The 230,686-nt window shown below is 35.2% G+C and carries 199 protein-coding genes, 2 tRNA genes, 10 pseudogenes and 1 riboswitch (1 of these 212 running past the window's edge); of the genes and pseudogenes, 170 read left to right on the top strand and 41 right to left on the bottom strand.

Translation table 11 applies throughout. The features are described 5' to 3' along the window. Window positions 1-282: 282 nt before the first annotated feature. Window positions 283-1,386, bottom strand: a complete 1,104-nt coding sequence (locus C7K42_RS03745) for an aminopeptidase P family protein (RefSeq protein ID WP_061839939.1) — start codon at window positions 1,384-1,386, stop codon at window positions 283-285. Window positions 1,387-1,581: 195 nt separating this feature from the next. Between C7K42_RS03745 and ccpA the strand changes: the two genes are divergently transcribed. Together ccpA and C7K42_RS03735 are read left to right on the top strand one after the other, a co-directional pair. Further along, window positions 1,582-2,583, top strand: a complete 1,002-nt coding sequence (ccpA, locus tag C7K42_RS03740; protein WP_069029026.1) for a catabolite control protein A — start codon at window positions 1,582-1,584, stop codon at window positions 2,581-2,583. A 239-nt stretch (window positions 2,584-2,822) separates the two neighbouring features. Continuing rightward, window positions 2,823-3,386, top strand: a complete 564-nt coding sequence (locus tag C7K42_RS03735) for a DUF1697 domain-containing protein (protein WP_014125084.1) — start codon at window positions 2,823-2,825, stop codon at window positions 3,384-3,386. A 44-nt stretch (window positions 3,387-3,430) separates the two neighbouring features. Here the strand turns inward: C7K42_RS03735 and C7K42_RS03730 are convergent, their stop codons facing one another. Beyond that, window positions 3,431-5,779: a transglycosylase domain-containing protein gene (locus C7K42_RS03730; protein WP_103099935.1), complete on the bottom strand. Its 2,349-nt coding sequence runs from the start codon at window positions 5,777-5,779 to the stop codon at window positions 3,431-3,433. Window positions 5,780-5,939: 160 nt separating this feature from the next. On the opposite strand from C7K42_RS03730, the gene tyrS reads away from it, so the two are divergent. From tyrS to C7K42_RS03705, 6 genes are all read left to right on the top strand, one after another. Continuing rightward, window positions 5,940-7,202, top strand: a complete 1,263-nt coding sequence (tyrS, locus tag C7K42_RS03725) for a tyrosine--tRNA ligase (RefSeq protein ID WP_103099934.1) — start codon at window positions 5,940-5,942, stop codon at window positions 7,200-7,202. 64 nt (window positions 7,203-7,266) lie between these two features. Continuing rightward, complete coding sequence (locus C7K42_RS13035; RefSeq protein WP_234976247.1) at window positions 7,267-7,743, top strand: AEC family transporter; 477 nt, start codon at window positions 7,267-7,269, stop codon at window positions 7,741-7,743. 36 nt (window positions 7,744-7,779) lie between these two features. Further along, window positions 7,780-8,181, top strand: coding sequence for an AEC family transporter (locus tag C7K42_RS13030; protein WP_234976246.1), 402 nt, complete (start codon window positions 7,780-7,782; stop codon window positions 8,179-8,181). A gap of 29 nt (window positions 8,182-8,210) precedes the next feature. Continuing rightward, window positions 8,211-9,101 carry a deoxyribonuclease IV gene (locus tag C7K42_RS03715; RefSeq protein ID WP_061839945.1) on the top strand — a complete coding sequence of 297 codons (891 nt, stop codon included), beginning with the start codon at window positions 8,211-8,213 and terminating at the stop codon, window positions 9,099-9,101. Between the two features lie 92 nt (window positions 9,102-9,193). Continuing rightward, window positions 9,194-10,003 (top strand): aldo/keto reductase, encoded by an 810-nt coding sequence (locus tag C7K42_RS03710; protein WP_103099948.1) that lies wholly within the window; start codon window positions 9,194-9,196, stop codon window positions 10,001-10,003. 94 nt (window positions 10,004-10,097) lie between these two features. After that, a complete protein-coding gene (locus tag C7K42_RS03705; protein ID WP_014125078.1) occupies window positions 10,098-10,313 on the top strand; it encodes a YneF family protein in 216 nt (71 codons plus the stop codon). A gap of 249 nt (window positions 10,314-10,562) precedes the next feature. Here the strand turns inward: C7K42_RS03705 and C7K42_RS03700 are convergent, their stop codons facing one another. Further along, on the bottom strand, window positions 10,563-11,480 hold the full coding sequence (locus C7K42_RS03700; RefSeq protein WP_014125077.1) for a MurR/RpiR family transcriptional regulator: 918 nt from the start codon (window positions 11,478-11,480) through the stop codon (window positions 10,563-10,565). A gap of 193 nt (window positions 11,481-11,673) precedes the next feature. On the opposite strand from C7K42_RS03700, the gene C7K42_RS03695 reads away from it, so the two are divergent. From C7K42_RS03695 to thrB, 7 genes are all read left to right on the top strand, one after another. Next, the gene (locus tag C7K42_RS03695; RefSeq protein ID WP_061839948.1) at window positions 11,674-12,186 is read left to right on the top strand and encodes a histidine phosphatase family protein; all 513 of its coding nucleotides are present in this window, start codon (window positions 11,674-11,676) and stop codon (window positions 12,184-12,186) included. Beyond that, a complete protein-coding gene (locus C7K42_RS03690; RefSeq protein ID WP_061839949.1) occupies window positions 12,183-12,551 on the top strand; it encodes an HAD hydrolase family protein in 369 nt (122 codons plus the stop codon). Before C7K42_RS03695 ends, C7K42_RS03690 begins: the two co-directional genes overlap by 4 nt. Before the next feature lie 19 nt (window positions 12,552-12,570). Next, window positions 12,571-14,004, top strand: coding sequence for a 6-phospho-beta-glucosidase (locus C7K42_RS03685; protein WP_094244164.1), 1,434 nt, complete (start codon window positions 12,571-12,573; stop codon window positions 14,002-14,004). A 170-nt stretch (window positions 14,005-14,174) separates the two neighbouring features. After that, a complete protein-coding gene (locus C7K42_RS03680; protein WP_061839950.1) occupies window positions 14,175-15,902 on the top strand; it encodes a phospho-sugar mutase in 1,728 nt (575 codons plus the stop codon). A gap of 114 nt (window positions 15,903-16,016) precedes the next feature. Beyond that, complete coding sequence (locus tag C7K42_RS03675) at window positions 16,017-16,310, top strand: ArsR/SmtB family transcription factor (protein WP_061839951.1); 294 nt, start codon at window positions 16,017-16,019, stop codon at window positions 16,308-16,310. A gap of 165 nt (window positions 16,311-16,475) precedes the next feature. After that, entirely contained in the window at window positions 16,476-17,729 is a 1,254-nt protein-coding gene (locus C7K42_RS03670; RefSeq protein WP_103099933.1) for a homoserine dehydrogenase, read from the top strand. Between the two features lie 3 nt (window positions 17,730-17,732). After that, entirely contained in the window at window positions 17,733-18,608 is an 876-nt protein-coding gene (gene thrB / locus C7K42_RS03665) for a homoserine kinase (protein ID WP_103099932.1), read from the top strand. Between the two features lie 105 nt (window positions 18,609-18,713). Here the strand turns inward: thrB and C7K42_RS03660 are convergent, their stop codons facing one another. Then, entirely contained in the window at window positions 18,714-19,577 is an 864-nt protein-coding gene (locus C7K42_RS03660; protein ID WP_234976245.1) for a pyruvate, water dikinase regulatory protein, read from the bottom strand. Between the two features lie 91 nt (window positions 19,578-19,668). Here C7K42_RS03660 and C7K42_RS03655 point away from each other — a divergent pair, with 91 nt between their 5' ends. Together C7K42_RS03655 and C7K42_RS03650 are read left to right on the top strand one after the other, a co-directional pair. Then, window positions 19,669-20,109, top strand: coding sequence for a Fur family transcriptional regulator (locus C7K42_RS03655; RefSeq protein WP_103099931.1), 441 nt, complete (start codon window positions 19,669-19,671; stop codon window positions 20,107-20,109). Window positions 20,110-20,260: 151 nt separating this feature from the next. Then, window positions 20,261-21,541 carry an HlyC/CorC family transporter gene (locus C7K42_RS03650; protein WP_094243460.1) on the top strand — a complete coding sequence of 427 codons (1,281 nt, stop codon included), beginning with the start codon at window positions 20,261-20,263 and terminating at the stop codon, window positions 21,539-21,541. Window positions 21,542-21,625: 84 nt separating this feature from the next. Here the strand turns inward: C7K42_RS03650 and C7K42_RS03645 are convergent, their stop codons facing one another. Then, a complete protein-coding gene (locus tag C7K42_RS03645; protein ID WP_061839956.1) occupies window positions 21,626-22,546 on the bottom strand; it encodes an osmoprotectant ABC transporter substrate-binding protein in 921 nt (306 codons plus the stop codon). Window positions 22,547-22,813: 267 nt separating this feature from the next. Here C7K42_RS03645 and rpsU point away from each other — a divergent pair, with 267 nt between their 5' ends. From rpsU to glyS, 10 genes are all read left to right on the top strand, one after another. Beyond that, on the top strand, window positions 22,814-22,993 hold the full coding sequence (rpsU, locus tag C7K42_RS03640) for a 30S ribosomal protein S21 (protein ID WP_014125066.1): 180 nt from the start codon (window positions 22,814-22,816) through the stop codon (window positions 22,991-22,993). A 30-nt stretch (window positions 22,994-23,023) separates the two neighbouring features. Further along, entirely contained in the window at window positions 23,024-23,473 is a 450-nt protein-coding gene (locus C7K42_RS03635; RefSeq protein ID WP_014125065.1) for a GatB/YqeY domain-containing protein, read from the top strand. Window positions 23,474-23,698: 225 nt separating this feature from the next. Continuing rightward, window positions 23,699-24,673 carry a PhoH family protein gene (locus tag C7K42_RS03630; protein WP_041591835.1) on the top strand — a complete coding sequence of 325 codons (975 nt, stop codon included), beginning with the start codon at window positions 23,699-23,701 and terminating at the stop codon, window positions 24,671-24,673. A gap of 68 nt (window positions 24,674-24,741) precedes the next feature. Beyond that, the gene (locus C7K42_RS03625) at window positions 24,742-26,940 is read left to right on the top strand and encodes an HD family phosphohydrolase (RefSeq protein WP_103099929.1); all 2,199 of its coding nucleotides are present in this window, start codon (window positions 24,742-24,744) and stop codon (window positions 26,938-26,940) included. A 2-nt stretch (window positions 26,941-26,942) separates the two neighbouring features. Then, window positions 26,943-27,422 carry an rRNA maturation RNase YbeY gene (gene ybeY / locus C7K42_RS03620; protein WP_103092079.1) on the top strand — a complete coding sequence of 160 codons (480 nt, stop codon included), beginning with the start codon at window positions 26,943-26,945 and terminating at the stop codon, window positions 27,420-27,422. After that, a complete protein-coding gene (locus C7K42_RS03615) occupies window positions 27,400-27,807 on the top strand; it encodes a diacylglycerol kinase family protein (protein ID WP_094243464.1) in 408 nt (135 codons plus the stop codon). Before ybeY ends, C7K42_RS03615 begins: the two co-directional genes overlap by 23 nt. Before the next feature lie 18 nt (window positions 27,808-27,825). Continuing rightward, window positions 27,826-28,725 (top strand): GTPase Era, encoded by a 900-nt coding sequence (era, locus tag C7K42_RS03610; RefSeq protein ID WP_094243465.1) that lies wholly within the window; start codon window positions 27,826-27,828, stop codon window positions 28,723-28,725. Between the two features lie 28 nt (window positions 28,726-28,753). Continuing rightward, window positions 28,754-29,521 carry a DNA repair protein RecO gene (recO, locus tag C7K42_RS03605; protein ID WP_014125059.1) on the top strand — a complete coding sequence of 256 codons (768 nt, stop codon included), beginning with the start codon at window positions 28,754-28,756 and terminating at the stop codon, window positions 29,519-29,521. A 310-nt stretch (window positions 29,522-29,831) separates the two neighbouring features. Further along, entirely contained in the window at window positions 29,832-30,746 is a 915-nt protein-coding gene (gene glyQ, locus C7K42_RS03600) for a glycine--tRNA ligase subunit alpha (RefSeq protein ID WP_014125058.1), read from the top strand. Then, the gene (glyS, locus tag C7K42_RS03595) at window positions 30,747-32,816 is read left to right on the top strand and encodes a glycine--tRNA ligase subunit beta (RefSeq protein WP_103099928.1); all 2,070 of its coding nucleotides are present in this window, start codon (window positions 30,747-30,749) and stop codon (window positions 32,814-32,816) included. A gap of 57 nt (window positions 32,817-32,873) precedes the next feature. Here the strand turns inward: glyS and C7K42_RS03590 are convergent, their stop codons facing one another. The 3 genes from C7K42_RS03590 to C7K42_RS03580 all read right to left on the bottom strand — a co-directional run bounded on the left by C7K42_RS03590 (window position 32,874) and on the right by C7K42_RS03580 (window position 35,205). Next, window positions 32,874-33,821 (bottom strand): AEC family transporter, encoded by a 948-nt coding sequence (locus C7K42_RS03590; RefSeq protein WP_069029018.1) that lies wholly within the window; start codon window positions 33,819-33,821, stop codon window positions 32,874-32,876. 65 nt (window positions 33,822-33,886) lie between these two features. Continuing rightward, a complete protein-coding gene (gene yidC, locus C7K42_RS03585; protein WP_061840848.1) occupies window positions 33,887-34,825 on the bottom strand; it encodes a membrane protein insertase YidC in 939 nt (312 codons plus the stop codon). A gap of 107 nt (window positions 34,826-34,932) precedes the next feature. Continuing rightward, the gene (locus C7K42_RS03580) at window positions 34,933-35,205 is read right to left on the bottom strand and encodes an acylphosphatase (protein ID WP_014125054.1); all 273 of its coding nucleotides are present in this window, start codon (window positions 35,203-35,205) and stop codon (window positions 34,933-34,935) included. Window positions 35,206-35,301: 96 nt separating this feature from the next. On the opposite strand from C7K42_RS03580, the gene C7K42_RS03575 reads away from it, so the two are divergent. Together C7K42_RS03575 and C7K42_RS03570 are read left to right on the top strand one after the other, a co-directional pair. Continuing rightward, window positions 35,302-36,060 (top strand): TrmH family RNA methyltransferase, encoded by a 759-nt coding sequence (locus C7K42_RS03575; RefSeq protein ID WP_061840847.1) that lies wholly within the window; start codon window positions 35,302-35,304, stop codon window positions 36,058-36,060. Between the two features lie 123 nt (window positions 36,061-36,183). Further along, the gene (locus tag C7K42_RS03570) at window positions 36,184-36,687 is read left to right on the top strand and encodes an HD domain-containing protein (protein WP_014125052.1); all 504 of its coding nucleotides are present in this window, start codon (window positions 36,184-36,186) and stop codon (window positions 36,685-36,687) included. A gap of 378 nt (window positions 36,688-37,065) precedes the next feature. On the opposite strand, the gene C7K42_RS03565 is transcribed toward C7K42_RS03570, so the two are convergent. Continuing rightward, a complete protein-coding gene (locus tag C7K42_RS03565) occupies window positions 37,066-38,268 on the bottom strand; it encodes a YdcF family protein (RefSeq protein ID WP_014125051.1) in 1,203 nt (400 codons plus the stop codon). Window positions 38,269-38,385: 117 nt separating this feature from the next. On the opposite strand from C7K42_RS03565, the gene C7K42_RS03560 reads away from it, so the two are divergent. Beyond that, a complete protein-coding gene (locus tag C7K42_RS03560) occupies window positions 38,386-38,868 on the top strand; it encodes a GyrI-like domain-containing protein (protein ID WP_103099927.1) in 483 nt (160 codons plus the stop codon). Window positions 38,869-38,961: 93 nt separating this feature from the next. Here the strand turns inward: C7K42_RS03560 and C7K42_RS03555 are convergent, their stop codons facing one another. Beyond that, window positions 38,962-40,254, bottom strand: a complete 1,293-nt coding sequence (locus C7K42_RS03555) for a serine hydrolase (RefSeq protein WP_014125049.1) — start codon at window positions 40,252-40,254, stop codon at window positions 38,962-38,964. 93 nt (window positions 40,255-40,347) lie between these two features. Then, window positions 40,348-40,488 (bottom strand): hypothetical protein, encoded by a 141-nt coding sequence (locus tag C7K42_RS12845; RefSeq protein ID WP_155982960.1) that lies wholly within the window; start codon window positions 40,486-40,488, stop codon window positions 40,348-40,350. 132 nt (window positions 40,489-40,620) lie between these two features. Between C7K42_RS12845 and sfsA the strand changes: the two genes are divergently transcribed. The 9 genes and pseudogenes from sfsA to C7K42_RS03510 all read left to right on the top strand — a co-directional run bounded on the left by sfsA (window position 40,621) and on the right by C7K42_RS03510 (window position 50,146). Further along, entirely contained in the window at window positions 40,621-41,352 is a 732-nt protein-coding gene (gene sfsA / locus C7K42_RS03550) for a DNA/RNA nuclease SfsA (RefSeq protein ID WP_061840843.1), read from the top strand. Window positions 41,353-41,374: 22 nt separating this feature from the next. Then, window positions 41,375-42,382 carry a Gfo/Idh/MocA family protein gene (locus C7K42_RS03545; RefSeq protein WP_014125047.1) on the top strand — a complete coding sequence of 336 codons (1,008 nt, stop codon included), beginning with the start codon at window positions 41,375-41,377 and terminating at the stop codon, window positions 42,380-42,382. 9 nt (window positions 42,383-42,391) lie between these two features. After that, on the top strand, window positions 42,392-43,624 hold the full coding sequence (locus C7K42_RS03540; protein WP_103092078.1) for a DEAD/DEAH box helicase: 1,233 nt from the start codon (window positions 42,392-42,394) through the stop codon (window positions 43,622-43,624). An 18-nt stretch (window positions 43,625-43,642) separates the two neighbouring features. Then, window positions 43,643-46,351, top strand: a complete 2,709-nt coding sequence (locus tag C7K42_RS03535) for a sigma-54-dependent transcriptional regulator (protein ID WP_124175395.1) — start codon at window positions 43,643-43,645, stop codon at window positions 46,349-46,351. 137 nt (window positions 46,352-46,488) lie between these two features. Next, on the top strand, window positions 46,489-46,806 hold the full coding sequence (locus C7K42_RS03530; RefSeq protein WP_014125044.1) for a PTS sugar transporter subunit IIB: 318 nt from the start codon (window positions 46,489-46,491) through the stop codon (window positions 46,804-46,806). A gap of 319 nt (window positions 46,807-47,125) precedes the next feature. Continuing rightward, the gene (locus C7K42_RS03525; protein WP_014125043.1) at window positions 47,126-47,446 is read left to right on the top strand and encodes a PTS lactose/cellobiose transporter subunit IIA; all 321 of its coding nucleotides are present in this window, start codon (window positions 47,126-47,128) and stop codon (window positions 47,444-47,446) included. Between the two features lie 23 nt (window positions 47,447-47,469). Beyond that, a pseudogene (locus C7K42_RS03520) lies at window positions 47,470-48,723 on the top strand (PTS sugar transporter subunit IIC). 94 nt (window positions 48,724-48,817) lie between these two features. Continuing rightward, window positions 48,818-49,993, top strand: coding sequence for a GNAT family N-acetyltransferase (locus C7K42_RS03515; RefSeq protein WP_103099925.1), 1,176 nt, complete (start codon window positions 48,818-48,820; stop codon window positions 49,991-49,993). Window positions 49,994-50,072: 79 nt separating this feature from the next. Continuing rightward, window positions 50,073-50,146: transfer RNA gene (locus C7K42_RS03510), tRNA-Arg, on the top strand. Window positions 50,147-50,243: 97 nt separating this feature from the next. Here the strand turns inward: C7K42_RS03510 and C7K42_RS03505 are convergent. After that, complete coding sequence (locus C7K42_RS03505; RefSeq protein WP_014125040.1) at window positions 50,244-51,440, bottom strand: FAD-dependent monooxygenase; 1,197 nt, start codon at window positions 51,438-51,440, stop codon at window positions 50,244-50,246. 125 nt (window positions 51,441-51,565) lie between these two features. Here C7K42_RS03505 and C7K42_RS03500 point away from each other — a divergent pair, with 125 nt between their 5' ends. The 5 genes and pseudogenes from C7K42_RS03500 to C7K42_RS13025 all read left to right on the top strand — a co-directional run. After that, the gene (locus tag C7K42_RS03500; protein ID WP_014125039.1) at window positions 51,566-52,090 is read left to right on the top strand and encodes a TetR/AcrR family transcriptional regulator; all 525 of its coding nucleotides are present in this window, start codon (window positions 51,566-51,568) and stop codon (window positions 52,088-52,090) included. 216 nt (window positions 52,091-52,306) lie between these two features. Beyond that, window positions 52,307-53,050, top strand: a complete 744-nt coding sequence (locus C7K42_RS03495; protein ID WP_014125038.1) for a YoaK family protein — start codon at window positions 52,307-52,309, stop codon at window positions 53,048-53,050. Between the two features lie 78 nt (window positions 53,051-53,128). Continuing rightward, a pseudogene (locus C7K42_RS03490) lies at window positions 53,129-53,789 on the top strand (HAD-IC family P-type ATPase); the annotation flags it as partial. An 81-nt stretch (window positions 53,790-53,870) separates the two neighbouring features. Next, a complete protein-coding gene (locus tag C7K42_RS03485; protein WP_014125035.1) occupies window positions 53,871-54,056 on the top strand; it encodes a DUF1541 domain-containing protein in 186 nt (61 codons plus the stop codon). A 479-nt stretch (window positions 54,057-54,535) separates the two neighbouring features. Beyond that, window positions 54,536-54,631 (top strand): annotated as a pseudogene (locus C7K42_RS13025) (alcohol dehydrogenase); the annotation flags it as partial. A gap of 72 nt (window positions 54,632-54,703) precedes the next feature. Here the strand turns inward: C7K42_RS13025 and C7K42_RS03480 are convergent. Next, window positions 54,704-56,065 (bottom strand): IS4 family transposase, encoded by a 1,362-nt coding sequence (locus C7K42_RS03480; protein WP_124175394.1) that lies wholly within the window; start codon window positions 56,063-56,065, stop codon window positions 54,704-54,706. A gap of 116 nt (window positions 56,066-56,181) precedes the next feature. Here C7K42_RS03480 and C7K42_RS03475 point away from each other — a divergent pair, with 116 nt between their 5' ends. Next, window positions 56,182-57,063 carry a zinc-binding dehydrogenase gene (locus C7K42_RS03475; protein ID WP_103099822.1) on the top strand — a complete coding sequence of 294 codons (882 nt, stop codon included), beginning with the start codon at window positions 56,182-56,184 and terminating at the stop codon, window positions 57,061-57,063. A 268-nt stretch (window positions 57,064-57,331) separates the two neighbouring features. Here C7K42_RS03475 and C7K42_RS03470 read toward each other — a convergent pair whose 3' ends face one another. Further along, window positions 57,332-57,670 (bottom strand): helix-turn-helix domain-containing protein, encoded by a 339-nt coding sequence (locus C7K42_RS03470; RefSeq protein WP_014125031.1) that lies wholly within the window; start codon window positions 57,668-57,670, stop codon window positions 57,332-57,334. A gap of 304 nt (window positions 57,671-57,974) precedes the next feature. Between C7K42_RS03470 and C7K42_RS03465 the strand changes: the two genes are divergently transcribed. Then, window positions 57,975-58,220 (top strand): hypothetical protein, encoded by a 246-nt coding sequence (locus tag C7K42_RS03465; protein ID WP_103099821.1) that lies wholly within the window; start codon window positions 57,975-57,977, stop codon window positions 58,218-58,220. Here C7K42_RS03465 and C7K42_RS03460 read toward each other — a convergent pair. Next, entirely contained in the window at window positions 58,194-59,552 is a 1,359-nt protein-coding gene (locus C7K42_RS03460) for an IS4-like element ISTeha3 family transposase (RefSeq protein WP_014123593.1), read from the bottom strand. The genes C7K42_RS03465 and C7K42_RS03460 overlap by 27 nt on opposite strands. A gap of 294 nt (window positions 59,553-59,846) precedes the next feature. Here C7K42_RS03460 and C7K42_RS03455 point away from each other — a divergent pair, with 294 nt between their 5' ends. Beyond that, window positions 59,847-60,545, top strand: a complete 699-nt coding sequence (locus C7K42_RS03455; RefSeq protein ID WP_103099906.1) for an LD-carboxypeptidase — start codon at window positions 59,847-59,849, stop codon at window positions 60,543-60,545. A gap of 59 nt (window positions 60,546-60,604) precedes the next feature. Here the strand turns inward: C7K42_RS03455 and C7K42_RS03450 are convergent, their stop codons facing one another. Next, entirely contained in the window at window positions 60,605-61,966 is a 1,362-nt protein-coding gene (locus C7K42_RS03450) for an IS4 family transposase (protein ID WP_069028955.1), read from the bottom strand. A 147-nt stretch (window positions 61,967-62,113) separates the two neighbouring features. Here C7K42_RS03450 and C7K42_RS03445 point away from each other — a divergent pair, with 147 nt between their 5' ends. The 4 genes from C7K42_RS03445 (at window position 62,114) to C7K42_RS13275 (ending at window position 63,285) form a co-directional block, all read left to right on the top strand. Then, window positions 62,114-62,278, top strand: a complete 165-nt coding sequence (locus C7K42_RS03445; RefSeq protein ID WP_170157598.1) for a hypothetical protein — start codon at window positions 62,114-62,116, stop codon at window positions 62,276-62,278. A 34-nt stretch (window positions 62,279-62,312) separates the two neighbouring features. Further along, a complete protein-coding gene (locus tag C7K42_RS03440; RefSeq protein WP_014125028.1) occupies window positions 62,313-62,753 on the top strand; it encodes an OsmC family protein in 441 nt (146 codons plus the stop codon). A gap of 88 nt (window positions 62,754-62,841) precedes the next feature. Continuing rightward, entirely contained in the window at window positions 62,842-63,099 is a 258-nt protein-coding gene (locus tag C7K42_RS03435) for a DUF3290 family protein (RefSeq protein WP_014125027.1), read from the top strand. A 60-nt stretch (window positions 63,100-63,159) separates the two neighbouring features. Next, window positions 63,160-63,285 (top strand): hypothetical protein, encoded by a 126-nt coding sequence (locus C7K42_RS13275; protein ID WP_256729043.1) that lies wholly within the window; start codon window positions 63,160-63,162, stop codon window positions 63,283-63,285. A gap of 122 nt (window positions 63,286-63,407) precedes the next feature. On the opposite strand, the gene C7K42_RS03430 is transcribed toward C7K42_RS13275, so the two are convergent. Next, a complete protein-coding gene (locus C7K42_RS03430; protein ID WP_103099903.1) occupies window positions 63,408-64,097 on the bottom strand; it encodes a M23 family metallopeptidase in 690 nt (229 codons plus the stop codon). A gap of 300 nt (window positions 64,098-64,397) precedes the next feature. On the opposite strand from C7K42_RS03430, the gene C7K42_RS03425 reads away from it, so the two are divergent. From C7K42_RS03425 to C7K42_RS03400, 6 genes are all read left to right on the top strand, one after another. Then, complete coding sequence (locus C7K42_RS03425; protein ID WP_124175393.1) at window positions 64,398-65,504, top strand: IS4 family transposase; 1,107 nt, start codon at window positions 64,398-64,400, stop codon at window positions 65,502-65,504. Between the two features lie 507 nt (window positions 65,505-66,011). Beyond that, window positions 66,012-67,328, top strand: a complete 1,317-nt coding sequence (locus tag C7K42_RS03420) for an FAD-dependent oxidoreductase (protein ID WP_103099920.1) — start codon at window positions 66,012-66,014, stop codon at window positions 67,326-67,328. Beyond that, the gene (locus C7K42_RS03415; protein ID WP_103099919.1) at window positions 67,318-68,754 is read left to right on the top strand and encodes an AcpB/EbpR/MafR family transcriptional regulator; all 1,437 of its coding nucleotides are present in this window, start codon (window positions 67,318-67,320) and stop codon (window positions 68,752-68,754) included. Before C7K42_RS03420 ends, C7K42_RS03415 begins: the two co-directional genes overlap by 11 nt. Window positions 68,755-68,906: 152 nt before the next feature. Further along, the gene (gene glpK, locus C7K42_RS03410; protein WP_014125023.1) at window positions 68,907-70,424 is read left to right on the top strand and encodes a glycerol kinase GlpK; all 1,518 of its coding nucleotides are present in this window, start codon (window positions 68,907-68,909) and stop codon (window positions 70,422-70,424) included. A 3-nt stretch (window positions 70,425-70,427) separates the two neighbouring features. After that, a complete protein-coding gene (gene glpO / locus C7K42_RS03405) occupies window positions 70,428-72,251 on the top strand; it encodes a type 1 glycerol-3-phosphate oxidase (RefSeq protein ID WP_103099918.1) in 1,824 nt (607 codons plus the stop codon). Further along, window positions 72,244-72,960, top strand: a complete 717-nt coding sequence (locus C7K42_RS03400) for an MIP/aquaporin family protein (RefSeq protein ID WP_014125021.1) — start codon at window positions 72,244-72,246, stop codon at window positions 72,958-72,960. The genes glpO and C7K42_RS03400 overlap by 8 nt, the downstream gene beginning before the upstream one ends. 130 nt (window positions 72,961-73,090) lie before the next feature. Here C7K42_RS03400 and C7K42_RS03395 read toward each other — a convergent pair whose 3' ends face one another. From C7K42_RS03395 to C7K42_RS03375, 5 genes are all read right to left on the bottom strand, one after another. Beyond that, window positions 73,091-73,687, bottom strand: a complete 597-nt coding sequence (locus C7K42_RS03395; protein WP_103099917.1) for a TetR/AcrR family transcriptional regulator — start codon at window positions 73,685-73,687, stop codon at window positions 73,091-73,093. Between the two features lie 76 nt (window positions 73,688-73,763). Then, window positions 73,764-74,444 carry an ABC transporter ATP-binding protein gene (locus C7K42_RS03390; protein ID WP_103099916.1) on the bottom strand — a complete coding sequence of 227 codons (681 nt, stop codon included), beginning with the start codon at window positions 74,442-74,444 and terminating at the stop codon, window positions 73,764-73,766. Window positions 74,445-74,446: 2 nt separating this feature from the next. Beyond that, a complete protein-coding gene (locus C7K42_RS03385; protein WP_103099915.1) occupies window positions 74,447-75,511 on the bottom strand; it encodes an ABC transporter permease in 1,065 nt (354 codons plus the stop codon). A 167-nt stretch (window positions 75,512-75,678) separates the two neighbouring features. After that, window positions 75,679-77,718, bottom strand: coding sequence for a heavy metal translocating P-type ATPase (locus tag C7K42_RS03380; protein ID WP_014125017.1), 2,040 nt, complete (start codon window positions 77,716-77,718; stop codon window positions 75,679-75,681). Window positions 77,719-77,806: 88 nt separating this feature from the next. Next, window positions 77,807-79,153, bottom strand: a complete 1,347-nt coding sequence (locus tag C7K42_RS03375; protein ID WP_103097271.1) for a Y-family DNA polymerase — start codon at window positions 79,151-79,153, stop codon at window positions 77,807-77,809. A 158-nt stretch (window positions 79,154-79,311) separates the two neighbouring features. Between C7K42_RS03375 and C7K42_RS03370 the strand changes: the two genes are divergently transcribed. The 16 genes and pseudogenes from C7K42_RS03370 to C7K42_RS03300 all read left to right on the top strand — a co-directional run bounded on the left by C7K42_RS03370 (window position 79,312) and on the right by C7K42_RS03300 (window position 95,967). Beyond that, a complete protein-coding gene (locus C7K42_RS03370) occupies window positions 79,312-80,406 on the top strand; it encodes a baeRF6 domain-containing protein (RefSeq protein ID WP_014125015.1) in 1,095 nt (364 codons plus the stop codon). A gap of 201 nt (window positions 80,407-80,607) precedes the next feature. Beyond that, window positions 80,608-80,808: a cold-shock protein gene (locus C7K42_RS03365; RefSeq protein WP_103097272.1), complete on the top strand. Its 201-nt coding sequence runs from the start codon at window positions 80,608-80,610 to the stop codon at window positions 80,806-80,808. 418 nt (window positions 80,809-81,226) lie between these two features. Continuing rightward, window positions 81,227-83,977, top strand: a complete 2,751-nt coding sequence (locus tag C7K42_RS03360) for a helicase C-terminal domain-containing protein (protein ID WP_103099914.1) — start codon at window positions 81,227-81,229, stop codon at window positions 83,975-83,977. Window positions 83,978-84,057: 80 nt separating this feature from the next. Continuing rightward, complete coding sequence (locus C7K42_RS03355) at window positions 84,058-84,567, top strand: cell wall elongation regulator TseB-like domain-containing protein (protein WP_307718629.1); 510 nt, start codon at window positions 84,058-84,060, stop codon at window positions 84,565-84,567. A 27-nt stretch (window positions 84,568-84,594) separates the two neighbouring features. Continuing rightward, window positions 84,595-85,785 (top strand): pyridoxal phosphate-dependent aminotransferase, encoded by a 1,191-nt coding sequence (locus tag C7K42_RS03350; protein ID WP_103099913.1) that lies wholly within the window; start codon window positions 84,595-84,597, stop codon window positions 85,783-85,785. Between the two features lie 37 nt (window positions 85,786-85,822). Next, window positions 85,823-87,121, top strand: a complete 1,299-nt coding sequence (gene asnS / locus C7K42_RS03345) for an asparagine--tRNA ligase (RefSeq protein ID WP_103099912.1) — start codon at window positions 85,823-85,825, stop codon at window positions 87,119-87,121. A gap of 215 nt (window positions 87,122-87,336) precedes the next feature. Beyond that, window positions 87,337-87,462: pseudogene (locus C7K42_RS03340) on the top strand (NTP transferase domain-containing protein); the annotation flags it as partial. Window positions 87,463-87,466: 4 nt separating this feature from the next. Beyond that, window positions 87,467-87,772, top strand: a complete 306-nt coding sequence (locus tag C7K42_RS03335; RefSeq protein ID WP_200811711.1) for a CDP-glycerol glycerophosphotransferase family protein — start codon at window positions 87,467-87,469, stop codon at window positions 87,770-87,772. Beyond that, a complete protein-coding gene (locus C7K42_RS03330) occupies window positions 87,765-88,745 on the top strand; it encodes a polysaccharide pyruvyl transferase family protein (RefSeq protein ID WP_200811710.1) in 981 nt (326 codons plus the stop codon). The genes C7K42_RS03335 and C7K42_RS03330 overlap by 8 nt, the downstream gene beginning before the upstream one ends. Continuing rightward, window positions 88,742-89,233, top strand: a complete 492-nt coding sequence (locus C7K42_RS12975) for a hypothetical protein (RefSeq protein WP_200811709.1) — start codon at window positions 88,742-88,744, stop codon at window positions 89,231-89,233. Before C7K42_RS03330 ends, C7K42_RS12975 begins: the two co-directional genes overlap by 4 nt. A 320-nt stretch (window positions 89,234-89,553) precedes the next feature. Beyond that, window positions 89,554-89,781 carry a hypothetical protein gene (locus C7K42_RS03325; RefSeq protein WP_061840820.1) on the top strand — a complete coding sequence of 76 codons (228 nt, stop codon included), beginning with the start codon at window positions 89,554-89,556 and terminating at the stop codon, window positions 89,779-89,781. Window positions 89,782-89,960: 179 nt separating this feature from the next. Beyond that, a pseudogene (locus tag C7K42_RS03320) lies at window positions 89,961-91,101 on the top strand (IS3 family transposase). 200 nt (window positions 91,102-91,301) lie between these two features. Continuing rightward, window positions 91,302-92,720 carry an ISLre2 family transposase gene (locus C7K42_RS03315; protein WP_124175392.1) on the top strand — a complete coding sequence of 473 codons (1,419 nt, stop codon included), beginning with the start codon at window positions 91,302-91,304 and terminating at the stop codon, window positions 92,718-92,720. Window positions 92,721-92,914: 194 nt separating this feature from the next. Then, window positions 92,915-94,069, top strand: a complete 1,155-nt coding sequence (locus tag C7K42_RS03310) for a CDP-glycerol glycerophosphotransferase family protein (protein ID WP_014125008.1) — start codon at window positions 92,915-92,917, stop codon at window positions 94,067-94,069. Beyond that, a complete protein-coding gene (locus C7K42_RS03305) occupies window positions 94,059-94,805 on the top strand; it encodes a WecB/TagA/CpsF family glycosyltransferase (protein ID WP_014125007.1) in 747 nt (248 codons plus the stop codon). The genes C7K42_RS03310 and C7K42_RS03305 overlap by 11 nt, the downstream gene beginning before the upstream one ends. Continuing rightward, on the top strand, window positions 94,786-95,967 hold the full coding sequence (locus tag C7K42_RS03300) for a CDP-glycerol glycerophosphotransferase family protein (RefSeq protein ID WP_014125006.1): 1,182 nt from the start codon (window positions 94,786-94,788) through the stop codon (window positions 95,965-95,967). The genes C7K42_RS03305 and C7K42_RS03300 overlap by 20 nt, the downstream gene beginning before the upstream one ends. Window positions 95,968-96,443: 476 nt before the next feature. On the opposite strand, the gene C7K42_RS03295 is transcribed toward C7K42_RS03300, so the two are convergent. Then, on the bottom strand, window positions 96,444-97,766 hold the full coding sequence (locus C7K42_RS03295; protein WP_124175391.1) for an IS1380 family transposase: 1,323 nt from the start codon (window positions 97,764-97,766) through the stop codon (window positions 96,444-96,446). 368 nt (window positions 97,767-98,134) lie between these two features. Between C7K42_RS03295 and C7K42_RS03290 the strand changes: the two genes are divergently transcribed. Both C7K42_RS03290 and C7K42_RS03285 read left to right on the top strand, forming a co-directional pair. Beyond that, complete coding sequence (locus C7K42_RS03290) at window positions 98,135-99,553, top strand: ISLre2 family transposase (protein WP_124175390.1); 1,419 nt, start codon at window positions 98,135-98,137, stop codon at window positions 99,551-99,553. 214 nt (window positions 99,554-99,767) lie between these two features. Further along, a complete protein-coding gene (locus C7K42_RS03285) occupies window positions 99,768-103,139 on the top strand; it encodes a CDP-glycerol glycerophosphotransferase family protein (protein ID WP_014125004.1) in 3,372 nt (1,123 codons plus the stop codon). Window positions 103,140-103,604: 465 nt separating this feature from the next. Here the strand turns inward: C7K42_RS03285 and C7K42_RS03280 are convergent. Together C7K42_RS03280 and C7K42_RS03275 are read right to left on the bottom strand one after the other, a co-directional pair. Further along, window positions 103,605-103,970 (bottom strand): annotated as a pseudogene (locus C7K42_RS03280) (transposase); the annotation flags it as partial. 204 nt (window positions 103,971-104,174) lie between these two features. Then, the gene (locus C7K42_RS03275; RefSeq protein WP_014125002.1) at window positions 104,175-105,281 is read right to left on the bottom strand and encodes an IS4 family transposase; all 1,107 of its coding nucleotides are present in this window, start codon (window positions 105,279-105,281) and stop codon (window positions 104,175-104,177) included. Between the two features lie 171 nt (window positions 105,282-105,452). Between C7K42_RS03275 and C7K42_RS03270 the strand changes: the two genes are divergently transcribed. The 6 genes from C7K42_RS03270 to C7K42_RS03235 all read left to right on the top strand — a co-directional run bounded on the left by C7K42_RS03270 (window position 105,453) and on the right by C7K42_RS03235 (window position 111,893). Then, the gene (locus C7K42_RS03270) at window positions 105,453-107,186 is read left to right on the top strand and encodes a hypothetical protein (RefSeq protein ID WP_014125001.1); all 1,734 of its coding nucleotides are present in this window, start codon (window positions 105,453-105,455) and stop codon (window positions 107,184-107,186) included. 82 nt (window positions 107,187-107,268) lie between these two features. Next, a complete protein-coding gene (locus C7K42_RS12970) occupies window positions 107,269-107,538 on the top strand; it encodes a glycosyltransferase family A protein (protein WP_103099893.1) in 270 nt (89 codons plus the stop codon). Continuing rightward, the gene (locus C7K42_RS03260; RefSeq protein WP_103099894.1) at window positions 107,528-109,501 is read left to right on the top strand and encodes a CDP-glycerol glycerophosphotransferase family protein; all 1,974 of its coding nucleotides are present in this window, start codon (window positions 107,528-107,530) and stop codon (window positions 109,499-109,501) included. Before C7K42_RS12970 ends, C7K42_RS03260 begins: the two co-directional genes overlap by 11 nt. Before the next feature lie 561 nt (window positions 109,502-110,062). Further along, the gene (ltrA, locus tag C7K42_RS03245) at window positions 110,063-110,923 is read left to right on the top strand and encodes a group II intron reverse transcriptase/maturase (RefSeq protein WP_014123943.1); all 861 of its coding nucleotides are present in this window, start codon (window positions 110,063-110,065) and stop codon (window positions 110,921-110,923) included. Between the two features lie 53 nt (window positions 110,924-110,976). Continuing rightward, window positions 110,977-111,333 carry a group II intron maturase-specific domain-containing protein gene (locus C7K42_RS03240; RefSeq protein ID WP_014123482.1) on the top strand — a complete coding sequence of 119 codons (357 nt, stop codon included), beginning with the start codon at window positions 110,977-110,979 and terminating at the stop codon, window positions 111,331-111,333. A gap of 332 nt (window positions 111,334-111,665) precedes the next feature. Next, window positions 111,666-111,893 (top strand): hypothetical protein, encoded by a 228-nt coding sequence (locus C7K42_RS03235; protein WP_103099819.1) that lies wholly within the window; start codon window positions 111,666-111,668, stop codon window positions 111,891-111,893. An 88-nt stretch (window positions 111,894-111,981) separates the two neighbouring features. On the opposite strand, the gene C7K42_RS03230 is transcribed toward C7K42_RS03235, so the two are convergent. Further along, window positions 111,982-113,931 (bottom strand): CDP-glycerol glycerophosphotransferase family protein, encoded by a 1,950-nt coding sequence (locus C7K42_RS03230; protein WP_103099818.1) that lies wholly within the window; start codon window positions 113,929-113,931, stop codon window positions 111,982-111,984. Between the two features lie 172 nt (window positions 113,932-114,103). On the opposite strand from C7K42_RS03230, the gene C7K42_RS03225 reads away from it, so the two are divergent. The 19 genes from C7K42_RS03225 to C7K42_RS03135 all read left to right on the top strand — a co-directional run bounded on the left by C7K42_RS03225 (window position 114,104) and on the right by C7K42_RS03135 (window position 138,766). Beyond that, entirely contained in the window at window positions 114,104-115,255 is a 1,152-nt protein-coding gene (locus tag C7K42_RS03225; RefSeq protein ID WP_200811707.1) for a CDP-glycerol glycerophosphotransferase family protein, read from the top strand. Continuing rightward, a complete protein-coding gene (locus C7K42_RS03220; RefSeq protein WP_103099816.1) occupies window positions 115,245-115,991 on the top strand; it encodes a WecB/TagA/CpsF family glycosyltransferase in 747 nt (248 codons plus the stop codon). Before C7K42_RS03225 ends, C7K42_RS03220 begins: the two co-directional genes overlap by 11 nt. Next, a complete protein-coding gene (locus C7K42_RS03215; protein WP_103099815.1) occupies window positions 115,972-117,156 on the top strand; it encodes a CDP-glycerol glycerophosphotransferase family protein in 1,185 nt (394 codons plus the stop codon). The genes C7K42_RS03220 and C7K42_RS03215 overlap by 20 nt, the downstream gene beginning before the upstream one ends. A 116-nt stretch (window positions 117,157-117,272) precedes the next feature. Then, window positions 117,273-118,414 (top strand): IS3 family transposase gene (locus tag C7K42_RS03210; RefSeq protein WP_103092152.1). Its coding sequence is split into 2 segments (ribosomal slippage): window positions 117,273-117,504 and window positions 117,504-118,414, totalling 1,143 coding nucleotides; the frame shifts between segments, so codons are not numbered across the junction. 227 nt (window positions 118,415-118,641) lie between these two features. Next, the gene (locus tag C7K42_RS03205) at window positions 118,642-121,218 is read left to right on the top strand and encodes a CDP-glycerol glycerophosphotransferase family protein (protein WP_200811706.1); all 2,577 of its coding nucleotides are present in this window, start codon (window positions 118,642-118,644) and stop codon (window positions 121,216-121,218) included. A gap of 105 nt (window positions 121,219-121,323) precedes the next feature. Further along, window positions 121,324-123,624 (top strand): CDP-glycerol glycerophosphotransferase family protein, encoded by a 2,301-nt coding sequence (locus C7K42_RS03200; protein ID WP_103099812.1) that lies wholly within the window; start codon window positions 121,324-121,326, stop codon window positions 123,622-123,624. A 479-nt stretch (window positions 123,625-124,103) separates the two neighbouring features. Next, window positions 124,104-124,928, top strand: a complete 825-nt coding sequence (locus tag C7K42_RS03195; protein ID WP_159459083.1) for an acyltransferase — start codon at window positions 124,104-124,106, stop codon at window positions 124,926-124,928. A gap of 41 nt (window positions 124,929-124,969) precedes the next feature. Then, window positions 124,970-125,524 (top strand): hypothetical protein, encoded by a 555-nt coding sequence (locus C7K42_RS03190; RefSeq protein ID WP_103099810.1) that lies wholly within the window; start codon window positions 124,970-124,972, stop codon window positions 125,522-125,524. A gap of 14 nt (window positions 125,525-125,538) precedes the next feature. Beyond that, window positions 125,539-128,295, top strand: coding sequence for a CDP-glycerol glycerophosphotransferase family protein (locus C7K42_RS03185; RefSeq protein ID WP_103099809.1), 2,757 nt, complete (start codon window positions 125,539-125,541; stop codon window positions 128,293-128,295). Window positions 128,296-128,363: 68 nt separating this feature from the next. Then, window positions 128,364-130,175 carry a glycosyltransferase family protein gene (locus C7K42_RS03180; RefSeq protein WP_124175389.1) on the top strand — a complete coding sequence of 604 codons (1,812 nt, stop codon included), beginning with the start codon at window positions 128,364-128,366 and terminating at the stop codon, window positions 130,173-130,175. Window positions 130,176-130,488: 313 nt separating this feature from the next. Next, complete coding sequence (gene mltG, locus C7K42_RS03175) at window positions 130,489-131,667, top strand: endolytic transglycosylase MltG (protein WP_103099807.1); 1,179 nt, start codon at window positions 130,489-130,491, stop codon at window positions 131,665-131,667. Window positions 131,668-131,807: 140 nt separating this feature from the next. Next, window positions 131,808-132,290 (top strand): transcription elongation factor GreA, encoded by a 483-nt coding sequence (gene greA, locus C7K42_RS03170; protein ID WP_014124986.1) that lies wholly within the window; start codon window positions 131,808-131,810, stop codon window positions 132,288-132,290. Window positions 132,291-132,409: 119 nt separating this feature from the next. Then, the gene (gene liaF / locus C7K42_RS03165; protein WP_103099806.1) at window positions 132,410-133,141 is read left to right on the top strand and encodes a cell wall-active antibiotics response protein LiaF; all 732 of its coding nucleotides are present in this window, start codon (window positions 132,410-132,412) and stop codon (window positions 133,139-133,141) included. Next, window positions 133,138-134,217: a sensor histidine kinase gene (locus C7K42_RS03160; protein ID WP_103099805.1), complete on the top strand. Its 1,080-nt coding sequence runs from the start codon at window positions 133,138-133,140 to the stop codon at window positions 134,215-134,217. The genes liaF and C7K42_RS03160 overlap by 4 nt, the downstream gene beginning before the upstream one ends. Next, window positions 134,214-134,843, top strand: coding sequence for a response regulator transcription factor (locus tag C7K42_RS03155; protein ID WP_103099804.1), 630 nt, complete (start codon window positions 134,214-134,216; stop codon window positions 134,841-134,843). The genes C7K42_RS03160 and C7K42_RS03155 overlap by 4 nt, the downstream gene beginning before the upstream one ends. An 11-nt stretch (window positions 134,844-134,854) precedes the next feature. Further along, a complete protein-coding gene (locus C7K42_RS03150; protein ID WP_103099803.1) occupies window positions 134,855-135,520 on the top strand; it encodes a potassium channel family protein in 666 nt (221 codons plus the stop codon). Window positions 135,521-135,531: 11 nt separating this feature from the next. Then, a complete protein-coding gene (locus C7K42_RS03145; RefSeq protein WP_103099802.1) occupies window positions 135,532-135,825 on the top strand; it encodes a HesB/YadR/YfhF family protein in 294 nt (97 codons plus the stop codon). 421 nt (window positions 135,826-136,246) lie between these two features. Continuing rightward, window positions 136,247-137,740 carry an LTA synthase family protein gene (locus tag C7K42_RS03140; RefSeq protein WP_234976227.1) on the top strand — a complete coding sequence of 498 codons (1,494 nt, stop codon included), beginning with the start codon at window positions 136,247-136,249 and terminating at the stop codon, window positions 137,738-137,740. Between the two features lie 84 nt (window positions 137,741-137,824). Continuing rightward, the gene (locus C7K42_RS03135; protein ID WP_103099801.1) at window positions 137,825-138,766 is read left to right on the top strand and encodes a glycosyltransferase family 2 protein; all 942 of its coding nucleotides are present in this window, start codon (window positions 137,825-137,827) and stop codon (window positions 138,764-138,766) included. Between the two features lie 31 nt (window positions 138,767-138,797). On the opposite strand, the gene C7K42_RS03130 is transcribed toward C7K42_RS03135, so the two are convergent. Together C7K42_RS03130 and C7K42_RS03125 are read right to left on the bottom strand one after the other, a co-directional pair. After that, entirely contained in the window at window positions 138,798-139,751 is a 954-nt protein-coding gene (locus tag C7K42_RS03130; RefSeq protein ID WP_103099800.1) for a phosphoglycerate dehydrogenase, read from the bottom strand. Between the two features lie 78 nt (window positions 139,752-139,829). Next, a complete protein-coding gene (locus tag C7K42_RS03125) occupies window positions 139,830-140,627 on the bottom strand; it encodes a DUF1189 domain-containing protein (RefSeq protein ID WP_103099799.1) in 798 nt (265 codons plus the stop codon). A gap of 248 nt (window positions 140,628-140,875) precedes the next feature. Between C7K42_RS03125 and C7K42_RS03120 the strand changes: the two genes are divergently transcribed. From C7K42_RS03120 to C7K42_RS03105, 5 genes are all read left to right on the top strand, one after another. Continuing rightward, window positions 140,876-141,304, top strand: a complete 429-nt coding sequence (locus tag C7K42_RS03120) for a GtrA family protein (protein ID WP_124175388.1) — start codon at window positions 140,876-140,878, stop codon at window positions 141,302-141,304. Between the two features lie 20 nt (window positions 141,305-141,324). Further along, complete coding sequence (locus C7K42_RS12840) at window positions 141,325-141,471, top strand: hypothetical protein (protein WP_159459082.1); 147 nt, start codon at window positions 141,325-141,327, stop codon at window positions 141,469-141,471. Next, window positions 141,468-141,755, top strand: coding sequence for a GtrA family protein (locus C7K42_RS03115; protein ID WP_130708304.1), 288 nt, complete (start codon window positions 141,468-141,470; stop codon window positions 141,753-141,755). Before C7K42_RS12840 ends, C7K42_RS03115 begins: the two co-directional genes overlap by 4 nt. A gap of 88 nt (window positions 141,756-141,843) precedes the next feature. Continuing rightward, window positions 141,844-142,452, top strand: coding sequence for a superoxide dismutase (locus C7K42_RS03110; RefSeq protein WP_014124974.1), 609 nt, complete (start codon window positions 141,844-141,846; stop codon window positions 142,450-142,452). A gap of 93 nt (window positions 142,453-142,545) precedes the next feature. Beyond that, on the top strand, window positions 142,546-143,028 hold the full coding sequence (locus C7K42_RS03105) for a GNAT family N-acetyltransferase (RefSeq protein WP_014124973.1): 483 nt from the start codon (window positions 142,546-142,548) through the stop codon (window positions 143,026-143,028). 221 nt (window positions 143,029-143,249) lie between these two features. On the opposite strand, the gene C7K42_RS03100 is transcribed toward C7K42_RS03105, so the two are convergent. Further along, complete coding sequence (locus tag C7K42_RS03100; RefSeq protein WP_103099798.1) at window positions 143,250-144,500, bottom strand: IS110 family RNA-guided transposase; 1,251 nt, start codon at window positions 144,498-144,500, stop codon at window positions 143,250-143,252. A 474-nt stretch (window positions 144,501-144,974) separates the two neighbouring features. Here C7K42_RS03100 and tagD point away from each other — a divergent pair, with 474 nt between their 5' ends. The 8 genes from tagD to C7K42_RS03060 all read left to right on the top strand — a co-directional run bounded on the left by tagD (window position 144,975) and on the right by C7K42_RS03060 (window position 155,072). Beyond that, window positions 144,975-145,370 (top strand): glycerol-3-phosphate cytidylyltransferase, encoded by a 396-nt coding sequence (gene tagD / locus C7K42_RS03095; RefSeq protein ID WP_014124972.1) that lies wholly within the window; start codon window positions 144,975-144,977, stop codon window positions 145,368-145,370. 401 nt (window positions 145,371-145,771) lie between these two features. After that, window positions 145,772-146,830: an ABC transporter ATP-binding protein gene (locus C7K42_RS03090; RefSeq protein ID WP_103099797.1), complete on the top strand. Its 1,059-nt coding sequence runs from the start codon at window positions 145,772-145,774 to the stop codon at window positions 146,828-146,830. 27 nt (window positions 146,831-146,857) lie between these two features. After that, a complete protein-coding gene (locus tag C7K42_RS03085) occupies window positions 146,858-147,667 on the top strand; it encodes an ABC transporter permease (protein WP_069028979.1) in 810 nt (269 codons plus the stop codon). A 113-nt stretch (window positions 147,668-147,780) separates the two neighbouring features. Continuing rightward, the gene (locus C7K42_RS03080) at window positions 147,781-149,070 is read left to right on the top strand and encodes an LCP family glycopolymer transferase (protein ID WP_061840511.1); all 1,290 of its coding nucleotides are present in this window, start codon (window positions 147,781-147,783) and stop codon (window positions 149,068-149,070) included. A 303-nt stretch (window positions 149,071-149,373) separates the two neighbouring features. Further along, entirely contained in the window at window positions 149,374-151,509 is a 2,136-nt protein-coding gene (locus tag C7K42_RS03075) for a penicillin-binding transpeptidase domain-containing protein (protein ID WP_103099796.1), read from the top strand. A gap of 210 nt (window positions 151,510-151,719) precedes the next feature. After that, window positions 151,720-153,600 carry an ABC-F family ATP-binding cassette domain-containing protein gene (locus tag C7K42_RS03070; RefSeq protein WP_061840519.1) on the top strand — a complete coding sequence of 627 codons (1,881 nt, stop codon included), beginning with the start codon at window positions 151,720-151,722 and terminating at the stop codon, window positions 153,598-153,600. A gap of 19 nt (window positions 153,601-153,619) precedes the next feature. Then, window positions 153,620-154,567, top strand: coding sequence for a thymidylate synthase (locus tag C7K42_RS03065; RefSeq protein WP_103099795.1), 948 nt, complete (start codon window positions 153,620-153,622; stop codon window positions 154,565-154,567). Between the two features lie 16 nt (window positions 154,568-154,583). Beyond that, the gene (locus C7K42_RS03060; RefSeq protein WP_061840521.1) at window positions 154,584-155,072 is read left to right on the top strand and encodes a dihydrofolate reductase; all 489 of its coding nucleotides are present in this window, start codon (window positions 154,584-154,586) and stop codon (window positions 155,070-155,072) included. A gap of 281 nt (window positions 155,073-155,353) precedes the next feature. Here the strand turns inward: C7K42_RS03060 and C7K42_RS03055 are convergent, their stop codons facing one another. Both C7K42_RS03055 and trhA read right to left on the bottom strand, forming a co-directional pair. After that, window positions 155,354-155,803, bottom strand: a complete 450-nt coding sequence (locus C7K42_RS03055; protein ID WP_103099794.1) for an ASCH domain-containing protein — start codon at window positions 155,801-155,803, stop codon at window positions 155,354-155,356. An 81-nt stretch (window positions 155,804-155,884) separates the two neighbouring features. Continuing rightward, complete coding sequence (gene trhA, locus C7K42_RS03050) at window positions 155,885-156,538, bottom strand: PAQR family membrane homeostasis protein TrhA (RefSeq protein ID WP_103099793.1); 654 nt, start codon at window positions 156,536-156,538, stop codon at window positions 155,885-155,887. 231 nt (window positions 156,539-156,769) lie between these two features. Between trhA and C7K42_RS03045 the strand changes: the two genes are divergently transcribed. From C7K42_RS03045 to C7K42_RS03000, 10 genes are all read left to right on the top strand, one after another. Continuing rightward, window positions 156,770-157,837 (top strand): iron-containing alcohol dehydrogenase family protein, encoded by a 1,068-nt coding sequence (locus C7K42_RS03045; protein WP_061840524.1) that lies wholly within the window; start codon window positions 156,770-156,772, stop codon window positions 157,835-157,837. A 119-nt stretch (window positions 157,838-157,956) separates the two neighbouring features. Next, on the top strand, window positions 157,957-158,805 hold the full coding sequence (locus C7K42_RS03040) for a DegV family protein (RefSeq protein ID WP_061840526.1): 849 nt from the start codon (window positions 157,957-157,959) through the stop codon (window positions 158,803-158,805). 229 nt (window positions 158,806-159,034) lie between these two features. After that, window positions 159,035-159,925 (top strand): SGNH/GDSL hydrolase family protein, encoded by an 891-nt coding sequence (locus C7K42_RS03035; protein ID WP_103099792.1) that lies wholly within the window; start codon window positions 159,035-159,037, stop codon window positions 159,923-159,925. Next, complete coding sequence (locus C7K42_RS03030; protein ID WP_094244167.1) at window positions 159,919-160,566, top strand: YpmS family protein; 648 nt, start codon at window positions 159,919-159,921, stop codon at window positions 160,564-160,566. Before C7K42_RS03035 ends, C7K42_RS03030 begins: the two co-directional genes overlap by 7 nt. A 10-nt stretch (window positions 160,567-160,576) precedes the next feature. Next, the gene (gene msrA / locus C7K42_RS03025; RefSeq protein WP_014124958.1) at window positions 160,577-161,092 is read left to right on the top strand and encodes a peptide-methionine (S)-S-oxide reductase MsrA; all 516 of its coding nucleotides are present in this window, start codon (window positions 160,577-160,579) and stop codon (window positions 161,090-161,092) included. After that, window positions 161,089-161,310 (top strand): YozE family protein, encoded by a 222-nt coding sequence (locus tag C7K42_RS03020; RefSeq protein ID WP_103099791.1) that lies wholly within the window; start codon window positions 161,089-161,091, stop codon window positions 161,308-161,310. Before msrA ends, C7K42_RS03020 begins: the two co-directional genes overlap by 4 nt. A 27-nt stretch (window positions 161,311-161,337) precedes the next feature. Then, window positions 161,338-162,750: a S41 family peptidase gene (locus C7K42_RS03015; RefSeq protein WP_061840528.1), complete on the top strand. Its 1,413-nt coding sequence runs from the start codon at window positions 161,338-161,340 to the stop codon at window positions 162,748-162,750. A gap of 25 nt (window positions 162,751-162,775) precedes the next feature. Then, on the top strand, window positions 162,776-163,321 hold the full coding sequence (gene lepB / locus C7K42_RS03010) for a signal peptidase I (RefSeq protein ID WP_061840530.1): 546 nt from the start codon (window positions 162,776-162,778) through the stop codon (window positions 163,319-163,321). A gap of 495 nt (window positions 163,322-163,816) precedes the next feature. Next, on the top strand, window positions 163,817-164,755 hold the full coding sequence (locus C7K42_RS03005; RefSeq protein WP_103099790.1) for a 2-dehydropantoate 2-reductase: 939 nt from the start codon (window positions 163,817-163,819) through the stop codon (window positions 164,753-164,755). Between the two features lie 25 nt (window positions 164,756-164,780). Further along, window positions 164,781-165,818 carry a PTS sugar transporter subunit IIC gene (locus C7K42_RS03000; RefSeq protein ID WP_103099789.1) on the top strand — a complete coding sequence of 346 codons (1,038 nt, stop codon included), beginning with the start codon at window positions 164,781-164,783 and terminating at the stop codon, window positions 165,816-165,818. 304 nt (window positions 165,819-166,122) lie between these two features. Here C7K42_RS03000 and C7K42_RS02995 read toward each other — a convergent pair. Further along, window positions 166,123-167,076, bottom strand: a pseudogene (locus tag C7K42_RS02995) (IS256-like element ISEfm2 family transposase); the annotation flags it as partial. A 229-nt stretch (window positions 167,077-167,305) separates the two neighbouring features. Here C7K42_RS02995 and C7K42_RS13450 point away from each other — a divergent pair. From C7K42_RS13450 to C7K42_RS02920, 14 genes and pseudogenes are all read left to right on the top strand, one after another. Beyond that, a pseudogene (locus C7K42_RS13450) lies at window positions 167,306-168,066 on the top strand (transposase). 395 nt (window positions 168,067-168,461) lie between these two features. Next, complete coding sequence (locus C7K42_RS02980; RefSeq protein WP_002335626.1) at window positions 168,462-168,890, top strand: sigma-70 RNA polymerase sigma factor region 4 domain-containing protein; 429 nt, start codon at window positions 168,462-168,464, stop codon at window positions 168,888-168,890. Continuing rightward, entirely contained in the window at window positions 168,877-169,119 is a 243-nt protein-coding gene (locus C7K42_RS02975) for a helix-turn-helix domain-containing protein (protein WP_103099641.1), read from the top strand. Before C7K42_RS02980 ends, C7K42_RS02975 begins: the two co-directional genes overlap by 14 nt. Before the next feature lie 722 nt (window positions 169,120-169,841). Beyond that, a complete protein-coding gene (locus C7K42_RS13020; RefSeq protein WP_014124949.1) occupies window positions 169,842-170,249 on the top strand; it encodes a hypothetical protein in 408 nt (135 codons plus the stop codon). Window positions 170,250-170,359: 110 nt separating this feature from the next. Further along, a complete protein-coding gene (locus tag C7K42_RS02965; protein ID WP_231960486.1) occupies window positions 170,360-171,364 on the top strand; it encodes a tyrosine-type recombinase/integrase in 1,005 nt (334 codons plus the stop codon). A 95-nt stretch (window positions 171,365-171,459) separates the two neighbouring features. Next, window positions 171,460-172,308 carry a ribosome biogenesis GTPase YlqF gene (gene ylqF / locus C7K42_RS02960; RefSeq protein ID WP_014124947.1) on the top strand — a complete coding sequence of 283 codons (849 nt, stop codon included), beginning with the start codon at window positions 171,460-171,462 and terminating at the stop codon, window positions 172,306-172,308. After that, a complete protein-coding gene (locus C7K42_RS02955; RefSeq protein WP_061840533.1) occupies window positions 172,309-173,076 on the top strand; it encodes a ribonuclease HII in 768 nt (255 codons plus the stop codon). Between the two features lie 60 nt (window positions 173,077-173,136). Then, window positions 173,137-174,015 (top strand): DNA-processing protein DprA, encoded by an 879-nt coding sequence (gene dprA / locus C7K42_RS02950; RefSeq protein ID WP_061840535.1) that lies wholly within the window; start codon window positions 173,137-173,139, stop codon window positions 174,013-174,015. Between the two features lie 133 nt (window positions 174,016-174,148). After that, window positions 174,149-176,227 (top strand): type I DNA topoisomerase, encoded by a 2,079-nt coding sequence (gene topA / locus C7K42_RS02945; protein WP_103099642.1) that lies wholly within the window; start codon window positions 174,149-174,151, stop codon window positions 176,225-176,227. Between the two features lie 202 nt (window positions 176,228-176,429). Next, a complete protein-coding gene (gene xerC, locus C7K42_RS02940) occupies window positions 176,430-177,326 on the top strand; it encodes a tyrosine recombinase XerC (protein ID WP_014124943.1) in 897 nt (298 codons plus the stop codon). A gap of 31 nt (window positions 177,327-177,357) precedes the next feature. Beyond that, on the top strand, window positions 177,358-177,903 hold the full coding sequence (gene hslV, locus C7K42_RS02935; RefSeq protein ID WP_014124942.1) for an HslVU peptidase proteolytic subunit: 546 nt from the start codon (window positions 177,358-177,360) through the stop codon (window positions 177,901-177,903). Between the two features lie 4 nt (window positions 177,904-177,907). Then, window positions 177,908-179,314, top strand: a complete 1,407-nt coding sequence (hslU, locus tag C7K42_RS02930) for an ATP-dependent protease ATPase subunit HslU (RefSeq protein WP_014124941.1) — start codon at window positions 177,908-177,910, stop codon at window positions 179,312-179,314. Between the two features lie 41 nt (window positions 179,315-179,355). Continuing rightward, complete coding sequence (gene codY, locus C7K42_RS02925) at window positions 179,356-180,141, top strand: GTP-sensing pleiotropic transcriptional regulator CodY (protein WP_014124940.1); 786 nt, start codon at window positions 179,356-179,358, stop codon at window positions 180,139-180,141. A 24-nt stretch (window positions 180,142-180,165) separates the two neighbouring features. After that, window positions 180,166-181,041 carry an aldose 1-epimerase family protein gene (locus C7K42_RS02920; RefSeq protein WP_014124939.1) on the top strand — a complete coding sequence of 292 codons (876 nt, stop codon included), beginning with the start codon at window positions 180,166-180,168 and terminating at the stop codon, window positions 181,039-181,041. 36 nt (window positions 181,042-181,077) lie between these two features. Here C7K42_RS02920 and plsY read toward each other — a convergent pair whose 3' ends face one another. Continuing rightward, window positions 181,078-181,713 carry a glycerol-3-phosphate 1-O-acyltransferase PlsY gene (plsY, locus tag C7K42_RS02915; protein ID WP_014124938.1) on the bottom strand — a complete coding sequence of 212 codons (636 nt, stop codon included), beginning with the start codon at window positions 181,711-181,713 and terminating at the stop codon, window positions 181,078-181,080. Between the two features lie 117 nt (window positions 181,714-181,830). Between plsY and C7K42_RS02910 the strand changes: the two genes are divergently transcribed. The 3 genes from C7K42_RS02910 (at window position 181,831) to parC (ending at window position 186,952) form a co-directional block, all read left to right on the top strand. Continuing rightward, on the top strand, window positions 181,831-182,259 hold the full coding sequence (locus tag C7K42_RS02910; protein WP_014124937.1) for a CoA-binding protein: 429 nt from the start codon (window positions 181,831-181,833) through the stop codon (window positions 182,257-182,259). A gap of 212 nt (window positions 182,260-182,471) precedes the next feature. After that, complete coding sequence (parE, locus tag C7K42_RS02905) at window positions 182,472-184,469, top strand: DNA topoisomerase IV subunit B (RefSeq protein WP_103099643.1); 1,998 nt, start codon at window positions 182,472-182,474, stop codon at window positions 184,467-184,469. An 80-nt stretch (window positions 184,470-184,549) separates the two neighbouring features. After that, window positions 184,550-186,952, top strand: a complete 2,403-nt coding sequence (gene parC, locus C7K42_RS02900) for a DNA topoisomerase IV subunit A (protein WP_371873174.1) — start codon at window positions 184,550-184,552, stop codon at window positions 186,950-186,952. 127 nt (window positions 186,953-187,079) lie between these two features. On the opposite strand, the gene C7K42_RS02895 is transcribed toward parC, so the two are convergent. After that, window positions 187,080-188,408: an ISL3 family transposase gene (locus C7K42_RS02895; protein ID WP_012345024.1), complete on the bottom strand. Its 1,329-nt coding sequence runs from the start codon at window positions 188,406-188,408 to the stop codon at window positions 187,080-187,082. Between the two features lie 414 nt (window positions 188,409-188,822). Between C7K42_RS02895 and pflB the strand changes: the two genes are divergently transcribed. From pflB to C7K42_RS02865, 6 genes are all read left to right on the top strand, one after another. Next, window positions 188,823-191,105 (top strand): formate C-acetyltransferase, encoded by a 2,283-nt coding sequence (gene pflB / locus C7K42_RS02890; RefSeq protein ID WP_103099849.1) that lies wholly within the window; start codon window positions 188,823-188,825, stop codon window positions 191,103-191,105. A 155-nt stretch (window positions 191,106-191,260) separates the two neighbouring features. After that, on the top strand, window positions 191,261-192,028 hold the full coding sequence (pflA, locus tag C7K42_RS02885) for a pyruvate formate-lyase-activating protein (RefSeq protein ID WP_014124933.1): 768 nt from the start codon (window positions 191,261-191,263) through the stop codon (window positions 192,026-192,028). A gap of 213 nt (window positions 192,029-192,241) precedes the next feature. Then, window positions 192,242-193,168, top strand: a complete 927-nt coding sequence (locus tag C7K42_RS02880) for a manganese-dependent inorganic pyrophosphatase (protein WP_014124932.1) — start codon at window positions 192,242-192,244, stop codon at window positions 193,166-193,168. Window positions 193,169-193,695: 527 nt separating this feature from the next. Beyond that, entirely contained in the window at window positions 193,696-195,582 is a 1,887-nt protein-coding gene (glgB, locus tag C7K42_RS02875; RefSeq protein WP_014124930.1) for a 1,4-alpha-glucan branching protein GlgB, read from the top strand. A gap of 49 nt (window positions 195,583-195,631) precedes the next feature. Further along, on the top strand, window positions 195,632-196,774 hold the full coding sequence (locus C7K42_RS02870) for a glucose-1-phosphate adenylyltransferase (protein WP_014124929.1): 1,143 nt from the start codon (window positions 195,632-195,634) through the stop codon (window positions 196,772-196,774). Then, entirely contained in the window at window positions 196,764-197,369 is a 606-nt protein-coding gene (locus tag C7K42_RS02865; RefSeq protein WP_014124928.1) for a sugar phosphate nucleotidyltransferase, read from the top strand. The genes C7K42_RS02870 and C7K42_RS02865 overlap by 11 nt, the downstream gene beginning before the upstream one ends. A gap of 151 nt (window positions 197,370-197,520) precedes the next feature. Here the strand turns inward: C7K42_RS02865 and C7K42_RS02860 are convergent, their stop codons facing one another. Next, complete coding sequence (locus tag C7K42_RS02860) at window positions 197,521-198,627, bottom strand: IS4 family transposase (RefSeq protein WP_124175387.1); 1,107 nt, start codon at window positions 198,625-198,627, stop codon at window positions 197,521-197,523. Window positions 198,628-198,750: 123 nt separating this feature from the next. Here C7K42_RS02860 and C7K42_RS02855 point away from each other — a divergent pair. From C7K42_RS02855 to C7K42_RS02845, 3 genes and pseudogenes are all read left to right on the top strand, one after another. After that, a pseudogene (locus tag C7K42_RS02855) lies at window positions 198,751-201,036 on the top strand (glycogen/starch/alpha-glucan phosphorylase); the annotation flags it as partial. Continuing rightward, complete coding sequence (locus C7K42_RS02850) at window positions 201,017-202,876, top strand: glycoside hydrolase family 13 protein (protein WP_069028968.1); 1,860 nt, start codon at window positions 201,017-201,019, stop codon at window positions 202,874-202,876. The pseudogene C7K42_RS02855 and the gene C7K42_RS02850, both read left to right, overlap by 20 nt. 107 nt (window positions 202,877-202,983) lie before the next feature. Next, complete coding sequence (locus C7K42_RS02845) at window positions 202,984-203,910, top strand: aldo/keto reductase (protein ID WP_014124925.1); 927 nt, start codon at window positions 202,984-202,986, stop codon at window positions 203,908-203,910. A gap of 550 nt (window positions 203,911-204,460) precedes the next feature. Here the strand turns inward: C7K42_RS02845 and C7K42_RS02840 are convergent. Further along, window positions 204,461-204,545 (bottom strand) — tRNA-Leu (locus tag C7K42_RS02840). A 75-nt stretch (window positions 204,546-204,620) separates the two neighbouring features. After that, a complete protein-coding gene (locus C7K42_RS02835; RefSeq protein WP_014124924.1) occupies window positions 204,621-205,322 on the bottom strand; it encodes a hypothetical protein in 702 nt (233 codons plus the stop codon). Between the two features lie 399 nt (window positions 205,323-205,721). Between C7K42_RS02835 and C7K42_RS02830 the strand changes: the two genes are divergently transcribed. Then, window positions 205,722-206,939, top strand: a complete 1,218-nt coding sequence (locus C7K42_RS02830; RefSeq protein ID WP_014124923.1) for a pyridoxal phosphate-dependent aminotransferase — start codon at window positions 205,722-205,724, stop codon at window positions 206,937-206,939. A 55-nt stretch (window positions 206,940-206,994) separates the two neighbouring features. Here the strand turns inward: C7K42_RS02830 and C7K42_RS02825 are convergent, their stop codons facing one another. After that, window positions 206,995-207,177: a hypothetical protein gene (locus tag C7K42_RS02825; protein WP_014124922.1), complete on the bottom strand. Its 183-nt coding sequence runs from the start codon at window positions 207,175-207,177 to the stop codon at window positions 206,995-206,997. Window positions 207,178-207,416: 239 nt separating this feature from the next. On the opposite strand from C7K42_RS02825, the gene nagA reads away from it, so the two are divergent. After that, window positions 207,417-208,565 carry an N-acetylglucosamine-6-phosphate deacetylase gene (gene nagA, locus C7K42_RS02820; RefSeq protein WP_124175385.1) on the top strand — a complete coding sequence of 383 codons (1,149 nt, stop codon included), beginning with the start codon at window positions 207,417-207,419 and terminating at the stop codon, window positions 208,563-208,565. Between the two features lie 31 nt (window positions 208,566-208,596). Here the strand turns inward: nagA and C7K42_RS02815 are convergent, their stop codons facing one another. Together C7K42_RS02815 and C7K42_RS02810 are read right to left on the bottom strand one after the other, a co-directional pair. Then, window positions 208,597-209,196, bottom strand: coding sequence for an FUSC family protein (locus C7K42_RS02815; protein ID WP_371873143.1), 600 nt, complete (start codon window positions 209,194-209,196; stop codon window positions 208,597-208,599). 131 nt (window positions 209,197-209,327) lie between these two features. Continuing rightward, window positions 209,328-210,281: a Gfo/Idh/MocA family protein gene (locus C7K42_RS02810; RefSeq protein ID WP_103099517.1), complete on the bottom strand. Its 954-nt coding sequence runs from the start codon at window positions 210,279-210,281 to the stop codon at window positions 209,328-209,330. Window positions 210,282-210,417: 136 nt separating this feature from the next. Between C7K42_RS02810 and C7K42_RS02805 the strand changes: the two genes are divergently transcribed. The 17 genes and pseudogenes from C7K42_RS02805 (at window position 210,418) to lpdA (ending at window position 229,855) form a co-directional block, all read left to right on the top strand. After that, window positions 210,418-210,930, top strand: a complete 513-nt coding sequence (locus tag C7K42_RS02805) for a hypothetical protein (protein ID WP_014124918.1) — start codon at window positions 210,418-210,420, stop codon at window positions 210,928-210,930. 23 nt (window positions 210,931-210,953) lie between these two features. Then, entirely contained in the window at window positions 210,954-211,739 is a 786-nt protein-coding gene (locus C7K42_RS02800) for a M15 family metallopeptidase (protein WP_103099518.1), read from the top strand. A 7-nt stretch (window positions 211,740-211,746) separates the two neighbouring features. Continuing rightward, the gene (locus C7K42_RS02795; protein WP_014124916.1) at window positions 211,747-212,355 is read left to right on the top strand and encodes a glycoside hydrolase family 73 protein; all 609 of its coding nucleotides are present in this window, start codon (window positions 211,747-211,749) and stop codon (window positions 212,353-212,355) included. Between the two features lie 15 nt (window positions 212,356-212,370). Beyond that, on the top strand, window positions 212,371-213,063 hold the full coding sequence (locus tag C7K42_RS02790) for a beta/alpha barrel domain-containing protein (RefSeq protein WP_014124915.1): 693 nt from the start codon (window positions 212,371-212,373) through the stop codon (window positions 213,061-213,063). Between the two features lie 236 nt (window positions 213,064-213,299). Further along, window positions 213,300-215,048, top strand: a complete 1,749-nt coding sequence (locus C7K42_RS02785) for a sensor histidine kinase (RefSeq protein ID WP_103099519.1) — start codon at window positions 213,300-213,302, stop codon at window positions 215,046-215,048. Next, a complete protein-coding gene (locus C7K42_RS02780) occupies window positions 215,049-215,777 on the top strand; it encodes a LytTR family transcriptional regulator DNA-binding domain-containing protein (protein ID WP_103099520.1) in 729 nt (242 codons plus the stop codon). Window positions 215,778-215,924: 147 nt separating this feature from the next. Next, a complete protein-coding gene (locus C7K42_RS02775; RefSeq protein WP_103099521.1) occupies window positions 215,925-217,427 on the top strand; it encodes a carbon starvation CstA family protein in 1,503 nt (500 codons plus the stop codon). A 167-nt stretch (window positions 217,428-217,594) separates the two neighbouring features. Further along, a riboswitch (purine riboswitch) is annotated at window positions 217,595-217,691 on the top strand. A 63-nt stretch (window positions 217,692-217,754) separates the two neighbouring features. Further along, window positions 217,755-218,336 carry a xanthine phosphoribosyltransferase gene (locus C7K42_RS02770; protein ID WP_094243530.1) on the top strand — a complete coding sequence of 194 codons (582 nt, stop codon included), beginning with the start codon at window positions 217,755-217,757 and terminating at the stop codon, window positions 218,334-218,336. A gap of 232 nt (window positions 218,337-218,568) precedes the next feature. Further along, on the top strand, window positions 218,569-219,657 hold the full coding sequence (gene purK / locus C7K42_RS02765; protein WP_014124910.1) for a 5-(carboxyamino)imidazole ribonucleotide synthase: 1,089 nt from the start codon (window positions 218,569-218,571) through the stop codon (window positions 219,655-219,657). Window positions 219,658-219,673: 16 nt separating this feature from the next. Beyond that, window positions 219,674-220,972, top strand: a complete 1,299-nt coding sequence (purB, locus tag C7K42_RS02760; RefSeq protein ID WP_061840473.1) for an adenylosuccinate lyase — start codon at window positions 219,674-219,676, stop codon at window positions 220,970-220,972. A gap of 14 nt (window positions 220,973-220,986) precedes the next feature. Next, window positions 220,987-221,901, top strand: a pseudogene (locus C7K42_RS02755) (aldo/keto reductase). A 155-nt stretch (window positions 221,902-222,056) separates the two neighbouring features. After that, window positions 222,057-223,034, top strand: coding sequence for a GMP reductase (guaC, locus tag C7K42_RS02750; protein WP_014124907.1), 978 nt, complete (start codon window positions 222,057-222,059; stop codon window positions 223,032-223,034). A 49-nt stretch (window positions 223,035-223,083) separates the two neighbouring features. Then, a complete protein-coding gene (gene wecB / locus C7K42_RS02745; RefSeq protein WP_014124906.1) occupies window positions 223,084-224,196 on the top strand; it encodes a non-hydrolyzing UDP-N-acetylglucosamine 2-epimerase in 1,113 nt (370 codons plus the stop codon). A gap of 434 nt (window positions 224,197-224,630) precedes the next feature. Further along, entirely contained in the window at window positions 224,631-225,737 is a 1,107-nt protein-coding gene (gene pdhA, locus C7K42_RS02740) for a pyruvate dehydrogenase (acetyl-transferring) E1 component subunit alpha (RefSeq protein WP_061840471.1), read from the top strand. Window positions 225,738-225,739: 2 nt separating this feature from the next. Next, window positions 225,740-226,717, top strand: a complete 978-nt coding sequence (locus C7K42_RS02735; protein WP_014124904.1) for an alpha-ketoacid dehydrogenase subunit beta — start codon at window positions 225,740-225,742, stop codon at window positions 226,715-226,717. A 107-nt stretch (window positions 226,718-226,824) separates the two neighbouring features. Then, the gene (locus tag C7K42_RS02730; protein ID WP_014124903.1) at window positions 226,825-228,441 is read left to right on the top strand and encodes a dihydrolipoyllysine-residue acetyltransferase; all 1,617 of its coding nucleotides are present in this window, start codon (window positions 226,825-226,827) and stop codon (window positions 228,439-228,441) included. 7 nt (window positions 228,442-228,448) lie between these two features. Next, window positions 228,449-229,855 carry a dihydrolipoyl dehydrogenase gene (lpdA, locus tag C7K42_RS02725; RefSeq protein ID WP_014124902.1) on the top strand — a complete coding sequence of 469 codons (1,407 nt, stop codon included), beginning with the start codon at window positions 228,449-228,451 and terminating at the stop codon, window positions 229,853-229,855. 54 nt (window positions 229,856-229,909) lie between these two features. Here the strand turns inward: lpdA and C7K42_RS02720 are convergent, their stop codons facing one another. Then, window positions 229,910-230,140, bottom strand: a complete 231-nt coding sequence (locus tag C7K42_RS02720) for a hypothetical protein (RefSeq protein WP_041591825.1) — start codon at window positions 230,138-230,140, stop codon at window positions 229,910-229,912. 217 nt (window positions 230,141-230,357) lie between these two features. Between C7K42_RS02720 and C7K42_RS02715 the strand changes: the two genes are divergently transcribed. Both C7K42_RS02715 and C7K42_RS02710 read left to right on the top strand, forming a co-directional pair. After that, entirely contained in the window at window positions 230,358-230,633 is a 276-nt protein-coding gene (locus tag C7K42_RS02715; protein WP_014124901.1) for a UPF0223 family protein, read from the top strand. 5 nt (window positions 230,634-230,638) lie between these two features. Continuing rightward, window positions 230,639-230,686: the 5' end (the start) of an inositol monophosphatase family protein gene (locus C7K42_RS02710; protein ID WP_069028967.1), read on the top strand. It continues 738 nt past the right edge of the window; 48 of the gene's 786 nt are visible here — the first part of the coding sequence; it begins with the start codon at window positions 230,639-230,641; its stop codon lies beyond the right edge, outside the window.

The raw sequence follows: 230,686 nt of genomic DNA, 5'->3' as shown, positions 1-230,686 counted from the left end.
AAGGACCCAAAGCGAAATGTTTAGACCTAAGTCTAGAAAGAAGAGTCAGCAAATAAGTTTTTCAAACACAACTTTACCTTGAAGAAGGGTAGGACATTGTTTTTTAAAACTGTGAGTGATTAGTGGCATCTTTTTAAATGTTCCATCAATGGATAAATTCTTGGAGGTAACTTGCTCTAGTTGGCTCCAATATCTATAAATAATGGTGATAAAAAAGAAGTCAAACGTTATACAAACAAAAATCACCTGCCATGTTAAGCAAAGCAGGTGATTTTCCATCATTTATTCAATAATTTGTAACTCTTTGTTGGTTTTAGTAAATGGCTGACAGCCTTCTTTAGTGACGTAAACACAATCTTCTATACGTACGCCAACTTCGTTTGGCAAATAGATGCCTGGTTCAATAGAAAAACACATGCCTTCTTCTAAGACAAGGTCATTACCGGCAACTAGCGAAGGGTATTCATGAATTGTTGTACCAATACCGTGGCCTAAGCGATGATTAAATGCTTCACCATAGCCATAATTTTCAATGACCTCACGCGCAATTCTATCTAACTCACTAGCTTTAATACCAGGTTTAACTGCTTCTTGTGCAGCAAGTTGCGCTTCTAGTACGATATCATAAATTTTACGTTGAAAAGCAGTAGGTTCTTTAAATGCCACAGTTCTTGTCGCATCACTACAATAATCTTTCCAAAGAACACCTAAATCAAATAAAACAAAATGATTCTTTTGGACTGGATCGTCACCAGGCGTGCCATGAGGATTAGCCGCTTTAGCTCCGGCTAAAACTTCTGTGTCAAATGACATTTTCGCTACACCTTTGCGTTTTAATTGATATTCAATTTCAGCGATAATTTCGGCTTCTGTGGCTCCTTCTTTAATTGCGGAAAAACCAATCTCAAAAGCAACATCCGCCCAAGAACCAGCTTCGACTAACTTATCAATTTCTGCAGGCGTTTTGCGTAATTGCATTTGTTCAATGACCGGCGTTAAGTTTTTAGAAAAGTTTGTTTTGGGAAAATAAGCAGCAAAAGCTTCAAAATGATCTAAACTTAAAGAAGACTTTTCAATGGTAATGTCTCCTGGCGTACCATAACGATTATGAATCTCAGAAGCAATCATTTTCCAAGGATCTTGAGCATCTTGATAGCCAATAACATCATATTGCCAGGAGCTTTCTTTTGCAGCTTGTGCGTCTAAAGCCGGGGTAAATAAAAAAGGATCTTTATCGGCAGAGAAAAATAACGCTAAAATCCTTTCGTGTGGGTCACTTGTAAAACCGGTAAAGTAGGAAACAGTATTAGGATTTGTAATATAAACAAGATCTGTTCCATTCTTTTTCATCCAGTCAGTTAATTCGTTTATTTTTTTATCATTCATAAGTATCCTTCTTTCTACTAACTTAACTAACATTCATTTTAGCATTCTTTGGATATAATTTCTAAAATTTACTTAAGAAAAAAGCATTTTCATGAAAAAAATGTAAAACGGTTGCACCTTTTTTAAAATTTGCTATTCTAGAAAAGAAATGAAAATACTGTTTTCAGAAAATAAAATGAACAAGGAGTTTTGAAAATGGAAAAACAGACAATTACGATTTATGACGTTGCGCGTGAAGCCAATGTTTCAATGGCAACGGTATCGCGTGTTGTTAATGGCAACCCGAATGTGAAACCTGCGACACGTAAGAAAGTTTTAGATGTGATCGACCGTCTTGATTATCGTCCAAATGCTGTCGCTCGTGGTTTAGCTAGCAAAAAAACAACTACGATCGGTGTTATTATTCCTGATGTCAGCAATATGTTCTTTTCTTCGTTAGCACGCGGGATTGATGATATAGCTACGATGTATAAATATAATATTATTTTAGCAAATTCTGATGGGGATAGTAATAAAGAAGTACAAGTTTTAAACAATCTGTTAGCTAAGCAAGTTGACGGTATTATCTTTATGGGTCACCGAATTACAGAAGAAGTTCGCGGAGAATTTTCCCGTTCAAAAACACCCGTAGTTTTAGCTGGTTCAATTGATCCAGATGAACAAGTAGGTAGCGTTAATATTGATTATACTAAAGCTACAGAAGAAGCTGTTTCTTTATTAGCTAAAAATGGACATGAAAAAATTGCTTTTGTAAGTGGTGCGCTTATTGATGCTATTAATGGACAAAACCGTTTGACTGGCTATAAAGAAGGATTAAAAGAAAACAATTTAGAATATAACGAAGGTATGATTTTTGAAGCTCCTTATGAATTTAAAGAAGGTTTAGCTTTAGTAGATCGTATTTTGAATAGTGGCGCAACAGCAGCTTATATTACTGACGATGAATTAGCTATTGGCGTTTTGGATGGCTTATATGACGCAGGCGTAAAAGTTCCAGAAGACTTTGAAATTATTACTAGCAATAATACGCTTTTGACTGATGTCACTCGTCCTCGTCTTTCAAGTGTTACGCAACCACTATATGACATCGGTGCGGTAGCAACCAGATTGCTAACAAAATTGATGAACAAAGAAGAAATCGAACAAAGAACTATTGTTCTACCATCAAGCATTATGGAAAAAGGTTCAACCAAATAAATTGTAAAATAAAAACATATTGAAAAACGTCTCAGCTTTGAGGCGTTTTTTTAACAAAATTATTTCATTAAAGATTAGGGTCTAATAAATTGCTTATTCAACAAAGGAAAGGTTATAATTTGGGAAAAGAAAGCTTTTTGTCTGTCAACTTTTTAATAACTAAAGCTGTAAAGTAAGTATAAGATTATGTTGATGTTGCTTGTTTTTTTATCCCAGAAGAAGGGGGATAGTATAAAGCAATGAACAATTACGTGATTTATCTTCGAGGCATCAATGTCGGAGGAAAGAATAAAATCAAGATGGCTGATTTGCGTTTGGTTTTGGATGCTACAGGTTTTAATCAGGTGAAGACTTATATACAAAGTGGAAATATAGTTCTGCAATCGTCATTATCTTGCACCGAAATTACTAGTCAGTTAGAAAGTTTACTTGTTCAAAACTTTGAGTTAGATAGTAAATTGGTTAGAGTGTTAGCTTTAGAGCATTCCTTGTATCAAAAAATTATAGAAGAGGCGCCTAAAACGTTTGGTGATAACACTGCTGAAATTGATTATCGCTATGAAGTTATGTTTTTGATAGGCGTTACTTCAGATGAAGTAATGAAAGAAGTGGCAATTCGTGAAGAGATTGATAGAGTTTGGCAAGGTAGTTATGCAGTATACTATCGTAGGCCGGGGCCTAAGCATCCTGATTATACTAAAAGTGCTTTATCTCGCATAATAAAAAAACCGATTTATCAATCGATTACTATGCGTAATTGGAGAACTACAATGAAAATGAATGAGTTGTTAAATACTTTGTAGGATATAAAAAAGCCAAGGAGAGCAGTCGCTTCCTTGGCTTTTTGTTAATCATCATTATCACTGTTGTTATCTTCAGGTCCGTTTTTCCAATAGTCTTCATAGTTGTTGTCACTGCCACCTATACCAAATTTAAAGCTTGGTCCTGGTGGTGTTCCTTTTGCCCAGTAGGAATCTGTTGTATCGCTAGGGACGCTCATTCTTGAACCGTCTACTTCGACGGTATCATTATCGTCTACCTTTGTACCAGTAAATTCAGAAACTTCTTCTTCTTTGACATCATCGTCTAATTCAAAGTCTTCATCAGCTCCTAGGCTATCTGGGTTTGCTTGATAGATCGAATTAGCTAGATAAGACATATATTGGGCAGTGCGTTTGCTAGCGTCACGATCTGTGCCCTGGTTGTCTTCACGTCCTGACCAACTGCTTAAAGTAGCTTTTGGTGTGGAAACAACTAACCATGAGTCTTTATAGTCATCGGTCGTTCCTGTTTTACCCACCCAGTCAGCGTTGGCTAGACTGTAATTTAAGTTACTAACGTCTGATTTAAATTCGGTCGTATGTCCAGAATCTATGACACCACGCATTAAATCATTCATGATCGAAGCTGCTTGTTTTGAATAAACACGTTCAGGGTTTTCTTTATGTTTGTATAAAGCATCTCCGCTGGAATCGGTAATGGAGTCAATCAGATAACCTTCCTGGTAAACACCATCGTTTGCTAAAGCTTGAAATCCATTGGTTTGTTGTAAGGTAGTTACTTCAGTTACACCTGATGAAGCAGACTCATAGGTCCAAGAATCTGTATCAGGATAGTTCATTTTTTTCAAATAATTATCATAAACAAAAGAAGTATCGTCCTCTTCATCTAAAATGTCTCGATAAATGTGATAACTAGCGATATTACTTGAATGTTCAAGAGATTCGCGAACTGTTTGGAATGTTTTCGTTCCTTTATTTGTTGCATTAACGATTGGATCGCCTTTATTTTCTCCTTGTCTCCATTTGGTTGGATAATCAGAAACACGAGATTCTGTTCCAATCAAACCTTGATCAATTGCTGGTCCGTAAACCAATGCTGGTTTAATAGCAGAACCTGCTTGTCGAGTAGAATTAAAGGCGTGGTTAAATTGATTATCTTCGTAATTTCTTCCACCTACAAAGCCAAGAATTTTACCCGTTTCATTATCCATATAGACATTTCCTACTTCAACTTGATTATTATTATCTAATAAGTAGCCATAATTTTCAGCTGTATCTTGCATGGCGTTATAAATGTCCTGATCGATGGTGGTGTTAACAGTATAACCGCCGTTTGCCAATTTTTGTTGGGCTTCTTGAATATAGTTTTGATAAGTTTCTTCTTCAGCAAAGTCTTCACTACTGATGTTATCTTCATCAGCTAGCTGTTGAGCGACAATTTCCAATGCTTCATTCATCACAGTATTATATAGAAAGTTGCGCTCGTTATTGTTATCCGAACTTTCTTGCCCTTGAAAATCCGCTGTTAAATCATAATCCCTGGCTTCTTCATACTCTTGTTTTGAAATATCGTGATTGCGGTACATACTAAACAAGACATAGTCTTTTCGATCTAGTCCAGGTTCTAAGTCTTCTTGTAACTCACCCGTATTTGTATACGGACTGTACACAATTGGACTTTGTGGTAAACCGGCAATAAATGCTGCCTGCGGTAAACTTAGTTCATCGGCATTTTCTCCAAAAATTCCTTCAGCGGCTTCTTGCACGCCTGCGATATTTTCTCCTTTATTATTCCGCCCAAAAGGTGAGACGTTTAAATACATTTCCACAATTTCATCTTTAGAAAAATTTCTTTCGACTTGAGTGGCTAATAAGATTTCATTGGCCTTACGTTCAAAGGTAACTTCATCAGATAAAATTTGTTGTTTGACAATTTGTTGAGTTAAAGTTGAACCACCACTTGATCCAATACCAGTTACTTCAGAGACAAGTGCTCGAAGAACAGCTTTTGGAACAAACCCTTGATGCTGATAGAAGTCTTCATCCTCTGTAGCTACAACAGCATCTTTTAGTAAATCCGACATTTCATCAGAACTTACACTATTACGCTTGATGTCAGTATCAATTGCTGAAATATTACTCCCATCCGCATAAGCTAAATGTGAAGTTTCGTCAACATTTTCTAAATCGCCTTCTAATTCTTCTTTAGTAGGTGCTTTGGTATCTTCAACTAGATAAGCAAAATAACCTGCCCCCATACCTGCGCCAAGCGCGCCAAATAAGATAAAAAGACTAACCACTACTAATAGTAGAGATTGGATCACTCGTATAACAATATGAAAATAAAACCATCCAGAATTTTTCTGTTGCTTTGTTTGTTTTGCTTTTTTGCTATTTTTTTCCTGCTGCGACAAATCCGTCACCTCGTTATATTTTTACTTCTGTCTGATTATAGCAAAAAATCGTTCACTTGAATAGTTAGACTATTTTAATTAAAAACAAAACTAAAGCTTTCTTTTAAAAGATTTTTCAGTTATCATTACAAATGAAACTATTTTACAAGGAGGAAAAGCCATGCATTCAAACTTTTTTCAGGAACTAAAACAACGTGGCTTGGTTCATCAAACAACAGATGAAAGAGCACTAGAAGAACAATTAAATAAAGAGTCTGTAAAACTGTACGTAGGTTTTGACCCAACGGCAGATAGTCTACATATCGGACATTTATTACCTATCTTAATGCTTCGACGTTTTCAACAAAACGGCCATACACCTATCGCACTTGTGGGTGGAGGAACAGGGATGATCGGGGATCCTTCATTTAAAGACCAAGAAAGACAATTAAATCCCCTAGAAACGGTACAAGACTGGTCGAACAACGTTAAGCAACAATTATCTCAATTTATTGATTTTAATAATGAAAAAAATCCAGCGATTGTAGCCAATAACTATGATTGGTTAGGTGAAATGACCTTAATTGATTTTTTAAGAGATATTGGAAAAAACTTTACAATTAATTATATGATGAGTAAAGAAAGTGTAAAGCGTCGCATTGATTCGGGCATTTCTTACACTGAATTTGCTTATCAATTATTACAAGCTTATGACTTTTTAAAGTTGTACCAAAAATACAGCTGTCTTTTGCAATTGGGGGGCAGTGATCAATGGGGCAATATTACTTCTGGTATTGAATTATTGCACCGCGAAGAAGGCGTCCAAGGTTTTGGTCTTACGATGCCTTTGATTACTAAAGCCGATGGCAAAAAATTTGGTAAAACAGAAGGAAATGCGATTTGGTTAGATGCGAATAAAACCAGTCCTTATGAATTTTATCAATTCTGGTTAAATACAGATGATCGTGATGCGGTACGATTTTTGAAATATTTTACTTTCTTTAGTTTAGATGAAATTGCACAAATTGAAGAAGAATTTAATCAAGCACCGGAAACAAGAGTTGCGCAAAAAGCGTTAGCTAAAGATGTGACGACTTTAGTTCATGGTCAAAAGGGGTATGAACAAGCCAAAAGAATTTCAGAGGCCTTGTTTAGTGGGTCCGTGAAAGAATTAAATACTGAAGAACTAGATCAGGCTTTTGGCGGAGTGCCCGCTTATGAAGTAGATTCTGACGATTCTTTGAATTTAGTCGAGATATTAATTGCGGCGGGTATTGATTCTTCCAAGCGACAAGCAAGAGAAGATATCAATAATGGCGCGATTTATTTGAATGGTGATCGCATTCAAGATACAAGCTATGAAATTCAAGCTTCAGACAAATTAGGTGGAAAGACCACTGTTATCCGTCGCGGTAAAAAAAGATATTTTCTATTACGTTTTTAAAAGAAGAGAAAATCATAAGAGACTCGTTTTCTTGTGATCTCATTATTTCAAAAGGAAGTTTTTTATGGGAACAATTATTATACGAGCTGTGGGCTTATTTCTCATTATTGTATTAGCTTATTTTTTAAAGCGAATTGGTTTTTTACATAAAGCAGACGGTTCCAGTTTGTCTATTATCATCATGAATGTGACTTTACCTGCGGTCGTTATTATTAACTTGGCCAATTTAGCAATTGAAAGTAATTTATTGTTGTTCGTCTTGATTGGTTTCTTCTGGTCGATTCTGCAAATTTTTATTAGTTATTTTGTAACCAAAAGAAAATCTAACACTGATCAGCAGTTTTTTATTTACTGTGCGACTGGTTTTAATATTGGAAATTTCACCTTACCTTTTGTACAGGGCTTTTTACCTTCAGGGGTGCCTTTAATTTCTATGTTTGATACAGGAAATAGTATTATGCTTTCTGGAGGAACAAAGGTACTTAGTGATCGCTTAACAGGTCAAAATACAGGGGTAACGTTTAAAAGTGTCTTACGTTAATTATTTTCTTTCATACCATTTACTTGTTATGTAGTGATGTTAGTTTTACGGTTAATTTCTTTTGATTTACCAACAGCTTTTTTAACGGTTCTAGAACCTGTGGCAGATGCTAATGTTTTCTTGTCCATGTTTATGATTGGACTTTACTTAGAACTACGCTTGCCACGTCAAGACCGTCATATAGTGTTTCAGTTATTAACATTACGTTATGTTATGGGATTGGTATTTGTTGGTTTGTTTTACTTGTTGCCCATTGAGCCTCTTGCTAAAATGATATTGTGTTTACTTTGTGTAACACCTGTGCCTTTGTTTGGCGTGGTAAACTCTGTAATAGCTGGTGTCAAAGAAGAAAGCGTAGGCGTTGCTTCGTCGATTAGTTTCTTAATAAGTTTGCCTTTAATGACACTGTTATTATTGTTATTAGGCCCAACTGTTTAAAAAAGAGAAACAAAATAAGGAGGAAAAGTATGTTAATAGGTTCTCATGTTTCTATGAAAGGCAAAAAAATGTTATTAGGTTCGGCTGAAGAAGCAGCAAGCTATGATGCAACCACTTTTATGATTTATACAGGCGCACCTCAAAATACGCGCAGAAAAGCGATTGAAGACATGCGCATTGATGAAGGCAAAGATTATATGAAAGCGCATGGACTGTCTAATATTGTCGTTCATGCGCCTTACATTGTTAATTTGGGCAATACGAATAAACCAGAGATGTTTGAGTTTGCTATTGAATTTATGCAAGATGAAATTCAACGGGCAGAAGCATTAGGGGCTAACCAAATCACTTTGCACCCCGGCTCTCATGTAGGCGCAGGTGCAAAGGCGGGGATTGATCAAATTGTCAAAGGTTTAAATGAAGCCTTGGACAAAAATCAAAAAGCACAAATAGCATTAGAAACCATGGCTGGCAAAGGGACAGAAATTGGTCGTTCTTTTGAAGAACTTGCAAGTATTATTGATGGTGTGACCTTAAATGATAAGCTTTCTGTCACTCTTGATACTTGTCACGCCAGTGATGCTGGATATAATATTCGGGATGATTTTGATGGCGTATTAGAAGAGTTTGACAAAGTGATTGGTTTAGACCGTTTGCAAGTGGTTCATATTAATGATTCAAAAAATGAACCAGGTTCACATAAAGATCGGCATGAAAACATTGGCTTTGGAAAAATTGGCTTTGATGCTTTAAAACAAGTGGCACATCATGATAAATTGAAAAATTTACCTAAGATTTTGGAAACTCCTTGGGTAGGCGAAGACAAGAAGAATAAAAAATCGCCTTATGGTTTTGAAATTGCCATGCTTTATAATGGTGAATTTGATCCAGATTTACTGGAAAAAATAAAGCAACAATAATTTTATAAAAAGCAGAGTCTATTGATGATTCTGCTTTTTTTGTATATGCTATTGTTTTTTTGTATAATAAAATTAGAAAGGCAGGGATGAAAATGATTTTAGATGAAACGTTTCAACTAGTAAATGGGGTAGAAATACCTAAGGTTGGTTTTGGTACTTGGCAAAGCTCTCCAGAAGATGCTTATCGCGCCACTAAGTATGCACTAGATAATGGTTATAAGCATGTAGATACGGCATACGTTTATGGCAATGAATCAGATGTAGGGCAGGCAATCAAAGATGTCCCTGTGTCACGAGATGAAATTTTTGTCACAACGAAAGTTCCAGCAGAAACCGATACTTATGAAAAAGCGATGGAAAATATTAATGAATCTTTACGGCGTTTATCTTTAGATCATGTGGATTTATTGCTTATTCATGCGCCTAGACCTTGGCGTCGAATCGGCGAGCCTCATGAAAACGATGATAAGAAAAATGTTCAAGTGTGGAAGGCACTAGAAGACGCTTTTCGAGATGGAAAAGCAAGAGCGATCGGTGTCTCAAATTTTAATATTGAGGATTTAAAAAATATTATCGAAAATGCTAAGGTAGCGCCAATGGTCAACCAAATCAAATGTTATATCGGTAATTTGAGTACGGGCACAATTGATTTTTGTCAAAAGCATTCGATACTAGTAGAAGGATATTCGCCTTTAGCAACGGGTGGCATATTAGATGACGAGCAAATCCAAAAAATAGCGGAAAAATATGAAAAGTCTATTCCACAAGTTGCTCTTCGATATTTATTAGAAAAAGATATATTACCATTGCCTAAGTCAGTACACGAAGAATATATTTTAGAAAATGCACAGCTAGATTTTGTTTTGGAAAAAGAAGACATGGATCAACTGGATAAGTTATAAATCAATTGACAAAAAGAGTTGTTTCGAGCTTTTCTTTTCCTGATGTTTCTAGTAAAATACTTCATGGACAGTCTAGAGGAAAGGAGAGTGTGAAATGTCAACTGGTTATGTCATTTTAATTGCAGTGATCGCTTTAGTTGTTGGAGCTATCGGCGGTTTCTTTTTAGCACGTAAATATATGGAAGATTATATGAAAAAAAATCCACCAATCAACGAAGATATGTTGCGCACAATGATGATGTCAATGGGGCAAAAGCCTTCTGAAAAGAAAGTTCGTCAAATGATGCAACAGATGAAAAATCAAAAATAAAGAAAAGGCGGATCGTAAAGGATTCGCCTTTTTTCATGGAAAATTAGAGCTACAAGTCAAGAGTAGGTCAAGAAATTAAAAAAACTAGAGTTGGATAAGCAAAGTAGGTTAAGAAATCAGGAAAACTAAAGCTGAAATCAATAAGTAGGTTAAGAAAACAAAAAAACTAGAGTTGAAAACATGACATAGGTCTAAAATTTAAAAAATCTAGAGCAAGTCTTTCTTAGAAGTTCTAGATTTTTTAAAAAGTTAATTTGGAATAATTGCATCAGTCACTTGAATTTTCGGAGGGTTACTTTCATGCATGACTGGTGAAGTGCTAGTGCGATTATCGTACTCTTCTCCAATAGCGATTAAATGCGCCATATTTTTCTGATAATTTTTAGCAAAAACCGTACTGTATAAAATATCTAATAAATAAGAAATTGAAGTGCTGGTGGTATAACTACCAATCTTTGAATAAAGTTTTTCACGTGTAGCTAAACGCAAATGGCAATCAGAAAGTTTTGCCAAAGTATTATCACCAATCCCTGTTAAAACAATAATTGTTGCTCCTTGTTGTTTTAAAATAGGCAAAATTCGTTTAAGCATCTCGTTTTCGCCAGTATACGAAATCATTAGGACGCACGTATTTTCGTCTGTACTATAAGCTTCATAGACATGCTCGCCAATTGTTTCGGCCGCGCTTGTTTGCTTTTTAATTCGACGCATTTTTAAGGCAAAATCTTGTGAAATCAGAAGATTCGCGTTCGAAGTAAAAATTTTAATTTGTTTTGACTGATATAATAGTTCGGTAGCTTTTTGCAGCTGCTGATGTTCAAGTAAAGAAAGTGTGTCAGAAATCGTTTCTTGTTCTAAAGAAGCAATCTTTTGCGCGATTGTTAAAATACTATCATTTTCCGCAAAGGGTAGGTTAGCGTCTGTTTGTACAAAATGATTGTGTAAATAGTCTTGTTCTTTTAAAAAAGCGTCTTTGAAATCGTTCCAACCGTGAAAGCCCATTTTTTTAGCAATCCGAATCAAAGTTGAGGGATGCACGTAATTTTTTTCGGCAAGCTCTTTTACTGTAGCATTTTCAATTCTTGTATAGTCTGTAAGAATATAACGAACAACTTCTCTTTCTGCTGGAGAAAAAGAAACTTCTTCGATCTTTTCTGTTAATAACACAGAACCACCCCATTTACATAGTTTTGATATATATTGTAAACGATATTTACAAATTTTGTCGATACTTTTATTTTATCTGTAAACAATAATTGAAGATTCAATATTTTCTTGCTAAAGGAGATGCTAATATAGATAATAGTCTTGTAAATAAATTGAGAAAGAAGGTGGAAAATGAGGCAAAAAACTTTATCTTATGCATCATGGTCAGACACTATTCAACCAGTTAAAAAGGGTCCAAGGCGCTTGTGATTCTCCTTTAACTGATTTAGGTAAACAGCAAGCTAAACAGGCAGAAGACTATTTTGCACAAAAAGAAATAAATTTTGCTGCGGCATATGCTTCAACCCAAGAAAGAGCTTGCGATACAATGGAAATTATTCGTTCCGATCAAGCCTATACTCGTAAAAAAGGGATAAAAGAATGGAACTATAGAAGTTATATCGAATCTAAAGGCCAAGTTGTAAAAGAAAAAACATTGCGCGCTGAAGATACCCAACAGATTGTCGGCTGGCTAAAAAGTCGTGGGCTAGAGTTTTATTTAGAAAGTAATAACGGTTTATTTGCTAGTGAAAATTTTGCTAGTCGTAGTGTAAAAACAATACAAGAATATATTGCCTATAAAGGAAAACCTGGTGCCAAACAAGCGATATCTGCGACTGTTTTTTCGATATGCTATATGGCAAACCCCTTTACCGCAAGGGTGTGAATAAAATCAGTTTTATTTTAGCGAGTTATGACGACTATTTAGCAGCGCAAGAAAAGTTTTCATCTTTAAAAGTTGGCACATGGGGCGGTAGTGGTGAAAAGGCCTTATTTGGCGATATCACTTTAAAAGATATCGATAAAGCTGTTGCTATTGATGAGTTACTAAGTTTCTTAGCAAAAAATGTCGAAGATACACTTGCTTTTGGGGACGCTAAGGTAGATATCCAGATGTTGGAACACTGTCAAATCGGTGTGGCGATGGGAAATGGCGGTAAAGAGATCAAAGAAATGGCTAATTATATTACTGCATCTGTCGAAGATGACGGTTTATATGAAGCTTTTGAACATTTTCAAATTATTAATTAAAAAGAAAGTAGGAAATAAAATGGGATTTAGAAAAGACTTTTTATGGGGCGGCGCAACTGCTGCAAATCAATGTGAAGGCGGATATAATGAAGGGGGACGTGGATTAGCGAACGTTGACGTTGTACCCAATGGCCCTGATCGCGCGAAAATTATTGCCGGACATAAGAAAATGTTTGATTTTGACGACAAACATCATTTCCCTGCAAAAGTAGGAATTGATATGTATCATCGTTATAAAGAAGACATTGCTTTATTTGGGGAAATGGGCTTTAAAACTTATCGTTTATCGATTGCTTGGACACGCATCTTTCCTAATGGAGATGAAACCGAACCTAATGAAGAAGGTTTACAATTTTATGAAGATTTATTTAATGAATGTCACAAATATGGCATTGAACCCCTTGTAACGATTACACATTTTGATTGTCCAATGCATTTAATTAAAGAATATGGCGGCTGGCGCAACCGTAAAATGGTTACTTTTTATGAAAGACTTTGTCGTGCCATTTTCAATCGTTATAAAGGCTTAGTGAAGTATTGGTTGACATTTAACGAAATCAATATGATTTTGCATGCACCTTTTATGGGAGCCGGCCTTTATTTTGAAGAAGGCGAAGACGAAGAGCAAGTAAAATATCAATCTGCGCATCATGAATTAGTATCAAGCGCACTTGCAACAAAAATCGCCCACGAGGTTGACCCTAATAACCAAGTAGGTTGTATGTTGGCTTCTGGATCTTATTATCCTTATACTTGCCGTCCTGAAGATGTTTGGGAATCTCGTAAGACAGATAGAGAAAGCTATTTCTTTATTGATGTTCAATCACGTGGGGAATATCCCGCCTATTTCCTAAAAGATTTGGAACGTCGTGGCATTGAGATTGAAATGGAAAACGGCGATAAAGAAATCCTAAAAGAAAATACGGTAGACTTTATTTCCTTTTCTTATTACTCTTCACGGGTAGCTACCAGTGACCCTGAATTATTGAAACAAACCCAAGGAAACATCTTTGCCTCTGTAGAAAATCCTTATCTAGAATCAAGTGAATGGGGTTGGCAAATTGATCCACTTGGTTTGCGTATCACGCTGAATGATATTTATGATCGTTACCAAAAACCATTATTCATTGTCGAAAATGGCTTAGGCGCGATTGACCATCCAGATGAAAATGGCTATGTAGAAGATGATTATCGTATTGATTACTTGGCAAAACATATTCAAGCGATGAAAGACGCTGTTGAAATCGATGGTGTTGATTTGATGGGCTATACTAGTTGGGGCTGTATCGATTTGGTTTCTGCGGGTAGTGGTGAAATGAAGAAACGTTACGGCTTTATCTATGTTGACTTAGATAATGAAGGAAACGGTACACTCGCTCGCTCTAAGAAAAAATCATTTGATTGGTACAAAAAAGTGATTGCTTCAAACGGAGAAGATCTATCTAACAACTAGGAATTTCATAATAATAAAAATTACTTCTATAAGTTATCTTGTAGAAGTAATTTTTTTATTTAGTCGTTGAACGAATAATAAACTAAAAGAAAATTGTTCATTCAGCAGTCGAATGAATAACAGACTGTGATATAATAAAATTAACAAAATAGATAAAGAGGTGGTTTGTTATGTCCTGGAAGGAAATTTATGAACAGTGGACAAATGATGACGCTTTGGATGACCATTTAAAAACACAATTAGATGAGTTAAAGGGAAAGCAAGAGGCGTTAGAAGATGCCTTTTACGCTCCCCTTGAATTTGGTACTGCGGGTATGCGTGGAATTTTAGGACCAGGCATTAATCGTATGAATATTTATACTGTACGTCAGGCAACAGAAGGTTTGGCGCGTTTTATGATAAAACAAGGGTTTGATGTTGCTAGAAGAGGCGTTGCTATTGCTTATGACTCAAGGCATCTTTCGCAAGAATTTGCCATGGAAGCTGCCAAAACATTGGCTTATAATAATATTCCATCCTATGTATTTGAAAGCTTAAGACCTACACCGGAACTATCCTTTGCAGTGCGTTACTTAAAAACATTCACGGGTATCATGATCACAGCTTCTCATAACCCGCCAGAATATAATGGTTATAAGGTGTATGGCGAAGATGGTGGACAAATGCCACCAGTAGATGCAGATATGGTAACAACTTTGATTCGTGAAGTTGATAATCCACTAACGGTTCCTGTGATGGCAGAAAAAGCAGCCAAAGAACAAGGCCTTATTACCATGATAGGTGAAGATATTGACCAAGCCTATTTGTCTGAATTACAAGCTGTGACGATTGATCAAGATGTGATCGACCAAATGGATGATCAGCTAAAATTAATTTTTACACCGCTACATGGCACAGGCAAAATGTTAGGTGAGAAAGCTTTACGTCAAGCAGGCTTTAAAGAGTTTATTGTAGAACCAGAACAAGCAGTGGCAGATCCGGACTTTTCCACAGTGAAATCACCGAATCCAGAAGAAAGTTCAGCTTTTGAGTATTCTATGCGTTTAGGCCAAAAAGAAAATGCTGATTTATTAATTGCGACAGATCCTGACGCAGACCGTTTAGGAGCTGCTGTGCGTATGCCTAATGGTGACTATAAAGTATTAAGCGGAAATCAAATCGGTGCTTTACTTATTCGTTATATTTTAGAAGCTCGGAAAAAGACTAATGCTTTACCGGAAAATGCCGTCATCTTAAAATCAATTGTTTCTAGCGAATTAGCTACTACTATTGCCCAAAGCTATGACGTACCAATGGTTAATGTTTTAACAGGATTTAAATTTATCGCGGAAAAAATTAAAGAATTTGAAGCAGAACATAGTCACAGTTTTATCTTTGGCTTTGAAGAAAGTTATGGCTTTTTAGTTCAACCATTTGTACGCGATAAAGATGCGATTCAAGCGCTTGTTTTATTAGCGGAAGTGGCTGCCGCTTATAAAAAACAAGGCAAAACATTGTATGATGCCTTACAAGAAATTTTTGCCGAATATGGTTATTATGCAGAAAAAACGATCTCGTTGACGATGTCTGGTCAAGAAGGTTCAGCTAAGATTACTTCCTTAATGAAATCCTTTAGAGAACAAACGCCCACTGAATTTGCGGGAACTAAAGTAGTGCAGACAGAAGACTTCAAACAATTAATCCGTAAAAATGCGTCAGGGGCTACAGAAAAGTTAAGCACACCGCCTTCTGATGTGTTGAAATATACCTTAGAAGATGATAGCTGGCTTGCGATTCGCCCTTCAGGTACTGAACCTAAAATTAAATTCTATATAGGTGTAAAAGCTGATTCTGATGAACGCGCACAACAAAAAATTGAACTGTTACAAGCTGCTATCAATGAAATTACTGGAAATTAGTTGTATAATAAAAGCGTTTCTTGCTAAAGTTAACAAATGAAAAACATCTAGGGCAAAATTTATAGTGGTTTTTGCCCTAGTTTTTCCATATGAAAACGATAAGAGGAGGACGCTATGGAAAAGACAAGCATCGAAGATATCGAACGTGTTAGCCAAATCTTTAAAGTATTAAGTGATATGACTCGTTTGAAAATCGTACTGGCAGTAAAAGAAGGCGAAAAAAATGTTACGACGATTGCCAATGAAGTAAGTATGGAACAGTCAGCTGTTTCTCATCAATTAAGATTGTTGCGCGATAATCGTGTCGTAAAAACCAGAAGACAAGGGAAAGCTGTTTTATATAGTGTCGATGATGCCCATGTTTTAGATATTTTGGAACAAACTTTCAAACACGTTCATCACCGTTAGAAAGGACTTTCAGACAGAAAGTTCTTTTTTTATGCGGAAATTTTGTTATGCTTAGACAAGTAAATTAGAAATTTATGAAAGTACTTTTAATCTCAAAGTTATTCTTTTTTAAACTTTTTATTCTATGAATGATTAAAGATAAACGATATTTTAAAAGGAGCAGCTATGAAAAAACAAGTAAATATCGCTGTCTTAGGCCTAGGTGTTGTGGCCAATGGTCTTGTTAAAAATTTAATTGCAGCAGAAGAAAAAATAAAGCAGCAGACGGATTTAAGCTTTTCGATTGCTAAAGTATTGGTACGTTCAAAAGAAAAAAAGCAAGGTCTAGCACAAAAATATCAGTTAACGTTAACCACTGAAGTTGAAGATATCCTTGTTGATCCGACAATTGACATTGTGGTGGAGTTGATTGGCGGAATCCACCCGGCTAAAGAATGGATTACTCTGGCATTACAAAGAAAAAAACATGTAGTGACAGCTAACAAAGATTTAATTGCGCGTTTTGGTAATGAACTTACGGCAACTGCTAAAGCCAATAATGTTTCCTTGCTTTATGAAGCAAGTGTTGCCGGTGGTATCCCTATTTTGCATAATTTAAATACAAGTTTTATGGCAGATGAAATTACTGCTATACAAGGGATTTTAAATGGGACGAGTAATTTTATACTGACGCAAATGAATGAAGCAGGTCTTACATATGAAGAAGCTTTAGAATCTGCTCAAGTTTCTGGTTTTGCTGAATCAGACCCAACAAACGATGTAGATGGTTGGGATGCTGCGTATAAACTAATCATTTTAGTACGCTTAGCGCTTAATCAAGATTTAGTATTAGATGATCTAAGTGTTAAAGGGATCGGTGAAATTACTCAAGTTGATCATTTTTACGCTCACGATTTTGGTTATCAAATCAAATTGCTTGCTTATGCTCGAGAAGTAGACGAGGGGACTTATGCTGCGGTAGAGCCTGTTCTTGTTCCGCAAACACACCCGTTTGCTTTTGTAAAAAACGAAATGAACGGCGTATTTATTGAAAGTAAAATGATGGGTCATTCCTTGCTTTATGGTCCAGGCGCTGGCGCATCACCAACTGCCGAAAGTGTCCTTACAGATATTTTGACTATTGCGAAAAATCTGAACAACAAACAGCAGGCACTTCAAATGAGTCCCTCGAATTTGCCAAGGTGTAAGCTTCATAAAGAAGGATTAATGAACTATTACTTTTTAATTACTGATTGCGCTATAGATTTAACAACCTTTTTAGAAAAACAGCACATAAGACCCATTTCTTTAAAGCAACAAGAAAATAGCGAGGCAGCTTTTATCAGCAATAAATTAACAGTGCAACAAAAACATGACTTGATAAATAAACTGCAAGAAATCAGCCATGTAAAACAAATATTAAGTGTTTGGGAGGATTAAGAAATGAAAATCCGTGTACCAGCTACAAGTGCTAATCTAGGTCCAGGTTTTGATTCTTGCGGTATTGCTTTATCAAGCTATTTAACTATTGAGGTTATTGAAGAAGACAGTAAGTGGAGGGTGGACCATGAGCTGGGTCCGGAAATTCCAAAAGATGAACAAAACCTCTTGATACAAATAGCTGAAAAAGTTGCACCAACAATAAAACCGCATCATTTAAAAATGACAAGTACCATTCCAATTGCTCGAGGTTTAGGGAGTAGTTCTTCGGTGATCGTAGCAGGGATTGAACTAGCCAATCGTTTAGAAAATTTAAATTTGACTGAACGACAAAAAATAGAAATCGCTACTTCTATTGAAGGCCACCCTGATAACTGTGCGCCAGCGATTTGTGGTGACTTTGTTGTGGCTAGCCACTTTTTTAGAGAGGATCAGCCCATCATTCACTATGTAAAACATTATTTTCCTGAATGCCGTATTATCGCCTATATCCCAAATTCGCAAGTATTGACTAAAGAAAGTCGTAGTGTATTACCTGAAAATATTCCGTTTGCTGAGGCAGTAAAAGCTAGTTCGATCGCAAACGTTATGATTGCAGCTATTTTAAATGGTGATCTAATACTTACAGGGAAAATGATGGAACAAGATCAATGGCATGAAGCCTACCGCGAAAAATTTGTTCCGCATTTAACAACCATTCGCCAAATTGTAAAGCAAAATGAAGGTTATGCGGCATTTCTTAGTGGGGCAGGACCTACAGTTTTAATTTTGGCAAGTGAAGAAAAAGCAGATCTGATAACATTTGAATTGGAGCAAATGGCAGGATCAGCGCAGATCGAACAGCTATCTTTGGAACGAGAGGGCGTACAAGTGTTTTAGAAATTGTGACATAAATAAAAATATCCGAACTATATTGGATAAGAACAGTTATCTTCCCTTATAGTTTGGATATTTTATCTGCAAAAATAATGTTAAAAAGCTTTTTTAAACTTCATCGATTTCTTCTTCTGAACCATAATAGCTATGATCTTCTAAGTTTAACTCATTTAAAATAACAGAGGCGGTTTCTTCGATAGATAAGGAAGCGACATTGATGGTAATACAACCTAATTTTTCGTAAAGATCTTTGGCAAAGTTTAACTCTTCTTTGATCTTATCGATATCTGAGTAGGCAGAATCAGGATTGAGTCCGTAAGCGATCATACGTTCTTTTCGGATGGTATTCAACACTTCTGGATCATTGGTCAGTCCTACGATTTTATTAGGATCTACTTCCCAAATTTGTTTTGGAATATGTGCTTGTGGAACAATAGGTAAATTTGCCACTTTGAGATTTTTATTTGCTAAAAATAGACTTAAAGGCGTTTTGGAAGTACGAGATACGCCTAACAAAACAACATCTGCTTCTAAAAAGCCGCGCGGATCTTTTCCATCATCGTATTTAACAGCAAATTCCATCGATTTAATACGTCTAAAGTAGTTTTTGTCTAGGTAATGCATCGCTCCTGGCTCGTTTGAGGGTGCTACGCCTGTTCTTTTTTCGACTTCTAAGACAGGCGGCGTTAAAACATCAAATTGATATAGTTGATGTTTATCGCAAAACTGATGCGTAATTTCTACCAAATGTTTATTGATTAAAGTATGCAAAATAATAGCATTGTGTTTTTCTGCATCTTTTAGTGCCTTAAGTAGTGATTCATCTGTTGTGATAAATGTACGTCTAAATAAGACGAATTCAACTGTTGGATATTGTGCCATGGTAGCCTGAGCTAACTTTGAAGCAGTTTCTCCAGCAGAATCAGAAATGACAAATATCGTCATATTTTGTTTGTTATTATCTTCTGGCATATACTTTTCCCTCGCTTGCAATTTAATTATGAATATTATAACATATATTAGAAGGTTGAATCGAAATGATTTTGCTTTGGAGGGAATCAAAATGGAAAATCAATCAGCGGTCAAAGTAGCCGTGCAACAAATGAAAGATTATGGCTTCAAATATACAAAAAAAAGAGAAACAATTATTTCTTATTTAGCAAAAGCCAATCGTTATGTTGCGGCAAAAGAATTACATGAATTTTTAACGCAAAAATATTCAGGAATTAGTTACGATACCATTTATCGTAATTTACGTGATTTTGCTTCGATCGGTATTTTAGAAGATACTGAATTAGAAGGAGAAATGAAATTTCGATTTAATTGTTCGCTTCAAGGAGCAGAACATCATCACCATCATTTTATCTGTTTAATTTGTGGAAAAACCAAAGAAGTGGCGATTTGTCCGATGGATTTTTTCCAAGAACAGTTAGCCGGATGCACAATCGAAAGTCATCGTTTTGAAATCTATGGACGTTGTGAAGAATGTCAGAATATCGCCTGAAAGATTATTGAGTTTTAGGCCAGTAGGTTCATTTTTATCATTAAAAATAATCATTGTAGATATTTCATTAACTTCCTTGCAAGCAACAGAAGCAAGTTTCTGTTTGTTTGAAAGGATGTTTTACTTAACAAAAGGGGGAATTATCCATTTTATGGATTCGAGTCAGTTAACAAGTGTTATTTTATTTTTTACTTGTTTACTTGTTTCAGCATATTTTTCATCTTCAGAAACAGCCTTTACTTCTTTAAGCGCTGTTCGTTTAAAAAATGAAGCTGAAAAAGGAAATAAGAAAGCTAGCCGAGCAATCAAATTACAAAAAAGGTTTGAGCCTTTATTATCAACAGTTCTAATTGGGAACAATTTAGTGAATATTGCTAGTTCCGCTATTGCAACAGTCTTTTTTGTCAATATTTTTCCTGTTTATGGCGCAACTATTGCTACAGTTACTACAACAATTTTAATGTTATTATTTAGTGAAATTACGCCTAAACTGTTAGCTAAATTAGCACCAGAACAAGTAGCGAAATTTTCAGCGCCTATATTACGTTTTATGATGTTTATTTTTAGTCCCTTTGTATGGTTATTGACTAAGTGGCAAACGGGTGTCAAAAGGTTGATTTCTGTAGATGGTGATCAATCTATTAGTGAGGCGGAATTACTTTCCTTAGTAGACGAAGCTAGAGTCGAAGGAAGCATTGAAAATGAGGAACATAGCTTGGTTAAAGCGGCGATTGAATTTGATGACGTTGATATTTCTTCAATTTTAACGCCTAGAGTAGACGTGGTGGGCGTGGATATTGAAGATTCCGATGAAAAGATTGAACAAACTTTTGAGCATAATGTTTATTCTCGCTTAGTTGTGTATGAAGAAACTATAGATAATGCAATTGGCGTTCTTCATGAAAAAGATTTTCATAGATACTTGCGGGCAAAAGAAAGGAAGGAAGCAAAAGTTCCCACGATTGCGGGCTTGCTTTCTGAAGTATTGTATGTGCCACCAACTATAAAACTGGCTGAATTATTGAAAATGATGCAGCGTGATAAAAATCATTTGGCAATTGTTGTAGACGAGTACGGAGGAACACTAGGTTTGGCAACAATGGAAGACGCCTTAGAAGAACTGGTTGGAGAAATTTGGGATGAAACCGACGTTGTACAACAAGAAATAGAAACCATTGAAGAAGGAGAAACTTACAAGATCAGAGGTACTTATTCATTAGATAAATTGTTTGATCTATTGAATATTCAAAATAACGAAGAGTGGTTATCCAATACAGTAAGTGGTTTTGTTATTGAGCAATTAGAAAAAGTACCCGAGATTAACGACTCTTTTACTTTTGGTCAGCTATATGTCAAAGTACTTGATGTCCAAAAACGACGGGTCAATAAAGTTTTAGTCGAAAAGCTTCCTGCTAAAGAAGACGAACAGTAAGCTGTAGATAAAAGTTAATAATCAGTTAAAACTAAACAAAAACTTTCAAGCAAGGGGTTGAATGACCATTGCTTGAAAGTTTTTTTAATTATCTTCAAAATAGTTATTTTCCTGTAAAAATTGTCTGGCAACAATTGAAGGCTCAACTAGATCATTGTCTGCTTGATAGTTTAATTCTTGCATAGTTTTTGTGTCTATGGTATCCACGAGTTTATCTAATATTTCTTTACACTCAGGATATTGGTCTAAAAGTTCCTGTCTTACAATCATGGTCGCATCATAAGGTGGGAAAAATTGATGGTCATCTTCTAACATGACTAAGTTATTACTAGCTACTCGGCCGTCTGTTGAATAACCTAATACCAGATCAACACTGCCTGAAGCTACTGCGTCATAAACAAGTCCGATCTGCATAGGTAACATGGTAGCAAAATCAAAACCATATTCCTGTATAAAACCTTGATAGCCGTCACCTACACGTGTGAGCCAAGGACGATCTGTTCCTACCGTTAATTGATCGGAGATTTCTTCTAGATCGCTAACTTTCTCTAAATCGTATTTCTCAGCTGTATCTTCTCGTACCATAAAAGCAAAAGTATTATCAAAGCCATAAGAGGGGAAACGGACTTGATTATAGCGTGATTTGAGTTCTTCTTTTGATACATCAAAGGCTTTTTTCGGATCTTTGATCGCGTCCATTTTTAAGATGGTAGTGATATCTGTTCCAGTGTATCTACCAGCGGAAATATCAACATCTCCCTTATTTAGCGCTTGTTGGTCAATTTGGGCAGTACCTAAATTGTTGATCACACTCGTCTCATAATCAGTGTAGTGTTCAATCATGCCATCAACAAGCCCCGCTAAAATTTGCGTCTCTGTGGTGATTCCTCCTGAAATAGAAATGACATGATCGTCCTTATTAGAAGGTAATCCTGGTAAAGAAGAGCACCCGGATAAAAATATGAAACAAGATAACAAGAAGAAAATACTTTTTATTTTTTTCATCATATTGGCTCCTTTATCAGAATAATGTTATAAGGTTTTTTTTAAGTATGCTTGAAAGTAAGAAAAATTACAACTGATACATATAGTTTGTTTTAACGGTCCTCTGTAAATTGCAATTGTTATAAAAAACAATTCTGCTTTTGCGAAAACAGCTTGACACATTTTCGAGAGTTAGCTATAATTTTTATTGGACAGTGATGTTATTGGAATAATCATTTATTTCATAACAAAAACGGTTACTATTTGAGCTCGGAGGGAGGGAATTATATGTCAAAAACAGTCGTTCATAAAAACGAATCTCTTGATGATGCTCTTCGTCGCTTCAAACGTTCCGTTTCAAAAGCAGGTACTTTGCAAGAGTCACGGAAACGTGAATTTTACGAAAAACCAAGCGTGAAACGTAAGAAAAAATCTGAAGCAGCTAGAAAACGTAAAAAGAAATTTTAATTTCATCTGTATAGAAGTGGAGCTGGTAGTGTGACACTGCTTACGAAATTAAACGATGATATGAAAGCTGCTATGAAGGGCAAGGATAAAAAGTCTTTACAAGTCATTCGCATGCTCAAAGCATCGTTGCAAAATGAAAAGATCAACCTTGGTCGTGACTTGACCGATGAAGAAGAATTAGCGATTATCTCACGCGAAATGAAACAACGTCGTGATTCTTTAGCTGAATTCGAAAAAGTTGGTCGAGATGATTTAGCTGAAAAAACGAAAAGCGAAATTGCGATTGTTGAAAGGTATCTACCTGCTCAACTGACAGAAGACGAGATTTTTCAAATTGTCAGCCAAGCAATTGAGCAGACAGGCGCTAGCTCTCCCAAAGAATTTGGGAAAGTAATGGGTGTTGTTATGCCTAAGGTAAAAGGTAAGGCCGATGGCAATCAAGTAAACGCGATCGTCAAAGAGTTATTAAATCAAAAATAAAGATAAAAGCTGTTGCAAGTCTTCTTAGTCTTGGCAACAGCTTTATTTATTTACGTTAGATAAAAGCAATTTTTCTTTTAGAATATCTATGGTATGATATGGTAGAAACATTGCGGCTAAACACTTGTCGCCTGTGAAAATAAATAATGAATGGACGAAAAACAGTGAAAAAAGAATCTTAGAAGGCTAGATCTTGGAATAGCTGTGGTAAAAGGAGCGAGTTTTTTGACGGAAGATTTTACGTCTTTTGAATTAAAAGTAACACAACCGCAGGATATGGATTTACTTTTAGGAACCCATGACAAACACGTCAAATTAATAGAAGATGCGACAAAAACGACGATACGCGCGCGCGGCGAAGTGATTCAAATTCAAGGTGAGAAAACGAGTGTGGATTTGGTAGTAGCGGTATTTCAGTCTTTACAAGAATTAATTAAACGTGGCATCGAAATCAACACGCCTGATGTGGTTTCGGCCTTGAATCTAGCAAATCAAGGCGCATTGTCTTCCTTTATCGAAATGTATGAAAAAGAAATTATTAAAGATGATAAAGGGAATCCTATCCGAGCGAAAAATTTAGGACAAAAAGGATATATTGAAGCTGTAAATAAGCACGATGTCACTTTTGGTATTGGGCCAGCTGGAACAGGAAAAACGTTTTTAGCTGTGGTTTTAGCAATCGCTGCTTTAAAAAAAGGAACGGTTAAACGTATTATTTTAACTAGACCAGCCGTAGAAGCCGGCGAAAGTTTAGGGTTTTTGCCAGGAGATTTAAAGGAAAAAGTAGATCCTTATCTACGTCCGGTATATGACGCGCTTTACCAAATTTTTGGCGTAGAACATACCAATCGTTTGATGGAACGAGGTGTAGTAGAAATTGCTCCTTTAGCTTACATGCGGGGACGTACTTTAGATGACGCTTTTGTTATTTTAGACGAAGCACAAAACACGACGATAGCGCAAATGAAGATGTTTTTGACACGTTTAGGTTTTCAATCAAAGATGATTGTCAACGGCGATATCAGTCAGATTGACTTACCTAAAGGAGCGGTTAGTGGTTTAGTCGATGCGCAAAGGACTTTACACAATATTAAAAATATTGCTTTTGTTAATTTTGACGCTAACGATGTGGTAAGACATCCAGTTGTAGCGCAGATTATCGAAGCCTATGAGCAAAAAAATAAGAACGAGCTTGATTAAAAGTTAGCTTAAGACCTCGGTTGGTTTTATCAAAAGATAGACAACAGAGGAGGGAGGAAAAGTAAAGCATGATCATCGCACCTTTAAGACGCTTAAAAAATAGAATGGGGAAAACCTTCTTACCTGTTTTATTTTTACTCTTTTTTTTAATTACTAGCGGAATTTTATATTCAAGTGTGCGTCAACAAGATACCAATTATAAAGAAGGGCAAGTGGCAGAAGAAAGTATTCGGGCAAATAAAACTGTCGAAAATACGCCTGCAACTGAACAAAAAGAAAAATTAGCAGCTGAAGCTGTCGTTCCTGAATATACTTACCAAGAAGATATTACCAATGAACAACATGAATTGATTGAACATCTATTTGATATGATTGATGATGTAAGACAAGACAGTGAAGAAGAAAATGAAAAACGTGAAGAAGAGGCCGAAAATAACGATTCTGTGGATAAGGTGACAGAGGATGAGAAATTGGCTGCAATGAAAAAAGAATTAGAGAAAATCGATAGCGATAATTTAAATTTTTATCAGCAACTTCCTGCCAGTTTTTATCGGACGGCTTTTAGTCTGAATCAAGAAGAACTAGATCAGGTAAAAGAAGAAAGTCTGGAAATCGTCGACCAGAGAATGTCTGAACAAATTCGACAAAATGATCTAAATACGGCGCGACAAAATGCTGAAGAACAAGTAAAAGTACTTGATTTATCTGATGAACAAAAAGAAGCTACTTCTTATTTAGTAGATGAAGGAATTACGGTTAATACCTTTTTAAATGAGCAAAAAACTGAAGAGTTAAAACAAGAAGCCAAAGATTCGGTACAGCCCGTAATGATTTATCAAGGCGAAATTATTGTGCGTGAAGGTTCGCAAATTGATTCAACAGCTATTCAAAAACTTAATGTATTAGGCATGACCGAGAAAAATCAATCTTTTTTCCCATTTGTAGCCATTGTCTTAGCTGCATTATTACAAATTATCGTGTTGCTTTATCTTAGTTTTCCAGTAAAAGATAAGGATAAGCGCGAAAATCAGTGGGTCTTTTATGTGGTTGCAATGACACTGAGTCTAGTGTTTATGAAGTTTTTCCAACTCTTTCAAACAGAAGCAGTCCCTTACATACCTCTGTTTTTCCCAGCCGCGTTTATTCCTTTAGTTTTGAGTTTCTTTGTGAATCGACGGTCTGGAATCTTAGCAGCTGCGTTTCAAGTTGTTTTTGCAGCCTTTATTTTTTATGAATCCGTAGGTACCAATGTTTTACCGGTTATTTTAATTGTCTATATGTTCTCTGGACTTATGGGAACGATATTGCCAAGAAGACGTATTTCCCATCAGGGGCGACAGTCAGTATTGTGGATTGTCGTATTTCCATTTTTGATCAGTCTTACTTTACTGGTTTTACAAGGAGTAGATTTTGCTGATAGTCAAACCTGGATCGCCTTAGCTTGTAGCTTGGCCGGTAGTATTTTATCTTTATTGATGGGTGTGGGTTTATATCAATTGATTGAATTAATGGTTACTGATGACAGTGATACTGTTTTAAATGAGTTGAGTAATCCTAACCATCCACTATTGAAAAAGCTTTTAGAAGAAGCACCCGGAACTTATCATCATAGCATGATGGTCGCTAATTTAAGTGCCAACGCGGTTGCTGAAATTGGCGGACGGTCGTTATTAACCCGTGTGGCTTGTTACTATCATGACATTGGGAAATTAAAGCATGCCAACTTCTTTGTTGAAAACCTGCCGCAAGGGGCTGAAAATCCGCACAATTTCTTACTGCCAGAAGACAGTAAACAAATCATTTTTGGTCATGTGACTGATGGAGTAGCTGTATTGGAAAAAGAAAAAATGCCACAGATGGTCATCGATATCTGTCAGCAACATCATGGGACAACCTTGATGAAATACTTTTACGTTAAAGCCCAAGAGCGTAATCCTGAAGTTACTGAAAATGATTTCCGTTATCCAGGACCTATCCCACAGACCAAAGAAGCTGGTGTAGTCAGCATCGCAGATAGTTGTGAAGCAGCTGTTCGCGCTATGGATGAACCGACCAATGAAAAAATTAAAGATTTTGTTTCAAATCTAATTACAGATCGAATGTTAGATGGACAATTGGACGATGCACAGCTAACATTAAAAGAACTTAAAATTATTCAAAAATCGCTCATTAACGGTTTGTGTAGTACTTTCCATTCTCGGATCAAGTATCCTAAAATGAAGTCTGAAGCTGAAAAAATGAAAGAAGAACAAGAAAGAAGTGACTAATATTGGAAATCACTTTTATTGATGAAACCCAAAAAGTAAGTAAAAATGAACGAGAAGAGATTGATCGTTTGTTGCAGTATGCAGCAGACTATCTAAAACTTCCGGAAAATAGCGAAATGTCGATCACTTTTATGGATAATGAAGGTATTCAAATGATCAATCGTGATTATCGTGGAAAAGACGCGCCGACAGATGTCATTAGTTTTGCCATCGAAGAAGCAGGCGAGGATGAAATGCCGATATTTTTTGACGATGAAGAGATGACTGATTTACCCAATGAACTAGGCGATATTATGATTTCTACTCAAAGAGCGCAAGAGCAAGCTGCAGAATATGGACATAGTTATGAACGCGAAGTGGGCTTTTTAGCCCTTCATGGTTTTTTGCATATTAATGGATATGATCACATGACACCCGAAGATGAAAAAAAGATGTTTGGACTACAAAAGGAAATCTTGAATGCCTATGGACTCAAACGATAAAAAACCTAGTGTTGGAAAAAGTAAAAATCTGTTAAACTCAATCGAGTTTGCTATCAGCGGGGTAAAAACTGTCTACAAAGATGAGCGTAACATGCGCATTCATATGTTTTGCGCTGTTTTAGTCATTATTTTAGGCTTGTTGTTAGATCTTGACCGCTTTGAATGGCTTTGGATCGGGTTGTGTATTTTTCTGATGTTGATAATGGAAATCATAAATACAGTTTTTGAAAATGTCGTGAATATGGTGACAAATGACCACTTTCATCCTTTGGGAAAAAAAGTAAAAGATGTTGCGGCAGCGGCTGTTTTGATTACAGCGATCTTTTCTGTATTTGTGGGCGCGCTCATTTTTTTACCTAAGATTTATCAAATAATGATACATTAGAAAAGAGGAAGACAAGAAATGACAGAACATAAATCTGGTTTTGTGGCGATTATCGGCCGTCCCAATGTAGGAAAATCGACTTTATTAAATCGAATTGTAGGCCAAAAAATCGCGATTATGAGCGATAAAGCTCAAACAACACGTAATAAAATTCAAGGGGTTTATACGACTGAAAACATGCAGATTGTTTTTATTGATACCCCAGGAATCCATAAACCCAAACATCGGCTTGGCGATTATATGGTAAATGAGGCTTATGGCGCTTTACAAGAAGTTGAAGCCGTACTATTTATGGTCAATGCGGACGAAAAGCGCGGAAAAGGTGATAATTTAATCATTGAACGACTACAAAAACTTGATGTTCCAGTATTTTTGGTCGTTAATAAAATTGATAAAATCCATCCGGACGATTTATTAGCAGTGATTCAAGATTATGCTACGCAGATGGATTTTGCTGAAGTTGTTCCGCTTTCGGCAACACAAGGAAATAACTTTGAAACCTTGATGCAGTTACTGGAGGAACAAATCCCTGAAGGGCCGCAGTATTTTCCTAAAGATCAAATTACTGATCATCCAGAATATTTTATCGTCTCTGAATTAGTAAGAGAAAAAGTTCTCCTTTTCACACAAGAGGAGATTCCTCACTCCGTAGCGGTCGTGGTTGATTCGATGAAACGAGACGAAAATGATAAGATTCGTATTCAGGCAACAATTAACGTTGAGCGTGATAGCCAAAAAGGAATTATTATCGGAAAAGGTGGAAAAATGCTTAAACAAATCGGCATTAGGGCGCGTCAAGACATGGAAAAAATGCTAGGAGACAAAGTTTATCTGGAGCTCTGGGTAAAAGTGCAAAAAGATTGGCGTGATAAACAAAGGACCTTGGATGATTTTGGCTATAAAAAAGAGACATTCTAGCCTTTTGCTTAAAGGAGATGAATGATAAATGAATCAAGCAGAAACCAAAGGAATTATTTTGTTTCGCAAAGATCATAAAGAAAAGGATATGTTGGTTAAAATTTTTACTGAATCAAGCGGCAAGTTGATGTTTTACGTTAAAGGTGCTCATCGTAAAAATAATCCGTTAACACCAGCTATCTTACCTTACACCCAAGCTACCTATATTGGAAAATTCAATAGTGAGGGGTTATCTTTTTTAAATAGCGCAAAGTTTATTCATCCATTTACACATATACAAGAAGATATTTTTGCTGCTGGTTACGCGACTTATATGATGAATTTAGCGGATGCGGCAATTGAAGATAAGGTCTATGACCCTCATCTTTATAGCTTTTTATCGCAAGCTTTAGCGATGCTAGATCAAGGGATTGATGGTGAAATTTTAACCAATATCTTTGAAATTCAAATTTTACAACGATTTGGGGTAGCGATCAATTGGCAAGCGTGCGCGATCTGTGGACAAACTCAAGGAAAATTCGATTTTTCTTCTAAGTATAATGGTATTTTATGCCAAAAGCATTGGGATCGTGATTTAAGACGTTATCATGCTGATCCCAGAGCGATTCATTTTATTCGTCTTTTTTCGCAAATTTCTTATGATAAAATTCATTCAATTGAATTGAAAAAAGAAACAAAGACGCTCATTCGACAAACGATTGATCAATTGTATGAAGAGTATGTGGGTTTGAATTTAAAAAGCAAAAAGTTTATAGATCAAATGCAAAATTGGGGCGATGTTTTAAAACCCAAATAGGGTGGAAACACATATATATAGTTTAGCTACATTTTTTATTTGACAAATGACGCCTTTTGCGACTATTATAGTATTAATAAAATAGTGCGATGAACATTTAAAGGAAAAGAACCATTTCTTTTAGCGAGCTTGGGAAAGTGGGAGCCAGGCAGAAATTCTTTTACCGTAGGCAAGTGGGAGCACAGTAAAAAAGCTGCCGATGATTGAATCGGAAGTAGGGTGGAACCGCGAAATAATCGTCCCTATATCTATGCAAATGCTGTATAGATATAGGGATTTTTTTATTGGCAAAATTGAAAGGAGTCACAAAATGATAAAAAAAATAACATTACAAGAAATGATTTTACGCTTGCAAAAGTTTTGGTCAGATAATGATTGTATGATCATGCAAGCTTATGATACAGAAAAAGGGGCAGGAACGATGAGTCCATATACTTTTTTACGCGCCATTGGCCCAGAACCATGGAACGCTTGTTATGTGGAACCTTCTAGACGTCCGGCAGATGGACGTTATGGTGAAAATCCTAATCGTTTGTATCAACATCATCAATTGCAAGTTGTTATGAAACCTTCTCCAGAAAATATTCAAGAACTCTATTTGCAAAGTCTGGAATTATTAGGGATCGATCCTTTAGAACATGATATTCGTTTTGTTGAGGATAACTGGGAAAACCCGTCGATGGGTTGTGCTGGCCTTGGTTGGGAAGTGTGGCTAGATGGCATGGAAATTACACAATTTACCTATTTCCAACAAGTAGGTGGCCTAGCTTGTTATCCAGTGACCTCTGAGTTAACTTACGGTTTGGAGCGTTTGGCTTCTTATATTCAAGAAGTTGATAATGTTTTTGATCTAGAATGGACAAATGGTATTAAATATGGAGAAATCTTTAAACAACCTGAATATGAACATTCACGTTACTCTTTTGACTTGAGCGATCAAGAGATGTTATTAGACAATTTCGATAAATTTGAAAAAGAGGCAAAACGTTGTATTGCAGATAGCTTAGTGCATCCGGCTTATGATTATATCTTAAAATGTAGCCATAATTTTAATTTACTTGACGCTAGAGGCGCAGTTTCTGTCACTGAACGAGCAGGTTATTTAGCTCGTATTCGTAATATGGCAAGACAAGTAGCTAAATTATTTGTTGAAGAACGTAAAAAACTTGGTTATCCATTATTGGATCGTAAAGAAGCTGAGAAGTTACTGAAGGAGGAAGACTAAATGACGGAAAATTTACTAGTTGAGATTGGTTTAGAAGAGATGCCAGCACATGTAGTGGATCCTAGCATCTTACAATTTGAAGAAAAAACGAAACAATTCTTACAAGAAAATCACTTGGACTTTGCTGCAGTAAACTCTTTTTCAACCCCTAGACGTTTAGCTATACAAGTGATTGATTTGGCAGAAAAACAAGCTGATACGAAAGAAGAAGTCAAAGGTCCAGCCAGAAAAATTGCACTGGATGAAAATGGGGACTGGAGTAAAGCTGCCCAAGGCTTTGTTCGAGGACAAGGAATGTCAACGGACGATATTTATTTTAAAGAAGTCAAAGATACAGAATATGTCTATGTCACCAAGCATACGGTAGGAAAAAACGCACTAGAGATATTGCCTGCATTAAAAGGGGTTATTACTAGTTTAACTTTTCCGGTGACCATGCATTGGAACAAATTCGAATTTGAATATATTCGTCCGATTCGTTGGTTGGTCGCACTACTAGGTGAACGGGTCGTCCCTTTTGATATCTTAGATGTTTCAACAGGGCGCATTACTTACGGACATCGTTTTTTGGGTGGCGCTAGTTCATTAGAAAATGCTGATATGTATGAAGAAAAATTACAAGAACAATTTGTTATCGCCAATCGTTTTAAACGACAAGCAATGATTAGTCAGCAAATTCAAGAGATCGCAAGTAAACATCAATGGCAAATTGACGTTGATGAGGACCTACTAGAAGAAGTAAATAACTTGGTTGAATATCCAACAGCATTTGTAGGAGACTTCGCGGAAAAATATTTACGACTGCCCGATGAAGTACTGATTACTTCTATGAAAGAACATCAACGTTATTTTGATGTAAAATCGCAGGATGGAAAATTATTGCCTCACTTCATTTCAGTTAGAAATGGGAACCAAAATAAAATTGACAATGTGGTAAAAGGCAATGAAAAAGTTTTAGTTGCGCGTTTGGAAGATGCGGAATTCTTTTATAATGAAGATCAAAAATTATCTATTAAAGAATGCGTAGAAAAGCTGAAAAATGTCACTTTCCATGAAAAAATCGGTTCAATGTATGAAAAAATGCAGCGGGTTCAATTAGCTGCTAAAGTTATCGGTAAACATATCAACTTATCAGATACAGAATTGGCTGACTTACAGCGAGCAGCCCAAATTTATAAATTTGACCTGGTTACCAATATGGTGGACGAATTTCCTGAATTACAAGGAATTATGGGAGAAAAATATGCTTTATTAAAAGGGGAAAAACCTGCTGTAGCACAAGCGATTCGCGAGCATTACATGCCAATTGCAAGCGAAGGAGAATTGCCATCTTCTAATATTGGAGCGGTATTAGCGATTGCTGATAAATTGGATAGTCTATTTTCTTTCTTTGCTGCTGGGTTAAAACCAAAGAGCTCCAGCGATCCTTATGCTTTAAGACGACAAACTTATGGTATTGTACGAATTTTAGCTGCAAAACATTGGTCCTTTCCTTTTACAGTTTTACAGCAAAAGATTGAAGAAATGGTTAATCAAAATGAAGAACTTTATGGCATACATTTAGAAGACTCAGCATCTGAAGTGGGAAATTTCTTACGAGGAAGATTGCGTCAATTCCTATCTGCACAAAATTTTCGTTATGATGTCATTGATGCCGTAATTGATGCAAAACAAGAAGATATCCATCAATTGATTGAAGCAGCGAATACTTTGAAAAAACACTTAAATGACGAAGATTTCAAGTCTTCTATTGAAGCTTTGACTCGTGTGATGAATTTAGGACAAAAAGATCAAAGTGAAAACGAAATCGATCCTACTTTGTTTGAAAATGAAGCTGAGCAGAACTTATACCAAGCAGTTAAAACTGTTGAAGAACAGTTTGTGTATCAAACTGTTGAAGAAAATTATCATGCTTTAACACAATTACGTCCATTGATTGAAGATTATTTTGATCAAACGATGGTAATGACAGACAATGAAAAAGTACGTAATAACCGTTTAGCACAATTAAGGAAAATCACGCAAATGGCGATTGCTGTAGCTAGTTTGAATGATTTAGTAACAAAATAAATTAAAAAAGAGGATCGCGCCGACTAGGTAAAACTGTTTGGCGCGATCCTCTTTTTGTTAAACCATATAAATTAATTTCAATAAAAATGGAATATAAAGTAAGTATAATAAGACTGAATAACCAAGGCTTGAAGCTGCAAACTCTTCATCCGCATGGTAACTGCGGGCTAATATCGGTATCGAATTTTGTACAGGCATAGCAGCTTGGATCATAAATACTTGCAACATCAAAGTAGGAACGGTGATCCATTGTCCTAATAACCAGACGATCAAAGGCGAAAAGATATAACGTCCTAAAAGTACGCCGATGATATCTTTATTTAGCTTGAGGTTTTTGATGCCATGAAAGTAAACGATAATCCCTATAGCAAACATGGAAAGCGGCGTGGTTAAATTGGCTAAATAAGTACCAAAATCGGCAACAAATTCTGGAACCTTGAAATTTAACAACATCCAAACTAATCCGATCAAAAAACCTAATAAAGCAGGAGAAAAAACTTTCTTTAGTGCAACCAGTGGATGGAAAGTCACAGTTGCTTCTTTGATATTTGGCGCGTCGTGAGCAATAAGATAAACGCCTAATGTCCAAAAAATCGTCGTATTTACAATATAATATAATAAAACATAAGGAACAGCTTTTTCGCCGAAAATTGCTAAGTTTATCGGTAAACCAATAAAAATGGTATTTGAACATGTAAAAATGGTAGCAAAAGTACCTTCACGACTTTTACTAACATGAGCGAGTCGGCGATAAATCAAACTAACTACTAGTGTAAGAAGCATGGAAAGAACGGGGATGATCATCCCTTTAAAAAGTGATAAAAACTCTTCCTTAGAAAAACTAGACGTTATCGTCAAAAACATATTAAAAGGTAGCGCTAAGTTTAATACTAACTTGGAAAATATATCGGCTGTGTCGTTTGCAAACCATTGTTTATAAGATAAAACATAGCCAATAAACATCAATAAAAAAATAACTAATATATTCAAATAAGCTTCTAACAATGATTAACCTCCTAAAAAAAGCGAAAGAGGAAGAACGTCTTCCCATTTCGCTTTAATTACATCTATCATTTATGATGTTGCTGCTGTTTGCCAGCATTCCTATTTCTATTTTTATTCGCGTTGGTTGACTTATTCGTCGTTTTTTGTTTTTCTTGGCTTGTAGGTGTTACATCTTTTTTCTCTGTGACAACTGTTTTTGGTGGATTTTCTTCCATATCTTTAGCGATTTGCTTTTTAATACGTGGTTTCATCAATACATTTGTAATAAAGGTTTGAATACAACCAATAAAACCACCGATGACCCAATATAGCGTAACACCAGCAGGGGAAGAAAGTGATACAAATACAATCATCATAGGTGAAACGATCATCATACTGCGCATTTGTTTTTTCTGTTCAGCAGGGATACCGATCATTGAAATAAATGATTGGGCTACATAAGCTAACCCAGCGATCGCAACTAACAGTAAACTACGTTCTCCTAGGTTCAAGCCAAAAAAGCTAGAGGATTCAATGCCCGGAGTATAACGAGTAGTAAAAAATAAAGCTGAGAAGATTGGCATTTGAATCAATAAAGGAAGACAACCAATACCGCCAAACATACTAACATTATTTTCTTTATAGACCTCTTGCATTTCCTTTTGGGCTTGCATCTGTTCTTCTTGTGTCGTAGCCTTTTTCATATTTGCCTGTGCCACATCGATTTGCGGTTTTAAATACTGCATTTTTTCTGACTGAAACATTGACTTACGTGACTGGTGGATCATCAAAGGCATTAGGATACAACGTATAATAACGGTTAAAACAATGATCGCCCAACCGAAACCTAAGCCCCAATTGTCAGCCATATAGGTCAAAAAGCTACCTAAGGGATTAACTAAAAAACGGTAAATAAGACCATTCGGGTCAGGCGAACCATCATCCAAGCGTTTGACACAACCGCTTAGTGTGATCATTATCCCGATAAGGCCAGGGGCAAGCAGCCATTTTTTAAATTTACTCATGTGATTTTTCCTTTACTTTCCTTAATTTTGCACAAACTTAACTATACTAAAAAATATTCTTTTTTTCAATGTGCAATAACAAATTAAAGAGGAAAGAAAAGGAAAATTTAATTTGCTATAAACTTTTTACGTTCTTTGATTGAAGGATCATCTTCTACTTGGACATTCGATACACTGCCTGCTGGAGAAGGGGATTCTTTTACTCTTTGGATAAACTGTTCGATTGCGCTATCTTCGCCACAAGCTTCCATGGATACTGAGCCATCCATTTCGTTTCTTACAACGCCCGTAACGCCTAGTTCATCAGCGACCATTTTAGTAGAAAATCGAAAACCCACACCTTGTACACGGCCTTCAACTTGAATTCGAACTTTTCTCATGATACATTCCTCCTCTTTTGATTCTATCATAGCGTTTTTTTTAGGAATGGACAAGTAAAGCAAATTTTTGTGTTATAATATTTTTGAGGTGAAATCGTGAAAGAGATTCAAGCGGCAAAAAATAACAAAATAAAAGAATTAAAAAAACTTCAGCAAAGAAAATATCGAAATCAATCGGAAACTTATTTATTAGAAGGTTATCATCTAGTTGAAGAAGCGGTAAAGGCTGGTGTTGAAATTAAAGAAGTCTACCTTGATGAGCGCGGCTTAAAATTATGGCAAGATTGGGTTAAGCAACACGAGCTTGATTATTATCTACTTTCCAATGAAGCGATGAATGCTTTATCTGAACTTCCTACACCGCAAGGAATGATTGCCTTAGTTAAAAAAGAAGAAAATACTCCGGCTGATTTTTCTGGAAAGTGGCTCCTTTTAGACAATGTCCAAGATCCAGGAAATGTTGGTACAATTGTGCGTACGGCAGATGCTGCCGGTTTTGATGGTATTTTTCTAGGAAAAGGGACAGCTGATAGGTATAGCGGAAAAGTTTTACGTAGTATGCAAGGTAGTCAATTTCATTTACCTATTTTTAGTGGGGCTTTAGAAGAGGTCATTCCTGTATTCAAAAAGCATGCTAGTAAAGTTTATGGGACAGCTCTGGATCCCTTGGTTTTATCCTATACACAAGTAAAACAAGAATCATCTTTTGCACTTATTTTGGGCAATGAAGGCCAGGGTGTTGCTGAAGAAATTCTACAAATGACTGACCAGAATTTATATATTCCTATATATGGTAAGGCTGAATCCCTTAATGTAGGTGTTGCAGCGGGAATTTTGATGTATTCATTTGTTTAATAGGTTAAGGAATTTTTAAAATTAAGCGTTTTTTTTGGCAAGTTACTTAGTTTGTGAATAAAGATGTGTTACATTAGTAAGTGTAGATATATAAAAGTCCAGAAAAGGTGGCAATCAATTTATATGAAAATAGCTTGGCAAGAAGATCCGGAATATGTATCATATGTAGAAGATTTGCTTGAAACACAAGAAGTTCAAAAATTAGGAGAGTTTGTGCAACACAGACATTCAACTCGTTTAGAACATTCCATTAGCGTTTCTTACAATAGTTATAAATTAGCAAAAAGATTTAATGGTGACGCTAAAGCTTGTGCTCGTGCTGGATTGCTACATGACTTGTTTTATTATGACTGGCGTACAACCAAGTTTGATGAAGGAACGCATGCTTATGTACATCCACGCATCGCTTGTAAAAACGCTGAAAAATTAACTGAATTAAATGATATGGAAAAAGATATCATTGTTAAGCATATGTTTGGCGCAACTATCGCCCCTCCACGTTATAAAGAAAGCTATATCGTGACAATGGTTGATAAATATTGCGCTGTACAAGAAGCAAGTCTTCCAATGAGTGAACGGATCAAACACCGTTGGAACACTACATTTAAGAAAAAACAATCAGTATAGGAAAAAACTTGGGTTTTAAAATAAACCCAAGTTTTTTTCGTTTTATTGGGGGCAACTCTAACCAACTTGTCACCAATATAGAAAAGATTGGAGGCAATTCTGCAAACTTGCTCCCAATAATTCGCGGATTGGAGGGACATCGAGAAAGTTACCACCAATAATTCGCGGATTGGAGGGACATTGAGAAAGTTACCACCAATAACTCGCAGATTGGAGGGACATCGAAAAAGTTGCCACCAATAACTCGTGGATTGGAGGGACATCGAGGAAGTTGCCCCCAATAACTCGCAGATTGGAGGGATATCGAGGAAGTTGCCACCAATAATTTGCAGATTGGAGGCAACTTCACCAAAGTAAGCTCCAATAGTAAAGTATAAATTACGAAAAAAGTTGCGTTATAATAGATAGCAATAATAAAGCTGAAGCAAGTAAGCTAACTATAGTAAAATGTAATTTTCGTTTCATGGCAATGATCGCAATAAATTCACGTAAAAAAGCATTCGGAAGATAATAGAATGCTGTTTTTGCGCCGAGACCTTCTGCTTTTAGATGAGCCATCCTTGCAAAGATCCCCGCACGAAAAATATGGTAATTATTGGAGGAAAAGATGACTTTAGGCGCTTGTATGTCTGCGCGATCGATAATTTCTTTAGAATATTGCATATTTTCCAGTGTTGTTGTCGAATTTGTTTCAATTAAAATATCATCTTCTGGAATACCTTGTTGTAAGGCATAATCTTTCATTGCTATAGCTTCAGCGGTTTTTTCATCGGGACCTTGTCCGCCAGACATAATGAATTTAACCAAGTGGCGTGTGTATTTGCGCTGTTGGTAATAAAAATCAATGGCTTTATGAATACGATTTGCCAGTAAAGGAGAAACCTTTGTTCCTTGAATTAGCCCTGCCCCTAAAACGATAATAAAATCCTGATCATAACTTGGTTGATTAAACTGATATAAAAGTGAAGCACTAAGAAAATTCAAAAAGGCAAAAACAAAGTAAAAGAACATCATAGGTAAAATAGACAATAAGATAGATGCCCAGTCTGGTAACATTTTAGCGATGAATGAATCATAGATCAGCCATATTGTCATTACGACCGCTAAAATCAAGGTTAATAGATTTGCCAATGAGTGTGATTCACGTTTGATGACTACCAAAGCATTCCAGTAAAATAAAATCATCAGTCCGACAAAACCAAATAAACCAACAAGCACAACGAATACTCCTACTAAAAATATAAGGGCAAAAACGATCACATCTTGTGTAATTAAAAAATTATAAAGTAAATAAATGCCAAAGCTAGCTATAAATAAATTCAACAGGAAACCGTTGAGTACTCGTGCTTTTTCGCGATGGTACATCCAAGAAAAAAGAACAAAAAATAAGGCAGGAATGGTAAAAAAATAACTTTTATCCTGTATTTCTGTAATTCCTAAGTAAATAAATAAATAAAAAAAGGACCAGTAGATAAATTTAAAAAAAAGATTGGAACTATTGCTTTTTTTATGTTGTTTTACAAGGATAAATGCGAGCAGTAAATAAGGCAATATAAACCAGGGGACATACCAAAAATTCATAAATTTCACTCCTTATAGCCATAGTATAGCAAATTTTTTAACGATATACCTTTAATATTCGCTCAATTCTCAAAAATTCGTTACAATAAAGAGAAGAAAAAAGAAGGAGATGATTATTTGGAACTTGGAGAAGTTATCCAAACAGCAAAACCAGCTTTTGTTGTGGTCGGCAAGGAAGGACAAGGACCAGCAGAAGACGGAACAAATTGGGTATCTGAACTTTGGAAAGCAGTATACCAAGATTTAGATGAATTAGATACATTTATCGATAAGGAAGCTGAAGAAGCCGATTTATGGGGCTTAATGTCAGATAGCAAAAATTGGCTCGAACCTTGGCAAGAACAAGGTAAATATCTAGCTGGTATTGAATTGCCTGCAGATATTCAAGTACCTGAAGGTTGGCAATACTGGGAAATGCCAGCAATGGAATATCTAGTTGTCAAAACTGACGCGCCTAATCTTGAACTTATGACACAAAAAATGTTTGAAGAAATTTTACCTGGCGAAGATTACCAACTAGTAGGTGCTATTCAAGAACATTATCTACCAGAATTTGCAGCAGGAGAAGTTGAACTGTATTTTCCCGTTAAATTTTTATAAACATGAAAAGGGCAGCGCTTGATAAAAGCTTCTGTCCTTTTTTATTCATAAAAAAATGAACGACCTCTAGTAATAGGCCGCTCAATTCAATGATTAATTATTAAAAAAGTTTTTGATATTTCGCCAAGTTGTGGTAAAAATATTGGCTTTTTCTGTTCCTTCAGTTGTGATAATAGCACTGTTGGAGCTTTTTTTAGCTTCTTCATTATTCAAATAACCTAAATCGTCATCTTCAACCTGAGCTTGCACATTACCAATATCAGTTCCTGCTTTTACCGGCGCCTGTACTTCGTTGTTGTTTAGAGAACTTTGATAGGAAACATCCTCAGTTGTTTTATCGCTAGGCAACCATAGTTTGATCTCATCTTGTACGGCTACTGGCAGTGTTTGTTTCTTTCCTTGAGGAACATCAACTGAAGCTAAATCAGGAATTCGATCATTATCAGTCAATAATGTTTCTTGTTTCCAATGGTCAAATGTATAGTCCATTAGCTTGCTGGTTTCATCAAAACGAGCAGATTCATTTTCGATATCATCATGATCTATTGCATTTAAAACCACAGTAATGATTCGTTGTCCATCCTTTTCGATTGTTCCTACAAAACAAGCACCAGCTAGATCGGTTGTCCCCGTCTTTAATCCATCTACGCCGTCTTTTTCCGCCAGTAAGCCTGGCAGCATTTTATTGAAATTTTCCATATCAAAAGGAGTAGAAGTTCCCTGACCAAATTCTTTTTCAGGGATTTTACTAACCTCTAAAATATCCGGAAAATCTTGTAATAAATTTCGAGCAACAGTGGCTAAATCTCGTGCTGATAACTCATTTTCATCTTTCTTGCTAGTTCCCGGGTAAATATTGTCACCTAAAAACTCATTGGAAAGCCCTGTACTATTAACGATTTTAGCATCAATAATACCCCAATCTTCGACTTGTTGACGCATTTGTTCAACAAATTTTTCTTCTGAGCCAGCTACTTTTTCTGCTAAAGCAATCGTAGCGGCATTGGCTGACTCAATAACAGCAGCTTCAAATAAGTCCTGTACTGTATAATGCTCATCCTGGCTCAAAGGAACATTAGAAAGTTCGAGGTTTTCACTTAATTCAGCTACATCGTCTGAAATTGCTACTTCATCGTCCCAAGAAAGCTCGCCATTTTGAATTGCATCTTCTACCAGATATAAGCTAATCAATTTTGTGGTAGAAGCGATTCCCATAGCTTTGTCACTATTTTGTTCATAAAAAATCTTACCCGTGTCAGCATCGACTGAAATTGCTGCTTTGGCTCGAATATCTAAATCTTCGGCCGCAACATTGGCAGTAAAAATTGATGAAAAAAGTAAAAAAATAATTCCCATAACAAAGGGAATAAAAAGTTTCTTATTCATGAATGAATCTCCTTTAGTTTAATCAAAATGAATTCTACCAAAAGTTAAGGGAAGATTCAATTAAAAAAAGAGCTTAAAGTATTTACTTTAAGCTCACAAATCATGTTCATTGTGTCTAACGGGTGCTTTTTCTAAAGCTTCTTCTTGTAGTAATTGATAGCTAAGAAAGGCAAAAGCAGTTAAAATTCCACTGAGTCCGGCAACAGATAGTAAAGATAAAATAGTTGCTAACATATCGATCCCCTTCTTTCTTTTTCTTTCTAAATTCATTATAACAAATTTTTATTAAATATTAGATGATTTTGCTTAGAAATTTTTACGTAGAAAGTTTGAAGATATGGTAAACTTTTACTAGCAGGTGATGAAATGAAATATGAATATATTCAACTCGCTTATTTTTTGGAACGGAAAAATCGTTTTGTTGCGAGCTGTCGTTTAAAAGAATCAAATGAAATTGTTGATGTGCATGTAAAAAATACAGGACGTGGCAAGGAAGTATTGTTGCCTGAAGCAGTGGTTGCTTTAAATTTTTTGCCAAGTACAAAAAGAAAGACGGCTTATGATTTAATAGCAGTAAAAAAGCAAGATCACTGGTATAATATAGATAGTAGTGCACCCAACGAAGTAGTATTTAGTGCTTTGCTCAATCAGACCATTGTTTTACCAGGTTTAAATGGAAATATTAACTTAGTTAAAAGAGAAGTAAAATATGGACAGTCCCGTATTGATTTTTATTTTGAAACAGATAAAAAAGAAAAAGGACTGATTGAAGTAAAAGGGATGACACTAGAAAATAAACGTGTCGGCGCATTTCCTGATGCACCAACTGCACGTGGCTTAAAGCATGTTCGCGAATTAATACATGCACAGGAAAAAGGTGAGCATTGTTATGTTGTTTTTATTGCACAGTTTGCTAATATTGATGTGGCAACCATACATGAAAAGATGCAACCAGAGTTAAAAGATACTGCAGATACAGCTGTAAAAAAAGGCGTACAATTTCTTTGCTACGCTTGTCATGTAAATGCTACACAGCTTGAAATCACTAAAGAAGTGCCATTTGATTTAGAAGCTAGTTTTTGTGACCCACTTGAATAAAATAAAGAAAGAAGGAATGACGATGATTCATTTAGGAATTATAGGCACCAACTGGATTACTCACCAATTTGTACAAGCGGCTCTTGCAACTGGAGAATATGAGTTGACTGCTGTTTATTCTAGAACTTTAGAAAAAGCTCAGGAATTCGGAAAAGAGTATGCGGGTACTAGAGAATACAAAGATGACTTGACAGACTTTTTTGCCTTAGAAGAAATGGACACCATCTATATCGCTTCTCCTAATAGTTTGCACTTTGTACAAGCGCAACAAGCAATTGCAGCAGGTAAAAATATTATTGTAGAAAAACCCGCTTTTTCAAACCCTAAAGAAATGGCGACAATTATTAAACAAGCCAATGAAAATCAGGTGTTCTTTTTTGAAGCAGCTCGGAATATACACGAAGAAAGTTTCAAAAAGATGAAAGAATTCTTGCCTACGCCTAATCACATTATCGGGGCTAATTTTAGCTATATGAAATATTCTTCTCGTTACGACTTAGTATTAGAAGGAAAAGAACCTAATATTTTCTCACCACATTTTTCGGCTGGTTCGTTAGCGGATTTAGGCGTTTATCTAGTTTATGCGGCATTAGGCTGGTTTGGCATGCCTAAGGAAGTTCATCATTTTGCCCGAAAAATTCAAACAGGAGTCGATGGTCTGGGTATGATCATTTTACGTTATGAGAACTTTGATGTGTGCTTGCAACATGGTAAAATCGGAGAAGCCCATTTAGCTTCCGAGATTTATTTTGACGATGGTACGCTTTGGTTAGATGCAGTAAATTCGATCAATCAAGCACGTCTATATAAGCATACAGATGATGGTGCGCCACTTGAGATCGAAGTTTCTGCTAAAGAAAATCCGATGATAGAAGAGGCAAGAGATTTTGCTGAAATTATACAAAATCCTGATAATGAGGCTTATGGAGAAAGATACGAAGAGTGGGTAGAATTGGCGCGCAATGTAAATCAAATATTATACGAATTAAGAAAACAAGCAGGTGTCGTTTTCGATGCCGATCAAGAATAGAGGAAAAATATGGAAGAGCAGTTTCTACCAGAAATTTGGCAAGAAAGAATAAAAAAAGAAGGCTTTGAACAAACAAGTTTGATACAAGAAAAAGTCTTTTCTGCTTTGTATCAAGGAAAAAGTCTTGTGGGTGTCGCTCCTACCGGTACCGGCAAGACCTTGGCTTATCTCTGGCCGACACTATTAAAATTGCAGCCTAAACATGGCAATCAACTGCTTATTGTGACTCCCTCACAAGAATTAGGCGTTCAGGTCGCAGATGTTGCAAGACCTTGGGCTTTGGATTTGAACTTACAAGTACAAAGCCTTATTGGCGGTGCCAATAAAAAAAGACAAATAGAAAAATTGAAAAAAAAGCCGGAAGTATTAATTGGAACACCCGGTCGTTTAGTTGAATTAATAAAAGAAAAAAAATTAAAAGCAGCAAACATTCAAACGGTTATTTTGGATGAAGCAGATCAATTATTGCAAAAAGAAGCAGTGGGCTTTATGCAAACAGTGATTAAAAGCATATCCAATACTAGCCAATATGCCTTTTTTTCTGCGACTGCTACTAAAGCTTTACCTGCGATTAAGCAGTTATTTCAGCAAGAATTTCCAGTTATTGATGTAAGTAAAGAAGATAAAAGCCATCAACAAGTTGCTCACTATTATTTAGTTTTTCCTACAAGAAGAAAAGTGGACGCTTTGAGAAGTTTGGGACATCTAACTGATTTTCAAGGGTTGATCTTTTTTAACGAAGTGCAGGATTTAGGAAGCGCCGAAGAAAAATTACGATATCATAAATTGCCGGTAGCAAGTCTAGCTTCTGATAAATCCAAGCTGTCGCGTAAAGATGCACTAGAAAAATTCCGAAAACAGCAATTAACGGAATTATTGAGTACAGATGTTGCTTCTAGAGGTCTGGATATCGCCGATTTATATTATGTCGTGAATGCTGAAGTTCCGAGTTCTAAAGAAAGTTATTTGCACCGTGCAGGACGTATTGGACGAATGGGTAAAACAGGGGCTGTCATTACTATCGTACAAGAAGATAGTTTGCCACAGTTGAAAAAAATCACTAAAAGTTTAGAACTGTCCTTACAAGAGATCTACTTATATGAAGGGCAGTTAACAACAGAAAAACCTAAAGCTCAACCTATAAAGAAAAAGAAAACAGCTAAGAGTCAAGCGAATAAGTCCAAGAAAAGTAAGAAAAAAACCACTAAAAAAAGTCAAAAGACTTCTTCTAATAAAGGTTAGAAATACAGGAGGAGTTGTATGAACCCTAGAAAACAAGAAATTTTACAATTTGTAGAAAAACATGCTGACGGACTGACAGCTAAGCAGATCGCTGATAGCTTGCAAATCGATCGTAGCAATGTAAGTCGTTATTTAAACGAGCTGGCAAAAAATAAAAGTATTCAAAAATCAACCGGACGACCTGTGGTTTATTATCCTCTTACAACCAACTTAACAGAAGTTGAATCTATAAAAATGGATTTTGAACGATTAGTTGGTGCCGACGCTTCTTTAAAAGTTAGTATCCAACAAGCCAAGGCAGCGATGTTGTATCCACCTAGTGGACTTCATATGATTATTTTTGGTCAGACAGGCACCGGAAAAACCATGTTTGCTGAATGTATGTATCAATTTGCGGTACAAGCTAAAGCTTTAGCACAAGATGCCCCCTTTATATCTTTTAATTGCGCGGATTACGCGCAAAATCCACAGCTATTGTTTGGTCACATTTTTGGTGTGAAAAAAGGGGCCTATACTGGTGCTGATGCGAATACAAAAGGGCTTCTAGCCGAGGCTGACGGTGGTATTTTATTTTTAGATGAAATTCATCGTTTGCCGCCAGAAGGCCAAGAAATGTTATTTAGTTTCATCGATAAGGGGCAATACCGTCCTTTAGGTGAAAGCAGCCGAGCATATGAAGCTTCCGTGCAGATTATAGGCGCAACAACTGAGTCTTCAGACGCTTTTTTAGGTACTTTCAATCGTAGAATTCCAATGTCGATTACCTTACCTGATTTAGCCCAACGTTCTTTAGATGAACGTTATGAAATTATCACTCTTTTTATTAAGCAAGAGGCCAGCCGTTTAAATCGAGCGATTAAAGTGGAAAAAGATGCGATTGTAGCTTTTATGTTATACGATGCACCTGCCAATATCGGACAGATTAAGCGAGACGTAAAAATAGTGTGTGCCAAATCATTTTTGCATTATCGTACACATGAGCAAGATGAACTGATTATTCGTAAAAAAGACTGTCCCCTACAAGTTCAAAAAGGGATGCTTAAAATAAAAGAAAGAGCAGAACGTCTTGATCATTTTCTTGAGGGAAAAGGCGATTATTTGATCTTTGAAGCTCAAGATAAAGAAGTCAGCAGCGCACAAGATAGTGATAGCAATATGGAAGTGTATCAAGAAATTGAAGAAAAACTTGCTTCTTTAAATCAGCTAGGTGTAGATAATACAGATTTGGAAAAGGTGGTTTCAAAAGATGTAGAGGCTTATTTTGCCAATTATGTAAAAGAATTAACCCAAACTTCGACACAAAGAGGGATGATAGCTTCTAATATTTGGAATTTGACTAATCAGTTATATGATATCGCAGAAAAGAAACTAGAGCGTAGCTACAATGAAAAAGCACGCTTTGCTTTTGCGCTGCATCTACAACTTACTTTGGATCGTATTCACAAAAAAGAGGTAATCGTTCATCCAGATTTAAATCGCGTAAGAAAAAATTTGAAGTCTGAGTTTCAACTAGCGTTAGACCTATCTACAACTATCGAAGAAGAATTACAAGTTGAAATTCCTTTTGATGAAATCGGTTTTATCAGTATGTTTCTTTCTATCCAATTAGGAGAACATGAACAGTTACCCCAAAACAACGTGGGGGTTATTGTGCTGATGCATGGAAATTCTACGGCTTCAAGTATTTTATCTGCTGCCCAAGAGTTATTAGGTACAACAAGTGGGGTAGCGATGGATATGCCCTTAGACACAGTGGTCAACCAAATGTATCAAAAATTATTAAATGATGTGATAGATAACAAATCGCAGTTTTCTAATGGCTTGCTATTGTTGACTGATATGGGCTCGTTGAATTCGTTTGCCACTTTACTATATGAAGAAACTGGCATTCGCACAAAAGCTGTTTCTATGACCAGTACAATGATTGTCATTGAAGCATTACGGATGTCAGAAGCAGGAAGAAGCTTAGAAGACATCTATCAAAATATTCAAAGCTCTTTTGAAACGATTGTACGTGAGCAATTCCAAGATGAACACGGGGATAAAGATAATAAAAAAGCGATTGTGGTCACTTGTTTTACAGGTGAAGGTGTAGCTGCCAAATTATATGAACGTATCGCGGCAATTGTTGATCAAGCAAAAGTGGAAATTATACAAATGCAGTTTATTGAAAAAGAAACTTTTAAAAAACATATTGATGGACTGCTAGAGGAGTATGAAATAAAAGCCATTGCGGGGACTGTTGAAGTTGAATACCAAAATATTCCTTTCTTTTCCGCTTATGATGTTTTTGACGATCAAAAACTAAAAGTATTAAAAAGTATCGTTAAAGATGAAATTGCAGCGGATACGATTGTTAACTCACTTGACGGGACAATTACACACGTAGGGTCTTTAGCAGTTTTGGTAGAAACGCTAAAGTCACTTGTTCAGCAAGTACAAACACAATTGCACATTATTTTAGAACCTAGTGTAGAAGCAGGTTTAGTCATTCATTTAGCATTTTTAATAGAAGCATTACGGACTGCTGGGATACAAAGACAATTTCCTGATTTAGCTGTTTTTCAAAAGAAATATCGTCTAGAAACTGATATTTTAAAAACTTCTTTTATTTCAATAGAGAAAAATTATGATATTCAAATTCCAGATGATGAGATTGCGTATTTAACTGAAGCTTTTATTAAAAACCAAATCGATACGCCTTTTAAACTTTACACACAAATTTAGTGTGTAAAGTTTTGCTTTAGTGTGTAACGCTTACCTATATAGTCAAAAAGTTGACTTGTGAGGAAATAGCGTTCGTTAGTATTGGCATGTTTATTGCTTATATAAAGTTGAAAGATAAAAATTAAGGAGTGGAAAAAATGGCAGAAAAAACAATTATGTTAGTTTGCTCAGCTGGTATGAGCACTAGTTTATTAGTAACAAAAATGCAAAAAGCAGCTGATGATAAAGGATTGGACGCTGAGATTTTTGCTTGCTCATCTTCAGAAGCGGATCAAAAATTGGAATCTAATTCAGTTGATGTTCTATTATTAGGCCCACAAGTACGATTTATGAAGGGTGATTTTGAAAAACGCTTAACACCAAAAGGAATTCCATTGGATGTCATTAATATGTCTGACTATGGAATGATGAATGGTGAAAATGTATTACAACAAGCACTTAATTTGATGGAATGATAGCTATCGTTACAAAAGATCAGAGAGAAAAATAGAAATCTACTCCCTATGATTAGAAAGATAGGGAGTAAAAATTACATTTGTTCCCTGAGAATGCAAAGACAGGGAATGAATTGCTAAAAGACTCCCTGAAATTGCTGGAAAACGAGGTTTTTTTTAAAAAATAGAAAGAAAAATGTTAAAGATAGGGATAGAATTTTAAATTTACTCCCTGAGGATGAAAAGATGGGGGTTAAATTGAAGACTCATTCCCTATGATTAACAAGACAGGGAGAAAAAACTACTTTTGCTCCCTGAAAAATATTAGGAGGAATTTTATATGGATGAACAAGAAAATATGGAAGCGGTCATGGGTTTAATTATGTATGGCGGCAACGCTAAGAGTGACGCGATGGAAGCTATTGCAGCAGCTAAAAAAGGGGATTTTGAATTAGCGGATCAAAAACTAAAAGATGCTGATACTTCCTTGAGCCAAGCCCATGAATCACAAACCGGCATGTTAACCAAAGAAGCACAAGGCGAGCATATGGATGTCACTTTGCTCGCGGTACACTCACAAGATCATTTGATGACAGCTATTGCTTTTAAAGATTTAGCGACGGAAATCATTGATTTATATCGTCGCTTAGACGAAAAATAAAAGCTAGCTTCAGGAGGAGAAAAATGGATACATTTGTACGTTTTATGGAAGAAAAATTTGTACCCGTAGCTTCAAAGATTGGCGCCCAACGTTAGTTAGTTGCTATTCGTGATTCATTTATGGTAACCATGCCACTAATGATTCTGGGTGGTTTAGCGACTATGATCAATAACTTGCCTATTCCAGGTTTTCAAGAATTTATGAATTCAATTTTTGCTAACGAATCGTGGAAAGGCTTTGGTGATTCTGTTTGGGAAGGTACTTTTGCGGTACTATCAGTTATGATCGCTTATTTAGTTGCTCATAACTTATCCAAGGGCTACGGGAAAGATCCAGTGGCTACAGGAGTTGTTTCGGTAGCTTCTTTCTTTGCACTAGGCGGTGCGACAGGCATGTCAAGCACAGGTTTGTTTGTTGCTATTATCGTAGCTATTATTTCAACAGAATTATTTGTTCGCTTGATCGGAAATGAAAAATTAGTTATTAAGATGCCAGACGGTGTACCACCAGCAGTCGCAAAGTCATTTGCAGCTTTGCTTCCAGCGATGATTGTTATTAGTATATTTGGCTTAATTACAGCAATTTTTGCAGCTTTTGGTTTTGACGATATTATTAATTCATTCTATGAAGCTGTACAACAACCGTTTATGGGAATGGCTAATACGTATTGGTCAGCTTTATTGCTAGCATTTATTACACCATTTTTATGGTTCTTTGGTTTACACGGAGCTAATATGATTGATCCATTTATGCAAACCATCAATGCACCTGCAATTGAAGCAAATATCAACGCTATTTCAAATGGTGATGTTGCGCCTTACATTGTAAACAAACCTTTTATTGATAGTTTTGTAAACCTTGGAGGAACAGGAGCTACACTTGGCTTAATTATCGCGATTTATCTTGTAGGTAGAAGAAATAAAGCTTATAAAGTTGTAAACAACTTGAGTGTTGCACCAGGACTATTCAATATTAATGAACCCATGTTATTTGGTTTACCTATTGTATTAAATCCTATTATGTTTATTCCGTTTATTATCGTTCCAATGGTCTTAGTATCTGTTGCTTACTTTGCGACAAGCATTGGTTTAGTCCCTGTTTCAACAGTGATGCCACCTTGGGTGACGCCACCAGTTATTGGAGGATTTTTAGCAACGCAAAGTTTTTCTGGCGCAGTGCTGGCTGCCGTTAACTTAATTTTGTCAGTAGTTATGTATATTCCTTTTGTAAAAATGGGCGTAGACCAAGCATTGAAAAAAATCGCAGAAGAAGAATAAAAAAGGCTAAGGTAGCTGTGTAAGAATGGACTACCTTGGCTTTCTTTTAAATTTCGTGTATGTTTAGAGCAGTATATAAAAATGAGGTGAGTAAGTGACAATTAAAAAATTACAAGAAGAAAACTTTACTGAGAGTTATCAATTAGCGCATTACGCCTTTCGTTTTGCAGATGATCAGCAACATCAAGAAGGTTTTACTACATTGTTTAACCATTCAAACGTTTATGCTGCGTTTAACGAACAAGAACTTGCCAGCCAAATGATTGCTACACCTTTAAAGGTACAACTATATAATCAATTATTTGATATGGCAGGGATAGGTTTTGTCTCTTCTGATCCTTCATTTCGGGGACAGGGAAACATTGATCAATTAATGCAAAAAATGCTGGTAGATTGCTATGAAAATGGCATTTTGCTTTCCTACCTGGATCCTTTTTCTTATCCGTTTTATCGCAAATATGGATATGAGCTAACATTTGAACGTATTTGTTATGATGTAGAAAGTTCAGCTTGGCCAGATAGTCCAAAACCTAAAGGATATGTACGAAGAAAGACTTGGGCACAAGCAAAAGAAGCAATCAAGCAAATTGATCAAGCTTCTTCTAAACATAAACACGGAGGTATTTTAAGAGAAGGCTGGTGGTATGAATATAAATTTAATATTTCGCATAGCTATTATTTTGCGATTTACTATAATGAAGAAGATCGTCCAGAAGGTTATCTAGTATATAAGATTAAAGACGGAAAATTTCATTGTGTACGTTGGGTAAATTTAACAGAATCTGCTTATCGAGGAATAAATCGGTATATCAGCTCACACAAAGATTCGACGCAACGTATTATTTATGAAAAAGGCTATGCGAAAAATGAAGACTTTTTCTTAAATGATAATCCTATCGGAAAAGCAGAGATTCGTCCTGAAATGATGGCTAGAATCGTTGATGTCGAAAGCTTTTTAAACAAAAGACTTTTAAAAGACGTTAAAAAGTCTTTTGCTATTACGATTGAAAAGGATCATTATGCACCTTGGAATGAAGGAACTTTTGAAATTGTAAATAAGAAGCAAGTAAATATTGTTAAAAAGGAAGTTAACCAAACCCAGTTACCGCAATTAAAGATTAGTATCCAGCGATTAACGCAGTTATTATTTGGTTATTGTTCCATTGATACATTAATATTTTATGATTTAGTAGAAATAGACGAAGAAATTATCGAAACTATTCGTCAATTAACCCCGCAACAAGCACCCATTCTAGAAGATTATTTCTAAAAAACATCCTATTTTATCGCTGAAATTATCTTGCTCTTTTGCAAGCAAAGCGATAAAATAGGATGTGGCTTTTTTATATGTCCCTGTAGCTCAGCAGGATAGAGCGACTGCCTCCTAAGCAGTAGGTCGGAGGTTCGAATCCTCTCAGGGACGGTAATTTATGAATGCTGAAGTCTTTATTTAACAAAGACTTCAGCATTTTTTTATTTTATAAATAAAAATGTGGTCTAAAAAGCTAAGTTCTACTTAGTTATTGATTGGATAAGTTTGGGTACTCTATAACCCTCGTTATATCAATCATATCATGAGCTTCCATATCTTCTGTGCTCATATTTTCCAGTTGTTTTAGAATAATACTTCTTTTTTCCATTTCTTCTTCATTTTTTGGATATAAAATGAAAGAACCTTCATTTTCAATTGCTTTTTGATTTATTTCTGCGAGTGGTTTCATAACTTTTTCGTAATTTGAAAGTGCATCATCAATATTATTCTTATTTTTTAATTCATTCGCTAAAATATAAGAACCTATTATTGCCAGACTTGATCCTTGTCCCGTTAGAAAAGAAGGGGCGTGGGCAGCGTCTCCTGTTAAAACAATGTTATCTTTTGACCAATCATCCATGATAACCTGGGTTGTAGTATCAAAAAATATTTCTTCTGATTTATCTAATGCTTCTAATAATTTTGGAACAATGCCGCTTATATTTTTAAATTTATTTTTGACCAATTCTTTATGTTTCTCTATATTTCTATGATTAACAAAAGGTTCCTTTTCATCACTAAAAACTAGAAACGCATGCACTGATTCTTTGTTTTCAGTAGCATACATAATAGCTGTTCGTCCTGCTTCTGAATAGATAACAGCCTCTTTATGCATATTTAAATAATTTTCCATAGTGAAACCTGTAAAACAATGACCTAAATATTTGGTGAATTTTTCTTCTTTACCAAACGTTAGTTTTCTTGTATTGGAATGAATACCATCTGCTCCAACCACTAAATCATATTGCTTTTTTGTGCCACTTTCCAATTCAGTTTCGACCCCATTATTCAAAGAGACTATTGTTTTAATAGAGTCATTAAAAATAATTTTTATATTTTTCTCCTGTACTGCTTTATACAGGGCATGAGTTAGATCACCTCTTGGAATTTCAATATCCTTATTGTCTTTCATTGACTCATCTGTAAATTTCGAAATGATATTATTTTGACTATCTAGAATATTAAACTTCATATTATTTAAATTTTGGGCGTTCAATTCTTCATGGATTCCCATCATTTGGACTATATTTATAGCGCTTCCTCTTACATCTATAGGATAACCGCCGCCTCGTATTTTGCTTGCCCTTTCAACAATTGTTACGTCAAAACCATTTTCGTTTAACCAATACGCTGATGTAAGGCCGGCCATACTAGCTCCAGATACTAAAACTTTTTTGTTTTCCATATCCCTCATCCTTTTTCATTTATTTGACACTGAGTTTCTTTACTATATCTTACCTTTAGTGAAACTCAGTGTCAATGTAAAAATATTATGATACAATACAATTATAATATTTTGGAGGGGAATAAATGGATAAAGATATAAGAAAGCATGTTCTTGAAATTGCCGATCGTTTATTTGAAGAAAATGGTTATAACAAAACAAGTATGGAAAAAATCGCACAAGAATCGGATATTTCACGAAGTACATTATTTAGAATGTTTAAAACGAAAAGTGAAATTTTATTTTTAAGTAATAATGACTTATTGAAAGACACACTTGATGAATTTTTAGGAAAAGATTACACATTAAAAGAAATGATTCAAAAAGTAATTGAAGTGTTAGATAGTGCTTCATATACAGATAAAGTAAATTATATGAATTTAATGAAAAAACTTAAATCTGAACCTGATTTTCAATCTCAAATTTTTTTTAAAGCCTTGAAAATACTTCCTGATTTTCCATCTAGTGAGGATGACCCTTATGATGTACTAAAAGGCGCATTTTTTGGAAATGTTATTACTGCTTGGTCTCGAATATTTGAAAATCCTACCATTGATTCTTTAGATCAAGTTAAAATTCAATTGATTGAATTTGAAAAAAAGTTTCTATAAAAAATATAGAAACGTTTAAAAAGTGATCATTAAAAGATAGCTAAATCTTTCCGCTAAACAGCTATTTTAATTGCTAGTAGCTGTTAATGGCCTTAACAGATTATATTTCTTTGCTATTTGTGATAAAATTGTAATGTTTTATTGAGCACCTAATACAATACAATTGCGTTTGATTATATATAAAAACCAGATGATAGATATAAGGAGATTTTGTAGGTGAAAAGTATTTTTAGTAATATGAAGCATCTTGATATATATATTCATTACATCATTGCTCTTTGCGGCGGCTTTTTTGGCATGTATGCAATTACAAGTCGTATGGGAAATTTCGGGCAAGCGCAGACAGCAAATTTAATTGAAGTCGTAAGAAATATATTAGGCAGAAATATGTCAGAAGGCGCGTTGCGCATCGTAGCTGCGCTACTTTTTATGGGCGGGATCATATCAGCTACGATAATGGAAAGAAAAACTAAGATAGATTTACGCTATTTTTCTATTTCTTTTGATTTAATTGCTGCCATTTTGATTGGTTTTTTCCCTCTTAGTATGAACCCAGTTATAGCTCTTTACCCAGTGTTTTTTGCAACAGCATTTCAATGGTGTATATTCAAAGGCGCAAAAGGGTATCCTAGTGCTACCGTTTTTTGTACGAATAACTTAAAACAGGCCACAATATCCATCATTGATTATTTTTTGCTGTCCCAAGGTAATCCCGAAAGAAGAGAAAAAATTGAAAAGGCAAAATTATATGGAGGTACGTGTGTGAATTTTTATTTAGGTGTACTAATTAGTTATTTGTTATGGCGCTTTTACGGTGTTCATAGTATTTGGTTTATTACACTACCACTTTTAATAAATTTTGTATTAGTTGTTTTGGATAGTAAGAGACACGCCTTCTACCTTAATGTTGAAAAAAACGCAGTTCACGAAAATCTTTCCTATGATACGACAAAGCTATGAAAAAGAAACGGTCAGATGGGAATTTTTGCTGTCTGACTCCTTTTTTAATGATAATGTTATTGATAAGGGCGTTTTATCATGAGTATAAAAGATAAAAAAACTGTTCAGGTTAAGATTGATAAAGAAGTTACTGACCAGTTAGCTAATGAGGGAAAAACCCCAATATTTATTACAGAGGATAATTGTTTGATTGGCATTATTGCAGTTGCCGATACAGTAAAAGGAAATAGTATCGCAGCGACTGATAAATTGCATAATATGGGCTTGCAAGTTGCGATGATCACAGAAGATAATACAAAAACGGCTGAAGTCATTGCTAAGCAAGTGGGGATTGATCGCGTATTCAGTGAAATTCTACCCGAAGACAAAGCTAACGAAGTGCAAAAATTACAAAATGAAGGACTTCATATAGCTATGGTCGGTGATGGTATCAATGACGCGCCTGTTCTAACACAATAAGACGTAGGTGTTGCGATTGGATCAGGCACGGACGTAGCAATCGAATCAGCGGATATTGTATTAATGCGTAGTGATTTGATGGATGTACCAATTGCGTTGGGTATTCTACACTTATTTGGCGGCCTGCTACTAAATCCAATGTTTTCCGGAGCGGCCATGAGTTTAAGCTCAGTTTCCGTACTATTCAATGTACTACAATTTGAAAGGCTTTAAACCAGTGAGGACGAAAACTAAAGCAAGTAATTCTCAACCAGAAACAGTGAAAAAAGCAGCTGCCTAAAATTGTTCTTTTAAGAAATCTTAAATCAACTTTTTTAGATAAGGTTGTGATATAAAAAAAGTTGCATATCATAAATGGGGAGTGCAGCAGAAATTAGAAAATACTGTTATTCCAGCTGATCACATGGAAGGAATGAAGGATGCAACAGTGACTATTGATAAGGTAATCAGTGGGACAGTTTATATTGTCGATTACAAACCTACAGATGATGGAGAAATTATAAGAGATCATATGAGGTTAACAGAAAACAAAATGGCAGCAAATTAGCAATTTGCTTATTAAAATAAACTTAATATAAAAAAGCATGCTAGGTTAAATTCTTTCATTAAACAGGTAAGTTGTTACAATCTTTAGAAGCGGGAAATTATAACGTTTCCTGTTTTTTTAATTCTAATATTACGAATATGAATACAATAAATATGAGACATCAAAGTAGAAATTAACGTGCATTATTTGGAGGGAAAAACCTGCTAGTAGTAGTGAAATGGAATCAGAATTCTTTGGAAGCTAAATAGTAAAGAGAATTGGAATCAAACAAACCGCATGGCTAGTTGATTATTAGTGGACTAATATTTATTTTAAACGCATTCTTACAACAAAGATGGTTTCTAATAACCCAATTGTTGTAGTAGATCTTTTCCCATTTGGTTATTCATTTATGTTGTTTAAAAAAGGGGTTTAATTAATCAAGACAAACTTGTATTTAAATAAAGAGTGAATTATAAGAAAAAGGAGAAAAACAAATTATGAAAGCACTATATTTTAATGAATTTGGTGATTCTTCAGTATTACAGTATGGAGAAGTTGCTGAACCACAAATTAATGAAAATGAAGTACTTATTAACTAAAACTTGAAACCTACTTTTCGATACGTATCCCTTGGTATACCAAGGATCTCATGCACAAAATTAACTTCAACCTGCTTGCTTGAGCTGTTTTTGTATAGAGGAAGGTAGTTTTTCAAGGAACTGTTCGATAATGTTATTTAATACGGCTTCATCCAAAACATATTCATCCGCAAAAGCTTCTTGGAATAAAACGAGTAATTGCAGAATGGCTTCCGATACAGAAAGCTCGGAAAGCTCATCAATGAGAAGATAAAATAACTCGCCAAGCGTTCGGTCGTCTTTACTTTCACGTTCTTGCACCGCTAGGATCATATAACCGATAGCTACCAGTGTCGTATGCGCAAAGATCCCGTCATAAGAAATCCCTTGGTACTTGGCTAATTTTAAGTATTGTTTGCACATCTTGAAGTAGACTTCCACCGACCAGCGTCTAGCATAGAGCTGAATGATCTCGTCTTCGGTCAGATCGATATCGGTCGAAGCTAAGACCAAATAGTCGTTTCGTTTATTGCGATTGCGAATATATACCAACTTAATGGGAAGGACTTTCCCTTCTACGACAGCTTCTACTTGGACACTCAAAAGATAGCGAGAACGACCGCGGCGTTTCTTGTTTCGTTTGAAGATTTCTTTGACATCCATCTTTTGGCCTTGATAACGGTAGTAGATCTTTTGACTACGTTTAACCATCGCTACGCAGTGGCATTTCAGGTCACGGATCTGTTGGAACATTTTGGGACTGGAAAACCAAGTATCGAATAAGACATAATCCGCATGGATCCCTTGGTTCAAAGCCAATCGAAGCAGTTCCAGTGTCACTTCCGTACCTTTACGAAGCGCTTGAGCTTTACGTTTCCCCCTATTCGTGCGTTGATCCCCGATATCAAGATCAGATTGGAGCTTTCTTTTCCCGGAGAGCAAGGAAAAAGCGACGGGGACAAAGCTGTTGCCATCACTCCAGCCTAATTGTAAATAACGAAATCCTTTGAAATATTTTTTCTTGGCATAGTCGTATTGTAAAGCGGCACACGCCACTTTTTTCGCATTCAAGCGAGAATACATGGAGTCATCCACGATAAACGTGGTCTTTCGGGCATCATCCGTCAATGGACGTAGGAAAGTAATGACGGATTTAGCCACTAAGATCAGTAATTTTTGCCAATGAATGTGCGGATCATTCAAAACGTTGCGAAATGTTTTATCTGAAAATGATAGCTGTTCCTTTTGCTTTTGGTAAAACCGATAGGTAGAACCGTTGGTAAAGATCGAAGCTAATAGGAACGAAAAAATAACAGAAACGGAGAAACCCTTCCTGTGCACGGCATTCGATTTTTTAAGAGCAGAAGCTACATGGAACTGATGAAAAAAATCAGACACAGAGGTAGAAATTTTTTCTGAGTTTGGCGTTGTTTGTGTTATAATTGACATGGCATGAACACTCCTTGGTTAGTGGTTTTTCGTTGATTCTATTATACCAGGATTTGAGTGGTTCATGCTATTTTTGTATCAAAAAACGTTTATTTATCAAGGGATGAACTGTATTTTTGAACTTTCAAGTTTTAGTTATTAAAACAAAATATATTGGAGTAAATTTTGCGGATATTTATAGAAGAAGAGGCGATTATCACATAGAGGATCATTCTCCTCCATATATCAATGGTTATGAAGGCGTTGGAGAAGTTGTTAAAATAGGAAAAAATATTAAAAGTTGCTCTATAGGGGAAGATATTTTGTTTGTGGATGTTCCTTTCGCTAATGCGGAACTGGTATCAGTACCAAAGGAAAATATTATAAAAATACCCAAAAATATGAATATAAAGCTGGCAGCTAGTATAGGTCTGCAAGGTTTAACTGCCGAATTTTTAGCCAATGATTTGGGGCAAAATGTGAGAGGAGATAAAGCCTTTATCTACGGGATTAGCGGTGGAGTTGGTCAAATTCTATCTCAAATATTGGGAGCAGACGGTGTTGATGTCTACGGGCTTACTTCTTCAATAGAAAAACAAGAAACTGCATTGAAGCAAGGGGCAAGGGAAGTATTTTTAAAAGAAGAGGAATGGTTTAACGATGTTCAAAATTCCTTTGATACTGTTTATGATGGTGTAGGCATTACTGTTCAGCAGAGTATTGATTTGACTAAAAATAGAGGTAAAGTTGTTCTTTTCGGTATGGCAGGGGGTACACCGCCTCAAGTTAATTTAATTGAACTACTTACAAAATCAAAAAGTATCTTAACTGGAGACTTATGGGATTATTTGACAAGCTACGAAGAAAGAGAAGAAAGAAGCAAACGATTATTTCAATATTTTGTAGATGGTCAAATTACCATTAGTGAACCAACTATTTTTAGATTAAGAAACGGCAAAGATGCTCATGAATTTTTAGAAGCTGGAAAGAATATTGGCAAGGTTTTATTAACTCCTTAGAGATACATTTTGGTATGAGATATTTTCAAAGAGAACAAGAATAGAAGAACTGATCATTTCATAACAAAAGTAGTGTATTCCTGCCATAGTAATCTTAGCGTAAATTTTTGATTACTATGAGAGGAATTTTTATTTTGCTTAAAAGTATAAATAGCTCCCCATTCTCTGGCAAGAAAACAAAAATATTTTTTTATGATAAGTTCGAAAAAATAAAATAAAATCTTTTTTTATATAAACGAAATGTATCAATAAAACTAACCTAATACCATTACTGTTTCTTCCGTTTTTGTTTAATAAACTCAATATAATCCAAGATATCTTCCATTTCATCTTCTGAAACACTATCTCCCATATGCTTGGCTACGGTCTGGCTTTTACTTTCAGGTAAATCATATTCTTTATTTTCTCTTCCTAATAGATAATCAGTAGAAACAGTAAAGACGTCAGCGATTTTTTCTAGCTCGTTAGTAGAGACTTTTCTTGTGCCATTTTCAATTTTATTCATCGCTGATTTGTCCAAATTAAGTTTTCTTCCTAATTCTACTTGTGTCCAGTTATTTGATTCTCTTAGATTTATAATTCTTCTAATCAAAGAAGTATCAGACATATTAAGCGCTCCTTTCGTTGCTAATTACGCAAATATAATAACATGGTTTCTAAAAGTGAAATAAGCAAGTTTCGATATTTGATAAATTATAGTTGACGTTGCTAAAAAAGCAATGTAATCTAAAGGTAGTAGTTGCGCTAAAAGAAACTTGTAATATTTTTCGGGAAATAGAATTGGGAATATAGCAAATTTTGTGAAAATAGGGAGTTGCTGAAAAAGAAACAAAAAAAGAAAGGAGTTTATCATCTAAAATACTTATGCGTTTTTCAATAAACGATAAATTAATAAAATGGAGGAAAGAACAATGACAGAAGAAGAGAATCAATTATTTACTGAAGTTTTTAAGAGCGGTTTTGAATTAGACGGTTTAGTTCAAAATTTAGATTTTTTAACTTTCGAACGTTTTCCAGGTACGAGTATTACAATGAAAGATATTGAAGCTTTACATGGTTTGACAGCAGCTTTTTCAGTTTTATCAAAAAAACATATTAAAGATATTACTACTCTGAATGAATTACATTACTCAAGTTTCGCACACCAAATTCGGTAGATAACCCTTGATATAGTTGGGTAGCGTATCGATCCAGTGTTGTAGTTGACTTTCAATAAAGTCTTGTAGTGTACTTTCTGCTTTTTCGCTGACAGCCTGAATGATCTTGACCAACTCAAGCAATGCCACAGACCAATCAAGTTCTTTCATCTGATCTGCGAGTTCATAAAATAAGCCGCCCAGTGTCCGCTCGTCATTGGCACAGCGTTGTTGCCAGCTCAAGAGAATATAACGGGTAAATACAATGGTCGTGTGACAGAGCAGGGCTTGATAATTCCGTGTCTGTGTTTCTTGCGCTAAATGAAGCAGTGATTTTGATGCTTTAAAGAATGTTTCGATATCCCACCGTAAAGAATAGGTTTTGACGATCTCTTGAGAAGACAGCGTCAGATCATCCGTCATAATGGCTAACCAGGCACTTTGTTTACTGTGGTTTTTCACAAAAACGATCTTCACAGGATGCTGACCAGCACAGGGCTGGACGATAATGGACGAAAGAATAGCTTCAGCAGTTACTTCTTCCGTCGATTTTTGGTAGAGTTCGCTTAATTTATAAAAACGCCCTTGGTAGAGATATTTTGTTTTTCCGTTTTTCATCATCCCTATCGTATGAATGCCTAAATCGTGTAACCGATCGATCATTTTCGGACAAGTAAACCACTTGTCCATGAGCACATGCGTGGCATAAATGCCCTGATCAAGGGCACGTGCCACCATTTCAACCGCCACTTCAGGCATGGGACGCTGCGCTTCTTTGAATCGACGAGCGCCCACGGTTCGCTGGTCTTGTACAGAGATGGTGGGCTGGACTTTTTTATTGCCAGAAAGCAAACTAAAATCAATAGGCAGAAACGAATACCCATCGGAAAAGCCCAACGTGAGCATACGATATCCTTTGTAGCCTTTTTGCAAGGCATGATCCCATAGACGGGCTAAACCAGGGACTTTTTGACTCCGATTTCGATAAAAGGTAGAATCGTCTAAAATCAAGGTGCGTAGATGAGTTTGAGGATCCGTCAGACGATGGATCTTTTCGATCACCGAAGTACTGAAACGAAGAAGAAAGGTCCGCCAGTTATTGTGAGGATCGTTCATCAAACGATAGACCGTATCTTTTTTCATCCATTGGTCCGCCTCACGTCCAGAAAGGACTTGATGAAGCGATTTGCCTTTAAAGACTAAAGAAAAAAGAAAAGTAAAGATGACTGCGACGGAATAGCCTTTTTGCTTGTGGATGTGAGCTTGACGCAAAAAGGAAGGCACCTTTAATTCGGAAAAAGTCGCTTTTACTTCATTTGGTAATTGATTTTTGATGGCTTTTAAGTGTATCATAAGGGCAAGAACTCCTTTGTCTTTGATTTGTGGTAAATCAATTATAAAACAAAGCGAGTTCTTTTTGTATCTTTTGTTAAAAAAGTCAAGAAGGCGATTGAATTCAATGCAGGCCCAGATCTGGCAATGGATTATCCTATTTTTTTATGTGCGAAACTTGAGTTACATTAAATTATTCTGGAAAAATTTGTCTACAATAAAAAGACGTGTTCTTTAGCGATTGACGGAATATATATAAAAGGCTAGGATTTAACTATAGAATTAAAACCTAGCCTTTTTTGAGGAGGCGCTGTTGTGCGTATAAAACCAAAAGATAAGAGAAAAGTTGCATTAGTGGGAAACTCTGATCCTAGAACGAACCTCCAAGAAGTTTACGATATAAAAGAGATATTAGAAAAATTGGGTTTAGACGTTATACTTAGTCCAACTTTGCAAGAAAATACGCTTTTTAATACTGGTGAAAAGGCTGAAATTATGAATCAATATTATGCAGATGATTCGATAGAAGCTATTTTTGATATCTCTGGAGGTGATATCGCTAATGGTATTTTAGATAAGCTAGACTATTCACTTATTCGGAAGCAGAAAAAGAAATTTTATGGTTATAGTGATCTTACAACAGTGTTAAATAGTTTAATAAGTCAGAGCAATCAAGAGGTAGAATTATTTCAAGTAGCAACTTTACTGTGGGATGCTAGTGGAAAACAAATTGATAAATTTAAATCTTCTTTTTTTGATGGCGCAAAGGATTTGTATCAAACTAGTTGGGAGTTTTATCAAGGTAATGAGATAGAAGGCGAAGTTATTGGTGGAAATATCCGTTGCTTTTTAAAATTAGCCGGAACAAAATATATGCCTGATCTAGCCAACAAGGTATTGTTTTTAGAAAGTCATGGTGGAGGAAAAGAAAGCTTATATTCCATGTTTTATCAGTTAAAAGGATTAGAAGGTTTTGATAAGATTGCTGGAATTTTATTAGGTACTAAAACTTGAAACCTATTTTTCGATACGTATCCCTTGGTATACCAAGCATCTTATGCACAAAATTAACTTCAACCTGCTTGCTTGAGCTGTTTTTGCATGGAGAAAGGTAGTTTTTCAAGGAACTGTTCGATAATGTTATTTAATACGGCTTCATCCAAAACATATTCATCCGCAAAAGCTTCTTGGAATAAAACGAGTAATTGCAAAATGGCTTCCGATACAGAAAGCTCGGAAAGCTCATCAATGAGAAGATAAAATAACTCGCCAAGCGTTCGGTCGTCTTTACTTTCACGTTCTTGCACCGCTAGGATCATATAACCGATAGCTACCAGTGTCGTATGCGCAAAGATCCCGTCATAAGAAATCCCTTGGTACTTGGCTAATTTTAAGTATTGTTTGCACATCTTGAAGTAGACTTCCACCGACCAGCGTCTAGCATAGAGCTGGATGATTTCGTCTTCGGTTAGATCGATATCGGTCGAAGCTAAGACCAAATAGTCGTTTCGTTTATTGCGATTGCGAATATATACCAACTTAATAGGAAAAACTTCCCCTTCTACGACAGCTTCTACTTGGACACTCAAAAGATAGCGAGAACGACCGCGGCGCTTTTTATTTCGTTTGAAGATTTCTTTGACATCCATCTTTTGGCCTTGATAACGATAGTAGATCTTTTGACTACGTTTAACCATCGCTACGCAGTGGCATTTCAGGTCACGGACCTGTTGGAACATTTTGGGACTGGAAAACCAGGTGTCAAATAAAACATAATCTGCAGAGATCCCTTGGTTCAAAGCCGATCGAAGCAGTTCCAGTGTCACTTCCGTGCCTTTACGAAGCGCTTGAGCTTTACGTTTCCCCCTATTCGTGCGTTGATCCCCGATATCAAGATCAGATTGGAGCTTTCTTTTCCCGGAGAGCAACGAAAAAGCAACAGGGACAAAGCTATTGCCATCACTCCAGCCTAATTGTAAATAACGAAATCCTTTTAAATATTTTTTCTTGGCATGGTCGTATTGTAAAGCGGCACACGCCACTTTTTTCGCATTCGAGCGGGTATACATGGAGTCATCCACGATAAACGTGGTCTTTCGGGCATCATCCGTCAATGGACGTAGGAAAGTAATGACGGATTTAGCCACTAAGATCAGTAATTTTTGCCAATGAATGTGCGGATCATTCAAGACATTGCGAAAGGTCTTATCCGAAAAAGGCAACTGTTCCTTCTGCTTTTGGTAAAACCGATAGGTAGAACCGTTGGTAAAGATCGAGGCCAATAAAAACGAAAAAATAACAGGAACCGAAAAACCCCTTTTATGGACTGCGTTTGCCTTTTTCAACGCAGAAGCCACATGGAATCGATGAAAAAAATCACTCACAGAGTTGGAAATTTTTTCTGAATTTGACGTTTTTTGTGTTATAATTGACATGGCATGAACACTCCTTGGTTAGTGGTTTTTTGGTAATTCTATTATACCAAGTTTTGAGTCGTTCATGCTATTTTTGTATCAAAAAACGTTTATTTATCAAGGGATGAACTGTATTTTTGAACTTTCAAGTTTTAGTTAGGTACTTTTATTTCTTATCAAAAAAGTTATGAGCAACCTATTGAAGAAGTACTTCAAAAGATTTTGCAAGATGATGATTTACCGATTGCAAAAACAGAAGAGATTGGACATGGCGCCAATTCTAATGCATTAAAATTAGGAGAGTATATGGAAATAAGTCACTTTCATAAGTAAGGTTTTATTGTTAATTTAAAAAGGAGGAAGTAAGATGGCAGTTGAGCTAACAAAAGCAGAAGTAACATTAGAAAGTGGATTGAAAGTATCTTGTAAATCTAGAGGTTTTGAAATTACGCTAGATGAACCTGAAGCTGATGGTGGTACCAACACTGGAATGAATCCAGTAGAAGCATTATTAAATTCTTTAGGCGCGTGTTTAACCATTGTGGCAAAGTCTTTTGCAAGAGTTAAAAAAATCAACCTAAAATCGTTTAAGGTTGATCTGGAAGGGGAGTTAGATTCAGATGGTTATTTGGGAAAAAATCCAAATGCTAAAAAGGGATTTTCGAAAATCAAGACAACTTTTCATGTTGAAGCAGACAATACAGTAGAAGAGATCAAAGATTTTATTGAATTTGTCATTCAAACATGTCCAGTTCACGATACCATCGTAAATACGCCAGATTTTGAAACAGAAATTGTGACTAAATAATTTGAAACAAATTTTTGTGTTTGTTACTATCAAAGTGAGAAGTTGTTAGTTTTTGCTAACGGTTTTTTCGATTTTTAGGAGTGATAAAATGAATGCGTTGTTAGGGACGTTATTTTTGTTAGGAATTATTGGTACATGGTATTTTGTAAAGAAAAGACCTAATAAGCAGTATCGTAATATTTCACTTGGCATAGCATTAGTTGCTGCTGTGCTTATATGGCTTGTTCCAAGTAGTTATTTTTACTTTGTTAGCGATAATAATATGACTAAACAACCAGTTGAAAAGGTTATAAAGAATGGACTTAAAAACGAAAATTTAAGTCAAAATTTTGTAGGAGAAAATTAAAAAATATTCTGGAATTAGTGTAACATTTTGTTTCAAAATTTATGAAAAAAGGTGTTCTATGTGGCTGGTAAAAAGAAAGGTACAATGTATCCTTTAAAGGTTTTAGGTAACTTAGTGGGCTGGGTTGTTATTTTTGGCTTAGTAAGATGGGCTATTAAAAATAAACGTGCTAATAAAAATGCTTGAAGCTAAAATAATATTTAACTAATAAAAAGGTTTTCCCATTAATTTTGGAAAACCTTTTTATTGTTTTGTTATTCATTTTTTGGAATGTTCTGTTGATTTTTATCATATTTTAGCAACAAGCCTTATTCTATTTTAAAACGAATGCGTTCAGTTGCAGTCGGAATTTCATTTTTCATTTTCTGCCAAGATCCACCATTATATTTTTCATATTGTTTAAAAACAAAAGGAAGTCCTTGCGCAATTTCGGGATTAAAGGAATTCATTAAATGAAAATGTAAGTGCGGCTCGGTAGAATTTCCGCTATGGCCAACTTTTCCTATAAATTGTCCTTTTTGAATTTTATCACCGATATTAACAGTAATTGAGTCTTTTTGTAGATGGGCAAACACGGCATAGACATTATCTTTTCTTTTTAAAATGACATAATTACCAGCGATTGACTTCAATCCATCTTTTTTAGGACTGAAGAAGAGGGAATTACGAATAGCTGAAGTTTGATCGTTCAACCAAGAAGCTGTTTTTCCATCTGCTATACTATCTTCAACTGTCACAACTTCAGCTGTGAAAGGAGCGTAAACAGCTTTTCCAAAACAGTAATAATTCTCTAAAGGAATCCCTTTTGTAAAATAATCTAGTTTTCTTTTGTCGTGAGTAGGGTGTTCTGCTTTTTGCCAATCAACCTGTACAAAATCAAAAGCGTACCTTAAACCAAATTTATCTGTTCCGTGACTAGGAACACGATCTGCTGGACTCACTTCGACAAACCATTGGCCACGTAATGGAAGTTCAATAGATATTGGGCTCTTATACATTATGTTCTCTCCTTCTAAACTGACAGTGAAACATAGAAATTTATAAAAAGTTAAAAGCTAGAAATACAGAAGAGATAATACTTATAAAACTATGGGTCAACCAACTTGGTAAAATTGAAAAACAAATGGCTTGAATTTAGTATCGAATGAATCGCATCTCTCATAGCATACGTGTTATCACTAGTGGTGCATGAAACATTTTAAATTCACTCATTATGTTTCACACTATTTCCATCCATAAAAAAATCCTTTATACTGGTCTTGGATGACTTATCCAAGACCAATACAAAGGACAAACACATGGATAAGTATAAAACAATTTCAGCTTTTAATAAATGGCTTTCGAACATAAATTTCAAAAATTTACCTTTTTCTATTCGTGAGAAAATTTCGCAAGCCGACAAGTATCATAAAAAGTTTGATTTTGAACACTTTTTGAAAGTGTTTCTCTATGGCATCGACAATGAGTGCGAAAGTTTACGTGAAATAGATACAGCGTTTGTTTCGCCTGATCTACAACAGACCATGGCGTTAGATGCCATTAGTCATTCGCAGCTTTCCCGTGAGCTCGCCCAGATGGACGACGAAATTTTGTGGGCGATTTTCGCACAGTTACTGGAAAAAGCACGGTCAAAAATACCGGTGACCAAACGAAACGCACTCTATCTCGTGGATTCTTCCACTTTTTCGTTAAATACCACTCGGTACCCTTGGGCAGACTTTCGCTCAACCAAAGCGGGGATCAAGCTTCACTTAAAACTCTGTTTTATGGATAAAGAGCATTTTTATCCGGATCAGTTTGAAGTCACGAATGCGGTAGAACATGATGACAATCACTTAGAAGTTTTTGTCAATCAACCGGAAGCGACCTATATCTTTGATCGTGGCTATATTGATTACGAGCGACTGGACGAGATGGAAGCTGACGGCTACTTTTTCGTCACAAGAGTGAAGAAAAACGCCAAAGTTCATGTCCTAGAAACTTATGAACCTTCTCAGAGTAAAAACATTTTGCGTGACCAAATGGTAGTGTTAGGCACTCAGGTTTATTTAACTTCCCCGTTTCGCTTGGTCACGATTCAGGATGAAAAAGGAAAACAATTACGCTTTGTCACCAACCGTTTTGATGTGACCGCCCAAGAAGTGGCCGACATGTACAAAGCGAGATGGCAAATTGAACTATTTTTTAAGCATATCAAGCAACATATGACGATTAAAAAGCTATTTTCACACAGTGAAAAAGGGGTAAGCAATCAAATCATTCTCGCCATGATTGCCAGTCTATTGACGTATTTACTCAAAGTAGAGACAGGAAGTAAGAAATCCCCGTTCCAAATCAAGCGCCTATTAAAACATCTGCTTTTTCAACCTTTTGAAGAATTGTGGGTATTACTCGTTCCTACGTGACGAAATAGCATTTGTCGTCGTTGCAACAGTATTCAGATAAATAATGAAAAAATTTTTTCTGGAAAAGTCATCCCTTGCGTAAGCATTTGATTTTTTTGTCATTTTTTAGAAAAAGTTAAAATCTGAATATTCTGATTATATTAATGCACCACTAGTGACGTGTTATATAAAGTATAGCAGGAATGATGAAATAATTGAAATTAATATTGTTCAGACAATTAAAGTTCAAAGCGTATTATGAGGAATTCTGATTTAGCTAATTCTGATTTTTGTAATCGTTCTCAAAAATGAGTGATAATTAATTGAGCAAAGTGGTGATTATTGCTAAAATGAAATAAAGAGTCGAAAATTTATGCAGCAAAAATATCAACAATCTTTTCATTTAATAAAAAATCGTTTCTCAAGCACAGTCGTGTAACCTTAAGTAGTCAAAGTATTTGAAAATCTTTGCTAAAATACTCTGTGTTATGATAAGAAAAGAAAAACAAACAGAAGAGGTGTCCAAAAGTGGAGATTTATATTATAGGCGCATCCTTTGCAGGAATAAGTTGTGCTTTACATGCCCGTAAATTATATCCAAATGCAAAAATTACGATTATTGAAAAAAATACAATAGTTGGTTTTTTACCTGGTGGCTTACTATTATATTTACAAAATAAATTTGAAAAGCTAAGTGATGCAGTATTTGTTACAGAAAAACAGCTAGAAACACAGTCTATTCAAGTAAAACTTTCGGAAATTTTACTTGATTGTCATCCAGAAAAACATGAAATAATTACAAATAAAGGAAGTTATCATTATGACAAATTAATTTTAGCTAGTGGTTCCGAGCAAAAATCACTGAACATTGGTTTGGAAGATGATGACGAATGGGATCCTAGTTTTAAAAATTATGATTTGTCTAATAAGGTTTTAGATCAAATCCAAAATGCTGAAACCATAGCAATTATCGGAGCTGGACAAGCCGGTATCGAAGCAGCAAGTACTTTTGTTGATTTAAAAAAGACGGTTCATTTAATCGAAGCGATGGACTATCCGCTATTTAAATACTTCGATCCAGACTTTTTAGTTCCTTTTTTATCTACATTAAAACAACAGCCAAACTTACATTTTTACCTTAATACAACGGTGACTGAAGTGGCTAAAGATAAACAGTATGAAATTTTACTCGATGGTCAAACAGTTGTCAGTGATTATGTGATAACAACAGTCAATGTACATCCTCAATTGGCGGCATTTACTAAAAAATTTCAACTGCATAGTGATAATACAATTCAGGTAAATGATTATTTAGAGACCTCTGCAAAAGATGTCTTTGCTGTAGGGGACTTGATACATAGTCCTTTTCAAATTAGGGATGAAAGTGTTTATTTACCACAAATTAATCACGCGACTCGTTCTGGTGTTATCGCAGCTGAAAACCTGTTAAAACAAGAAGTGAAATTTACAGGAGGCCTACGTACTATAGGAACAAAAGCCTTTGGTTGGTATTTGGCGAGTACCGGATTGATTGAAGAAGAGGCCTTTGTTTATAAAAATGAAATCGCAGCTAAAAGTTTTACTCAGCAGTTTTCATTGACCGATAAAACCACAATTTATTGTAAAGTGGTTTATGAAAAGTCTTCGGAAAGATTACTAGGTATGCAGTTACTATCAAAGGCAGGTTGTTTGGAAAAGATCAATACTGCAGCACTAGCTATTGAGAACAATATGACTCTGGATGAATTAATGCAAAATGATCATTTTTTCCAAGCGGAATTTACTAACGTAATGGAACCTTTAAATAGAATCAATCTAGGAAGTGAGGATCGTCATGCGTTTTGAAGAATTGCTAGAAAAAAAAGAAGCAAAGCAAGTTTATCTAATCAAGCAATTGATCATCGCTGGCGGACAAATGAATGTTCATGAGATACGTAAAGTCTTAGAACTAACGAAAAAATCAATCGATAATTATATCGAAGAATTGATAGAGGATTTCAAACCTTATGGTAAATGTTGCCAGCTAACTTATGATGGCGCAACGATTACCTTTGCAAAAACCCCTGATTTTTCTATTGATGAATTTGAAAAAGCTTTGTATTTAAATTCGCCTAAGTATCAAATTTTATTGGCTTTATTAGAAGAAAAAGAAATAAGTCCTGTTCGCTTGTCCCAAGAATTGAAAATTAGTGAATCTTCTTTATCTCGTAAAATCAGAGATTTGAATAAAATATTGAAAGAATTTGACTTGCGTATTTGGCAAGGAAAACTGATGGGAGAAGAAAGTCAGATTCGCTACTTTTATTTTCAATTGTTGTGGTATTTAAAACAAGGTTATGCCCAAATTTCTGCAAGAGAATCACATATTATAGAAAATATCGAACGTGGCCTTAACTTAGAATTTATGTCAGTTGCTAAACAGCGTGTTCTTCTATGGTTACGGGTAACTAAAAAAAGAATAACCATCCCTGATCCGCAATTTAAGCAATTTAAAGAAAAATTTGAACCTTATAAAAGAGATCCGCTCTACTTGAAACTACTACCTATCATTCGTCGTTCTTTTAGCTTTTATGCTGTGGAACTCAAAGAAGAAGAAATCATGCTTCACTTCGTATTTTTAACCGGTATGTCGGTGCTTTCTCAAAAAGACTTTCATGCCTATTCTTTACAACGTTCAAAGATGACGCCAACAGCCTGGTGTGACTCGATTATTTTAGAAACAATCTTACGGATATACGGTCCAAAAAATATTCGTAAAGAGTTAGAAGAAACTTGCTATTATTATTTATCACAAATCCATTTGCGACTTTATTTTTTCGTTGGAGATGTCGAAGCATATGATCGTAATAATATTTGGCAGCTAGAAGAAACACTTTCAACCAGTAATATCCAGTCACATGTGAATCAGTTATTGGAACTTTCGGCAAAAGAATTACAACCTCAATCAAATGAGCAGAATAGTTTGTGGGCGATGACAGCTATTAAGTACTTAAGTGTGCTGTCGATTATTGATATCCGTGTCAACCGCGAAGTGCGTGTGGGTATTTATTTGCAACTTGATGAATTATTTAAAGAAGCAACTAAAAATATGTTGACACTACAGTTAAATAGTCTGAATGGAGTGATAGTGGAATCTTTTGACGAAGCTAAACATTATGATTTAGTTATTACAAATACTGAACTTGATTTAGATACTAAAATTTATCGAATTACTGAACTAGGTTCAGCTTATGATCTAAAAGAAATCAAAAAGTTAATCCGTCAAGCTTAGCGCAAACGCTGTCAAAATAAGATTTTGTCAGAAATTCCAAAAATTTGAAAAAAAATGGGAAAATAAAGCGTTTCATAGGCGTTAGTATTAGAAATGTAAGGAAAACGTATACAAAAAGGTATACATAAAAAATAAAAGGAGCGTTTTTTATTATGGCAGAGAAAAAATATGTTATGGCGATAGATGAAGGAACAACAAGTGCTAGAGCGATTTTATTTGATAAAAATGCCAATGAAATTGGCAGTTCGCAGAAAGAATTCACGCAGTATTTCCCGGATTCTGGTTGGGTTGAACACAATGCCAATGAAATTTGGAATGCTGTGCAAGCGGTTGTAGCTGGCGCATTAATCGAATCAGGGATTCATCCTAGTGAAGTTGCCAGTGTGGGGATTACTAACCAACGTGAAACAGCAGTTATTTGGGATAAAAATACAGGCCTTCCAATTTATCATGCTGTTGTATGGCAATCACGACAATCATCAGATATTGCTGAACAATTAATCAACGATGGCTATAAAGACTTTATCCATGAAAAAACAGGATTAATTATTGACCCTTACTTTTCTGCTACTAAAATTCGTTGGATCTTAGATCATGTAGAAGGTGCGCAAGAAAAAGCTGAAAACGGCGATTTATTGTTTGGTACAATCGATACTTGGTTGGTTTGGAAATTAACCAGCGGAAATGTCCATGTAACAGATTATTCAAACGCTAGTCGTACGATGTTATATAACATTCACAACTTAGAATGGGACCAAGAAATTTTAGATCTATTAAATATTCCTAAGGCGATGCTGCCAGAAGTAAAAAGTAACTCAGAAGTTTATGGCTATACTGAAACTTATCATTTCTTTGGTAGTGAAGTTCCGATTGCTGGAATGGCAGGGGACCAACAATCAGCGTTGTTTGGTCAAATGGCTTTTGAACCTGGTATGGTTAAAAACACCTATGGTACTGGGTCATTTATCGTTATGAACATTGGAGAAGAACCTCAATTATCTGAAAATGATTTATTAACAACCATTGGGTATGGTATTAATGGCAAAATTTATTATGCTTTAGAAGGGAGTATCTTTGTTTCAGGTTCTGCGATTCAATGGCTACGTGATGAAATGAATATGGTAGAAACGGCACCTGAATCAGAGGAAATTTCAAAAAGAGCTAGCGATGACGATTATGTTTACGTAGTTCCAGCCTTTACCGGTTTGGGCGCGCCTTATTGGGATTCTGGCGCTCGTGGTGCAGTATTTGGTCTGACACGTGCGACGAGTCGAGCAGACTTTGTTAAAGCAACACTACAATCGATTGCTTATCAATCTAAAGACGTTATTGATACCATGAATAAAGATACAGATACTGATATTCAACTTTTGCGAGTAGACGGCGGTGCTGCTAACAACGATATGTTGATGCAATTTCAATCAGATATTTTAAATATCGAAGTAGAACGTGCTGCTAATCTTGAAACAACTGCGCTTGGTGCTGCTTATCTAGCTGGTTTAGCTGTTGGTTTCTGGAAAGATATGGAAGAGTTGAAAGGCTTGAAAGAAGAAGGGAAGACATTTAAACCAGAAATGGATGATGAAAAACGCGAAGACCTTTATGCAGGATGGCAAGAAGCCGTTGAAGCAACCCGAGTATTTAAACATCGTGCAAGGAAAGAAGGATAATTGATGGTCTTTTCATATAAGACAAGAAATGAAGAAATACAAAAAGTTCAAGATGAAGAACTAGACTTACTTGTAATTGGAGGAGGGATTACCGGAGCTGGCGTTGCTGTACAAGCCGCCGCTTCCGGTATGAAAACCGCATTAGTTGAAATGCAAGATTTTGCTGAAGGAACTTCTTCTCGTTCAACAAAATTAGTCCATGGTGGTATTCGTTATTTAAAAACATTTGATGTAGAAGTTGTTAACGATACGGTGAAAGAACGTGCAAATGTACAACATATCGCACCGCATATTCCAAAACCAGATCCAATGCTTTTGCCTATTTATGATGAAGCTGGCGCAACATTTAATATGTTTTCAGCAAAAGTAGCGATGGATTTATATGATCGTTTGGCAGGCGTTACTGGCAAATTTGCTAATTATACATTAAATAAGTCAGAAGTGTTAGAAAGAGAACCTCAATTAGAAAAAGAAGGTTTGCAAGGTGGCGGTGTTTATCTTGATTTTCGCAATAATGATTCACGCTTAGTGATTGAAAACATCAAAAAAGCACATGAAGATGGTGCTCGAGTATTAAATAAAGTCAAAGTTGTTAAAATTACACATGATCAACAAGGTATGGTCAATGGCGCTGATGTTCAAGATGTCATTAGCGGTAGGAATTTCCATATTAATGCTAAAGTTGTGATCAATACTTCTGGACCATGGACAGATGAAGTACGTGATTTGGACAAAAAAGATGACTTATCTGACCAAATGCGTCCTACAAAAGGTGTTCATTTAGTTGTGGATAAAGAAAAATTAAATGTTCCACAACCAACTTATTTTGATACAGGTGAAAACGATGGTCGTATGATTTTTGTTGTTCCCAGAGAGGACAAAACCTACTTTGGAACAACAGATACCGATTATCATGGTGATTTAAAACATCCAAAAGTTACACAAGAAGATGTCGACTACTTGTTAAGAATTGTTAACCGTCGTTATCCTGATGCTAAAATTGGCTTAGACGATATCGAAGCTAGTTGGGCAGGGCTACGTCCATTGATCACTGCAAATGGCGGTTCTGATTATAATGGTGGTGGCGGCGGCAGCGAAAAACTTTCTGATGAAAGTTTCAATAAAGTAGTAAACACCACAAAAGAATATTTAGAAGACGATGCTAAAAGAGACGATGTCGAAAAAGCGATCCAAGAAGCAGATAGTGCACAGGATAGTGGAGAAGTCGATCCATCACAAATTTCTCGTGGAAGCAGCTTGGAAGAAGCTAGCGACGGTTTAGTTACCCTTTCAGGTGGTAAAATTACAGACTATCGTTTGATGGCAGAAGGTGCTTTGAAGAAAATTAACGAGAAATTAGATAGTCAATTTGACTTAATTGACTCTAAAGAATATCCAGTTTCTGGCGGAGATATTGATCCTGATAATGTTGATGAAGAAATTAAAAAATTAGCTAAACAGGCACAAGATAAAGGATTAAATGAAAAAGACGCTCTTTATTTGGCAAATCTTTATGGATCAAATTTACCAACAGTATTGACTTATGATGAACCAATCAAAGGGTTAAGCCAACGTGATAGTTTTTCATTAAATTATGCGTTAAATGAAGAACTCGTGCTAACTCCTGTTGATTACTTCTTACGTCGTACAAACTTTATCTTATTTATTCGCGATGAGTTAGATGCTTTAGAACAACCAGTACTTGATAAAATGGCTGAATTTTATCAATGGAGTGATGAAGAAAAAGCCAACTATCAAAAAGAATTAGCAGAAGTTGTGGCAGAATCAGATTTGAAAGAGTTGAAGGAGGACGAATACCGTGAGTGATAGTTTACAAATATTTAGTGAATTTTTAGGGACAGCTGTACTCGTTTTACTAGGTGACGGTGTTGTTGCCGGTGTAAATTTAAAAAAGAGTAAAGCAGAAGGTGCAGGCTGGATTGCTATTACCGTAGGCTGGGGCATGGGTCTAGCGATGGCCGTATACATTGCCGGTTTTATGGGACCAGCTCATATCAATCCAGCTGTAACACTTGCTTTTGCAGCTATGGGTGACTTTTCTGTCGGACTTGTTGTGCCATTTATTATTGCACAAATATTAGGTGGGATTGTTGGAGCAACAATTGTTTGGTTAGCTTACATGCCGTTATGGAGCGAAACAGACGATGCAGATGGCATTTTAGCTTCGTTTGCTACTGCGCCTGCTGTACGTCATTTCACCGCTAATATGGTTACCGAAATTATTGGTACCTTTGTTTTGGTACTAGGTTTACTCAGTTTAGGCGAAAATGATCTTTCTGATGGATTTAATCCTCTTCTTATAGGTATCTTAGTTCTTTCCATTGGACTATCACTTGGTGGTCCTACAGGTTATGCGATCAATCCAGCGCGTGACTTAGGACCAAGAATTGCTCACCAAATCTTACCAATTGCCAATAAAGGAACTTCTGATTGGTCTTATTCATGGGTACCCATCGTTGGCCCTATCGTTGGAGGACTTGTAGCAGCTGGTGTATTTAGCCTTATTCCATTTTAAATAAAAGTAATCCTCTATCTAAGATTCTTTAGTTTTCCTAGATAGAGGACTTTTTTTGCGAAAAATTAGATAGAAGAGCTCAAATTTCCAGATAAGAATAATAGTAAAAAAATCGTTATGAAGTAGTTTTTTATTTAATTCCTTGTAGTAGCCATTTCTTTTGAAAGTGGAAGTCATGGACCAACTCTTCTGTATTCCAATTATTGACAATGCAATCAGTAAGAGCATCCATCACTAAATTCATTATGAAATATAAGAAACTAAGAGCCTCATCATAAGAATCCATAACAAAATGATTGTGTTTAAGCAGATCTAACCATTGAGAAAACATAGGTGAATCTGGTGACAGTTTTTTTCGTTGGGTCATTTGTGAATGACTACTTTGAGTAAGTAATTGAAGCATTTGCCAATAGTGATCGTTTCGGTCTAATTCGCTGCAGTATCTCAGAAAATTTTCGATACCTAAGAAAAAGTCCTGTTTATGCTGACTGATAGACGTCAAAATATCTTCATGAATTTTCATAGCATATTTATGAATAAGATAGAAGTAGGCATCTTCTAAATCTTGGAAATATTTGTAAAAAGCACCGCGAGACATTTGCATTGCTTCAACGATTTCTGAAACTTTCACTTGACTAATATGTCGATTATAAAATTTTTCCAATAAGATTTGTTCAATATGCTGCTTTTTTTCCAGTGACAAATTAAGAAAGGTTTCTTTAGGCATTACTTTTCTCCTTTAGTGATCTTTATTCACAGTATACTCGTGCTTACTTTTTTTGTCACTACGGAAAAGAAACAGCTCAATTTTTATCCATTTTAAGTAATTGACCATCTTTCATTTGGTAGGTTCGATCACTCCATTGAATCATACGCTCGTCATGGGTTACCATAACCGTAGCTTTTTGCTTTTCATGCGCTTCTTTTACTAATAACTTCACTACTTCATAAGCATGTTCTGTATCTAAACTTGCCGTGGGCTCATCTGCTAGGATCAAACTTGGGTTATTAAATAATGCGCGTGCGATAGCCACACGTTGTCGTTCACCGCCAGACAGATCCCGAGGGTAGCTGTTTTTCAAAGAAGCAATATCTAAGGATTCTAATAGTTGGTTTATTTGCTCGTTAGAAGCCTTACGTTTATCTACTTTGTCGACTAGAATAAATTGCTCTTTAACCTTTAAAAAAGGAATTAAATTAGAACTTTGTAAAATAAAGCCAATTTCTTTAAAACGTAAATCGGAGCGCTTTTTTTCTGATAAGTTAGAAAAAGAACTTCCATTAATTGAAATATCTCCAGCTGTTGGGCTCTGTAGACCACCAGAAATAGTTAAAAAAGTACTTTTTCCTGAACCTGAGGGCCCAATAATGCTTATGAATTCTCCCTTTTTGGCTGTAAAATTAACTTCTTTTAACGCGGTAATTTCTGTATGGCCGGAACCAAATTTTTTAAAAATATTGTCCATAATTAATATATCTTCCATATTTATCCTCCTATAGCAGTGATGGGGTCAACTTTAGCGACTGATCGTATCGAGAATAGTCCGCCAATAATAGCGACTGAAACTAAAACGAAACTATAAAGTAGCCATTGGGACCAAATAATGGCAAAAGGCATCGCAGTAGGTAAAACCAAGCTTGTAAGGTAAGCAAGTATCATCGCGATTCCAGTACCAAGTATTCCTATTACGAACGATTGGGCAATGATTGATTTTGCTATAAACCAATTCCGTATACCTTGTGCTTTCATCACACCAAAAATGGCGTTTTTCTGTAATGTGATAACATACATAAAAATGCCTATGACGGCTGTAGCTGTTACGAACAAGAAATAGATCATAGCATCTAATGTGAGATTTTGGGCTGAGTAGCCAGGAATATTTTCAATTAGTTCGGGAGTCGTCAAGAGATCAAAATCTTCATCATTTTCTATTTGGTTAACCTTTTCTTTTGTAGCAATGGCGTTGATCGGTTTTTCCTCATCAGAAGCAAATGGTTGATCGCCAAACTTCAATGATGTCCAAGTTTCTAGATCTGTATAAACCACAGGACTTACGGTATAGTAAGATTCGGGGAAAATACCAGTGATGGTTAAATCTTCTTCGTATTGACCAATATTAATTTTATCGCCAACTTGATAGCCTGTATCTGCTAGGTTTTGCGAAATAATAATATCATCTTTATTTTTGAAATTTTCACCTTGAATTAGTTCAGGCAATAAAAAAGCTTGCTTAGTACTACCAAAAACTGTGATATCTTGTTGAGTCCCCTTAATCGCTCCGCTGTATAAACCAATGGGAGCTTTAGTAGAACTTTGAATATCATCAATATTGCTTCTTGTTAGCTGAGAAGCAGTAAGTGTTTGATTTGCTTCATCAGACAAAACAATTTCTTCAGCTTGCCAGTCCTCCACACCCTTTTTAAATTCTTCTGCTAGTCCTCTTGCTAATCCGGAGAGCATAAAGACGACATAAGCAATTAAAACCATCATTCCAATAATTAAGCCAAAACGTAATTTAGAATAATGCATTTCTTTTAATGCTAAAAACATATTTGTAACCTCCTGAATAAATCATGATTTAATAAAAGTGACGATATGTCACTCGCTTACTATACAACAAAAGTGACAAAATGTCACTGATAAAGTGAAATTTTTTTAAAAGAAGCTTAGACATAAAAAAAGAAGCTACCATCAGGTAACTTCTTTTTAAATAAAGTTTAATCAATTTTCAGTAACATTGCGTTAATAGCAACAATAACTGTACTTAATGACATCACGATCGCGCCAACTGCAGGGCTTAAGATAATACCGATAGGTGCAAGAACACCAGCTGCCAATGGAATAGCTACAATGTTGTAGCCAGCGCCCCACCAGATATTTTGTACCATCTTACGTTGCGTACGTTTAGCTAATGTTAAGAAATGCATGATATCGGATGGATCGCTTTTGACCAATATGACATCAGCTGAGTCGATAGCAACATCTGTACCAGCACCAATGGCTATACCGACATCTGCTCTGGCCAAGCTAGGCGCATCATTGACGCCGTCACCGACCATCATTACAGTTTGGCCATTATCACGATAATCTTTGACCATTGTTTCTTTGTCTTCCGGCATTAATTCAGCGTGCACATCATCAATACCTAATTCTTTAGCGACAGCTTGTGCTACTTGTTGATTATCTCCTGTTAACATCACAGGTTCAATATTTTGATCTTTTAGTGATTGTATCATGGATTTAGCAGTAGATTTGATTTGATCCCCTTGAGCGACTAATCCAATATTTTTCTCATCAATTAATAGGAAACTAACCGAATTTCCTTGTCTTGATAATTCATCAAAATTATCTTGATCGTAGTCAATCGATTGTTTATTCAAATAAGAAACACTAGCGACTTTAATATCTTTTCCGTTAACAGTTCCTTCTAAACCAACGCCCGGTAAATTATCAACATCAGAAGCTTTTGGAATATCTAAAGATAATTCTTCGGCTTTATTTAAAATTCCGACGGCTAGTGGGTGATTAGAATTTTGTTCTAGAGCTGAAATATAAGTGAGTACTTGATCTGCTGTATAATCCTCACTAAATGAACGATAGTCATTTACCGCAAAGTTCCCTTCTGTCAAGGTACCTGTTTTATCCATTAAAATGACATCAACTTTTTTAGCTGTTTCTAATGCTTCGCGATTTTGTAATAGCAAACCATTTTTAGCACCTAGCGAAGTTGAACGGGCAATCACTAGCGGAATTGCAAGCCCTAATGCGTGCGGACAAGCAATAATAAGCACTGTTACCATACGTTCAAAAGCTGTGCTCAAATCTGCTGTGATTAACCAACCGATAAAAGCGAGAATACCAGCTGCTAGAGCAACATAGAATAACCATTTAGCCACTTGGTCTGATAGGGTTTCAACTTTTGATTTTTCATTTTGTGCATTTTCAACAAGAGTCATAACTTGAGAAAGATAACCTGATTCACCAGTTCCGGTGACTTCAACTGTAATAGTACCCGATCCGTTAACAGAACCACCGATAACAGTATCTTTTTGTTCTTTTTCTACATCTTTAGCTTCACCAGTAACCATCGCTTCGTTAACACTGGTTGTTCCCTTTAATACTGTACCATCAGTTGGAATTTTTTCACCTGCTTTGATTAATACATGTTGACCTTCTTGTACATCTTGCAAAGAAACATCTTTTGTATCTCCATTTTTATCGACAACATGCGCAGTATTTGGTAATAATTGCGCCATTTCTTCTAGGGCGTTTCCAGCATTACTTACTGCATTCATTTCAACCCAATGACCTAGTAACATAATAACGATCAATGTAGCTAATTCCCAAAAGAAATCTGTCACATGGTCAATTTGAGGGATAAAGTTATTGGCAATGAAAGCATATAAACTGTAAATATACGCTACTGTAATCCCTAAAGAAATTAATGTCATCATTGCTGGTTGTTTTGAGGATAGTTCCATTTTTGCACCTTGTAAGAATGGCATTCCGCCATAAAAGAACAAGATTGTAGCTAAGATCAATACGAGCCATTCAGAACCTGGAAATTGAAATTGAAAAGGTAAATCCAAACCCATCATCGGCGACATTAAAATAATTGGGATAGTTAAAATTAATGAAATAAAAAATTTTGGTTTTAAATTTCCCATATGCATGGAATGATCCATTCCAGAATGTCCGCCATGTTCATGGTTGTGTTCCATTGCTGCGTGATCCATATGTTCATGATTTTCACTCATTACGACTCCTCCTTTTTTATCATACATTTATAGTGTAGCATCGTTGTTTACGATTGTAAACGAAAATGATTACTCCTATAGTAATCAATTAAGACAAACCGTCTAGACCACCAGCGCCACCGTTGTGTCCACCAACTAGATGGCTGCGAGCAAGGCTGCGAGCACCTTCTAATTTACTCGTCGCATAAAAAATTGAGTGAAAACCATATTTTGCTCGAATTTTATCGATGATCTTATCTAAGCGTTCTTCGTTTATATAATTATCTACATCTTCAAATAAATCCATTTCTCGGGCCTTAATATAAGTTAATTTAGAATAGGAGATACCAATATGACGAATCGCTTGTCCTTGATAATATTGTCGAAATAAACGCAGGCAATGTGCTTTTAATTCTTTATTAGTATTGGTCGCGGGAATTTTCATCTGATGGGAAAAGTCACCATCTGTTTCACCATAAGCTGCACCGATATAAAGATGTACACATGAGGTGAAATAACCATGTCGCCGAATTCGTGCGGCCACTTGTTCTGCTAATTCGCTGATAACAATCTCAATTTCACGCTGTTTGGTATAATTTTTGGGAAGTACCTGACTATTACCGTAAGATTTTTCTTTAACGGTAGGTGGGGTTTCCGCTAAGATGGTTCGATCGATACCATTGGCATGATGATAGAGCTGTTCACCAATAACGCCAAATCGATAATAAAGTAAATCAATATTTGAATTCGCTAATTGTTCGATGGTGTTAATCCCTATTTTAGCCAGTTGTTTTTTCGTACGCGAACCAATCCCCCAAAATTCAGTCATAGGATCAATTTGCCAAACTTTGTTTTTTACATCCTGATAAGTCCATTCGGCCATATAGCTATTTTCTTTGCGATACTTAGCTTCTGTATCTAAAGCTAACTTTGCTAATAAGGGATTATCACCAATTCCTACAGAGAGAATCAAACCTGTTTTTTCATAGACTTCTGTCTGGATTTTTCTAGCCATTAACCAGCGCTTTTCTTGTCGCGATAAGTTGAGATCTGGAAAAAATAAATTTAATGAATAAGTGATATCCAGAATAGATTCGTCAATGGAATAGATCAATAAATCTTTTGGAGCTACATATGTTTTAAATAAATTATTCAGTAGAACATTTTCTTTAATATATAACCTCATCCGTGGAGGAACCTGCTTTAATAAAGGATGATCGGGCAAATTATCAATTCGCGAGACATTAGATATTCCCAATATTTCTTTGGCTTTAGGCGAAGCAGCTAAAATCAAACCATTACCAGTATTATCCGCGTGGCTAGCCACTACAAGTAATGTTTCTAAAGGATCCCAACCATGATAAATACATTCTACTGTAGCATAAAAACTTTTTACATCAATAAATAAAATATCACGCAAGGGTTCTTTTTTATAATTAAAAGAAACCAAATCCATCACCTGCTTTCTTCTATCATTATACGAACAAACGTTCCTATTTGTAAAGGGGAACTTAATTTAAAGAAAAAATGATGGTAACGTTTTATTTTGTTATAATGCTTAGTCATGGTACACTTAAAATGTAGCATATAAATTATGTAGGAGGGGAATAATATATGGCAAAAATTGGAAGAGAGTTATTAGATCGTTTGTCAAATGAAGGGGTACAAGGTCCATTTGTTACAATTATGATAAATACAAATGTGACTCCTCAAGGCGTTGAAAAAGATCAATTAAAGATCAAAAATTTTATGAAAGAAGCGAAAAAACGCTTTGATAAACGTTATCCAGACCAAGATTGGGAACCATTCCAAGAAAAATTTGACGATTTATTAAACGATAGAACATTTTTCCGTGATGCAACTACAAGTGTTGCCATAATTTTGACTGCTGAAGAAACTTATATTCATCGTTTAAGTATTCGAGTTGATGATCAATATTATGTCGGAGATACACCTTATCTACTGGCTATTATCAAAAATGCGCAATTTAACTACCGTTACTATTTAATGGCGTTAAATCGTAGTTCGATGAGTTTATATTTTATGAGTAATAAAAAACTCTCAGAAGTTGAACTTCCAGAAGATGCACCGACTGATTTAGAAACAGCACTAGGAACAGAACTTACCGGTGGTGACGCCGATTTCCGTTCTGGCTTAGGTTATCATAGCGGAAATCCTAAAGATGAGGAAGTAGAAATCGATTGGAACAATTATTATCAAGCAATCGATAGTTTCTTGCGTAATGAGGTCGAAAATGAAGAAAAAGTACCACTTTACCTTTTTGCTCTTACCGAAAATCAAACCGCATTTAAGAAAAATGCAAAATACAATTATTATGACCCAAGTATTGCTATTTCTCGTTCGCCAGCGCAACTTTCTACCCAAGAAATAGAAGAAGCAACAGGTCCAATTACCGAAGAATTATCAAAAAGAGAAATTGAAAGTTATCAAAAACTGATGAATCGCAAAAGTTTCGAACAAGTTGCTGATATTAAACAAGCTGCGGAATTAGGTCGAGTAGATCAATTCTTTATCGCGACATCTAATTTGCAAGAAAACTTTGGTGAAGATCCTGAGGCTGAATATGATTGGCGTCAAGTACTAAATACAATTGCTCGTGATGTATTACGTAATAGCGGAGATGTATTTGTACTAGAACAAGAAGATGCTCCTGGTGAAAAGAGTTTATATGCCACATTAAGATATTAGTTTGTTTATTAGGCGTAAAAAAGTAAATAATAAAAATCTTTTGCAAAAAGTTAGTTATTTTCTAGTTTATGTGTTATACTATGAAATGTAGTTTTTGTTACGTAATTTATGGTAGCTTGTTTCATCTAAGAACATCTTCCAAATATTCACTTAACAAGGATTTGCAAAATATGTGTTTATACACAAGGAGGATTTTTTTACATGGAAACAGGAACAGTTAAATGGTTCAACGCAGAAAAAGGCTATGGCTTTATCACAGGTGAAGATGGAAACGACGTATTCGTTCACTTTTCAGCTATCCAAGAAGAAGGTTTCAAAACTTTAGAAGAAGGCCAAACTGTTAACTTCGATATCGAAGAAGGACAACGTGGACCACAAGCTACTAATGTAGTAAAAGCTTAATTTAAAAAATCAAGCAAAAAACGGGGCAGTTGCTGCTCCGTTTTTTTTTTAGTCGTTTAGATAACGTGTGTGTTTTTTAAAAAAGAGGATAGTTATTCATAGCGACTCTAGTTTCCTTTAAAACTAAAGTAGGACCGCTAAAGTAGCTCAAGATTTTTTCAAAACTAAATTAAGACTGTCAAAGTAGCTCAAGATTTTTTCAAAACTAAAGTAAGTCTGCCAAAGTAGGTCTAGATTTCTTCCAAACTAGAGTAAGTCTGCTAAAGTAGGTCTAGATTTTTTCAAAGCTAGAGTAGGTTTACCAAAGTAGCTAGTTTTCTCTAAAAAAAGACCTTACTTCAAGTCGCTTTATTTTCCTTCATTGGTTTTTAAGCGGTTCTGTATTATAATGCAGGAAGCAAAGAAAAGGTGAGAAGTAATGAATACCACTTATGCAATTGTAGATATCGAAACAACCGGAACGGATCCTAAGACGGATCGTATTATTCAGTTTGGCTGTGTACTAGTCAAAGATGATAAAATCATCGATCGTTTTGCAGTAGATATCAATCCGATTAAAACAATATCAAAACAAATTCAACACTTAACGCATATTTCGAATAAACGTGTGAAAAAGGCGCCATATTTTGAAGATGTCGCAGCAACCATTTACAACTTTCTAGCAGATACAACTTTTGTTGCTCATAATATTCACTTTGATTATAATTTTTTAAATCATGAATTAACACGTTGTGGGATGCCTGAGTTACAAATTCCAGGTATTGATACCGTGGAGTTAGCACAAATTTTTTTACCTACACAGGTTAGTTTTCGTTTAAATGATTTAGCTGAAAGTTTAGGCTTACAACATGATTCACCACATCAAGCAGACAGTGACGCTGAGGTAACAGCTGCTTTATTATTACATATTAAAGCAAAGATGCAGGAATTGCCGCTGGTAACATTAGAAAAAATTACGCAACTAAGTGAGGTAACCAGTAAAGAAACCAGTATTTTTATCGAACGAATCACAAAAGAAATGCAAACAAAACTGCCGCCTTTAGCATCGTCATTAGAAGTCATTGAGGGGATTGCTTTGCGTAAAAAAGAAGTTCCACTGTTTGATGAAAACTATTATGAAAAGCCTTATCCTAAAACTAAAAAAGAAAAAGTAAAACTTTATCAAGATAAACTATCTTATCGTAAAGAACAAGGGCAGTTAATGAATACTATTTTTCGTCACTTTACTGAAAGTACAGAAAAGAATTTATTAATTGAAGCATCAACAGGTATGGGAAAAACGATTGGTTATTTATTACCAGCCGCTTTTCTAGCAACACCAGAAAATCCTATGGTGATCAGTACTGTTTCGATTTTACTGCAGCACCAGTTAATTGATCAGGATATTCCTTTGTTAAATACCTTAATTGAACAACCGCTTTATGCAACAGTTGTGAAAAGCAAAAGTCATTATATCGACTTGCAGCGCTTTAAGGCTACTTTGGATACACCTGTCCAACAGAAACAATATGCTTTATATCAAATGGGGATTTTAGTATGGTTGACGCAAACGATGACAGGAGACTTAGATGAATTAAACTTAATTCGCTTAGATCACTTATTATTTCAAGAAATTAGTCATCGTGGTGTTGCATATTTGTCAGATCAACAGCCGCTTTACCAAGAAGACTTTTTACGTCATTTGCAAAAACGGATGGCACAAAGCAATGTTTTGATCATAAATCATGCTTTCTTAGCACAAGAAACACAGCGAGCCCAGGCTTTATTACCGAAAAGTCGTTACTTACTTATTGATGAAGCCCATCATCTGCCAGAAACCATGGAAAAAGTGTCCAAACATTATCTTGATACACCAGCGTTTCAACGCAGAGTCAATCAATTTTATGACGATGATCAGTTGTTTGACCAAATAGAAATAATGCTAGAAGATCAAACTGAAAGTTTGCGATTGTTTCATTTATATCAAGAAGAACTACAAGCGATAATCGAATGTCAAGAAGACCTTTTTGCCGAGTGGTTTGAAGAATGGCCAGTACAAGAAGAAATTATCTTGCAGGCAGAACAACGCCAAAATTTGTCAGTAAGTTGTGAGAAAACCATTCAGCGATTATTACTGTATTATCAAGAGTTACTAGAGATTCAGTCACAATTGAACGAGCAGATGAATAAAATAAGCGACGCTTGGTTGGACCGGCAAAGAATTTATTTTGGCGAATTTCTTTCTTTTTATGAAGAAATGAAGGCTCAAGCTTCTTTTATAAAGGACTGGCTGACTAATTGGTCTTCTCATTATGTGCATTGGTTGTATTTATACGGAAATAAGAAAACAGCACGTATTCAGCTTATTGATTTCCATGCGGCAATTTTACCGAATACTTCTTGGTATGATCGTTATGAAAAAATTATTTATATGGGGGGCACGTTGAAAGTTCCTAAAAATAGAAACTATTTTGCTAAAAAATTAGGGATCCCTGAGGCGCCATTAAAAGTAATTCCGCAAACCTATGATTATGCGAATCAAGCCAAACTCTTAATTGCTAAAAATGATATCAATGTAAATGAACTAAGTAGTGATGCTTATGCAAGTTATCTGGCAGAAAACTTAACAGTACTTTTAGAAGATATTAATCAACCAGCTTTAGTTTTGTTTACCTCTCATGAAATTTTGCAAAAAGTATACAAAAAAATTCATCAACATTTTTTAAGTAAAGGTAGAGAAATTCTGGCGCAAGGAATGGGCGGGAGTAAAGAAAAGTTGCTTAAACGATTTATTCAATCTAAACAATCCATTTTATTTGGTGCAGACAGCTTCTGGGAAGGTGTTGATTTGCCAGGAGATGCATTACAGTTATTGATTGTAACGCGTTTGCCTTTTGAAAATCCGCAACGACCGCTTATTAGAGCTAGGAATTATTATCTAAAAGATCAATCACTTGATCCTTTCTCACAAGAAAGCTTACCTAAAGCCGCGTTGAAATTACGGCAAGGATTAGGTCGTTTAATTCGTTCAGAAAATGATAAAGGATTGATGATTTTGTTTGACCGGCGTTTAATTGCTAAAAGTTATGGCAAACGATTGGAAAAAGCACTGCCGAAAGAATTACCTATTCAAGAAGCCACAGTTAGTGAAATGAAGCAAGTAATAGACGAATTTTTAGAAAAGCAATAAATTTTGTATAAAAATGGTACAGTTTCCATCTAACTTTTTGTATAATAGAGATTAGCTAAAAAGAAAGGGTGCGTTTAAAAGTGCCAGATAATGAAAAAAGAGAAAAACAGAAAGTCACTGTTTTATTTGTCATCAGCATGGTTTTGCTTTTCATTATTTTCTTTTCTATAATTTTTTATATTCGTGCTTCACGTCCAATGCGACAAGCAAAAAAAGAAGCAGTAGAAATTGCCGAAGAATATGCGAATATTGATACCGTGGATGATTTTTATTGGTTTAGGCGTGATGAAAACTATTTTACGGTAATGGGAAAAGATAAAAATGACCAAGCATTGGCTGTGATTATTCCGGAATCGGGAAATAAAGTAACAATTGAACAGCAAGATGACGGATTGACCGAACTAGAGGCAAAGCAGGCAGTGTTACAGGAACATGAAGATGAAAGTATTGAAAAAGCAAGCTTAGGCATGGTAGATGACACACCAGTTTGGGAAGTTGTCACTACTGATGACGAAGATGGAGAGGATAGTAATTATTACTTACTGCAATTTGAAGATGGAGAAGAAGTCAAAGATCTTCAGGATATCTAGCTTGTAATTAGAAAGGGATGTATGTACATGAGATTTTCACAACGATCCGAGAATTTAGAGCCTTCTGTAACTTTAGGGGCTTCAGAAAAAGCAAAACAATTAAAGGCGCAAGGCGCTGATGTTTTAAGTTTAACTGTCGGAGAACCAGATTTTACTACCCCAGTTCATATCCAAGAAGCTGCTGTGGAAGCAATTCGTTCTGGAAAAACGAGTTTTTATACACCTACAGCGGGGATTCCGCAGTTAAAACAAGCCATCGTTGCTTATTTGAAAAAATATTATGGCTTAAGCTATGATACATCAGAAACAATGGTAACTGATGGCGCGAAATTTGCACTTTATACCTTATTCCAAGCAATTTTAAATCAAGGGGACGAAGTGATCATCCCTGTTCCTTATTGGGTGAGTTATGGGGAACAAGTAAAATTAGCTGCAGGGACGCCTATTTTTGTTAAAGGTAAGGAAGAAAATCAATTTAAGGTGACCGCTGAGCAATTAGAAGAAGCAAGGACTAAAAATACCAAGGCAGTCATTTTAAACTCCCCTTCAAATCCAACAGGTATGATTTATAGCAAAGAAGAACTCGAAAAAATTGGAGCGTGGGCAGTTGAGCATGATATATTGATTGTTTCTGACGATATTTATGGACGGCTCGTTTATGATGATAATGTATTTACACCTATTGCTACTATCTCTGAGAAAATTCGTCGGCAAACATTGATCGTTAATGGTGTTTCTAAGTCATATTCGATGACTGGTTGGCGCATTGGATTTGTTGCTGGTGACAAAGACTTGATTAAAGCAATGTCAGATATTGCTTCGCAGTCGACAAGTAATCCGGCAGCCGCTAGTCAATATGCAGCAGCAGAAGCATTAAATGGTCCACAAGATTCTGTAGAGGAAATGCGCAAAGCTTTTGAAGAGCGTATGAAACGCATCTATCCATTATTATTAGAGATCCCTGGATTTAAATTGCAAAGACCGCAAGGCGCCTTTTATTTCTTTCCTAATGTAAAAGAAACAATGGAAATTTGTGGTTATAATGACGTAACTGAATTTACAGAGGCTTTATTAAATGAAGCTCATGTAGCTACTGTTACAGGCCAAGGTTTTGGCTCCAATGAAAATATCCGTATCAGCTATGCAACAGATATGAGAACGTTGGAAGAAATGGTGAAACGAATAAAAGAATTCGTAGAGAAAAAACGACAAAATTAAAAATGTTAAATGTAGTATATAGAATGGAGAGACACAATTGGAAAAAATTCAAATTATCGATGCCAACAAGCATGTAGGTGAAGTTGTAAAGATCGGCGCTTGGGTAGCTAATAAACGCTCTAGTGGGAAAATCGCATTTTTGCAATTACGCGATGGTACAGCTTACTTTCAAGGTGTTGTCGTAAAAAATGATGTTTCTGAAGAGATATTTCACTTAGCAAAAGAATTACCACAAGAAACTTCAATTTGGGTTACTGGTGAAATTAGAGAAGATAGTCGTTCAAAGTTTGGTTATGAATTAGGTGTACAAGATATTGAAGTGGTTGGCGAAAGTCATGATTATCCTATTACTCCCAAAGAGCATGGAACAGAATTTTTAATGGATCATCGTCATTTGTGGTTACGTTCTTCTAAACAACATGCCATTATGCAAGTGCGCAATGAAATTATTCGCGCGACTTACGAATTTTTCAATGATCGTCACTTTACTAAAGTAGATCCACCGATTTTAACTGGATCTGCGCCAGAAGGTACGACCGATTTATTTGAAACAAATTATTTTGATCAAAAAGCTTATTTATCACAATCTGGACAATTGTATATGGAAGCTGCTGCGATGGCTTTTGGCAAAGTATTTTCCTTTGGTCCAACTTTTCGGGCGGAAAAATCCAAAACACGTCGCCATTTGATTGAATTTTGGATGATGGAGCCAGAAATGGCTTTTATGCATCAAGAAGAAAGTCTAGATATTCAAGAAGAATATGTAGCATTTCTAGTGCAAAGCCTGTTAGATAATTGCGATTATGCTTTACATGTTTTAGAGCGTGATCGTTCAGTATTAGAGAAATATACTAAATTACCTTATCCAAGGATTTCTTATGATGATGCAGTAAGTATGTTAAAAGAAAATGGTTTTGAGGATATTGAATGGGGCGAAGATTTCGGGGCGCCGCATGAAACATTTATTGCAAATTCATTTGATCAGCCGGTATTTATTTTAAATTATCCAAAAGATACAAAACCTTTTTACATGAAGCCTCATCCTACCAGAGATGATGTTGTGATTTGTGCTGATTTGATCGCTCCAGAAGGGTATGGCGAAATTATTGGTGGCTCCGAGCGGGCAACTGATTATAATTATTTATTAGAACAAATCAGAAATTATGGTTTGGATGAAAATGAATATTCCTGGTACCTAGATTTACGTAGATATGGTTCAGTCCCACATACAGGTTTCGGGCTAGGACTAGAAAGAACAGTAACTTGGTTAGCTGGGATCGAACACGTGCGTGAAGCCATTCCATTCCCACGTTTATTGAATCGGATTTATCCGTAAAAAACGAAAAATTTGCTTAAACCTCGGAGACTTTAGATAGTCTTTGAGGTTTATTTTTTATTAAATGAAAAAGTATTTTCCATTTAATAAAAGTTCATTATTGTTATTTTAATATATGGTTGTTGATTCCAATTGTTTTCTCCTTTATAACATGCTACGATTAAAAAAACATAGTGTCGAAAATAATAGTAAAAATTTATGAGGAGAGTTAGTAAATGATTTATGCAGGTATATTAGCAGGCGGTTCAGGTTCTAGGATGGGAAATGTTCCTTTACCTAAACAATTTTTAGATTTAGATGGTAAACCGATACTTATACATACGATAGAAAAGTTTCTTTTAATCAATGATTTATGAATTTGCCGTCTTCAAAAGACCGATGTTGTTTTATGCTTTTGACTTAGAGGATTATATTACTTCTAGAGATTTTTACGAGCCTTATGAAGCTTTTGTTCCTGGAAAAATCGTGGAAACTTTTGACGACTTAATTATTGCCTTAAAAGAAGAAGACTTTGAGCAGGAGAAAGTTCCAAAATTTTTGGATAAGCATTTTAAATATCAAGATGGTAAATCAAGTGAAAGATTAGTTGATCATTTATTTTCTGAACAAGCAGAAGAAAAAAATAAAGATATAGGAGAAATTTATGGTTAAAAAATATTTAATGCGTTCTGGTATAGCACCCACTGATGTTAAAACGGCAGAGGATATGGTAATAAATACAAGAATTGGCGGTAATGTTGGAAATTTAATTTATGCTTTTTCAGTTTACCGTAATTTAACAACTGATGACGTAGAAATTACTCCTGACAATTATCGGATTAACGAAAATGACGCAGAAAAAATTAACAAGACATATGATGCATATATTATACCCTTGGCAGACGCTTTTAGAGAACCTTTTGTTAAACAACTTAAAGGTTATACGAAACTATTTAAAAAGTTAAAAATACCAATTATTGTCATAGGGGTTGGTTTAAAAGCGCCATTTGAACCGAATCTAAAAGAAGGTTTCCCTTTTGATAAGGAAGTAAAGGAATTTGTCAAAGCAGTATTAGAACATTCTACTACTATCGGTGTTCGTGGACAAATTACAGCTGATTATTTAACTTCACTGGGCTTTAAAGAAGGTAAGGACCACATAGTCATTGGTTGTCCTTCTATGTATAGTTTTGGCCCTGACTTAAATATTCGTGATACGACGATAACAAAAGATTCGTTGATTGCTCTTAATGGTTCAAAATTATCGCCCGATAATGTGTTAAAATTTATGGAACGTTCATCAGTAGAGTATCCAAATTATTATTTTATCCCGCAATGGCAAAAAGAGTTAAAAATGACTTATTTAGGGAATGAAAAGTTAAAAAAAAATACTGAACATTATCCTGTTAACATAACACATAAATTTTATAAAGAAGATAGAGTTCGCTTTCCGATCAATGCAAAATCTTGGATCGATTTTCTAAAAAAACCAGATTTAGCTGTAGGCTCACGTTTACATGGAAATATTACTGCTACGATCGCTGGTACACCTAGTTTGCTTATTCCAAAAGATGCGCGGATGAGAGTTAAGTTGACATTCGGAATGCCAATTGCGGTAGGCTTATTCCAAAAGATGCGCGGATGAGAGAGTTAACTGACTATCACAATTTAACACATGTTTGGGCCAATAAGATTACAGATGATACAACCCTAAGCTCGTTAATTGAAAAAGTTGACTTTCATGCACCAGAAAAGGTTCAAAAAGAGAACTTTGAACGATTTCTCCAGTTTCTTGAATTAAATGAACTTGACCACATTTATCGTTATGATAAACCAGCGCCACTGGACACTGTGCTTGAGGAGATGAAACTTCCCGAATTAATTAGACCGATTAATCGGTTAGAAATAAATGAATTAGCCGATAGGCTACAAGGTTACGAGAAAAGAAGAGCAGATGGGCTAAAAAGAGTAAAAGATAAAAATAAACAATATGAAACAAACGAACGAAAAGATAAGAAAAAAATAAAAGATTTAGAAAAACAAAATGAAGACCTCAAAAATGCATTGAATAAAGAAGAATCCAGTTTTATGCATAAAGTTGGAAATGTTTTTCGTAAAATTGATATAAAATAAGAAGTCAAGGTTCTTTTTGTATAGTATTAAAAGCTATACAAAAAGAGCTTTTTTTTTATAGATATAATATATTTTAGTTATTGGATTAAAAAGTGTATAAACTATAGTTTTTTCGATAATTGGTATATACACTGAAAAGATAAAATAATGTCTAATTTATAGGTTGAAAATAAAGATATAAATATTATTGGTCTATATCTATTAAAGAAATTTAGCTTTTTAAAAACTTTTTTTATCAAAAACCTTGTATGTTTAATATATACATGTTATGTATATATTATAGTAATGATTTTATAAGTTTATTTTAGGGGGTAAAACTGATGAATGTAATAGAAAATATTCAAGTAGGGGAACGCTATAAAGTTCAGCCGAGACATTTTCATCGCACCTTTATCGGAAATGTAAAAAGCGTAGAGGGTTCGACGATTGTTTTTGAAGTGGAAAATTACGATCTCGTAGATCAAGAAAAAGTAGATGAGAGTCGATTGGTTACTGTAGATATTTCAGACGTTAAATACTCAATGAAAAATAATTATTTTTTTAGTTAAAATAACAAAATATATCATAAAAGACCCTTCTTCTTGTTATAAAGAAGAAGGGTCTTTTATGTTTTGATGAAAAGAAATACTAGGCGTCTCAATAATCAAAATTTTGAATATATGGTGTTAGGTTAGTTTTATGGACACATTTTTGTAGAGTACTATAATATTCTATGAAAGGATGTTCAATGATGGCAAAACAATACAACCAAGAAACAAGAGAATTGATTCTTCAATTAAATGAACAAGGACAAAGTGTTCCTTCTTTGGCACGTGAATATGGGATTTCAGAAGCAACGATATATAACTGGAAAAAAGCGTATACCCCGGATGAAGAAACCGGCAAAAGTCAGGCAGATATTCATCAAATGGAGAAGGAAATGCATCGTATGAAACAGGAGATTGATATCCTAAAAAAAGCTATCACCATATTCACGAAAGAGTAAGTAATGACACGTTGATTTATGAAATTATTGATAAAGAGCGTCAAGAATACCCCGTACGTACATTAACGAACGTACTGGAGGTATCAAAGTCAACTTACTATGCCTCAAGAACCGTTGTCCGAGCCAAAGGAGCCAAAAGAACGAACAATTAAAAAAAGAAATTCTACAAAATTACGAGAAAAGCAAGCGCCGTTATGGCGCACCTAAGATCACGCATCAATTAATACAGTCAGGATGGAAAGTCAGTCTAAAGCGCGTGCAACGATTGATGCGAGAACTTGGTATTCGTTCCATTATTCGAAAAAAATATCGTCCAGCAAGCAATCATGAAAAAGTGGAATCGCGTGAGAATCTCTTGAAACAAGATTTCTCTACGACTTCGATCAACCAAAAATGGAGTGCAGATATTACCTATATTCATACGCAAAAAGAAGGCTGGACTTACTTGGCTTCTGTCATGGACTTATATTCTCGTAAAATTATTGGCTATTCTTATGGTAAACAGATGACCACTCCGATTGTAGTGGAAGCTTTTCAGCAAGCCATGCAAAATCAACAATTAAAAGATGGTAAGGGACTCATCTTACAAACAGATTTAGGCACGCAATATACGAGCTATGAATTTGAAAATCTTCTCCTACAATGTCACATCAATCATTCTTACAGTCGCAAAGGAACGCCCTATGATAATTCAGGGATTGAATCTTTTCATGCGACCTTGAAAAAGGAAGAAGTTTATTTGAAGCACTATAGAAGTTTTGACGAAGCCCGTCTCGCTTTATTCCAATATATTAATGGTTGGTACAATCGCGAACGGATTCATGGAAATATCAACTACCTGACGCCCCAGCAAGCGGAAGATCAAGCAAAAATGTTGGCATAGGTCTAGAGTTTCCCCACACATTTTTTTGAGGAACTTATCCACGATGACACATTCTCGAGAGTGGATTCGTTTCGAAAAAAGACTCTCGAAAAATGTGTCCTAAGTGTAAAATTTATTGAGGTATCCTCTAGACGAATAAAAAAGAAACCGTTACTCTATTCATTGGGCTAACAGGCACTAATGAACAAAGGCGGTTTCTTATGGATTCTATTGTAACAGATTTAGTGGAAGTAATGAAGAAGGAAACGAATTTTTTAGCAAGAGAAAGAGCCATGATGATCTTTTTTACAAAACTTATAGCCACGATCACACAATTGGCTTTTCAAACGCTCGATAAAGAAATTTGTGCGCAATGTAAAAAAGAAGGTTTTCGCGTCGATCGCAAGAGCGAGAGAACCATCACTTTTTTGTTTGGTCCCGTGACCTATGTTCGTCGACGAATGAAAAATCAAGCCAATGACATTCGTTACCCCTTAGATGAATTTCTAGGGATTCGAAAAGGCATTCGTTACAGTTCGCTTGTCCTGCGCAATGTCTCTCAATTAGGCAGTATGATGGTCTATCGTCATGTTTCTCAAGCGATCGATTGTTTGACATCTTGGCGTATGAGTCATCAAAACGTGCAACAATTGGTGGTTAAAACGGGAGAGTTCATCCAAGCCAAAAGCACGCATGAAAGTCGTTATGACGGGATTATCACCAAGAAAAAAGTGCCTTATTTATATCTGGAAGGAGATGGCGTAAAGATCAACGGACAAAAGAAACAATCTCTTGAAGTCCATCGTTTTCAAGTGTGCGAAGGCAGCCAGAAAGTCGGGAACCGCTCGGAGATGATCGCCCCGCACTTTGTGAGTCATCTGAATCGGCAAAAAGCATACAAAGAAATGATGGCCTATCTTCAAGCCTATTATGATTTAAGTCATACCGTTGTCATTTCCAATAGTGACGGCGGTTCAGGCTATGAAAAAGCCGTGTTTGATGAACTGGCTTTAGGTTGTTTGCGTCATGAACACTTCCGTGATCGATACCATGTCCATCGTAAAATTAAAGAACGAATGCCTTTTGTTCCCCAACTCCAACATCGTATGATACGAGCGATTGAACATTATGATTGGCAAGAGGTCCAGCTTGTTTTAGATACCTCGGAAAGCTTGATTGAAGAAAAGGAAGCCGAGGCTTCAGAACATTTACGTTTACTGCATCACTATCTTCAAAGAAATTGGCCTTATTTAAAATCATTGAAAGCACGAGGAATCAGAGATCCCCAAGCATGTATTGGCACGATCGAAAGTACCCATCGAAAAATCACCTATCGCATGAAGCGCCAAGGTCGTTTATGGACAAAAACCGGTGCCCAAGCCATGATTCGTGTCATTGATAGTTTACGGAATCAAGAATTTGAAGGATGGTTGAATCAATACGAAGCCCTTCCGGACGACGTGGTCGCTCAAGAAAAGCGTTGGCAAGCTATGAAACGTTGGGTACAGAAAAAACCTAACTTTCAAGCTCATGAAGGTGCGTTTAAAGGGCAAATGGGCGAAGGAAAAGCGAAAAGTGCACCTTTAGGCCAATTCGCCAAAGGACTAAATCAATTAATAATGACCCCGAATTATCTCTAATAAAAACTTGTTTTTGTTAGAGATGATGAGGGCGAACCGAACGAAAGTGAGGTTGAAAAATAACTTCGTGTCTGCCCAAAAGACGGTTTTTTTATTCAACCTCAATAAACTTGACACATACCAATCTTTAATGAACGTTTCCTTTTTCATTGTTTTCAGGTAAAATAATAAGGTATGGAACAGGAGGCATATTTGTGAGTACCCCACTTGTTTTAGCAAGCAAAGAATTTTATTTAATGTTGGTTCAATTGGCTAGTAAGAGAACTAAAAAAAAGAACGACAGGATTATTTTCTTACTTAGCTTTCCAGAGAGTAGCCAAATGACTTTACAATTGTTATACAAACATTTTCCAGAAAAATTGGTTATTTGTTATGCTAAAAATGCGAAAGACCTAGCTGAGTTTTATGAAAATAAAGGCTGTCCAATTTATTGTATTGATACCTTTTCTGTATTGATAAAAGATATTGTGCCGCTTGTTTCTAGTAGTAAGCTAGTTTTTTGTGATAACTATTTTGCTTTCTTAGCTCGTATTACATTCAATAATAAAGCTAGTGTAGTGCAATTGTGGCATGCAAATGGTGCTATTAAATTATTTGGACTTGAAGCGAAGTATACTAAAAATGTAACAAAAAGAGATCGAGAAAGATACATCGAGGTTTATAATAAGTTTACGCATTACGTTGTGAGTTCGCAAAAAATGGCAGACGTTTTTGCGAAAAATTATCGACAAGCAATTAATGAACTACCTTTTGGTTATTTACCTACAGATCTTTTTTTTGATCAAGAATGGTTACATAGGGCAAAAAAACAATTTAAACATAATTTTCCTACTAATAAAAAAATTGCATTGTATGTTCCAACTTATCGTGAACATCAATCAGAAGTACCCTTGGATTTTTCCTCTTTGAAAAGACAATTAAACGATGAATGGTTGGTTATGGTAAAGCCACACCCTCATGATAAAGAGCTTTATCAAAAAGTGAAAGATATAGATGGAATCATTTCTGATTTTAAAGAGATGGATTTAGCTCAAATCTTACCTTCAGTAGATTGTTTAATTACGGACTATTCTTCTATTCCTTTCGAGTATTCCCTAGCTAACCCTAATGGAAAAATGGTCTTTTTTTGTTATGATTACGAGGAGTATAAGAAAGAAGTAGGTATTGAAGAAGGGTTTCAATATTGGGCACCTGGAAAAATAGTAAAGAAACAAAATGAGTTGGTTTCAGCAATCCAAGCTCCTTCAGAGGAGGGCTTTGAAACTTTCAATCAAATGTGGAATGAATATGCGCATGGAAGTGCTCGCGAACAATTGTTAAAGTGGGTGAAAAACGTATATGATAACTGAAGAAATTATGGGATTTCCTGTGGATGTGATTACTTATAACGAAATTATTAAAGACTTGCCAGAGTATTTACAAAGTGATAAAAAGATGAGCGCTATTAGCGTGAATCCACAAATTATTGTCGAAGGACAGAACCGCTCGGAGATCTATGAATTTATTAAAAAAAGTACACATCGGATTCCTGATGGCATAGGTATTGTATTGGTTTCAAAGCTACTAGGCGGGCAAATTAAAGAACGCGTAGCAGGTATTGAATTAATGTACCGGTTCTTAGAATATGCGAATACATATAAGAAAAGTATTTTTTTATACGGAGCCAAACCTGAAGTTGTTGCTGATGCTGCGGAAAAAATCCAAAATGATTATCCAAACTTAATACTAAGTGGTAGAATCGATGGGTATACAGATTTATCAGAAACTGAAATTATTGAAAAAATTAACTATAGCAAGCCAGATTTTCTATTTGTAGCACTGGGTTTTCCTAAGCAAGAAGAGTGGTTAGCAAGAAATATCCCCCAATTAGATGCTTCTGTATTTCAGGATGTTGGGGGAAGCTTTGATGTATTTAGTGGACATGTTAAACGTGCGCCTCAATTTTTTATTGATGTCCATTTAGAGTGGTTGTACCGATCGTTAACTGATCGTAAAAGGTTTAAACGGATTTTACAACTACCTATATTTGTAATTAAAAGTTTATTTTGGAAGGTTCGTACAAGAAATGATAAAAAGAGTTCTTAGTAAAATATATAAAATCATTTTTAATTTTTCTGCCACAGTTTTTCCCATACAAAAAGGGATGGTTTTATTAGAAACATTCAATGGGAAATTACCATCAGATAACCCTTACGCCATTTATCAGGAACTAATCAAGAAGATGGAAAAGAAGAATTTATATTGGGGAATAAAAAAAGAGAACATGAGGGAAGCAAAAGAAAAATATCCTGATTTGAATCTTGTCCCTCGTTTCTCAGTCAAGTGGCTATGGCTTACTACTCGAGCCAATTTTTGGATATTTAATTCACGCATGCCTAACTGGTTAAAGAAAAACAAAGATACAGTTTACATCCAAACTTGGCATGGAACGCCTTTGAAAAAATTAGGGGCTGATATACAAGAAGTAGCGATGCCAGGTACTGACACAGAAAAGTATAAAAATAACTTTATTGTTGAAGCTAAGCGTTGGGATTATTTGATCGCTCCTAATGAGTATTCTGAAAAAATTTTTAAGCAAGCCTTTCAATTTCAAAATAATATATTGGAAATTGGCTATCCAAGGAATGACGAGTTAGTTAATAATAAAGACAATAAGCAGTTACAAAATGAATTAAAGCAAAAGATTATTGGCAAAGAAAGCGGCCGAGTTATTCTTTATGCGCCCACTTGGCGTGATGATTACTTTATCAAAAAAGGAAGCTACAAATTTTTTATGCCCTTTGACCTAGATAAAATAACTCGTTGCTTAGGGAAAGAAGATACATTGATCATTCGCCCCCATTACTTAGTTGGCGATTCAATTAATATTGTAGGCTACGAAGATCAGATCAAAGTTTGTATGAGTGAACCTATTAATGAACTATATTTGATTAGCGATTTATTGATTACGGATTATTCTTCCGTAATGTTTGATTTTGCGATATTACAACGACCTATGTTATTTTACCCTTATGATATGGAACATTATAAAGAAAAGTTACGAGGATTTTATCTAGATTACGATGAGGTACCCGGACCAATTGCACAAAATGAAGAAGAGTTTTACCAATTTATTCAAGAGTTCGTATCATATGGTGAATTTTCGCAATATGAAGACAAGATAAACGCCTTTGAGCAAAGGTTTTGTCAGTGGGAGGTTGGAAATGCCTCTCAAAAAGTTTCCCGAATATTAACGGATAAATTTTGATGATCAGGTATTTAGGGAAAAGTTTATCATTTATGGCAATCTGGTGAAACTTAAGTGGCTCTGGAAGAGTCAAAAATATTCATTGGGTACGCGAATGATATTTTATTTAAAAACTTTATATTTGTTCATAAAGGTGTAACTCTTTTTTTGTTAAAATTATTAGAGAAAATAAAAAGTTGCAGTTTATATGTACATTGGCTCATGCGTTAAATTTGCCAAATTTGAACTTTTAATTATATAAAATAATTTTTCTTCGTTTAGTAGTTTTCCAAATATAACCTGAATGATTTATAAAAATTTGTGGATAACGCATTCGACTGTTCAACGAGGTGACTTTTATGTTATTTTCCCTTTTTATCGCCGCTTTTGAATAAAGAATAGAAAGGGATGATCGAACGACGCTAAAAAAAGATAAAATTCTTCCTAGAGAATGAAAGCCAAGCCTTTTTTATCAAGAGGAAAAGGGGAAAAGTAAACTAGAGATTCAATCGCTGAATTCGTGTAAGGACTTCCCAAAAAAGCGTGTTGTAAACATTCGTACTTGATAAGTGAATTTGCACTTGACGCGCGTGTTCTTTGACTTTTCCAGCAATATGAAATAGTTGAAAACGGATCGTGTCAATCACCGTCGTCTTTTTCTCTTGCGGAAAAGTCAGCTGTTTCATCAAGTGGATGATATTATAGGCGATAAAACTTAGGGCTAAGCGAACCTTATTCGCTAAAAAGGAAGGACTGTCCGTTTTATCAGCGAAAAATCCGGTCTTCATTTCTTTAATGAAGTTTTCCATATTCCCTCGTTTTTGATAGAGCTGAAAAATGGTTTGGGGCGAAAGATGAGCGAAATCGGTCACCACAAATTGAAATTCGGAAAAAAGTAAAGTTTCGGCTTTTCGAGTAGCCTTGATGGCTACTGTTCGAGATCGGTCCCAAGAATCTGCTTGATAAGCCATCTTAAAATATTGATGTTCGGACTTTGTGTAGTCCGTACCGTTGGTATATTGGACAAGATGTTGCGCATAATGAATCAACCGTACGTTATTTTTCAATTTAATCACATAATGGGCGCCTCGACACTCACATTGTTTATAAATTTCCGGTTTGGCAAAGCCACTATCCCCGCGTACAAGCATTGTGGGATCACTCGAACGTTGTTGGTAATGCGCCAACATTTCTACGAGATAATCTTCGGCGTGGGTGGAGGTATAAGATTTACCATGACGGTGGCGAACATCTAATGCCAATCCGGTTAACCCTTCGAATGCCACAAATGGATGATATCCATTGAGGCCATAGTGGTAAATATATTCCCCTGCTTCTTGCTTTCCGTAAGTGGGACAACAGGTGGAATCCAGATCAAGCACGAGTTGTTGGCTGTTTTGCTGGTCCATGCCTAAATCGCCAAGTTTTTTCGCCACTTGTAATAGTTGATTAACATTTTCTTCTGTCAAGGTATGAAGCAAAGTAGACATCATAAATTGCGAACTAAGGCGTTCTTGTTTCAATGCTTCCTTAAAAAGGCGATCATATTGTAAGGTATTGGCGTCTCGGTCTCGAGAATAACCAGCGATCAATTGATATAGCCATTGTTTTACGACATCCAGCCATTCATGTTGGGCGAAGGCACGATACTCTGGAATATGAACGTATTGCGCTAACAGGGAATCAAAACGAATTTGATTTAGAAACTCCGAAAGTAAGACGAGCCCCGCGTCATTGGTTAAGGTGCCACCGTCATTGGCGATCAAGATGGCTTTTTGCTTATTGAATGTAAGAGAATTTTGTTGTAAAGTGAAAGACATAAGAACGCACTCCTTATTGTTATGTTTCGTTGACTTTACAATAACACGAAGTGCGTTCTTTTTGTACACCCAGAAGGTGAAGCAACTCAACCTTTAGAAAAAAGCACATGCCAAGGATTGAATGATCCTGGGAAAAATTTATAAATCATTCAGGTATAAGTAACCAAAAATTAATCCTTCAGATTTATAGCTGAGAACTGAGAAAGAAGTCTGCTATGAATTTGAAGGATTTTGATTTTACAGGTTTATTTATCTCGAACTATAACTAAGTGTAAAATTTATTGAGGTATCCTCTAGACGAATAAAAAAGAAACCGTTACTCTATTCATTGGGCTGTGACAGGCACTAATGAACAAAGGCGGTTTCTTATGGATTCTATTGTAACAGATTTAGTGGAAGTAATGAAGAAGGAAACGAATTTTTTAGCAAGAGAAAGAGCCATGATGATCTTTTTTACACAACTTATAGCGACCATTACCCAACTAGCTTTTCAAACGCTTGATGAAGAAATTTGTGCGCAATGTAAGAAAGAAGGCTTTCGCGTCGATCGTAAAAGCGAAAGAACCATCACCTTCTTGTTTGGTCCCGTGACCTATGTTCGTCGGCGAATGAAAAATCAAGCCAACGACATTCGTTACCCTTTAGATGAATTTCTAGGGATTCGAAAAGGCCTTCGTTATAGTTCGCTGGTTCTGCGAAACGTGGCTCAATTAGGCAGTAACATGGTCTATTGTCATGTTTCTCAAGCGATCGACTGTTTAACTTCTTGGCAGATGAGTCATCAAAATGTGCAACAATTGGTGGTTAAAACGGGCGAATTCATCCAAGCCAGAAGCACGCATGAAAGTCGTTATGAGGGCGTGATCCCCAAGAAAAAAGTGCCCTATTTATATCTGGAAGGAGACGGCGTAAAGATCAACGGACAGAAGAAACAATCCCTTGAAGTTCACCGTTTTCAAGTGTGTGAAGGCAGCCAGAAAGTAGGCAACCGTTCGGAAATGATCGCCCCGCACTTTGTGAGTCATCTGAATCGGCAAAAAGCATATAAAGAAATGATGGCCTATCTTCAAGCCTATTATGATTTACGTCATACCGTGGTCATTTCCAATAGTGACGGCGGTTCGGGTTATGAAAAAGCAGTGTTTGATGAACTGGCTTTAGGTTGTTTGCGTCATGAACACTTCCGTGATCGGTACCATGTCCATCGGAAAATCAAGGAACGAATGGCTTTTGTTCCCCAGCTCCAACATCGGATGATACGAGCGATTGAACATTATAATTGGCAAGAGGTCCAGCTGGTTTTAGATACTTCGGAAAGCTTGATTGAAGAAAAGGAAGCCGAAGATTTTGAGCATTTACGTTTACTGCATCACTATCTTCAAAGAAGTTGGCCTTATTTAAAATCATTGAAAGCACGAGGAATCAAGGATCCTAAAGCTTGTATTGGTACGATCGAAAGTACCCATCGAAAAATCACCTATCGCATGAAGCGCCAAGGTCGTTTGTGGACAACAACTGGGGCCCAAGCCATGATTCGTGTCATTGATAGTTTAAGAAACCAAGAATTGGAAGGTTGGTTGAACCAATACGAAGCCCTTCCGAATGATGTGGTTGTCCAGGAAAAACGTTGGCACGCTATGAAACGTTGGGTACAGAAAAAGCCTCGTTTCCAAGCCCATGAAGGTGCATTTAAAGGACAGATTGGCGAAGGAAAAGCGAAAAGTGCGCCTTTAGGCCAATTCGCCAAAGGACTGAATCAATTAATAATGACCCCGAATGTTTTCTAATAAAAACTTGTTTTTGTTAGAGAGGATGAGGGCAAACCGAACGAAAGTGAGGTTGAAAGATAACTTTGTGTCTGCCCCAAAGACGGTTTTTTTATTCAACCTCAATAAACTTGACACATACGAACTATAAGATTTGTTTGACACAGTAAAATTCTGTAAGTATAATAATTGATGTTTGAAAAAAATTTAATTTTAAAAGAGCAAGGATAATATAATGCACACGAAGAAAAATTTAAAAATGCTTAAGGGAGCTTATGATAAGCTTCATAAAAATGAAATGGCTAAATTACGGAATTATTATGCAAAGAATTATGAAAAAAGTACTATAAAAGACAACGTTATTCTTTATGAGTCTCGAGACGGACAATCACTGACCGGTAGTCCATTAGCTTTTTTTATTTCCTTATGTAGAGACTCTCGGTTTAAAAATATCCAGCACGTTTGGGTTATAGATGGAGACTCTACAAATATAAAGACAATAATTCCGGAAGATTGCTTAGCAAAAGTTACTTTTGTTATTAGAAATACAAAGAAGTACATTGATTACTTATTAACAGCCAAGTACCTAATAACTAACGCTACATTCCAGTCTTTTTTTAGTAAAAAAGATGGCCAAGTATACATAAACACATGGCATGGAACACCACTGAAATACATGGGTTATGATATACCAGGAAATCCCAAACATTCTCAAAATGTTATTCGTAATTTATTAATGACTGACTACTTTTTGAGCCCTAGTCCGTATACTTCCCGATTATTTTCGAACAGCTATAAATTAAAGGATATTTACCCAGGAAAAATCGTAGAGACAGGCTACCCTAGGATCGATTTTACTTTTAAAACCAATTTAAATGATAATATTAAATTTTTAAGTAATTTTGGAGTAAAATTAACAAACAATAAGCCTATTGCTCTTTATATGCCAACTTGGAAAGGAACATCTATTAAAGATCCTATAGCTGATATAGAGCAAATAGTTGCTGAAACAACATACCTAAGAAAAAGAATAGCTAATGAATATCAGCTACTCGTTAAAGTACATCCTTATGTATATCCGTACGTTAAAGATCGAAAAGAAGTAAATGAGTATCTTATACCTGATTATCTTGATCCTAACCAAGTCTTAGGGTGGACGGATTTACTAATTACTGATTATTCAAGTGTTTTTTTTGATTTTTTGGTTACTAATAAACCTATTATTTTTTACGCATGGGATAAAGATATATATGATGATGAACGTGGGATGTACTTAGATGAAAAAGATTTACCAGGACCTGTAGCTTCAACAATGATGGAAGTAGTAAGAATTATTAAAAATATAAATGAGACTATTTCAACTTATGAAGACAAATACAAAGAAGCTAAAGAAAAATTTGTTCCTTATGAAGATGGAGGAGTTACTCAAAGATGTATTAACTACATTTTTTTTGGTCAGGATTTTAATTCCAAAGAAGGTCGAATTCTTGATATAAATTCAATGAAAACTAAATTACTTATTTATCCAGGGAACTTATCAAAAAACGGTATAACATCAAGTTTTTTAAATTTATTAAATAATATAGATTACAATAATTATGATGTTACAGTATTCACTGAACCCGGTGGTGAAGATGGTAATACAAACATAAGAAGAATAAATAGAAACGCAAGAGTTCTTTTTAAACCGGGGGCAGCAATTTATTCAGTCATGGAAGAGTTTAGAAATAGGCAAATTAAAGAATTTACCTTACCTTCAGATAAAAAAAATATTTATCCTGATACTGCTTTTAGAAGAGAAGCGAATCGTTTACTAGCAAATTTATCTTTTGATGTGGCAATAGATTTTAGCGGCTATGGCTTTTTTTGGGCAAAGTTGATTCTTGGAGCGAAAGCAAATAAATATATTGTATATCAACATAACGATTTACTTTCAGACTCTCAAAAAGTTGTAAATGGGAAAAAACCTCACAAAAAATCTTTACCTGCATTATTTTCTATTTATTATAAGTTTGACCGAATTTTAAGTGTTTCCCCGATTACTATGGAAATAAACAAGAAAAAATTAAATGATTTTATAAATGATAGTCAAATAGGTTATTCAATTAATACGATAAATGCTGGAGCAATATTGGGAGAAAATGATCATTCATATTCGTGTGCTTACTCAGAAAATAGTCTTTCTGAAAATATCGTTCCAGTTCGTATTGATAAGTTTATGAAAATAAAAATTGGTGGTCAGTATAAGTTATACAGTAGTCTTTATAGATTAATTAATTCACAAAATGAAAATTTACTTAACTTAACAAAAGATAATGTTATTCATCTTATAGCGAAGGTTAAATTTAATGGATTTACTTATTACAAATGCTTAGTTGATGGAATTTACACAGGATGGATTTTAGGAGAGTACTTAGAAAATACGATTCAACTTTTTAACACAAAAAATTGTCATAAGGTTGCTACAGTACTAAACAAAAAGAATAAATTCATCTGGAAAAAGGTTGAGCATGCTTTTGAAAGAGACCGTGTAACAAAAACTATGTATTTAAAAAATAGTTATGTTTTTTTAGATAAAGAAGTTGAGACCTCTTTTGGTAAATTTTATCGAGTTATATATAATAATAAACCTATTGGTTGGATTCAGGGGAAAGCTATCGGCAGAATACACGATATAAGCTTTTCTAATCCACTAATCTTTTATTTCTTACTAAAAAATAAAAGAAAAAATATTGGAATTTCTCAAGAATTTAAAAAGTGTCAAAAATACGTTATGCCAACTAAACTATTTTTTGAGGAAGGTGAATGTTGGAGTCACTGTCCTGGAACAACATTTGAAAGAAAAAAAGATAATTTATTAGAACCGGAGAAGATATACGAGGTTCGCGCTACTATGATTGTTCAATCACGAAAATTTTATGAAGTGCGAGAAATTGCAGGTAAGTTTTTAGCTTGGGTAGAAAGTAGGTTTATAAGTGAGGTTTCTGAAGAAAAAGCTTTAGAGAGGTTGCAACAAGAAGAAGAGTTGGTTAACGAAGATAAAAAGCAAAAGAACCAAGTGATAGATGTTCCTGTTGCAAATTTTGATCAAAGTAAGTTTAATTTTGTTACTATGGGAAGGCTTTCTCCTGAAAAAAACTATGGGAATCTAATTGCCGCTTTTGCTAATTTTTTGGAAATAGTTCCAGAAGCAAATTTATATATTCTGGGCCAAGGTAAGCTTGAAGACAATTTAGCAACTCAAATATTCCGTTTAGGAATCCAAAAGAGTGTACATTTACTAGGGTATATTGATAATCCGTTTAATTTTATTGAACAAAATGATGTCTTTGTACTACCCTCTATCTACGAGGGACAGCCTATGGTTTTATTGGAAGCTATGACATTAGGTAAGAAAATTTTAGCAACTAATATTCCTGCTAATGTTCATGTGTTAGGTGAGCAAGAAGACTATGGGCTTTTTACCAATGGAACGGAAATAAATGATTTGTACGAAGGCTTAATAAGAATCTATAGGTTTAATGGTAATTTTAAAAGATTTGATTATCAAAAATACAATAAAAAAGCAATTAACAATTTCTATAATGAGCTAAAATTAGGTGATTAATACTAATCTATTTCTTTTTTGAATTTTAGTAAAACTTGAAATTACTAATTTTAATGCTTATTTAATGAATATGGAAAATTTTTGTTGTTTTAATATAAGATTTAATTGAAACCTGGAAGAAAAGTCTCCTTTTAAATAGAAAAGTTCCGAAAAGTCATCATTACGATGTCCTTTCGGAACTTTTCTTATATACGCACAACAAAATTCGTGAACTAGTCATAAAAAATTAAATTTCTACGACAAAGTTAGCCGTATTAAAAAAACTATTGATTTATTAATATGGATTTACGTCAATATTCTGGACACATTTTTTGAGAGTCTTTTTTCGAAACGAATCCACTCTCGAGAATGTCATCATTTCCGTTCAATATCAAATGAAAAACCGTATTTGACATTGAACGGAAATGATGACGAGAAGGTCTCGTGGATAAGTTCCTCAAAAAAATGTGTAGGAGAGCTTCAAACCTACGCCAACATTTTGGCTTGATCTTCCGCTTGCTGGGGCGTCAGGTAGTTGATATTCCCATGAATCCGTTCACGATTGTACCAACCATTAATGTATTGGAATAAAGCGAGACGAGCTTCGTCAAAATTTTTATAGTACCTCATATAAACTTCTTCCTTTTTCAAAGTCGCGTGAAAAGACTCAATCCCTGAATTATCATAGGGGCTTCCTTTGCGACTGTAGGAATGGCGAACGTTATACTGAGCTAAAAGCCCTTCGAATTCATCACTCGTATATTGCGTCCCTAAATCCGTTTGGAGAATCAAATGTTTGCCATCTTTTAATTGTTGATTTTGCAAAGCTTGGTGAAAAGCATCCACCACAATCAAATGTGTCCAGAATATTGACGTAAATCCAAATATATGGTATAGTACACTAATGGTGCATTAATATAATCAGAATATTCAGATTTTAACTTTTTCTAAAAAATGACAAAAAAATCAAATGCTTACGCAAGGGATGACTTTTCCAGAAAAAATTTTTTCATTATTTATCTGAATACTGTTGCAACGACGACAAATGCTATTTCGTCACGTAGGAACGAGTAATACCCACAATTCTTCAAAAGGTTGAAAAAGCAGATGTTTTAATAGGCGCTTGATTTGGAACGGGGATTTCTTACTTCCTGTCTCTACTTTGAGTAAATACGTCAATAGACTGGCAATCATGGCGAGAATGATTTGATTGCTTACCCCTTTTTCACTGTATGAAAATAGCTTTTTAATCGTCATATGTTGCTTGATATGCTTAAAAAATAGTTCAATTTGCCATCTCGCTTTGTACATGTCGGCCACTTCTTGGGCGGTCACATCAAAACGGTTGGTGACAAAGCGTAATTGTTTTCCTTTTTCATCCTGAATCGTGACCAAGCGAAACGGGGAAGTGAAATAAACCTGAGTGCCTAACACTACCATTTGGTCACGCAAAATGTTTTTACTCTGAGAAGGTTCATAAGTTTCTAGGACATGAACTTTGGCGTTTTTCTTCACTCTTGTGACGAAAAAGTAGCCGTCAGCTTCCATCTCGTCCAGTCGCTCGTAATCAATATAGCCACGATCAAAGATATAGGTCGCTTCCGGTTGATTGACAAAAACTTCTAAGTGATTGTCATCATGTTCTACCGCATTCGTGACTTCAAACTGATCCGGATACAAGTGTTCTTTACCCATAAAACAGAGTTTTAAGTGCAGTTTGATCCCCGCTTTGGTTGAGCGAAAGTCCGCCCAAGGGTACCGAGTGGTATTTAACGGAAAGGTGGAAGAATCCACGATATAGAGTGCGTTTCGTTTGGTCACCGGTATTTTTGACCGTACTTTCTCCAGTAATTGGGCGAAGATCGCCCACAAAATTTCGTCATCCATCTGGGCGAGCTCACGGGAAAGCTGCGAATGACTAATCGAATCTAACGCCATGGTCTGTTGTAGATCAGGCGAAACAAACGCTGTATCTATTTCACGTAAACTTTCGCACTCATTGTCGATGCCATAGAGAAACACTTTCAAAAAGTGTTCAAAATCAAACTTTTTATGATACTTGTCGGCTTGCGAAATTTTCTCACGAATAGAAAAAGGTAAATTTTTGAAATTTATGTTCGAAAGCCATTTATTAAAAGCTGAAATTGTTTTATACTTATCCATGTTGTTGTCCTTTGTATTGGTCTTGGATAAGTCATCCAAGCTCAGTATAAAGGATTTTTTTATGGATGGAAATAGCGTGAAACATAATAAGTGAATTTAAAATGTTTCATGCACCACTAGTGGGTATAATAATGAAAAAGAAATAACATCAAAATATAGAGGAAGGTCCACATGAAAAAGTCTTTATCTGCTAGTAAAAAACGGATATTCATTTCTTTGATGATTATCTTTATTGCTTCGATTTTATTGCAATGGGTCCAAATTAGTAATCAAAATTTGTATTTAGGGTATGATTGGATCTTCCACTATAATCGTTTTTATGATACAGCACAACAAATTAAAGAAGGGAACTTCCATTACTTTATTTCAATGTATGGTTTTTCGCAATCTGGCCGGATTATTAATGCATTATATGGGCCGATGTTTGCTTATTTTAATGGCCTTCTTTTATTGATTTGTCGTTCCTGGTTTAATTATCAATTACTTACTAATTTTTTGATTACTTTTTTGTCTGCTATTAGTATGTTTACTTTGCTGATAAAAAATAAGGTAAGGGCACTTATTTGTTTGATATTTTCAATTATGTACTCTTCTTTTTATATCATCCAATCTTGGTCGTTTGATCAAACCCTTAGAAGTTGGGGCGCTATTGTATTGCCTTTAGTTGTTTTAGCAGCAACTAGGTTTTTACGAGAGAGTTATTCAAAAAAAGATTTGGCATTTTTAGCTTTTGTTATGACACTAGCTATTCAAATACATGTTTTGACAGTTCTTTTTTCTGTGATTATTCTAATCCCTTTCTTTGTATTTGGCTTTTTACATTCAAAAAATAAAAAAACGCTTTTTATGTATACCTTTATTGCTGCTTTAGCCACAATATTTATGACTGCGAATGTCTGGTATCCTTTATTAGAAGTGAATATGGAAAATCAACTTATGAGACCCTTCGTTGTTTGGAATATGGAAAATCATGCACTTAGATTAGATTTAATTAGACCTTACAAAGATCTTTCCTTGGTTGTTTGTTTATTATTTGTTGTCCAATTTTTTATAATTATTTATAGGAAAATGAGTAAAACAAATCTTTTGGCTACTATTACAGCTTTTATGTGGTTTGCTTTATCAACTAAAGTTTTTCCTTGGAATGATTTTGTAAATAGGTTTCCCAGTATTTCAATTATACAATTTCCGAGCCGACTTTTGCCGCCGGCAGTAGTTTTAATTATCTTGGCATTGAGTCTTTCAATAGAAACAATATCTTCCAGTGAAAAAAGAAAGATAGATAGCCGTATTTTAATTTATCCATTTCTACTTTTAATGCTTATAGGCGCAGTTAGAAATCATATTGATTTTTCAAAAGAGCGAGAAGAAATTTGGCAAACGGAATTATTTAATTCAACAAACAACGTTATTTTTGCAACAAAAGATTCTAATACCTTAGAGAAAGCTTTTAAGTCAAAAGATTTAGGGGCGCCTCTACGTTTAATTAGCAAAGTGAACTCGGATTATTTGCCAGTAGATGATAAAGACCTTGCTTATGATAAAGATTTTCATCCCTATGGGGAACAAAAGCGAGCAATTATCGAAAATCCGATGAACGAAATATTAACTAAAAAAGTAAAGAATAATCAATTGGTCTTTTCGTGGCAATCTAATGGCGAGAAAACTCTATTACCTTTAATAATCTATAGACGTACTAGCGTTATTTTTAACGGTGAAAAAATAACCAACGTACAAGAAAAAACAAATAAAGTTGGCGCGTTACTAGTTCAACCAAAAAAAGGAGATAATGTTTTAAAAGTCAATTATAATAGTTCGTTTTTATTTTATTATATGTTTTTTCTTTCGATATTATCGTGGTTTATCTTTGTACTTTGGTTAATTATAAAAAAACTTAAAGCTTAAATTATAATAAATTGCTTTTTTGTTATTTTACTATTATAATATTTTGATCAAAGAGGAAAATACATCCGAAAAGAGTGATTATATGAATTTCTCGATCGTTATCCCGTATAAGGATAATAGTCCAAGGTTTTTAAAGTACTGTATTGAAAGCTTAGAAAACCAAGTTTATCAGGATTTTGAAGTGATTTTTATCCATAATCAATCAGCTTTTTTAGTAAACTATCTAGAACAGAGTAATTTAAACTATCGTATAATTGAAAATTCATCAGAAACAATACCGAATTTTCGTAACATAGGAATTCGTGCGTCGGCTGGTGAATATGTACTTTTTATGGATGCAAATGATCGATGAAAATAGGGATTCGGTGGACGTTTTTAAACTCAGAATAACTAAAATCGATTTGGATAAGGCGTCTGCCTTAAGATTAGAAAAGAAGCCATTTTATCGTAGCAATACTTTAAACAATTTAAGTAAATGGTTAGATGATAAAAACCTTCAAACGACTAACGAGAATGAAGTTATAGAAGATTTATTTAACTATGATGTGATTTCTCATAATTTTAGTACTTTTACTGCTGAACAATACTTTGCAAAGTTAAGTTATCATCTAAAGGCACATAGTTTTATTATAAGAAGAGATTTTTTGCTTGAAAATGAGTTATTTTTTGATACTAAGAATGATTTATATGCGGATATACCGTTTTTAGTTCGTCTGTATAGTATAGTAGATGTGATACAACAAACATCAACAAAATTATATTATAAGTCAATTCATAATGATCCAATCAATGAACCTTCTGCGTCACAAATCGAACGAGAGGATCGCCAATTAAAAAGAGTTCAAGCTTTTAACGAAGCCGTACAAATAAGTGATAATGATATCATTACAAAAAAGGTGAAAAATGCTGCTAAAAATTATTACCTATATAAGGTCGTAACAAATGATTCATTTAAAGTATCTTTTGAAGATATCCTTCCAATTTATCAAGAATTATATCAATTATTACAAATTGAATCAGAACCAATAAGTATCAAAAAAAGGCATAAACCTGAAATCAATAGTATTCAAAGCGGTAATTTTAAAACTGCCTATCGTTTGAGTAGAAGTCGCGTGATTGTTTATAATGCCTTACGCTTTATGAGTCCTAAAAAGAAACGTTATCGACAAAAAAGTATTCAAAAAAATATTTTCTCCAAACTACCGATTAAAAATCAAACAATTTTATATGAAAGCTTTTTGGGTAGGAACTATTCTGATAGTCCGAAAGCTCTTTTTAATTATCTATTACAAGAAGAACCTGATAAATGGAAACATGTTTGGATTTTAAATGATAAGGAGTTAGTTGAAAAGTCGCCAGAATTCCAGCGCTCAAATGTTAAAGTAATTACTCGATTTAGTTGGCAATATTTTTATTATGTGACAATTGCGAAGTATTTTATTTTGAATATGCGCCAACCTAATTATCTTGAGAAAAAGCAAGATCAAGTGATTTTATCGACTTGGCACGGTACGCCTTTAAAGCATCTAGTGTTTGATATGGATAATGTTACTTCAGCTAATAAAAACTATAAAAAAATATTCTATGAGCAGTCTAGAAAATGGGACTATTTAATTGCTGATAATAAATATAGTGAAGATATTTTTATAAATGCGTTTATGTTTCCGCGTGAGAATATTTTAACCTATGGCTATCCGAGAAACGATATTTTGATTAACCATACGGCAGCAGATGAACAAGAAATTAAACAAAGATTGGGTATACCATTAGACAAGAAGGTTATTTTATACGCTCCTACATGGCGTGATGATGAATTTCATTCTGTGGGAAAATATAAATTTACTTTGCGGTTAGATCTTGAACGACTACGTGAAGAGTTAGGAAATGAATACGTCATTATTCTGCGTATGCATTATTTTATTTCTGATGTGTTAGATTTAAGTAACTACGGAGGCTTTGCATTTGACTTTTCAAAATATAATGATATTAATGATTTATTTATTGTAAGTGATCTTTTGATTACAGACTATTCTTCAGTCTTTTTTGATTTTGCTAATTTAAAACGTCCTATTTTGTTTTATACCTATGATTTGGCAAAATATAAAGATGAATTACGCGGATTTTATATTGATGTGTATAACGATTTACCAGGTCCGCTGTTGTATACTTCAGATGAGGTGATTGACCGAATAAAAAATATTAAAGCGGTTATGTATGAATATGAAGAGAAATATAAGAGTTTCTATGAAGAATTTTGTGCACTTGATGACGGCAAAGCTTCAGAAAGAGTAATAGAGACAGTCTTAGAGAAATAAAAATTATTTTGATGCCTAGAAACTTCATAAGAAAGCTTCTAGGCCTTTTGTGCGCTCGGCATGGGCGATAACTTGGTGGTGAAAGTCCACTACAGGCTTGGCAGTAGGAACTGTTAGCTAAAAGCAAGGGTGTCCGTCGTGAGGCGGAATCTGAAGGAAGCTGGAGGCAAACACTCGCACTGACGAACAGGAATCTCATAAGAAGGCTGAATTGGGACGGACGAGCTTGCAAAACAAAGCAAAGTCCAATACTGCCCGAATCCCATACAGTAAATGAGGCGGTGACGTGAGTGGAAAGTTATCGCACCTTACCCGAGGAGGTCTGCCTAGCGATAGAAATCGTAGTAACAACGAATAGGCAGAAGTCAGCCAAGGTCATAGTAGTATCCTATGGATATGAAGGACTGAACAATAATAACTTTGAAGTAAACAAGGAGGTGGACGTGCTCACCAGGACCGCAGCCAATACCGTGGTAAAGACCGATAGGTAGCTCACTCGTGGAAGGATAAGCTGGAAGCAAAAGAAGAAATGAGGAGCGCGTAAGGGAGCACGACAATAAGATGATGAACCAAAGTGGCTTTCCATTAATGAACGAACTCGTCAGCTCAATGAATATAGATCGAGCGATCGAGAAAGTCAAAAAGAACAAAGGAGCACCGGGAATCGATGATATGACGGTATCTGAAATCAAATCTCATTTGAACAAGTATCGTCGTCCCTTTGTACAAAAGCTGAGAGAAGGGACCTATCGCCCACAACCAACAAAACGTGTGGAAATTCCTAAAGGAAACGGCAAGAAACGAAAATTGAGCATCCCCGTCGTACGGGACCGCGTAGTACAACAAATGATTTTACAAGTCATCACGCCCTTGATCGACCCGACCTTTTCGGAAAACAGCTATGGGTTTAGACCTGGAAAAAGCTGTCAACAAGCAATAGCGAAGGCAGGCCAATATTATGAAGAAGGCTATGACGTGGTTGTCGACTGTGATTTAAAGAGCTATTTCGACACGATTAACCATCAGAAACTTATGCATCGTATGCAATGGTACATCGAAGAAAAGGCCGTTCTCCAACTTATTTGGAATTTCTTAAACGCAGGAGTAATGGAGGGCGAAATTCTTCGTCCAACTTCAAAAGGAGCCTCCCAAGGGAGCCCGCTTTCTCCTCTTTTAGCCAATGTTTATCTGGACCAATTGGACAAGGAACTCGAAAGAAGAAACCATCGGTTTATTCGATACGCGGACGATTTTATTATCTTTGTCCAAAGCGAGCGGGCCGCTCAGAGAGTCCAAGAAAGTATTACCCAATTCCTGGAAAAGAAATTACGATTGACGGTGAATCAAGAAAAGAGCCAAATCATTAAGGCGCATCAATTAGAATACCTGAGCTATCGTATGAGAAAAGATAAGGGAAAGTAAAGAGCCGACCCACAGCGTCGGCCAAACAAAAGTTCAAAAGAACGCTGAAAAGATTGACGAACCGAAAAAGGGTGGGCACGCTAGATGAGATGATCAAAACCATCAATCAGTACACCCAAGGTTGGATTCAATACTATAAAGACGGAGAACTAAAAACTTTCCTAGCTAAACAGATGGAATACTTACGACATAGGTTGCGAGCCTTGATTTGGAAAAGATGGAAGAAAGTCGATACGAAATACCGCCAACTGAAGGCAAGAGGGGCCTCTCATAAAGAGGCCATGACGTATGCGAATAGCCGGAAACAGTATTGGCGAATTTCAAAATCAAAACTTCTAAATAGAATCTTCAGCAAAGAAAAGTTCAAACAATGGAAACTCAAGGATTTCATTGAAATCCTTGAGAAATAAAAGCTTAAATTATTGAACCGCCGTATACGGAACCGTACGTACGGTGGTGTGAGAGGTCGACTAATCAATTAATGGTTAGTCTCCTACTCGATTAATTGATTTGCAGTCTAAAAAGTTCGTCCATCTTTATCAATTGGTCTATATTTTTTCATATTGAAAAAAAGAAAATATAAGCTGAAAAAAATAATAAACCCTAAAATTGGTATATATGACCTTTGGATTTGATAAATTTAAAAACTTTTTTTATAAAAAACCTTGTATGTTTAATATATACATGTTAAATATATATTATAGTAACGGTTTCATAATCTTTGGTTAGGGGGTTAAATGTAATGAATACACTAGAAAATATCCAAGTTGGGGAACGTTATAAAGTCCAACCCAGTCATTTTCATCGAACTTTCATTGGAAATGTAAAGAGTGTGGATGGAGCAAGCATTGTTTTTGAAGTGGAGAATTATGAGCTTGTTGACCAGGAGAAAATAGACGATAGTCGATTAGTAACTGTAGATATTGCAGATGTGAAATATCCAATGAGCAATAATTATTTCTTTAGTTGAAAGTCTGAATAAAAGGTATGTTATAAAAACCTCCTTCCTAAGATAATGGAAGAAGGTTTTTACTTTTCGCACTCGTTGTAGGTATTGTTCACAATTCTTCTAGCACTTGAAAAATTCTTTGGCAGGCATTGCTATCATAATATGGATACAGTTGGGTTTTGACAATATCCACATAAGCTGATTCCAGGCGATTATCTTCTGTAGCCTCCTGAATTGCAGGAAGTAATTGTTCTTTTGTTGCAAAAATAGGGCCTGGCAAAAATAGATGGCTACTTTCTAAATTTTCTTTGATTTCTTTTTGGTCATTATCAAATTGAAAGTACAGCACTTTTCTTCTTTGGATGGCAAAATCCAGTCCTACACTTGAATAGTCCGTAATTAAAACCCCGTGTTTTTTTAATAAATGATGAACCGTTTGGTCTCCTGCATTTAAAATATTGACAAAATTTGAGTGAAATAAATCTTTATATTTTTGAAAATTATTGTGTAAATAAAAATTAATCGTTAGACCATTTTCTTTTACCAATTTTTCCAATGCTGGATCCGAAATCAAATCGGAGTAGTAACCAAAAAAAGTTGTTTGCTGGAATTCTTCACTGGTAAGTTTGTCTTGATCTTTTCTCCAACTGGGCATAATCAATATTTTTCTTTTAAATAGGCGATTTTTTATCAGATTCGTTTTCTTCAGTAAATCATCAAAACGGGCTAATCCAGTGATCTTTATATCTTCAGGCGGATAGTATAATTGCTCATGTATTTGCTGTAGCTCTCTTTGAGAAGAAACCACAATTTTGTCCGTTAACTTTGGATTTGTTTTTCTTCCGTAAAAAGGTTCCATATTCTTTGCAGCCGTAATACCATGTTGCAAGAATATTTTTTTCATAGCGTTTTTTTTAGCTTCTAGTTCTTTTGAGAAAAAGGGAAGTACATAATTAGATGCATGAGTATGCATAAGGTAAGTAGCTTCAAAGAGTAAACGAATGTGTTCTTTGCTTTTATAAATGACAACATGATCCATATAAGGCTTGAGCTTTTTTAAATCTTTAGAATCGTCAGTGATTATATAATAAGGGACAAATTTATTTTGTTTTGTCATTAAATACCGAAAGAAATAAAAACCATTATCTTGTGCCTTATAGGGATACTCACAAACTAAAACGATTTTGTTGTCCTTCATTTCTGTAGTGTTCAATAATGATTGGTATTCCTTGTAAGATTCATTATCTAGAAGTGCTATTCGAGTAGACAGATTACCATTTATTGTTTGGTACAAAAAAAGCGATGACATTTTTTCAACTGAGTAAGAACACCATATTTCTGTTTCGATCCTTTCTGAAAAAGGAATGCGAAATTTATAATTTGTGACTGAACCTTGTTTGATTTTAATTGTAAAATAAAAATCCACTAATGTAGTATCAAATTCATTATAATTAAAAAATGGACGTAGCATTTTAAAAAATAATTCTGGTGAGATATGAAAAACACAATTATTTTGATAAACATTTGGCTGGATTCTTATAGAATCTATTTGTGTGTTCGTGATTTCTAGTGTATATTCTTCTTGTCGATTAAGCAGTACAAGATTCGCCTTCGATAAGGGGGCAAATTTGCTTTGGATGGACAAGGTGAATTCAATATTATTATTTACAGTATTTATCGTTACTGGTTCATTTGATAGATAATAACTTCTAGCGGACGGTTTTTGATTGATACTCATTCGAATTTTGTTGTCTAAGCTAATATAGGCGTAAAAAATGCTTTTATCGCTTGTTAAGGTTAACGATTGGCCAAATTCAACATCAAACTTGGTTCCGTCGATTTCTTGTTTATTGTCAGTATAATAAATAAATAATCGTGTTCTATTTTCTTTAGCACAAAGTAAAAGCAGTTGTTCGGCGCTAATTGACCAAGTGGTTGCTGTAAGTTTTTTAAAAAACTTTGATTGATCACCTAAGCAAACTCTTAAATTAGATAAATCTGTTTTTTCTGTATGAATGATAAATTCGTTTTGTTCAATATAGAGGGTTAGTTTCTCCATTAGAATGTCCTCTCTTGTCTCAAGTAATATGTTAAACTCATTATAGCTTTTTTAGCGAACAAAATTAAGCGAATAAAGTGAATTTAAAATTTTTTTACTATAAAGAAGAATTTATTTTTGTGTTGTTTTCAGTTAAAATTAGAAAGAATAAATGGATCAAAGGGGTGAGTTTGTGAGTAATCCACTTGTTTTAGCGAGTAAAGAAATCTATCTTAAACTTGTGCATCGTGCCAGTAGAAAAGTAAAAAAAGAAAATGACAAGATTGTATTTTTACTTAGTTTTTCTACATCGAGTAAATATGCCTTACAGTTGCTTTATGAAAACTTTCCGAACCAGCTGGTGGTTTGTTATACCAGAGACAGTAAAATGATAGCAATGGGTTACCAAAAAAAGGGATGTGCTATTTTTGATATTGATGATTTTTCTATATTATTAAAAGAAATTGTCCCTATTGTCAGCGGTAGTCGGTTGGTCTTTTGTGATAATTATTTTGCTTTTTTAGCAGGAATTTCATTTTTTTCGCGTACAAAAGTTGTTCAACTTTGGCATGCTAATGGGGCTATTAAGAGTTTCGGTCTTGAAGCAAAATATACAGAAAATGTCACGAAAACAGATAAAAAAAGATATATGAACGTTTATGATAAGTTTACTCATTATGTCGTCAGCTCCAAAAAAATGACGAGCATTTTTGCCGAAAATTACCATCAAAAAATTAATACATTGCCTTTTGGTTATTTACCAACGGATCTTTTTTTTGACCGGTCTTGGGTAGATAAAGCAAAGAAATCGTTTTCTTCTTATTACCCTAACAATAAGAAAACGATTTTGTATGTCCCCACATACAGAGAAAGAGAAAAGAAAATTCCTTTAGATTTTTCTAATTTACAACGGCAATTGGGTAATGAATGGCAAATTATGGTAAAGTTACATCCGCATGATAAAGATCATGACGAAATAATTAATGAGCCCAATATTATAACTGATTTCTATAATTTGGATTTAGTTCAGTTATTACCATCAGTAGATTGTTTAATTACGGATTATTCATCCGTTCCTTTTGAATATTCTCTAGCCAATCCTAAAGGAAAAATGATTTTCTTTTGTTTTGACTATGAGGAATATGACAAAGAGGTAGGCATTGAGAAGGATTTCATGGAATGGGCGCCTGGAGAAGTCGTTCAAACAGAAGAGGCATTGATTTCTGCTGTTAAACATTCAAAAAATCAGAGTTTTTCTTCGTTTAATCAATTATGGAATGAGTATGTAACTGGAGATGCAGGGCAGAGATTACTAAAATGGGTGAAAAAAATATATGATAACTGAAGAGATTTGGGGTTTCCCTGTAGATGCTATTACCTATGATGATATTATCAACGATTTGCCAAAGTATATGCAGGCTGGAAAAAAAATGAGTGCGATTAGTGTGAATCCTCAGGTGATTGTGGAAAGTCAGAACTACTCGATGATAAACCAGTTTATTAAGCAAAGTACACATCGTATTCCAGACGGTATTGGTGTAGTGTTAGTGTCTAAATTAACGGCAGGTAAAATAAAAGAACGTGTAGCAGGGATTGAGTTAATGCAGCGTTTTTTAGCCTATGCAGATCTTAATAAAAAAAGTGTATTTTTCTATGGCGCAAGACCTGAAGTTGTCTCAGATGCTGCTGTAAAAGTGAAACAAGATTATCCAAATTTAACACTTAGTGGTACAATTGACGGGTATACAAAGCTGACTGAAGCAGAAGTCGTGGCCAATATTAATAAAGCAAATCCGGATTTTTTATTTGTAGCATTGGGATTTCCAAAACAGGAAGAGTGGCTTGCTAGAAATATTCCGTATTTGAATGTATCTATTTTTCAAGATGTAGGCGGAAGCTTAGATGTATTGAGCGGACATGTGAAACGTGCCCCTAAGATATTTATTCGGTGTCATTTGGAATGGTTATACCGATCATTGAGCGATCCGAAAAGGTTGCGACGGATTACGCAGTTACCAGTATTTGTATTTAAAAGTTTATGGTGGAAGGTAAGAACAAGCAATGATAAAAAAGATTATTAGTAAAATCTACAAAATTATTTTTAATTTTACAGCGTCCGTTTTTCCTATTCAAGAAAATCTTGTATTATTTGAAACGTTCAATGGAAAACTTCCTTCGGATAATCCTTGTGCGATTTATCAAGAATTGGTTAAGCATGTAGATAAAAATAATTTATATTGGGGAATAAAAAAAAGAGAGCTAGATGAAGCAAGACGTCAATATCCTGAGTTAAATCTGATTCCCCGTTTTTCTGTTAAGTGGTTATGGATGACTACTAGGGCAAATTTTTGGGTATTTAATTCAAGAATGCCGCAATGGTTAAAAAAAAATGCCGGAACAATATATATTCAAACTTGGCATGGAACGCCTTTGAAAAAACTGGGTTCTGATATTCAAGAAGTAGCGATGCCAGGCACCAATACGGAGCAATATAAAAATAATTTCATTTTTGAAGCGAGCCGTTGGAATTATTTAATCGCACCAAACGAATATTCTGAACATATTTTTAAACATGCTTTTCAATTTCAAAATGACATACTAGAAACTGGCTATCCGCGAAATGATGAACTAGTGAATAATAGAAATAAACAAAGTTTGCAAAATGAATTGAAAGAAAAAATTATCGGGAAGAAGGAAGGAAGGGTTATCCTTTACGCGCCAACTTGGCGTGATGATTATTTTATCAAAAAAGGAATCTATAAATTTTATATGCCCTTTGACTTAAAGAAACTATTAAATTGTTTGGATCAAGAAGACACCTTGGTTATTCGTCCTCACTATTTAGTTGGAGATTCAATCGACACTGAAGGGTTTGAAGATCGAGTGAAAGTATGCGTACATGAAAATATCAATGAACTTTATTTGATCAGTGATTTATTAATTACAGATTATTCTTCTGTTATGTTTGATTTTGCAATACTACGACGACCTATGTTGTTTTATCCTTATGATATAGCTCATTACAAAGAGAAATTACGTGGTTTTTATTTTGATTATAACAAGGTACCAGGCCCTATAGCTGAAGATGAAGAAAGTTTTTATGATTTATTGCGGCAATATAGCTCAAAAAAAATAGTTTCTCATTTGACAGAACAAGTTGAAAATTTTGCCAGAGTGTACACATCCTGGGAAAGGGGAGAGGCTTCAAAACAGATTGCAGAATTAATTGAAAAAAAGATGCATTAATTTTTGTTAACAAAATGAATAAGAAATATATTATTGGGTTTTAAGTGGTTGGTGTTAGGTTAGTTTTATGGACACATTTTTGTAGAGTACTATAATATTCTATGAAAGGATGTTCAATGATGGCAAAACAATACAACCAAGAAACAAGAGAATTGATTCTTCAATTAAATGAACAAGGACAAAGTGTTCCTTCTTTGGCACGTGAATATGGGATTTCAGAAGCAACGATATATAACTGGAAAAAAGCGTATACCCCGGATGAAGAAACCGGCAAAAGTCAGGCAGATATTCATCAAATGGAGAAGGAAATGCATCGTATGAAACAGGAGATTGATATCCTAAAAAAAGCTATCACCATATTCACGAAAGAGTAAGTAATGACACGTTGATTTATGAAATTATTGATAAAGAGCGTCAAGAATACCCCGTACGAACATTAACGAACGTACTCGAGGTATCAAAGTCAACTTACTATGCCTCCAAGAACCGTTGTCCGAGCCAAAGGAGCCAAAAGAACGAACAATTAAAAAAAGAAATTCTACAAAATTACGAGAAAAGCAAGCGCCGTTATGGCGCACCTAAGATCACGCATCAATTAATACAGTCAGGATGGAAAGTCAGTCTAAAGCGCGTGCAACGATTGATGCGAGAACTTGGCATTCACTCGATTATTCGAAAAAAATATCGTCCAGCAAGCAATCATGAAAAAGTGGAATCCCGTGAGAACCTCTTAAAACAAGATTTCTCTACGACTTCGATTAACCAAAAATGGAGTGCAGATATTACCTATATTCATACCCAAAAAGAAGGCTGGACCTATTTAGCTTCTGTCATGGACTTGTATTCTCGTAAAATTATTGGCTATTCTTATGGCAAACAAATGACAACTTCAATTGTGGTGAATGCTTTTCAGCAAGCCATGCAAAATCAACAATTAAAAGATGGTAAGGGACTCATCTTACAAACAGATTTAGGCACGCAATATACGAGCTATGAATTTGAAAATCTTCTCCTTCAGTATCACATCAATCATTCTTACAGTCGCAAAGGAACGCCCTATGATAATTCAGGGATTGAATCTTTTCATGCGACCTTGAAAAAGGAAGAAGTTTATTTGAAGCACTATAAAAATTTTGACGATGCCCGTCTCGCTTTATTCCAATATATTAATGGTTGGTACAATCGCGAACGGATTCATGGGAATATCAACTATCTGACGCCCCAGCAAGCGGAAGATCAAGCAAAAATGTTGGCGTAGGTCTAGAGCTTCCTACACATTTTTTTGAGGAACTTATCCACGAGGCCTTCTCGTCATCGTTTCCGCTTAATGTCAAATACGTTTTTCCATTTGATATTAAGCGGAAATGATGACATTCTCTAGAGTGGATTCGTTTCGAAAAAAGACTCTCGAAAAATGTGTCCAGAATATTGACGTAAATCCATTAAGTAGTTAAAATATATTTATAATTTGAAGGTGGGTAATTCTTGTTAAGTAAAGTGAAACGTATTTTACGCAGAAAATTTGAACTATATGATCTTAAATTAAATAAAGAAAATCTTGTCATGCAATTTAAATTGGATAATTTTATTATTTTTAATAATAAAGACTTTTATTTAAAACTAAACGGTTCTAATATTTCTTATAGCTTTAAGAAAATTTCACAAAATATAGTGGAAGCTCAAGTAGATACACGATTTTTAAATAATAATAATACTTTTGATTTCTATTATAAAAGTAAAAAGTTATGGTTGGTTATGTCTAAAGAAGTAGACGATGTTTTTGAAATAAATGACAGAATATACATAGGAAAAGTAGATAAGAGTCTTATGTTAAATAAATATAAGACAGATTATAACTTATTTGGGCAATGGGAAAATGCAAGTATACGTCAGTTAAATGAAGAATATATAAGCTTCGAATTTGAAACTAACTTAGATTCAATTATTTTGTTAAATAGTACAAGACAGATCGAAATCCCTGTATTTAACAATAAAATGTCTTTATCTAAGATACAAACCGAAGTAGAAGACCAGCAATACTATGTATATCTTGTATTTGATGGCAAAATGTATTCTTCTCATTTTGTGAATAGAGATGAAACGTATTATTTAATGATGAATTATGAATGGTTAAATAATCGACTATTTATCTCTACTAGTCATTATGAAGTACCTTCGTTAAAGGTATCCTCTATGTTAAATGAGGTTTCGTTAAATATTAATGTAAAAATAGAAGACAAATTATTTGATAACAATTATCAATTTAGTTCTTTTGCAATTATTGATAGTGATTTAACAAATTTAGAGTATCTACCGTCTACTGATGTTAAAGGAAATCTTAATGGAAGCTTGATAATAGATACTTTTGAGACTTTGAATAAGAAAAAACTATTAATGGTCTTTTATAATACACTCAAAGGTAATAAAATTTATTGTTTATTGGATAGCAAAAATAAAGTAAATATTACTGATTACTATTCCTTTGAAGGGCAAATTTATCAACTGAATTTAAAAAAGGAAAATGGAATAACAATTACTAGCACTAAGCCTAAATTTAGGGCGGGAGTAAATGCAGTAAATGATCAAGTACTAAGTATTTATTTTGAACCAAGTAAGATATATGAACGATTTCAATACTATCTAACCTTTGAGGAAAGAGCCTCGCAAAATAGTTATCATATCGCAATTGAAAGAGGAGAGCGAGACATAGAAATTCCCTATGATAAGCTGGAAACTTTAAAAACTCTTCCTAAAAATGTAGTAGATATATTTATTTCCATTTTCGATAATCAAGACTTAATTCGTAAGGAGAAAATTAAATTTAAAGAAGAGGTTTATAAGAAAGATAGCTACCTTACTTTGAGGAAAAAAGAGATTAATGATAAAAAAGTATACTATATGTTTACATTAACTCCTTTTAAAAATATAAAGGTAGAATCATTTGAAATAACGGACAAACAATACCAAATCTTAGAGAATGGGAAAAAGTCCGATAAGATATGGTTGATAGGTGAAAGAACAGATACTGCTCAAGATAATGGCATTCAACTTTTTAAATGGTTACAAGATAATACAGATGTTGAAGTATATTACGTTATTGATGAGCTGTCTGAAGATTTTAAACGTATTAAGCATTTACAAAATATAATAATATTTGGTTCACAAAAACACTATGAAGTTGCTGCGAAGGCTAATGTATTAATCTCTACTCATGATTTAGAAAATATACTTCCCTATAAAACGGCTCGAGGTTTTTGGGGGTATGAAAATACTGTGAAAATTTTTTTACAACATGGAGTCCTAGGAAGAAAAAATGTAGAATATCATAAACAGTATTATGATTTGCCTTTCCATTTATTCGATGTTACAAGTAATAGTGAAAAATATAAAATAGTTGTCAATCAATTAGGCTATCAACCTAAAGATGTAGCGGTTACTGGGCTTCCTAGATTTGATAATTTACCATTAAATCCTGATAAGAAAGTAAAAAAAATTTTAATTATGCCAACTTGGAGAGATTGGTTAAATAGTGACTATGCTTTTAATAATAGTGAATATATGCAACAATATTTAAATTTAATAAATGATAAAGAACTTGAAACATTGCTTGATAAATACAATGTAGAAGTCAATTTTTACCCTCATTATAGAGCTCAAGAATTTTTTAAGTATCACTTGGATAATGTGCCAGGAAGAATCCAGTATATTGAATTAGGTGAAAAAACAGTACAAGAATTATTAATTGAACATGATCTTTTAATAACGGATTATAGTAGTATAAGTTTTGATTTTTCTTACATGAATAAACCTGTTATATTTTTTCATTTTGATGTTGAACGCTTTTTTAGAAAAGGTATTCTTAGACCTATAGAAGAAACTTTTATTGGTAAGATTGCTTATAATAGAACTGAGTTAATAAATAATATTGAAGAGATTATAAAAACAAATGATATAATACAAAATGTAGATGGACCTAGTTTATTTGAACATATCGATCATAAAAACAGCGAAAGAGTATATAAAGCTATTTTAAGCAAGATAGATGAAGTACAAGGCTCATAAATAAGGTCCTCCTTCTATGGTATGTAGCTATTTGAAGGGGGCCTTTGAATGGAAAATAAAATTTAGTAAAAGAAAAAGTGTTAATAGTAAGGAATGAACTGAAAAATGATAAAAGTGGTTAAGTTTGATGTTGATTATGGCTATATTAAACAGGAACTACCTGATTTAATAACTTTTCATTTAAATAATCTAATGGAGATAGAAATTGAAAAAACATATTTGGATGGTGACGAGCATGAATTAGCACAGGTAGAACTACCTAACGGTTTAATTAGTATCATAGAAAATGAAACAATATTTTATTATATTCATATAAAAGATAGTAAACTATATATGACGCCGTATATAAACGGTACAACAGAAGGAAGCATAAAATTAAAAATTGAAAACTTTCATAGCCGTTTTGAGGCGAGATTGACGCGATATAGTTATGCTATCATCGATACTTACACGGAACAAATGTGGGAGCTAGGATATGAACCTTTTGTGGTGGGGCGAAAACCATTTCTCCTTAATGAAGAGAATATGTCAGGTGATCCAGCGATTTATTTAAAGATTACTTATGAAAACTGCATAACATTTTTAGAATATACTAATTCTAAATTAGACTTTGCTTTCAAGACAAACATCATTAACTTCCTAACTTCCTCTTCGTTAAAATTGGATTTTCATAGCGCGAACGAATTAGTAATTTGCTATGATAGTTTAAAGCAAACTATACGAGTTAATGACTTAAAACGATTTAAAGATATCAAATTAATTAAAGAATTCAAGTTAGCGGTCAAAGAGGCGATTTACTTAAAAATAAATAACAATTTATACATAATTAACGAACATAATAAAAAATTAAGTATAAAAACAGACGAAGAAAAAGCTCTTTTATTTAAAAGTAGTAACGTAATAGCGAAAAAAAAACAAGACCATATAGAATTGAAGGGCAAAATAAAGTACAACACAAATATACGACCTGATACATTAATTACAAAAGCAGGCATGTTTTTAACAAAATTACATTGGAATGGTGAAAGCTTTTTAGCGAACTTAAGAATTGATAAATTACAAGAATTAGAAAATATCCATAATACAATTTTTGTTGCTATTAATAATAAAAAACTACACCCTTTACACCAGTCTTCTAAATTCAAAGATGAAAAACTTGTTTTACTTTCCTTTAATGTCAATCAACATGCAATAATTTTACGTAGAAATGCTGGTGATAATTTATCGATAGGAAATTTACCTGAATTAAAAATATATAACGCAAATCATAAGTTAAAAATAAAATTTGCTGAAAAAATAGCAAAACTTTACAAAATTTTGAATAAAAACCGCAATATAAATGTTTATTTTGAAAAAGAAGCTTCTAAAGCAGTTGAATCCGGAAAATGCATATTCGAAGCTGTAGCTAAGCAAAAACTTAACTCTAAAAATGTATTTATTTTAGATAAAAGGTCTAAACAATATTCAGAAATGAAGCAAAAGTGGGGGCATAAAATCGTTGAGCGATTTAGTTTCAGAAATTATTTATATGTTTTTATAGCAGATCATTTTATTTCTAGTGAATTAAGTAATCATGTAATTAACACGAGAATTTTTAATGATAAGTTAAATGAGAAAATAAAAATGACTCCTCTTTATTTTTTGCAGCACGGTATTATATTCATGAAACCTCATGATGATCCGAAAATTAGTGGATTTCATAAAAAAAATATGACAAATAATATAGTGAAGTCAGTAGTTAGTTCAGATGTCGAGGCGCAAGAGTTTAATGTTATGGGGTATAATGATTTTGATATAATGAAAACAGGTTTACCAAAGTTAGACGGAGCTAGAGTGAAAAAAGATGCAAAAAAAATAACGTATATGCCAACGTGGAGACCTTGGGAAGAAGGAGAAGTGTTTAATGGCAAGATCACCCAAACTTCTTATTATCAATCATTAATTGATGTCATAGAAGCTTTTGATAAAGCAGGTATGTTAGATAGGTTACAAATCGCTGCTCATAATAAGTTTTCTCAATTTGCTAAGTCCCATTTTAAAAAATATCAAAATATTTTTGTGGAAGACCCAACAGACACGTTAACAAATTCTGCAATTTATATTACCGATATTTCTTCAATTATATTAGATGCCACCTATCATGGGGCCTATCCTATTTTTTATTGGAAAGAGTTTGATTCCATTATTGAGCATTACGGAGGTTCAACGCCAGTTAATGAATATAACGCCCCAGGCACAATTGTTTATTCAGAAAATGAACTAGTTAATACCGTTAAAGAAATTATTGATAAAAATTATGAAATACCTGAAAAAATAGAAGAAAATTATAAAAGAATCAATGAATTTGCTGATAATAAGAACACTCAGCGCGTTATCAATGAACTAATTAAAGATAATGTCTTGTAAATTAATTTTAAAGGGAAGTGGCTATAGAAAATTCAAAATTATGGAAGTTGACCAAGCCGTTACGTCATTTAGGAAAAAATAATTGAAATTGTCTTTCTATATTTGAGTAAAGCTATTTATTTGAGTTGTTTATTTAAAAAAGACGAACTATTTATGTACGCTATCTACAACGATAGATAGGTATAGGTAGTTCGTCTTTTTTTATATTCCAATTTTTATAAATAACAACACTCAATATTAAAAAATTTTTTATGCATTTTGAATATTTTATTTTCTATAACTAATGATATTATTTAAATTACGTCACAAAAATTAAGAAAAATTATCAATTTCCTACATATTGAAGAAACAAAGAATACCAATTTGTTATTTTATGGTAAAATTAAAAATATAATAGAACAATAAAATAAAGCACATATACAGAATAAATAACAACTCTTAAAAAAGCTATGAAAACTTCTGAGAGGTGTAGATGTGAAATGGATACAGTAATAAGATCATTCAGCGAAAAGGAAAGACTAAAAGATAATTTTATTGTAACTGAAGAAGAAAATAATATTCAGCTTAAAGATTCCAAGATTATTTTTAAAGGCACAAATAATTATGTCTTTTTAGATAAAGATGCGCAATTAGTAGATACTACGATTACTTTCCTTGGTAGTAACTCTGTATTGTATATAGACAAGACCAGGAATAATAAAATTCAATTAAAAGCTACATTATATAATGACTCTTTAGTGTCTTTTAATGAGGGTTGTTCCTTTAATAAACCCTTATTTTTAATTGCTTCTGAAGCCAAAGATATTATTGTTGGTAAAGATGTAATGTTTTCTTCGGGATGTTGGATCCGCAATTCTGATGTGCACTTGATATACGATGAATATCAAAGACGGATTAATGAAAGTAAAAGTATTCTTATAGGTGATCACGTATGGATAGGGCAAAATACTTCAATTTTAAAAGGTTCGTATATTGGTTCAGGAGCGATTATAGGGCTTGGGTCCATCGTTGCCAAAAAAATACAATCTAATAGTATTAATGTAGGGAATCCGATTAAACGGATTAGAGAAAATGTTTTTTGGGATAGACAGTCTTCTCACTTCTTTACTGAAGAAGATACGAGACAACATGAATTTTATGAAACAGATTCTTCACAATATATATTTAAAGCCACAGATAATTTGGAAAAATGGTGGGAAAACATTACTGCAAAGCCTACTTTTACCAATCAATCTGAAATTATGGGTTTTATAAAAAAAGTAATACACTTAAGACCGTTGGTTGTATTAGATTCATTAAATTAGTCTTTGGTCCAAAATTCTTTGTTCCTGAAGGGGAAATGACGATGAATAACTTAAGATACTTTGTAGAAGAAAAGAAACTGATTCTTGCATTTACAAGTAATAAATCATCCTATGACTATACAGTTTCTCTAAAGCGTAGCGATAAGCAATTTGATTTTCGACTTATAAGTTATGAAGAATATGACGATTATAATCTTTATCAATTTGCTTGTCCTTTAGCTGAGTTTGCCAAATTTTTACAGGAAAAAGAAAATTCAATGGTAAATTATGAAGACGATATAAATGAAGAAGAGGAAGAAGAGCAAGAGAATAATGAGAAAAGACAAACGTATAAATTTACTATTACAACGCAATATTTAAAATATAACAAAAAATTAGATACAATAAAGCGTGCGGAACATATCGTAAAATTGAATAAGAAAAAGTGGTCCTTGTTTAATTTGGACCATGTTTTTAATGAAGAAAATGATTTAATGTTTGTCCCTTACATTACAAAAAAGGGGGCTTTGGCTCTTTTAGTAAATAAAGAACTTGCGCATAGTCAATATTATCGAAGAAAGACGATTTCTAAAATAAAGTTACAGAAAAAGGATTAAATCTTCAGGGCAATTTGACTACTCGCTTTTTTGATATTGAGAGTGGAGAAATTCAACTCGTTGAAAGAGGTGGCGATCAGTCAATAAGTTTTCCTGTTTCAATTGTTCAAAATAAAAATCAAAAAGAGAACGCTTTTGCACGTAGGCATCATTATAACTGGGACTTACCTATAGCCAAAATAAAATCTTATTTAGAAAACTTAACAAAAAAGGAAGAGCTAAGTATTGATTTCTTCTTTGTTTTATCACTAAAAGGTACAGATCAACCGGTTAGAATTCGGGTGGGGAACCCAAGATTTTTGACGAATTATTTTATGAAGGGTGAAATGGCTATTTTTTCAGAGCAAGAAAATCACTGGCTTTCGGCTGTTCCTTATTTCACTCTGAAAGGCGTGAACCTGTCACTCACTTATAATCAATATGAAAAAGAAGCTTATGATTATTTTCGAAAACATAAAAAGCATTGGAATAGCGTCAAAAAACAAGCAAAGAATCGTGCCGTGTGGATTGTAGGGGAGCGATCTTATAAAGCTCAAGATAATGGCTACCACTTTTTTAAATATTTACGTACAAATCATCCAGAAATTGATGCCTATTATGTCATACAAAGGGATTCTCCTGAACGTAAACATGTTGCTCCATTCGGAAATGTGATTGATTTTGGCTCTAAAGACCACTTTGAAAAAGTCATCCAAGCCGATTATATCTGTGGGACGCATCACCCGGATTCTTTATACCCTATTCGGAGTAGAGAATACATTAAAAATATTTCAGCTAAAAAGATTTTTTTGCAGCATGGTGTTTTCGGAACAAAGAATATCGCTCCCATTTATGCAAAATGGGTGAATGAATTTTATACGGATTTATTTATCACAAGTTCAGAAAAAGAACGGCAAATTGCTATTATCGATATGGGGTACCATGATGAGGAAGTGGTGGCTACAGGTTTAGCTCGGTTGGAAACGCTATTTAAAAATGATATCCCGCTAAAGCGACAAGTTTTAATTATCCCTACTTGGCGAGATTGGATTACGAATAATCAAAATTTTGAAGAAAGTGAGTACTTTAAAAGATACGAAGAATTGCTATTTGATCCACGATTAAAAGAGTTTGCAGAAAAGTTTGGTTTGGAATTAATTTTTTGTCTACATCCTAATATGCAAGATTATGTTCGTTATTTTGAGAATGCTCCTGTAACCGTAATAAAACAAGGTGATCGTGATGTTCAAGATTTAATTAAAGAGAGTATGGTAATGCTTACGGATTACTCGAGTGTTGCATTTGATTTTAGCTTTTTGCACAAACCTGTTGTTTATTACCAATTTGACCGTAATCGATTTTTAGGTAAAAATCCTTCACATCTAGACTTAGATAATGAATTGCCTGGAGATATTGCGTTTGATGAGGATAAGGTTATTGAGTATTTATTTAAAATTGGTGAAAATCAGTTTAAAATGGCAGAGGAATATATAGAAAAAGCAGATAACTTCATTAAGTATCGTGATCGTTATTCAAACGAACGTATATTTAAAGCTATTCAGAATATTCCTAAGCAAAATAAGGTAAAGAAATTTCTTAGAGATGATCCATTAGCTTTAAAAGTTTTTGCTCGGTACAGACGTTCTAAGTACTATTTTCCTACAATGAAATTATTTTATAAATTTTTAAGTCATTTTGGAAAAACAAATGATAGACAAATTGTATTTGAAAGTGGTGTAGGAAAAAGATATGAAGATAGCCCGCGTATGATTTATGAAAAAATGATTGATAATAAGGAAGATTATGATTATATTTGGATCATGAACAATAACGCGCCTTTAAAGGTCAATCCTCATACAAAAATTATCAAACGGCTATCGCCTAGTTACTATAAATATTTAGCTACAAGTAAATATTGGGTGAATAATCAAAACTTTCCTACTTATTTAACAAAACCGAAGCAAACACAATATTTACAAACTTGGCATGGCACTCCTTTGAAGAAGATGCAACATGATCAAGAACAAATCGAAGGTAGAGATGAAGGGTATCTAGCTCGTGTGACTCATGCCAAAAATCAATGGAGCGCGCTGGTATCTCCTTCGCCATATGCGACACAAGCATTTCGCTCCGCCTTCCAATACAATGGTCCTGTCTTAGAATTGGGGTATCCAAGAAACGACGTTTTTTATACACCTCATATCGATGAGAAAAGAGAAAGTATTCGTCGTAAATTGAATATAGCTGAAGATAAAAAAGTAATCTTTTATGCCCCTACTTTTCGCGATAACCAGAAAAAAGGGAAGAAGTTTACTATGAAAAATAAAATTAACTTTCGTATTTTCGAACGTCGTTTGGGAGAGGACTATGTCTTATTAATTAGAGAACATGTTGTAGTAGCGAGTAAGTTAAATATCCCCGAAGAATTTCGCCACAACATTATAAATGTGTCAAAATATCCGGATGTCCAAGAGTTGATGATCGCTTCTGATATGTTAGTTACCGATTACTCTTCGGTAATGTTTGATTATGCAAATACGAATAAACCAATGTATTTTTATTGTTATGACCTGGATGAGTATGATGATATGCGCGGTTTTTACTTTGATTTAGAAGAACAAGCCCCGGGTCCAATTGTAAAAAATACGAGCAATTTATTTCGAGCGATTGCCAAAGGACATCAGTATTGGGATAATTATGGTGAGAAATACCAAGTATTTCAAAATCGTTTTGCTCCTTTAGATGGACCTGACCGAGCAGAAAAAGTTTATAAAGCATTTTTTAAAAGGTGATTAAAAGACTTTAAAAAGTTTCTTAATCACCTGCTTAATCAAAAAATTACATGTGAATGCGGAGGAGAATGACAGTGGAGGCCCCGGGAAAAATAAAATTGAACAATAGGGATAACAGAAGAAAGGTCCGCTTAACAAAAAAACAAATCATTATTGCTTTATCCATTATTATTTTAGCAGCTTTTTTAATGGTATCTGCTCAGCTTTATAAACACGGAATCATTCTTGGAAATGATATGATGTTTCATTTCAATCGTTTTTATGAAGCGTATATGCAAATAAAAACAGGTGATTTTAATTATTTTCAGTCAATTTTTTCTTTTGACCAATCAGGAAGAATCGTTAACGCATTATATGGACCTGACTTTTCTTATTTACAAGGTTTGTTAATGTTTTTTACTAAAAATTGGTTTCGTTATCAATTATTGACTTCATTCCTTTGTTTTTTTATTGCAGGCTTAGCAATGTTTTCTTTGGCCAGTAAAGCGCGGGTTCATTATAAATTTTCTATCTTTATTTCATTACTTTATATGAGTAGTTCAATGGTTTCTCATTATGCGTTATCGCAAAATATGACAAGCTGGGGAGCGGCTTTTATTCCTTTTATTTATGTTCCAGCTGTTAGAGTGATCCAGGATCAAGAAAGACCGATAAAGCCTATTGAATTAGCACTTGCTGTGACAAGCGTTGGATTTTTACACAATTTAACGTTATTTCTTGGAATTCTCTCAAGTGTTCCCTTTTATATAGTTGGTTTTTTACGTACAAAACATAAAGGAAAAATGATAAAAGATTTTTTTATCGCCGTTTTTCTAACGATTTTACTTAATATTAATACTTTAATAGGGTTTTTAGAAGTTTCCTTAACTAATCAACTTGTGTATCCTAAATTCTTTGATGATGTCTTATCTTATACAACTTATTTTGATATTGGAGATAACAATTATTCTAGTCTAGGCATGGTCTTTTCTTGCTTAATGTTGTTTCAAATTTTTTATTTCTTTGTTAGCTGGAAAGATACTTCTATCGTTGAAAGGCTGTTAACACTTGTGGGGGCTTTCTTCTTAATTCTTTCTACGAATTTTATACCTTGGGAAGATATTTCTCTTTATACGAGTTTTGTTCAAATCATTCAGTTTCCAAGAAGGTTTGTTTTGATAGCTTATATTTTTCTGCTTATTGCTTTTGCTTATACACTAGAGAAATTAACTAAAAACTTGAATGCAGATAAGAAAAAAGTTATGTACTCCTTTTTATGTATGCTTTCATTTTTGATGATTGCAAATGTTAATTTAAATATATTACGAAGTGCCGAAGCCTGGGAAAGCGATACGCCAACTTCTTCAGGAAACAACGCTCCTTGGGTTACCACCAATGACCCGGACGAGCTTCGTGCAGGTTTTACAAGCGGGAGTTATGAAGATGCGTTTAAAGTTATCAAAAAGCCGACCCCTGATTATTTACCATTATTAAATGATATGACCCAAGAAGAGCTGGACGAACAAGGTGGCTATCAAATGTATGATGAGCAGATCGTCAATAATAGTCTTGATGTCTCAAAAACAATTGATGAGAAAAATAGATTAGTACTAACATGGAAAGGAAGGGAAAACCAAGAAAATATCTTACCAACTATTGTTTATACAGGAAGCCAGATCAATTTTAATGGAAAAAACTTGACGTCAAATCAGCTACAAAAGACAACTCTAGGCGCGCCGATTGTTCAATCTAAAAAAGGCATAAACAAATTTACTATTGGATATAAACCTTTAGTGAATATAAAACTACTAATGAGTATTAAGTTTGTTACGATTGTGTCGTTATTTATTTTTGCTTTTGCTAAAATTATAAATAATTTTATTTATTTCAAACAAAAGTGAGTAGGTAAACATTGAAAATATAGAATTTAAATGTTTGTTTTATCAATTTATTGGTCACGATTTAGTACCTTCCAATGAATAATGTGTAATAGGCTGATAAAAACTATATCATGGTATACTAACAATTATGAAATTCAAGATTATTAGCTATCATGATTTTTTCTTTAGAGTGACTATTTAAAAAATAATTTCTTTTTTGATCTCATAACATTTAAGAAAGAGAAAGAAAATAGTAAAAAACATTTTATTTGGATACACTTTCAGGTATAATAGGACGAGTTAGAAACTTGAATGAAGATTAGGAGGCGTTGTTTTGAGTGACAAGAACCAATCAGAAGACAACCAAACTTCAGATAAAAAACAAAAAACAAATAATAAAACAAATAATAAGCCAAAAGATGTAAAAAAACGAAAGAATCGAAGGAACAAGGAAGATCGAGTTGTTCATAAGATTGTTTTAGTCATTATTTTAGCTTTAGTTGTTGTGGGGTTGATATTTGGTTTTTCTACTTATAATTATGTAAAATCTAGTATTAAACCATTGGAACCAAATAGTGAAGAATCGGTCGCTGTAACCATTCCTAATGGGTCTTCGAACAAACAGATTGGTGAGATTCTAGAAAATGAAAATGTGATCAACAGTGGCATGGTTTTTAATTATTATATGAAATTTAATAATCAAGATGGCTTTCAAGCAGGTGAATATGTCTTTTCTCCAAGTATGACTTTAGATGAGATCGCAAATAGCTTGAAAGAAGGAGAAAGTGCATTTGATCAAGCCAGAATTGCTGTACCCGAAGGTTATGATGTCGAAGAAATTGCGGCAGAAATTGATCAACAGACAGAATTTAGCGAAGACGAATTTCTTGATTTAATGAAAGATGAAGACTTTTTCGATGAATTACATGACAGCTATCCTGAGCTTTTAGATGATGCAGCGGAAGCTGAAGAGGTTCGTTATCGTTTGGAAGGTTATTTGTTCCCGGCTACTTATGATTATCAACCAGATATGAGCTTGGAAGAACTTGTAGAACAAATGGTCGCAACGACGGATTCAACGCTAGAAGGTCATTATGATGAAATTAAAGATTCTGATTTGAATGTACAAGAAACGATGACGGTTGCTTCTTTAGTAGAAAAAGAAGGTGTGACAGAAGAAGATCGTAAGGATATTGCTCAGGTGTTCTTTAATCGTACTGAAGCTGATATGCCGCTACAATCGGATATTTCGATCTTGTATGCCTTAGGTGAGCATAAAGAAACTGTTACTTATGAGGACCTTGAGGTTGACTCGCCATATAATTTATATCAAAATGTTGGTTATGGTCCTGGACCATTTGATAATCCGAGTGAAGATTCTATCGATGCGGTCTTGAATCCGACAGATAATGATTATTACTACTTTGTCGCGGATGTATCTACAGGTGAAGTTTATTATGCAGAAACCTATGAAGAACATAATGAGTTGATTGACGAGCATATGGACAACTAAAAAACGGTTACAAAATAAATCGAAATTAGGTTTACAATTTAAAAAAATAGTGGTAATCTTTTGTGGACTTGAAAAGATTACCATTATTTCTTTTTTAATAAAAAATGTAAAAGAAGTAATTTATGAAGGAGACTTTAGAAATGGCAGAAGAAAAAGTTTACCCAATGACGCCAGAGGGTAAAAAACAATTGGAAGACGAATTAGAAGAATTGAAAACTGTTAAACGTGGTGAAATTATCGAACGAATTAAGATTGCACGCGGTTTTGGTGACCTTTCCGAAAATTCAGAGTATGAATCAGCTAAAGATGAACAAGCCTTTGTCGAAGGGCGCATTACAACATTAGAAAATATGTTACGTTTTGCTCAAGTTGTTGATAGCGATGAAGTTGATAAAGATGAAGTATCTATTGGAAAAACCGTTGTATTTAAAGAATTGCCAGATGAAGAAGAAGAGGAATATAAAATTGTCGGAAGCGCTGAATCCGATCCATTTTCTGGCAAAATTTCCAATGATTCACCTATTGCTCAAGCATTGATTGGTAAAAGAAAAGGCGATAAGGTAACCATTGAAATACCTAATGGTAATATGGACGTAGAAATTGTTAGCGTAAAAGAAAGCTAAGATGAAATAGGAATGAGCCCACAGGGTTTATTCCTATTTTTTCAGCCGGAAGGCGGATGAGCCTTAAATGGTTTTGTAGTAAACTATAAGAAATAATGTTTTAACGAGGAGTGGAGTATGTGAGAAAACCCGGACGATTTTTCTTTGTCATTGAGAGTTTATTATTATTGCTTGTTATTTGGCAGACGATCCATAACTCACTTTTACTCATATTGATTGCTTCTGGCGCTTTTTTCATTTACTTGGCCTTGCGTCGGAAAAAGAAAGCAAAGACAAGTAACTTTAAACTATTTTTAGGGATCATCTTGATTTTATTTGGCTTGCTTAGTAATCCAGCAGTATGGCTTATGTTGGTTTTTACTATCCTTTTTATTGGCTTAAAAGGGATTGAAATTTCAGGTGTTGATTTTTCTAATTATGCTTTTTGGAACAAAAAACAAATGATTATGGTTCAAACCCAAGAAGCTAGAAATCATGATGGAAAAAAGAAAAAACAACAATGGCTTGGTAACGAGCGTATTGGTAACCATGTTTATGAATGGGATGATATTAATATCAATGTATTATCTGGTGATACGATCATTGATTTAGGAAATACGATTTTGCCTAAAAAAGATAATGTGGTTCTTGTTAGAAAAGGTATCGGACGAACACGTTTGTTGGTCCCAACAGGAATTGGCGTTCAATTAGAACATACTGCATTAATGGGTACAGTTTATTTTGAAGACTATGAAACAAAATTAAGGAATGAAACGCTTAAACTTTATAGCAAAGAATATAGTGAAAGTGCACGCCACCTGAAAATTATAACCAATGCCTTGGTTGGAGATATCGAGGTGTTTCGTGTATGACAGATAAAAAGTCACGAAAAATGCTGTCTGCATTTAGTAGCCTTTTTGCTTTGTTAATGATGCTTATTGTTTTATTTTTTTACATGTTAGGAACAGATCAAAAACAACCTTGGCTACAATTATTCCAAGTACGTATCGCTTATGTTCCGCTCATATTTTATATCATTGGCATCGCGCTTGGGTGTGGCTTAGTTACCTTTGTTGTGTTTACGTATTTTCAGAAGAAGGAAATAGCGCCTATTACAGAAAAACTCCGCTTACTAGTCAGTGGTAACTTTAAAGACACCAGTTTAAATTATTCAGATGTTTACTTAGATGAAAGTAAAGAGCTCACTATGATACATCAAGATATTTTTCAAATTACAGAAAAGTTAAAGGATATGTCAAGTGAGCTACAAGAACTTAACACGAGACCACAATATATTGACGGTCAAACCAAAGAGGAAATTTTGGAAAGTGAACGTCATCGTTTAGCAAGAGAGTTACACGATTCTGTATCACAAGAGTTATTCGCGGCTATGATGATGATGTCAGCTGTTACGGAAAAAGCTAACGAATCAGCTATCTCTGAGGCGCAACAAAAACAACTGCAAATGATTTCTTCTATTATAAACAACTCACAATCGGAAATGCGTGCATTACTATTACACTTACGTCCAGTAACTTTAGAAGAAAAGAGCTTGAAAAAGGGAATTGAACAATTATTACGAGAATTACAAAGCAAAATTAAACTTTCTTTGAAATGGGATATTGAAGATGTGGATATTCCACGTCATATTGAAGATCAGTTATTTCGCGTAATACAAGAATTATTATCAAACACTTTACGTCATTCTAAGGCCAATGAACTGGAAGTTTATTTACATTTGATTGAAGAAAATGTGTTATTACGCGTTGTAGATGATGGTGTTGGTTTTAATCCAGACCAAAAAGAAAGGGCTGGAAGTTATGGGTTACGTAACGTTCGTGAACGCATAGCAGCTGTTGGTGGGACAGTTAAAGTGATCAGTTTTAAAAATCAAGGAACAAGCATTGAAATAAAAATTCCTTTAATCAAGGAGGGTGTTAATAAATGATCAGTGTTTTATTAGTGGATGACCACGAAATGGTGCGTTTAGGTGTGTCTTCTTATTTGTTGGTACAAGAAGATATTGAAGTCATTGGAGAAGCAGAAGACGGTCAAGAAGGTTATGAAAAAGCGATCCAACTGCGTCCAGATGTTATTTTGATGGATTTAGTCATGGACGAGATGGACGGAATCGAAGCGACTCAACTTATTTTACAAGAATGGCCAGAAGCTAAAATTCTAATTGTGACAAGTTTTATTGATGATGAAAAGGTTTATCCAGCTATGCAAGCAGGTGCTGCTGGTTACTTATTAAAGACTTCCAGCGCAGCTGAGATTGCTGATGCGATACGTGCAACTAAGCAAGGAGAGCGCGTAATAGAATCAGAAGTATCAGATAAATTAAGTCATCGCCAATCTTATGAAGCAGCCCAATTACATGAAGAGTTGACAATTCGTGAAAAAGAAGTTTTAATGTTGATTGCACAAGGAAAAAGTAATCAAGAGATTGCAAGCGAATTGTTTATTACTTTAAAAACAGTAAAGACACATGTGTCGAATATATTATCAAAATTAGAAGTGGAAGATCGTACACAAGCTGCGATTTATGCTTTTAAGCATAATTTAATCAATTAAAGGAGATCATCATGAAACAAAATTATGCTATTATAGGTTTAGGGCGTTTTGGTGGGAGCATTTGCCAAACTTTGGTAGAATCAGGGCAAGAAGTGTTGGCTATTGATAAAAGCGAAGATCGTGCGAATGCATATATGGATATTGCGACGCACGTAGTGGTAGGCGATGCACAAGACGAGATGACGTTGCGCTCATTAGGAATTCGTAATTTCGACCAGGTAATCATTGCTATCGGCGAAGATATCCAAGCAAGTATTTTGGTTACTCTGATGGTCAAAGAAATGGGCGTGCCAAATATTTTAGCTAAAGCCAATAATGGGTATCATGCGCGTGTTTTAGAAAAAATTGGTGCAGATAAAGTCGTGCATCCAGAACGAGATATGGGAATACGGATCGCACATAAGATGGTTTCTAGTAATATCTTAGATTCTATTGAGTTATCTGATGAATATTCCTTGGCTGAAATTCGAGTGAAGAATAAAAAATTCTTTAATAAAACTTTGCTAGAAATGGATTTCAGGCGACGTTTTGGATTGACTATAGTGGCTGTTCGTCGTCGTAATGGAGACGTGATTGCTTCTCCTCCTGCAGAAGAAGTTGTTCGTGAGAACGACCATTTGCTAGTAATAGGAAATGTTGAGGAAGTTGATCAATTAGATGCAAAATTAAACGAGTAGGAGTGGAGTAGATGAATATTGCAGTCACACCAGAAGCGCTGGCGTGGTTTAAAAGAGAAATCGAGTTAGAATCGGGAATGGGTATTCGTTTTTTTGGAAAAGTTTATGGAAGTACACAAGTGCACGATGGCTTTTCAATAGGAATGTCTGTTGATCGTCCAGAAAATCCCTTGGTAAAAAAAGAAATTGAAGGTATATTATTTTTTGCCGAAAGGGAGGACGATTGGTTTTTTAAAGGCTATGATTTAACTGTAGATTACAATAAGGAATTAGACGAACCCAAGTATATTTTTACTGAAAATTAACTACAAAAAGCCAGGTGTTAAAAAAAGAGCACTTGGCTTTTTTCGAAAATACATAAAGAAAGATGATATTTATGCTGCTTATTTTAATTTTGTTTACCTTGCTCTTTTATATCTCTTTAAGGAAAAATCAACGAAAAATGATTTCAAGGCTGCTTTTTTTAAGTGCTAGCTATATTCTTCTATCATTTTTTTGTGGCGAAGTTTTGATCGTGCCTTATTAAATATACCGGCTTTAATTTATTCGCCGATCAATAATGCACAGAACATGGTTTTGTGTGCTATCGCGGCTGCTATTATTTTTTGCTTATTACAAATATATATATTTGTTTCAAATAAAGGCTATTTCGTTTCCAGTCTTTCCTTTAATAAACGCCAATGGCTTACCTTTGTTTTGTTAGTGCTTTTTGCATTTGTGGGTGGTTTGATCTATACAAGTAGTTATTGGACAATGCATGATATGGGAAATGTTCGTTTTGACCAGATTATCTATATCATGAGTCAATCTTTAAGGGAAACGGATCCTTTAAAAATTAGAGAGTTTATAGTTAAACCCTTGCTTTCAGCAGTAGGCTTCGCCAGTGTTGTTGGGGTATTCGTTTACTTTTTTGCAACACATCAGCTTTCTCTAAGAAATAATCGTCCAATAAAAAAGAGGAAGGTTTTATCTCCAATCTTTCTTTTCTTAGCTGTTTTACTCTTTTCTTCAGGATTAACATTAGGTATAAGAGAGGTTGGTTATGAAGACGTTAAAGCATACTATTTTGAAGATACTGAGGTTTATGATGATTACTATGTTGATCCCTCTGAGCAAAGTTTACAATTTCCACAAAAGAAAAGAAATCTTGTTTATATTTTCTTAGAATCTATGGAAAGTAGCTATGCCGATAAAGAGATAGGTGGCATTGAAGAGAAGAATTTGATTCCTCGTTTGACAGACTTGGCCCTGGAAGAGGGTACCCAATTTTCTAATGCTAGAAAAGGGAAATTAGGTGGTATGATGCAAATCCCGGGCGCTAATCAAACCGCAAGCTCCATGGTTGCACAAACTTCAGGTGCGCCTTTAAGAGCAAGTAGTGGTGTTTTAGATGTTAATAATTATGGCATGGAAGAACCAAGTTCTTTTTTTCCTGGCGTTTATAGTTTAGGAGAAATTTTAGAAAAGGAAGGTTACAATCAAACCTTGTTTCTTGGATCAAAAGCCGGATTTGCGGGCAGAAAAGCTTACTTTGAACAGCACGGTAATTATGACATTCGGGATTATCATTGGGCAAGACAAGAAGGATTGATCCCAGAAGACTATTACGAATGGTGGGGTTATGAAGATGACAAGCTCTTTGACTTTGCTAAAGATTCATTAACAGAGCTTGCTGACCAAAAAGAACCTTTTAACTTCACCATGCTAACAGCGGATACGCATTTTGAAGATGGATATGCTACAGATGAAACGCCGGATCTTTTTGGTGACCAATATAGTAATGTCATTCATGATTCTGATCAAAAAATCAGTGATTTTATCCAATGGATGAAAGAACAACCTTTTTATGATAATACAACGATTGTTTTAGTAGGAGACCATTTAACCATGGATAAAGATTTCTTTGAAGATATTGATGCTAATTATCAAAGAAGTGTTTATAATGTCTTTTTAAATACAGAACAAACGGCTTCCAAAACAGATAAACGTTTATTTAGCGCTGTGGATATGTATCCTTCTACTTTGGCAGCTTTAAATGTGAAAATTCCTAATGAAAAGCTTGGACTGGGTGTCAACTTATTTTCTGATAAAAAAACATTGATGGAACAAATGGGCTACAAAAAATTTGAGGAAGAAATGACTAAACGTTCTGATTATTATGATAAATATTTAATGCAAGGTTCAGATCAAGAAGTTGAGCAGGAAAATGCTGATAAATAAAAAATAGATATTAAAATTTACCTAGTTTGCAAAATAACATGATATAATTAAAGAAAGTGTTTATTTGAAGTAGGAGGCGTTTGTATGTTGTCCATTGTAGTACCCTGTTTTAATGAGCAAGAGTCTTTACCTTATTTTGTCAAAGAAGTTGAAAAGGTCGCTTCAATCATTACACATTCAGTTGAATATGTTTTTGTAAACGATGGATCACAAGATGATACATTACAAAGTTTAAGGCAGTTATATAAGAACATGCCTGATCGGGTTCGTTATGTTTCATTTTCAAAAAATTTTGGTAAGGAGTCTGCTTTATACGCTGGATTGCATGCCTCTAGAGGTGATTTAGTCACGGTCATGGATGCTGATTTGCAAGATCCACCAGATTTATTGCCCCAGATGATCGAACGAATCGAGACTTCTGATATCGATTGTGTGGGTACCAGACGTCAAGATCGAGAAGGTGAACCCGTCGTTCGTAGTTTTTTTGCTCGCTTATTTTATAAATTAGTCAATAAATTTGGCGATACTGAAATGATCGATGGTGCTCGTGATTTCCGCTTGATGACAAGGCAAATGGTTGATGCGATTTTGTCTATGACAGAGTACAATCGTTTTTCAAAAGGGATATTTAGCTGGGTGGGTTTTAACACTGAATATATTTCTTATGAGAATCGTGAACGAGTCGCAGGAACGACTTCTTGGTCGTTTTGGAGTCTTTTTAAATATTCAATTGATGGGATTGTAAACTTTTCAGATGCTCCTTTAACTTTAGCTGCGCTTCTTGGTGGCTTGTCTTGTATAGCTGCTGTTATTGCTTTGATCTTTATTGTGATTCGTGCTTTGTTGTTTGGGGATCCGACGACTGGTTGGCCTTCCTTGGCTTCGATTGTGTTGTTTATGGGAGGATTGCAGTTACTGTTTTTAGGAGTGATCGGCAAATATATCGGTAAGATATTTTTGGAAACAAAAAAACGACCTATTTATATCGTTAAAGAAACTGAAAAAGATATAAAAAAAGAAAGATGATCCAAAATTTTTAATGGACCATCTTTCTTTTTTAATAACCAGAGTTTAAAGAGACTTCGTTTTCTACAAGTTTTCCCTCGTTAACAAAACTAGATAAATTATCCAAAAATATTTGCATAAATTTCTTTTGAAAATGTGGGGTATAACCTGAGATATGTGGTGTTATCAGGATGTTTTCTAGAGACCATAAGTCATTATCAGAAGGTAAAGGTTCTTCTTCAAATACGTCAATAGCTGCAAAATTGATGTCTTTATTTTTTAAGGCAGCATATAAATCCTCTGTATCAACACTTGAACCACGTCCAACATTTATAAAGGTCCCAGTAGTCTTCATACTATTGAAAAATTCAGTGTTATATAGATGGTAAGTATCTTCTGTTAAAGGCAGGATATTAATTACTATATCAGAAAAAGAAGCTTGCTGGTTTAGCTCACTTAATGGATATGTTTCTGTGAAGTGTGCTATCGCGCGTCCATTTGTATTGATGCCGACAGGTTTACAGCCAAATACATCAAGATAGGATGCTAATTTTTGACCAATTTTTCCCGTGCCTACGATCAATACTCGCAAATCATACAGATAGGAGTAATCAGCGGATTTATCCCAAGTGGCTGTCAGTTGATTTTGTATGGCAGTAAATATCCCTCTACTTTGCATAAATATAACGGCTAATAAATGATCTGCGATCGATTGCGCATGGATACCGCTCGAATTGGTAAGCTGTATACCGTAGTCTTTAAATTTAGTAAGTGGTAAATAATCTACACCAGCTGAAATGGAATGTACCCATTTTAAGGGCGTACCTTCAAATAGTAACTTATCATTCCAATCTTTACGCCAACCTATTGTAATTTCAACATTGTTCCAAATATCAGCTTCGTTTCGTTCATCAGCAGTTACAAATTGGTAATCAGGGTCAATTTTCTTCATTTTTTGCTGAAATTCTTCGCGAAATGGACGAACTGATAAAATATACTTTGTCATATTATCCGCTCCTTTATCAACTAGTATACAATATTTTAAAGAAAAAGACATTTCCAGCTGGCTGAAAATGTCTTAAGGTTATTCAATTTTTTTCGTGCTTTTAATAGCTTGCATAAAGATAAAGAATGCTAAAATAGCAATTAGCATTGTACTATCGAAACCTGCAGAAAAACTATTGATCACCGCGCCTATAATAACGGGTAAAGTTGCGCTTGCAATCATGATTTTTAAATTGTCCAAAAATCGATTGCTAGTACGCTGAATACGGCTGTATAAGTTTCCAATGATAGTCGTAATCAATAAAATGACAATCAAGTTGATAAAAGAAGGATAAGTAGCAACCAGTAATGCCACTAAGAGTGTCCACCAAGGTAGTTTACTTTGACTTAATTCATTTCGAATCATTTCCCCAGTTAAATTTTGCATCCGACTATCATCATAAGATAACTCAAACTGATTGTTGCCAAATATCGTTTCTGTTGCTTCATTGGACTGAAGGCTTAACACTGCTTCTTCTTGTAACAAACCTATGCTCAAAAAATTACCGATCATATCTTTTGAAATATCATCAGAAGTTCGTTGTCCTTCAGGGTCAAAGGTGAAAATAATCGAATCCGTCTGATAGATAAATCCATCTTGTTCATTTGTCTGCATTTTTCCATCTTCGACTGTGAAATCAGGAATCTGTTCAGCGATTTCTTGTCCGTCCGATTGGATATCCGAAAAAACCTGACGTACTTGCAGTGTGATAGGTATGGCTGCAATTAGACTTAGTAACAATAGATAGAGGATCATCTTTCCAAAACCGATATTTTTGGCGTTTTTTAACTCATTAAAATGCAGTATTGAATTTTTTACTAACTGAAGAAAACTCATATTGTAACCCTCTTAATTTTATTTTTATTCATACCTAATATTTTATCTAACTAAAAGTGAGAAAACAAGAAGAATTCTAACTTTAATCTTAAAAGAGACGGTTTGAAATCAACTAGTGTCCTAGCTTAAAGGAAGATATTTTATAAAAATTTTCTAGAAATGAAATAATTTGTTGTATTTTAAATGAAAAAAGGATATTTTTATTTAGAGTTATAAATTCGTACTGAAGTGGTGGATGAGGTGACAAATTGAAGCAACTAATCAAAAGATTAAAAGAGGACCAGAAACTACAAGAAATTATTGCTTATTTATTTTTTGGTGGTATGACCACTGTCGTAAATTTTATTACATTCTTTTTAGCTAGAAGATTGTTTGGCTGGAATTTAGTTATATCAAATACACTTTCATGGATTTTTTCTGTGTTATTTGCTTTTGCTACTAATAAAAGATGGGTTTTTAAGTCACAAACAACTAGCATGAAGCGATTTTTTTCTGAACTAAGTAAATTTTTCTTTTACCGCATTGTTTCCTTTGGTATCGATATGGGGTGCATGTTGCTCTTTGTTGATAGTTTAAATATGAAAGAGTTTTGGGCAAAACTCATAACCCAGATTATTATTGTAGTTGCTAATTATGTTTTTAGTAAATTTTTTATTTTTACGCAAAAAAATACCTGATTTTTAAGGAGTAATTTTTCATGCAACATCTTCGTCAATACAAAAATTGGCTAGAACGTAAGGGACTATGGGAATTTGTTGCTTATCTTTTTTTTGGCCAATTAGCGACGATTGCTAATATCATTATCCATTTTTTATGCATGGGATTTTTCACGTTCACTATATGACAGCCACGATTATTTCTTGGTTTTTAGCGAATGTGTTTGCTTTTGTGACAAACAAATTGTGGGTTTTTCATTCAAAATCGTCCAGCCGTTTTGCTTATTGGACAGAGTTTTTACGATTTATGTTATTTCGCTTGTTTGCTTTGGGGATTGATATCAGCTTTATGTATTTGTTAAGAGAATGGATGCAGCTTGGTAATGGCTTAGCCAAAGTGTTGACGCAAATCTTGGTGGGGATTGCTAATTACTTATTTAGTAAATTTTTGGTTTTCCGTCGCGTCTCTTAAAAATAGGAGCATTTGTTTTGAATAAAATCGCTTTCTTTGATAGTCTTAACTTGTAATTAATAAGTATTATTTTAGGAGGAATTTAGAAATGGCTTACACTTTACCAGATTTACCTTATGCATATGATGCTTTGGAACCTTACTTTGATGAAGAAACAATGCACCTACATCATGACAAGCATCATAACACTTACGTTAACAATTTGAATGCAGCTATTGAAAAACATCCGGAGTTGGGCGAAAAATCAGTGGAAGATCTAGTTGCTGATTTAAAAAATGTACCTGAAGATATTTATACTGCGGTTCGTAATAATGGTGGCGGTCATGCAAACCATGCTTTCTTTTGGAAGATTTTATCCCCTGATGGTGGGGGCGAACCAACAGGCGCATTAGGAAACGCGATCGACAAAGAATTTGGTAGTTTTGATTCATTTAAAGATGAATTTAAGACAGCGGCTACAGGACGCTTTGGTTCTGGTTGGGCTTGGTTAGTTTTAGATAATGGAAAATTAAAAATCACTTCCACACCGAACCAAGATTCTCCATTAACTGATGGTCAAACACCTGTACTTGGTTTAGACGTATGGGAACATGCTTATTATTTGAAATACAAAAATGTAAGACCTGATTACATTGCTGCTTTTTGGCATATCGTGAATTGGGATCAAGCGAATAAAAATTACGAAGCAGCGAAATAATTTTGTTGTTTTGGCATAAGTAGAATAAAACCTCTCGCCAGAAATGCGGGAGGTTTTATCTAATAGAAGGTTTGTACAGAGGGGTTTGTCGCTTTGGAAAAAATAAAAATTACCACAAAAGAACAGTTGGATGATTTTTATCCAGTTTTAGTTAAAATTTGGAAAGAAGTTTTCACACCGGTTATAGGTAGTAATCAGGTAGAATACATGTTGGAAAGTTATCAGAGTAAAGATTTGATCATGCAAGAAATTTCTGCGGGTGTAAATTATTACGCTTTATTAATAAATGGTGTATATGTTGGTTATATCGCTTATGAAGTGAGAAAGGACTATTTATATTTAAGCAAGATTTATATTGCAAGTGAATATCGGAACCAAGGTTTTATGCGAGAAATTTTTGACTTTTTTGATGAATTAGGAGAAAAATATGGATTAAAACAGCGCTTATGGGTGAATCAAGGAAACACACAAGCGATTCGTGTTTACCAACATTTGGGTTTTCAATTGTTAAAAGAAAAAATTACAAATATCGGTGAAGGTTATCAAATGGTAGATTATGTTTTTGAAAAAGAATAATAATTATGAAACATTTCTTAGCTTTTTTTTAACAAAGTTGCTATTTTTTTATTTTTTTGATATCTTCAATATATTAAAAATAAGCATAGTGGTCAAGAGTCAAGATAAAAAATGAAAATCTTTCTTGTTTAAAACCTAAAAAAGGGATCACTGAACTAGACCTGCGCAAATCAAGCGTTTTCACAGGCCGTTTCCTAAGAAGTACGCAAATAACGTTGATGTTATTTTTCTATCACGCTCCTAGGGGGCGTATAGAGTTGATGGTTACGTAACAGCGTATCCACCAAGCGCACAAATTTTCTTGCAGTTAAAACGATGGCTCTTTTATGTTGATGTTTGGGGGTTTCTTGATATTTTTTACGGTAATACATTTGATATTCCGGAAGATAGCGTCTCACAGAGTTGGCAGCTTCAACTAAGTAATAACGAAAATAACGATTCCCTTTTTTCGTCAATGGCGTATTCTCCCGTGAATGACTACCGGATTCGTGTTTTTTCCAGAAAAGTCCAGCATATTTCGCTAAATGGGCCTGGTCTTTAAAACGTTCGATTTGACCGATTTCAGCTAATAGCCCAGCCGCATAAACTTTGCCTACGCCGGGAATGCTGGTTAAGCATTGATATTCTGGAATGGTTTGGACAAGGTCTTCAATGGCCTTATCAAAATCCTTAATCGCTTTTTCTAAGCCACGGATTTCTCGAACGAAAACACTTAAAACAATATCGACTGATTGGTTGACCGCTTTATCTAGCCGGTAGGACGTACGGATGGCCTTTTGAATGGTTTTCGCTAGACCTTGAGGGTCTTTAAAACGACCGCGCCCTTTCTTTTGAAGCCAGTCCGCTAAATCATCTAAAGGGAGCTGTGCGAGATCATCCATCGAAAGATCCTGGGTAAATAGATCCATGATTGCGGCACTAAAGACCGTCGTGCTTCCAGGCGCGTCACGTAATTCCTTTTTTAAGGTGTTACACTTATACGAAAGATTTTCGATAAAGTGTTGTTTGACTTCAACCAGTTGGCATACGGTTTGATAACGTGCACGCGTCAAACGTTGTAAGGCCATATATTTTTCTTCTTTTACAGGAGATGTCGTATAATGCTGGTTCCTTAAATAATCAGCGATCATAAAGGCATCAATCGTATCAGTCTTATCTGTATCAAACATTTTGGCATATTGTTTGATACGATGTGGATTTTCGATGGTCGTAATGGCCTGAATTTCCTGGAGTTGTTCATCTTGATGGAAATTCATGGCTGGGTGATAGCTGTACATGGACGTTGCTTCCATACCAATCACGACTTTGTCAAAATCATAGATTTGGTGTAGCTGTAAGATTTGTTTCTTTAAAGCCGTCGCACCTAAAGTGTCATTGACATAGGTGGTTTGGCACAGGATATTTTTTTCGTCGTCCAGAAAACAACTGTCTAGTTTTTCGGAGCTGACATCGATTCCTACAAAACATTTCATGAGGGAAGGACCTCCTTTCTAAAATTTTTAGGAAAATGCTTCGATACTGTGGGCTTCCCGAGATACACGTTGTGTAACCACAACCTCGTGTACAAGAATATGATAGCCAAAGTTTAAGAGCTGCGTTCGAATCTTCTGTTAAAGATAAGCTTAAACGAAGGCAAAAACAGATAGTGTGTTGGTAGTATAACAACGGTCTGGGTTGCATGCTTATGATCGTAGACAAGCTACAGGAGGCAATAGCACTATCCCATGTGGATCCTTTCCACAGACAATTATATCTCAGAAACCACACAATATCGAAACAAACTCCCATAAAGAAGTGTGCATCATTCCTTAAGATACCCACGCTTCTTTGGACCCGACGAAAGAAAAACGACTAGGCTTTGATGTTATTTATTTATTTTTCAAAGAACCAATCGTAAGACATCAGAAATGATGCTTACAAATATATTTTACGAGTGAGGTTAGAACATGAAAAGAGTTATTACATACGGCACGTTTGACTTACTGCATTATGGACACATTAACTTATTAAGACGTGCTAAAGAGCAAGGTGATTATTTGATCGTTGCTTTATCAACAGATGAATTTAACTGGAAAGAAAAACAAAAGAAATGTTATTTTGATTACGAAAAACGTAAGCAGTTACTTGAAGCGATTCGTTACGTCGACTTGGTTATCCCAGAAGAAGGTTGGGGCCAAAAGGTAAAAGACGTTGTAGAATATCATATCGATACTTTTGTTATGGGAGATGACTGGGTCGGTGAATTTGACTTTGTTGAAGAACAAACGGATGCAACAGTCGTTTACTTGCCACGTACACCAGAAGTTTCAACCACGCAAATAAAAAATGATTTGAAATTATAGTAAGCAAAAAGTCGAGGCGACTCGGCTTTTTTGCTGTGAATCACAGCGACTCAGCGACCAAAGGGAGCTGAAAGCTGATGATGAACAGTACTAGAGCGAGCGAAAGTGAGGTGTAGTGTCTTTAATTTTCAAATCACAGCGACTCAGCGAGCGAAGGGAGCTGAAAGCTGATCCTTCAAGGACTTAGTGACTTGTCACTTAGCCCTTGATGAGATCGAAGCGTAAGCGAAGAGATGAACAGTACTTTAGGAGAGCGTAAGCGGACGTAGTCTTCTAATTATTCATAGATCTTCATTAAAAAAATACTAAATTGCTTATTAGTTTTTTTGTTTGTATTCTTTTCACAGGAAAAATATGCTATGCTATAAATGTTTTGTTATATAAAGAGTAGTTAAGAATGGATGAATAAATTGAAAAACGATGATGTAAAAGTACGAGCTACTTTAGTTACTAAGGAATACGATCTTTATAAGAAAAAATCAGATAAAATAAAATCGCTTTTTAAATTTTCTCGTAGTAACATTCCTAGTTTCTGGGCTTTAAAAGGTGCGAGCTTTGAAGTAAAGGATGGGGAGTCCATTGGTCTCATTGGAATTAATGGATCTGGAAAATCCACCTTATCCAATATTATTAGTGGTATTATCCCACCTACTTCAGGAACAATGGAAATCAATGGAGAACCTACGATTATCTCCATTGGTGCTGGTTTAAAAAAACAATTAACTGGGCTTGAAAATATTCGTTTGAAAGCATTAATGTCTGGTATGACCAATAAACAAATTGATGAACGCATTGATGATATTATTGCTTTTGCTGATTTAGGGGATTTTATACACCAACCAGTGAAAAATTATTCCAGCGGGATGCGCTCACGTTTGGGCTTTTCTATCGCGGTACATAATGATCCGGATATTTTAGTTATTGATGAGGCTTTATCAGTTGGTGATGATACGTTTTACCAAAAATGTGTCGATAAAATTTTAGAATTCAAAGAACAAGGAAAGACTATCTTTTTTGTGAGCCATGCTTTAAAGCAAGTAGAGAAGTTATGTGATAAGACGATTTGGATGCATTATGGAGGCGTACGCGAATTTGGACCTACAGCCGAAGTAATGGAGCATTATAAAGAATTTATTAGTTGGTTCAAAAAATTGTCAAAGAAAGAACAAAAAAAATACCAAACACAACAAAAAGAGGGGCAAAAGAATTTTACTTTAGAAACTTTAAAAGAACGTGTGACAGAAGACGAAGAACTACGAAAGCAAGACTTAAGTAAAGAACAGCTGGCCAAGAATTTAGCGCGTACTCCTCTTGGTGATAAAATGACTGCTCCCACAAGGCTGCTTTTGCTTGTGACGATATTAGCGACTATCTTTTGTATGATAGTGTCTTTTAGTGGAAAATCGTTGACTTATGCCATTGGAAACCCAGCAGATATAATTATGCGTGTTTTTCAATAAACATCGTTGTAGAAAAGGAAGAGTTTTGTGAAAGAGATTATTACGGTCATAAAAGAACAATTTCAGCATATCGGCATGATATTTCGAATGTCTCGATATGAAGATAAAGCGGATTATCAAAGTCATTATTTAGGACTTGCGTGGCAAATCTTAAATCCAGCGATCCAAGTTGGGATTTATTACTTAGTTTTTGGTGTTGGCCTCAGACAAGGTCAAGAGGTTGGAGATCTTCCCTTTATTGTGTGGATGTTAATTGGAATTACCGCCTGGTTCTATATTAATTCTTCCATTTTAGGGGCGTCAAATAGCATTTATAAACAAATCAGTCTAGTGTCTAAAATGAAATTTCCAGTCAGTGTCTTACCAACCACTAATATTGTGGGTAATTTGAGTTCGTATTTTCCTATGGTGGCTATTGTTATTGGAACAGTTTTATCTTTTGGTATTAGTCCGAGTGTATATTGGATTCAATATATTTATTATTTCATTTGCATGATTTCATTTTTATTTGCCTTTGGCTTATTAAATGCCACCATTACAATATTGGTCCGTGATTACCACATTTTCTTGCAGTCTGTTATAAGGCTTTTATTTTATGTATCTGGAGCTATTGTAAATATTGAAGATAGTGGGTTGCCAGATTTTATTGTAAAGATTTTAAGGTTAAACCCTATTTACTATATTATTGACGGTTTTCGCGATACTTTTTTGAGTCGAGGATGGTTTTTTGAAAAAGCTACCTATACCTTAGTTTTTTGGGGAATTGTATTTATTTTATTGATATTAGGTAGTCATTTGCATATGAAATTCCGTGCTAAATTTGTGGATTATATTTAAATATATTTTTCGTTTTTTAAAATTTGGTAATAAAAAAAACGGTATATTGTAAAGTTAAGGGAATTATGCCAAGATTATATGTAATATCTTTTTAGGAGAAAAAGAGGTGTGGGATGCGTTTATATCAGAAAATTATCGTGGGTATATTAACAGCACTCGCTTTAGTCGTTGCTGGCATAACTGCTTATGGAATGCAGGCTTTAGATGATGCAAACAGTGCGATAAATAATATTAATGAAGAGATTAACCGAAGATCAGGTAAAAGAGATAAGGAAGTCAGTATTGCTGATCGTGAACCTTTTTCTATTTTGCTACTAGGGGTTGATTCAGGTGGCTTAGGTCGTAAAGAAGACGATGAAGATCCAGCTCGTACAGATAGTATGATGGTGGTGACAGTTAATCCCGAAAAAGAAGAATCCACTATTGTGAGTTTAGAACGTGATATTATGGCAGATATGCTTGATGATGGTCAAACCTTTGATAAATTAAATCATGCTTATGCTTATGATGGCGTGAGTCTTACTATGGATGTTGTGGAACAATTGCTAGACATTCCTATTGATCATTATGCGACAATTAATTTACAAGGAATGACTGATTTAATTGACGCTATGGGCGGCATTGAAGTCGATAATAAAATTGACTTTACTTTAGAAGGTGTCCATGTTCCTGATGGCAAACATAAATTGGACGGCGAAAAAGGACTTGCTTATGCCCGAATGAGAAAAGACGATCCAGAAGGCGATATAGGTCGACAAAGAAGACAACGTGAAGTTGTTACAAAAATTGTTGATAAATTGGTTAGTATTGATAGCGTGAGCAATTATCGGAGTCTCTTAAATGCGGTGGAAGAAAATTCCAAAACAGATCTTTCATGGAATGACATGCTTGATATTGCAAGTAATTATTATCCAGCTTTTGATAATGTAGAACAAGAACAGCTTCAAGGTCAGAACCAGATGATTAATGGCGTCTCTTATCAAATACTAGGGATGAATGAGTTGTTGGATCTGCAAAATCAATTAAAAAGAGAATTAGAATTACCAACCAGTGAAGAACTTGAAATCGATCCACAAAATGAGTACTCACAAAATGGTTTTATTGGTAATCAGTTTTATGATGATAGTGACGAGACAGACAGCCAAGAGGACGATGAACAAGAATCAGAAAATCCTAATGAGGCCGAAGATCCAAATGAAGAAAATCCTGAAACACAAGAGCAAGAACCTGAATTACCAACTGAGCCTCAAGAACCAGACGAAACACAGGAACAAGAACCACAAGCGCCACAGGAAGAAGTACCGCAAGAAAATTACGAACAACCGGCAATACCAAGTTATGATCCAGTTTACGAGCAAGAGGCAGATACCGGTAATAATGGTTTGTTTAATGTTTATCAGTGATAAGATGGAACTCATGGATGCCATGGGTTCTTTTTTATAAAGGATTATATTTTTCTTAAGAAGTTATCCACACTTAAAAACAAGCTGCAAATGTTTCACGAAATGTTGCAAATTAATCTCTTGTAAAACAAATAGTTCCTTTGTTTTATAAAAATTGTTTAATGTGTTGTGAAACAAAAAGAGCTTTTATTCTTATTTTTTGTATTTTATATAAATATTTTTTGAAATCTGTGTTTTTGCTTTTTTAATTTGAAATTTTTGGTAAAATGGAAAAAGTAGATCGACTATGGAAGGAATGTCATCATGTCTAAGAAAAACAATCATTTGCGTAATTCTCAAAACAATGAGAATGAAGAAAAAAATTATACATATAAAAGATCGCATGTCCCTTTTCGCTTAAATGTGTTATTTGTGGTGATTTTTATCTTATTTGTGGCTTTAGTGATACAATTAGGAAATTTACAAATTGTTAATAGCGATAATATGGAAACTAGAATCAAAGCGTCTACAGAACGCACAATTGAGCAAGGTACGCCAAGAGGAACGATTTATGACTCTCAAGGGGAGCCTTTAGTTGACAATAATTCAGAAGCTTCGATCACATTTACTAGAGGTTTAGATATGCAAGCGCAAGATTTATTGGATATTGCAGTTAAATTAGATGATTTGATCGATATTGATGTGGACGAAGACAAGTTGACGGAACGAGATTTAAAGGACTTCTGGTTAGCAGATGAGGATCATCTCGAGACGGCTCGTGATCGTTTAACAAGTAAAGAATCCAATTTATCAGATGCTGAAGAATATTCCGCTTTGGTGGATAAAGTAAAAGAGGATGAAATTGATTTTGATGAAGATCAATTAAGATTGGCTACGATTTTTCAACGCTTAAATGGCACGCAAGAGTTAAGTACTGATTTTGTAAAAAATCAAGATGTTTCTGATGAAGAAATTGCTCGCGTTTCAGAACGCAGTACTGAATTACCGGGCGTATCTACTGGAATGGACTGGACCCGTAAAACAGTTACTGATGATAGTCCATTGCAAAGTGCTATCGGCCAAGTTTCCACACAAGAACAAGGTCTGCCTGCCGAAGAGGAAGAAGAGTATATTGATAAAGGCTATTCTCGTAATGACCGCGTAGGAACGAGTTATTTAGAAAAACAATACGAAAGTGTTTTGCAAGGTACTAAGGCAAAAATTGAAGTTTCTGTTGATCGTAACGGACAAATTGTCGATCAAAAAACACTCTCTGAAGGTGAGAAAGGTGATAACCTAAAACTTTCTATTGATTCAGAATTTCAACAAAGAGTGGATAAGATTGTTAGAGATAATTATCAAGGCTTGATTGACGATGGTATGGCTAACTATTCTCCTGGGATTTATGCTGTGGCTATGAATCCAAAAACTGGCGAAATCCTTTCAATGAATGGGTATTATCATGAAACGGGTTCTTCTGATATAAGTGAAGATGCCATTGGGACGTATACAAAATCATTTACACCAGGTTCTGTTGTTAAGGCAGGGACATTAACTGCTGGCTGGAAAGCAGGTGCTATTCAAGGCAACCAAGTACTCTATGATCAACCTATTCGTTTAGCTGGCTCAAATAATAAGGCTTCTATTTTCAATAGAAATGGGAATAATAACCAAAATGTTTCTGCCCAAAAAGCTTTAGAATACTCTTCAAACTCCTATATGATCCAAGTAGCTTTAAAAATGATGGGGATCAATTATGATGGTGAAACAATTGCTATTCCTGGCGTGCAAAATCAAAAAGGTGTTTACAAACAATTACGTGATGCCATGGCACAATATGGTCTGGGTGCTGAAACCGGGATTGATTTGCCAGGGGAGACAACCGGGATTCGTACTTCGGTGGATGATTTAAGTGACGCCAAAGGACAAGCAGGAAATGTTTTAGACTTAGCTTTTGGACAGTTTGATACCTATACTCCAATGCAGTTAGTACAATATGTTTCAACTGTAGCTAACGATGGTCAACGAGTTCGACCCCATTTAGTTACTGGAATTTATGGCAATGATGACAAAGGCGGACTTGGCGACGAGAAAGACAAAATTGATACAGAAGTACTCAATGATGTGGATATTTCAGAAGGAAACCTCAATACTATTCAAAAAGGGTTTCATGATGTAGCACACGGAGATGATGCTTGGACAACTGCTAAAGGTTTGGATGATGCTGAAATGGATTTAGCAGCTAAAACTGGGACTGCTGAAATGGTCGTTGTTGAAGATGGCGATGAAATTCAGGTGGATGGTTTAAGCATGGTAAGTTATGGTCCTTATGATGACCCTGAAATTGCTTTTGCTGTAATGATTCCGCAAGTTCGACGCAGTGACGATAGAGGTAAGCCAAACGAAAAAATTACCAAAGAAGTTATGGACGCTTACTATGATTTGTATAAAGACAATTAATTAAATAAAAAAGTGGGAAAGCCCTGAAACGCCCCGCAAAAGTTAGCATCTTCTTCTGGCTTTTGCGGGGCGTTATACACTGTGCTTCCTGCTTTTTTTGTTATATGATAAAAACGAATGCTTTTTAAATTTAGAACATTTTTTTAACTTGGAACCTTTACAGTAAGCAATTATTTTGTGATACAATAAGATGGATCGGAGGAAGATATCGTGAAAGAATTAAAGGTTAGCGATCTTTCAAAAACATACGGGGATAAAGTACTTTTTGATCAAATTTCATTTATTATTCATGAACATGATCGTGTAGGATTGATTGGTGTTAACGGCACCGGAAAAACGAGTTTGTTGTCGATCCTAGCTGGTTTACAAGATGACGATGGAGATCAGCGACATGTTTTTTACCCCAACGATTATCGCATGAGTTATTTACCGCAAGAAACGACATTAGCAGCTGATCAAACGGTGTTAGAAGCTGTATTTCAAGGGGAGAATGAACAAGTTGCTGTAGTAAAGCAATATGAATCAGCTTTACTTGAACTAGAAAATAATAGTCAATCGACTAAAGCACAAAATAGATACGCTGCAGCTCAAGAAGCAATGAATGAAAAAGATGCCTGGAATACTGATACCAACGCTAAGATCATTTTACAAAAATTAGGGATTTCAACTTTAGATAAAAAGGTAGGCACATTATCAGGAGGACAGCAAAAGCGAGTGGGCCTGGCGCAAGTTTTGATCGACGAACCTGATTTGCTTTTGCTTGATGAGCCAACCAATCATTTGGATTATGAAGCAATTGAATGGCTGGAAGACTATCTAGCCCATTATAGAGGCGCACTTTTAATGGTCACCCATGATCGTTATTTTTTAGATCATGTTACTAGTCGCATTTTTGAACTATCCTTTGGTAAACTTTATGAATATCAAGGCAATTACGAAACTTATGTAATGGAAAAAGCGGAACGACAAAGAGTAGCGGCTGAACAAGAAGAGAAGCGTAAGCAATTATATAAGCAAGAATTGGCTTGGATGCGTACAGGACCTAAAGCACGAGGAACGAAACAACAAGCACGCATTAATCGTTTTGAGGATCTAAAAGATAATCTTCATCAAGTACAAAATGATGAACAGGTTGCTTTGGATTTTGCGACTAAACGTTTAGGCAAAAAAGTATTGGAAATTAAAGATGGTTCTTATCAAATGGGGCAACAAACGATTTTAGAACATTTTAATTTATTGGTGCAGTCAAGAGAACGTTTAGGGATTACAGGTGAAAATGGTGCAGGTAAATCGACTTTATTAAATATCCTGGCAGAGCGTTTACCACTTGACTCCGGGGAACTTATTGTTGGTGAAACTGTAAGAATCGCTTATTATACTCAACAAAATGAAGTAATGGATGAAGATAAGCGTATGATCAGTTATTTGCAAGAAGCAGCTGAAGAAGTTACTCAAAGTGATGGTACTACAACAGATGTCGCCGAAATGCTGGAACAATTTTTATTCCCGCGATTTATGCACGGTACTAAGATAGGTAAATTATCCGGGGGAGAAAGACGTCGTTTATATCTATTAAAATTATTGATCGGACAACCCAATGTTTTACTTTTAGATGAGCCGACTAATGATTTAGATATTGATACCTTGACGATTTTGGAAGACTATCTGCAAACATTTCCGGGAGCAGTTATTGCGGTTTCACACGATCGTTATTTCTTAGATAAAGTAGCAGAAAAATTACTCATTTTTAACGGAAATGGTGTCATCGATTCGTATATGGGTTCTATTGCCGATTATCGACAAGAAAAATCAACTAGCGTCAAACCTTCTAAAGCAAAGTCAGTTGCTAAAAAAATAGATCCCAAAACACCGAAAAAGAAAAAATTAACATATGCAGAACAAAAAGAGTGGGAAACGATTGAAGATGAGATCGATACTTTAGAAAGAACAATTGCTCAATTAAAAGAAGAAATGAATCAACAGAGCGATAATTATACTAAACTGCAAGAATTACAAGAAGATGTCGATCAAAAAGAAGAAGAATTGACGAATAAAATGGCGCGTTGGGAATACTTAAGTGAGTATGTATGAATAAGGGGAGGAAGACTGAATGGAGCAAGTTTACCTGGATTTAGGCCGTAAAATTTTAGAAGAGGGAAATCAAAAAGAAGATCGTACAGGTGTGGGTACTAAAAGTATTTTTGGCTACCAAATGCGTTTTGATTTGAGCAAAGGCTTTCCGCTATTGACGACTAAACGAATCCCTTTTGGTTTAATAAAAAGCGAATTATTGTGGTTCTTAAAAGGAGATACGAATATTCGGTTCTTGCTTGAGCATAATAATCATATTTGGGATGAATGGGCTTTTGCCAATTATGTACAAAGTGAGGACTATAAAGGACCAGATATGACTGATTTTGGCCGGCGTTCTTTGGTGGATGAAGCGTTTAATCAAGCCTATAAAAAAGAACATGACAAGTTTTGTGAGATGATCTTAAACGACCAAGAATTTGCAGAGAAATACGGCGACTTAGGCAAAGTTTACGGCTATCAGTGGCGTCACTGGGAAACGACGGATGGGAGTTTTATAGATCAAATGAAAAATGTAATCGAATTGATTAAAACAAATCCTGATTCACGTCGCATGATTGTCACGGCTTGGAATCCCGAAGATGTTCCAAGTATGGCTTTACCCCCTTGTCATACCATGTTTCAGTTTTATGTGAATAATAACAAACTAAGCTGTCAGTTGTATCAGCGTAGTGGAGACGTTTTTTTAGGTGTACCTTTTAATATTGCAAGCTATACGTTGTTAACCCATCTAATTGCGCATGAAACGGGATTAGATGTAGGTGAGTTTGTTCATACATTAGGCGATGCTCACTTGTATAATAATCATTTTGAACAAATGAAAGAACAGTTATCACGTGATATCAAACCAACGCCAAGTTTGATATTAAATCAGGAAAAACATTCGGTATTTGATTTTGATATGGATGATATCCAAGTAGAAGGTTATGCGCCACATCCCGGGATCAAAGCACCGATCGCAGTGTAATGGGAGGTAATATGAATTGTTAATCGCTATTTGGGCACAAGATAAGAATGGATTAATTGGAAAAGATAATAAACTTCCTTGGTATTTACCTAATGATTTAAAGTTTTTTAAAAATAATACAATAAATAATACCTTAGTTATGGGAAGAAAAACATTTGAAGGCATGGGTGGGCGTCCTTTACCTGATCGTGAAACGATTATTCTAACAAAAGATCCTAACTACAAAGCAGAAAATGTAAAAATTTTACATTCGATAGATGAAGTTATTGGATTAGCCAATCGACAATCTACGCCTGTTTTTGTTGGCGGAGGAACAGAGATTTTTCGGGCACTTCTTCCACATTTTGATTATTTATATCGTACTTTTATTGATGAGGTTTTTACAGGAGATACTTATATGCCAGAAGTAGATTGGTCTCAATGGAAGCTAAAAGAAGAAAAAGAGGGTGTGATTGATGAAAGAAATCATTATAAACATCGCTTTGAGATTTACGAAAGAGTATAGTTCGCTAACATGAATGTTGAATTGAATTTTGTGTAAATAAGCGAAGTTTTACTCAATTTTGATTTTTTGAGTAAAGAAATAAAATTCGTTTCTTCAATAATGAAAAGTTGAGGAATGAAATCGAAATTCATTCCTCATAAAAGTGATAAATCGAGCTATAAATACAATTTTTATCTTAAGTAAGACGGAATTGAATAAAGAAATAAGGAAAGTTTCCTCAATTTTTGGATAATAAGGAATGGAACTTAAATCTTTTACTCAACAATAAACGATTTGTTCACTTATACCACTTTGAATACTTCGCCAAGACAGGGAATATCTTCCGAAAATGTTTTGTTTGCATCAGCGTATTCTCGTTTAAAAAAGTCTTCATGTACTTTACGCCAATACGAAAGTGTACGATCACCTTCGCCTTCGTGATAGGCATGTTCTGCGGATACAAAATTAAAAGGGACTATTTCTGCAACTTTGGTTTGGGTAATGCAAATTGGGTGATGATTCCCGTCAAGAATCATATTGTATTCGCCGACTTCCGGTATTTTTTCGCCAATTTCGTATAAGTCATAAGCTGAGGTTGTAGCTGTTTTATCGCCTTTAACGACCAATTCGGCTAGTTCATCAGCCATTTGTTTACTGTCGCCAAAAGACCACGCTGAATAGTTTGTAGTACTGATGCCTTTTTCTTTAACAAACTGTTTCCAGTAATTTTCAATTTCAGTTTGATTGTTCAAATAAAAAATTCCTTTCTTTGATAAAAAAATTTCCTCAAGTATTCGTCTTTTAACCAATACTTGAGGTTTTATTTTTCTAATTTAAGTAAAAAACAAAACGGAAAAGTACATAAATGCTGCGCCTAACATAACAAATAAGTGCCAGACAACATGCATAAACCGTACATTTTTTAGACTATAAAAAATGGAGCCGATCGTATAAGCCAGACCGCCGCTAGCTAAAAGTAGAGCCCCCGAAATTCCTAGAGAGTCGATCAATGGCCGAAAGGCAATAATACATGCCCAACCCATCAAAACATAAATTAAAGTAGAAAGTTTCGAGACAGTTTCTTTTTTGTGCAACGTACATGATTTGTAGACAATACCCGCAATCGCTAACAGCCAAATTACACTGCACAATACCCAGCCAAAGGTGCCGCCAATGCTTAATAAACAAAAGGGTGTATAGCTGCCTGCGATCAGTAAATAAATAGAAGCATGATCGAAAACTTGAAAGACTTTTTTTGCTTTGGTAAATATCAGACTATGAAATAGCGTAGATGTTAAGAAAAGTAAAATCAACATTGAACCATAAATTGCATAAGATACAATATGGATAGACGAGCCCAAACGCGTTCCGCTTACTAGTAAAATGATGAGCCCGGCAACGCTTAAACCAAAACCAATGCCATGAGTTATCGCATTAAAAACTTCGTTTGTTATTAAGTATTTATTTGTAAATTTTTTCGCCTCCACTAGCTTCCCTCTTTCCAGTAAATATGTTCGATCTTTAATTCGACTATACACGTAAACGGTTTTTTATTCAAGAATATTTGCAAAAAGTAACAATTGTTTTAATAAATTCTTATGTGTGCAAAAAATTAAACGAATATTTAGAAAATTATAATTATAATACGCTTTCAACGTTGACTTCAGAAAAAATAAGTTGTAAACTTACTCCAATTTCAATAAACAAGGAGTGTGGCCATGAATATTAATGATGAAGTTCGTCCTGGAGGAAATCGTTATGTTAGCGGAACGAATGTTATAAAAGATCTACCCGAATATTTAGCAGCTTTTAAAGATATAGCCATTGTTACAGGAAATGTTTCTTACCGAGTTTTTAATGATTATTACCAAGAAGAATTGCCTTTTCCTGTTTACCGTTATGATGGCAGTGCGAGTTATGAAAACGCGCAAGAAATCGCAAACCAAATTGGTAAAGCAGATGTCATTGTTGGTATTGGAGGTGGACGTGTCTGTGATACTGCAAAGTTAACAGCTGAAGTATTAAACTGCGATGTTATTTTAGTTCCAACTTTGATCTCAAATTGCGCGCCGTTTACCCCAATTACAGCTGTTTATTATCCTAATCGTACTTTTAGATGCATGGGCTTTCAAACTCGTGCGCCTTATCTAACTTTGGTCGATTGGCAATTTCTATTGGCGACACCTAGAGAATACTTCGAAGCAGGCATTGGCGATACTTTGGCGAAGTGGTACGAAATTGAAGGGATTACCCGACGTTTAAATGAAGAGGATAAATCCGCTTATACACGTTTGGGGATTGCTTGTGCCAAAGAAATTGCAGCAATTTTATTTGAAGATTCACAAAAAGCAATCAACTCTTTGAATCAGCAGACCATTACACCAGCTTTTGCTCGAGTGGCGGACACAATTGTTGCACTGGCAGGAGAAACAGGTGGCTTTGCGGTAAGTTATGGACGTTCAGCGGGTGCTCATGCAGTCCACGATGGGCTTTCTTACTTGGAAGAAACGCATAAGGCACTGCATGGTAAAAAAGTTGCTTATGGTATCTTAGTGCAGTTAGCCTATACCAATGACTTTGATGAAATAAGCAAGATCCTTCCATTTTATGAACAAATTGGCCTACCTAATAAATTAGCACAAATGAATATTGAGAATGCGACAAAAGAAAGTCTAGCACCAGTGATTCAACAAGCGGCAGCAAAAGATGATACTTTTCCTATGATAGATCCAGAAGTGACCGAAGAGCAAGTTTTTGCCGCAATTCAAGCGGTGGAAGCTTTATAAGTTTAAGCATTTATTTTTGATGAAAATTCAAGTTCATTCTGTTATACTATTTAAAGAAATGATTTGGCTTTGACCACTTAAAAAAGGGTGCAGCTAAAAGAAAGAGTGAACAGAAAATTATGGCAAAACTGAAAATAGTAACAGATTCGTCAGCTACGATGAAGCCAAGTTTAAGGGACGAATACGATATTCATATTATCCCTCTTTCTGTTATGATCGACGGAACGGTTTATACTGATGATGAAAATCTTACTGGCGAAAATTTTATGGAAATGATGGCAAAAGCCAAAAAATTACCCAAAACCAGCCAACCACCTATTGGCGAATTTGTTAACTTATATGACGAATTAGGAAAAGATGGTAGTGAAATTCTATCTATTCATATGTCTGAAAAGCTTAGTGGAACTGTTGGAGCTGCAAGACAGGCAAGTAATATAAGCCAAAGTAAAGTAACAGTTATTGATACAGAAACAACAGATCAATCCTTAGCTTTTGCGGTGATGCGTGCTGCGCAGCTGGCACAAGATGGAAAGACTTCAGAAGAAGTATTGCCTGAAATTCAACAAATGTTAAAAAATACAAAATTATATATTGGCGTTTCAACGCTCGAAAATCTTGTGAAGGGTGGGCGTATCAGCCGAGCAAAAGGCCTTTTGTCAAGTATATTGAGTATACGTGTCATTATGGAATTTAAAAACGGAGATTTATTTCCTATCGTAAAGGGACGAGGATCTAAAACCTTCAATAAATGGTTTGAACGTTTGAAAAATGAATTGAAAGAAAATTCGACGGTAAAAAAAATTGGTATTTCTTATGCTGGTGGCAAAGAACAGTGTGAAAAGTACAAAAATGAATTACAGGAATTATTCCCTCAACTGGAAATTTATCTACTGCATACAACACCTATTATTGCGACGCATACGGGAAAAGATGCATTTGCGATTATGTATTATGCGGATCAAGTTTAATAAAATAATGAAAGAGGCTGGGAAAAAAGTCACTTTTCAGTAATGATCATAAAAAAAGTTTTTTGCTTAGAAAGTGATTATTGCTGGAGACATTTGTCCCAGCTTATTTTGATTTTTTAAATTTTGGTGAACAAATTGAAAATCAGTACGATTTTTTCATTATTTTTGATAAACTGATTGTGTGTAAATTTGCAAGAATAAGCTTAAATCTTAGAAAGAGGAAAGAGCCATGAAGAATAAAAAATTTTTTATTCCAATCTTTAGCGTGGCGGCTATCGCTTTAATCATTTTTTTGGTCCTTCAGCTAAGTTTTCCTAAAGCTCAGCCTAAATTAGTCGATAGTGCAAGCGCCAATGATAGTAAGGTCAAAGATCATATTCACTATACAGCTGTGGGTGACTCTCTCACTGAAGGTGTAGGAGATGCGACACAAAATGGTGGCTTTGTTTCTCTTGTGGCGGATGATTTGCAAGACGATTATGCTTTAAGCAGCGTTGAAGTGGATAATTATGGCGTTGCAGGTGAACGAAGTGATCAAATTTTAGAACGTATCAAAGAAGATGATAAGACACAAAATGATATTGCTAGCTCTGATCTTATTACAGTGACAGTAGGTGGCAATGACATTATGAAAGTCATAAAAAGGAATATTTTTGGTCTAAGTGTTGATTCATTTGAAGGTCCGTTAGAAAAATATCAGGAGAATCTTTCTGAAATATTAGAAGAAACTCGTTCTCTAAACGCAGATGCGGGCATTTATGTGCTAGGTGTATATAATCCTTTTTATGTTAATTTTCCCGAAATTGAGGATATGCAAACAATCATCCAAAATTGGGACGAAGGAACAAAAGAAATTGTTGAAAAAGATGAAAATGCTTATTTTGTCCCTATCAATGAAGTGATTTCGCAAGGAACTGGTGATGAAGCAGCGCTTAATACGAATAAAAAAAGTTCCTCTTCTGAGGAAGATGATGACCTAAATACGGTGAAAAATAAGGCACTTTATGAGGAAGACAATTTCCATCCTAATACGACAGGGTACCAATTAATCACACGTGAAGTGATGAAAAATATTGATGCAACCAAAGATATTTGGTTAAAGGAGGAGAACGCATCGTGAAAGAGGAAAAACGTAAGCATAGAAAATCAACAGCGAAAAATGAAAGAAAAGCAGTTAATAAATGGAAAGTTTCATTTATTATATTATTAGGAATCATCTTAGGATTAGCTGCTTTCTTTTTCTTTCGCGCGACACAGCAAAGAGAAGTGATTCAATACGATACACAACCTATTGTGCAGCGTGAAGGAGAGCCCGTTCTATCAATCAATAGTAATAAAGAACAGATCAATTCATTGATGGATTTTTATTTGCAAAATTATCAAGCAGACTCTGATGTAGAGTACCATTTTCAATTAGAGAATCAAGCCATGTTAACAGGTGATTTTGAGGTCTTAGGCGCACCTATTACTTTTTATTTGTATTTTGACCCATATGTTACTGATAATGGAAATGTACAACTTAAAGCAGATAGTCTTTCAATCGGTACTTTGGATCTTCCAGTGGGTCAAGTGATGAAAATGATCGAAAAAAGCTTTAAGTTTCCAAAATGGATTGAGTTTGATCCCGATGAAGAAACAGTACTTCTTCGACTTGATCAATTTCGTATGGAAAATGGGTTATTTATAAAAGCAGAGAAAATCAATTTAGTTGATGATGACATCCAAGTAAGTCTATACTTACCTCAGGACAAAGAAAAATAGGAGTGATTGTATGAAACAAAGAGCAATTTTTGCTGGCGGCTGTTTTTGGTGTATGGTACATCCTTTTGATGAACAGCCTGGAATTTATTCAGTAGTATCAGGTTACACCGGTGGTCATGTAGAAAATCCAACTTATGAACAAGTTGTTACCAAGACAACCGGACACACAGAAGCAGTTGAAATCATTTTTGACCCAGAAATTATTTCTTACAAAGATTTAGTCGAACTTTACTGGCAACAAACAGATCCAACAGATGCTTTTGGACAATTCCAAGATCGCGGAGATAATTATCGTCCAGTCATTTATTATTTAAATGAAGAACAAAAAGAAATTGCGGAAAAAAGTCGTCAAGCACTAGAAAACAGCGGTCGCTTTAACAAACCGATCGTTACCCAAATTGAACCTGCGCAAACATTTTATCCTGCGGAAATGTATCACCAAGATTTTTATAAGAAAAATCCCGAAAATTTTGCTAGAAATCATGCAAAACGCGCTGCCTTTATAAAGGAGAATTGGGGCGAATGAAGCGTAGTTTTTACCATTATTTAATGACCTTAAGAGGCCCAAATGCAGCTGATGAAATTCAAGTCTTTGCTAATAATGTGGCTAAAGATATTCAATTTCCTAAGCAAAGTGATAGTTATGAGGAAATTTCTGATTACTTAGAGATGAATGTTGATTATTTAAGTAATATGGATATTTTTGATAGTGTTTGGCAAAAATATTTAGAAAACAATCGGTAAAGTCGTTCAATAGAATTGAGGTGTTACATGAAAAATAAAAAGATATCTTTGAAAAGCTTCATTATTTCTTTAGTTCTTGTAGCTCTTATATCGGGAGGCCTAGTTTATTGGGTCACTTCAAGTGAATTTTTCCAATCTTCTTCTCTTTCCCAGAATGATTTGTACAAAGTTCATGCTTTGTATAATGATATTCAAGAAAACTATTATGAAGATGTTGACGATGAAGACTTAATTGAAGGTGCACTGGAAGGAATGACGGATTCTTTAGATGATCCTTATACTTCTTATCTAGGAAAACAAGAAGCCGGAGAATTTACCGAGTCATTATCTGGTGATTTTGAAGGGATCGGAGCAACTTTGACGATTGTCGATGACTTGCCAGAAGTTTCTGAAGCACCTGTAAAAGATAGTCCCGCTGAAAAAGCTGGCTTACAGGCAAAAGACAAGATTCTTGAAGTTGATGGAAAAAAGACCGAGGGTAAAGACCTTGATTCAGTTGTGCAGACCATTCGAGGCAAGAAGGGTTCTACTGTAAAACTAGCTGTGGAGCGTGACGATGAAAATTTTGATGTCGAAATCAAGCGCGATACAATCCCGCTTGAGTCTTTGGATTATGAACTTGATGAAGACCATCAAGAGGTGGGCAGTATTGAAATTGCCAGTTTTAATGAAAATACAGCTAAAGAGTTAAGAGATGCAATTAAGGATTTACGCAAACAAGGAGCCAAATCTTTTGTGATTGATCTCCGTCAAAATCCTGGGGGTTATTTAGATCAAGTAGAGGAAATGGCTAGTATGTTTTTAGCTGATGGTAAAACTATTGTTCAATTTGGAACTGATGAAGAGATTACAGGTAAAAGTAAAGCTTCTGAAAAATTGGACGGCGGTTTTAAAGTGAACGAGCCTACCACGGTACTAGTGGATAAACAAAGTGCTTCAGCTTCAGAAATTTTTGCGGCGGCTTTAAAAGAGTCAGCTAATGCGCCGATTGTTGGAACGAATACTTTTGGAAAAGGAACTGTTCAAAGCGTGAGTGACTTTTCTGACGATAGTGAAGTCAAAATGACCGTACAAAAATGGTTAACGCCAAAGGGCGAATGGATCAATGAAAAAGGTGTTGAACCAACAATAGAAGCTGATTTACCGGATTATGCTTACTTACCTCCGCTACCAAAAGATGAAACTTTTGAGAAGGGCGATCAATCAGATACGGTTAAGAACTTGCATAAGTTTTTGCAAGCATTAGGGTATGACACAAAAGGCGATGAGTTTAACGATAAAACTGTACAAGCTGTAAAAGACTTTCAAGAAGAACAAGACATTGCACAAAGTGGTAGTGTAGATAAAAAGACTAGCACAGCTATTGAACAAGAGGTTGTTAAAAAGATCCAAAATTCTGATTCAGTGTATAAAAAAGCAATTGAAGAACTAACAAAATGAGGAACTAGACGAGGTCGATAGCTAGATGAATAAAGAACGATTTTTCGAATGGTTTTGGCTGATAATAAAATATTCATTTGCTGCTGGTCTGCTAGCACTTTTGATTCGAGGGTTTTTGTTAATTCCTATGCCAGTGCAAGGAAGTTCAATGGAAGATACTGTGTCACAAGGAGATATGGTATTAGTTGAGCGTTTATCAAGTGTTAAACGTTTTGATGTTGTTGTTTTTAACCTCCCAGATGGTAGCACTTATGTTAAAAGAGTTATCGGCTTACCAGGCGAATCGGTTAGTTATAAAGATGATCAGCTTTATATCAATGATAAAAAAGTAGCTGAACCTTTCCTAGAAGATAATCTCCATAGTGATGACGAATCAGCTCCTTATACCCATGATTTTGATTTTGAAGAATTAATGGGTGTAAAGAAATTAGGAAAAGATAGTTATTTTGTCATCGGTGATAATCGTCGTCTTTCAAAAGATAGTCGTTCTTTTGGCGCAATTTCAGAAGATGAGATCTTGGGAACCGCTCATTTTGTTTACTATCCTTTGCCGCATATGAAATTTATTTAAAGAGAAATCTTGTAAAGTTCAAATAGCCGACTTTACAAGATTTTTTTGTAAATGATTTTAATGAAAAGAATAATTATTTTTATTTTGCTAACTAGGATTAGGAAACAGTATTTGCAAATGTTTTTAAGTAACTAAAAAGTGGCCCTTTTTTACTTATATTTAAGACCAATTTTATATTTTTGGCCCTTTCCTTCTTAGACTTTGGGCCAAGTGCTTTATGTTTGGCCCTTTCTTAATTGTTTTTAAGTCCAAATGTTTAGCTCTTGGACCTTGTTCTGCTTGGTTTAGGGCCAAATATTTAGCCTTTGGCCCTTGTCATACTGAACTTAGGTCCAGTGGCATTACTTTGTTCATTAAGTTTAACTTTAGCATTTTAAATTAATTGCCATTTAATACTTTTACACTCTCCTACTTGAAGTTTCCGAATGAAAACTCTATAATGAGAAATGTGAAAAATGTTCACTTATTATAAATTAAGTTTGGAGGCTTTTATTTATGAAAATTGCAATTGCAGGGGCCGGCGCGATGGGTTCCCGGTTCGGACTGATGTTGAAACAAGGTGGTAACGATGTTTTGCTAATCGACGGCTGGCAGGAGCATATCAATGCCATCAAAGAAAACGGATTGAAGGCTAATTATAATGGCGAAGAAATTACTGTTAAAGTCCCAATTGTTAATCAGAATGAGGTGCCCACTGGTGAGCAATTTGATTTGATTATCTTATTCACGAAGGCAATGCAGTTGGAAAAAATGCTGCAGGATGTTAAACCATTAATTGCTGATCACACAGAAGTTTTGTGTCTTTTAAACGGTATCGGTCATGAAGACGTAATCGAAAAATTCGTACCGATGGAAAAAATCTTTATCGGCAACACCATGTGGACTGCTGGTCTAGAAGGTCCCGGCAAGGCTAAATTATTTGGCAGCGGGTCTGTTAAATTGCAAAATCTAGGTATTGGCCAAGAAGAATCAGCGAAAAAATTGGCGGAAACTTTGTCCGCGTCTGGTTTAAATGCCAAATATTCCGACAACATTCATTATTCAATTTATCATAAAGCTTGTGTCAATGGTACGATGAATGGCTTATGCACGATTTTAGACGTCAATATGGCGGGGCTTGGTGCAACCAAACCTGCTCATGACATGGTAGTGACTATTGTTAACGAATTTGCAGCTGTTGCTGCCAAAGAAAACGTCAACTTAGACATTCCCGAAGTAATCGAACATGTAGAAACTTGTTTTGACCCGACTACGATTGGTATGCATTTCCCATCGATGCACCAAGATTTGATAAAAAATAACCGTTTGACCGAGATTGACTACATCAACGGAGCCATTTCTCGTAAAGGTAAAAAATATGGCGTAGTAACTCCTTACTGTGATTTCTTAACGCAACTGGTTCATAGTAAAGAAGAAATTCTAGGAGCGAAATAGTAATCATTAGAAAGAGGACGAGAAAATGGAAGAAAAATTAACTCCAAAAATATTTTTAAATAAAGTATTAGCGGGTACCGCAACGGGGATCATCGTAGGGTTGATTCCTAACGCGGTATTGGCAGCAATTTTGAAATTATTTGGTGAAAATACCTTAGCAGTAACGATCACACAAATGGCAGTTATTTTCCAACTAGCTACTCCACTATTGATTGGCGCTTTGATTGCGGTGCAGTTTGGCTTCAAACCAATGCAAATGTTAGTAGTTGCCGGTGCAGCTTTCGTTGGCTCCGGTGTTGTGAAATTCAATCCTGACACAGCTACTTATATCGGTGCTGGTACCGGAGACATCATCAATACCATGATTACTGCATCAATCGCTGTCGGCATGATCTTGTTGATCGGCGAAAAATTTGGGTCCGTGGCAATTGTTGCAACACCAATCGTTGTTGGTATCGGCGCTGGTCTAATCGGCTATTATTTATATCCTTACGTAACCAAGATTACTGCCGCTATCGGTGACTTAATTAATACCTTTACTACTTTGCAACCAATTTTGATGTCAATCTTGATTGCATGTTCCTTTGCTTTCTTGATTATCTCGCCGATCTCTACAGTTGCCATTGGTATGGCAATTCAATTGAACGGTGTTTCTGCTGGTGCAGCCGCTATGGGTGTTACCGCAACAACAGTTGTCTTGGTAGTTAACTCTTGGAAAGTCAACAAACCAGGGGTTACTTTGGCCATCGCATTGGGTGCTATGAAAATGATGATGCCAAACTTGTTTAGGAAACCAATTATCTTGGTGCCATGTCTATTCACCGCTATCATCTCAGCAATTCCAGCAGCGTTATTCTCAGTCTCAGGGACTCCTGCTTCTGCTGGTTTCGGTTTGGTAGGGTTGGTAGGTCCGTTGGCTTCATTGGACGCCGGTTTGAGTATTATTCTACTATTAATCAGCTGGTTTGTTGTACCAATCGTAGCTGCTTTCGTAGGTCAAATCTTATTTGAAAAAATCTTGAAATTGTATGATCGTAAAGATGTTTTCGAATTTTTAGGATAGTCAACTAGAAAAAGTGTGAGCCTTGTGCTCACGCTTTTTTGTGCAATTGAAGTTGGTGAATCTCAGCGAAAAGAGAAAGGTACCTTAAATAGTGTGTTTCTGGTCAATAGCACAATGAAATATCTAAATACATTATGAACTGCTTTTCGTTTTATGAAGAGCAGTTTGTGCTATTTGAGAAATTGCTCAATTTAATCATTAAGTAGTTTCATCAATGGTGACTATGCTACTGCAATTCTTGTTGTACCAACCGGGAGCGTCAATAATTTTGTGTAAATAACTCGTCCTTCTGCAAAATAATGGGTTACTCAGTAAACATTGAAGCTAATGTATCCGTCACTTGTTGGAAGCCTTTATGGCTTCTATTTAAGAATTTTTGATTGTATGTATCAAAGATGGATACTAGGAAACGCTCTAGTGATTCTTCATTTTGAAACTGCTCTTTTCTGCGGCTGTATTTCTTGATTTATTTATTGAAAGATTCGATTAAATTAGTTGAGTAAATGCTTCGGCGGATACCAGGCGGAAACTCATAAAAAGTCAATAAATCTTGATTTTTTATCAGTGACTGCGTCACTTTAGGATAAGTTTTCTGCCACTTCTCAATCATACTCCCTAAAAAGGTATTTGCCTCTTCCTTTGAGCTAGCTTGATAAACAGCCTTAAAATCATCACAGATTTCTTTTCGATCTTTGACACGTACTTTATGAGCAATATTACGGGAAACGTGAACACAGCAATGTTGGTATTTAGCTTTAGGATAAATCTGGTGAATCGTATCTTTCATGCCTTTTAAGCCATCGGTAATAAACAGTAAGACATCATGAACCCCTCTGGAGTAAATGTCCTGTAACAACTCATTCCAAACGTAGGTCGATTCAGTCGGAGCAATCGCATAACTTAGTACTTCTTTAGTGCCGTCTTCTCGTATACCAATGGCAATATAGATTGCTTCTTTGGAGACGGTTTGCCGTTTTAAAGGAATATAAGTAGCATCCATGAAAATAGCGACATACTTATCATTTAGAGTTCTAACTTTAAATGCATTTACTTCTTCAGTCAGCACTTTAGTCATGTTGGACATGGTTTGGGGCGTGTAGTGATGCCCATACATTTTCTCAATCAAGTCTGCGATTTCCGACATGGTAATACCTTTTCGGAAGAGGTGAATGACGGTCTCCTCTAAGGTATCATTCGTCCGTCTATAAGCAGGAACAGTCTGTTGCTTGAACTCGCCGTTGCGGTCGCGCGGAATTCTGTGAATGTGTTATGGTAACTCTATTCTACAGAAGAGACTTCCTTTTTTCTATTTACACAAAATATTTTATACTCTCGATTAAGGATTCAGAGATAATTTTTTAATTGAAGAATATCGAGAAGAATTATTAAAAAGGTATATTTTATAATAAACTTAGCCACTTCATAAAATAAAAAACATCATTACCCAATTTCATGTATTATTGAAGTTCCCACACAATCAATAAAGGATGAATTGTCCTGAGGATTTCACATATTTACGCAAAGGCAAACACCTTAAGTATCAGGAATGAAAAAAATTGAAGCTTGGAAATAACGTGACCGACAGCTATCCAATCGTGCAATCGCAAAATTACTCGAACGGCTCCTCAAACAATTCATACTGAAGTAAAAAACGGTACGGTCCGTCAAATTAAACGTCAAGTTCAAAAAGGAAAAACCTATGGCTATGAGCCCTTCGTTTATTCCGCCGATACTGGTCAGGCTTCTTATGAAAGAGCTCAAGTAAACTGTCGCAAACAACCGAAATGGGTTGCAGCTCCAGACTTCATGGCGTATGCTGATTATCAGATGAAGAAAAAAAAGTATTCACCCGATGTCCATGTGGGACGTGCAAAAAAACTGAACTTATTTCCCCATGAAGAGATTCCTTGCACGACAACGCTGTACAACTATATTGATCTTGGCTTAATGGAAACAAAAAATATTGACCAGCATCTCAAGATTCGGCGGAAAACCAACAAATCGCGAAACAGATGAAACAAAAAAATTTTTGGCGATCTGATCGAGAAACGACCGGATATGGTGGATAAACGGGAATGCTTCGGCGCTTTATCTCGAAGGGAACACGTATGGAACATGTATCCCTATCATTGATACGGCGTGTCCAAGACTGGATGAACAGGTTACCAAGAAAAATATTAGGCTACGCCACTCTCCCCGTGAGTGTTTACTTGAAGAGATGTCGAAACTTGCGCTCACTGCCGCATGAGCTTGATGATGAGACTCCTTGGCATGATGGTCTTTGGACAGTTCTTTGGAGTTAATCTCAGTACTTCTGACCAATCTACTATGCGCAGTGCCATGCCCGAGCTCATTTTCAAGCGCATGCTAGATAGTGTTTAAAATAGAATAACTAGTGAATTTCAATAAGTTGCTAAGTTCTACTTGAAATTTGCGTCTTATATATATAACAAATTTATGAAAAGCAAGATAAGATATTAGCTTTAACTGTTTGTGAGGCGTATAGACAATTCCTGTCTGTATGCCTTTTTTATTTTGAAAAAAATTTAGTTTTTTCGAAAAATGCTCACTCCCAAATTGTAGTAATAATGGAAAGGGATAGAAGTAAAACGAGTTGAATGAATTTTTTGAGGAGGAAAATTTATGGGCGACTCAGGGGAAACCCACATTCGACACGCGTTTGACAGTTTTTGTAAGAAAGTAGTCCGCAACGAGGCATTAAACATTCAAAAGAAATACGCTAGATTTCGCCAACGTCAAATCTCAATGGAGATATTGAAACAAAAAGGACTGGATACAGAGTTTTATTATTCAGAACCAAATATGAATAGTAGTGGTAGCTTTATTGTCCTAGGTATAAAGATTTTTATTTCAAATGAGGAGTTGTCAAATGCGATTGCAGCATTATCTAGTCTAAGACAAGAAATCATTTTGATGTCCTTCTTCATCGGTCTCAACGATCGTGAAATTGGCGATATTATTGGGAAAAGTCTCGGCGGTGTTTGGTACCAACGACAAGTGGCCTTGGAAGAGTTAGGAAAGTATTTGGGTGGCAATTATGAAGCAAAATAAACGATATATACCGTTTATACCAGTAGCTACTATTGAAGCCACAGTCTCTGGTGATTCAATCGCCATGTCCATCGTTCTGTCAAAATATCAAAATTATATATCACGATTAGCCATGAAACCTGTCTATGAAGAAGAAAAAGGAATGGTTATGTACGTAGATGAATATATGCGTAGACAACTGGAAACGAAATTGATTGAGAAGATACTTGAATTTGACACAACTCGTTAAAGTATTTTTTCCCTTTCCTTTTCATTCTATGGAAGTTTTTTATCAGTTTACAATAAAGGATTTCCATAGGCTGAAAATAGCCTAACGCTCTTTGACAAGTGAATAGTAAATCTATCAGTACATGTAGATTGCGATTTTCTAGTTACGCCATGAAAAGGTTATCCTTTGAGCGACAAGTTTAATATGAAAATTATGACTACGATAATGATACTTCCGTAACCAAATTGGCCCGCCATTACTGGGGGGAGGTGAAATTCCTATGTGCTTTTGGCAGAGCAGCTGATAGATTAGAATACTTTCGAATTGATTCTGATTTCTCAAAAAGAAATAGTGAGATAATTTATTTGTGTATAGTATGTACTATTTAATAGGAAGGAATTGAACTTTTGATGAAACTTACTAAAGATGAAGAATTAGAGACCGAGTGGACTAACAAAAAAGGCTTAATGAAAAGATATGAACATCTGAATGTCAATACGCTGAGTCATTGGTTGATGGAGATGAGAAGAAGTAGAGATTTTAGGAAATACGTTATTAACCCGACTCCAAAATTAGTTTGGATAAATATTAATGGATTTCATGAATTTTTGAAATATAAGCAAAGAACCAATTTCCGTTAAGTCGCTGTTAAAACAAAGTTGGTGTGATAAAATAGTGACTGGAGGAGATCTATTACACGTTTTTACAATCAATATCACACCAACTTATAGGAGTGATTTGAGATGGCATCACATGTAAAATTACCAAGTGGAAATTTTCAATGTATTAGCCGATATACTAATCCTTTAACTGGAAAGAGAACGAAAATTACTCTGACTTATTCTGGCAGCACTCGGAAAGCTCAAAGAAATGCTGAACGTGAATTAGAAGACAAGATTGATCGAATTTTAGAAGAATATGAATATGCCCAACCAGATAGAATATTACGTTTCTCTCAACTTGTAGAAAAATGGCTTGAGCATTGGCGAGTCGGAGTTAATGAAAGAACAGTAGAACGAGAAATTTTAGTGATTCGAAGAGTGAATGAATTAATTGATGGTGACGTTTTAGTTGAAAGTATCACACCATTATTACTCGAAAAATTGTTAACTGATTATCAAAAAAATACGATAGTTCATATTCTACGATGATTCATATTAAGAGTACCTTAAATAAAATTTTTCGATATGCAGTAAAACATCGTATTTTAGTTTATTCTCCCATGTCTGTTGTCGAGTTGAATTTACCTCGAGAAAAGAAAATGGAACCCAAAATAAGAAGAAAGTTAAAATATCTCGAACCACATGAGCTAAATGCTTTCCTAACAGAGGTTAAGAAATCGGTGAATCCAGTTTATTACCATCTTACTTTGTTCTTAGTAAATACTGGACTTCGAATTGGAGAGGCAGGAGCTTTAACAGTAGATGATGTCGATTTTGAAAATCGGAGAATAACAGTCACAAAAAATCTAATTCAAATTGGCAAAGGGAAATTTGAGTATGGGCCACCTAAAACAGAAGAATCTGAACGGGTAGTCGGATTGTCCCAGGTAGCTTTGAAAAGTTTAATTGTTGCTATGGAAAAAAGCAAACAGTTAGATAGGAGATATCAAATAAAACCTTGGAAATCATATGTCCAAACAGACTCAATATTCAGAACGTTAAACGGTGCGCCAGTTACTTCCAAATCCTACCGAACGTTTATTCATAGGATTCAAGATGATTTAAGAGAAAACTGCGAAAGTAAGTATGGGTTTAAATGGGTTGAAAATATAACTCCTCACTCTTTTAGGTTTATTAATATTACTTACTTAAAGGATAGTGAGGGGGTTGATCCAAAATCAATCCAATCTCATGTGGGACATACAGATTTGAGAACTACAATGAACGTTTATGCTCAAACTTCAAATAAAGGTACAACACGAATTGTAAATGCTCTTGATCATTGGCTAGATAAAGACAATCCACTTGATTTTTATCCGGAGGTTTTCTGTAGTGAGTATTCAACTAGGCTCAATAAGATTTTGAGAGAAAATATAGATAAAGATGTAATCAAGTTTACTCTCGAAGATTTTAAAAGAGCTTTAGGAATTCCTCCCGAATACCAAACTAGACACTTAAAGAATAACATTCTTCAGAAGATGATTAGTGATTTGAGTGAAGAATGGCAAGCATTTGATATTGAAACAATTTATGGTAAAATGCGAAAGATACTAGGTTACAAGATAACGTATGGAAACAATCTGGTGTTGAAGGGCAATCTTTAAATTGTCCCATGTTTGTCCCATGCGAAGTATTTTAACTTAAATTCTATGAGTCAAGGCCTTTAAAACCTTGATATGAAAGGAGTGGACTTAATAATATGACGATTCAATGGTTTCCTGGCCATATGGCAAAGGCGAAGCGCCAAGTATCCGAAAAAATAAAACATGTTGATATTGTTTTTGAGTTGGTTGATGGACGTCTTCCGATTTCTTCTAGAAATCCAATGCTAGACGAAATTTTACAACAAAAGCCTCGTCTTGTATTAATCAATAAGGCGGATCTAGCAGATCCTGCGCAAACAAAAAAATGGGAAACATATTTTAACGAGCAAGGTTATGCCGCTCTTGCTATTAATTCACAAGATAATAAGGGCAGTAAATCTATTCTGCCCAAAACAAAAGAAGCACTCGCTGAAAAACTGCAACGTGAACAGGAAAAAGGGTTAAAGCCAAGGGCTATACGAGCTATGGTAATCGGTATTCCTAATGTCGGAAAATCAACATTACTCAATCGTTTGGCAGGGAAAAAAATGGCTCAGACGGGAAATAAACCGGGCGTCACAAAAGGTCAACAATGGATACGTTATAAAAAAGATTTAGAATTATTAGATACACCGGGTATTTTATGGCCTAAATTTGAAGATCAAGAAATTGGTAAAAAGTTAGCACTAACAGGTGCCATTAAGGACCAATTGTTTCATCAGGATGATATTGCTATTTATGCTTTGGAATTTTTCAAGCAATTTTATCCAGAACAACTTGCAGATCGTTATCAATTAACACAAGAAGACTTAGCGTTTTCTACAGCTGAACTATTAATGTTGATTACTAAAAAGCAAGGTTTTCAAGATGATTACGATAAAGGAAGCCAACGTATCATCCATGATGTAAGAGAAGGCAAGTTGGGTAAGTATACTTTAGATCGTTATGAAGAAATGAGTGAGTAGATGGCAAAAGAAGCAATTTCTGAGATAAAAACGCATTTATTAGCTACTGAAACGATGACTGATCCTTATGTTAAGCAATTGCAAATGGATGAACGTAAAGGTGTGCAAAAACTTCTCTTGCAATTAGAAAGACGTTTAGCACAAAAAGAAACATTAAAAGAGCAGTTTTATACCATGCAAGCTTTCGAACGTTCATGTTACAAACAAGGTCACCATTTGATTGCTGGCATTGATGAAGTGGGACGGGGACCTCTGGCTGGACCGGTTGTCGCGGCAGCGGTTATTTTACCTGAAGGTAGTGAAATTTTAGGACTCAATGATTCAAAACAACTTAGTGAAAAGAAGCGCCTAGATTTGGATAATAAAATTAAAGAACAAGCAACGGCCATCGGAATTGGCGAAATTTCTGCTGAACAAATTGATCAAGTAAATATTTATCAAGCAAGCAAAATGGCGATGACAAAAGCGGTGGAAAATTTAGCAGTAAAAGCAGATCATCTATTGATTGACGCGATGTCTATAGATATTAATATTCCACAAGAAAAAATCATAAAAGGTGATGCTAGAAGTGTATCGATCGCTGCCGCTAGTATTATTGCTAAAGTTTACCGTGACCAGCTGATGAAAGAATATCATAAGATACATCCTCATTATGCTTTTGATAAAAATGCTGGTTATGGCACTAAGGCTCATTTAACTGGATTAAAAGAATATGGTATTACAGCCATTCATCGTAAGTCGTATGCACCAATAAAAAAATATTTATAAAAAAGAAATCCCTCTTTTTTGCGTATTTATTAATAAATACTTAAAAAGAGGGGGATTTTTTTGAATTACGAAGAATTATCGATGATTGAGAAAACAGTATTGAAATTAACTTATTGTAAAGGGATCGGTTTAATTGGAAAATGGAAAATTGTGAAATTTTATGAAAAATTCCAGGCTGAAAACTTTTTTGTGGAAGATGTGATACAGATTGCACAAATCAATCGATATAAGGGAATGTTTCGGCAAAGCTTTCGAGAAATTAGTGATGATTGGCTAAAAGAAAAGTTACAAGATCAGCAATATGTCACTTGGTTATCATCAGATTACCCAGCAGAATTACTAGAGCTGCCTTATCCTCCATTAGTGATCTTTTATAGAGGCAATCTTGACTTGTTAGATTATCCACGTTTAGCTTTTGTAGGCGCGCGACAAGCAAGTAAATACTCAACACAAGTTATCAGTAAACTACTTCCTACTATTGTAAAGCGACAGTTTGTGATTGTAAGTGGTTTAGCAAAAGGTGTTGATCGAATGAGCCATGAAATGACAATTCGTTCAGGCGGTTTAACCATCGGTGTTGTTGGCTGTGGTTTGGATATTTGTTATCCCAGGGAAGTTAGTGCACTTTTTGGTGAAATGAAGAAAAATCATTTGGTTTTAAGTGAATACCCACAAGGTACACCAATTCAAAAAAATCATTTTCCTATGCGGAATCGAATCATCGCGGGTTTAAGTAAAGCAACTTGCGTCATCGAAGCAAAGGAGCGTAGTGGATCTTTGATTACTGCACAATTAGCGCTAGATTATGGAAAAGAAGTTTTTGCTATACCAGGTGAAATTTTAACTGGCCAATCTGATGGTTGTCATCGTCTTATTCAAGACGGTGCCAAATGCGTGGTTTCAGTACAAGATATTTTAGAAGAATTGCCTAATTTTTAAAGCAGTATTTAAGACCTATGTGTTTCCTTTCTTGACAAACTCATTTCAAATGGCTATGATAGGCTACGATTTGTTATTTGAAAATTAAATGGCACGATATATAGAATAAACCATTTACGAAAGGGGCCTTTTAATGGCTTATAAATATTTGGTGATTGTGGAATCACCAGCAAAAGCTAAAACGATTGAAAAATATCTTGGCCGTAATTATAAAGTTGTAGCCAGTGTTGGACATGTTCGTGACTTACCAAAAAGCAAAATGGGCATCGACGTTGAAAACAACTATGAGCCTTATTATATCACGATCCGTGGTAAAGGTGATGTTATTAAAGATTTAAAAAAACATGCAAAAAAAGCAGAAAGAGTTTATCTTGCTAGTGACCCGGATAGAGAAGGGGAAGCTATTGCTTGGCACTTGTCTTATATTTTAGGCTTAGATCCTCATGATAAAAATCGCGTGGTCTTTAATGAAATTACAAAAGACGCTGTTAAAGAAGCCTTTAAAGAACCAAGAACGATTGATTTAGATTTAATTGATGCGCAACAAGCACGTCGTGTGTTGGATCGTTTGGTTGGTTACTCTATTAGCCCGATTCTTTGGCGTAAGGTAAAAAAAGGTTTGAGTGCGGGGCGTGTGCAATCAGTTGCTCTTAAAATGATCATTGACCGAGAAAAAGAAATCCGTAATTTTACGCCAGAAGAGTACTGGAGTATTGACGGTAATTTTAAAAAAGGTCGAAAAAAATTCAAGGCCAATTTTTGGGGACTTGATGGTAAAAAGAAAAAATTACCTAATGAAGATGCGGTTAAGGAAGTTACTCAACGTATATCTGGCAAAGATTATAATGTAACTAAGGTTGAAAAAAAAGAACGTAAAAGAAATCCAGCCGCACCTTTTACCACAAGTAGTATGCAACAAGAAGCTGCTCGTAAATTGAATTTTCGAACAGGCAAAACAATGATGGTCGCGCAACAGTTATATGAAGGAATCTCTTTGGGAAAAGGCGGTACGACTGGTTTAATCACTTATATGCGTACTGATTCTAAAAGAATTTCTGATACTGCTAAACAAGAAGCGACAGATTTTATTGAACAGACTTATGGTAAAAACTATGCCGCTCATAGTAATAAAAAATTAAAAAATGCGCAGGGCGCCCAAGATGCTCACGAAGCAATTCGTCCAACAAGTGCGATGCGTAGTCCAGAAGAAATTGGAAAATATTTAGATAAAGATCAGTTGAAGTTATATCGTTTGATTTGGTCACGTCTTATCGCCAGTCAAATGAAACCAGCCATTCTTGATACAGTAAAAGCTACCTTAGATCAAAATGGTGTTATTTTTGTGGCAAATGGTTCTAAAGTGAAATTCAAAGGTTTTATGGAAGTATATGTTGAAGGCCGAGATGATGGTAAGAAGGACAAGGAAAATGTTTTGCCAGAACTAGCATCTGGCGATATTGTACAATCAGAAGACATTACGCCAAATCAGCACTTTACCCAACCACCTGCTCGTTTTAGTGAAGCAACACTTATTCGAACTTTGGAAGAAAATGGTGTTGGACGGCCATCTACTTATGCGCCGACTTTACAAACAATCCAGAAACGTTATTACGTTAAGCTCACACAAAAACGTTTTGAGCCTACTGAATTAGGTGAAATTGTCGACAACCTTATTGAAGATTTCTTTCCGGAAATCGTCGATGCGTCCTTTACAGCTGGAATGGAAGAGGACTTAGACCATATTGAGGAAGGAAAAGAAGAGTGGGTTAAAGTCATCGATCGTTTCTATCAACCGTTTGAAAAAGAGTTAGAAACGGCTGAAGAAAAAATGGAAAAGATAGAGATCAAAGATGAACCAGCTGGCTTTGATTGTGATGTTTGTGGGCATCCAATGGTTATAAAATTAGGTAGATATGGTAAATTTTATGCTTGCAGTAATTTCCCTGAATGTCGTAATACCAAACCAATTGTCAAAGAAATCGGCGTAACCTGCCCTAAATGTCAAAAAGGACAGGTCATTGAAAGAAAATCAAAGAAAAATCGTATCTTTTATGGCTGTGACCGTTATCCTGATTGTGACTTTATTTCCTGGAACAAACCCATTGGACGCAATTGTCCGAAATGCGCTCATTATCTAGTTGAGAAAAAGAAAAAAGCTAGTAAACAAGTCGTTTGTTCCAACTGTGATTATAAAGAAGACGAACAAAAATAAAGAAAAAATTTCCATGATGTCTTAAGACATTATGGATTTTTTCCCCTTTGAAAAAGTTATAAAAGATGGGTAGATATAAAATTCATAATTTTTTCAATTGTGAGCAGAATTTGAAATATTGGTTAAATTCTGACAGTTTATTTGTATTTTTATCCGTTCTATGCTACATTTTAAAAGAAATAGGAAAAAGAGGAAGTGCAAGATGACAAAAGATTGGCCAAAGGAATATTACCGTTATCTCACGGTTGAGCGCGGTTATTCTGAAAAAACAAAAGAGGCTTATAAAGAAGATATTGATAATTTTTTTGTCTTTTTAAAAGACTCTGGAGATGCTAATTATTTGCAGATTGATCATCGCGATGTACGCGTTTATTTAAGTGAATTAAATGAACAAAGTTATAGTCGTAACACCGTTAGCCGCAAAATTGCCAGCTTGCGTTCTTTTTATCATTTTTTATTAAAACATGAAGTGATAGAAGAAAATCCCTTTTCTTATGTTCATTTGAAAAAAAAGAATGTCAAATTACCTCGCTTTTTTTATGAAAAAGAGATTGCAGTGTTATTTGATAGTGTTCAAGGAAACAAACCTTTGCAACAAAGAGATCGCGCTTTATTAGAGGTCTTATATGGTTCTGGTTTGCGAGTGAGTGAGTGTGCTTCATTGACGCTTGAGCAAATTGATTGGGAAAACAGTGTATTGTTTATCCATGGAAAAGGAAACAAGGATCGTTATGTGCCCTTTGGCGCTTACGCACAAGAAGCCTTAGATGTATATCTATCTGAAGGACGTTCTTTTTTGATGGAAAAATACCATAAAGATCATGCATATGTTTTTGTTAACCGTTTAGGTGATGGTATCACTTCAACGGGTATTGAGTATGCCTTAAATCAGGTAATCAAAAAAAGTAGCTTGGACTCACAAATTCACCCGCATATGTTACGACATACTTTTGCTACTCATTTATTAAATAATGGGGCGGATTTGCGGACGGTTCAAGAGCTATTAGGGCATGCTAATTTATCAACAACACAAATTTATACGCATGTAACTAAAGAAAACTTACAAAGAAATTATCGTCAGTTTCATCCAAGAGCATGAAACTAAATGAAAATTAGGAGGAACAAATACAATGGAATCACAATTTCATTCAACAACGATATGTGCGGTTGAAAAAGACGGCAAATTTGCTATGGCTGGAGATGGCCAAGTAACTATGGGAGAACAAGTTGTTATGAAGGGTACAGCGCAAAAAGTACGTCGTATCTATAACGGAGAAGTTGTTGTTGGCTTTGCTGGTAGTGTAGCTGACGCATTTACTCTAGAAGAAAAATTTGAAGAAAAACTAAATGAATATCACGGAAATTTACAAAGAGCTGCTGTTGAACTAGCGCAAGAATGGCGTACACAACGTTCAATGCAAAAGCTTGAAGCAATGCTAATTGTTATGAATAAGGATGAAATGTTACTTGTTTCAGGTACAGGCGAAGTGATCACGCCGGACGATGGTATTTTGGCCATTGGTTCTGGAGGGAATTTTGCATTAGCTTCTGCTAGAGCTATGCGTAAATATGCCAGTGATAAATTGTCTGCTAAAGAAATTGCAGAAAATGCCTTGAATATTGCAGCAGATATTTGTATTTTTACCAACCATGATATTAATGTGGAGGAATGTTAATTTTATGCCAAATCGAGAAAGAACACCTAAAGAGATAGTAAATGAATTAGATAGTTATATTATTGGCCAAGATCAGGCGAAAAAATCAGTAGCGGTGGCTTTACGCAATCGCTATCGACGTTTACAGTTAGACGAACAAATGCAACAAGATGTTACCCCTAAAAATATTTTGATGATTGGGCCGACCGGCGTTGGGAAAACAGAAATTGCGCGGCGTCTAGCAAAGACCATTTCAGCACCTTTTGTAAAAGTGGAAGCGACGAAATTTACCGAAGTCGGTTATGTCGGTCGTGATGTAGAATCTATGGTGCGTGATTTGGTTGAAAATGCAATTCAAATTGTTAAAAAAGAAAAATACAGCGGTGTTTATAGCCAAGCAGAGAAAAAAGCGAACCGTCGTTTAGCTAAAGCTTTAGCACCAGGGATCAAAAAAGAAAAACGGAACAATCAAAATCCCTATGAACAAATGATGAATATGTTTAACCCCAATCAACAACAACAAGAAAATGAAGAACCTGAAGAAGAATTAACTGAAGAAATTAGAAGTAATCGCCAAGCTATTTTTGAGCAATTACAAAAAGGGGTTTTGGATAGTCGTGAAGTGACGATTCAAGTAGAAGAAGAAAAAAGTCAAAACCCCATGATGAATAATGGCTTAGAACAAATGGGAATTGACTTAAGTGAAGCATTCTCTCAATTAAAACCCAATAAAAAAGTTGATCGTACTTTGCCGGTAAAAGATGCTAGAGAGCTTTTAATCCAAGAAGAATCAGCAAAATTAGTTAATGATGCTGATATTCACAGTGAAGCGATTAAATTAGCTGAATCTAGCGGTATCATCTTTATTGATGAAATTGATAAAGTTACGGCAAAATCAGAGCAATCTGGCGATGTTTCCAGAGAAGGTGTACAAAGAGATATTTTACCGATCGTTGAGGGCTCACAAGTAAACACAAAATATGGTGCTTTACAAACAGATCATATTTTGTTCATTGCGTCTGGTGCTTTCCATGTATCTAAACCAAGTGATCTCATTCCTGAATTACAAGGACGTTTTCCAATCCGCGTTGAATTAGATGATTTAAATGCAGAAGACTTTGTTAAGATTCTAAAAGAACCTAATAACGCTTTAGTTAAGCAATACGTTGCTTTATTAGAAACTGAAAATGTAAGTGTGACATTTACTAAAGAAGCGATTGAAAAAATTGCTAATATTGCCTTTGAAGTTAATCGTGACACCGATAATATCGGAGCTAGACGTTTGCATACCATTTTAGAAAGATTATTAGAAGACTTGTTATTTGAAGCTTCTGACATGCAAATGGGAGAAATCCAAATCACAGAAGCATATGTTGAAGATAAATTGTCTGATATTGCTAAAAATAAGGATTTAAGTCGTTACATTCTGTAAAAATTTGTCGAATAGTTGGAAAGTAAGTAAAGGAGAAGATGATGAGTACACTTTTAGAACAAACAAGAAAAATTAATGAGTTATTGCAGCAAAATAACACTTTTAACACAGATTCGGACTTACCTTATGGTGAAATGGCGGATGTATTAGGAGATATTTTAAATAGTAATACCTACATTATTAGTGCTGATGGTAGTGTCTTAGGCTTTACGGAAATATTGGATGTCAATAACGAACGTGTCAAAAATATGTTTTTACAAAAACAATTTCCTACAAGTTATGCGAATATGGTCGATCAATTGAAATCAACAGAGGCCAATATTACTATTGAAAGTGATATGACAGCTTTTCCGGTGGAATTGCGGGAGAAATATCCTAATGGTTTAACCACCGTGGTTCCGATCTTCGGCGCTGGTGAACGTTTAGGAACAATTATCTTATCGCGTATTGAACAGCCCTTTGATAATGATGATCTGGTTCTAGCAGAATACAGCGCAACAGTTGTTGGTATGCAAATCTTATACCAAAAATCACGGAGTATTGAAGAGGATGTGCGTAGTACAACGGCTGTACAAATGGCGGTTGGTACACTTTCTTATAGTGAATTAAAAGCTGTTCAAGCAATTTTTGAAGCCTTAGATGGTGATGAAGGACGTTTAACGGCTTCAAATATTGCCGATAAGATCGGTATTACCCGTTCTGTTATTGTCAATGCTTTGCGAAAACTTGAATCTGCGGGTATTATTGAATCACGTTCATTAGGTATGAAAGGAACTTATCTGAAAGTTTTAAATCATCGCTTTAAAGATGAATTAGATAAAGCCTAATTTTGAAGAAAAGAGGAATATGCGATGGCGGTTACGATTGAAACGGATCATTTAAAAGCAGTTCTCAATGAAAAAGGCGCTGAGTTAGCGAGTTTAAAACGTAAAGACGCTGATATTGAATATATTTGGCAAGCTGATCCAAATTATTGGAAAAGACATGCGCCAGTTTTGTTTCCCATCGTCGGTTCATTAAAAGACAATACTTATGTATATAAGGATAAAAGTTATCGTTTATCTCAACACGGATTTGCCAGAGATATGGTTTTTGAAGTAATCGAGCAAAGAGAAGATTCAGCTAGTTTTCGTTTAAAAAACACGGAAGAAACGAAAAAAGTATATCCTTTTGATTTTGAATTAATTATTGGCTATAGTTTGGGTGGTGATGGTTTAACAGTAAACTATCAAGTAAAAAATACCACCGATGAAGAAATGTATTTTTCCATCGGTGGTCACCCTGCTTTTAATGTACCTTTAGAAGGTCATTTGTCCTTTACAGATTATTTTGTGGACCCTTCTCCGATGAAGTCAAGGATCAATCTACCATTAAAAGATGGTTTGATTGACTTACAACAGCGGACTTTAGGCCAAACCAATACTTCGATTGCTTTAAATCATGAATTATTTAAAAATGATGCGTTGATTTATGAAACAAAAGGTTTGAACGCTTTTACGATTCGTAGTGAGAAATCACCACATTCTGTTACATTAACTTTTAAAGATTTTTCCTATGTTGGGATTTGGTCTACTTATCCTACACAATCGCCTTTTGTATGTCTTGAACCTTGGGTTGGTATTGCTGATACAACAGAGACAAGCGGCGATTTGACAGAAAAAGTGGGCATCCAAAAATTAGCAGCACATGATACATTCCATACAAAATATGCTATCGTAGTAAAATAAAAAAACTTTGCGCACTTTTTTGCGCAAAGTTTACTTTTACTTTTTCTTTTCTTGTTTGTTTAAGCCAAAAGAAATACGGCTTTCAGTTCCTTGTCGAATTCGCTGAATATTTTGTCTATGTAAATAAAAAATGAATGCAGTAACAATAACAGCAATACAAGATAATAACCAATCTTGTTCAGGCAGTAAAACAGGCAAGATCGACGGTAGTATGAAAGTAGATAACGTGATAATAACGGCAGCAATCATACTAGATAAACTGACCATGCTGGTAATAAATAATAAAATTAAAAAAAGTGCTAGTGAGCAAAAAAAGAAAAGCGGATTATAACCTAAAAGCATGCCGGCACTAGTTGCCACAGCTTTTCCGCCTTTAAATTTGGCAAAAACAGGGAAAACGTGACCTACAATAGCAGCTAAACCAAACCACAGCGGATTGGTATCTACGCTGGGCAAATAGGCTAAAGAAGTTGCTAAAGTACCCTTTAACAAATCGGCCAAAAACACTGCAAAGCCGGCTTTAACCCCTAATATACGAAAGGTATTGGTTGTGCCGGAGTTTCCACTGCCAAATTGACGGATATCTTTTTTATAAAAAGTTTTTCCGATCCATAAACCGGAAGGTATAGAGCCTAGTAAATAGGCAATAATTATTAATATTATTGTTTTCATATGAACCAACCTTTTGTTAGACTAGCAATATTTTAGCATGAAAACGCAAAAGCAACAACTTAAATCACTTGTTTTAAAGCAAATGAAATAATAAATTTTCAAAGGAGTATGATGATAATGGCTTTTAAAAATCCAGATGAACAAACAATACAACAATATTTAAAAGAAGCGAAAAATATTGCTATTATCGGTTTGAGTGATAATAAAGAACGGACAAGCTATCAGGTGTCAAAAGTTGTACAAGAACATGGTTATCATATTTTTCCTGTTAATCCAAAGCTAGCTGGAGGAAAGATATTAGGTGAAACTGTTTATGCTCGTTTGCAAGATATAAAAGAACCCATTGACATTGTAGATATTTTCCGTCGTAGTGAATTTTTAACTGATGTTGCTGATGATTTTTTAGAAACGGATGCAAAAGTTTTTTGGGCACAGTTAGGTATCGAAAGTGAAGAAGCAGCGCAGAAACTACAAGATGCGGGTCGTAATGATATTGTTATGGATCGTTGCATTAAAATTGAGTTAGGAAAAATGGATCAAAATTGATGAACGTTTAGCTATTGTTCAATGATTTTTATCATCATTGTATAGGTAATATTTTACTATAACTTAAAACGATCTTTTTAAGAAAAACTTCATCTAGGGGTTTTTCTTCTTTTTTTTATGTGCTTTTTAGCGTATGATATAGTATGTTCATGTATATGATTTAATTAATAAAAATTAAACAAAGAAAATAATGTTAGCAAGGAGCGTTGACTTTGGCAAAAAAAACCAATGAATATAACGATGCTTCTATTCAAGTATTAGAAGGGTTGGAAGCAGTAAGAAAACGTCCTGGGATGTATATCGGCTCCACGGATCAGCGCGGCTTACATCATTTGGTGTATGAAATTGTGGATAATGCAGTAGACGAGGCGCTTTCAGGTTATGGCAACACGATTGATGTTACTATTTGTGAAGATAACAGTGTTCAAGTAACTGATTATGGGCGCGGTATGCCAGTAGGAATGCACTCATCGGGGATACCTACTGTCGAGGTTATTTTTACTGTATTGCATGCTGGAGGAAAGTTTGGACAAGCAGGAGGGTATAAAACTTCTGGCGGATTACATGGTGTAGGTGCCAGTGTGGTAAATGCTCTTTCTAGCTGGTTAGAAGTTACTATTGTTCGTGATGGCATTCAATATAAAGAAGTATTTAAAAATGGTGGAAAACCTGAAGGTACGTTGGAAAAAATAGGAAAAACGAAAGAAGCAAATCGTACAACGGTACATTTTCTACCAGATCCTACAATTTTTTCAGGGGCCAAAATTTCTTATGATATGTTGGCTGAACGTTTACGTGAGTCTGCTTTCTTACTAATGGGAGTTGAAATTAACTTAACGGATTTACGTGGGGAAGAAAAAGTAGAGGAATCTTTTCTTTATGAAGAAGGGATCAAAGAATTCGTTGATTATTTAAATGAAGAAAAAGATACTTTGACACCTGTTGCCTATTTTTCAGGAGAAAAAGATGGTATTGAAGTAGAATTTGCTTTTCAATATAATGATGGCTATTCAGAAAATATCCTTTCTTTTGTCAATAATGTACGGACGAAAGATGGCGGTACTCATGAAGCGGGAATGAAGGCTTCCTTGACGAAATCATTTAATGAGTATGCTCGTAAAGTCGGTTTATTAAAAGATAAGGATAAAAATTTAGAAGGTAGCGATTTTCGCGAAGGACTGGCTGCTATTTTGTCAGTGAGAATTCCAGAAAGCTTATTACAATTTGAAGGACAAACCAAGGAAAAATTGGGTACACCAGCGGCTAGAACAGCAGTTGATAATGTGATCGGTGAACAGCTGATTTTTTATCTACAGGAAAATAGCGATATGAGTCAGATGCTTGTTCGTAAAGCGAGTAAAGCACGTTTGGCGCGTGAAGCTGCTAGAAAAGCACGCGAAGAAAGCAGAAATGGCAAAAAACGCAAGAAAGGAGAGTCATTGCTTTCCGGAAAACTAACACCAGCGCAATCTAAAAATCCAGAAAAAAATGAATTATATTTGGTTGAAGGAGATTCCGCAGGTGGTTCGGCAAAGCAAGGACGTGATCGTAAATTTCAAGCAATTCTACCTTTACGAGGAAAAGTAATCAATACCGAAAAAGCAAATATGCAAGATATCCTAAAAAACGAAGAGATTAATACCATGATTTATACAATCGGTGCCGGTGTTGGTCCTGAATTTAGCTTAGAAGATTGTAATTACGATAAAATAATCATTATGACAGACGCAGATACCGATGGTGCGCATATTCAAGTGCTACTTCTTACCTTTTTCTATCGCTATATGAAACCTTTAGTAGAACAAGGCAGAGTTTATATTGCTTTACCTCCTTTTTATAAGGTAACTAAGGGTAGTGGAAAAAAACAAGAGGATAAGTATGCTTGGACAGATGAAGAGCTTGAAGTTATCACTAAAGGTATGGGCAAAGGTTATACATTGCAACGTTATAAAGGTCTAGGAGAAATGAATGCTGAACAATTGTGGGAAACTACAATGGATCCAAAACATAGAACATTAGTCCGTGTTAGAATTGATGATGCTGCTCAAGCAGAACGTCGTGTGACGACTTTGATGGGAGATAAGGTTGCCCCTAGAAGAAAATGGATCGAATCAAATGTGCAATTTAGCTTAGAAGAAGATGGTAGTATTTTGGAAACTGCAGAATCTACAGAAGAAAAAAATACGTCCTTACAAGAAGACTCTCTTTAGACAAAGAAATTATTTGATAAATAGAAGGTGAATTTTTGGAACAAAATAGTCAGATTCAAGAATTGACATTAGAAGAAGTAATGGGCGATCGTTTCGGACGCTATTCGAAATATATCATTCAAGAACGGGCTTTACCTGACATTCGTGACGGGTTAAAACCTGTACAACGTCGTATTTTATTTTCAATGAATAATGATGGGAATACTTATGATAAGAGCTTCCGGAAATCTGCTAAATCTGTTGGAAATGTTATGGGAAATTATCATCCTCATGGTGATAGTAGTATTTATGAAGCTATGGTTCGGATGAGCCAAGATTGGAAGTTACGTGAAGTTTTAGTTGAAATGCATGGCAACAATGGGAGTATGGATGGTGATCCACCTGCTGCAATGCGTTATACAGAAGCTCGTTTATCAAAATTGAGTGGACAAATGTTAAGTGATATTGAAAAAGACACCGTAGATATGGTGTTAAATTTTGATGATACAGAAGAAGAACCTACTGTGCTACCAGCTAAGTTTCCAAACTTGCTAATCAATGGTTCTACTGGAATATCTGCCGGTTACGCTACTGAAATCCCTACTCATAATCTAGCAGAAGTTATAGAGGGAACAATATATTTAATCGATCATCCCAATGCTTCTTTGGATAAATTAATGGAATTTATCCCTGGTCCCGATTTTCCTACGGGGGGAATTCTTCAAGGAAAAGAAGAAATCAAAAAAGCTTATGAAACGGGCAAAGGAAAAGTTATTTTACGTTCTAAAACCGAGATCGAAAATTTGCGTGGCGGCAAACAGCAGATTGTGGTTACAGAAATTCCATATGAAGTCAATAAAGCCACTTTGGTTAAAAAAATCGATGAGATACGTTTAGCTAAAAAAATCGAGGGTATTGCTGAAGTACGTGATGAAACCGATCGGACAGGTTTGCGTATGGTGATTGAATTAAAAAAAGATGTCAACGCTCAAGGTGTATTAAATTACTTATTTAAAAATACTGAGCTTCAAGTGAATTATAGTTTCAATATGGTAGCCATTGACAGCATGCGGCCACAACAAGTTAACTTAAAACATATTTTAGAAAGTTATGTTAATCATCGACGTGACGTTGTTTTAAAACGGAGTCAATTTGAGTTAAATAAAGCGCAAAAAAGACAACATATTGTGGATGGCTTGATGAAGGCTTTATCAATACTTGATCAAGTAATTGCGACCATACGTGCTAGTAAGGATAAAAAGGACGCGAAAAATAATTTAGTTATTCAGCATCAATTTACTCAAGCACAAGCAGAAGCTATCGTTAATTTACAATTGTACCGTTTAACAAATACTGATATTACTGAGCTAGAAAATGAAGCTGAAGAATTAGCAGCTTATATTGCTGAATTACAAAAAATATTAAGCGATAGTACGGAATTAATGAAGGTCATCAAAAAAGAGCTACGTGAAGTGAAAAAACAATTCAGCAATGCTCGTTTGACACAAATTGAAGAAGAGATTGAAGAGATCAAAATTGAAACAGAGGTTCTCGTTCCTTCAGAAGAAGTGATGACAGCTATTACCCAAGAGGGTTATGTAAAAAGAAGTAGTCTACGTTCTTATAATGCGTCTAGACCAGAAGAGCTTGGTATGAAAGATAGCGATGAAGTGGTATTTTGCCAGCAATTAAACACTTTAGACCATTTGTTGTTAGTAACAAATAAGGGAAATATGATCTATCGTCCTGTCTTTGAGTTGCCAGATTTGAAATGGAAAGAAACAGGCGAACATCTTTCACAAAATTTGTTGAATTTTAGCTCGGATGAAGTGATTTTGGCTGTGTACAGTTTTAACGAATTAGATCCAAGTAAAAATTTTGTATTCATGACGCAAAAGGGTATGATCAAACAAACGCACATGGATGAATTTAGCCCGTGGCGTACCTATAAAAGTCGGGCAACGACAGCTATGAAATTTAAAGATGATAGCGATGAATTGGTTAGTGTGTACTTGATTGACAGTAAGGAAGAATTGGATGTCTTTTTAGCAAGCTATAAGGGAATGGGGCTTCGTTATTCATTAACTGAAGTTCCTGTTGTTGGCTCTAAGGCAAGTGGCGTCAAAGCGATTAATCTTAAGACAGATGATGAAGTGACAAGCGGTATGCTAGTTTACAGTAACGGAGATAATCCAGTGATTATTGTCTCCCAACGAGGTGCCATAAAACGTATGCTAGCACAAGAGTTAACGCAGTTAAGTCGTGCCAAGCGTGGCGTGATGATTTTAAGAGAGCTTAAGAAAAATCCTCATCGCATTATTTATATGGGCGATGGTCAAGAAAAAACTTTACTTCTTACAAATGAAAAAGGACAACAAGTAGAAATTGAAAGTAATCAATATCCAATCAGTGATCGTACTTCAAATGGTTCTTTTGCAATAGATGAGAAACAAGGCGGCAAGGTATTAGAAGTAAAAGAAAAGTTTGAATATCAATCTGAATAAAGCAGTAATGAAAGGGATAAATCTAAATTTTTAGATTTATCCCTTTTTTGTGGCTCTTTGTCAAATAGTGTTGTTTAAGCAAAACCTTTATAAAAAGAAGGACTTCGGTTCTTCTTTTTTTGTTATTTTATAAGATCTCAAGAAGCCCTTGTTGAATAAGCACTCGCTTACGTAGATGATTAAAAGAACGAAAGCCAAAGGCAATCCGTTGAATTACTTTAATCAAGTTGTTTTTCCCTTCAAGTTTGCCGTTGGAATACGGTTGAGTAAAAGATAAGGTAATTTCTTTACGGTACTTTTGGAGGTGACGTAAGGATTTTTTAAAGGGTTCTTCTAATAAAGGCGACAGTTGATCAATGATAGCGAAAAATGGTTGCGCTTTGCCGTTTTCAAAAGCGTCAAGCAGATCTTGATAAACATCATAAGAAGCCTTAAGCACGGGATCAATGGTTAATAAGTAATCTACAACTTCCGATTCCGTCACATATTTTTGGCGAAAAAGAGGGAACTGTTTCAAATGGTCGTACCCCAAGTTTTTATGCTTTTTTTGGAGCTGTTTCCAGTATTTTTTTAATTTGCGATAATCCTTCATTTGTTGGGCGCTCTTTTTGTCCAGCTGGTTCATCGACCGAATCCGCTGCTGGTTAAAAGCTCGAGAAATCTGTTGGATAATGTGGAAATGATCCACAAGAATCTTGGCCTTCGGAAATACTTGAGGGATCATTTTTCCATAAGCCGAATTCATATCCATAACCACATGTTGGACTCTTTTCCGCGCTTGTTGAGTAAATCGTTGAAAGTAAGCAATCAGTTTGAAATTGCGGCGATCGTCCAAGATATCGATAATTTTTCCTGTCTGAGCGTCACTGAAGATAAAACACATGGCTCCTTCACAGTCCTTCGTGCCTTTGAATTCATCGATTAACAAATGTTTCGGTAAATGGTTGGGATTGAATTTAAGTCCTTGATAGAAGGTATCCAATACGCGTTCCACGGTTTTAAATGAGACCCCATAGCGTAAAGCAATATCTTTCATCGATAGTTTTTTCTTCAAGTCTATCGCAATGGCAAACTTCAAGGCTTGCGAAATATAACAGTCTTTGGCGATATAATAGGTCCTGGCACTAAAAGTATGATGACAGGATTTACAATAAAATCGTTGCTTAAATAAGCGTAAAACGCTGGGCACTTCCTGATAAGGAATTAATTGAATATCCGAAGCCTTTGGCGAATGTTTAATAAGAAGATTCTCTTCATTTATGAGGCCACAACATTCGCAAGCTTTCGGGGTGTAGGTAAGGACACCGTAAAAGACATTCGTCATTCGATGATGAATGGGTTCTTTTTGAACTGCTTGAGCGGAAAAAAAGATGTGAGGGTCCTTAATATTGAGTAAGTTTTTAAGGCCTACATCTAGATTTTGATCTTTAATTTTGATATCTTTGTATTGAAGCATTTGTTTTCTCCTTTTATTTTGGTGTCCAACTTAATTATAAAGGAAACAAATGCTTTTTTGTTATATAAAAAATTAGTGTTATTACTAATTTTTTTAGTAACAACACTAAATATTATAGACCCTTTTTTGTCAAAACTGTTACATTACCTATTATAATTTTCTGTATCTGTAGCAGTACAGAGAGAAAAAATTGCTGAGTTTGTTCACTATTTTACAATTATTAAAAATTTAATTTGATTTATTTGTCACAAGTAAAATTGTTGATATTATAGTTTATTTTATGCATATAATTCATTTTATGTGATTTTTTGTTAATATAATTGCTTGTAATGGCTTGCAAAAAACTCACTATGTGTTATACTGTTCACAGTAAAGCTGTTACATTTTGGAACAGAAATTAAGGAGGAGCAATATATGGCATCTGTAACAAAAGATATTGAAAAAGTAAATGCGGCTGCTTGGCAGGGTTTCAAAGGAGAAACTTGGCGCCACGAAGTAAACACTCGTGATTTTATCCAAGAAAATTATACTGAATATCGTGGAAATGATGAATTTTTAGAACCTATCGCTGAAAGTACTGACAAATTATGGTCGAAGTTGCAAGAATTGTTTGATGTAGAACATGATCACAATGGTGTTTATGATATGGATAATGATATTCCATCGACAGTTACTTCTCATGGACCAGGTTATTTAATTAAAGATGAAGAAAAAATCGTTGGACTACAAACTGATAAACCATTAAAGCAAGCTTTCCAACCATTTGGTGGCATTAAAATGGCAAATAATGCTTTAAAAAGTAATGGTTATGAAGTAGACGAAGACATGAACAAGATCTTCACCGACTGGAGCAAGACGCATAACCAAGGTGTGTTTGATGCTTATACGCCGGAAATGCGTCGAGCTCGTTCAAACAAAATCATTACAGGTTTACCTGATGCTTATGGTCGTGGTCGTATCATCGGTGATTATCGTCGTATCGCTTTATATGGGATCGATTATTTAATCGAACGTAAACAAGATGACTTAGCAAATACTGGCTATCGTACCATGACAGATGACGTTATTCGTTTAAGAGAAGAAGTTACTGAACAATTACGTGCTTTAAATGATTTGAAAACAATGGCTGCTTCTTATGGTTTTGATATTTCACGCCCGGCAGCTAATGCGCAAGAAGCTATTCAATGGTTATACTTTGGCTATCTAGGTGCTATTAAATCACAAAATGGTGCTGCTATGTCCTTTGGCCGGGTTTCGGCATTCTTAGACATCTATATCCAACGTGATTTGGATGAAGGTGTAATTACAGAAGCTCAAGCACAAGAATTAATCGATCAATTAGTATTGAAACTTCGTATGGTAAAATTTGCTCGCACACCTGAATATAATGAATTGTTTTCCAGTTTTCCAATTTGGGCCACATTATCATTGGCTGGAATGGGTATTGATGGTCGCTCGCTTGTAACAAAAAATGATTTCCGTCTGTTGCATACCTTATCCAATATGGGGCCAGCCCCAGAACCAAATATGACGGTTTTATATTCCTCACACTTGCCTAAAGGATTTAGAACTTTTGCGGCAAAAATGGCCAGAGAAAGCTCTTCGATTCAATTTGAAAATGATGATCTTTTACGTGCAAACTGGGGGTCAGATGACGTTTCGATCGCTTGTTGTGTATCGGCAACGGTAACTGGTAAAGATATGCAATTCTTTGGTGCGCGTGCTAACTTATGTAAAGCAGCACTTTATGCGATCAATGGTGGTGTCGATGAAAAAACGAAAAAACAAGTGGGTCCTAAATATCGTCCAATCACAGGAGATACCATTGATTATGACGACTTTATGGATAAATATAAAGACATGTTAGATTGGCTAGCTGAGCTTTATGTAAACACATTGAATGTTATCCATTATATGCACGATAAATATTCTTATGAAGCAGCGCAACTTGCTTTGATGGATACCAATTTGAAACGTACTTTTGCTACAGGTATTGCAGGGATTTCACATGCAGCTGATAGTATTATGGCAATTAAATACGGTAATGTAAAAGTTATCCGTGATGAAACAGGATTAGCTGTAGACTACGCACCGCAAAATGAATTTCCAACTTATGGTAACGATAATAAAGAAGCTGACGATATGGCTAACTGGATTGTAGAGTACTTCATTACTCAAATTAAACGTCAACACACTTATCGTGATTCGACACCAACAACATCGTTATTAACGATTACTTCCAATGTTGTTTATGGTAAAGCAACCGGTAATACACCAGATGGACGTCGTGCTGGAAAACCATTAGCTCCAGGTGCAAACCCATCTTATCAAGATGGCCAATACTTGGGTGAAAAGAACGGCTTATTAGCTTCATTAAACTCAACAGCTCGTTTGAACTATGAAAATGCTATGGATGGTATTTCAAATACGCAAACAATTAATCCAACAGGTTTGGGTAAAGATGAAGATACTCGCATTAACAATTTGACAAATGTTTTGGATGGTTACTTTGATAAAGGTGCTTATCATATCAATGTTAATGTATTCTCCAACGATCTATTGCTTGATGCGCAAGAACATCCAGAAAAATATCCTAACCTAACGATTCGTGTTTCGGGTTACGCTGTTAAATTCCGTGATCTAACACGCGAACAACAAAATGACGTGATTTCAAGAACAGCTCACGATAGAATGTAAAGAAGCTTTTTGAGGGTGACAAGGCTCTTGTTGCCCTCTTTTTAAATAATGGTTAAAAAGCTAGCCATGCTTAAATAACCACCGATTTTATAAATTACAGCAAATAAACACTTAACTAGTTGTTGTTTTGCTTTTCTAATGAAAGAGGGATTTTTATGACAGATCCAATTATGGGTCGAATCCATTCTACAGAAAATTTTGGTACAGTAGACGGACCGGGCGTTCGTTTTGTTATCTTTGCGCAAGGTTGTCGTATGCGCTGCCAATTTTGCCATAACCCTGATACTTGGAATATTAATTCCAAAAAAGCACAAATGCGTACTGCCGACGATGTGCTTGATGAAGCGTTAAATTATCGTGCTTACTGGGGTGAAAAAGGGGGAATTACTGTAAGTGGTGGTGAACCTTTATTACAAATAGATTTCTTAATTGACTTATTTAAAAAAGCTAAGGATAAAGGGATAAATACTACACTGGATACTTGTGGGAATCCTTTTACCAGAAAAGAGCCTTTTTTTAGTAAGTTTGAGGAATTAATGAACTACACGGATCTATTATTGTTTGATATCAAACATATTGATACCGTTCAACATAAAAAATTAACTAAACATGGGAACGAAAATATTTTGGAGATGGCTCAATATCTATCAGAAATTGGTAAACCTGTTTGGGTTCGTCATGTGTTAGTGCCATTTCGTAGTGACTATGATGAGTTTTTGGATCGTTTAAATGAATTCATTCAGTCTTTAAATAATGTGGATAAAGTTGAAATTTTACCTTATCATACGATGGGTCGCTATAAATGGGATGAATTAAATCTAAAATATCCACTAGAAGGAATCGAACCTCCAGGACAAGACCGGGTGGAAAATGCGAAAAAAATTCTTCAAGTGGACCAATACACTGGATATCAAACAAGATAAAGAAGAAACACTGAAAACATTTTTTCAGTGTTTTTCTCATTTTAGAAGAGTCACTAAGAAGGAATAGCTTAAAGATCAGTGGAAAATATTTTACTAACTCAAACAAATAATGGATTAACATTTCCTTGTTTTACTTCTGTTTGTGAAAATCATGGAAATTTTTAGAAGTTTTTGCTATCATTATTATTGAATTGAAAGATTGGAGTGAAAGTTATGGCAAAGATTTTAGTTTTTGGTCACCAAAATCCTGACACAGATGCGATTGGGGCGGCTATTGCTTTTTCTGAATTACAAAAACAAAAAGGACAAGATACTGAAGCTGTTGCTTTAGGAAAAGTTGGAGAAGAAACGCAGTTTGCTTTGGATTATTTTAATCTTCAAGCACCTAGAGTGATTGCTAAAGCTGGCGATCAAACAAATGATGTAATGCTTGTTGATCATAATGAATTTCAACAAAGTGTAGCTGATATTGAAGATATTAAAATCTTATCAGTGATCGATCACCATCGTATATCCAATTTCCAAACAGCTGATCCACTATACTATCGCGCTGAACCTGTAGGATGTACTAGTACTATTATTTTGAAGTTATATAAAGAAGCTGGTTTAGCACCAACAAAAGCAGTTGCTGGTATTATGCTGTCAGCCATTATCTCTGATACCTTATTGTTTAAATCACCAACATGCACACAAGAGGATATCGATGCTGCTAAAGAATTAGCAAATATTGCCGAAGTGGATACTGATACTTATGGTTTGGAAATGCTTAAAGCAGGAACTAATCTTACAAACAAATCAGCCGAAGAGTTAATGGATATGGACGCTAAAAGCTTTCCAATGAGCGATAAAAATGTACGTATTGCACAGGTAAATACTGTAGACTTAGAAGAAGTTTTCAAGCGTCAAACTGAACTTGAACAAGCTATGGAAAAAGCAAATAAAGAAAACAACTATGATTTATTCGTTTTGCTTGTTACTAATATTTTAGATAGCGATTCAGAACTACTTGTTGTGGGGGATCCTATAGAAAAGATTGAAAAAGCATTTAATGTTACTCTAAATAACCATAGAGCATTTCTAAAAGGTGTTGTATCTCGTAAAAAACAAGTTGTGCCTCCTTTAACAGAAAGCTTTCAATAAAATTTAAATTAAAACGTCTTAAAATATAAAGTGAATGCTTTTATTTTAAGACGTTTTTTAATTATTTTATACCACGCTATTTAATCTGACTGAAAAACTTTTTTATTGTATTTTCCCAGTTATTTTTCCCTTTAGAAAATATTTGTTTTAAAGAAAATTCAGAATGGTTCTTTTATACTTTATGAAAAAAATGAAAGAAGCTAAATTTGTTAAAAATAAAATTTTTCTGCATATAATGAAAATTACTGATTTTATCGTATTTATTTATAAAAATTTTGAAAAAGAATCGGGGATAAAGCTAAAGTTTTATTTCATATATTTTGAAAATGCTTTCGTAAATGTCATTTTTATCGACGTAATTTAAAAAACTTTTTTAATTTTGTTAATTTTTAGAATAATAAAAAAATTCATTTGAAAAAATTGTGATTATGATATAATAGACATAGAAACAAAAGTTCAAATTATGCTAAATAAACGCACTTGTTTTTAGTAGGTATTTTTTCGTTATTTTTTAAAGGAGGGTTGATATGCTTGAATCAAGTAAAGAAGTCTTAGAAGCTGAACAACGTTTTTTAACGGGAGAAAACTTTTATGTTCAACATTTTTTAGGTGTTCACAAAAATGAAAACGGATACGTTTTTCGAGTATGGGCGCCTCATGCCCAGCAAGTATATTTGATAGGAGATTTTAATGACTGGGATGAGTCTTTGCCCATGGAAAAAAGAGAAAAATCAGGCGTATGGGAGCTTGCAACTTCCTTGGCGGAAGAAGGACAATTGTATAAATTTTTAGTTCAACAAGCAAATGGTCGTAAAATTATGAAAATTGACCCTTTTGCGGTTCGTTTTGAAGAAAGACCTGGAACAGCAGCAGTCATTTATACTATTCCTGAAAAAAAATGGCATGATAATTTATGGCGTGGTCGTCAAAAAAAGACACAAACATTGAAACGCCCTATGAATATTTACGAAGTTCATGCTAGCTCTTGGAAGCATGATGAAAGTGGGCAGCCTTATACTTTTAAAGAGTTAGAAGAAGAGCTCATTCCTTATGTTAAGGAAATGGACTATACACATATTGAATTTCTCCCGTTGATGGAACACCTTCTTGGCGCCTCTTGGGGTTACCAATTAACAGGTTTTTTTGCATTATCTTCTTATTATGGTACACCAGTTGAGTTTCGTGATTTTGTAGATTCTTGTCATAAGAATAATATTGGTGTATTTGTGGATTGGGTGCCTGCTCATTTTTGTGTTAATGAGGATACATTACCTTATTATGATGGAACACCAACTTTTGAGTATGAAGATCCAAACCGAGCGCATAACATTCGTTGGGGAACCATTTGTTTTGATCTTGGTAAACCACAGGTACAGAGTTTCTTGATTTCAAGTGCATTATTTTGGCTAGATGTTTACCATCTTGATGGTATGCGTGTGGATGCCGTTACTAGCATGTTGTATTTAGATTATGACGAAGGTCCATGGCAGCCTAATCATGAAGGAGGCAATCGAAATTTTGAAGGCTTCTATTTTCTACAAAAACTTAATGCTGTCATTAAACTTGCCTTTCCACAAACTGTTATGATGGCTGAAGAAAGCAGCTCGGAAACCCAAATTACCGGTATGATTGAAAGTGGCGCATTGGGCTTTGATTATAAATGGAATATGGGTTGGATGAATGATGTACTACGTTTTTATGAAATGGATCCTGTTTTCCGTAAAGATAATTTCCATTTATTGACCTTTTCTTTCATGTATATGATGAATGAACATTACATTCTTCCTTTTTCTCATGATGAAGTTGTTCATGGTAAAAAAAGTTTAATGCATAAAATGTGGGGCGATCGTTATAAACAATTTGCTCAATTACGAAATATGTATACTTTTATGATGACACATCCGGGCAAAAAAATCCTCTTTATGGGAAGTGAATGGGGTCAGTTTCTCGAGTGGAAATATAATGAAGGTTTGGAATGGGTGGATCTGGAAGATGAACTGAATAATAAAATGCAACATTTTACTGCTAAACTAAATTCCTTGTATAAAGATGAGCGTAGCCTATGGGAATTAGAGGATACAGCGGAAACTGTAGAATTAATTGATGCTGATAATACCGCAGAGAGTGTATTGACTTTTATACGTAAATCAAAAACCAAAAGGGATTTTCTTATTATAGCGCTAAATCTAACGCCTGTAGAAAGACAAGATTTTGCGATCGGTGTTCCTTATCCAGGAAGTTATCAAGAAGTATTGAATACAGAAAAAATTGAATTTGGTGGTACTTGGACTAAAAATAATAGTCGCTGTCAAAGTATTGATCAGCCATTTAAACAGTTTAATCAGCAGATACAGACGGTTTTACCCGCTTTAGGTGCACTTATTATTAAACCTGAGGAAATTCAAATGAAATAAGAAAAGAAGTAGGATTATTGAGAGGAGGAAAGGTGTTTTCACCGTAATCATGAAAACAGAGACAGTAGCTATGATATTAGCAGGTGGACAAGGAACACGATTAGGAAAATTAACCAAAAATATGGCTAAGCCTGCAGTTCCCTTTGGTGGACGTTATCGGATTATTGATTTTACATTGAGTAATTGCGCTAATTCGGGAATTAACAATGTAGGTGTTGTTACGCAATACCAACCCTTAGAATTAAATGCCCATATTGGAAATGGTGCCAGTTGGGGCTTGGATGGAATTGATTCAGGAGCGACAATTTTACAACCTTATTCAAGTTCAGAAGGAAGTAAGTGGTTTGAAGGAACAGCGCATGCGATTTATCAAAATATGGAATATATTGATCAACTAGATCCTCAATATGTTTTAATTTTATCAGGTGATCATATTTATAAGATGGACTATGAAGCGATGCTGGAAAACCATAAAGAAAAAAGGGCGTCCCTTTCAGTAGCTGTTATTGAAGTGCCATTTAAAGATGCTTCTAGATTTGGCATTATGAATACAGATGAAAATGGACGGATTATCGAATTTGAAGAAAAACCGGAAAATCCTAAGAGTAATTTAGCTTCAATGGGGATCTATATTTTTAACTGGGGAAGACTACGGAGTATTTTACGTACTGGTTTTGCCAAAGATAGTACGATGAGTGATTTTGGTAAACATGTGATCCCTGCTTATCTTGATAGCGGAGAAAACGTGATCGCTTATCGTTTTGATGGCTATTGGAAAGATGTGGGAACAATTGAGTCTTTATGGGAAGCGAATATGGAATTTTTAGATCCGGAGATGGAACTAGATATCCGAGATAAAGGATGGCGTGTTTATTCTAAAAACCATATTTCCCCGCCTCACTTTATCACGGAAATGGGGTCAGCTAAAGATTCGTTGATTTCAGATGGATGTTATGTTGCTGGAGATGTAAAACATAGTGTCTTATCTGACGATGTGCAAATAAAAGATGGCGCTAGTGTATCTGACAGTGTCATTATGTCAGGGGCGACTATCGGTAAAAACGTGATCGTTAAACGAGCGATTATCGGCGAAAATGCAATTATCGGTGATAATGCTGTGATCGATGGTACTGATGAGATAGAAGTACTGGGCTATAATGAAGTGATTGGGGTGACCATGGATGAAGACTAATAAGATGTGTGCTTTGGTAGGTAATTTGCATAGATATAAAGAATTAATGCCTTTAATAAAAAATCGTCCGTTAGCCACCTTGCCTTTTGATGGTAAATATCGTTTAATTGACTTTAACTTATCAAATATTGCCAACGCAAACATAAAATCACTTTTTATGGTATTTAATGAAGGGGAAACGCAATCGGTTTTTGACCATGTAGGTGGTGGAAAAGAGTGGAATTTAGATGGTATCCAAAACCGCTTTTTTATCCATACTTATCAAAACTTCGTTCGTCAAGATGATAATAATAGCAGTTATTATGATGTTTTAATTGACTATCTACGCAAATCAAAATCAGAATACGCTGTTTATATGGGAAGTAAAATTTTATGTAATATTGATTTAAAAACACTTCTGCATATTCATCAAGCACGAAATTGCGATATGACAGTCGTTTATAAAAAAATAGATCTAGAAAAAACAAATAGTGATGACATTTTACTTACATTAGATGATGAGCATACGATTAGTGAGAAGACTTTTGCTAAAGATGCGACAACTCAGAGTGAGGTAAATCTGTGCGCCGATATTTTTATTATTAAAACTCACTAGTGGTGCATTAATATAATCAGAATATTCAGATGTTAACTTTTTCTAAAAAATGACAAAAAAATCAAATGCTTACGCAAGGGATGACTTTTCCAGAAAAAATTTTTTCATTATTTATCTGAATACTGTTGCAACGACGACAAATGCTATTTCGTCACGTAGGAACGAGTAATACCCACAATTCTTCAAAAGGTTGAAAAAGCAGATGTTTTAATAGGCGCTTGATTTGGAACGGGGATTTCTTACTTCCTGTCTCTACTTTGAGTAAATACGTCAATAGACTGGCAATCATGGCGAGAATGATTTGATTGCTTACCCCTTTTTCACTGTATGAAAATAGCTTTTTAATCGTCATATGTTGCTTGATATGCTTAAAAAATAGTTCAATTTGCCATCTCGCTTTGTACATGTCGGCCACTTCTTGGGCGGTCACATCAAAACGGTTGGTGACAAAGCGTAATTGTTTTCCTTTTTCATCCTGAATCGTGACCAAGCGAAACGGGGAAGTGAAATAAACCTGAGTGCCTAACACTACCATTTGGTCACGCAAAATGTTTTTACTCTGAGAAGGTTCATAAGTTTCTAGGACATGAACTTTGGCATTTTTCTTCACTCTTGTGACGAAAAAGTAGCCGTCAGCTTCCATCTCGTCCAGTCGCTCGTAATCAATATAGCCACGATCAAAGATATAGGTCGCTTCCGGTTGATTGACAAAAACTTCTAAGTGATTGTCATCATGTTCTACCGCATTCGTGACTTCAAACTGATCCGGATACAAGTGCTCTTTATCCATAAAACAGAGTTTTAAGTGAAGCTTGATCCCCGCTTTGGTTGAGCGAAAGTCTGCCCAAGGGTACCGAGTGGTATTTAACGAAAAAGTGGAAGAATCCACGAGATAGAGTGCGTTTCGTTTGGTCACCGGTATTTTTGACCGTGCTTTTTCCAGTAACTGTGCGAAAATCGCCCACAAAATTTCGTCGTCCATCTGGGCGAGCTCACGGGAAAGCTGCGAATGACTAATGGCATCTAACGCCATGGTCTGTTGTAGATCAGGGGAAACAAACGCTGTATCTATTTCACGTAAACTTTCGCACTCATTGTCGATGCCATAGAGAAACACTTTCAAAAAGTGTTCAAAATCAAACTTTTTATGATACTTGTCGGCTTGAGAAATTTTCTCACGAATAGAAAAAGGTAATTTTTTTAAAATAATATTCGAAAACCATTTATTAAAAGCTGAAATTGTTTTATACTTATCCATGTGTTTGTCCTTTGTATTGGTCTTGGATAAGTCATCCAAGACCAGTATAAAGGATTTTTTTATGGATGGAAATAGTGTGAAACATAATGAGTGAATTTAAAATGTTTCATGCACCACTAGTGGAAAAACTATCTGGTAGAAGAGCAAAAACAAGTTTATTATTTTTCGATTGAGTTTTTGCCTGGAAAATTACTAAAAAGTAATTTATTAAATTTAGGGATTTTAGAAGAAGTAAGAACCACCTTAGCTGATATCAATATTGACCTGGACGAATTAGCTGATGTTGAAAGAGATATGGCTTTAGGTAACGGTGGTTTAGGAAGGCTTGCTTCATGCTTTATGGATTCGATCGCTTCTTGTGGTTTGCCTGGAAATGGGAATGGCATTCGTTACGACTATGGATTGTTTAAACAGCAGTTTGTCGATGGTTATCAAGTCGAACTTCCTGATGAATGGTTAAAAAGAGGGAATGTTTGGGAGATTCGTCGTGAAAGTAAAGCTTGCGATGTACATTTATTCGGTAATGTTTATATGAAACGTCTTTCCAATGGCAAACTACAAGCTATCGAAGAAAATCAAACTACTGTACGTGCAGTGCCTTATGATACAGGGATGATCGGTTATCAAAACGGAATTGTAAATACAATGCGTTTGTGGAGTGTAGAAATCCTTGTTTCAGAAGAAGCTAAATATCAAAGCCTTGATGAAAGGCGTACAATTGAAGATTTGACTGCTGTTTTATACCCTGATGATTCACAGGAAAGCGGTCGTTTAGTACGCTTAGCACAAGAATACTTTTTTGTATCAGCAGGGCTTCAAAGTATCATTCGTTATTATAAAAAGCTCAATCTTCCTTGGCATTCATTAAGTGAAAAAATTGCTATTCACATTAATGACACACATCTTGCCATGTGTGTCCCCGAGTTAATGCGCATATTGATGGATGAAAATGGAATTAACTGGGAGTTTGCTTGGGATATCACGGTCAAAGTGCTAAGCTACACCAACCATACAATTATGGCAGAAGCTTTAGAAAAATGGCCAATTTATCTGATGAAACGGGTTGTGCCAAGAATTTATCAAATTATTGAAGAGATTGACCGTCGTTATGTTATGTCTATGCAAGGCATTCATCCACAAGATCTGATTCAAAGGACCCGTTTGTTACAAAATGACCAAGTCTATATGGCACACTTGGCAATTATCGGTAGCCATAGTACCAATGGCGTGGCGAAAATGCATTCTGATTTATTGAAGACAATTGTTTTACGTGATTTTTATAATATTTATCCTGAGCGTTTTAATAATAAGACAAATGGTATTACAGAGCGTCGCTGGATGCAGCTAGCTAATGAGCCTTTGTCAGCTGTTATGGATGAATTGATCGGTGATTCTTGGCGGAAAAACCCACAAGATTTAAAACGATTAATGAATTATCAAAACGATAAGAAAGCTTTAGAAAAACTGCGTGACGCAAAAAGAAAGAAAAAAGAAGAACTTGCTGTATATATATTGAAGACAACGGGCATCGAGGTATCAGCTGATGCAATATTTGATGTACAAATTAAACGACTTCATGCTTATAAACGTCAGTTAATGAACTTGCTTCATATTTTAAAGATATATTTCGAAATAAAAGACAATCCAGAGATAGATATTACACCTCGTGTGTTTATCTTTGGCGCTAAAGCAGCACCCAGCTATACTTACGCTAAATCAATTATCAAAGCGATCAATGAAACAGCGAATATGATTAACAACGACCCTGAGATACAAGATAAAATCAAAGTAGTCTTTCTATCAAATTACAATGTTTCTTTAGCTGAAAAAATTATTCCAGCAGCTGATGTTAGTGAACAAATTTCATTGGCCTCCAAAGAAGCATCGGGGACTAGTAATATGAAATTGATGCTTAATGGCGCTATAACTCTTGCTACACTGGATGGCGCAAATATAGAAATCAAGGACGCTGTTGGCGATAAAAATATCTACATTTTTGGCTTAACCGAAAAAGAGGTATATGATTACTATGAAAAGCAAGATTATTCTTCGCAAAAGATTTATGACGAAGATGAAGAACTGCAAAGAATTTTAAACGCATTTGTTGATGGCACTATTCCAAATGTTGAAATTGAGGGACGAGAAATTTTTGATTCTTTATTGAAGTTTAATGACGAGTACTTTTTGTTACGAGATTTTCGAGATTACGCTCAAGCGCAAGAAAAAATCAATCGTGATTATAAAGATTCGGTTTTATGGCAGAAAAAGAGTTTAGCAAATATTGCAAATGCTGGTGGTTTTTCGGCAGATGAAACAGTTAAAGCTTATGCAGAAGATATCTGGCAGATTGAACCAATTTTTGCTCATACAGAAAAAGAGGGGACAACTAATGGCAGTCATCCGTTTTAATCCTTGGAAAATTACCCATAAGAAACCTTTTGGTGCAGTAAAAGAAAACGAAGTTGCGACATTTACCATTGAAGTGATAGCTGAAAAAATCATGGCCGTTTATTTGGTTATTCATAAAGATTTCCAAGAAGAAAAGGTAATTACTATGAAAAAAAAGGAAGAAACACAATTTTCCTGTGAATATTTCTTTAACCAACAGATTGGATTATATTACTATCATTTTGTGGTACAGACCCAAGAGAACGGTAAAACTTTGACAGAATATTATGGACCTACAAAAAAGGGAGGGGAAGGGCAAAAGTTCTCTTCCTCTGAAGCTGTTTGGGACTATCAGGTCACTTGCTACAAAGAAGAGGAAAAAGCACCAGAATGGTATCGTGAAGGAATCTTTTATCAAATTTTTCCTGATCGATTTGCCAATGGCAATCCTGATCAGATCATTAACTCCCCCAAAAAAAATTCTTATATTTATGCTACCGAAGAAGATGATCCGTTATATGTCAAAGATGCAGATGGCGAAATTTTACGCTGGGATTTTTTTGGAGGAAATTTTAAAGGTATTCTACAAAAAATCCCTTACCTGAAAGAATTAGGCGTTAATGGCATTTATTTGAATCCTATATTTGAAGCAAGCAGTAATCATCGTTATGATACAGCTGATTATTTTGCTATCGATCCAGTTTTAGGTACACAAGAAGACTTTGAAACATTGGTAAATACTTTACATGAAAACGATATGCGTTTAATTTTAGATGGTGTTTTTAGTCATGTAGGTCAGAATAGTCGCTATTTTAACGTTAACGGAAATTATGGAAAAGACAAAGGCGCGTACAACGATCGTTATAGTCCGTATTACTCTTGGTTTACTTTTTATGATTATCCAGATGATTATGCATCTTGGTGGGGGATCAAGGATTTACCAGAAGTAAATAAAGAAGATCCTGGATTTCAAGCATTTATTTACGGAAATACTAACAGTGTTTTGTCGAAGTGGAATCAGTTAGGTGTTGATGGTTGGCGCTTGGATGTGGCAGATGAACTTTCTGATGAATTTATTAAAGGGATTCGAAAAAATCTAGAAAATTTTCCAGAAAAAGTTTTATTAGGAGAAGTTTGGGAAGATGCTTCCAACAAAATTTCATACCATCATAGACGAGAGTACATTCTAGGAGACCATTTACAAGGTGTCATGAATTATCCACTGCGCAATAGTGTTATTGATTTGTTGAATGAAAATAAAACGCCAGAAGATGTTGCCAAGTCATTGATGGTCCTATATGAAAATTATCCAGCAGATATATTTTTTAATAACCTAAATAATATAGGTACACATGATACAGAACGAATTTTATCTGAATTAGGAAATCATTTACAAAAACTTGATTTAGCTTTTGCTATGATGTTTATTTTCCCTGGCGTACCTTGCATTTATTATGGGGACGAAGCGGGGCTTACTGGTGGTAAAGATCCAGAAAATCGGAAATTTTTTCCTTGGAATACTATTAATCAAGATATTTACGATGATTGTCAAAAATGGATTAGTTTTCGTAAAAAAAATGCTTTATTAACAAAAGGAGATGTCTGCTTTTTCTACGGTCCACAATTATTTGGAATCTTACGTTATTCTGAAGATAACTATGTAGCACTTTTAATAAATCCCGGCAATTATCCTACCACAGTAAATGGGAATTTAACCTTTATTGCCGATGACACAGCTATGATTAAAGAAGTTCATCAACGTTTTTCTGATCGAACTTTAAAAGAAAATAGTTATTTATTGATTACGAGTGAACAAAAAAAGAAAAGTATTGAAAAATATCGGGCTATAACAAAAAAGTAAAACTTGTTCATCATTCCTTCGTCTATAAATATTTAATCTAAATTTTTGATAAAAGAAAGTTTGTGATTTAAGATGGTTATATGATAAATAAGAGGAGGAATGTAAAGATGGCAACAAAAGTAGCACTAGGAAATTCCGGCTTAAATGTTAATCCAATTGGTTTTGGCGCTAACGCAATTGGAGGTCACAATTTATATCCTAATTTAGATGAAGAGGAAAATAAAAAATTACTAAAATATGTCATTAATTCTGGCATTGACTTTTTGGATACAGCTTACGTTTATGGCCTAGGACGCTCTGAAGAGTTGATAGGTGAAGTTGTTAAAGAGTTAGGTAATCGAGACCAATTAGTTATTGCTTCTAAAGGAGCACAAAACGGAGAAAATATTGATAACTCACCTGAATTCTTAAAAGAGTGTGTAAGAAAATCTTTAAAACGGCTGCAAACAGATTATATCGATCTATTTTATATTCATTTTCCTGATGAAAACACGCCTAAGGATGAAGCAGTTCAAGCTTTAAAAGAATTAAAAGATGAAGGTTTGATTCGTTCAATTGGTGTTTCTAACTTTTCGCTGGATCAATTAAAAGAAGCTAATAAGAACGGAGATGTCGATGTATTTGAAGGTTATTATAACCTATTGCATCGTGAACCGGAAAATGATCTATTCCCTTACTTACGGGAAAATAACATTTCATTTGTTCCTTACTTCCCATTCCAATCAGGACTTTTAACTGGTAAGTACAACGGCAATGAAACATTTCCTGAAGGAGATTTACGTGGTGGCCAAGAAGACTTTCAAGGTGATAAGTTCCAAGATAACGTCCAAAAAGTAAATCAGCTGAAAGAAATAGCGGAAGTAAAAAATACCTCAGTTGCCAATATTGTATTGGCGTTTTACTTACAGGTAGATGTTATCGATGCTATTATCCCTGGTGCTAAACGCGAAGAACAAGTAGATAGCAATTTACAAACCTTAAATGTTCAATTGACAGATGAAGAAGTACAAAAGATTGATAAAATATTTGCCTAAAACAAAAGCTTTACAAAGGGAGAGAATTTTCCTTTGTAAAGCTTTTTTTATATTGTTTCCACAAGAATTATTGTCGATCACCACTTTTCTTAAAAAAATGATTCTAGAATTTAAAAAACTAGAACTACTTTGCCAAACTAACTCAAGATTTCGGAAAAACTAGAGCTACTTTGTCAGACTAACTCAAGATTTCGGAAAAACTAGAACTACTTTGCCAGACTAACTCAAGATTTCGGAAAAACTAGAGCTACTTTGCCAGACTAACTCAAGATTTCGGAAAAACTAAAGCTACTTTGTCGGACTAGCTCTAAATTTTAAGAAAACTAGAACTACTTTGCCAGACTAGCTCTAAATTTTAAGAAAACTAAAGCTATTTTGCCAGACTAGCTCAAGATTTCGAAAAAACTAAAGCTACTTTAGCAGACTAACTCTAAAATTCAGAAATCTAGCTACTTTGGTATAAAGAATTTATAGGAGAAAGGGCTATAAAACTAAATATAGATAAAAAAGTAGCTAGACATCATAGGTCTAGCTACTTCTATCCAAACAATGCGGATGGTGGGACTCGAACCCACACGAGCGATATGCCCACAAGATCCTTAATCTTGCTTGTCTACCAATTCCAACACATCCGCAATCGACAAAAATTATTATATCAATATGTATATTTTTGTCAATAATAAATAAAAAATGAGCGTTTTTTCATTCATTTACCCTTCTCGAAAGTATCCATTTTCTTTCAGATCATTTGTATCTTCCTCAATCATACCCTTGAGTGAACGATTAAGTATACCCGCCTTTTTATTTTTTGCCTTCGTTTGTTCTCTATTAGATAACTCATTTTGATCATACTTATGAATACGCACATCACTGTTATCTTTTGACTTAAGATTAGTATCATCAGTCTCAAACATCAAATAATCCTCTTGAGATTTTTTCAACGAATTTAAAAGCTCTTTTTCTGACTTCTTATGTTCATTTTTATTGTTGGCCTCTGTCGCTGGCACGTATTTAGAAGCAAAATAGGACCTTCGATTATTTTTTCTTTGCAAAGAATCAGTCGGACTTTCATTTTTTGCAGTTGCGTGTGTATACGTGCTTCCAAAAGAAGAATTATGCTTAGCAGAATAATCGGGTAGATGCTTTTTATGTTCTTTTAGTTCATTTTCTTCATATTTAGTCAGACCGGTTTTTTCTTGGCTAACTTTTTTGGAACGGCGGATCCCTCTTTTTTTCTTATTTTGTTTCAACAATGTTTTCGTTAGCGGTGCATCATTATCCTCGGTTAGGATCCAAGGTTCATCATTTGAAAATGATGGATGATTTTTTTCAGATTGAAGTTTAACACCTGTCTCATCGGAGAAAGCAGGAAAACGAGAATGTTTTCGCTTAATTTGATTAATATCTTTCATGAAATTCATTCCCTTATTCGTATTTTTTCTTCATCATACCATAAAAAACAAGGCGATAACAGACTTCTTATCGCCGAGTTAGTTACAGTGACAAGGCTAAATTATTTTAGTATAAGTGAAAGTAATTTTATTTTATAAATGCTAACTCGAGGGAGAAGTCTTGGTAGATAAGAGTTTAGCTAATAAAAAAACAAATGATTGACGGCGCGGCGCCTGACAAATAGAAATGAGCTTTGAGTATACTTCGTTTTATAATGGCTTCTTATATTTGTGGATTATAAATTTTTCAAAATTAAGATTTCTTTCTACGTTTTTTAAAAGTTTTTTGCTATAATATAGTCTTGAAATCTTATTCTATCTTTTGTTATAAACAAAGGATTTCTGGAAAGAGGAAGGCTTATGAGAGATTTTGAAAAATCCGGTAAACTTGAAGGTGTCAGTTACGATGTAAGAGGACCGGTGGTAGAAGAAGCGGATCGTATGCAAGAAGAAGGGGTTAGTATTTTAAAATTAAATACTGGTAATCCTGCGACTTTTGGATTTGAAGCTCCGAATGAAGTGGTTCGCGACTTAATTATGAATGTACGAGAATCAGAAGGGTATTCTGATTCAAAGGGTGTTTTTTCAGCAAGAAAAGCGATTGAACAGTACTGTCAATTACGTGATTTTCCTGAAGTTTCAATTAATGACATCTATACTGGTAACGGTGTTAGTGAACTGATTACAATGTCAATGCAAGGGCTTTGTAATAATGGAGACGAAGTACTTGTACCTATGCCAGATTATCCTTTGTGGACAGCTTCAGTATCTTTAGCAGGTGGAAAGCCCGTTCATTATATCTGTGATGAGGCCAGTGAATGGAATCCGGATATAGATGATATTCGTTCTAAAGTAACTAGTAAAACAAAAGCGATTGTTTTGATCAATCCTAACAATCCAACAGGAGCAGTTTATCCTAAGGAAGTTTTAGAAGGCGTTGTTCAAATCGCTAGGGAATTTGATCTGATTATCTTTTCTGATGAAATTTATGATCGTTTAGTCATGGATGAATATAAACATATTCCCATTGCAACTTTAGCACCGGATCGTCCGATTGTGACCTTTAGTGGTTTGTCGAAATCTCATCGTGTAGCTGGTTTTCGTGTAGGTTGGATGGTAATCAGTGGGGACAAATCTCATATCAAAGACTATATTGAAGGCTTAAATATGCTTTCGTCTATGCGTTTATGTTCAAATGTTTTATCACAACAAATTATCCAAACAGCATTAGGCGGATATCAAAGTGTTGATGAACTACTACTTCCTGGTGGGCGAATTTATGAGCAACGAGAGTATATTTATAATGCGATTAATAGTATAGAAGGCCTTTCAGCCGTTAAGCCTAAAGCAGCTTTTTATATTTTTCCTAAAATTGATACCAAGCGTTTTAATATCTTGGATGATGAACAGTTTGTATTGGACTTTTTACACGAATATCATGTTTTATTAGTTCATGGCGGTGGTTTTAATTGGCAACAGCCTGATCATTTCCGAATTGTTTATCTGCCTAATTTAGATGATTTAAAATTAACGACAGAGAAAATGAAAGAGTTCTTGGCTACTTATAAGCAAAAATAAAAAATACTACGCTCATATACCCAAAGTGATGTATGTGAGCGTAGTATTTTTGCCTTTAATTGTCTTCTTTGATTTTACATGCTTTTTTACTAACAACCATTCGGCCATTATAACTATCAGCGATTTCTTTAGTTGGGTTGTCAATTTCAACTAAATATGAATTTTCATATTCTTTTGAAACCTGACCAGATAAGGTGGTGTTTTCCCACTCAAATGTTACTGTTGTATTTTCTACCATATCATCGGCTCCTATCTAATTAGTTGAGTCAAGTAAAAATACCTGGATGATACTTTTAGGCTTGTTTTAAGGGCAGACAAATTAAGCATTGCCAAATCCTCTTGCTAGACTATACTATTATTTTTTCTATGATGCAAGGATTATTTCATGGGGAAAAAACGGTGTAGACCATTCTTGACTTTACTATAAAATTAGCGTAGGTTAATTGTAGGAAAAGAAGCAAACGAGGAGAGATTAAAATGAGAGAATTTCTAGCAGCAGATAGGTTTTTTTTCGCGTCCCATGTTGAAGATAAGGGTTATTTAGAAATTGTAGATGGAAAATTTGGACAATACTATAAAACACTTCCCGACGAAAAAGTAAATATTATTGACCAAAGTGGTAAATGGATCGCACCTGGTTTAGTTGATACACATATTCACGGCTTCAAAAATCATGATGTGATGGATAATGATGCACAAGGAATGAATGAAATTTCAGAAGGGCTACTTTCTTGTGGCGTGACTTCCTTTTTACCAACAACCTTAACTTCAAGTAGAAAACATTTAAAAGATGTAGCTAAAATGTTAGGAGAGGTAAAAGGTAGCGAAAAAGGAGCTAAAATTCAAGGGATTTATTTTGAAGGTCCTTTTTTTACGGAAGAACACAAAGGCGCACAAAATCCTGCTTACTTTAGTGATCCGGATACTGATACTTTTCATGAATGGCAAGAAGCTTCTGGAAGTATTATTAAAAAGATCGCGCTTGCGCCCGAAAGAGATGGTGTAGAAGATTTCGTTAAACAAGTCAGTGATGAAGATGTGGTTGTATCTTTGGGCCACAGTAGTGCTACTTTTCAACAAGCATCTTCTGCGGTTGAAGCAGGCGCTGATGTTTTTGTCCATGCTTATAATGGCATGAGTGGTTTGAATCATCGTGAACCTGGGATGGTAGGTGCCTTGTTAACATTAAACGATGTGTATGCTGAACTGATTTGCGATGGCTATCATGTTCATCCTAAAGCAGCAGAATTGCTTATTCAAAAAATGGGCTATAATCGTGTTTCTTTAATTACAGATTGTATGATGGCTGGAGGAATGCCAGACGGCGATTATATTCTAGGAGAATTTCCAGTAGTTGTTAAAGATGGTACAGCTAGAATGAAAGAAGGAAACTTAGCTGGAAGTATTTTGAAGCTAAAAGAGGGTGTGAAAAACGTTGTAGATTGGAACATTGCCACACCAGAGCAGGCAATTACAATGGGAAGCTTGGTTCCAGCAATTAGCTCAAATATTGATGATAGCTGTGGAAGAATTAAAAAAGGTAGAGCTGCGGACTTTATTGTTTTAAATCCAGATATGACCTTGAGTGCTACTTATTTGGATGGACAAGAAAGATATCATGCTTAAATTCAATAAAAAAGACAAGTGAGTTTTTGCTTCACTTGTCTTTTTTTTCCTCATCCTTTATTCTGTCATGTATTTGCGATAATTCATTTTGCAACGCTTGTTCTTGTTCTTTTAACTTTGTTAAGTCGTTTTCTATTTCTCTTTGTTCTTCTGTTTCTGGTGGCTTTATAACAATATTTAAAAAGATAGCAACGCCAACGCCAATAAAGGTATCAACAATCCGATCGAGCGCTACAATAACTGATTCTGCTTGAGGTGTACTTAAGGTAATCAAGATAAAAGTAGCAATACCGGTAATGATGCCAGAATTGTTGTCAATTCCATCTTGAAAAATAACCACTATAGCGACTAATATAGGTAACAAGACTAGCCGTAAAAACAATGTGTGTGGGAAAAAGTGTTGTACCACAAGATAAATCATAGCAGCAACACTGCCCACTGTATTACCTAAAATACGTTCTTTTCCTATACTAACAGTCGATGTCATATCTTGCCGCAAAGAAACAACAGCTGCGATTGTTGCGATCAACGGATTATCCCGACCAAGAACATGAAAAAGCAAAACACACACTACCACAGATAAAGCAGTTTTGAATGTCCTCATTCCAAGCCTAAACCGACCGATACCGATATGCATAGTATTGGTGCTCCTCCCTATAAACATATTTTACTCAATTTTAGGTATTTTTTCCAGTGCTAGACAATGGATAAATAGCAAAAAGAAAATACGAGAAACCCCAGGGAAATTCCTGGAGCTTTGGTTTATTGAGCTTCCCAAAAACTACGCATTTCATCTAAGACTTGAATAACGTCAGTTGTCAGTGGAAGTGTTGTATTCTCATTTCCCTTAATAGTGTCTATCATATTTTGTACTTCATAATTTAAGGCATCTTTTGCGTTTCCAGCTTCAACGGTTTGCGTTTCCCCCGTGCGATAGGTAATTTCAGCTTGTTCAGCTCTAGGATACTCGTCAATCGTAATATATCCTTTTTCATAAGCAATAATTCCCTTTTTAGGCATTTTTGCTTGGAAAGACAGATTTACAGAAGCCATTTCGTTATGGTCATTTTTCAAAATTGTCATCGACGCTTCATCTACACCCGTTTCAAAAGGAATCATTTCGCTATATGTTACAGTGGGCGCTGAACTTAGGAAAAAACGGGCAAAAGAAACAGCATAAGTACCTATATCTAATAAAGCGCCTCCAGCTAAATCTGGGTTAAAGAAACGATTGTTAGGATTTGGCTCTTTGTAACTACCAAAAGGCGCTTGGATCATTTTTAATTTTCCTAGTTCACCTGAGTCGGCGATTTCTTTTAATTTTTGGTATAATGGCATATTAAAAATTGTCATTGCTTCTTGTAAAACGAGGTTATTTTCATTTGCCAGGTCTGTTTCTTCTTGTAGTTCAGCGCTAGTCATTGTCATTGCTTTTTCACATAAAACATGCTTTTCTTTTTGTAAAGCTTTTGTGATATAGTAGTGATGGATATTATTTGGCACTGCGATATATACCATATTAATGTCTGGATTATCTAACATTTCTTCAACTGTTTCGTAAGCACTAGAGACTGAATACTCTTTTGCAAAGGCTTTTGTTTTTTCAAAATCTCTAGCAGCAACGCCTGTGATACTACTTTCTGTACTTTTAAAGTTTTTAGCAAATTGATGGGCGATATCTCCTGTTCCTATGATTCCCCATTGATAATTTTGCATATTATCTCTCCTTATTTACATTTTTTCATTTTATTACCTAGTATAACAGATAGATGATAAAATTGACTAAATGTTAGAATAAAAAGTTTTTATTTATGGGATATTTTCAGTAAAATATGAATAGGAGGAATTTACAATGAATGATATATATATTGATTTGATCATTAGTACAATTATTGAAAATTATGGTTCTGAAGAAGCGTTTTATGAAGACCGCTTAGGCGTTTCACCCTATAGATGGCAAAATTGGAAAAAAGGTCGAGGTAATTTATCTCCTGAAGAAATGCAAAAAATCAAAAATCTTTTTAGTGACTATGAGTGGATGTTACTGCAAAAAGTCTTGCGCCAAACCATTATTTATCCGGAAAAAAGAATGATTGCTGTTTCTGAATTTCGTCGCATGAAAACTAAGATTGCAAGACAATGGCTCAATATCGGTCTTGCGACGGTGGAAATTCTCGATACAAAAGAAGAAAATAATTATGGACAGTATCTTGACATGCGGGTGACTATTCATTATGGTGAGTGGGGTTTTGATGATATTATCAATTTCCGTTTACCCGCTTATATTCAACAACAGATCGATAATGAACAAGTTGCGTTATTAGATTGGGTAAATGATAAATTAGAAGAAACTTATAATTCTTAATAGTAAGGAGGTGTCTAACTTTTTTGAAGCGTTATTTAAAAATCATTATATTGAGTATCGTTGTTGTTTTTTTAATCTATGGTATTAATCGCTTTGTAACAAAACCATTTGAAGAACCTGGCGAACAAGAAACTGTTGCAAAAGATTCAACTAGTAAAACTGAGGAAGGTCAAACACAAAACAGTAAAAATGATGACTTGCCTGATTCTTCAGTTGACGATTGGTCGCTTATTTTAGTGGGTCCAGATGATGCTTTAGAAAAAGACATCTCCGCTGATAAAATCGCAGATATTCCAAATACAAACATGCAATTGGACAAACGAGTGATAGAACCTTATCAAGAGTTTAGTGAAGCTGCACAAGAAGCAGGTTATCCTTTGGTTATTATTTCAGCTTATCGTTCGATAGACTATCAAAAACAAGTTTTTGATACACGTGTTGCACAGTTTGAAAATCAGGGAATGGATGAAAAAGAGGCAGAAGCTAAAACAAAAGAAACCTCTACTGAACCTAAACATAGTGAACATCACACGGGTCTGGCTTTGGACATTGTAGATGAAAATTGGCAACAATCCTATTCAGATGAGGTTTTGTCTGAAGATTTTGGTAAAGAAGACAGCGCTAAATGGTTAGCTGATCATGCAAGTGACTATGGATTTATTTTACGTTACCCTAAAGGCAAAGAAGAAATCACTAAGATTAGTTATGAACCCTGGCATTTTCGTTATGTCGGTAAAAAGAACGCCAAATATATAGAAGAACACGAGCTGACGTTAGAAGAATATCTTGATCAATTAAATGAAAAGTAGGTTGTGTATGGCAAGAAAGAAGAAAAATCAACTTAAAATGCCCGCGATAATTGTGGGTTTTCTCTTGATTTTAGTAGGGTTTGTTTTTTCCTTGATGAGTTTATCAGACCCTGTGAACAATAATAGCCCACTTGTTCATCAGGAAAATGAGGATATGACAAAACAGGAGTTTATTGACCGTCTACGCCCACATGCAGAAGAATTACAAGAAGGATATGGTATTCTCCCTAGTATTATTATCAGCCAAGCAGCATTGGAATCTAACTGGGGAAGTAGTCAATTAGCTCATGAGTATAATAATTTATTTGGCATCAAAGCCTATGGAAACCAAAACAAGGTGAATCTTGAAACAAAAGAGTATGTAAATGAGCAATGGATCACTATCGAAGGAGACTTTCGTGTATATCATTCTTGGGAAGATTCTATGGATGATCATACGATGTTATTTGTAAACGGTGTTGACTGGAATCCGCAAAAATATGAAGCTGTATTAACAGCGCAAAATTATCAAGAAGCTGCTGAAGCATTACAAGAAGATGGCTATGCGACAGATCCTGGTTATGCTGATAAAGTCATCGAAGTGATTGAAACCTATCAGTTAGACCAATATGACTAGAGGAGTTGGTTTAAAATGAGCGATCAATTTATCCCCAATATCACTACTGAATTGAGAAAAGATATTGTGAAAGTACCTGAAGCGATTCAAGAGGCAAGCGGGATTATTGTTTTTGGTAAGAAAATTCGATCGATTATTTATACAACAGATATTGCGATTATTCGCAATACGAACGCTAATGCTGTAATTGCAGTTTATCCTTTTACCCCCCACCCAGCGATTACAAAAAGTATTATTGAGGCAGCTGATATCCCTGTTTTCTCCGGTGTTGGTGGTGGTTTAACACAAGGTATCAGAGCCAACTATATGAGTCTTTTTGCAGAATCACAGGGGTCTATAGGTGTGGTGCTGAATGGCCCCACGCCAGTTGATACGGTAGAGGAGGTTTGTAAAATTGTCGATATTCCAGTTGTTTGTACTGTGACTAGCGCTTATTCTTTGATAGAAGAAAAGCTGGAAAGTGGTGTAAAAATTATTAACATCAGCGCTGGAAGGAACACGCCAGAAGTTGTCGCTTATTTTCGTAAACTCTATCCAGAATTGCCGATTATGGCTACTGGCGGTCCAACAGATGAAAGTATTCGGGCGACTATTCAAGCCGGAGCTAATGCAATTACTTATACGCCGCCTTCTAATGGGGAATTGTTCAGTAAAAAGATGGATCTATATCGACAACAAGAATTAGAAAAATATAAAAAGTTATATTGATTTAAAGTATGATGAAAATAGATACCCTTTTTGCTTGGTCAAAAGGGTATCTATTTGTGTATCGTTAAGTTTTGTATAAGATCTGATTACGATTGCGACTTGTGTTTTAAATAAATGCTAATTAAGCTCATTAAAAGCGCCCTTAAGTAGTTAGTAAGAAAAAGATTAGGGGCATAGACGCAAGTCGTCTGAAGCACTATAATTAATATAATAAAGAAAGTGAACAGGAGGTAAAAATGTTTTCCTTATTTATTTTGCTTTTTGAACGTGTGGGTCTTATTATACTGATCGCTTATTTATTATTAAATATGCCTTCTTTCAAACAAAGATTAACCAATCGCAAGAAGTGGTCCACGCAAGCGCTACTTATTCTGATTTTTGGTTTGTTCGCGATTATTTCTAATTTTAGTGGTATTGAAATACAGAACGGAGAAGTTTCTTCAAACATTTTATTAGCAAAATTATCCGAGCAAGCTTCTTCAGTTAATACTAGAACACTCACAATTGGCATCTCCGGAATAACTGGTGGTCCAATCGTAGGTATTGCAGTAGGTGCTATTTCAGGTATTGTACGTTTCTATCAGGGAGGGATCGATCCGCAAGTCTATGTTTTTTCTTCTTTGTTTATCGGCCTAGCAGCTGGTTTGTATGGACAAAAATTTATTAAAAAAGAAAGCTTTCCGCTACCCGCAAAAGGTGCACTAATGGGAGCAGGCGTAGAAATGATTCAGATGGCTTGTATTCTTTTATTTAGTAGTTCATTTACCGGTGCTTGGCAATTAGTTCGTTCTATTATTTTACCTATGACATTAATCAACAGTTTTGGCGTGGCGGTTTTTCTGTCTATTATTCATACGGCACAAAGACAAGAGTTACAAGCAAAAGCAATTCAAACTCACGATGTGTTGGAGCTAGCTAATGCTACGCTTCCTTATTTTCGTTCTGGTTTAGATGAACAATCTTGTAAAAAAGCGGCGGAAATTATAAAAAAATTTATGAAAGTTTCTGCGGTCAGTATTACCGATAAAGAACAAATTCTTGCGCATGTAGGTGTAGGAAGTGATCATCACCTTCCTTCTCATAAAATAATTACAGACTTGTCTCATGATGTTTTATACACAGGAGAAATTAACGAAGCACATTCTCATGCAGAAATTGGTTGTGATGTGCCTGGTTGTTTGCTTGAAGCGGCAATTGTCATCCCTCTAAAAACTGCAAGGGGGATTGTGGGGACGTTGAAGCTGTATTTCACAGATGCTGAAGAACTAACATTTGTTGAGCGACAATTAGCTGTAGGTTTAGGCAATATTTTTTCTAGTCAAATCGAGTTAGGAGAAGCAGAGGTCCAAGCTAGGCTTTTACAAGATGCGGAAATAAAATCTTTGCAAGCGCAAGTAAATCCGCATTTCTTTTTTAATGCCATCAATACCATATCAGCGCTGATTCGCGTGGATAGTGAAAAAGCAAGAAAACTATTGATACAGTTGAGCCAGTTTTTCCGTTCAAACTTACAAGGAGCACGTAAAAATCTTATTCCTTTAGAAAAAGAGCTCGAGCAGGTAAAATCTTATCAACTTTTAGAACAAGCACGTTTTCCAGATCGTTATACCGTCCATCTTGAGATAGAGGAAGGGTTGGAGAAAATTGTTGTGCCGCCATTTATCGTGCAAATCTTAGTGGAAAACGCTTTTAAGCACGCGTTTCGTTCAAGAAAAACGGATAATCATGTTTGGATTAATATATCTAAAAAGGAAGATGGTGTAAATATTCAAGTACAAGATAATGGCACGGGCTTGCCAGATAATATTGTTCAACAACTAGGTAAAGAGGTGATTTCTTCTCAAAAAGGGACAGGCTCTGCTTTAGAAAATTTAAATCGGCGACTCGTAAGCTTATTTGGAGAAAAAGCTTGTCTTACATTTGACTCCAGTCAAGAAGGGACACTTGTATCTTGTCTAATACCTATGAAAAAAGAGAGTGATTGAATGTACATTTTATTAGTAGATGATGAAGCTTTAGCTCGTAATGAGTTAAAATATTTATTAAAGCAGTGTGAAGGCGTTGCTTCTATTATGGAAGTAAGCACAGTACAAGAAGCCTTAGAAATTTTGCTGACTACGACCATTGATTTGGCATTTCTCGATATTCAATTAACGAATGAATCGGGTTTAGAATTAGCAGATAAAATAAAACAAATGCCTCATCCACCATTCGTTGTTTTTGCTACGGCTTACGATGAATATGCTATTGAAGCTTTTGAAAAAAACGCAAGGGATTATATCTTAAAGCCCTTTGAACTAGAAAGAGTACAAGAAGCAGTCGATCGTGTCCGCCAAAGTGGTCAATCGCAGCATTTATCTTTTGTCACAAAAGAACAAAGTCAAGCCAAACAGAATCTACCTATTCAGGATGAAGATCGGATTATTATGGTAAATATGGCTGATATTTTGGCTCTGGAAGCCTCAAAAGGCATAACAAAGATTTATACTAAGGATAAAACTTATCATACACAATCATCTTTAACTTATTGGCAGCAGAAGTTAGATGATGAAAGTTTTATGCGAGTCCATCGTTCCTTTATCGTTAAAATTGATGCTATTCACGAGATTCAACCTTGGTTCAACCATACCTATCAGTTAACGATCACAGATCAACTGAAAATTCCTGTGAGTCGGTCCTATATCAAAAGTTTCAAAGAAAGGCTAGGGTTGTGAAAATTTTCTCAAAAACACTTATATATGTATCTGAGTAAAGCAGGTGTGTAAGTTGACCTGCTTTTTTGTCATTCCGTTGTGAAAACGATTTATTTTCTCTTTCATGTTTTATACTTATTTTATTAAATAAATGAGGAGGGAAAATGATTGATAACATTATTAGGTGGAATAGGGTTATTAATTCTTGGGTACATTTTCTATGGTTCTTATATAGAAAAAAACTTTCAAATCAAACCTGACCGCGTGACACCAGCTAAAGCATTACGCGATGGTTATGATTTTGTTCCTATGTCAAAATCTAAAAACGCCATCATTGAATTATTAAATATTGCAGGTACAGGTCCTATCTTTGGTCCGATTATGGGTGCGCTTTATGGTCCGGTTGCTTATTTATGGATTGTTTTAGGTTGTATATTTGCTGGCGGCGTTCACGACTATATGATAGGTATGATTTCATTACGTAATAACGGTGCGCATTTACCAGAGTTGGCTAGTAAATATTTAGGCAAGCCAGTTAAACACATTGTAAATATTTTTGCCATGTTACTTTTACTACTTGTTGCTACGGTGTTTGTATCTTCACCCGCCAATTTAATTGCAGATATCACGCCAAGTTGGATGACTGTGGGTATTATTACAGTATTAATATTTATTTACTATTTGATATCAACGGTATTGCCAATTGATAAGGCGTTAGGAAAAGTTTTCCCTATTTTTGGCGCAATTTTAATTATCAGTACTGCTGCTATAGGTGTAAGTTTATTATTTAGTGGTTATAGTATTCCTAATATAAACGTACAAACAATGAATAATTTTCATCCTGAAGGAACAGCTATTTTTCCAGCACTTTTCTTCACGATTTCTTGTGGGGCTCTGTCTGGCTTCCATGCTACACAAGCACCTATGGTTTCACGTACGACTGAAGGGGAAAAAGAAGGACGCTTTACTTTCTACGGTATGATGATAGGCGAAGGTGTCATCGCGATGATTTGGGCAGCAGCTTCGATGACGTTGTTTGATGGGCAAACATTAAACGGTATGATCAATGCAGGTACACCTTCTGCTGTTGTAAATGAAGTTTCTATTAACTTGCTTGGGAATGTTGTAGGAACAATTGCAATTATTGGTGTCATTGTTCTTCCGATCTCTTCTGGTTTATCAGCATTTAGAAGTTGCCGAACAATTTTGGCGGATTATATTGGCATGAAACAAGATAAGATCAAAAAGATTTTAATGGTTGCTGTTCCTTTATTCGCCATTTCATTTGTGCTTACACAAATTGATTTTAATATCCTTTGGCGCTATTTTAACTGGGCTAACCAGGTAACTGCGGTGATCTCATTATTGGTTTCTACTCGTTATCTCTTTTTGAAAGAAAGAAATTATTTCGTTACCTTTATTCCTGGGGCTTTAATGCTGTATGCTTGTATCGTCTATATCATTAGCGAACCGATTGGCTTACAGATGGGACTCACGCCATTATCTTATACTTTAGGTGTTGTTTTGACGCTAGGAATTCTTTGGTTATTCTGGCGTACAGGTTTGAAACAAAAATCGGCACTTTCACCAAACAGCCAATTTATAAACGATCAATGGCCAATTAAAAGTTTTACAAAAAGTAAAGAAGCCTCTGACGTAGGTAAATCATAAAAAAACGTCTTATGAGTTAAATATTACAAAATAAACGATAAGTATTTGATTAAAACACAAATACTTGTCGTTTATTTTATACTAGAAATAGTAGTTTTGTTACTTTTTTAGTTTTTTCAGAAAATATTTTTGCAATAGCTTGTAATTTATCTTGTATCAAGGCATAATATATATAAGTACTATATACTTATATATAGCCGTAATTGGACGGCTGTCTCTACCCGATACCGTAAATATCGGACTATAAGTCAAAAATGTGTCTAACTGCACACTTTTTTGACTTTGTTCAAAAAAGGTGCTTTTTTTAATTGAAAAAGGAGAGTAGAAATGGAAGAATTGGTTCGCCGTATACAACATGATGGCAATGTTTTGTCTGAGGGTGTATTAAAAGTTGATCGTTTTATCACCCATCAAGTAGATCCTGAATTAATGGAAAAAATTGGTGCTAGGTTAGCAGAAGTTTTTGCTGATAAGAAAATTACTAAGGTAGTAACCATTGAAGCATCAGGTATTGCTCCTGCAATATATGCTGCACAAAGTTTAAACGTGCCAATGATTTTTGCTCGGAAAGCTAAAAGCTTAACAATGGATGAAGAATTGCTCACTAGTTCAGTTTATTCTTTTACTAAACAGCTAGCTAGTACGATTTCTATTTCACGAAAATTTTTAAACGAAGAAGATCATGTATTGATCGTAGATGACTTTTTAGCTAATGGACAAGCGGCTAAAGGATTGATCGAGTTGTGCCAACAAGCAGGCGCAGAAGTAGAAGGCATAGGTATCGTGATTGAAAAAAGCTTCCAAATGGGTAGGCAATTACTAGAAGATATGGGTGTACCTGTTGTTTCCCTAGCTCGTATTGATTCACTAGATGACGGGAAAGTTTCATTCAAAGAAGCAGATGCATAGAAGTTGCGAAGTTATCTAACCAACTAAACAAAAAGCCTGTTTAGTTGGTTATTTCTTTTTAAATGAAAAGTTAAACGATTTCAATTTAAAATGTCTAAACATTTTTATTTTTAATAAAATTTTTCATTTAACTACTTAGTGACTACTTGCGACTCGGTGATTTTCAAGGTATCATTTAAAAGTAGATATGAAACAATAATGGAAAGTAGGGATCAACTTGGTCAGACCTTTGATGCCAGGTGGAACAATTGGAATTGTCGGCGGAGGACAACTGGGAAAAATGATGGCTATTAGTGCGAAAAATATGGGTTTTCATGTGGGCGTATTGGATCCTGTAGGTGATTGTCCAGCTGCTCAGCTAGCAAATTGGCATATTGTTGCTGATTGCGATGATGTCCTTGCCTTGGAAGAACTAGCTAAACGAAGTGATCTTATCACTTATGAAACAAGTAAAATCAGCGTGGATGGCCTAAATGCGATCATTGATTCTGTCAACGTCCCACAGGGAACTGATTTACTGGCGATCACGCAAGATCGTTTGATGGAAAAATCATTTTTAGAAACAAATAATATTGTTATCCCGCCCTATGAAACAATTATTAGCCCCACTGATATTCAAGAAGCCATTGATAGTATTGGCTTTCCTTGTGTACTAAAAACGACACGTGATACAGACCAACAGTATATCTTAAAGGATATGTCTGATTTAGCTCCTTCTATGAATTTGCTTAGAGAAGGAACGTGTGTATTAGAAGCTTTAATTCCTGTAAAAAAAGAATTATCTGTTCTAATTGCTGGAAACGGCTTTGAATGTTCGTCCTTTCCAGTAGTCGAAACTATTTATCGAGACAGCGTTTTATTTGAAACAATTGCTTCTGCTGATGTAGAAAAAGAAGTCGCAGAAGAGGTAAAACGTATTGGCGTACAAATAGGAGAGGCTTTAAATCTGCGTGGCGTTTTAGCTATTGAAATGGTTTTAACAGCCTCTGGAAGTATCTATACTACCAAGTTAACGCCGCGCCCGCATAGTATTGGAAATTATTCCGTTGATGTTTGTAATATAAGTCAATTTGACGCGCATATTCGTGGCATTTGCGGTTGGCCTTTAGGCGATATTCAGTTATTTAGTAAGGCTGTGACAGTAAATATTTTAGGTGAGGCTTTAAATACCAGTCTAAAATTAATTTTAGAAAAAACGAATTGGAATTTTTATTATTACGGTAAAAAAAGAACGGTAAATAATCGCAAAATGGGACATATTACTATCCCAACTGCAACACCTGAGGCGATTTTAAACGAAATTGCTGCGACGAATTTGTAAGTAAAAGGAGAAAAATATGTTAGATCGTTATACTCGTAAAGAGATGGGAAAGATTTGGTCAGATGAGAATCGCTATAATGCATGGCTTGCTGTTGAAATTCTAGCAGACGAGGCTTGGACGGAATTAGGAGAAATTCCGCAAGAAGATATGAAAAATATCAAGGACAAGGCTTCTTTTGATATAACTCGAATTCAAGAAATTGAAGCACAAACGAAACATGACGTGGTAAGTTTTACAAGAGCGGTTTCTGAATCTTTAGGTCAAGAAAGTAAATGGATACACTATGGACTTACTTCTACTGATGTTGTTGATACAGCTTATGGTTATTTAATGAAACAAGCCAATGAAATCTTGCGTCAAGATTTAAAAAAATTCGCTGAGGTAATTGCTGCAAAGGCTAAAGAATATAAATATACAGTTATGATGGGGCGGACGCATGGTGTTCATGCCGAACCTACGACTTTTGGCTTGAAACTTGCCTTATGGTATGCAGAAGTAAAACGTCACATTGAACGTTTTGAACATGCTGCTAGTGGGGTAGAAGCTGGTAAAATAAGCGGTGCTGTAGGGACATTTGCGAATACACCACCATTTGTTGAACAATATGTGTGCGAGAAGTTAGGCTTGCGTGCACAAGATATTTCTACTCAAGTTTTGCCACGAGATTTGCATGCTGAATATATTGCAAGTATGGCGCTAGTTGCGACCAGTATTGAAAAATTCGGCACAGAAATTCGAGGTCTGCAAAAATCGGAAACACGTGAAGTTGAAGAATTTTTCTCCAAAGGGCAAAAGGGCTCTTCAGCTATGCCGCATAAAAGAAACCCCATCGGTTCTGAGAATATGGCTGGTTTAGCTCGCGTTATTCGTGGTCATGTGATCACTGCTTATGAAGATGTTACTTTATGGCATGAACGTGATATCTCTCATTCTTCAGCGGAAAGAGTGATCTTACCTGATACAACGATCTTACTTGACTATATGTTGACACGGTTTACGAACATTTTGGAAAACCTTACTGTATTACCAGAAAATATGAAAAAAAACATGGGGGCAACCTATGGGCTGATTTACAGTCAACATGTATTGTTAAAATTAATTGATCATGGCATGACTCGTGAAGAAGCTTATGACTTAATCCAACCAAAAACAGCACAAGCATGGGACGAGCAAACCGATTTTCGTTCTTTATTAGAAAAAGATGCCGATATTAGGAATGTGTTATCTCAAGAAGACTTAGATGAGGCTTTTGATTATCGTTATCATTTAAAAAATGTGGATGAGATTTTTAAACGGGTAGGTTTAGATAACTAAAGGAGGAAACGACCATGAAACAGCTGAAATTTGGATCAACTGGCATTGAAGTCCCTAGTGTAATATTAGGCTGTATGCGGATGAATTCTGCAACAGAACCAGAAAAAGTGCTGCAAACAGCGGTAGAGCATGGCATAACGTTTTTTGACCATGCGGATATTTACGGTAGCGGCGAATGTGAGCAAGTGTTTGCTAATAGTTTGGCTAAGACATCGATTAAGCGAGAAGATTTATTTATTCAATCAAAGTGCGGTATTGTGCCAGGAGAAATGTATGATTTTTCTTAAGAACACATTATACAAGCAGTCAATGGAAGTTTAAAACGTCTGCAAACTGACTACCTAGACGCTCTACTTTTGCACCGTCCTGATACATTAATGGAACCTGAAGAAGTTGCCGCCGCTTTTGACGAGTTAGCAACACAAGGCAAAGTCCGGCATTTTGGTGTAAGTAATCATAATCCTATGCAGATTAAGTTGTTGCAAAAGACAGTCAAGCAACCTCTTGAGGCGAATCAATTACAATTTGGTTTAATGCATACAGGCATGATCGATGAAGGACTATATGTTAACCGCAAAGAAACGCAGGCAAGTGAACGTGACGGGGAAATTTTAGAATTTTCTCGTTTAAAAAATATGACTATTCAGGCATGGTCTCCTTATCAAGCTAGTTCAGTAAAAGAAGTTTTTATCAATAATGATCGCTTTCCTGAATTAAACCAAAAATTAGCTGAGTTGGCTGAAAAATATCATACTACGCCTAATGGACTTGCTTCTGCCTGGGTTTTACGTCATCCAGCGAATATGCAAATAATTGCAGGAACAATGAACAGCAAAAGAATTGAAGAGATCGCACAAGCATCTGAAATTCAACTCTCTCGAAAAGATTGGTATCAACTTTATCTCTCAGCTGGCAATGGTTTACCATAAAAAAAGCGGCCGATTGTTCGTTAAACACGAACAATCGGCTGTTTTGTTTATAGAAAAGTAAAAGTTTAATTGCAAAAAAGTTTCATTTACGCTAAGTTATTAGAGGTTCGATAAAAAATAACGAATAAAGCGAGAGGATGTTATCGATGTTTGATATGCAAGTGTTTGATTATGAGGATATTCAATTAATACCTAATAAATGTATCGTCGACAGCCGCTCAGAATGTGACACCAGTGTTACTTTAGGGAAACATACATTTAAAATGCCAGTGGTTCCAGCAAATATGCAAACGATTGTAGATGAATCTATTTCGCAGCATTTGGCGGAAAATGGTTATTTTTATATTATGCATCGTTTTGATGAAAAAGCAAGAATTCCCTTTATCAAAAGAATGAAGAAAAAAGATCTCATTACTTCTATTAGCGTCGGCGTTAAAGAGGGCGAATATACTTTTATTGACGAGTTAGCAAAAGAAAATCTTATTCCGGATTATATAACTATTGATATTGCCCACGGGCATTCAAATTCAGTGATTGCTATGATTCAGTATATCAAGAAAAATCTACCACAAACCTTTGTTATTGCCGGAAATGTAGGAACGCCAGAAGCTGTTCGTGAATTAGAAAATGCGGGAGCTGATGCGACTAAAATTGGTATCGGTCCAGGAAAAGTATGTATCACTAAATTAAAAACCGGTTTTGGTACAGGGGGGTGGCAATTAGCTGCGCTACGTTGGTGTTCAAAAGCAGCTAGAAAACCGATTATTGCTGACGGAGGTATTCGTACTCATGGGGATATCGCTAAATCCGTGCGCTTTGGTGCCGCTATGGTTATGATCGGTTCTTTATTTGCAGGACACGAGGAATCGCCTGGTGAAACAAAAGTTGAAAATGGGACAGTTTACAAGGAATATTTTGGTTCTGCTTCTGAGTTTCAAAAAGGTGAGAAGAAAAATGTTGAAGGTAAAAAGATTTGGGTCGTGCACAAAGGATCATTTCAAGATACTTTAAACGAAATGCAACAAGATTTGCAATCGGCTATTTCTTATGCAGGGGGCAAAGACCTAGATTCTATCCGTACTGTAGATTATGCTATTGTAAAAAATTCAATATTTAATGGGGATACAATTTAGTATGGTTTGTTTTTATTTTGTTTGGTAGAATAATGCTGAGGTGAAAGAGATGCCAATTAAAGTAATGACGATATTTGGCACACGGCCAGAAGCAATCAAAATGGCGCCGGTTGTCAACGCATTAAAAAAAGATGAGCGTTTTTCCGCAAAAACAGTAATTACTGCGCAGCATCGAGATATGCTAGATCAGGTATTACAAATTTTTGATATCAAGGCTGATTATGATTTAGATATTATGTCTCAAGGTCAAACGTTGACAGATATCACAACAAAAGTTTTATTAGATTTACAGCCGATTTTACAAAAAGAACAGCCTGATATAGTGCTTGTTCATGGAGATACGACGACTACTTTTGCGGCAGCGACTGCAGCTTTTTACCAACAAGTCAGAATCGGTCATGTCGAAGCAGGCTTGCGAACTTGGAATAAGTACTCCCCTTTTCCAGAAGAAGCGAACCGGCAGATGACCGATGTATTAGCTGATTTATTTTTCGCGCCAACTGAACAAAGTAAACAAAATTTACTAGCAGAAAATCATCCTGAAAAAGCGATTGTTATTACTGGAAATACTGCGATTGATGCGATGAAATTTACCGTAAGAAAAGATTACAATGCGCCTTCTCTAGCATCAGCAGGGCAACGTCAATTGGTGCTTACTATGCATCGTCGTGAAAATTTGGGCTCACCTATGATTCAGGTATTTTCTGCTTTACGGCGAATTGCTCAAGAATTTCCCGATGTATCTATTGTTTTTCCTATGCATAAAAATCCGCAAGTACGTAAACTTGCTAGTGAAAAGTTAGCTGATTTAAAAAACGTTCAGTTGATTGAACCTCTCGGAGTCATTGATTTTCACAATTTTATCGCTAACAGTTATTTAGTTTTAAGCGATTCTGGGGGAGTACAAGAAGAAGCACCTTCCTTAGGTGTGCCGGTACTTGTTTTACGAGATACCACTGAACGTCCGGAAGGAATTGACGCGGGCACCTTAAAACTGATAGGAACTCAGGAAGAAGAAGTTTATCGATCAACGAAGATTTTATTGAATGATCAGCGAATCCACACAGCTATGGCACAGGCAAAAAACCCATACGGCGATGGCTTTGCAAGTGAATACATTTTAGATAGTATTTATAGCTATTTTAATGATAGCAAGATATAAAAATTTAAGTTAGATATCATATCTAATCATAAAAGAAACTGTACAGGCATATCATTGTGTTTGTACAGTTTCTTTTGTTAAGAAAGCTATTATTTGTGATTTGGATAACGCAATATAAAGGAAGTAAACTTATAAGGGTTATTCATCTGTTTCTTTCATTTTTTTAAACTGTACTAATTTTGTGATAAAAAACACGAACTCATTTTATAAAAGCAAACGTTTCCTAAATCGTTTACTTTTTTAAAAAAACTTTATTTTTTTAGGGCTATAAAACAGGAATAATACAATTTTCATAAATAATTTACTTGTATTTTTGTAATAAAAATGATAATTTTATAATTGTAGGCGGTTAAAACAGTAATACAGAATTTTTTGCTGTTATAATGAGCCATAACATAGAAACAATTGATAAAAAAAGAGGACAGTGTGACAAGATGGCAAAGAAGAAGACGATTGACTTTCAAGCATTGCTAGATGAAGTTGATACGCTATTTCCAACTTACCAAGCTATGGATAAAGATGGAAACATAGTAGATGAATCATTGGTACCTGATTTAAGTGATGAAGATTTAGTTGAATTGATGAGTCGAATGGTGTGGTCACGTGTATTAGACCAACGCTCAACTGCTTTGAATCGTCAAGGACGTTTAGGATTTTTCGCTCCGACTGCTGGACAAGAAGCAAGTCAATTGGCAAGTCATTTTGCTTTTGAAAAAGAGGATGTTTTACTTCCTGGATATCGTGATGTACCCCAATTAATACAACATGGTCTTCCGCTATACCAAGCGTTCTTATGGTCACGTGGACACGTTGTGGGAAATGAATATAGTGATGATTTACATGCTTTACCACCACAAATCATTATTGGTGCACAATATGTACAATCCGCTGGTGTAGCCCTAGGTTTGAAAAAACGTGGAAAAAAGAATGTAGTATTTACTTATACAGGTGATGGCGGTTCTTCTCAAGGGGACTTCTATGAAGCATTGAACTTTGCTGGATCTTACAAAGCAAATGGTGTATTTTTTGTACAAAATAACGGCTTTGCGATTTCTGTACCACGTGAACACCAAACAGCTGCTAGCACCCTTGCGCAAAAAGCGGTTGCAGCAGGAATTCCTGGAATCCAAGTAGATGGTATGGATCCATTTGCCGTATATACTGTTTCAAAATTAGCTCGCGAATGGGCAGCGAATGGTAACGGACCAGTGTTGATCGAAGCTGTAACTTACCGTTATGGTGCACATACATTGTCAGGAGACGACCCAACCCGTTACCGTTCAAAAGACTTGGACGAAGAGTGGGAAAAGAAAGATCCATTGATCCGTTTCCGTAACTATTTAGAAAATAAAGGCCTTTGGTCAGAAGAAAAAGAAGAAGAAGTTATGGAAAATGCAAAACAAGAAATCAAAGATGCGATTGCTGAAGCGGACAAAATTCCAAAACAAAAAGTAACTGATTTCTTGAAGAATATGTTTGAAGAACAACCGCAAAATATTCAAGAACAAATTAAACAATACGAAGCGAAGGAGTCGAAATAATCATGGCACAAAAAACAATGATTCAAGCAATCACGGATGCCTTAGCTGTTGAATTGGAAAAAGATGAAGATGTCTTGGTTTTTGGTGAAGACGTTGGTAAAAACGGTGGCGTATTCCGTGCTACTGCTGATTTACAAGATAAATTCGGCGAAGATCGAGTTTTTGATACACCATTAGCTGAATCAGGTATTATGGGTTTATCTTTTGGGTTAGCTTTAGAAGACTTTCGAGCTGTGCCTGAAATTCAATTTTTCGGCTTTGTATTTGAAGCAATGGACGAAATTGTTGGACAAATTGCACGTACGCGTTATCGCATGGGAGCTAGTCGTAACTTACCAATTACACTGCGCGCACCATTTGGCGGTGGTGTGCACACGCCAGAATTACACTCTGATAACTTAGAAGGATTGATCGCTCAAGCACCTGGTATACGTTTGGTTATTCCTTCCAACCCTTACGATGCAAAAGGTTTACTTATTTCTTCTATTAGAAGTAATGATCCAGTTGTTTTCTTAGAACATATGAAACTTTATCGTTCATTCCGTGAAGAAGTTCCAGATGGTGAATATGAAGTGCCACTAGATAAAGCTGGGATTGCCAAAGAAGGAAACGATGTAACGATCGTAACTTATGCTGCTATGGTACGTGAAGCTTTGAAGGCGGCCGAAAATCTGGAAAAAGAAAATATCAGCGTAGAAGTTATTGATCTACGTACAGTTTCTCCAATTGATTATGAAACAATCATTGCGTCTGTTGAAAAAACGAATCGCGTTGTGGTTGTGCAAGAAGCACAAAAACAAGCAGGTGTAGCTGCAAATATTTCTTCTGAAATTGCTGAAAAAGCAATCCTTTCATTAGAAGCTCCAATTGGACGTGTTTCAGCACCGGATACAATTTATCCATTCGGACAAGCTGAAGGTGATTGGTTACCAAATGCAAAAGACATTGAAGAAAAAGTTAGAGAAACTGTAAACTTCTAATAAAAAATTGAAGATGTTTTTTAGAGATAAGAGTAAGAAGTTATTTTTCTCTTATCTCTTCAAAATGTCTGTTTGTAAAATGAACGCTAAATAAAGGAGATATCAAAATGGCATTTCAATTTAAATTACCAGATATCGGTGAAGGGATTGCCGAAGGTGAAATTGTTAAATGGATGGTTAAGCCTGGTGATACGATCAATGAAGACGATACATTGCTTGAGGTACAAAATGATAAGTCGGTAGAAGAAATCCCTTCTCCAGTTACAGGAACAATTAAAAATATTTTAGCTGATGAAGGAACAACTGCAGCCGTTGGTGATACATTAGTAGAAATTGACGCAGAAGGTTATGAAGATGAAGATAGTAACAACACAGCTGCTCCTAAAGAAGAACAGACACCTGCAGCGCCAGCATCAGATGCTGAGTCTGGTGAAGAAGGCTTTTATGAGTTCAAATTACCAGATATTGGTGAAGGAATGGCAGAAGGTGAAATCGCTAAGTGGATGGTTAAAGCAGGCGATACGATCAATGAAGACGATACATTGCTTGAAATTCAAAATGATAAATCAGTAGAAGAAATTCCTTCTCCAGTTACAGGTACGATCAAAAATATCTTAGTAGACGAAGGCACTGTGGCGAATGTAGGGGATACATTAGTAGAAATTGATGCGCCTGGCCATAACACTTCTAAAGCAAGCGCTCCAGCTGCTAGTGGAAAAACAGAAGAAGCAAGTACAGACACCACAGGCTCCACGGGCGTAGTTGAAGCTTCTGATCCTAATAAACGGGTATTAGCAATGCCATCTGTTCGTCAGTTTGCACGTGAAAACGATGTTGATATTACACAGGTTACCGCAACTGGGAAAGGTGGTCGTGTAACTAAAGAAGATATTGAAAGCTTCATTTCTGGTGGTTCTAAAGAAACAGCAGCTCAAACTCAAGAAACTGGTGAAAAAGCTGCAGCAGCTCAGCCAGAAGAAAAAGCGGCACCAGCTAAACCATTTGCTTCTAGCTTGTCTGACTTAGAAACACGAGAAAAAATGACGGCAACGCGTAAAGCTATTGCAAAATCAATGAGAAATAGTAAAGACACAGCACCACACGTTACTTTACATGATGAAGTTGAAGTAACAAAACTTTGGGATCAACGTAAGAGATTTAAATCCGTTGCCCAAGAAAATGGCACAAAATTAACGTTCTTACCATATGTAGTTAAAGCATTGACAGCTACAGTGAAGAAATTCCCTGTTTTGAATGCTTCTATCGATGATGTGTCTCAAGAAATTGTATATAAACATTATTACAACATCGGAATTGCAACAGATACAGACCATGGTTTGTATGTGCCAAATATCAAAGAAGCTGATCGCAAAGGTATGTTTGCTATTGCTGACGAAATCAACGAAAAAGCTGGTCTTGCCCACGAAGGTAAGTTGTCAGGTCAAGATATGCGCGATGGCTCAGTTACTATTAGTAACATCGGATCTGTAGGCGGTACTTGGTTTACTCCAGTCATTAACTATCCTGAAGTGGCTATTTTAGGTGTAGGTACGATCAAACAAGAACCTATCGTAAATGATGAAGGTGAAATTGTAGTGGGTCGTATGATGAAGTTATCATTGAGTTTTGACCATCGTATTGTAGATGGAGCTACTGCACAAACAGCAATGAATAATATCAAACGCTTGCTCAATGATCCAGAGTTACTATTAATGGAAGGATGATAAATAAATGGTCGTTGGAGATTTTGCCATAGAGTTAGATACAGTAGTGGTTGGTTCCGGACCTGGTGGCTATGTAGCTGCCATCCGTGCCAGCCAAAAAGGCCAAAAAGTTGCTATTATTGAAAGAGAAAACATCGGTGGTGTTTGTTTAAATGTAGGATGTATTCCTTCTAAAGCACTAATTGCTGCAGGACATCACTATCAAGATGCTAAAGATTCTGAAGCTTTTGGTATAAAAACAGAGAATGCTACTTTAGATTTTAGCAAAACACAAGAGTGGAAAGAAAATCAAGTTGTTAATAAATTAACTTCTGGTGTAAAAGGGCTTCTTAAGAAAAATAAAGTAGATGTTATCGAAGGGGAAGCTTTTTTTGTTGATGAAAATAGTTTACGTGTCATTCACCCTGATTCAGCCCAAACATATACATTTAATCATGCTATTGTGGCTACAGGCTCTCGTCCTATTGAAATTCCAGGTTTTAAATTTGGAGGCCGTGTCATAGATTCTACTGGCGGTCTGGCTTTAGAACAAGTGCCAGAAAAATTAGTTATTATCGGTGGCGGTGTGATTGGCGCTGAATTAGGTAGTGCTTATGCTAACCTCGGCTCTGAAGTAACTATTCTTGAAGGAACACCACAAATTTTGCCAACTTATGAAAAAGATTTGGTTAAACTTGTTGAAAATGACTTCAAAAAGCGGGATGTTAATATCATTACAAGTGCAATGGCTAAAGAAGCTATTGATAATGGCGATAGTGTAACTGTTAACTACGAAGCTGATGGGAAGCAAGAATCTGTAACAGCAGATTATGTCATGGTTACTGTTGGTCGTCGTCCGAATACAGATGAAATGGGTCTAGAACAAGCCGGTGTAGAAATTGGAGATCATGGTTTATTACCTGTAGATAACCAGGGTCGTACAAACGTTAAAAGTATCTTTGCTATTGGCGATGTTGTCCCAGGTGCTGCTTTAGCTCACAAAGCAAGTTATGAAGCAAAAATTGCTGCTGAAGCTATTTCAGGCGAAAAAGTTGCTGTAGATTATAAAGCCATGCCGTCCGTTGCTTTTACGGATCCTGAAATTGTAACTGTTGGCATGACTATTAATGAAGCTAAAGAAGCTGGACTAGATGCTAAAGCTTACAAGTTCCCATTTGCCGGCAATGGTCGAGCGCTTTCTTTGAATAAAACAGAAGGTTTCATTCGTCTTGTGACTACTGTTGAAGATGACGTTATTGTAGGAGCACAAATAGGTGGTGTTGGCGCATCTGACATGGTTTCGGAATTAGCCTTAGCTATTGAATCAGGAATGAATGCAGAAGATATTGCATTGACGATTCACCCACACCCTTCTTTAGGCGAAATTACAATGGATGCTTCCGAGTTAGCACTTGGTCTACCAATTCATACGTAAAAATTAATAAACCTTGTTAGATGGGAACGTCTAACAAGGCTTATTTTTTTCATTTTAAATCTTCATCACTTTATCCACTACACAATATTTTTTCACCACAAATTGATTTTTATTGTTGTAATTGCCAGCAATAACTATATTATTATCTTCTCTAACTTCGTATAAAAAATTCAACGAATGACTAGCGATAAGACAACTAATATTATTGACCTTAAAATGTATAAGAGGACGAGTGCTAAGTTTAATGACTTTAATCTTTGTTACTTTACCTTTTATTGTTATCAACTCTACTCACTCCTTGATAAACCAAGTTTGTTCAAATTGTCATCTTATAACCATTATACGAACAAACGTTCGAAAAGTAAAGTGTATAAATTTTATAGTACTAATAAGTGGTCATTTATTTTATGAAAATTGCTTACAAACTGTTTGCATGAGAGTTGTTCATTTTTTTAGTTATTGGTACACTAGAATTATGAGATAAAAGAAAATAGGTGAAAATATGCAAGATTATCAATATCCATTAGATACGGAATGGTCAACAGAAGAAATGGTCTTAGTTATGAATTTATGGCAAGCCCTAGAAGATAGTTACGAAAAGGGGATTTCTGCTGAGAAATTCCTCGAAGCTTATAATGGTTTTAAAACAGTTGTTAAGAGTCTAGGGGAAGAAAGAAGATTAGGTCGAGCGTTTGAAAAACTATCGGGATACTCATTATATAAAACAGTCCAAGAAGCCAAAGCGCATCCTGACAAGAAATTAAAAATGAAAGGATGAATTAGATGCAGATTATGATTAATGAAATAAAAAATTGGATAAAAGAAGCAGCA

This window comes from Tetragenococcus halophilus subsp. halophilus DSM 20339 (genome assembly GCF_003841405.1).
GTDB classification, from domain to species: Bacteria; Bacillota; Bacilli; order Lactobacillales; family Enterococcaceae; genus Tetragenococcus; species Tetragenococcus halophilus.
This window is presented reverse-complemented; position numbering and strand designations above follow the sequence as displayed.

Coding starts and splice junctions, on each gene's coding strand:
- C7K42_RS02835 (WP_014124924.1), bottom strand. CDS start 205,322: ATGAAAGATATTAATCAAATTAAGCGAAAACATTCTCGTTTTCCTGCT.
- C7K42_RS03390 (WP_103099916.1), bottom strand. CDS start 74,444: ATGGAAGATATATTAATTATGGACAATATTTTTAAAAAATTTGGTTCC.
- C7K42_RS03335 (WP_200811711.1), top strand. CDS start 87,467: ATGATTTATGAATTTGCCGTCTTCAAAAGACCGATGTTGTTTTATGCT.
- C7K42_RS02715 (WP_014124901.1), top strand. CDS start 230,358: ATGCAAGATTATCAATATCCATTAGATACGGAATGGTCAACAGAAGAA.
- C7K42_RS03395 (WP_103099917.1), bottom strand. CDS start 73,687: ATGCCTAAAGAAACCTTTCTTAATTTGTCACTGGAAAAAAAGCAGCAT.
- tyrS (WP_103099934.1), top strand. CDS start 5,940: ATGCATTCAAACTTTTTTCAGGAACTAAAACAACGTGGCTTGGTTCAT.
- C7K42_RS03000 (WP_103099789.1), top strand. CDS start 164,781: ATGGAAGAAAAATTAACTCCAAAAATATTTTTAAATAAAGTATTAGCG.
- C7K42_RS03005 (WP_103099790.1), top strand. CDS start 163,817: ATGAAAATTGCAATTGCAGGGGCCGGCGCGATGGGTTCCCGGTTCGGA.
- C7K42_RS03525 (WP_014125043.1), top strand. CDS start 47,126: ATGGATGAACAAGAAAATATGGAAGCGGTCATGGGTTTAATTATGTAT.
- C7K42_RS02975 (WP_103099641.1), top strand. CDS start 168,877: ATGAAGCAAAATAAACGATATATACCGTTTATACCAGTAGCTACTATT.
- C7K42_RS02860 (WP_124175387.1), bottom strand. CDS start 198,627: ATGGATAAGTATAAAACAATTTCAGCTTTTAATAAATGGTTTTCGAAT.
- C7K42_RS03130 (WP_103099800.1), bottom strand. CDS start 139,751: ATGACAAAGTATATTTTATCAGTTCGTCCATTTCGCGAAGAATTTCAG.
- C7K42_RS03275 (WP_014125002.1), bottom strand. CDS start 105,281: ATGGATAAGTATAAAACAATTTCAGCTTTTAATAAATGGCTTTCGAAC.
- hslU (WP_014124941.1), top strand. CDS start 177,908: ATGCCAAATCGAGAAAGAACACCTAAAGAGATAGTAAATGAATTAGAT.
- C7K42_RS02735 (WP_014124904.1), top strand. CDS start 225,740: ATGGCACAAAAAACAATGATTCAAGCAATCACGGATGCCTTAGCTGTT.
- C7K42_RS03375 (WP_103097271.1), bottom strand. CDS start 79,153: ATGGATTTGGTTTCTTTTAATTATAAAAAAGAACCCTTGCGTGATATT.
- C7K42_RS03285 (WP_014125004.1), top strand. CDS start 99,768: ATGCACACGAAGAAAAATTTAAAAATGCTTAAGGGAGCTTATGATAAG.
- msrA (WP_014124958.1), top strand. CDS start 160,577: ATGAAACAAAGAGCAATTTTTGCTGGCGGCTGTTTTTGGTGTATGGTA.
- C7K42_RS02865 (WP_014124928.1), top strand. CDS start 196,764: ATGAAGACTAATAAGATGTGTGCTTTGGTAGGTAATTTGCATAGATAT.
- C7K42_RS12970 (WP_103099893.1), top strand. CDS start 107,269: ATGAATTTCTCGATCGTTATCCCGTATAAGGATAATAGTCCAAGGTTT.
- C7K42_RS03305 (WP_014125007.1), top strand. CDS start 94,059: ATGATAACTGAAGAAATTATGGGATTTCCTGTGGATGTGATTACTTAT.
- C7K42_RS03570 (WP_014125052.1), top strand. CDS start 36,184: ATGAAAATAGCTTGGCAAGAAGATCCGGAATATGTATCATATGTAGAA.
- pflB (WP_103099849.1), top strand. CDS start 188,823: ATGGCATCTGTAACAAAAGATATTGAAAAAGTAAATGCGGCTGCTTGG.
- C7K42_RS02780 (WP_103099520.1), top strand. CDS start 215,049: ATGTACATTTTATTAGTAGATGATGAAGCTTTAGCTCGTAATGAGTTA.
- C7K42_RS03460 (WP_014123593.1), bottom strand. CDS start 59,552: ATGATACACTTAAAAGCCATCAAAAATCAATTACCAAATGAAGTAAAA.
- C7K42_RS03290 (WP_124175390.1), top strand. CDS start 98,135: ATGGATTCTATTGTAACAGATTTAGTGGAAGTAATGAAGAAGGAAACG.
- C7K42_RS03090 (WP_103099797.1), top strand. CDS start 145,772: ATGAATAAATTGAAAAACGATGATGTAAAAGTACGAGCTACTTTAGTT.
- C7K42_RS02795 (WP_014124916.1), top strand. CDS start 211,747: ATGGCAAGAAAGAAGAAAAATCAACTTAAAATGCCCGCGATAATTGTG.
- C7K42_RS03160 (WP_103099805.1), top strand. CDS start 133,138: ATGACAGATAAAAAGTCACGAAAAATGCTGTCTGCATTTAGTAGCCTT.
- C7K42_RS03450 (WP_069028955.1), bottom strand. CDS start 61,966: ATGTCAATTATAACACAAAAAACGTCAAATTCAGAAAAAATTTCCAAC.
- C7K42_RS03180 (WP_124175389.1), top strand. CDS start 128,364: ATGACAGTGGAGGCCCCGGGAAAAATAAAATTGAACAATAGGGATAAC.
- C7K42_RS03015 (WP_061840528.1), top strand. CDS start 161,338: ATGAAAAATAAAAAGATATCTTTGAAAAGCTTCATTATTTCTTTAGTT.
- C7K42_RS03385 (WP_103099915.1), bottom strand. CDS start 75,511: ATGTTTTTAGCATTAAAAGAAATGCATTATTCTAAATTACGTTTTGGC.
- C7K42_RS03425 (WP_124175393.1), top strand. CDS start 64,398: ATGGATAAGTATAAAACAATTTCAGCTTTTAATAAATGGCTTTCGAAC.
- C7K42_RS13030 (WP_234976246.1), top strand. CDS start 7,780: ATGTTAGTTTTACGGTTAATTTCTTTTGATTTACCAACAGCTTTTTTA.
- C7K42_RS03565 (WP_014125051.1), bottom strand. CDS start 38,268: ATGAATTTTTGGTATGTCCCCTGGTTTATATTGCCTTATTTACTGCTC.
- C7K42_RS03505 (WP_014125040.1), bottom strand. CDS start 51,440: ATGGAAAACAAAAAAGTTTTAGTATCTGGAGCTAGTATGGCCGGCCTT.
- nagA (WP_124175385.1), top strand. CDS start 207,417: ATGAGAGAATTTCTAGCAGCAGATAGGTTTTTTTTCGCGTCCCATGTT.
- lepB (WP_061840530.1), top strand. CDS start 162,776: ATGAATAAAGAACGATTTTTCGAATGGTTTTGGCTGATAATAAAATAT.
- C7K42_RS02790 (WP_014124915.1), top strand. CDS start 212,371: ATGAGCGATCAATTTATCCCCAATATCACTACTGAATTGAGAAAAGAT.
- C7K42_RS03100 (WP_103099798.1), bottom strand. CDS start 144,500: ATGAAATGTTTTGTAGGAATCGATGTCAGCTCCGAAAAACTAGACAGT.
- C7K42_RS02980 (WP_002335626.1), top strand. CDS start 168,462: ATGGGCGACTCAGGGGAAACCCACATTCGACACGCGTTTGACAGTTTT.
- C7K42_RS03300 (WP_014125006.1), top strand. CDS start 94,786: ATGATAAAAAGAGTTCTTAGTAAAATATATAAAATCATTTTTAATTTT.
- wecB (WP_014124906.1), top strand. CDS start 223,084: ATGCCAATTAAAGTAATGACGATATTTGGCACACGGCCAGAAGCAATC.
- recO (WP_014125059.1), top strand. CDS start 28,754: ATGAATCAAGCAGAAACCAAAGGAATTATTTTGTTTCGCAAAGATCAT.
- yidC (WP_061840848.1), bottom strand. CDS start 34,825: ATGAGTAAATTTAAAAAATGGCTGCTTGCCCCTGGCCTTATCGGGATA.
- guaC (WP_014124907.1), top strand. CDS start 222,057: ATGCAAGTGTTTGATTATGAGGATATTCAATTAATACCTAATAAATGT.
- topA (WP_103099642.1), top strand. CDS start 174,149: ATGGCTTATAAATATTTGGTGATTGTGGAATCACCAGCAAAAGCTAAA.
- C7K42_RS03645 (WP_061839956.1), bottom strand. CDS start 22,546: ATGAAAAAAATAAAAAGTATTTTCTTCTTGTTATCTTGTTTCATATTT.
- glyQ (WP_014125058.1), top strand. CDS start 29,832: ATGATAAAAAAAATAACATTACAAGAAATGATTTTACGCTTGCAAAAG.
- C7K42_RS03745 (WP_061839939.1), bottom strand. CDS start 1,386: ATGAATGATAAAAAAATAAACGAATTAACTGACTGGATGAAAAAGAAT.
- C7K42_RS03365 (WP_103097272.1), top strand. CDS start 80,608: ATGGAAACAGGAACAGTTAAATGGTTCAACGCAGAAAAAGGCTATGGC.
- C7K42_RS03145 (WP_103099802.1), top strand. CDS start 135,532: ATGAATATTGCAGTCACACCAGAAGCGCTGGCGTGGTTTAAAAGAGAA.
- C7K42_RS13035 (WP_234976247.1), top strand. CDS start 7,267: ATGGGAACAATTATTATACGAGCTGTGGGCTTATTTCTCATTATTGTA.
- pdhA (WP_061840471.1), top strand. CDS start 224,631: ATGGCAAAGAAGAAGACGATTGACTTTCAAGCATTGCTAGATGAAGTT.
- C7K42_RS03155 (WP_103099804.1), top strand. CDS start 134,214: ATGATCAGTGTTTTATTAGTGGATGACCACGAAATGGTGCGTTTAGGT.
- C7K42_RS03530 (WP_014125044.1), top strand. CDS start 46,489: ATGGCAGAAAAAACAATTATGTTAGTTTGCTCAGCTGGTATGAGCACT.
- C7K42_RS02825 (WP_014124922.1), bottom strand. CDS start 207,177: ATGGTAGAAAATACAACAGTAACATTTGAGTGGGAAAACACCACCTTA.
- C7K42_RS02845 (WP_014124925.1), top strand. CDS start 202,984: ATGGCAACAAAAGTAGCACTAGGAAATTCCGGCTTAAATGTTAATCCA.
- C7K42_RS12840 (WP_159459082.1), top strand. CDS start 141,325: ATGCAACATCTTCGTCAATACAAAAATTGGCTAGAACGTAAGGGACTA.
- C7K42_RS02830 (WP_014124923.1), top strand. CDS start 205,722: ATGAGAGATTTTGAAAAATCCGGTAAACTTGAAGGTGTCAGTTACGAT.
- C7K42_RS02870 (WP_014124929.1), top strand. CDS start 195,632: ATGAAAACAGAGACAGTAGCTATGATATTAGCAGGTGGACAAGGAACA.
- C7K42_RS03220 (WP_103099816.1), top strand. CDS start 115,245: ATGATAACTGAAGAGATTTGGGGTTTCCCTGTAGATGCTATTACCTAT.
- C7K42_RS03235 (WP_103099819.1), top strand. CDS start 111,666: ATGAATACACTAGAAAATATCCAAGTTGGGGAACGTTATAAAGTCCAA.
- C7K42_RS03500 (WP_014125039.1), top strand. CDS start 51,566: ATGGATAAAGATATAAGAAAGCATGTTCTTGAAATTGCCGATCGTTTA.
- C7K42_RS03465 (WP_103099821.1), top strand. CDS start 57,975: ATGACAGAAGAAGAGAATCAATTATTTACTGAAGTTTTTAAGAGCGGT.
- C7K42_RS03315 (WP_124175392.1), top strand. CDS start 91,302: ATGGATTCTATTGTAACAGATTTAGTGGAAGTAATGAAGAAGGAAACG.
- C7K42_RS03230 (WP_103099818.1), bottom strand. CDS start 113,931: ATGGAGAAACTAACCCTCTATATTGAACAAAACGAATTTATCATTCAT.
- purK (WP_014124910.1), top strand. CDS start 218,569: ATGCCAGGTGGAACAATTGGAATTGTCGGCGGAGGACAACTGGGAAAA.
- glgB (WP_014124930.1), top strand. CDS start 193,696: ATGCTTGAATCAAGTAAAGAAGTCTTAGAAGCTGAACAACGTTTTTTA.
- pflA (WP_014124933.1), top strand. CDS start 191,261: ATGACAGATCCAATTATGGGTCGAATCCATTCTACAGAAAATTTTGGT.
- C7K42_RS02955 (WP_061840533.1), top strand. CDS start 172,309: ATGGCAAAAGAAGCAATTTCTGAGATAAAAACGCATTTATTAGCTACT.
- C7K42_RS03150 (WP_103099803.1), top strand. CDS start 134,855: ATGAAACAAAATTATGCTATTATAGGTTTAGGGCGTTTTGGTGGGAGC.
- C7K42_RS03360 (WP_103099914.1), top strand. CDS start 81,227: ATGAATACCACTTATGCAATTGTAGATATCGAAACAACCGGAACGGAT.
- glpK (WP_014125023.1), top strand. CDS start 68,907: ATGGCAGAGAAAAAATATGTTATGGCGATAGATGAAGGAACAACAAGT.
- ltrA (WP_014123943.1), top strand. CDS start 110,063: ATGATGAACCAAAGTGGCTTTCCATTAATGAACGAACTCGTCAGCTCA.
- C7K42_RS03705 (WP_014125078.1), top strand. CDS start 10,098: ATGTCAACTGGTTATGTCATTTTAATTGCAGTGATCGCTTTAGTTGTT.
- C7K42_RS03195 (WP_159459083.1), top strand. CDS start 124,104: ATGGATACAGTAATAAGATCATTCAGCGAAAAGGAAAGACTAAAAGAT.
- C7K42_RS03715 (WP_061839945.1), top strand. CDS start 8,211: ATGTTAATAGGTTCTCATGTTTCTATGAAAGGCAAAAAAATGTTATTA.
- C7K42_RS03540 (WP_103092078.1), top strand. CDS start 42,392: ATGGAAGAGCAGTTTCTACCAGAAATTTGGCAAGAAAGAATAAAAAAA.
- C7K42_RS03680 (WP_061839950.1), top strand. CDS start 14,175: ATGTCCTGGAAGGAAATTTATGAACAGTGGACAAATGATGACGCTTTG.
- C7K42_RS03215 (WP_103099815.1), top strand. CDS start 115,972: ATGATAAAAAAGATTATTAGTAAAATCTACAAAATTATTTTTAATTTT.
- C7K42_RS03735 (WP_014125084.1), top strand. CDS start 2,823: ATGAACAATTACGTGATTTATCTTCGAGGCATCAATGTCGGAGGAAAG.
- C7K42_RS03650 (WP_094243460.1), top strand. CDS start 20,261: ATGGATTCGAGTCAGTTAACAAGTGTTATTTTATTTTTTACTTGTTTA.
- C7K42_RS12975 (WP_200811709.1), top strand. CDS start 88,742: ATGAGAGAGTTAACTGACTATCACAATTTAACACATGTTTGGGCCAAT.
- era (WP_094243465.1), top strand. CDS start 27,826: ATGACAGAACATAAATCTGGTTTTGTGGCGATTATCGGCCGTCCCAAT.
- C7K42_RS02850 (WP_069028968.1), top strand. CDS start 201,017: ATGGCAGTCATCCGTTTTAATCCTTGGAAAATTACCCATAAGAAACCT.
- C7K42_RS03655 (WP_103099931.1), top strand. CDS start 19,669: ATGGAAAATCAATCAGCGGTCAAAGTAGCCGTGCAACAAATGAAAGAT.
- C7K42_RS03065 (WP_103099795.1), top strand. CDS start 153,620: ATGGAGCAAGTTTACCTGGATTTAGGCCGTAAAATTTTAGAAGAGGGA.
- C7K42_RS03080 (WP_061840511.1), top strand. CDS start 147,781: ATGCGTTTATATCAGAAAATTATCGTGGGTATATTAACAGCACTCGCT.
- C7K42_RS03045 (WP_061840524.1), top strand. CDS start 156,770: ATGAATATTAATGATGAAGTTCGTCCTGGAGGAAATCGTTATGTTAGC.
- C7K42_RS02785 (WP_103099519.1), top strand. CDS start 213,300: ATGTTTTCCTTATTTATTTTGCTTTTTGAACGTGTGGGTCTTATTATA.
- C7K42_RS03545 (WP_014125047.1), top strand. CDS start 41,375: ATGATTCATTTAGGAATTATAGGCACCAACTGGATTACTCACCAATTT.
- C7K42_RS13020 (WP_014124949.1), top strand. CDS start 169,842: ATGGCATCACATGTAAAATTACCAAGTGGAAATTTTCAATGTATTAGC.
- plsY (WP_014124938.1), bottom strand. CDS start 181,713: ATGAAAACAATAATATTAATAATTATTGCCTATTTACTAGGCTCTATA.
- C7K42_RS03040 (WP_061840526.1), top strand. CDS start 157,957: ATGGCAAAACTGAAAATAGTAACAGATTCGTCAGCTACGATGAAGCCA.
- C7K42_RS03435 (WP_014125027.1), top strand. CDS start 62,842: ATGAATGCGTTGTTAGGGACGTTATTTTTGTTAGGAATTATTGGTACA.
- C7K42_RS03135 (WP_103099801.1), top strand. CDS start 137,825: ATGTTGTCCATTGTAGTACCCTGTTTTAATGAGCAAGAGTCTTTACCT.
- C7K42_RS03330 (WP_200811710.1), top strand. CDS start 87,765: ATGGTTAAAAAATATTTAATGCGTTCTGGTATAGCACCCACTGATGTT.
- C7K42_RS02965 (WP_231960486.1), top strand. CDS start 170,360: ATGGAACCCAAAATAAGAAGAAAGTTAAAATATCTCGAACCACATGAG.
- C7K42_RS03350 (WP_103099913.1), top strand. CDS start 84,595: ATGAGATTTTCACAACGATCCGAGAATTTAGAGCCTTCTGTAACTTTA.
- tagD (WP_014124972.1), top strand. CDS start 144,975: ATGAAAAGAGTTATTACATACGGCACGTTTGACTTACTGCATTATGGA.
- C7K42_RS03270 (WP_014125001.1), top strand. CDS start 105,453: ATGAAAAAGTCTTTATCTGCTAGTAAAAAACGGATATTCATTTCTTTG.
- C7K42_RS03685 (WP_094244164.1), top strand. CDS start 12,571: ATGGGATTTAGAAAAGACTTTTTATGGGGCGGCGCAACTGCTGCAAAT.
- C7K42_RS12845 (WP_155982960.1), bottom strand. CDS start 40,488: ATGTTAGCAACTATTTTATCTTTACTATCTGTTGCCGGACTCAGTGGA.
- C7K42_RS03415 (WP_103099919.1), top strand. CDS start 67,318: ATGCGTTTTGAAGAATTGCTAGAAAAAAAAGAAGCAAAGCAAGTTTAT.
- C7K42_RS03470 (WP_014125031.1), bottom strand. CDS start 57,670: ATGTCTGATACTTCTTTGATTAGAAGAATTATAAATCTAAGAGAATCA.
- C7K42_RS03110 (WP_014124974.1), top strand. CDS start 141,844: ATGGCTTACACTTTACCAGATTTACCTTATGCATATGATGCTTTGGAA.
- C7K42_RS03555 (WP_014125049.1), bottom strand. CDS start 40,254: ATGAATAAGAAACTTTTTATTCCCTTTGTTATGGGAATTATTTTTTTA.
- C7K42_RS02920 (WP_014124939.1), top strand. CDS start 180,166: ATGGCGGTTACGATTGAAACGGATCATTTAAAAGCAGTTCTCAATGAA.
- C7K42_RS03325 (WP_061840820.1), top strand. CDS start 89,554: ATGAATGTAATAGAAAATATTCAAGTAGGGGAACGCTATAAAGTTCAG.
- C7K42_RS03480 (WP_124175394.1), bottom strand. CDS start 56,065: ATGTCAATTATAACACAAACAACGCCAAACTCAGAAAAAATTTCTACC.
- C7K42_RS03035 (WP_103099792.1), top strand. CDS start 159,035: ATGAAGAATAAAAAATTTTTTATTCCAATCTTTAGCGTGGCGGCTATC.
- purB (WP_061840473.1), top strand. CDS start 219,674: ATGTTAGATCGTTATACTCGTAAAGAGATGGGAAAGATTTGGTCAGAT.
- C7K42_RS02880 (WP_014124932.1), top strand. CDS start 192,242: ATGGCAAAGATTTTAGTTTTTGGTCACCAAAATCCTGACACAGATGCG.
- C7K42_RS03115 (WP_130708304.1), top strand. CDS start 141,468: ATGACAGCCACGATTATTTCTTGGTTTTTAGCGAATGTGTTTGCTTTT.
- C7K42_RS03625 (WP_103099929.1), top strand. CDS start 24,742: ATGATCATCGCACCTTTAAGACGCTTAAAAAATAGAATGGGGAAAACC.
- C7K42_RS02770 (WP_094243530.1), top strand. CDS start 217,755: ATGGAAGAATTGGTTCGCCGTATACAACATGATGGCAATGTTTTGTCT.
- C7K42_RS02805 (WP_014124918.1), top strand. CDS start 210,418: ATGAATGATATATATATTGATTTGATCATTAGTACAATTATTGAAAAT.
- C7K42_RS03125 (WP_103099799.1), bottom strand. CDS start 140,627: ATGAGTTTTCTTCAGTTAGTAAAAAATTCAATACTGCATTTTAATGAG.
- parC (WP_371873174.1), top strand. CDS start 184,550: ATGGGCGATCGTTTCGGACGCTATTCGAAATATATCATTCAAGAACGG.
- C7K42_RS03710 (WP_103099948.1), top strand. CDS start 9,194: ATGATTTTAGATGAAACGTTTCAACTAGTAAATGGGGTAGAAATACCT.
- glyS (WP_103099928.1), top strand. CDS start 30,747: ATGACGGAAAATTTACTAGTTGAGATTGGTTTAGAAGAGATGCCAGCA.
- ylqF (WP_014124947.1), top strand. CDS start 171,460: ATGACGATTCAATGGTTTCCTGGCCATATGGCAAAGGCGAAGCGCCAA.
- C7K42_RS03535 (WP_124175395.1), top strand. CDS start 43,643: ATGAACCCTAGAAAACAAGAAATTTTACAATTTGTAGAAAAACATGCT.
- C7K42_RS02730 (WP_014124903.1), top strand. CDS start 226,825: ATGGCATTTCAATTTAAATTACCAGATATCGGTGAAGGGATTGCCGAA.
- C7K42_RS03380 (WP_014125017.1), bottom strand. CDS start 77,718: ATGAGTGAAAATCATGAACATATGGATCACGCAGCAATGGAACACAAC.
- C7K42_RS03370 (WP_014125015.1), top strand. CDS start 79,312: ATGGCAAAAATTGGAAGAGAGTTATTAGATCGTTTGTCAAATGAAGGG.
- C7K42_RS03020 (WP_103099791.1), top strand. CDS start 161,089: ATGAAGCGTAGTTTTTACCATTATTTAATGACCTTAAGAGGCCCAAAT.
- lpdA (WP_014124902.1), top strand. CDS start 228,449: ATGGTCGTTGGAGATTTTGCCATAGAGTTAGATACAGTAGTGGTTGGT.
- sfsA (WP_061840843.1), top strand. CDS start 40,621: ATGAAATATGAATATATTCAACTCGCTTATTTTTTGGAACGGAAAAAT.
- ccpA (WP_069029026.1), top strand. CDS start 1,582: ATGGAAAAACAGACAATTACGATTTATGACGTTGCGCGTGAAGCCAAT.
- C7K42_RS02895 (WP_012345024.1), bottom strand. CDS start 188,408: ATGCTTCAATACAAAGATATCAAAATTAAAGATCAAAATCTAGATGTA.
- rpsU (WP_014125066.1), top strand. CDS start 22,814: ATGTCAAAAACAGTCGTTCATAAAAACGAATCTCTTGATGATGCTCTT.
- C7K42_RS02810 (WP_103099517.1), bottom strand. CDS start 210,281: ATGCAAAATTATCAATGGGGAATCATAGGAACAGGAGATATCGCCCAT.
- C7K42_RS03660 (WP_234976245.1), bottom strand. CDS start 19,577: ATGCCAGAAGATAATAACAAACAAAATATGACGATATTTGTCATTTCT.
- C7K42_RS03260 (WP_103099894.1), top strand. CDS start 107,528: ATGATCGATGAAAATAGGGATTCGGTGGACGTTTTTAAACTCAGAATA.
- C7K42_RS03695 (WP_061839948.1), top strand. CDS start 11,674: ATGCATCATGGTCAGACACTATTCAACCAGTTAAAAAGGGTCCAAGGC.
- xerC (WP_014124943.1), top strand. CDS start 176,430: ATGACAAAAGATTGGCCAAAGGAATATTACCGTTATCTCACGGTTGAG.
- C7K42_RS03440 (WP_014125028.1), top strand. CDS start 62,313: ATGGCAGTTGAGCTAACAAAAGCAGAAGTAACATTAGAAAGTGGATTG.
- thrB (WP_103099932.1), top strand. CDS start 17,733: ATGAAAATCCGTGTACCAGCTACAAGTGCTAATCTAGGTCCAGGTTTT.
- C7K42_RS02910 (WP_014124937.1), top strand. CDS start 181,831: ATGGCTTTTAAAAATCCAGATGAACAAACAATACAACAATATTTAAAA.
- C7K42_RS03580 (WP_014125054.1), bottom strand. CDS start 35,205: ATGAGAAAAGTTCGAATTCAAGTTGAAGGCCGTGTACAAGGTGTGGGT.
- C7K42_RS03430 (WP_103099903.1), bottom strand. CDS start 64,097: ATGTATAAGAGCCCAATATCTATTGAACTTCCATTACGTGGCCAATGG.
- C7K42_RS03295 (WP_124175391.1), bottom strand. CDS start 97,766: ATGTCTTTCACTTTACAACAAAATTCTCTTACATTCAATAAGCAAAAA.
- C7K42_RS03075 (WP_103099796.1), top strand. CDS start 149,374: ATGTCTAAGAAAAACAATCATTTGCGTAATTCTCAAAACAATGAGAAT.
- C7K42_RS03200 (WP_103099812.1), top strand. CDS start 121,324: ATGATAAAAGTGGTTAAGTTTGATGTTGATTATGGCTATATTAAACAG.
- C7K42_RS03675 (WP_061839951.1), top strand. CDS start 16,017: ATGGAAAAGACAAGCATCGAAGATATCGAACGTGTTAGCCAAATCTTT.
- codY (WP_014124940.1), top strand. CDS start 179,356: ATGAGTACACTTTTAGAACAAACAAGAAAAATTAATGAGTTATTGCAG.
- greA (WP_014124986.1), top strand. CDS start 131,808: ATGGCAGAAGAAAAAGTTTACCCAATGACGCCAGAGGGTAAAAAACAA.
- C7K42_RS03670 (WP_103099933.1), top strand. CDS start 16,476: ATGAAAAAACAAGTAAATATCGCTGTCTTAGGCCTAGGTGTTGTGGCC.
- glpO (WP_103099918.1), top strand. CDS start 70,428: ATGGTCTTTTCATATAAGACAAGAAATGAAGAAATACAAAAAGTTCAA.
- hslV (WP_014124942.1), top strand. CDS start 177,358: ATGGAATCACAATTTCATTCAACAACGATATGTGCGGTTGAAAAAGAC.
- C7K42_RS03615 (WP_094243464.1), top strand. CDS start 27,400: ATGCCTATGGACTCAAACGATAAAAAACCTAGTGTTGGAAAAAGTAAA.
- C7K42_RS03190 (WP_103099810.1), top strand. CDS start 124,970: ATGAATAACTTAAGATACTTTGTAGAAGAAAAGAAACTGATTCTTGCA.